Raw genomic sequence first — 202944 nt, 5'->3', positions numbered from 1 at the left:
CAAAAGAAGAAGGAACAGGTCTTGGCATGCTCATGGTTTACAGTACAATCAATAAAGTTAAAGGAATAATTGAAGTCGAAAGTGAAAAAGGCAAAGGGACAACATTTCTTATAACAATTCCTGCTTAAATCTAACTAAATAAATAGCCTTCTTAAATTACCTATAAAAATGTTAAAGTAAGCACTCCTGGTTACTTAATTTTTTTCGTGACTATAAACACTTAGGTTTATCTAAGTGTTTAGTGTTTTAGCTTTTATTTTTTTAATTTACACCCATGTTTTTTGAACTTATTGAACAAGGTGGCTTCGGTACTTTCCTTTAATTGGTCTTTTAGTTCTGTCCAAAATTTATTGTTTTTTCCATTTCTTTATTTGAAGGCATGCCAGTTTGCGCCCCCATTTTAGTCACCGATAAGGATGCTGCCAGAGTTGCAAATAAAGCAGCTTCTTTCAAATTATTTGATTTAGCATATGAGACAGCAAGGGCTCCGTTAAAGGTATCTCCCGCTCCCGTTGTATCGACGACATCAACTTGAATCGCAGGTACGGTCATTTTTTGGTTATCTAGTTGGAATTCGACCCCCTCTTCCCCTTTTGTCACGATACTTTTTGCTAAAATCATATCCCTTTCTTCATGGGTAGCTTCGACTAAAAATTGCTTAAATTCGTACTCATTAGGGGTGAGGAATGTGACGCTCTCAATTAATTTTTTAGGTAACTTTTGATAAGGTGCTGGATTTAAAATGACTGGAACTCCATGTTTATTTGCTATTTCCGTTGCTTTAACGACTGAATCTAATGGAATTTCCAATTGAAGTAGTAGCAGATCACTTTTTTTAATTTGTGATTCATGCCTTGTAACCCATTCAGGTGTTACTTCATGGTTAGCTCCTGGTACTACGATAATACGATTGTCATGACCAGAAATCGTTATAGAAGCGGTTCCGGTTTCTTTGTCCGTCGACATCTCTACGTATTCCTCATGAATATCTTCTTGGGATAGTAAATCTTTTAGTTGTTTGCCAAAAGAATCGTTCCCTACTTTTCCTAGCATAAAAACTTCGGCACCTAATCTCGCGGCGGCAACCGCTTGATTGGCTCCTTTACCACCGGGAAAGGTCGAAAATGACTGACCTGTGATGGTTTCTCCTTGTTGTGGAACACGTTCTGTAACGGTCACTAAATCCATGTTTAGACTTCCGATAACTGTGATGATAGGGTTCTTCATAGTTTTACCACCTTGATTTTTATAGTAACTTCTAAAGGAAAAGAAGGAACCATAGTTGGTCCCTTTCTTATTTCATTAACAAATTAGGTAAAAATAGAATGATTTGTGGGAATAAGGAAAAAATCACCAATAGAAATATATCGCTTTTATTACTTTACAAAACAACTTCAACTTTCTGCAATAGTTTCTGTATATAAAGGTGTGATTTTTTGATAATCAACTCCCGATCATTATCCATTGATGCTACATGATAAGAATTAGAAAGTGTAACAGCTTCTTTCTGATTTGAACCTATATGTTTTAAAATAAAATCTGTGTTCTCTGGAGGAACTACATGATCCTCAGCTGATTTGAAACATAGAATAGGATTTGTTATCTTTGGGATTATTCCAGGAGTATTCTTCAATAATGCTTGAAGTTCATGAATGGAAAGGATTGGTACCTTTTTATACGTTATTTCATGAACGCCTTTTAACTTAATATCTGGTGCTGTTTCCGAAATGTAAGAAGGACTTGTTTTTCCAATCCATTGGTCATAACTTGGCACGCTTAATGCTGCATTAATTAGGATTAAACCCTCAATATCCTGATATTTATTAGCCAACCAAAGCGCTAATGCACCACCCATTGATTGCCCAATAACAAAAATAGTTGGGCAGTGTTCTTTTAGAACCGTATATCCCTTCTCCAAATCAGTAAACCATTCGTTGGATGTGGATCTTTCCAAATCTTGATAATGTGTACCATGACCTTTTAGCCTTGGAGCAAGAACCGTATATCCTAATTCAGAAAATTTATCGCCTAAAAATCGGACACTTTGAGGAGTCCCCATAAACCCGTGTGTGATTAAGAGACCCACATTATTTCCTTTTAAAAAAAATGACTCTGCTCCATCAATGACAGGATAATTTTCTTTCATCACTCTTCCTCCTCGTAGGCTAAAGATCTATTTTAAAAAAACGAAGATATGAACTGTTTAGGGTAAAACGTTAGGGATATAATATAAACCCAGTTAACCAGTTGGTTTAATTGTATTATGTATAGAAGTAGCCTAACCTTTTAAGAATAAGGTTTGGTTCTCGTTTTCTCGGGTGGCTATTTTATATTACCAAATTATATATCTCATTATTCCGACCTGTCAACTCGAGTTTAAACTAAATGATCAGTATTAACCCTAATCTACTACCTGTTTGTACATTATGTAAAAGCAAGTCCTTTTAAATATGAAGATGGCAAATGCGAAATCTTTTTGATGATTATGAGGATGAATATTTATTCGAATAAGGGATCTTCATTATCGAAAACATGCACTTCCATTAAAAAACTTTTATAAGACCTAAAGGAAAGATCTTCAAAATGACTTGTCCTTTTTTTCAACAAGATAGAACAATTTACACTTTTATCATTTGAAGTATTAATGGTGCTCCTTTTGTAGGCACGTCTATTGTTTTCAACTTTATTACTCCACTCTCTACAACGTAGCTTTCTTTAGGTTGTAATACTCCGTTTAAAAAAAGATTCATGTATGATACCTTGCAAGGATCAAGTATTACTTGTTTCCCTAGCTCCTTTACTCCATCTTCCTCATTAAATATTCTGCTATATCCATCTGATATTGCATAAAATTCAAAAACTTTTACTTTCTTAGGTGAATGATTACGAATAATTCTAGGAGGTAAAGAAGGGATCGTTATAACTGGGGCTCCTAATTCCACTACATTATTTTCTATATTTTTCATTTTCTATTCACCTCTAAAATTAATTGCATATCCTTTACATTTTATAAATTAGTTTTCAGAATGTGCTTGACCAATTTATCATCTATGCTTTTTAAGTCTAAGCAACAAGTAATGAACTTACATAAAATGAATAAATAATAAAGGGGGGTATTAATTGGCACTTAAAATCATGAAACTTGCTATTACTGCGAATTCAACAGTCGATACAACTCCTACTGTTGAAAGGTTCTTTAATGAGCCAGCGTCGACTGTAGTAGGTGCTGGAACTTTAACAATAGCTGTCGGAGATTTCTTTACAGATACTGGAGCTGCCGCTACAACATTACCAGCTTTAGCAACTGATAACAGTTACTTTAACGTGTATGTAAATGGTGTCTTACAGATGGAAGATCTATTAGCCTATACTTCTGGTGGTACAGGTGTTGGGCAATTAGTTATTACTGTTCCTGCTGGATCAACGATTGAACAAAATTCTCCAGTAGTTCTAGTTGTTACAAACTTCACACCAACATCAGATACTACTATTGTTACTTAATACTTTTAATGACCTCTGAAGTAATTATTCAGGGGTTTTTCCTTTTAGTGGATCAATTTCAAAAGGAAAGTTCACCTTCTTATGTCGCTTTTTTCCGTCAAAGTTACATTATACTTCATGGGTTACAGTAATAGGTTTGGACATGGTTGAAAACGATATGGTAATGAACTTGGGTTTGTGTAGGGAGTGTGAAGCATAGAGGTTGATGGACTTTCATGTTAGGAGCATTTCGGTTTGATCGTCTTCCTTAATAATCCGTGTCTGAGGTTGTCCAACGGAGTGGAAATTGTATTTTGTGACAATTCCAGTTCTTTTGTTTAGTTGTACCGTTTATCCTTTAGGATAGATCGCAATACATGTCCGCTAGTTCTGCTAATGCATCTTCTCTATTTACAGCTGCGCAATATTCTTCTAGCTCTTCATAGCTTTTTTTCGTTAGTTCCTTTATGTATTGTTCATTCTCTAGCTTTTTTATTGAAAAATTTTCCTCTGTGAATTCTTCAATATTTTAGAGTAGTAGTTTAAGTATTTTTGAGCCGATCCAACCGGAAAATGTAATAGTTTTGTCGAATTATATTAACTACATATTAAGAAACTATTTACAAAACTTATTTTCGTGTTAATAGAACTATTTCTTTAGTCCTTATCCGAAATTAACCCTGTATAGATTGTTCTAGAAAACCGATTTTTTTAGGTGATATATACTACTACACACTTCTTTCTTCCTACAAAATAACTCTTAACATTAGAATTTTTTTGTTCTGTTAAAATTTATGTAGTAAGAATTTATTTCTATTATACTTATTATTTTTAGGAGGAACAGAACGTGAAAAGATCAGGAAAGAAATCTGTAGCAACAGTGTTGGTGGCATCTGCTCTTGTTATTAGTACAATCCCTTCATTTATCAGTATGGAAACAAAGGCATATGCCAATCAATCGGGTAACGTGCTGGTGACCGAAAATTTTGACGAGATAACAAACGGACAACTTCCTTCTGGGTGGAAATTAGTAGAAGGAAATGCCGAAACGAAGGAAGGTAAACTGTTACTCTCTTCTCCTTCGTCCTCAAGACCATCTAGAGTCATTTTACCCCTTGGAACTGATTCTGGAGATTATGTGTTTGAAGCTGATATGACATTTTTGTCAGCGGTTGATGATTCACGTTGGGCTTCATTAATGTACCGTATCCAATCTGAAAACTATCCTTATTATCAGTTCGCTATCCGAAGAGGAACAACGGCTATGAATGGACTAGAGTTTGCCATAAGGAACGCGAATAATCAATGGGTTGTTCCTGAGACGAATTTTTATCCTGAAAAATTTGAATTTAATAAAACATACAAAATTAAAGTTGTAACTAGTAAGAATCGTGTTCAGCATTTTGTAAATGGTAAATTGGTTATTGACACTGATTTGGCCAATCAGTGGATGAAAGGTGATGTTGGTTTCCAAGCAAACGGTGTAAATGTCCAATTTGATAATGTGAAAGTGACGACAACATCTGAGGCACTTCCTCCAATTGAGAACGGTGGTGCTTTCATTCCAGCTGAACCTGAAACAAATATCATCAATCCACCGACATTAATAGCTGATAGTTCTGTCACAGATACAACAGAACAGGTTTCATCTGTCGTGCTCCCTGTTCAAATGAATCAAGATGGGCAGTTAATCACTAACAATAAATTGCTAGGTGACGTATTAAAATCTATCAAAAATAATAGAATTCCGATCTTGAGGATTGAAGAATCTAGTCTTGTGGAAGCGATTATAGCAGAATTAAAAGAGACTCAGACCAATGATGTGCATTTCATCTCAAGCAATCCTTCCATTTTAAAAGAATTAAGAACGAATTATCCAACTGCACGAGGTGGGCTATTGTACAAGAAAAACTCACTAAATAAAAATGATTTAGAGATGTTTGCTCAAGAAATTCATAAACATAATGGAAAAGTAGCCATTATTCCTCAAAAAATATTAACACAAGACATTGTTCATTATTTGCATAGTCGAACGATTTCTGTTTGGGGTATTGGTGCTGATTCTGAGAATTCTGCCCATGATATGATTCACCTTGGCGTAGACGGTATTATTTCTAATGCACCAGAGTATTCAGCAAAAGCACTTAAAGAATACCCAGAAAACACGATCATACAAAGACCAATTGTTGCAGCTCACCGTGGAGTACCTTCGTTGGCTCCGGAAAATACAATGGCGAGCTATAGATTAGCTTATGATCTAGGTGCAGATATGATAGAAACGGACTTAAAAATAACGAAGGATGGTCACATCGTTATTATGCACGATGATACAGTAAATCGCACCACAGATGGAACAGGCCGAGTTCGTGATTTAACACTTGATGAAATTCGCGCTTTAGATGCAGGTATAAAATTCGGTCCGGAATTCAAGGGAGAAAAAGTACCTACCTTCAAGGAATTTTTACAGGATTTTAAAGGAAAAGAGATTGTATTGCTTGTTGAGTTAAAAGACACGGGAATCGAGGAGCAAGTGATAAAAGAAATCGAAGAAGAAAATATGGTCGATCAAGTGGTCTTACAAAGCTTTAATTTAGGCAGCATGACTAAGATGAACAAGCTGAAACCTGAAATTCCTGATGGTTACCTATTCTCAGCAGGTGTTCCTGGAACAGAAGCTGGCAAATTGAAAAATGCTCAAAAAATGTTAGATTATGGTACAAGTCAAAACGTCACACTTAATGCTAGCTATGGCAGTGCTTATCAAGAATTTAATACCTATATGCGCCAACGTGGAATGCTAAATATGCATTGGACCTTTAGAGATGAGGTAGCTTTTAGCGATAAATTGCAAGAAGGTATTATTGGACCAATTACAGACTACACGCAATGGTTAACTCACTCGCCTATTAATCTTGAAACACCAATTAAGAAGGTCAACTTGAATGTAGGAAAAACCTCGACTATACAAGCAAAAGCATTTGTTGATTATCGGGTTGATAAAAGAGAAAACATTGAAACAGAGCTTTACATCATTAATGATTCTGGTGTTGTAAGCGTGAATGGAAACACGATTGAAGCTTTAGAACCTGGAACAGCACAAGTATTCGTGAAACACACATTTACTATGTTAGATAAGGAATGGAATGTAGTGGCAGAGCCAATTGAAGTGACTGTTACAGAATAAAACAAATTCTGCTGGTTTCTACTTTTGGTAACCAGCAGGTTTTTTATAGTAGAAATTAATCCGAACACTATGTTTAAAATTATGTAACTAGCGGGTCATTGTTGATTTATTTTACAACCCCCTCAATCTTTGAAGAAAAAATATTTAATCAATATACTCTTATTCATAAGATCAATCAGGAAAGATATGTATCATCATAAAAGTAGAAAATAACTTGAAAGAAACTTTATTTATTAACCGTAGTTGGATAGCAGATTACAAAAGAATTCGAGTAATTGGAATGAAAGAATAAAGGCTGCGTTATTAGGTTTCTCTTGAATATCAATTCCAACTTCTTATAAATACCCTTCGCCATCTCTGACGAAGGGTACCTTTTTATGTCATCTTTTCAACCTATACTCTGCAAATCTTCTTCATAAAGTTGAACACAGTTTCTCCCATTTTTCTTTGCGCCATATAATGCCTGATCAGCTTGTCGCATCAGGTCCTCGATGGAATGAGTGTAATCACCATCTGTAAAGGAAGCACTTGAAATCCCAAAGCTTGCTGTTACACAGATTATCTTGTTGTTACTAAACGTAGTACTCTCGGAAACCTTCATTCGAATGGTATCGGCTAGCTCATATGCCTGGGCCAAGGGTGTTTTTGGCATACAGATAATGAATTCTTCTCCACCATAACGTCCGATCACGTCTGTTGATCGTAAGCTATTCTTTGCCACGCTTGCAATATGAGTTAAAACAGAATCGCCCGCTTCGTGTCCATATGTATCATTCACTTTTTTAAAATAATCAATATCAAACATGATGACAGAAACACTTCCGCCTTCCATCATCAGAACGTTAAACATATCTTCACTTTTCTTGATAAAAAAGGTTCGATTAAATACCTGTGTTAAGCCATCTATGCTTGCTAGCTGCTTTAACTTTTCCTGCATATACACTCTTTCCGTTACATCAACAAAGGTAATAATCTGTCCCTTATGACTACCGTTTTTATTCCGAAGTGACGAAAACCGGATATGATAGTGGATCATTGCTCCACCCATACTTAGCTCATAATCGCATTCCTGCTGCTCACTGATGATTTTAGCAAGTTGCTCCTTTCCAGCTAGCACATCTTCAATCGACTTCCCAATAACATGAGTAGATAACTTCGGGATAACATTCAGTACCGAATGATTGTAATCAACAATCGCACCATTTTGATTTAAAACAATAATACCCTCTGTCATGCGTTCAAACACGGTGTCCCTGGCAATCGGTGCTACATTGAACATTTGAAAAGTTAAAAGGGCCGCGCCGTGAAATAAAAAACAAATACTCATTGAAACAGGGCCAAGATCAATTCCATACGGACTAAGTCCATTTAAGTAAAAATGACTCGCAATAATAGGAATAATAAGTCCTGCTACCATCATCAAAATTTGGACACGAATCTAAATAAAGATTTTTTTAGCTGCATTAATAAGATAATGATACTCATCATTAAAGACAAAAATACAAAGATCGAATGAACGTAAAACCAAGGCCCACCTACTAGTTTCAAAACTGGAAATAGACTATCACTTCTTTATTAATCTCGTTGATTCTATTGTTATAGATACATTTCTTGTCCATTTAGTCCTTCTATTTGAGTATTGATTGTTTTACGGTTTATACAAGGTTTAGCTAGAGCAGGGGGAGTTTTGTATAATAGACTTTTTCTTTATTTCCAATCTTTCTATATTCAAATAAATTTACGCCTTTTTGTCCTTTTTAAATTTCCTCTCCATCAATTGTGCCATTTGTTGAGAATTCAAATCCTTTTCTTCATAGAGTTTATTAACGATGTTATGATAGTCCTCTTCATTACGATTTTGACTTAGTTTATTGGCAGCTTGAATTTCCTGTACTTTAATCTTAAATCCAACAATACCTTTTAATTGTTTTTCTAAAACTTCAGGAGAGAGCTTATCCCATAAAACTGGCTTCTTACGGTGTTTTTCGTATTTTTGCAGCAATATTATCAGCTCTTGTTTTAACTCTTCTTCGTTCAAAATGCTGGCTGTACCATATACATGTACAGCTTGATAGTTCCATGTCGGGACATTTTCCTCTTCATACCAGGAGGAAGAGATATAAGCGTGTGGTCCTTGGAACATAACCAATACATCTTCACAGGTTTCGAATGTTCTCCATTGAGGGTTCCCATAAGCCATATGCCCCGTTATATAGTAAGTATCTCCTTCTTTAATTAACTGCAATGGCAAATGAGTGGCAATTGGTTTCCCTTGTTCTGTTGTGACAATCGTACCAAAAGAGTTTTTTTGAACAAAATCCCAAATTTCATCAACATTTGTGACCTTAAAATATTTTGGAATATACATAATAATCCACCTTTTTAAAAAAAGTTATATGAGTGTTTTGGTCATTATAAAGTCTATTTGTTCTTCATCACCCATATAAAAAGAGTGGGCTCCAGTTTGAATAAACCCCATTTTCTTATAAAAAGCAATCGCATTTTCATTTTCTTCCCATACGCCTAGCCAGATTTTCTTTTTATTTCGTTCCATCGCAATTTCTATAGCTTTATTTAGCAGATATTTACCAAGCCCGTGTTTTTGAAATTTGTTCTTTATATAAATCCTCTCGATTTCAAGGGAGTCATCACCCATTTCTTCAGACTGAGCATCATCGGTATTGACCTTTAAATGTCCAGCGACTTCATTATTAAAATAAACAAAAAAGAATTGCGAAGAAATATTGGATAATTCTTTTTCTAATTGTTTTAAGTTAAATGCCCTTTCCAAATAGGCATTCATATTTTCGAGTGAATTCTGATGCTTAAATGTCTCATTAAATGTTTCATAACTAATTTCTTGAAGTTTGCGTGAATCTTCAAGGGTACACTTTTTTATTTTTATAGTCATTTAAATATGTCGCTCCTTTATATAATCAATAATTTCTCTTGTTTCCCTTTTTTACAAATTCCCAGTCTTTTTCTATATTTTTTCTTACTCTTTGAAGAAGATTGAAAATGGTTTCTGCTTCCCTTTCGGAAAATCCCTCTAATGCAACGGTATCGGAATAATCATTTTCTCTTTTTATAAAAGGATAAACATTTTTCCCTATCTCTGTTGGAAAGAGCTTCTTTATTTTTTTGTTATATTGATCGTCTTTCTTTTCAATAAAACCTTTCATTTCAAGCTTTTTTATAGCACGAGCTGCTGTTGTTCGGTCTACTTTTATCATCTCAGCTAGCTTTTCTTGAATGATTCCTGGGTTTTCACATATTCGGACAAGGTACAAATACTGCCCTTTTGTAAGGTCATATTCCTTAAACTCTATATTGCTTATTGAATCTAATGCCCTGGCAATCATTCCAATTTCACGAAGAATTTCCTTCATAAATAACTCCTTAGTACATATTTTTTGTTGCAAATGCAATAAAAATGGCATATATTAAATTTAATTTATCTTTGTTGCATTTGCAACAAAAAATTATGGATAAAGAGGTCGAGTAAAGTGAAATATTTTTCAAATGATCTTTAATCAGCATTATTACTCTTTCTGTTTCCTCTACAATCTGGCCCTAAACATGAAAAAGAGCACAATTCTTGCTGCAGAATTGCGCCCGATTCTTGAATAACTAAAAAATGACTAAGTACACGATCTTTTCTAACAACGTAAGGTGACCCCGAGAATGTAGCTATTCTACTTTGCAGGTAATAGGTTTGCTGCTCCCCCCTTCTAGAAAAAATATTTTTATGACTGATTTGACGCTCACCTTTGTGTAAGTACCTGTACTAAAAGTGCATACTTACATATTTGCAGTGTGCACTTTATAATCAAGATATAAATAATACTTTAGGAGGACAAATCTTTTGAAAACTCTTGTTATCGTAACACATCCCAGCATAGAAACATCCGTCATTAATAAGCGATGGGTAGAAGAACTGAAAAAATATCCGGAAAATTTTACTGTTCACGAATTGACTAAAGTTTACCCTGATGGAAACATAGACGTGAAAAAAGAACAAAAATTGGTTGAATCACATGGTAATCTTGTTTTGCAGTTCCCTATATATTGGTTTAATTGTCCGCCTCTCCTTAAAAAATGGTTTGACGATGTTTTAGCTTATGGATGGGCTTATGGTTCAAATGGTGGAGATAAATTAAAGAATCGTAAAGTTGCTTTAGGTGTATCTGCAGGAATCAAAAAAGAGGATTATAGTAAAAACGGAAGATATCGGTATACACTTGAACAACTATTAGTTCCATTTGAAACGACTTTCCTGTATTGCAATGCAGATTATCGTTCGTTCTTTGTGTTTTATGGCAAAGAAAATGAGCCGGGTGGAAACGAAGAAGAAGAAAATGAGTCGGGTGCAAGCGAATTGGAAAAAAGCGCTCTGGATTATTTGAATTTTGTTGACAACCTGTAATAGGCAGCTTAATTAAAGCTATAAAAAAGAAGTATTTTTATTGAGGAAATACTTCTTTTGATTTAAACAAAATAGCTATGCCTACCTCTGTACATCCTCCAGAGCTGGCAAACGGTTTTTCTCTCCCCACTCGCACATCATATTTAACAATGGAACGAGAGAAAGACCACGGTCAGATAATGAATATTCAACTTTTGGAGGTACTTGGGGAAATTCCTTGCGTGTGATAAGGCCATCTGCCTCAAGCTCTTTTAACATGATACTTAGTGTTTTAAAAGAAATGATGCCGATACTTCGCTTCAGCTCATTATGCCTCATAACCTTATTTTCAGACAGCCAATATATAATGATCATTTTATATTTACCGCCTACTAAGGACAACGTATATCCAAAGCCAGTGTCTTTTCGTTCAACGCCAGTCGGAACACAGGTTTTGCGCATAAGTTACACTCTCCTTTAGGTAAGTATATGAAATAGGCATCCCTTACAATAGATCATTATGCAATCTTATTGCAAAGGATGTAAAGTAAAATCGCTATAAAATTTTGCTATATCTTTAATTCGAGTAAATTTTAACAAAACAACCCTTAGATTGACTGTTAAAAACTTCTTCTTTATTCAATTAAATGGCCCGATTGTTGAAGATCACTTTTCTATTGCATAGTATCGTTGTACTACGCAATAAATAGATATGTTGTTCTTCCTCGAGCTTAATCGGCATTAACTTCTAAAATAAAAAGACGCGTTATGAGATAAATGCGCCCGATTGTGGAAGAAATCCTTCGGCTAAAATAGCGTTCAGATATTTAAAATATATGTAAAATAATTTTAGTTTAAATTATTTATGATATGATTTACCGACCGTAAATAAGTAAGGGTGATCTCTTGGAGATATGTTTCAATATTAACAGGATATGAACTACAACGATTGGCTTGACATTGAATTCCAGCACGACAATCGCACAGGGAGAGATAAATTTGTATAATCATAATACTTATGTTCTTAATTTAAACGCCGGTCGTTACCATTTGAATAGTGTAAATAAGTTCTAAGAGTCTACGTGACTAAGTGATCTGAGTATGAGAAGTCCATCCGTCATATATCATTTAATACAGTAAAACCAACTTCAGTAATTGCTACTAGTGTTTATTTTTGGGTATGTTGAACTTTATTTCCTATTAGTTGATGCAATTTATAATTAGCTTGAATTTCTTCAAACAATGTTCAAATTCCTTCCCGAATTATACTAATTGGTAGGTTATTCAAAAGGATGTCTCAACTTCAGTTATTTTACAGTTATCGGAGTGAAGACATCTATTCCTTTCCATAATGCTATGAACAAGGATGTAGCCTATCCCCGACTTTTCGTTGCATTTCGAAAACTAACGATTGTAAATTGATCGACTCTATTAATTTCGTTGTATAATCACTTCTATCCGTATGATTCCATTCCACTGCTTTAAAAAAGTCAACTTGTTGTCCATCTTTTAGTACTAAAATGACATCACAAAAATCCAGCACTAATGATATATCATGTGACACAAAGATGATTGCCAACTGCTTTTCAGCGACAATTTTCTTTAATAAATTAATAATCCTTGTTTGGTTCATCATATCAAGACCGGTTACCGGCTCATCGCAAAGCAGGATCTCCGGCCTGGCAAGTAAGGAACGTGCAATGCAGACCCTTTGAGCTTGTCCGCCACTTAGAGTTCTACCTTTACGGTTTAAAATGTCCTTTTTCAAATTTACTTCTTCTAATATAGTCCCTACTTGCTGTTCTCTCTCTTTTTTAGTAAGGGAAAAGAAGTTACATAACGGTTCTTCCAACACTTGGCGAACTGTTTGTTGGGGATCAAGGGATGAAATCGAATCTTGAAAAACTAATTGCACTTTCCTATTCAACCATTTCCTGTCTTTTACTTTTGCCCGAACTGGTCGCTCCTGCAAAAGAACCTCTCCTCTTTCAATAGGGTGAAAGCCTGCCAAAATTCGTGTCAACGTACTTTTCCCACTGCCGGACTCCCCTACGATCCCCAGTTTTTGTCCCATCTCCAGTGTAAAAGAGATATCCTGCAACACCGACTTTTTCTTATTCTTATAGGATGCGGAAATATTTTTCACTTTTAATAGCAAGGTTCATCTCTCCCATAATTCTTTTGTATAAGAACTTTTCGGAGCGTTTTTAACGGCTGCAAGCGGTCCAGACTCCACAATCTTCCCTCTTTCCATCACGACTACATGATCCGCAATTTGACTGACCAACCTCAGATCATGTGTGATAAACAAAATAGACATACTGTACCTTTTCTTCAACTCCAATAATTGCTTAATGATTAGTTGCTGATTTATCGTATCGAGACCGGTCGTCGCCTCATCAGCAATGAGCAGGCGTGGCCGTTCTAACAGGGCCATTGCAATCATCACGCGCTGATTCATACCGCCGCTTAACTGGCAGGGGTATGAATTTGCAATCTGATACGGGTCGGCGAAATTCATTTCATGCAATTGTTGCATTATGCGGTTGTTGATTTCCTCTTTATCCTTTACACCCTTACTCTTCAGCATTTGTGTCATCTGTGACCTTATTTTAAAAAACGGATGAAGGGCTTGTGAAGGATTCTGATAGATAAGAGCCATTTCTTTGCTTCGTATCGTCTGCCACTTTTTTTCCGCTAATTCAATTAAATTAGACTGTTTCCCTTCTAGATGAACCGATCCAGAAATTCCCCACTTTCTCTTATCAAGAAGTCCCATTATCGCTCGTGACGTAATGGACTTTCCGCTACCGGATTCTCCAACCAAACAAAATACCTCTTCTTTATGTAGTTGAAAAGTAACTCCATCAATGAGCCTATTTCCTCTTAAATCAATGGAAAGATTACTAACGTCCAGCAATACCTGGTTATTCACGTGGTTTCAATCCCTTTCCGATAAAATAAAAAAGCATAACAAAAACAGTTATCGCTGTCGCAGGAAAGATCGTAATCCAAGGAGCAATCTGCAAATAGCTTTTTCCATCAAGCATCATACTTCCCCATTCCGGTATGGGAGGCTGTGCTCCCAAACCGAGAAATGAAAGGCTCGACATCATTAAGATAATTGTGCCCATATCCAAAAAGAAAAGCTCCCGGATAAGGGGCATAGTATTGGGAAGCAAATGGCGGTAAATCGTTTTGGCCCCAAAAGATCCGCTTAATTGCGCGGCAAGCATATATGGTTCATTCCGTATCGTAATGCCAACACCCCGTACAATCCTTGCATATTGCACCCACCAAGAAATCATAACCGCAAGAAAAGTATTGATAAGGCCTGGACCAAGCAATCCCGTAATCGCAACAGCAAGTAGTAGATTCGGAACTGAACTGAACGAATCCATCACAGCGGTTATTACTGTATCTGCCTTTCCTCCTAAATGGCTACTTATAAGACCGAAGAAAGAACCGATGAAAGTAGAAACTATTAAGACAAGGAATGGAAACATCAGTGTATACGGAGCACCAAATACTAGCCTGGTCATGACATCCCTTCCCAGATGATCTGTTCCGAACCAGTGAAATGAACTTGGCTTTTGAAGCTTTTCAGCAACGTTCACCTGATAAGGATCATAGGGAGTCACTAAAATCCCGATAATGATAGCAATGATCAATAACGCACAACAAATTGCAGGAAAGGCCCATCGCGATTTTTTTATACTAATCATTTTCTACCCCTAACCCCTTCCTCGGATCCGTCAAGTACAATAACAAGTCGATAATCAAGTAGAGAACCATCGTAAAAAATGCCATAATTAGGGTAAAGCCAATAATTACTGAGTAATCTCTTACCGAAATCGACTTCATAATATAACTTCCAAGTCCAGGCAAGGCAAAGATTGTCTCCGTAACAATAATCGCACCCCAAAGCATACCGATACTGGACGCAATAATCGTTAACATCCCGTGGATACTAGGTCGAAGTAGTGTTTTTCCATATAAACTGATTTTTTTAATCCCTCTAGCTCTTGTAGCTTCAAAATACAGACTTCCCATTACTTCACCAAAGATTTGACGGAACAATGGGATGAACGTAGCTACCAAAGAGAAACTAATTGTGACAATTGGCAAAATGAAATGGAACCAGGAATCATTCCCAAACACCGGTAAAACCCTCGCGTAGATTGCAAAAATCAGCACAAGAAGTAATCCGATAAAATAAGTAGGGAGTGACGAAAGGAAAATCGCAATATTTCGAACACCCTTATCCCATTTGCTTTCACTGTAAAGAGCCGCAAAGAAGGCAATGAACATTCCAATAGATATAGAAATGAATAGGGAGATCACGGCCAGAAGAAGAGAATTCCCGATACGGGATCTAATTTCATCCAAAACGGGAAGCCCAGATTGATAGGATGTCCCAAAATCTAGCCTTGCCATATTCATTCCCCAATCCATATATTGCTGAAACAAGGATGCATCAAGTCCTAAGTCCCTCTTTAAATCAGCAAGCTCTTCCTCGCTTACCGCCCCTCCACGTTGTAAAAGGATCACCATTTCAGGTGATCCCGGAATTGCGCGTACAAGAAAAAATAAGAAAATGCTAAGTAAAAGCATGGTCAGAAAAATAACCGGTAATTTCCTAACAATAATACTCCACATTCGTTATTCTTCATTCTTAAGCTTATTCCAACGTACAGGGTCATCACTAATGGGTCCCCAAACGAAACCTTTCAGACCATCATTGTGAACGACGATATCATTTGGATAGAAAAGTGGTACCGTTACTGCATTATCGTTCATGTATGACAGCACTGTATTGTAGGTAGCTTGACGTTCTTCTTGACTAAGCGCTTTTGCCGCATTCATAATTTGAGCTGATAATGTTTTATCTGTGTAGGCAATACCTTTCCCATTTTCGTTTATTGAAAAGAGTGAATCAAGAAATCCTTGAGGATTAAGGCCGTCTGCGTACGATCTATAGATTAATAAATCATAATCCTGTTCTCCCCATAAGTTATCGTAATAGGCTGTGGATTCCATGCTATCAAGCGTTATTTCAATGCCGGCCTCTTTCAAATCGCTTTGAATCGTTTCAGCTATTTGTTTCCACTCTGGAAATTCTTCTGTTTGCAAAGCCAGTTTCAGTTTTAACTTTTTACCGTCCTCGCCATAACCGGATTCTTTCAACAATTCCTTTGCCTTATCCAAATCATAGGCGTATCCCGGACTATTTACGTCATTTACAAAAGGAACCGTTTCAGCAAATAGTCCCTTCGCTGCATATCCATTTTTGTCCAATAAATTGTTAGCAAGGTTCTCTTTATCGACCGCGAAGTTTAATGCCTGCCTTACTTTCACATTTTGCAACGGCTCCCTTTGGTTGTTAATCACAAGGAAATAACTCATTGTCCCCGGTCTGGATTCCACTTTGAAGCGATCATCCTCTTTGAATGTCAGTAATGCTTGATAAGGGATTCGGCTCATCTCTGCCCCAGCCAACTGAATACTTCCTTCTTGCAGTGCCAGTGAACGGGTCTCGGGATCGGCAATCACCTTCCAAACCATTTTTCCAATTTCAGCCTTCTCATTCCAATAATGTTTATTTGGTATAAACGTTGTTTCTTTATCTTTTACATACCCATCGATTTGCCACGGGCCTGTTCCGATTGCTTTCACAAATTTCCCATCAGGATCCCCAGCTGGTTCCACAGCGTTCGGACTCATCACACGTAAAGGGCGTGCTGCTGTCAATTCATTTAAAATAAAAGCACTCGGCTCTGAAAAAGTGAGTTTTATCGTATATTCATCCACCTTATCAGCCTTTTCGAGTGTGGAGGCCGTTTTCAACCAATCATACTCTTTTTTTCCTTTCCATCGATTGATCGAAAACAGTACGGCATCACTATCCATTTTTGAACCATCCGAAAATTTAACGTCATCGCGTAAATGGAAGATATACGTTTTACCATCCTCGGAAATATCCCAAGATGTAGCGAGTGCAGGCTTTATGTCCCCTTTTTCTCCATATTCCACTAAAGGCTCATAGACTGCCGTATATGTAGACATTGCTCCGTCATAAGAAGCGGCGTCCAACTTATCAGCCCCACTGTCCCTCGTTATCGCAACTTGAATTGTATCCCTTACTTCTTTGGATTCTTTGGCCTTATTTTTCTTGTCTTCAGTACATCCTGCTAAAAATAATAAAGTAATAGCAAACAAAACAAATAGGATGCTTTTGTTCTTCATTCTGTGTCCTCCTCAAATAATTGCAAATCGTAATCAATACGTTTATTATAATAGTTGTCATGATGAAGATGTCAACTATTATTTAAAAAGGAGTTTGCTCTATGAATGAAGTAAAGCATCGAATATATTGGGATAAAAGTGCTAAAATATATGATGGAATTATTCAAGAAGAACTAAACGGCTTTAAAAAAGAGGCTTGGGAAAAAATTTTACAAGCCCGTATTGCCGAAGATAGACCTCTCCAAATTTTAGATGTCGGCACTGGACCAGGTTTTTTCACGATAATATTATCACAAATGGGGCATCATGTGACAGCTTTGGATTTTTCAGAAGATATGATATCTTCAGCGAAAAAAAATGCCGATTCAGCGGGTGTGAAACCACAATTTATCCATGTCACTAGCGATACTTCCTTTAACCCGGAAAACACTTTCGACATTATCATCTCCCGCAATGTAACATGGACTTTGCATCAGCCAGAGAAAGTCTACTCTGACTGGTACAGATGGTTGAAGAAGGATGGAAAGTTGATAATTTTCGATGCAAATTGGAATATTTCACTTGCTAATAAAATACACGGTGAAATTTATCAAAGGGACATCAAAAAAGCGATACAGCTTGGATTTCCACAATACGATGAAGAAGAGCTTTTCAGCGAAGGTGATGAGATCGCTAAGCATTTGCCACTGACATTTGCAATGCGTCCGGAGTGGGATCGTGCCATTCTATTTCAATTAGGCTTCCACAACATACAAATAGAGCAAGACTTTGACGATCTGATTTATTCGAAAGCAGAAAAAATCGCGTATCGATCCATTCCTTCTTTCTCTATAGTTGGCACCAAATAATTCCTACTTATCGCAGTAGGTGGTGATTTGATAATCCCATAACCATCTATAATCCTATTCTTACCGTTGTACTTTTTGAAAAGTAGCCTACCGTTAGAATTCAAAGGAAATAAAAAAACTGTCTAAGATGTAAAACGTACCCTTTGTAAAGGACATTTTTAAAAAAGTCTAAGATGTTTTAAGGAGATGCTCTCTGTATTGAATAGGGGTTATAAGAATTTCTCCCAATTTACCGATTAACATCATTCTTATCAACAACTTTTTCATTCACTGCGGTTAGTTTTATGCTCTTAGGTTTTTGTTAATGCTCAGTAGGAACACTTTTTAAAATTAAACGCAAAATACGATCCAATTTATTTAGCATTCAATCAATTTAGTGAGAAATGGAAGTTTATTTTTTGGATAATAATCAATCCCTCACATGCATGAAATTATATCCTGTATATGATGGGCTGATTAATTATTAAGATATTCAACAATCTGGCCCGATTGTTGAAAACCTACCACTGATAAAAAGCTCTTTAATTTAAAGAACATCCTTTCATAAACGAAATTATTTGTTGCGCAGTATTTAGTCTACTACGTAATATAAGAGTTACTCCACAATCTGGCCCGATTGCGGAATAGAATGACTAGAGCTTTTAAACGAAATAGCTTAATGATTGGACGTAAATAATGAAGAAACCCAGCTAATCTTTTCATGTGAAGGTAGCTGGGTTTTAAAGTTGGATGTGCAAAATAACACTTAAAATAAGTGCAAATTATCGGTCAAAGTTACACCTTGTGATGTTTGCCGCTTTTTCTTCTGTATTGCTAATTAATCGACAGGGCTTTGATTGGTTTCCTTGGAGAAAAACAAAGTGAAGAATACTTCTCCTTTTTAAACACCTTCATCTATTTATACTATAAATTGACAAATACCATCCTAAATTACGTACTGTCGGAAACTTGTAACAAGTGGTGTCAAAGCGAATACGCTTATCTTCTAAACCGACTAAGGCCTGCGTTCAAGTCTTTAGTTTGCTGATAGACCTTTTTATACAAAGAGTACAATTCTTTATATTTCTCTACATTTTCTTTATTTGGTTCATAGGTTTTGACTGGCTGGACAAATAAATCCGAGCACTCTTTCAGGGAGGAATACCATCCGCATCCGTAAGCGGCAAGCATAGCTGCTCCTACCCCAGGGCCCTGTTCGCTTGAAAGCTTCTGGATATTGGCGTTGAATATATCCGCTTGAATCTGCAGCCATGTCTCGTTCTTGGCTCCTCCGCCTATCGAGATAATCGTATCAATGTTTTTTCCGCTTTCCCTAAAGATTTCAATTGACTCATTTAGCGAAAACGTAATTCCCTCAATAACCGATCTGACAAAATCAATCCTTTTATGAGAAGCGTCCATGCCGATAAAGCTGCCTCTTATGACAGAATCTGCATGCGGGGTCCTTTCGCCAGCTATGTATGGAGTAAATAAAATGCCGTTTGCACCTACTGGAACATTCTCCAGTCCATTTAACATCTCTTCAAATCCTTCTCCCTCGGCAAATACAGATCTATACCAGCTTAGACTGTAGCCTGCCGCAAGGGTTACACCCATTATATAAAACGAATCTTCCTTGCCATGATTAAAATAATGGACCTTCCCTTGAAAATCAAGATCCCGGATGTTCTCATATGTAAGAACAACCCCGGATGTTCCAATACTGCATAATGTTTTTCCTTCTTCCAGAATCCCCGTGCCGATTGCCCCGCATGCATTATCAGCCCCTCCAGCAAATACCTTCGTAGCTTCATTTAATCCCGTTTGGCTGGCGATATCTGGTGTAATTCTCCCAACCAGCTGATGCGACTCTACTAAAGGCGGGCAAAGATTGAGATCCACTCCCACTGCCTCGCAAACTTCACTGCTCCATTTTTTCTCAGCTACATTCAGGAGAAGCGTACCAGCTGCATCCGAATAATCACTGTGAACCTCGCCGGTCTGCCGATAGCGCAGGTAGTCTTTCGGCAATAAAAAGATAGTTGCATTTTGAAAAAGGTCAGGTTCATGTTCCTTAACCCATAACAGTTTAGGAAGAGTAAAGCCTTCCAGGGCAGGATTTTTGGTGATGGCCAGCAGCCGGTCTTCCCCTACTAGGTCATAGATGTCACGACATTGTTTTGTTGTCCGGGTATCATTCCATAAAATCGCGTTGCGCAGAACCTGATGTCCTTGTCCAATAAAACAAGGCCATGCATTTGGCCTGAAAAACTGACTCCCTCGATATCTTCTGGGGAGCCATTAAAACCAGACATTAATTCTCTCAGTGCTTCAATGGTTTTAGTTACCCAATCTTCCGGGTTTTGTTCGCTATAGCCCGATTTTTCCTGTAGCAGCTGGTAAGGCTTTGAAACTTCCCCTGAAACCTCTCCCTGCTGGTTAATTAATAAAACCTTTACAGCACTTGTCCCTAATCAATACCAATTACATAGTTCATGTTTCCATCCTCTCCACTCCCAATTTTTTCTGTAATAAATGAAAATGTGCTGGAAACCTAATCCCAGCACTTAGTAATCACCATAATTTCACTTCGGAATCAAGTGACCTAGGCCATAATATGATGAGAAAAGGGCAAGTTCACCAGCACAATTTTGCTTTTAGACACCGAGTTTGATTGGAATATAAATATCCAGTTTACAGTTTTCAGAATATGGATTGGGATACTTCTTAGTATTGACAACCTCTAACCATGGACCATCACTCATAGAGTGATGGTCAGAATTCAGGAGTAATTCTTCTGAAATTTTGGAATAGGTATTATGTAAAGTAGAAACTGATCCGTAGTGACGGTATCGTATGTAAGTATAAGTTGGGAATGTATGGGTACTCACTCCATCTGGAATGCTTTCCCTGGCTAGAATCTCTACACCAGCAATATAAGTACATTCACCCATACAAATACCTGTAAGTGTATGTTCATTTAAGTATCTGTTTATTTCTTGTTTTCCCCTCTGAATAATTCCCCAAAATGAAGAGATGACTCCAGTGTCTTTTGGTTGTTGATATATTCTATTATTCGAGAGTTCAATGATCGAAAAATCTTTCTTAATTACAATTTCACCTTCCATGCTCCCACCTCAATTAATATTCTAATAGTATTGTTTTGCAGCGACTTGCTTGAACAAACCGAGCAACTCATTTCCAACTAGAAACAGAGTCTTGAATGAAATGCTGCATAGTGATGGCTATACAGGTATACTTCAAATCCCGACCCTTATAAGTGGGAATCATTGGAACTGTATTCTTGCTCTTAAGATATGGATTATTTTCATTTTACTATTTTATGAGAAACTCTGTTATATTCATCCAAACCGACCTAAATCATGGCCTAAATATAACAGAGATACAACACTATTTAATACTTGAAATCAGATAAGGCTTGTTCTCTATCACTAATGGAGCGATAAGAATTATCTAAACCCGTTTTAGTAAGAAGAAGAAACAAAGTATCGATTACAGCAATAGCTGGAATTCTAGTGAAACTAAATTCACTAAAGAAAAGTTTCTCTTTGGTAACAGTGTTCAATTGAAAATCAGCTTTTTTGGAGAGTGCTGATTTCATATGACTTGTTATACAAATGGTTTTTGCCTTCCTAATTTTAGCAATTTCAAAAATATCAAGTAACAATTTTGATTCTCCAGAATCAGATATCCCAATGACAACATCATTCTCAGTTAGTGAATGAGCCATTGAAATTTGCATTTCTGGCGTTGTATTTACAATCGACCTAACTCCAATTTGGCTAAACTTGTATGCACCATCAAGTGCAACTGGAATTGAGTTTCCTGCAGCAACAAAATGAACGAGATTAGCATTACTAATTAACTCCATGGACTTCTTAACAGTTTGTTCATCAAGAAAAGAAGCAGTTTGCTTCAACTCCTCTATCTTATAAGCAAAAATATTGTTTATAGATTCCTCAAAGTTATCTAAGTTAATAGTCGGAGAAGGAGTCTTCTCTGAACTATTAATATCCCTTGCCAAAGCAATCTTAAAATGATGGAACCCCCTCAAACCAATTCTTTTGCAAAATCTAACAATAGTAGCTTCACTAACATAACATTGCTCTGAAAGCTCAGCTACACTCATATCAATAACATTTAAATATTCCTTTATTACATAATCTGCTACTTTTTTTTCTGCATCATGTAAAGTAGGATAAAGGCTATGCAGAGTGTTTAATATATTATTTTCCTTAACGTTAGACATACCAAGCTCCTTTCTTTTAGCAGATTCCTGTATTTAAAATAATTGATTCCATTGATTTGAAATTAAGTACTTCACTAGCCTCTAGTTAAATGAATAGTGAAGTTTTTATTTAGCATTTCCACAAATAGATCTATGTTAAAAGCTTTCGTGAAATAAAATTTTATAAAAGACAATCATACATATTTAACTATAGCTCTTTTATGGAAAACCTCAAAACATCTGCTAGCTATCTCGCTAAAAAAATAACGCACTTGTATCTCTTAGCAGCTAGGTAACGGTGTCTTGCTAAGATACATCAGATTTAGACATGTTTAAGTAAGGATCCATCAACTCGATCTACATACTATCGTACAATGATTTTGTTCACGAATCAGAGAACCTACCAGAACTGTTGTACTAAGCGAATTCAACTTACTATTTGGGAAGTCTATCTATACGGGTATCTGTAAAGATATCTGATGCATCATCACTGTTAGAAGAAAATTCAGATACAATCGCTCCTTCTTCTCCCGCCTGAAACCAGTGAAGGGTATCCGGTTCAATTGTATATTGTTCACCAGCTCGCAGGACAATCTCCTTATATGCTGTATAATATTGAAGGTCATCTTCTGGGGGATAAACTTTTGGAAGTTCCGTTTTCTCCCCCTCTACATATAGATAAACTTCTCCTGTTCGACAGCGAAATGTTTCTTGTTTGCCTCGATCTCCGTTTGCTCGATTGGGGTGCTTGTGTTCGGGACAAGTCTGACCTGGAAACAGTACCAATTCTTTAGCGCAATACCGATCTGTGTTTACATAGGTAATAAGCTGGAGACCTACTTGCTCAAGTCTGCCTAATCCAAAATCAGCGACTTCGATACTACTTTTCTCTTTTTCCGTTAGGACGATATTTGCTTGTTTCAGATAATGAGCTGTTTTTTCTCTAAAAGATTGAACGACTTCTTTAGTTTGCAATATATTGTCACTCCATTCTAAATTTTGACTCGGAAATAGCTTACTAATCTACCAATAACCTATTTTTATTTTACCCAGTTTCTACTTTTGATTAATGGAGCTTCAGCTAATAATCCAGCTGTAAATGTATCACCCAGCCCTATTGTGCTAACTGTTTCCCCCACAAAGCTAGGATTTATGATGATATCTTTTCTATTTTCTGTTAATGATCTAAGTCTCTGTCCTCTTTCATTACTTCTAGAACCAGTCGTTATTTTTTTAATGTCCTGTAGATTGCATATCCTCCCTTTCGTTGCTCTTGAAAAGGCTAATTTATTACCATTACAAAGCGCCTGATCCCAATTTAGTACATTATTCCCCAGTGACATGACTAAAGAAAATTGTTTTGTATGGAGAATAAGGTTGGAAATATCTATTAATCGATACCCCACTTCTATTTTTGATAGGAGATCCTCATCAGTTAAACTTAGTAAATCCTCCTTAATTCCAAGTAACTCTCTGAATTCATCTTCATTTAATCCAACACTATCAACATACGAACGAAGTGTTTTTATTATTTTCCACTGTTCTTCTAATGACCATATTGAAGCTAATTCCATATGAATATTCGGCTTATCCTCTCCTAATGACTCTAAAAATGCAATCGTATTTTTTAAGAATGTATCTATATCTGTACTGGTATCAAACGAATTGAACCCTGATACCAATAACCAGTTTACCTTTACATCCTTTTCTCTCAATTTTTGGACAAATGATGAAGCTATAATATCTGGTGTAAACTCATTTAACTTTCTAAATATAAGCCGGTTTGATCGTCCCAGACTTGAGTATTCTAAAATATAATGCTTTGGAATAGATCCCTGCTTATCAAAGGTAAGAAATAGTTTTTCATCGTCGTACGTTACAAGTTTACGAATCTCATTCGACATAATCGGAATATTAACAATCGTGTTATACCCTGCAAAACTAGCAGCGCTAGCAGCTTGTAATCCAGTACCCCCTATCCCCAGTTTCCACTCAAGCCTTCTCTCAAGGCTGTTTAAAATTGATTCATCTGTTACGATATATTCAGCACCGGTGCCATTTTTCATGTTCCAACAAACTGCTGTGCAAAATTCCTCCCATGTATTAATAATTGAGGGTGGTTCTGTTTTATCTGATACTTTGATCTCATCATAGAATTGTTCGTTTACATTGCCTATTAAGTCTATATTTGCTGTTAAACCGAAAGCAATATAACTCATCCCTTAACCGCTCCCCCTGTAATTCCTTTAGTCAATTTCTTCTCAAACACAAGTACAAGTAGGATTAAAGGTAACGTGACGAGTATTGAGGTAGCCGCCATATCCCCCCAAGGAACAAAGAATGCTTGTGGCATCATTGCAAAACCAACTGGAATCGTTTGAGCTTCTACATTATTTGTAAAAGTGAGAGCAAATAAAAACTCATTCCAAGAAGCAATAAAGACTAATAACCCAGCGGTTACCAAACCTGGAGCAATTAACGGAAGGCAAATTTGCCAATAGGTCCTAAAATAGCCGCATCCGTCAACAAATGCTGCCTCCTCAAGTTCACTAGGTAAATTTTTGAAAAAACCATACAATATCCATACGCTCAATGGCAGTCCAAACAACATATACGATAAAATTAACCCCGTATGTGTGTTATATAACCCTAATTGTTGAATTAAATTATAAAGTGGAGTGACAACGGAAATCTGTGGAAACATCGATGTAGAAAGAAATAATGCTAAAATGATTCCTTTTCCTTTAATAGGCATTCTAGCTAAGCCATAAGCTGCTAAACTTCCAATGAATAAACATAGTAAGGTAACCCCAATGGCTACGATCGTACTATTTAAAACATATTTGTAGAATTGTGTATTTTCAAAGATTCGTAGATAGTGGATCCAGGTAATTTCACTCGGAAGGATAGGTGGTATCGATGAAATATCTTTATCTAGCTTAAAAGAGGTAATAATCTGCCATATAAATGGCATGACTTGAAAGGCGACAATACCGCAAGCAAGTAGTATGACTAGACATTGTTTAGTAGATCCTTTCAATCTATTTACCTCCTTCAATTTTTTCGTATGATTTTTTTAGAACAAATAGCATAAACATGGCTAATGCTAAAACGGAAATTGCCATTAAAGAGGACATGGCAGCACCATAGCTCACTTGCGCAGAAGAGAAGGTAGCTTTGTATGCATACGATGATAGTACTTCAGTTGAATTAGCAGGGCCTCCGCCGGTTAAGACAAAGATCAGATCAAACACTCTAAATGCGTCTAGTGCTCGTAATAAAATAGCCATAATAATCGTTGGTATTAATAGAGGTAATGTAATGTAACAAAACTTCTTAAATCTTGATGCACCATCGATATCAGCCGCTTCATAAAGACTATCAGGTATAACTTGTAAACCTGCTAGAATAATAAGAGCCATAAACGGTGTTGTCTTCCATACGTCTGAAAAGATTGCAGCAAACATGGCAGTAGATGTTTCTCCGAGCCAGTTAACATTCATGTCAATAATCCCTAATTTCATTAACAGGTAATTTAAAATTCCATATTCTGAATTATAGATCCACTGCCACATTTGTGCTGAAATGACAGTAGGAATTGCCCAGGGAATTAACACACAAGCTCTAACTATGCCTCTTCCTGCAAACTTTAAGTTAAGTAATATAGCAATCAACAGTCCCAATAGAGTTTCTGCTAAAACCGAAACAATCGTAAACATCCACGTATTTGTATAAGCAACTTTAAACCATATATCACTAAAGAGCTGCTGATAGTTAGCAATTCCTACGAAGTTTGTTTCTTGTTTTGTAAAAGATGCATCAAAGAAACTTAAATAGATTGTGTAAAGTAAAGGATAAATTCCTACTATGATCAGAATGAGAAGGGAAGGTAACAAAAAAAGATATCCAGCTATCATTGCCTTACTCTTATTTGTCCGACGAACAGGTTTTATGATGGAATAGGGTGTTGCCGTTTTGTTAGCAATGGTTTTTTCCATATCTACTCACCTCTTTATAAGAAAGGCACAAACATCTTAACGTTTATGCCTCTAAATTTTCTATTGACTGGTAATTCGTTGAAGCTCATTATCGATTTGATCAACAGCTTCTTCCGGTGTAATGGTATTTGATAAAACACCTGAAATATTAGACTGAAGAACCAGTGATACTTTTGGATAATCAGGGCTGATTGGACGAGCAGTTGTCCCTTGGAATACCTCTGATAAGCTTGCTAAAAATGGATTGTTCTCTTGTAATCCTTCATCTTCTAATGCAGCTGGTCTAGTTGGGCTAAATGCCATTTTGTCGGCAAAGTAAAGTTGATTCTCTTTGCTAGATAAGAAATTTGAAAACTTAATAGATGCTTCCTTATTTTTAGAATTACTAGAAACCATAAACTGATAGCCACCCATTGTAGAAGAGCTGCTTTTCCCATCAAACGATGGTAGTGGGGCTACTCCAACTTTGCCCGCTACTTTTGATTGTTCTTCATTTTGTGCAACAGACCAAACATATGACCAGTTTCTATGGAAAATCGCATTACCATCTGTAAAGACTGTTCGACTAGGTTCTTCATCAAACGTTAAAATGGACTTAGGTGAATCTCCGTCATTAATAAGGCCTTGCATAAGGTTAAGCGCTTTCAAAAATTCCGGACCAGTTACATTTGGTTTTCCTTCACTATCAAGGATAGAGCCTCCAGCACTTCCTAAAAACTCTACAAAGTCACAAACAAGAACTTCAGCTTGTTTTGCCTGCCAGACAAATTTCTCTAGATCTTTATTGTTTTCTCCATTCTTAATTTTCTCTGCTGTTTCTAGCATTTCATCCCATGTTTTTGGTACAGGTAGATCATATTTTTCCAGTAGATCTTGTCGGTAATAAAGCATCCCACCATCCACATACCAAGGAACTGCCATTAACTCCCCATTATAAGTAAGTGCATCAATAACACCAGGATAGTAGTCGGCCTTATTTACATAGCTATCCACAGGCTCTGTCCATCCTGCTGCAGCAAATTCTGGAACCCAGATTACATCTCCAGTAAAGACATCAATATCATTTTGACCCGACTGTAATGAAGTCACTAGGTATTGATGAATTTCGGTACTCTTTGCTGGTGCCGGAAGTTGAGTTAACTTAATCTTAATATCAGGGTTTTCTGCCTCGAATTTATTAATTAGTTCCGTCCACGAATCTTCTCCAAAGGTCTTAATAGCTGCGAAATTAACGGTTGTAACACCACTATCTTCACTCTCATTGGCTTTACTGCTTGTCGTAGAATCTCCAGACGAACAGGCTGTCAAAAGAATCATCATCACTACTAATAAATAGATCCCAAACTTTTTCATCTTTTCCCCTCCATCAGAAATATATTAGGATAAAGCTCAATTTTACAGTCAATACTTTCGTGATGTAGTTATTCTTTTTACCTTACTAACCAGTTTTCATGCTTAGATAATTCCAAATTAGTTGAAAACCCTTGTATAGTGGAAAGTAGAAAATAAAATCCAAGATTCTAATAATCTTAAGAATAAAATCTCTATAACAGACTATTTGACTAGTAGAATCATTGGATTACTTTTATTAATAGGGATAGTTATTGATATAAGTCACTAGTTACTTTTTCTTGAATTGGCTGCTTTTTTCCTTCTCGATCATACAAGCCTGATTTTCCTACTGAATTAAAGAGGTTCATTTTATAATTAATTACCTTACGTGCTTCAATGATGCATTCTGGATAAATTACATTCGGATCCCAATATTCGGTTGTGCTCAAAATCTCACGGGCTTTAGCAAAATATGCGTACTTCATATCACTAGATATATTAATTTTACTAACCCCAAATTGGATTGATTGAGCGACTTCGTTGTCTGGATTTGATGAACCTCCATGAAGTACTAATGGAATATCAACAAGATGACTTATTTCTTCCAATATACCCATTTGTAATTCTGGCTTTATATCCTTGGGATATATACCATGAGCTGTACCAATAGCCACAGCCAATGTATCGACACCTGTTCGTGTCACAAAGTCCCTTGCTTGACTTGGATCGGTATATGTAACTTTTGAGACACCACCTTCAGCGGAGTTACCAGTGCTACCAATAGTACCTAACTCTCCTTCTATCGAAACCCCAACAGCATGTGCAATTTCAGCCGCTTTTTTAGAGAGCTCTACATTTTCTTCATAAGGAAGTAACGATCCATCAATCATAACCGATGTGAAACCACAACGAATTGCCTGCATGATATCTTTAATTGAGCCGCCGTGATCTAAGTGAAGGACAAAAGGGACATTACTTTTATACACGCGATGTCTTACATAGGAGAAAAACTCTTCAGTCAAGAATTCTAATTCAGTCGGATGAATCGCTATTATTGCTGGTGAATCTAGGTTTTCTGCTTCTTCAACCACTGCTCGCAAGAACGAACTATCTGCCACATTAAATGCTCCCACTGCAAACTTATTCTCTTTCGCAACAGTAAGTAACTCTTTCATTGTTATCAACATATTAAATCCATCCCCTTAATTAATTAAGAATTTAGGTATAACCTCGGTTTGTATACGCTTACATTTGACTTGAGAATACATGATGATGAATCACTTTTAAAGGTATAATCATTTACATTTAAAATGTCAGTTCAGTTTAAACCTCTACAAAGTTAATCATACCTCCCCTGGTATTACTCAATTGGTACATGCTTGGAGTTAACAATCTGATCCTGTAACAATACAGAATTTGTTCTATTTCTTTAAAATCCAAGAAATAAAGTTTCATCACTCCATCAAGAAATTAAACTTCTTGCGTTTGTTCCCTGAGTAAATTTAATTTCTTAACTTAACTATAGTTAATGATATTTAGAAAATCAAGTAGTTTTTTAAATAATCTGAATTAAATAAATAATCATTTTATTACTATTATTTTTTGTTTTCCTCATTTCTTTTTTTTAATATTAAATTCAAACTGGAATTAAATTAATTTAAGTTAAAGAAGTGTCCAAAAAAGCGAACCCTCCTAGATCATGGGGTTCGCTTTTGGTTTTTATCGAGTTTTATTCACTCCGTTGATAAATTAACGTTATAACTATCAGTCTTACATGGAACGATTAAAATAAAAAGTGCCTGTCACTGCCCGAAGTAAGTCGATAAGTTTACGACAATTCCGGGTGGTGCACAGGCACGGGAACATTATATGTATCATTCACTTTATTAAAATAAACTATATCAAATATTATAACAGAAACACTTCGGCCCTCCATTATAAGGTCTTCAAACATTTTTTCATAAAAATGTTCGATTAAAGATCTGTGTTAAGCCATCTATGCTTGCAAGTTGCTTTAACTTTTCCTGCATATAGACTCTTTCCGTTACATCTTCAAATGTATTAATCTTTCTTATATCTATGTCGCTTTTATTCCGAATAAATGAAAATCAGATATGATAGTGCATCATTGCTCCATCTACACCCATCTCATAATCGCATTCCTGCTGTTGACTGATAATTGCACCTAGTTGCTCGTTCTCAGCGATCACATCTTCAATTGATCTTCCAATAACGTGGGTTGATAACTTTGGGATAACATTCAGTACCGCATGATTGTAATCAACAATCGCACCATTTTAATTTAAATCGCCCTTATCGGAACCCAAAAATCAGTAAATCCATTCTCTATCGAATACTCATAAAGCTCTTTAAGTTTTTTGTTCGTATATACTTGCATATCATCTCTTTGAAGAACTTTAGGGCTGGATAGTAGCTGTTCATTGCGATCAATAAGTGCACTAAGATAAACGTCTTTTGCTAATTTATCATTTTTAGATAAATTGCATGTAACACAAGAAATAACGAGATTCCATAATTGATCTGCTTGAACAAAGCTCCACGGTATAAAATGATCGAGATGAACTTGATTTTTAGCCTTGATTGATTTTCCACAATAGAAACAACTATTATCATAAATCGCTGCTAAAACTTGATAGAATGGAGCCAGAGATGATCGTTTTGACACATTCTCAACTTTAATTAAGATATTGGTCGTATTTCCTTGGTCATTAAACTTTTCTAAAAACAAAGCCAATTGGTAGTTAGTTAGATAAGTTAAGACACGTTGAAATCGTTGCATAAACGCATAATAAGATGGATTTATTTTAATTATGTCCTTCTTATTGTCGAAGTCATAAATTGTGTGTCCAGTATCACCATAAATGGCTCCCATTACATTCAGCTTACACTTACTCTTGACTCTGTTAATAATCTTAAGCTGTAGCTCATCTGAGAGCTTATCAAAAACCAGTGAATTAGGAACCGAATTCTCATCCTTCACCTTTAGTAAAATGGTTTGAACTTCGGCTTTCTTGCCAATCATGTTAATCTGGTTTAGATCATGGTGTATAACCAAATTCCAGTATATTCTTGCGAAGCTACTGAACAGTTGAAAATAATTTAGTTCGAGCTTTGCATTCACATTGTACAGATTTTCTAACAAAGACTTTATTAGTACAAATTTATATGTAGTTGAATTCTTAGATTTGGATGAAAAGATATAATTAAAATGTCCCCATATCTCTTTTTCTGTAAGATAGGAAGCTTTCATTTCACCCACTTGAAGTTTATGGCTCATAGTTCCCCCCTGGAGCGGTCTTTTAGGTCATTTTCAATCTTCAACTTCTATTAAGAAGATCTTTTCTTGAAACCCACCTCTAGTAGCAGCTTTTTCCTGACGAATCTTCTCTATTTCTTCTAGTGATGAACCGTGAGTGGCAGCGAGTGCAGAAAGTACTTCAAGTAGGTCTGCAAGTTCCTCTAAAGCCTCTTCATTATTTGCCGCATTATCATACTCATCTAGCTCTTCGAGTCTCTTTTTCTTAAGTTCTTTTATGTATTGTTCTTTGTCTAATTGAATTACAGAAAATTTTTTCCCAGTTGATTCAATGATTTTCGGTATTTTATCGCGAACGAGTTTGTTGTAAATGGGCATGATTTTTATTCTCCTAATAATGATTAACCCCTATTTTTTAGAGAGTTATGCTAGATTAAACTATAATTGATTGCTTGAATATGATCCTTTATTGGTTTATTATAACAGTAAAAACATATACTAAAAAGACGATTGGTGCTTGAATACCGACCGTCTTCCTTGTTTCAGATACTCCGAGATTTAAAAGTGTGATGACCGAGGCAGTTAAACATGGACTAGTTCACTTCCCTCATTGCCAAATGTCAGGGTGGGCTAGTCTTTTCGTTGTTTTTGCTTAAATGATAATTTAAATAATTCAATAGTGTTTATTTTATTTACTAACTCCAGGCCTTTTTAATAAAAATGGAATGAATGAGTCAAAATGTAATATTGATATTTTGAAAACTTTTAACTCTAATTCTTGTTACAATGCTAATTCAATAATTCATGAACAGCGGGGGGAAATTAAAATGAAAGATGATTTTACAAAATGGGTTGAGTTTGGGAAAGAACTTGAAAAAGAAGGGGTAACTATAATTGAAGTTAAAAAGATGATTAGTGCTTACAGAATTATTGATAGTGTTATGAATGGTTTAAATAAATTGGAGTCCGACGTTATAAAAAAATAAAAGCAAATACTAAAGATAAAAGAAAACAACCGAGAAAGCAACTTGGTGAAGTAATAAAAAAGACAAAAAAAGATTGCATATAGCAATCTTTCAGCTTGTAGACAAAGTCTATGAAATAGACCCTGTCTACAAGCTTTTTTTGTATATTAAAGATGAAATGAACATTTTGTGGGGGATTGTCATGTTATCAAAACACTTAGAAGATGGTAGAAATAAAATTGAAATGGTCGCAACTAGATCAATTAGTGGTGAAATCAAAATAAAGTTCTGTATGCCAAGCGTAAAGAATCAATTGAAAGAGTTTTTGCTGATGCAAAAGAAAAGCATGGTATGCTTTGGATGACTCTTAGAGGTCATAAAAAAGTTTCAATGCACTCGATGCTTACTTTTGCTGCCATGAACCTAAATGGCAAATTGGACATGGGGCTTACGCCATGTCTAAATTAATTTATAAGAATTTTATCTATAAATAGCACAAACCCCTCTTTAAACCTGCAGTTTAAGGAGGGGTTTGTCGACGGTCTGAAAGATTGCATATAGCAATCTTATTTTTATTCATTTGAAACTGAGAACTCTAGTTGTCCATTATTTTGTTTCATAGGAATTGAATCTTGATTTGCAATTTGCTCACTTCCGAATTGGCCAATAAGGCTCTTAGCAATGTGCCACATTACTACTGGTGCAATTGCGTTGCCGATTTGACGATATGCATCAGCTTCTGAACCTACAAATTCAAAGGAGTCAGGAAAAGATTGAATCCGTGCTGCTTCTCTTGGTGTAAATCTTCTGTAAAGTTCCTTTTCTGGATCAACCAACAACACAGGATCTCTTGAATTTAAGCTGACCTTTGCTAGATGGCTCGTAATTGTAAGACAAGGCCCATTTAGATCTTGATATAAGCCTCGCTTCATATTATTTTTCGCCCTCTTCATACCATCAACCGCACGTTGTGAAAAATAATACTTTGGATTTTCAGGAACAAGACTATCAATCACTTTATTTAAAGGTTCCCACTTATACTTATTGTCTTCGTCTAATTGTGAGTGAGTTACTTGAGGAAAAAAATATCCCCTCTTTAGATCCTTTCTAACTCCTACAATAAACACTCTTTCTCTCTTCTGTGGAACTCCAAAATCAGCAGAATTAATTAATCTATGAGAAATAATATAGCCGGCCTTTTCAAATTCCTCAGACACGCGTTTAAATATTGCTCCTTTTTTTAGGGTCAAAAAACCTTTAACATTTTCTGCGATAAAAAATTTAGGCTTGGTTTCGGTAAGAACTCTTACCATATCACGATACAAGTTTGCACGGTCATCATAAGGATCTTTTGTTGGATTAACTGTACTGAAGGATTGACAAGGAAATCCACCTAAAAGCACGTCAAAATTAGCAGGAAGTTCCTTTGTATCAAGCTCTCGTACATCTTTGCAAATAATATGTCTTGAACCGAAATTTTCAGAATAAGTATTTAAAGCTTTTTTATCAATATCGTTTGCTAAAACAATATTAAAAGGAAGAGCTTCGTAATATTTGCCTAGAAATTCGAACCCGCCTTGTATTCCTAAATCACCGCCACCACAACCGGCAAACAATGAAACTACTTTCAAATCAAATACCTCCTAACTGCTTAAAACTGAATCAATACTCGAGTTGGTAAAGTCTAAACGGTAATTTATTGGTTTACATCTTATAGTTCCTTCTTCATCTTTTGTATATGGGTCATTTATAGTAAAAATAGTTACGTTCTCCGGGGTTAAATACACCCTGTATATTGAATAATACTTTCTGTGTTGAGCAGCTGCAACCCATTCATTTCTAGTAAGGTTAACTGTATCTATCCAACTTGGATCTCTAGGATCTGGTACTGTAACCCTTTTTGTTGTCTTGACCTCGATATATTTAACAAACTCGGAATATTCACCTGGTTCAGCGATCACTGATTGAATATCGAAACCCAATCCTCTAGTCTTACCAAGATATATTACTTTTCTTACTAAACGATGATCAAAAGAAGAAACACGATTCTTTTCAAATTGAAGAACAAAGTTTTCCCCTTCTTCTCCTATTAAATTTGTGTCCACAATAACACTAGTACCATTACCACTAGGTTGAACTTTAATATTCAGAGAATCTACAGATGTAGTGAATTTCAATTCCTTATTTAAACTAGAATAAAATAATTGCCAATCGAAATAAAATTGTTTCCGTTGGACGGAATCTTTTAAATTATAACCGCCCACATTAAATTCTGGATCCTTATTCCAATAGTCAGACATAAAACTTATTGTCTCATTTTCCCTATGGTTCAAAGAAATTATCTTGTTATCAATTCTTATTAAATTTGCTAATTCAAGATAATTCAGTTGTTCATTAATATGTTGCATCGAATAAGATGAAGCCTTTCCAGTTACTGTAACCTTTTTTTTGATTCCAGCATTGCGATCTGAAGTAATAAAATCGAGTACAACCGATGGATCAACTCTCCCACTTAGCACATCTAAAGAATTTAATACATAATAGCCAATTTCATCCTTAGTTAATCTTAAACCTCTTTGCTCACTTAATACTAAGAGTTTTAAAATGTATGGAAATTGCCTAATAGATACACCGTTACTAAACTTTTCTATTACATTTTCACTTTTATCCATTCCATTAGGAAATTGAAATTTAAAACAAATGTCTTTAAAAAAAGCAGGTTGATCAGAATCTTCCAGATACTTTTCGGTTCTATCTGATGAAATAATTGTACCGTGAACATCCTCGTAATACATTCCAAAAAACTTACCAGCAATTTCAGTCCTATGGTTGTTTAATGTTTTTTCGACACTTTCACCTAGTATTTCTGATAATCTTTCGTTAAACTGTAACGCAAATTGATCTTTTGGACTGGGACAAATATCCGAAATGATCTTGGCATATGCAGGAAGTAAATTATCAAGAGCGTTTTTAGCTTTTCCTCGAATTATGGTGCATCTAAACTGTCTGGCAGGATTGTATGTCATTATTGATAGCCTCCATTTCCAATAGTTCCATTACCTTATTGGCTAGAGCTTTTGAAAGTAGTGGAGGAACCGCATTCCCAACTTGTTTTAACTGGCTTGTTTTTGTGCCTTTGAAAATAAAGTCATCAGGGAAGGATTGGATTCTAGCAGATTCCCGACAAGTTGGAACCCTATTAGCTAAATAATGAAAGTGATGGTTATGTCCTGTGTCTATTGTAAAACACGGTTTTTTACTATCCATTCTTGTCCAAGCAATATTAACTTTTCTTGTCTCCCATAATTCTTTTGGCAGGTCTTTGTAATTTCCGCCATCTGGAACCATTGCAATAATGTTTCTAGTTTGTTCTTTATGAATAGTAGGAATGTGGTTAAATATTGCATTACTTTTTTCTCTCATCAATTTCTGGTATTCATTACTTGGAGTAATTGAATAAGGCATCGAATCTTCAACTTGTTCATTATCATTATAAAGAGGAAGATCATCAATAGCTTCCTTACTTGTTATATATGGTCTAGTTCCATCAGGACCATGTGTAGGTTGAGGGAACTCAAAGTAATCAAAAGGAAATGGAAAAAGATCTTTTCTTAACCCAACGAAAAAAACCCTTTTCCTTGTTTGGGGTACACCATAGTCAGCCGCAGTTAGTATTTTGTAAGAAACATTATATCCAACCTTTTCAAACTCCTGTAAAATCTGATCTTTTGCCAATCCCTTAAAAAGCCTCACTAAACCAGGAACATTTTCCATAACAAAAATCTTTGGCTTTATATAATCAACCGTATTTACAAAGGCTTGATATAATTTATTCCTTGGGTCGTTAATTTCCCGCTTTCCAGAAAGAGAAAAACCCTGACAAGGTGGACCCCCAATAATTACCGAAATATCTTCCTTTTTCAATCCCACCCTGGACAATAAATCTTCAGGGCTAACTTCGGATAAATCAGCTTCCAAAGTTTCTGTATTTTGGTGATTTTCTTTATATGTTCTCAAGGCATCACTCCATATATCTACTCCTAAAGAAACATTAAACCCAGCTTGTTCAAATCCTAAAGAAAATCCGCCACAACCAGAAAAGAGATCTAGTATATTATGCTTTTTATCTACCATTAATAATCACCTATTAGTATTATAGTATAGAAATGTATTTTCCATTATATCATAGCTTTATCTTCAATCTGTATCGTATTTACTTATATACGAAAATACGTTCGTGAAGTCAATTATAACTTATTATTTGTCATTTAGACATATGATTTTTTAATGCAATTACTGGCAAGCATAAAAGGATAGAAATTTTCCGCCCATTGGATACTTAAGTATACTCTATTAATATTAGTAATCATTTAGATAATAAAAATCCGGAATATCAAACTTTTTATAATAGATAGGCTATTATTTTCCCATCTTTATTTTACGAGACACAACGAGTCTATAAGGGTTGTATGGCTGAAAGTATTCTTTTTTGTAAGAACTATTACTTTGCAAAAAACATATAGAATAGGTGATACAATTTAAAAGTTCTATACCTAATGACTATGAAGACCTTACCATTAAAATAAAACAAGGCTATTGAGTTTATCAAATCAAAAAAATACAAGAATAGATCTAACAATTTGTTTTTCTGCCTTGGCGTATTTCAGCCCCAGGCATTCTTTTTTATTAAATGTATAATAATAAATAAAAAGGAAGAGAGAGATCTAATTATAAATTAATTGTTTATTTTTGATAATAAACCAAATTCCAAATTACTATAAGGGTTTATTTCATTTTCTATTTGTATTGAGTTTTTCTCAGTGATTTGCGTATACCAAAGCTTTTTTGTGTCTTTTTCTTTTTTATAAATAAAGGGCTTCGCTATCGCTCCACCCTCCTGTGAAGAAGGGTTATAAAGCGACCCTGCTTTGTTAAAACCATAACTTGTTCTTTAAAAACTATATAGTGTATCCCGATTTCAAACATCAATTACAAGTTTTGTAATGATCACAAATGCTTATGTTCCAATGGTTTATACTGGTTTTACATATCTACACTTACAAGTGATTACAAGTTTTTTGTACATTTGTCATCTTAATGATTACTACTGCCACAAGTGTCTCCCTAACGTAAATTACAAAATTACAAGTTACAAATGCTTTATGTACATAAATATATAACATTATAGAAATTGTATTTCTGTATTTCTTTTTTTAAATATATATATACAATAAACTTGTAATTTTGTAATTAAATAGACTTGAACCTATACGCACCAACGGATTGAGCAATTACAAATCCAATTACAAGTTGACAAATATTTGTAATTAAATGCCGTTCATCCCTTGTGTATCTTGATTTCTGAGGGAGTAGATATTGTCAAGGTATCAACTCGACTGGGGCACGCCAACTCAAAAATCACGTTGGAAATTTACGCCCATAAAATGCCTAATAATGATAATGAAGTGGCTGACATCTTCCACAATGCAGTTAATAAAGTATGTTAGCAAAATGTTAGCAATTCAAACTTCTGAAGGAAACAAAGGAAAGAAAAACTAAAAAAGGCTGTAACCCTTGATGTATCAAGGATTTCAGCCTCTCGAGTTTGATGACCAGTGAGGGATTCGAATCCACGACCCCTTCCCTGTCAATTTTCTAACCTATTTGTTATACATTGTTTTTGCATAAATAGAGTCTATTATGTCCAGTAATTCGGGGTTGCAATGTTTATTTATGCAAAGATAGTCTATTAATTCAATTGTAATAAATATTTATTGAGATGAAGGTAGGGTGTGTTCTATTTCACTCAATTCACCCACACACTCGGTATGTCTGGAATGCTGAATATAGACAAAATGTAAGTAACGATGTAGTTGGTGTTCACCTTAATAACACCTTGCAATAATCAAAAGATTTAAATAACCGCCATCCCAGTAACGAACCTAATTTGCCGAGCATTGATAGCTGGTTTTAATAGGAATGATACTGCGGTAATGCACTCATTCGATCCACAAATGCTTATTAATACTTTTGACACAAATATAAACATGCAAATTAAATCCTAATTCTTATTGGGTCTTTCAGTTTCTTGAAACCGAATGACGAAATTCCGGTTCTCTACATTGAAACGTGGGTTTTGGTTAAAAGATTCTTCTCGTGCATATTTAAAAAGCCCGGGTATACGCCGAATCCTACAATCCTCCGAGTAGACATTCAGTACAAAAAAAACTTCATAGGCGTCTTTCTTCAGTTCACCAAAGGTCACTTCTTCCTTGCTAATATGGAATAACATATCATGACCCGTGCTAGACTTAACTTCCACGTATTTCAATTGGCCCCTTTTATTCATATAACGCAGATCGTGTTTCTCTCCATCGTTCCCGTATTCGTTGACTTTGGCTCTGCGAGCGTTCTCAGATACCCACTCGACGTTTTCCTTGCCATATTCCTTACAGAGAGCCAAATATACGTGAGCCTCTCCGAGAAATCCAGTTTTATCTTTAGCCGCTTGGTTAGGATTAGGGGAAACTCTGCTATTTTGTCCATTTCTTTTAGAACTTCCATTAGGTGTCTTCTCGATTTTTGATGTTCTCATCGTCGTAATACGTTTGTCAAGAGATACCTGCTGAACCTTCTTGAACAAAACCGAGTAACCGTCAGATGTTTCTTCCATCGCTCCTGATGATGAAGTTGTGTTGGATGACGTTTCACCGGAAGTGCTTGAATTTGCCGACTTAATAGAACGAAGATAGTCGTTTACTAGATCGGTTACTCGGTCGAAATATAGGAGGCTTCCTACCTCGGGTTTCCCCACGAAATCTTCGAATTGAGCATTGGTCACGTTGTACTTTTGGAGTTCATTAAATAAGGTCTGCTCATTACTAAAATAAATGGATTGCAGATCGATTCGTTTAGTTTCTTCAAGCTTGATGAGTTTAATTGCAAATTGTTCCGACAGGAAAGTTGCAAACATTGAGTGAACATCATAATTAACTGAGTTATGAATTTTGAAATCCTCGAAGTAGGCATATCGGTCCCTTAACTCGATGAAACGTCGCTGTTCTTGCTCTTCAATTGTAATCAGTCGTTTGTATAGGAGCGAAAGAAAGATTCCACTGTACTCCATCTTTAACCGATCAAGCTCTGTCCGATAGTAACTGGTTAAGTCGGCTTCAATCGTTGCATACGCATTGAAATCTGCCGTATCAATGCCAATAACGAGCAATAGAGGAATCAGTAGCGGAGCACTATTTTCCGAACCCGGTTCCTCGTAGTCGAGTTTCGGCCATATCTGATGAAGATATTCGAGGTCAAGTTTAAACGCGACGGCCACCGAAAAGATGAATGTGTCTTCGCTCTCGAAGTCTAAAGCCGTAATGTTTACCTTGGCAGCACGAAGCATAGCCATCCAAAAATTGCGTGTAGGATCTGTCGTAATCCCCAAATAGGTCCTAGCCTTCTGAAGCTTGCTTAACTGCTCGTCGTCTAGCTCCCGCCGTAGAAGCTCTTCACGCTGTGCTGTTTTCTTGGAAAACAACTCACGGTAGTCTTTGCGGTTTTCTTCCACTCTGAGTACTCCTGCTAAAATCTCGGCGATGGCCTCATTGAACAGGAAATTCTCCCGAAGGTCATTGATATGGTTATGCTCGTCCTTCGGTAACTTCAGATAGATATGGTAACCCTTTTCCAGGGCGATATACTCGTAATCTTTAATAAAGAAAGTATATTCCTGATTTAGATGAACGTAAGAAGCACGGATATCTGTACAAATAGAAATACGTAGCTTCTTGATTCGATTGAGTTCGTTATGTTTGTTATCCTTATCGAGACGATATGCATAGACGAACGGCTTAAAGGCTTCAAGATCAAGCTGGAATTTTTCGTTTAAATGATGTATCTCGGGTTGGTCGGTTAATTTGAACCGAAGGCCAACCAGAGGCTGGACGCCCAGTAAGTTTCTAACCAGCTGATTGCCGGACCTTCGTTCAAGGTCAAGTACCGGGAATTTATTCATGATATCCTCAGAAAAGGTGCGATTCTCTACATAAAAGGCTTCCGAGACAGGACAGTACGTTTTCTCCCCTTTAAGGTTGACGAGCACCTTACCTTCTTCCATAAAGCGGACATAAGTTGGACTCTTCTCATCGACCTTGGACTTACTCATTATGATTTGTTTATAAATACCCCTTGCTTTAGTTCCTTGGGGATCAATATCGGGAAGTTTCAAGAGTATCCTATAGATCGTCTCCGTCGTTAAATTCCGAAAATCATGGCCAATCCCGAGCTTTAGCAAAAGTGCTTCCACTTCTTCTGCTAAGATGTTAGCCGTGGACAATGGCTCCCGATAAACGTCAAATGCCGGAACTTCGATTAATGGAGAAAAGTCGGAACCAAACGTCTTTGATAAGCAGCAGAAATGTGTATCAACCTTTTCCCCTCTTACATTCTCAATCCAGCGACTCGTTTGTAATTTCCATAAAAAGTAGGATTTCATCTGGTCAGCCCTTAGACGCCGGGGGTTACGCTTATTTTGAATGGGGACATTGACATGCGAGCCGCTGTCCAACTCCTTACCTTCCATTATTAACTCTCGTGCGTGCGGGTCTTTAAGGAGCCAAATCAAAATCGACGCAAATGGAGCCTTGGCTAGAATGTCGTCTAACCGGTCTACGGTTTCCACTTGCATCACACTACGTCCGGACTTAACGCTCCAGAGATCGTCGAAGTAAGGAAACATCTCTCCTTCAAGTGTGATCGGATAGGGAATATTTTGGTACAAATTCCGTTCATATTCCGCTTCCCGCAAGCGCTTTTTAGAAAATCGAGGATATTCGGCTACTCCGATCCATGACAAAAATCGCTTGAGCTCTAACTCATTATGTTGCTCTAGCCCCAGTGTCTTGGGAGACCCTATGAAGAGACCTTTGTCGACAGGCCCTAACAACTGCTCAGTGATACTCCCGTCGTACTCCCTTCCAAAATAAAGTTCGCTGGTATTAATGACTTTCCGAAAACGGTTCAGCAATGGTACGTTGACTCCCGAAGGGAATGTCTCGTTGTTCTTTCGAGTTTGGTAGAGATTATACAGAAAGGTAAGAAGTTCGCTAATGTAGATTTTCTTTTTAGATTTCTCGTTGAGAGCAAATACCCTGGTCTGGGCGACAGCTTTACGAAGAACGCTTTCAAAGTTATATTCCTGAACATCAAATACTGCCAACGTATAAGCAAGGGCACGGGCGCCCGGAACGTTGCACTCCTTTAGCAAAGCTTTATATAAACCTTCGTGTAAAAATCGAATATTGACATAGCTCGGCACTTGTAGTTGACGATTCTCTGGTGGAAGGAATAGTTCAGCGTCAGCGGCAACCTGTTCTCCATGCTGATCGATAAAGATGCGCAGTAACTTCCTGTTTTCTTCATCTTCAAATCGGTTCTTGTAATCCTGGAGAAGATAGTGGATGCATTTGGCTCTATGCTCCATCTTCCATTGCTTTGACACTTTGCTTAGTACTGAGAACATGTACTTTGCATCATACCTGAATAGTTTCAACTGTCCTATTAACATCAGAAGATTCTCATCGTCTGTGTACAACGTCAATCCAGGAAAATTCTCTACGGGAAGGAATTCTGCATAGGGATTTTGGTAGAATACAGGCTTATCTTTATAAGATACGTATTCACCAGTAATAACGGGAAATAGCTTGTTCTCCTTAATTTTTTGAATCAGTTTCTGATCGAATTTCATGTTGATAAGGTTCTGGTCCATATTCTCGTCAAAGGCTAGAAGCTTCAAAGCATCCCAGGAAACGATCGTCGAGCTGTCGGCAATTTCTAGGGCGGTATCAATCATCAACTGGATTAGTTCATCTAGTACGTGAGCATTGGCTGGCGATTCGGTTAAATGGTTTCTGTTTCCGGTTAATTCGAATGTGCCGTGCATGACGGCTGGGAAGGGTAGTCTTACATTAGTTTTAAAAAAGGAATAAAGTAAATGGTTATGATCATCCAACTCCTCAGAATACGCTAATTTCACCTCATAATTTTTATTATCGTAAACTCCTGTTCGCTTACGCAACTTCCAAGTCTTCTCCCGGATAATAGTGCCGTCTTCTTCCAACATAATATGTACTTGACCATTCACTAGTATTTTTTTAGTTATCACAATATTTCGGTCAGCGCTTCGAATGATGATACGCTCTAAATGTTGAAGGAAAAGCAGGACTTCCATCTCAATGTTGTTGATTTGCTCTTGTATATCCACTTTCACTTCTTCTTTTATGGACAATACAATGTACGTGTCATAAAGGTTAAACCGTTCGTAGTCATTAGGATTCCATTGAGGTGTAAGCAAAGTCGCAATTGGGTGTGGTTCGTTCGTTTTGCTTGAGAGCAAGTGCAGGATCTCGGGATGCTCGTCCACGAGACGTTCCAAGTAGGTTATTGCATTGGCACGAGAGAACTCAATGGACAATCCTTCGCTTTTGATATAGATGCTGTTCGCCCAGCTAAGCACGGAGCGGAAACCCGTACCTTTGTGGCCAATCTTGTTCTGTTGCGTTGACTTAGGGCTAAGATAGGAATACAGTAACGATTGTACGCCGCCCTCCGAGAAAGGGTTGCCATTGTTTGCGATTATAAGGTGTGTATCTGTCAATTCGATATAGGCGGTCTTGTCGATGGCACTTTCCGACTCGTCGTCTGCATTCTGCAGCATCTCTAGTAGCTGTCGCCCGTTATAATCTTTCATTTTTTCGACTTCGTTGTTATAGTCACTGACGATGCGCGCGGGTGTTTGGATGTATGTATGTCTAATATTCTTGAGCTCATGATCAATGAAATTTTTCATCACAAGCAATTTATCATTACGCTGATCAATCATTATATCATTTTCCTCCTTTTATTATTTTAGTTTTAACATGACCCATATAATGTTTCTTAGAGATCTCTCATTATCGTTTTTATATTTCTGTTAAAGATAGGCTTCTTCTTTAGAATGCTTTTTTTCAACTTCCATTCTGCCATTCTCCTCGTTTTACAATTACTCGTACTATTCGACTCAATATGACAGTATCCTGCTAATTTATATTATAAGTTTTGGTGCCTGTCACCACCCGAAGCTTGTCAAATAGTGTCGATAGCATTTGTGCCTTATAATCACTTGAAAAAAAATAAAAAGCGAAAAAACCTTAAAAAGGTTACTCGCTTTTTTTGTGGCTCTTTAAGAAATAAGTATGTCTAATCATTCATTCCTTTCAACCCATCGCAATACACCTCTAAGCTCCCGTGATTTCCCAAAAAATCCATCCACTAGCCTCGTAACCTCATAACAAGCCTCCACATCCAACGTTTCACTATCAGTATGTTCATTCCTATATCCTGCTGTAAGATTCACACTTTGGATTCCACTTTCCGCCCATATCCTTGTATCACTACTTCCTCCAGCAGTACATCCCCAGTTAACCAGCCCTTCTTCCACTGCAACATCCTCAATAAACTCCCCATACGCTATGTCACAAAATGGGCTATACCCTCCAAAAGAAGTAACTATGTCACTGCTTCCGCGACGATCAACGACGATGGCTGCGTCTGTTCCCCAAAGGAAGTATGGATCTAAATTTCTAGCTCCTACAAGGCCACATTCCTCTTCGGTGAATGCCATTTTCTGAATCAAAAAAATGGCGTCTATTTTCATCATAAACTTGGTTAATCTCTACTTGTAAAAAAAGGAAAATACAGTAAGTGTATTCGAGTTACCTTAAAACTTGAAAAAAGAATTTGACATTGTACGCTAAACGATAAAAAAGCACCAGAAACGTTGATAACGTTCTGATGCGATATATGAAGGTATAGGAGCTCCAATAATTTGTTAAATAACATTGGTTAAAAGCTTTTTGTGTTCTTTAAGAATATTTTCTCCTACTAAAGTAATTTCCTTAGAGGATTCCTTTGAAGAAACCACAACATCATCTTCGATAAAGATTCCTGGACCAACTACTGCTTTTTCAATGACTACATTTTCCCCAATTACTGCATTTGGTAAAATGACAGAATCCTTAATAATTGATCCTTTGCCTACCTTTACTCCGCTAAAAAGAACAGAGTTTTCAACAGTTCCATAAATTTCGCACCCTTCACTGATAAGTGCCTGTGTAATTGTAGCATCGAGATCAAGATATTGAGGTGGGTGAGTTTGCTCAACCGTATAAACTTTCCACTCTTTATCATTTAGGAGAATATTGGTATCCTTTTTGAGTAAATCCATATTTGCTTCCCAGAAACTATCGATCGTTCCAACATCTTTCCAATACCCATTAAATTCATAGGAAAATAGTTTAAGGTTATTCATAAGCATTGCGGGGATGATATCTTTTCCAAAATCTTTCGATGAAAATTGATTTTTTTCTTCTTGTTCTAAATAGTGTTTTAGAGTCTTCCAATTAAAAATATAAATCCCCATAGAAGCTAAATTTGAGGTAGGGTTTTTCGGTTTTTCTTCAAAATCTACGATACGACCAGTATTTTCATCCGTTTTCATGAGCCCGAATCTACTTGCTTCATTCCATGGAACTTCTATCACAGAAATGGTGGCATCGGCTGATGACTTAATATGCTGCTGTAGCATTTTATTATAATCCATTTTATAAATATGATCGCCAGAAATAACAAGTACATGTTCAGGATCATATTGTTCGATTATATGACGATTTTGGTAAATAGCATGAGCAGTTCCTTCATACCATCTCTCACCGTTTTCACATTGATAGGGAGGAAGAATACTTAAACCGCCGTCTCTTCTGTTTAAGTCCCATTCTTTTCCGTCTCCAATGTAACTTTGTAAAATATGTGGGTGATATTGGGTTAACACACCTACTGTATCGATTCCAGAATTTCTGCAATTACTTAATGTAAAATCAATGATTCTATATTTCCCTCCAAAGGGAACGGCAGGTTTTGCCAAATTCTCTGTTAGGTTTTTTAATCTTGTTCCTCTTCCACCAGCCAAAAGCATTGCAATACATTGTTTTTTCAACGTTGTCCCTCCTGAAATCGTTCTCTTAACTATTTATATAATTTTTTTATAAGCGGTCCTCTTCCCACAACTTATAAAAATATTCATGCTCTTCTTCATTATCAATAAGAACTTGTTTAGTGTCCTCATCAAGATTTACGACATAAAGTAACTTTTCCACTGAAATCCTCCTCTAGGTTGTCCCGATAACATTAATCAACAGGTTTAATCTTAACAAATCTTTCATACTAAAATAATCAATATATTAAGACTGCTTTAGATAGGTATCGACAAAAATAAGGTAATTTCAGGATTTTCCCCCTTTTTTAAAAGCGATTATTGTTGAAATTCCTGTAAACCTATGTCTTTTTGTCGAAAATTATTAAATACCACCATCAAATGTTCACAAATATCAAAAAAATAGGTCATGAAAGTAGTATGGGAAGTCGTATTTACGGTAGAAAAGAAAATAAAGAAAATTCAAAGTATTTTTGAAAGTGTTTTCATCGAAGTTGCGATTTTTACTACTTTTCTAATATCACATTTTTCAATTCTATTACTTAACGATTTTATCTATAAAGGCTGTAAATAACGTTAAGGTAAAATACTATAAATCTTAGTATATGGCTTAGGTAGTTAAACCATTTAGGATGGAAGATTACACTCTAGAGAAACTGAAGGTAGAATCTTATGGAATTTCGTACAACATGTTCAAAGGAACTTAGTGTTAAACCATTTTACATCTTCACCAATAAAACATTAGAAGCCATTATAGAGAAGAAACCTCGAACTATTATGGCGCTATTAGAAATTGAAGGTATTGGGCCGAAGAAAGCCGATGAGTTTGGAGAGAAGCTTATAAAGATTGTTCAAAGTGCAATATAGTTTAATAGATGCCTGTGTCGTAGTAGTGAACAGGCATCATTCATTCAACCTTTGAAGCATTTAAACTATCACTCTCTCAAAGGGAAGAATGAATGATTTATTGGGTGTATTGGGTTTCTGAGTTGTAGGTATACGGCATAAAATAATAATAGTTTATAAGTACAAAAAGCCACGAGAACCAAAGTGGCTTTTGTGCTTATATTTGGTTATTCCTTTAACAGTTCAAAGAAAACATTAATATTATCGGTGGGAATGATTCGATTCCGCTCATTTCCTAGTATCGCTACTTCCTCCATTCCATGATAAAAGGAGGAGAGACCTACTAAAAAGCCAATTTAGACCTTTTATTAGATCCATTTTTTCTTACTCCGTTAACATCTCAAATAATTCATTAATATTTTTAGCGACCTTTTTTGTTACAGGTCGAGTTCCCCAGACTCCTCATGGCACCATACGCATACACTAGGATTAAGATTGTCTTCTCGATAGTCTAAGCACAGAAAATCACCAGCGAATAAAACAGCAATTGGTAAGATTTCTACACCTACTAGATCTTCATTATCAGTTAACCGGTCTTCTATTTGAGTTAGAGTTAGAGTTAGAGTTAGAGTTAGAATTACATCTATATCATACATCCCATCATTACTTTTATCTGGCTCCTTAAGTATGCAAAGAAAACGTTCGATTAGGTAACCATGATTATCGAAGGTAAATGAGTTATCAATCGGCGTAACACCATTGTTCTTTTTTATAAAATCAGCATAATCATTTGGCAATTTAACTTTCCATGCCTGTTCTTCTTTACTTAATAATTCCTGATCTGGTAAGGGGTATATTATAGTTTGAGTATTAATTCTATCGACAGATTCCATACTGAGTTCTTCCATACTAATCACAGAGGTTTCAAGAATTTTCGTTTTTGGCTGCTTACCGGACTGCACAAGGAACTCTGAAAAACCGTCTATAGAAACAAGTTCTCGTTTTCTCGCTCACACATCATTATTGAGGTATATCCCGCTTTGAACTTTTATATCGTAAGTATCCATACTTTTGGTTGAAGTTTCACTGTAATCAAATAATGGAATAACATTGCTAGTTCTCCAGCAGAGATCAATCTCTTCTCCTTCACTTACAGTATCCATCCTATATTTTTCAGAAGGAATTTCGACTATCATAGTCTCTCCTGTTTTAAAATTTGTTTCTAATTCAATAATTGTTCCCTTGTAAAGTACTCTTATTACTTTCACTTTAAACTGGTTGGGATATGTTAACCTGTCTGAAGGGTTTACAACTACCATATTCGGACGTATTCCTATTTTATTTACTTTTGATTTATTATAATCCATTTTGATACTTAAACCATTTTCAGTTAGAAAGTCATTTCCATCAGATTTTCCTTCAAAAATGTTTCGAACCCCTACAAAATCCGCAGTAAAATATGTTTTAGGAGAGTCAAAAATTTCACTTGGGGTTCCGATTTGACGAATATTACCCTGTTCCATTACGACAATTTTATCAGATAAAACAAGTGCTTCCTCTTGATCATGTGTTACAAATACACATGTTAAATTAAATCTTTGTTGAAGCTGAAGAATTTCATTTCTCATTTCATCTCTAAGTTTTGCATCTAAATTACTGAGCGGTTCATCTAGCAAAAGAATTCGCGGATTTACAACTAATGCACGTGCAAGTGCAACTCGCTGCTGCTGACCTCCTGAAAGTTGACTCGGATAGCGATCTCCAAAGTTTTCTAGATGAACCATAATCAATGCTTCCTTAACACGGGACTCTATTTCACTTTTTGGAATTTTCCGCATTTTTAACCCGTATGCAACATTATTAAAAACAGTCATATGTGGAAACAACGCATAATTTTGGAACACGAGAGAGGTATCCCTTTTATTTGGAGGAATATGCGTTACATCGGTATTATTAATCATTATTTTACCTTCATCAGGTGTTAAGAAGCCTGAGATCATCCTTAGAGTCGTGCTTTTCCCACACCCGCTTGGACCCAGGAAAGATACTAGTTCTCCTTTTTTAATTGATAAATCTAATTTGTTAACAACAACAGAATCTCCAAACTTTTTCGTTACTTGGCTAAGAATAAGTTCTTCCATAAATTACTCCCCTTTTTATCTATTTTTTTGAGAATAATTGTTTCAACTTTCAACTCTTGAGTCTTCAAGAATTTGCAACCCTTTTGGATATTGGGTTAGTAACTTAGGGCCATCTTTTGTAACAAGAACGTCATCTTCAATTCGAACCCCGCCGATGCCAGGAATATAAATACCAGGCTCGATAGTAAATGTCATTCCTTCAGCTAATAAGTGCTTATTCTCTTGATTCATAGAAGGAAATTCATGCCCTTCTAGTCCCAAACCGTGTCCAACACGATGGGGATAGTATTCACCGTAACCTGCATCCACAATAACTTTTCGCGCTATTTCATCTATTTCAGCTATTCTTATTCCTGGTTTACAGCTTTCAATAGCTTTTAGATTAGCTGCCAGAACTGTGTCGTACATCTCTTGCTTTTGCTTAGTAATTGAATTAAAAGCAAATGTACGGGTTATATCCGAATAATATCCGTCGACTTTAACGCCTAGATCGAACATGACCAGATCGCCTTTACTCAACTTTCTTAATCCTGGAGCACCATGAGGGTGCCCGCTGTTATCGCCGAATAACACAAATTGAGGTGCAGACATTTCATGAATTCCTTTTTTCTTTTGTTCATATTCGATATATGCAATAATCTCAAGCTCTGTACAACCTTCTTTAAGAGCTTTTATGCCAACTTCTATTCCAAACTCTGCTAATCTTACTGCTTCTTTCATAGATTCAATTTCTTTTTCGTTCTTAATTAAACGCATACTGTTCATTTTATCATCAATGGATGCTACTGAAGCCGAAGGAAAAAGACTTTGAAGTTTCTCACTTCGATAGTGTGATAATAAAATCTTTTCAATGGCAAAAGCCTTTGGTTGGCTCACTCCTCTTTTTACCAGTGATGTATGGATCATTTCCCATGGATCTTCATTATCTGTGTAACTAATAATATTACATTCCCACCCCGAATTTTTCACTTGTTCTACTTCCATTTGAGGGCAAATTAATATGGGGTCTGTATCTTGGAAAATTAAAAGTCCAAGCAATCGCTCATATGGTCGACAAGAAAAACCAGACATATAAAAAACATTTGTTATAGAATTTAAAAATGCAAAATCTATTTTCTCTTCTTTCAGCCATCCTGATACTTCATACAAACGTTTGTCCATTTTCTTCGCCTCCATTGTAATTAACTGAGTATATTTCATAACGTTCCTATTCGAACCGAAAAACGAATAATGGAAACTATCAGGAGGAACACGATCCTAGTTCCTCCATATTGATAGTACAATACTAGGTTTTATTTATATTTTCATTCAACTAAATAAAAATTAGGAACATAAAATAATGGTACAAGTTTTTAAAAATTGAAAGTTAATTTGTATTTCATTTGCCTTAAAACACTTTACTAATTTTAATAAATCTATTAGCAATCCACATTAAAATACCGATAAGGATAATCTGTACTGTTGAAACTGCAGCTATAAGTGGATCTACTTTCCAAAATACATAATTTAATATTTCGATCGGCAAAGTTGTTTCACCTGGACTGACAAGCATAAGACTGATTTCCAAGTTATTAAATGAGTGAATGAAAGACAGAATCCCAGCAGCAATAATTGATGGTCTTAAGTTAGGTAAAACGATATCGCAAAATGCCTTGAACCTGGTTGAGCCTAGATCAATTGCGGCTTCCTCAAGGGAAGGACTTATACTTTGAAGTCCTGCAGAAATTAATCGGACAGTCCACGGAATTGAAATAATAACATGTGCTAAAATAAGTGACCATGCACTGGGGACAAGATCCATATTACTCCACCGTTCAAAGTTATAAAGAAAAACATAAATTGCTATACCTGTAATGATAGTAGGGACAATTAAAGGAGAAAGAAATAATAATTCTAAAAATTTCTTTCCTTTAAATTGGAAGCGGATCAAAGCTATCGAACCGAGTAATCCTAAAATTAAGGATAGTATCATAGCAAAAAAGGACACTTTTAAACTTAAAAAAAATGAACCTAAAAAATCGCTATGTTCTAGAAGGTCCGTGTACCAATGAACGGAGTAGCCTTTTGGCGGGAAAGTGATTAATTGAGTTGAAAAGAATGAAATCCAAATTACCATAACAACAGGTAATATTATAAAACCAAATATTAAATATATCGGAATATTTTTAACCATGCGTATCCATAGCGGCTGCATTACCCTTTCACCTCCGTATTGGCATTAATATTACCAAATGAAGAGCGTTCAATTACACGCAGATACAAAATAGATGTGAGCAAAGTTAGTGCTATAAGTATTACCGCCATGGCAGAACCCATCGGCCAATTAGAGACCTCTGTAATTTGTGAGTATAAAGCAGGAGCCATCATCTGAACCTTCGTTCCCCCTATAACTAAAGGAGTAGTGTATGCATTCATTGAGAGAATAAAAACAAATAGTGTTCCAGCCAAAATTCCCGGCATAGCAAGAGGAACCAAAATAGTTTTTATAACCATCCATTGAGATGCTCCCAAATCCACAGCGGCTTCCTCTAGAGCTGGATTTATACGTTCTATTACTGCCTGTATAGATATAACCATATAAGGCAGTACAACATTAGAAATAGCAATGATTACTGATAATGGTGTTTCGAGTATTTGAATAGGACTTTCTGCCAAACCCAGTCCTGTAATCAATTGATTAACCAATCCTGACTGACTAAAAAGCGCAATCCAACCTATATCCCTTACAATGTTTCCTACCAATAAAGGGAAAACAACCATTGCTATTAGCACAATCTTCCATTTGGAGGTCATTCTAGCTAATTTGTAAGCAATAGGGAAAGCTAAAACGAAAGATAGAAGAGTAGCAGCTAATGAAATATATACAGTATTCCATAAAATTGAAAGAAAATAAGGATCTGCGAAAAACTCTGCATAACTTTCAAATGTCCAGGCAGGCTCCATTGAGCCGCCTGAAACATTTTTATTAAAGCTTGTTCTTAGAAAATAAACTAAGGGTAGCAGGAACATTATTGTAATGAGAATTGTTGCAGGAGCAATTAGAGTTCCAACTTCTAGTCTTTTATGTTCTTTTATTGCTGCCACAATAAATTGCCCTCCCAAATATCATTTTTTACTTACTTGCTAACTCTCTATCAAACTTTTCTTTCCAATCTGCATAATTTTCCGCTATATAGTCTAATTTTACAGGTTTGATAAGAGCAAGCTCTTCATCTGTAAATCCAATGGTTTCTTGCAATTCCTTAGGTAACTCAGCATCGTCCACTGTTGGGACATAACCCATATTTGTAGCAAAGTCAACTTGCGATTTCGCATCTAGCATCGCATCTAGAAAACGGTATGCATTTTCAACATTAGTAGCATTTTTAGGAATTCCAGATCCATAGACAGTTGGAAAAGTACCTTCTTTTGGAACTACACTTCCTATTGGGTCGCCGCCAGCATCATTCCATTGCACTGCCCTTGCCTTCCATCCTATAGACAAAGCTACTTCGCCTGTTTGTATAGCTCTTCCTAATTCCTCTTGAGAAGTATAAAATTTCGGTTCATTTTTACTCAGTTCAAGTAATTTATCCCAGCTTTCATCCCAATTATTCTTATCAGCTACACCCTCAACAGCTGCTGCTGCATATAACCATCTTTCAAATACAGCAGTGTAAACTCCGATTTTCCCCTTATATTTTGGATCCCAAAGCGCATCCCAAGATTGAGGTACTTCATCAACTAAATTTTCATTATAAATTAGAACTCCTGCACTATAGATATGAGGAATAAAATAAGGATTTTTTAAATCAGGGTTTACTTTTTCTGCATTTGATAGTTTGTCATAGTCAATTTCCATTAATAAATCTTCATTAATTAATTGCTGCATTGTATTATCAGCTAAATCAACAACGTCAAAAGTACCTTTTCCATCCTTTTCAATTCGTACTTTTGTCAAACGAGCGGCAGTGCTTTCAGGAACATACGTCACATCAATGTCTTCAGATAGCTCTGGTTCCACGAAACGCTTCTGAAATTCTTCGTAATCTCCGCCCCAAGTTCCTACTACCACATCTCCGCCGCCACTACTCTTGCCTTCCGATGAACTGGACGATTCAACCCCACAAGCACTTAGTGCTAAGATGGATATTAGCAAAAACAAACTATATTTTTTCATAGACTACCATCCTTTTAATTATTTTTTGAGTCTACCCATCTTTACTTGATTGAGGATTCAAGAAAAGAACATATTTATATACTTTAAATAAAACTTATTAAAAACCTTTGTCATCATCTTCTAGTCTATAGTTTTAATGGGCAATATTGAATGCTACTGTATAATTAAGGATTCTAAATCTCTCGGATAGTAAGTAAGTAGCTCTACACCACTTTCTGTAATTAATATCGTATCAGAATGACGGAATCCGCCTAAATTTTCCACATATAACGCCGGTTCAATTGTAGCAACCATCCCAGGCCTCATGATTCGTTCGTCTCCTAAGTCAAAAAAAGGTGCTTCATGGTTAATTAACCCTAGATTATGACCTGTATGGTGACGGGTTAAATGGTCTACATTATTCTCCTTATAGAATGCTTGGACATTTTTTTCTACAGAAGAAAAAGGGTTCCCGGGTTTAATGCTAGCAAATGCAATCTTTTGAGCCTCTCTCATTAATGTAAAATACTTTTCTTGTTCCTTACTAACCTCTTGGACAAACATTGTCCTCTCTAGTTCACTTCTATAGCCCCAAACACTAGCTTCTGATTGGGAAACTAAATTGTCACCTTTTTTTAAAATTAAGTTTTGAGTTTGTGAATGTGGGAAATATGAATGCGGCCCGATCTGACCTCTATAAAAAGCGTGTGTGGGTTCACCATGTGGGTTAAAACCATTCCCCAGTGTTTCAATCATCATCATTGTTGATTCGTGTGTTGCACGACCAGAAATTTCAATCTCACTAAGACCAGCCTTACTATATTTATGCAAGAGTCTATGGGCTAAATTTCCCCAACGGCAAGATTCTTTGATCAACTCTATTTCTCCTGGAGACTTAATTACTCTCAATTCCTCGACCCAACCCCGAAGAGATTCGAATTTCTTTACATTTATTAAATCTTTTAAACTTGCCCCTTGATATCCTTTTGGGGAACTATAGCCATTGGCATCTATACCTATAACCTTATTTTGAAATCCAACCTCAATTAGGTTATCTTTTAAAAACTCCATTGGATGCCGCAAACCTGGGTATTCTGGGTAGATATGCACATATTGGGCTTGAGAATATTCTTCGGCATGTTCTTTTTCTAAATGAGGGACAAGGAGATGTGTATCTCCTTGTGGATCCATAAAAAAAACTACGGGCCTTTCAGAAGGACGAAAGTTAAATCCAGTAAGGTAGAAAATATCAGTTACGCTAAATAATACAGCTCCGTCAATTTTTTTCTCCTGTAATGAGGAATACAAAGTTTGTTGCCGGTTAATAATCTCTTCTTTTAATATAGAAAGTCTCATTAGATTCCACCTTCCGGTACTTTTCTGAATTTATTTAATATTCTAAATTCAGAATAACATCCAGGGCTTAATTAGTGTAATATATGATTATGAGACAATGATACGTAAAACATATCATTAATTGGGGCTGATTATTATGGAACTACGTCATTTGAAATATTTTATTATGGTAGCAGAAGAACTCCATTTTGGCAGAGCAGCAAAAAGGCTAAATATCTCTCAACCTCCTCTGAGTCAGCAGATAAAACAACTTGAACAAGAATTAAATATCACACTGTTTAATCGTACGAATAGAAGCGTTGAACTGACAGTGACTGGGGAAGTCTTTTTAGAAAAGTCTCGCAAAATATTGAATTATATTAATAATGCATGTGAAGAAGCGCAAGGAGTTGATAGAGGAGAGATTGGAGAATTAGTCTTAGCATTTGGCGGTTCAGCAGCATTTGATTTACTTCCAACAATAATCCAGACATGCAATAAACTTCTTCCAAACATTACTCTTGATTTGATACAGCTCACCACGTCAGAACAAATAAAAGCTTTGGAAGAGAGCAGAATTCACGTTGGTTTGCTGGTTTCTCCGATTGAAAGTTCTCTAATAGACACTGAAATGTTAAGAACAGAATCATTTGTAGTATGCCTGCCTGATTATCATCCTTTAGCAAAAAGAAATGGACCAATAAACGCAATAGAATTAGCAAATGAAAAGTTTATTATGCCTCCTATGCAAGCAGGAAAAGGTTATTATGATGCCATTAATAAAATTTATGAAGATGCAGGCTTTACACCTAACGTGGTTCAGACTGCAAAAGAGCAGCATACTATGGTTTCTCTAGTGGCAGCAGGTATAGGAATTGTAATTGTTCCAGAATCTACTCAGTTTATCAAACTTGAAGGAATTGTCTATAAACTATTTAATAAGCCTTACATTAAAGTTAACTCTATAGCCTGGAATAAAGATAACAAGCATCCGGTAGTGAAAGCCTTTCTGAAATTAATGCGAGAGATCATAATTCCAAAATATAATTAATCGGAAATACTACAGGAATCATTTTTTTTTCAACAAAACTTTCATAGTAACAGTATCTTTAGTATGCCGAGGACTCATGCTTCATTGTTACTAAGACGTATGAGTCAAAGTAACATTTAACGATTCTTCAATTCCTATAATATGTGGATCGTGGTTTAATAACTTCTTTTACCGTTCTTACCTAAATATTTCTAATGCCTCAGAAAAGCGGTTCTGTATGATTTAATTTAAGTCGGTTCCATTAAGGCTTCTCTGTGAAATTTTGATTTTCGATATTTAATAAATTCCGGGTGACCAGAGGCACGGGAACAATGCAACCACTGTCACCACCCGAAGTTTGTCACATACTGTCGATAACACCAAGCCTAATAACACATATTATGAAAGTAAACATCGAAAAATCTCGCTTTTTTGTGGGTCTTCATGAATTAAGTATGTCTAATAATTCATTCCTTTCTATCCCTCTCAAGACACCTTTAAGCTCACCTGATCTTCCAAAAAACTACTAACTTGCTTTTTAATTAAGAAGAATTATGTATTATTAAGATATTAAGTTGTTAGTAGTGCTTTCGTCTGGATTAGAACGTCATAGCCTCCACCTTGTTCTTCTTGTATGTTTACGGCTGTTCCAACATTGGAAAACTTTGAAATTGTCTGAAATAAGAACAACTTCTTCCATTATTTCTTGAACAGTTTTATTGGTTGCAGGAGTAGCGACCTTAGGCAGTGCCAGTTATTAAACCCGAAAAACTGCAAATTAATAGTATAGCTGTGCAGCATTTGCCACTTCTTATCCGGTCATGCGAAGAAATGTTTACTTTTTAATAAAACAGATAAATCAGTAATAACAAGCCTCCTGCTTTCCTCGCAGGAGGCTTGATTTGTCTAATTACAGGTAGTTCATCACGTTCTTTTTAAGATTATTTTTTTGCCTCTAACGGGGATCCCTTTCCTCCCCAGAATTTATGTCAATAACTTTAACCGGATTTTGCGGTGCGGCTACAGTCATACTGTTTGGAGCTTCTTCTTTGTTCTCCACCCAATCAACAAGCAGATCAAAAGCTTGATGGGTATAAGGCAATAAGGGTTGAAGCTCTCTGTCCGGATCTGTTGCTTGATTCCAGACCAGGCTGTCCACATGATTGCCTTTATCGATCATGTAAAGACGGTGCAAATGATCTTTTCCTGCTTTTTCCACAAGTTTTTTGTATCCTTCTGCATGAATCGCAGGAAAAATGAGAGAATCCAATGAACCGGTTATGCTGATTAAAGGCACGTCAATATCACCGGTATTCGCTACCTCTTTAATGTTTTCTTTTATACTTTTTGGACGTGATAAATAGTTATAATCTTCAAAGATATGATCATAGCTGCGGTCTCTTGCCCCATTCACAAAATTTAAATAGTTTTGCCAGTTAATTCTTCCTGGTGCGTCAGGATCAAAGTGATCCCGGTATATATTTAAGGTTACAAACCAATATACCTGGTCATGATAGGCCCATAGTTTTTCGGATCCGTGTGGAAGACCTGCTTTGTACATTTCCTTTACTGCTTTGTCCCGTTCTTTCCCGCTGTCAAAAATGGCTTCATCGGCATTATTGACTACAGTTGTCAAAGAGCTAATTAAGTTCTGAGCCTTGTCTGTCCATAACACCCCTTCCCAATCAACTCCGCCGTCAAAAAGTCGCGGCTCTCCTGTTTTCTCCGGTCCATCATTTTCAAGCGCATAACGGACAACGTAGCCACCGTTTGAAATTCCCAGAGCGTATGTAGGCACTTTATGGTCTTTCTTTATTAAACGGCTTGCAGGGTTTGCAGCATCATTCGGTCGAATCAGCTTATCAGGGTAATGCTTACTTAAATAGCTTTGAGCCGATTTTGTCACCTGGCGGTAGCGCAGATGCCATTCTGCTACACGATCATCCGAACTGATTAGTGCATTTTTTACCTTTGCAAACGGATCAATGGGATCGCTTTCCCCCTGTGTCCCTTTATCAATCGCCGCAAATGCAAAACCTTTTTCTAACACAAAATCACTAAAGAGCAGGTCTGTCGAAGTTTCATTCCGGGTGGCAGGTATCCCGGAAACGACCAGTTTTCCATTCCAGTTCTCTGGTATACGAATAACGAATTGCGCATCGTCAAAAACTCCAGTTACCTGTGTCCCCTTAATTTCTGCAGGCTTATACATCTGATACCAACCGGTACCTTCGGTCGAATTCCCCCAATTATATGGAGCCAAACCGAGGTTTCCATATACAACTGCTTTTTGATATTGCTGCGGATTTTTCGTAGTCAGCCAGTTTCCATTTACCCCATCAAAATAAATTTCAGACACATCATTTGCCCCGGGTATTAGCTTATCCATTTCTGAAGCATATGTTTGATCCATCATTTTCCCTCCAGGATAAAATGTAAATAACAAAGACGAAGATAAAGCAAGCGCTAGCAATTTTCCTTTCAGAAAATCCATCCCCCTTCTTATTATAGAAAATTCACACAATTCCAATAATACTATTTTACTGTTTCATCCTTCTAAAATCACGAGGCTATTGTCTCAATTTACCATTTAATTTTCTCATCTTTCATTTATGAGTCGGTTTACTATTTAAAGCCGTGGAAGGCATTCTGACAGGATAATTAAATAAGGGAAGCGGCAAATTGAAGGGGAAAGTCGCTATTATTACTGGGGGGACGGCGGCATCGGCTGTGCAATCGCAATTGGTTTCGCTAAAGAAGGGGCGAATATGGTGATCACTTACATGCCTCACGAACTCTTGGACGCCAAAGCGACCAAGCAGATAGTTGAGTCTTTCGGGCAATGCATCCTGCTGGTAGAAGGGGATTTGAGGCAGCCGGACTTTTCGAAGGAAGTTGTAAGAAGAACAATGGAATGCTATGGGAAGCTTGATATACTTATTTTGAACCAAGGTGTTCAGTACCCACAAGAAAGCTTATTGGCCATTGCTGACGAACAGCTTGAGATACGTACCACACCAATATTTTTCCGCATTTCTACATGAGCACGTATACGAACTAAGTAAAAGATCAGACCCTCATGAGACAGCTTCTGATTTCAAAGATTTGAGAACAGTTTATATAGTTTTTCTAGTCTTTTTCAAAAATGTACTTGGCATTACGACAGCGATAACAGTAGCAACTTTGCAAATACTTTCGATACTGAAAAACCATGATCCTAGTAATATATGATTTTTATAACTATCCGAAGAAAATGTTCTCCCTTACAAATTGAAACAGTACCGACTGTTTCTCCATTCAAAATAATTGGGGCCATATCAACAACATATTCTGTGACTCCCTCTTTCCTATAAATACCGACTCTTTCTTTTCGATCCTTTAACGTTTCGACTAACAAAGCTTTTGGCCTAACATCTCGAAGTCGCTTTCCAACAATATTCTCCGGTGCAACTCCAGTTATTTTCGTATATTCTGGGTTTATCATTCGAACAACTTCATTTTTATCGATCACCAAAACTCCATCGTGAATAGCTTGTAAAGTAGCAACTAACCAATCTAATTGCTTTTCGGTCGTTTGTCCTTCCATAAAATCCATTGTATGATAAGCCATTTATCTCCCTTTTTGGTAGTGTTATTGAAAATACTTACATTTTTGATTTCTTTTATTTAAAAAAAGACTGACTCAAAAGGACGTTAAATAACGACTTATTCGAGTCAGCTTTTTTTATTCTAGAAATCCTTTATCTTTATTTTAAGCCCAATTTCTCAATTAGCCACCTTCGTATTTATAGACTAGCAAAAGTATTAACTGCTGTGGAGTCTATACTATTATCCCCTCTAAATATTAACTAACAAAAATCTTATAAAAGGAAGGAATATAAAATATTTTGTAGAAATATTAAATTAATAATCTTTTTATATGTTATTAATACATATATAGAGAATAAATATAATAAAAGGAGTGTGCAATGTGCAAAAACAAAAAATATTAATTGATGGCAAAAGATTAAAGCATACACTTGAAGAGTTTTCCAGATTTGGACTTACAGAAAATAACGGAGTTACACGGCTTTCATTATCTGAGGAGGATCGATTAGCTAGAAATTATTTACGATCTTGTTGTGAAGAGTTGGGATTGACCGTTAAGGTGGATGACATGGGCAATATGTATGCTACTTTAGAAGGCACTGAGAATAAACCGCCGATTGTACTAGGTTCTCATTTGGATTCAGTAAAAAAAGGCGGCAGATTTGATGGCGTGTTAGGAGTAGTCGCCGGTCTAGAAGTGGTACGGACGCTTGTAGAAAATAATATAAAACCAAAGGTTCCTATCACGATTGCAAATTTCACAAATGAAGAAGGTGCCCGATTTGAGCCTTCAATGATGGCTTCGGGGGTTCTCTCAGGAAAATTCGAGAAATCTGCCATGTTACAAAAAACGGATACAGATGGTGTTACTTTTCGAGAAGCATTAAAATCGATTGGATACGCAGGAGATGAAGAGGAACGTTTGAAGGAAGCGGGAGCCTTTTTGGAATTACATATTGAACAAGGCCCAATTCTTGAACATGAATCTCTTACTATCGGGGTAGTTGAATGTGTACTTGGAATGGTTTGTTATGAAATCGAAGTAACTGGTGAATCTGACCATGCCGGTACCACTCCTATGTCTATGAGGAAAGACGCCCTCTTCGCAACGAACAACTTAATAATAGAAGCACGCAATAAATTAAGCACTCTTGATGATGACTTGGTTTTTACAATGGGAAGAATGAACGTCCAACCGAATATCCATACGGTCATTCCAAATAAAGTCGTCTTCTCACTGGAAGCCAGACATAAAAATCCAGAGACCATTAAACAAGTTGAAGAAATAATTTTTAGTTTGACCGGGTCTTCTGCAAATGAAGGCTGTGAAGTAAAAGCAACAAAGCTATGGGGCCGGGATACCGTTTGGTTTGATAAAGAAATTTGTGATTCGTTAGAACAATCATCGAATTCTTTAGGATATTCATACAAAAGAATGGTTAGCGGCGCCGGACATGATGCTCAATTCATAGCCAGCTATATTCCATCCGCTATGATTTTCGTTCCTAGTATTAATGGAAAAAGCCACAGTGAAGATGAACTTACTACTTGGGAAGATTGCGAAAAAGGCATAAATGTCATTCTTGAAACCGTTCTTTCACTGCAATCTCAATAAGAATATTTTCACAGTTATAGTTCCTCTAAAGATGATCTATAAAAAACCGGATTTCCAGCTCCAGGATTTCCGGTTTTTTTGTCATTTGAACATCTTACAAATTTCACTCACAAACTTCAATTAAATATATTTAATTGCTAAAATAAAATATTTTACAATGTTATTTATTTTAATATAAATTAATTATAATTGCTAAAATGCAATAAATATAATATAATAAAAATGAGTTATACTCAGTATTCCAAAGGTAATCATTTCCGCTTATTAAATTCTAAAAATTTTGATTATTATTCCACCTCCGTGCTTGCTGGAGTACGGTCAACTGTCGTTTTTTCACCCCAAGTATTTTTTACCGACCGGAGACAACAAACACTACATGGGTAAGCCTCTAGATTTCCCTTAAGGGCATTAAATCATTGCTTAAAAAGAAAAACCAATTTCAAAAGGAGATGATTCTATGTCACCACTCGAAGGAATAACCATTTTGGATTTAAGCCGAATCTTAAGCGGTCCCTATTGTACAATGACCTTAGCTGATCTTGGCGCTAAGGTAATTAAAATTGAAAGCCCTGAAGGAGATGATACAAGACAATGGGGCCCTCCCTTTATCCAAGATGAGAGCGCATACTTTTTAAGTGTGAACCGTAACAAGAAGAGTGTGGTACTCAACCTGAAAAAAGATAAGGACCGGGAGATTTTTTTAAAGTTGGTAGAATCAGCCGATGTTGTCGTTGAAAACTTCCGCCCTGGAACACTAGACCGGCTAGGGATTGGCTATGAAACACTTAAAAGCCAAAATTCGAAAGTTATTTTAGCTTCGATTTCTGGCTATGGCCAAACCGGCCCTTATGCTCAAAAGCCTGGCTATGACATCCTGGCACAAGGAATGGGCGGATTAATGTCGGTTACAGGCGAACCTGGAAGACCGCCTACTAAAGCAGGATTTTCACTAGCGGATGTGGGTACGGGAATGTGGGCAGGCTTCGGCATTCTAGCCGCCCTTCTGGAGAGAGCAAAATCAGGTGAAGGCCAGTGGGTTGATGTCTCCCTGCTAGATACGATGGTTTCGTGGCAAACCTATCTTGCCAGTAATTACTTTGCCTCTGGCAAGGATCCTGAACCTATGGGAACCGAACATCCAAACATAGTTCCTTACCAGGTTTTTGAGGCTTCAGACGGCCACTTTATCCTGGCGGTTGCAAATGAAGGCCTGTGGAAAAAATTCACTGCACTAATGGGGGTCAAAGCACTTGAGGACCCTAAATTCATGACCAACCCTGACCGTGTAAGGAACCGAGTAGAATTAATTTCTATGCTAAAGGATGTATTTCAACAGAGGTCATGTGCTGATTGGATGGAATTGTTTGAAAGTAAAAGTATTCCTTGCGGTCCCGTTAACAAGTTTTCAGATATCTTAAATGATCCCCACCTGAAGGAACGCGAAATGATTATTGAAAAAGAGCATCCGGTACTAGGGAAATTTAAAATGCTTGGTATACCTGTGAAATTTTCAAGAACCCCAGGCCAAATTTCCAGCCTCCCTCCAAAGTTAGGAGAGCATACCGCACAGGTTTTAGAGGAATTGAGATATAAGTTTGATGAAGCAGTTCGATAAGGTTTGACATTAGCTAAACTCTATATCATTAAATCGGTTACTGAAATAGGAGGAAAAAGACATGTTCCGCGATGATTCAATTCTTTTAACTTACCTGCATCTAGCCGCGGAACCTGAGCTTGCCAATGCACTTATTAAAAGCGGTGTTACTTCTGTTGCTTATGCTGATGATTTAGGCTTTGAATATGTCCCTGTATACAAAGCTCTAGAAACTGTTCCGTTATAAAAATGATTGCTACAATTCTATCTAGTTGTTTCTACAAGTAAAAATTCCTATTTTAATTCCATCATGGTTATTTCTTGATGGAATTATTAAGTTTATCATACTATTTTTCCGAAAAAGACTAGTAATTCTGAATTCTTAGTTTAAAATATATATATACACTTATTTTTTAAAACTTGACACCCTCAAAAAGCAAAGTCATTTTTATGACAAGGAATATACATGGATAGCTAGATTACATAAAATTAAGAGTGAAAATCTACTAACTACTTTTCTTCGACTAATTAGGAGATTGTCAGGAGGCTTTTTTAAGCTCATTTGTTTTGTATGCGCTTTCATCATTTTGGAAAAGGTTTGGTCTTCTAAATAAAAACAGAGATTTAGAGGTTTGTTATCTTTTGTGCTCGCCAAATACTTAAACTTACTATAAGGGGGAAGTTGTTAAAGTGAAAAGAACAGCCTATCGAGGAGTTAGCTTTAATGAGGCGCAAGCAGTTGTTCGTAACCAAAGATATGGGCGTACCGAGTCCAGGGACTTTCTCAATGGAGTAGCCGCCCGTTCTTTATTCGGACAAGGAATATATCTAGTCAACGACCAGGAACTCGCCGCACAATATGCGTTTTGCCATGCCGAGGTAGAAAATGATGAGCGGGCAGTTATTCTAAAGCAAAAAATTCAGTTAAATAACCCCTTTATTCTTAATTATAAGTATAATGAAACCCGTTTAAGGAAAGAAGCTTTGAATTGGAAATATTCTGATTCGTACAATGAAATAAATGAAACAATGGAAAATTCTTCAGAGATTTCAAAAAAAATTGGACAAGTTATAATGGAGTACCTTCTTCATCATTCATTTGACGGTATTATTTATCATTTAAATGATGAAATTATTTATTACGTTCTATATGATCAATCCCATCAAGTTGAGAATATAGAAATAGAATTTGTTTTTAATATCAACAAACTCAAACAGCAGCCTTCTTAAAAGAGAATGATCACCTCTTATATCTCAAACTCATAAGTAGATTACTCCATTTCCTTTCCACAAAAGATAGTATAGTAGACCATCTCTGTACAGTCTTTATCCTGAATCAGCCTTCCTCTCCTAATGTTTACAGCAGAGGAAGGCTGGTATATAGAAATCTATCTATTTACCTTAATAAGGTTCCGTATTTCTTATTTCACTTCAACAAATTGTTCCTTTTTCACTTTAGCAATCACGCTGTTAGCAATTCCCTCATATATCTTTCCTATCGGATGATCCGCACCGTAGATAGACCGTGCAGTATCCGGATCTTCTTCATCAGGTTGGGCGAGCGGGAGCTTTCCGAATAAATCAGTTTTTAATTCCTGAACGATTCTTTCTCCTCCCCCACGGCCAAATATATATTCCTTTTTTCCCGTCTCCTTGCTTTCAAAATATGACATATTTTCGATTACACCTAAAATTTCATGATTTGCTGTCTGTGCCATCTTACCGGCACGGACAGCAACCAGGGCAGCAGTAGGATGTGGTGTCGTAACGATAATTTCCTTTGAGGAAGGGAGCATTGAATGTACATCCAGAGCAATGTCACCTGTTCCCGGTGGCAGATCGAGCAGTAAAAAATCCAGTTCACCCCAGTTCACTTCGCTGAAAAAACTGTTTAACATTTTTCCAAGCATTGGGCCTCGCCAAATGACTGGCGAATTATCTTCACTAAAGAAAGCCATTGACATCACTTTAACGCCAAACCGCTCAGGCGGGATAATTTTATTATCTATAATTTCCGGTCTCGTTTTTATTTCCATCATATCAGGGATGCTAAAACCATAAATGTCAGCATCGATTAACCCTACTTTGTACCCAAGCCTGCTGAGGGCCACTGCAAGATTGGAGGAAACGGTGGATTTTCCTACCCCCCCCTTACCACTTGCAATGGCAAGGAACGTTGTCTGACATTCAGATGATAAGAGCGGCGGAGTTCCAGGATTCACTTTCTTTGCTTCGTCAGATGTCATTTCCTCTTCAGAAAGACTATCAAAACGTAATCCGACTGTTTCTGCCCCTGCTTCTTTTAACAATTTGACAATCTGTTGTTGAACCTCCAACTGTTCGGAAGTTCCTGTTTTTGATAGAGCCACTTTTAAACTTATATGGCTTCCTTTTATTTTCACTTCATGAACTAACACACTTTTATGTAAAATTGGATCTTCGACACTTTTAATTAGTTCCATGACTTGCTCCTTTGAAACCATCGATGATCATTCCCTTCTGATTATATGTAAAGCAAATTTCGTTAATTAAAAAGTTAACCTTTTAACTAGAATAACAAGAACAGGCATTCGCCTGTTCTTGTTATTCTATGTTTTCAAATCTTTCAATATAGTTGTTTTAAATCATGTTCCTCTATAACCGTTTTTACTGTATCTACAAGGAAGCGTAAATCCTCTTCAGTTGAAGAAAGAGGAGGAGCAAGAATCAGGACGTTTTGATAGCCTGGAATCGTGTCGCCATTTCGGCCGATTATGAGCCCTTTTTCTTTACATACTGCTATGATCTTCCCTAATAACTCATCGGCTGCAGGTTCTTTCGTTTGCTTATCTGCAACTAGCTCGATTCCAAACAAGAAGCCAATTCCACGAACTTCTCCAACACAATTAAGCGATTCTAAATCTCGCAATTCACTTAAAATGGTACTTCCAAGCTGGGAGACTCTTTCAACGATTTTCTCCTCTTCAATAATCTCAATATTTTTCAAGGCAACAGCACATGCTGCAGGATGTCCGCCAAAAGTGGACACATGACGGAAATGCTGTTTGTCGCCTTCTTCTTTAAATTTTTCATAAATATACGATTGGACAGCTGTCGCCCCTAATGGAAAATAGCCGCTTGTTAATCCCTTAGCCATGGTAACAATATCCGGCTGCACACCTTCCGAATGCATAAAGCCAAACATTTCCCCCGTTCTTCCAAATCCTGACACAACTTCATCGACAATTAATAGGACATCATTCTCTTTACAAATTTCTGCTACCCTCGTTAGATATTCTTTTGATGGAATCAGCACACCGCCTCCAGAAATAAACGGCTCTAAAATTACGCCGGCTACTGTATCAGGCCCTTCCCATGTAATGACTTCCCTGATGTATTCTGCAGCTGCCAGATCGCTCTCAAATGTACTGCGATAACTGTATGGCGGGGGAACATGAAGGAACCCTGGAGCACTTGGACCATATTTATCCTTGCGGTTTGCTTGAGCAGTTGCACTTAGCGCCCCCATTGTTGAGCCATGATAGGCACGGTATCTCGAAATGAATTTATATTTTCCTGGGTTGCCATTTTGAACTTGATATTGCCGGGCAATCTTGAACGCTACCTCATTTGCCTCTGATCCACTGTTCGAAAAATAGCTTGTATAAGAAGCCTTTAACAAGCTGCTTAGCTTTGCTGAAAGTTCAATAGCTGGAACATGGCTTAAAGTAAGTGGAAAATAGGAGATATTCACCATTTGATCGTAAGCAGCTTGTGCGATTTCTTTACGTCCATGCCCTAAGTTTAAGCACCATAGACCTGAAACACCGTCTAAATATTTATTGCCTTCCATATCCTTAAACCAGGAACCTTCACCCTGAGAAGCAATCATTGGGCTGGCGTTTGCATTGAACCTGCTCATCGAATGCCATAAATGTTCTTTATCTTTTTGAATAAGCGTTTGATTTTCTGTTTGAACTTTCATTATTTTCCCTCCATTCAATCCTTCATAGCCTGGCGTTAACATACAATTTGGATGGACATTTAAAACTGGATAGAAATGCTCATACCGGCAGCTTATCTTTCTCTAAATCTAATTTCTTTGCTGCCCCGCTGGCAATAGCAGCCTGTGATACAGCATGAGCTACACGAGTTACCACCCGCTCATCAAATGGTGAAGGGATAACATAGTCCTCATGAACATCATGTGTACCAACTATTTCAGCAATGGCATAAACAGCAGCAATCTTCATCTCTTCATTTATCTCTGTTGCCCTCACATCAAGTGCCCCTCTGAATATTCCCGGAAAAGCTAACACATTATTAATCTGATTTGGAAAATCAGAACGTCCAGTTCCGACAACCCGGGCACCTGCTGCTTTTGCTTCGTCAGGCATGATTTCCGGATCCGGATTAGCCATCGCAAAAATGATAGCGTCACTTGCCATTGTCTGTACCATTTCAGTAGTTAAAACTCCGGCAACGGACACACCAATGAATACATCCGCACCCTTTAGGACTGTTTCCAATGACCCATCTAATCTCTGTTTATTCGTTTGCTTAGCTAGTTCTTCTTTCATGCGGTTCATCCTAATAGGACGCCCTTGATAAATAGCTCCTTGTGAGTCGCATAAAATTAAGTTTTTGACCCCCATAGATAAAAGAAGCTTCACTACTGCTACACCTGCTGCCCCTGCCCCATTTACAACTACTTTAATTTCAATCAGCCGTTTTTTCACCAATGATAATGCATTAATCAGCCCAGCCGCAGTTACAATGGCAGTTCCATGCTGATCATCATGAAACACCGGGATACTCAGTTCTCGTTTAAGGCGCTCTTCAATCACAAAGCAATTTGGCGCTGAGATATCTTCAAGATTGATCCCTCCGAATGTCGGTTCAAGAAGCTTCACTGTCTCGACTACTTTATCAACATCCTGGGTATTTAAACATAATGGAATCGCATCAATTCCCCCAAACAATTTAAATAAGGCAGCCTTTCCTTCCATGACTGGCATCGCAGCTCTAGGACCTATATTGCCGAGTCCCAAAACAGATGACCCATCTGTTATAACTGCAACAAAATTGCCTTTTATCGTATATTCATACATTTTTTCTTCGTTTACTGCAATTTCTTTACAAGGTTCAGCAACACCTGGTGAATAGATTAAACTTAATTCCTCTGAGCCTTTTACTGGAATTTTAATTCCGATATTAAGCTTTCCTGAATACTTCCTATGAAGTTCCAAGGCTTTTTCTTTCATATCCAATCTCTGTCACTCCCCTTTAAAAAATTGTGGTCACTCTGTTATTAAACTAGCTTTTTCTGGTTACCAATAATTATATTAGAGAAATATTTTCGGGCATCTGCAGTTAGAATATGAAGTTCAACCTTTTGCCCCATATTATTAGAGGAAGGTGCAAATTCTACGAATGCTCCGCTTAAGTTTTCACGAACACCTGCAATCTGGTATCCTTTTCCGATCAATTCATCTATTTTCTCTTTTTCTTCTAAAAATTCTATATAAGATGACATATTTTCATCCTCCAAATTAAAATATTTAAATGATAGCGCTTTCTTTTTCTGGTGCGCTTTCCAGTGTTTCAGCAGTATCAATCACCCAATCACGTCCAACTGTAATGCCTAAATACTTCTCATCACTTGGATCTTCCAGTTCAGCCTGTTTATATATATTAAACCACCAATATTTTGCTAAAATATAATAGCTAGTGGCAGAGAGGACAAATCCCACTACAAATGAATAGTTGGAGAAGATAACAGCACCAGTTCCTCCAATTGCCCAAGAAATAAAGCCTGCCCAATTTAATCCCGCATGGTAACGATATTGGCCATCCTGTTCATATAAGTCCTTTACATTCACTCGGCGTTTTCGGATTAAATAATAATCTGTAAAAAGAATTCCAACAAGACCTGCCAGCACTCCGCCAATGATTAATAGGAAGGGTATTAAAGTATCAAAAAGGTTCCATGGCTGCGACACCATTCCAATTATTCCAGCTATGATAACTCCAGCATAAAATGGCACTTTAGGTCCGCCAATATTGGAGAATATCGTACCAGCTGGAACCAAGTTGCATGCTGTGTTTGTAGACCATTGGGCAAGAACGATCATTAGGAGTAAGACCCCTAGTATTAACCCCCCAGCAGATTCTTGAAGAGCGACAATTGGGTCATAATTACCAACAGCAATATATGCAACACCACCAATTGCAACTACAAAGGTTTGAGTTAAAGGCAGCGCTATAACACTCCCAACTAAAGCCCCCTTATTCCGCTTAAACCATCTCCGCTCATACTTTGGTGCTTTAATAAAGCGGGATAGCGAGGAGATATCTGCACTTAAAGTCGACCAGTAACCCATATTCCCAAATACAATAGTTAAAAAAGCCGTAAATAAAGCTACTCCAGACACAGGATTCTCAATCCATGTCCAAACATCTTTATTTGCTGCACTTGCCTGACCTGATAATGTGTAATACATCCATATAGAAATTAAGACAATTGTAGGGGCAGCTAAGTCGGCAAATTTCTCTATAGATTTAATCCCGATTGACGTGTTAATGATTTGTGCTACTACAAAAATAAAGAAACAAATAAACCAGTTATCAAAGCCAGTCCATATATTTAATATTCCATTAATTGCCGCGGCACCAAAATAAGAATTGATTCCAAACCAGATAGAAGCTGCCACCCCACGCAGGAGAGATGGGAGATGTGTCCCAAATGTCCCAAAAGGAGCTCTCAAATAAACCGGGAATGATATTCCATGCTCAATTCCTATATCTGCTATTAAAGTAATTAAAAAACCAATCGCAAGACACCCAATAAATGAAGCAAATAATACCCATGGCAGTGGCATTACTTGTACACCCGCCCCACCAAGAGCAAATGCTGCTAACACTACAGCCATTCCTACCCACATCATTGAAAATCCAAGTGTACCAATGTTTCTTTCACTATGGGGGATAGGTAGCAGATCAGGAGATTTCAAATAATTATTGTTTTTTTTCATTCCATTTCTCCTTTTCTCAAAATTATTTTACATGTAGGAATAGGTTGTGATGGAAAATAAGAGGAAGGAATAGTCCTTCCTCGATGATAAAATGGTGTTTCTCACTAAGCCTAGGGGCTGCTATTAATTTATAAATATAGTATTTTATTGAAAGACTTTTTCTGTTGCCTTAGTGTTGCTCCCGAACCGCTTTCTCTTTAGATACTTACCTGTTCCTGGTTTGCCGACAAATTGTTTTTCCCTAATAACAAATTCTCCGCGTGATAAAACCGAAATTGGTTCTCCTGTAATTTTCATTCCTTCAAATGCGCTGTAGTCAACATTCATATGGTGGGTTTCTGCGGATATCGTTCTCTCAGCATTTGGATCAAAGATGACAATGTCTGCATCGCTCCCAACAGCAATTGTTCCTTTTTGAGGGAATAACCCAAACAGCTTGGCAATTCGTGTAGAAACAATATCAACAAATTGATTGATGGAAATACGTCCTTTTTCCACGCCTTCCGAATAGAAAAGGCTGAAACGGTCTTCGATAATTGGTCCTCCATTTGGAATCTTTGTAAAATCCCCTCTGCCCAATTCTTTTTGGCCATTAAAATTGAATGAACATTGGTCAGAACCAAGTGTCTGCAATTGACCGTTTTTCAAGGCATTCCATAATACTTCCTGGTTCCATTTTTCACGAAGAGGAGGAGACCATACGTACTTGGCGCCTTCAAAGTTTGGTTTTTCTAAATAGGACTGATCTAGTACAAGGTACTGCGGGCACGTTTCCCCCCATACTTGATATCCTTTTTGACGGGCTTCCGCAATTTTCTCTACTGCAGCTGCGCATGATACGTGAACCACATAAACTTGCGAATCAGCAAGCCCCGTTAATTGTGCAGCCCTTCCCGTAGCTTCCCCTTCCACTTCCGGTGGTCTTGTTAATGCATGATAGATAGGATCTGTATTGCCCTCTTTCAATGCCTTATCAACCAAGTAGTCAATGACATCCCCATTCTCAGCGTGAACCATGACAAGTGCGCCATGTTCCTTTGCCGTTAACAGTGTGCGAAACAAGGTTCCATCGTCAGCCTGAAATACATTTTTATAAGCCATAAATACTTTAAATGAAGTAATCCCATCTTCCTCGATGATTTTAGGGATTTCATTTAGCACATTTTCGTTAACCTCACTGATCATAAGATGAAAACCATAGTCAATTACGGCCTTATCTTTTGACTTTTCATGCCAGGTTTGAATCGAATTTTTTAATGGTACGCCTTTATCTGTTAAACAAAAGTCAATAACGGTTGTTGTTCCCCCATATGCAGCTGCAATGGTACCTGTTTCAAAATCATCGGATGTGACAGATCCTCCAAAAGGCATATCTAAATGCGTATGAGGATCAATGCCTCCAGGGAATAAATAAGCACCTTTTGCATCAATGATTTCATCTACATTTTCCTTTAAATTTCTGCCTATAGCTGCGATTATTCCATCTTCGATTAGGACATCAGCTTCATATTGATCGGTTGCAGTGACCACTGTTCCATTTTTTATTAATTTTTTCATCAGATATTCCTCCTTTTTTTCTACGAGCGTGATGGCAAAAGAGTCCATTCTGATTTAAGAATTGCAGACTGGAAGCTTGATAGCTTTTTGGCGTTCATTCCAAGTCATCGGTTCACCGTTCGGAATTTCAATCATGTCAATTGCACCATCCACAGGACAAACAATTGAACATAAGTTACAGCCTACACAATCTTCTTCACGGACTTCAAGATAGGAATTTCCGTTTTCTGAAGTAAGCATGTCAATACATTGATGGGATGTATCCTCACAAGCGATATGACACTTGTTACAGTTAATACAAACATCATTGTTAATACGAGCAATCACTTTATAATTCAAATCCAGGTTGCCCCAGTTAGAATAATTCCCAACTGATTTACCAATAATCCCATCAAGGTTAGCGATACCTTTGCCATCAAGATAGTTATTTAATCCATCAATCATGTCTTCAACAATGCTGAAACCATGATGCATAGCTGCTGTACATACCTGAATGCTTCCTGCACCCATTAGCATAAATTCAACTGCGTCCTTCCAGGTCGACACCCCTCCCATTCCTGAAATCGGCACATTAATCTCAGGATGGCGCGCACATTCTGCCACCATATTTAAAGCAATCGGTTTAACGGCAGGGCCACAATAACCGCCATGTGCCCCTTTTCCTGCGACGTTAGGGAAGGTCTTCCAAGAATCAAGATCTACTCCTGCTAAACTATTAATCGTATTAATCATACTAATCGCATCTGCCCCGCCAAGGACGGCTGCATAGGCTGTCGCAGTAATATCAGTAATATTAGGTGTTAACTTTACGATTACTGGCACTTCAGCAACTTCCTTTGCCCAATACGTTTGTTTCTCAACTAATTCAGGCACCTGGCCAGATGCTGCTCCCATACCGCGCTCTGCCATCCCATGCGGACAGCCAAAGTTTAATTCGAAACCATCCACTCCGACATCCTGCACTTTTTTTACAATTTCATGCCAGGCTTCCTGCCTAGGCTCAACCATTATTGAAGCGATAACTGCATGATTAGGAAATCTCTTTTTTGTCTCATAAATCTCTTTCAAATTTACTTCAAGCGGGCGGTCTGTAATTAACTCAATATTATTGAACCCGGCAACACGCTGTCCGTTAAAATGGGTTCCTGCGAAACGAGACGATACATTCAAGATTGGATCCCCTAATGTTTTCCAAACCGCTCCCCCCCAGCCTGCTTCAAATGCTCTTTGCACTTGATAGCCAGAGTTTGTTGGCGGAGCAGAAGCCAACCAAAAAGGATTCGGTGCTTTAATGCCGGCAAAGTTGACACGTAAGTCTGCCATTTGAATTCCTCCTGCCTAAAATAAGTTTCAATTATACGGTTTCCATTGTCATTTTATTGGTAATTAAGTTTTTATTAATTGAGTGGGCTGTCAGTTTGCCTTGTTGTGCCGCAGTAACAACCATCGCTTCTCCTTGCCCATCACCAAAAATGACATCACCTGCTGCGTATACTTTTGGATTCGATGTTTGATGGGTATTAATATCAATCTTTACGATGCCTCTATTATGTTCTAATCCTAACTCTTCAATAAGGTTGACATAACGAGTTTGTCCAATTGCTTTAATGATTCCGTCCACTTCCATACTAAATTCAGATCCTACTACCGGGACTGGGCGACGACGTCCTGAATCATCGGGCTCTCCGAGTTCCATTTTTACGCACACCAAGGCTTTTACTTTACCGCTGTCATCTTTAATAATTTTTGTAGGTTGTGTTAGCCATCTGAACTCCACTCCATCTTGTTTGGCAAATTCATATTCGAATTCGTAAGCGGTCATTTCGGCCTCTGTCCGACGATAGACCATTTTAACATCGCCTGCTCCTAAGCGAACAGAACAAGTAGCAGCGTCAATAGCCGTATTCCCAGCTCCAATTATTACAATTTTCTTCCCAATAAATTGCTGGTCAAATGGTGGTGTTTTTGTGTTTTCTACAAAATCTATCGCATCATATACACCTTCTGCATCTTCACCTTGAATACCTAGCATTGGAACCTTTGACATACCAATCGCTAAAACAACAGCGTCATAGTTATTGACAATTTCCTCTACCTGGATGTCCCTGCCTACCTTTGTATTTGTACGGATTACTACCCCTAATTTCTCGACTTGTTCTACTTCCCAAAGCGATACTTCCTGAGGCAATCGGAATGAGACAATACCGTATGTATCCAGTCCGCCCGCTTTTTCCTTCGCTTCAAAAATTGTCACTTGGTATCCAAGACGAGCCAGTTCACGTGCAGTAGATAACCCTGCAGGGCCACCGCCAATAATGGCAACAGTTTGCCCGTTGGCTTCACCTGCCTGGAACAACTGCTCGTTATTTTGAATAGCCCAGTTGGTGGCATGACGCTGCAAATTTCCAATCATGATTGGAAGAGAAGCATCGTTCAGCACACAGGCGCCTTCACATAATTCTTCTGTCGGGCACACATGTGCGCAGCTGGCGCCGACCGGGTTCGCTTCCATGATAACTTTTGCAGAACCTTTCAAGTTGCCGGAAGCAATTTTCTTAATGAAAGATGGAATGTTAATGCCTGTCGGACAAGCTTTGATACACGGTGCGTCATAACAATAAAGACAGCGATTGGATTCATCAGCAGCTTCCTTTGTTGTTAAAGCTGGCTCAAGTTCACTAAAATTCACTCTTAAATCATCTAATGAAATCTTTTTATTCTTTACTCGGTTTAAATGCATACTTATCCCCTCCTCACTTATTTCCGTGCGGCTTTATATACACGGTTTTATACTCCGTATAGAAATCTATAGCTGTACTTCCCACTTCCCTAAATCCGCCAATCCCTGTTCCTTTGATTCCTCCAAATGGAAAATGGGGTTCACTATAAGTTGAAGGCATATTTACATGTGTAAATCCTGCTTCAATGCCGTTAACAAACTTCATTGCTTTTTCCAGATTATTTGTATAAATAGTAGAAGATAGGCCGTATTCGATATTATTAGCCCATTCCATCGCCTGTTCATAATCATCTGCTTCCATCACACTAAGAACCGGTCCAAATATTTCTTCCTGAGCAATCGTCATGTCTGGAGTGATTTTCCGGAAAACAGTCGGAGCTACGAAATAACCAAGGGCATGCTCGCCTTCTGTTAAGCGTTCGCCGCCGGTAACTAAAACCCCGTTTTCATTTTTGGCAATGTCGATATACTCTAAAATACTTTCCATGGAACCTTGGTCAATAACTGGCCCCATCTGTGTACCTTCTTTAATCGGATTGCCAACGTTCAAGCTCTCTACTTTCTTTTTAAGAAGTGCGATAAATTCTTCTGCAACGGCCTTTAGAACAATAATCCGGCTTGTTGCCGTACATCTCTGTCCACTCTCTCCAAAGCCGCCGGCAATCGCATGATCGGTGGCAAGTTCCAAATCTGCATCTTCTAAAACGACAAAAGGATTTTTCCCTCCCATTTCTGCCTGGAAGCGCGCTCCCCGTTTTGCAATAAGCTGATTAATCGCTAGGCCTACACCGTTAGAACCAGTAAAGGAGATGGCTTTAATATCGGGATGATTGGCAATGGCATTTCCTACCACCGATCCAGGCCCTGTAACAAAGTTAAGGACACCTGACGGCAAGCCTGTTTCCCGATACGCTTCCACCAGCCATAAACTCACTAATGGCGTTTGGCTTGAAGGTTTAAATAGGACAGTGCATCCGCATGTGAGGGCGGTAGCTATTTTCCAGGATGCAATACCCAGCGGAACATTCCATGGGGTAATAATCCCTACCACACCAATAGCCTCCCGCTTCGTATAGCCAATTACTTCTTTGTCCCAAGAGGGAATCGTTTCTCCTGTTAAACGTTCAGCTTCACCAGCCAGGTACCTCATTACCCTTATAGTTCGTATAACTTCTGCTTTTGCATCAGCATACGATTTGCCTACTTCTAAGATTAATTGTTTAATAAACTCTTCCGACCGTTCTTCAATATACGTAGCTGCACGCAAAATATATTGCCCGCGTTCAGGAGCCGCTTCATTTCGCCACTTTTTTAATGCCTTTTTAGCTTCTCCGACGGCCTCTAATACATCTTCCTCACTTGACTGTTGGCAAATGCCCAGTTCTATTCTTGTATCTGCCGGATTAGTCACTAAAAATGTCTTGCCAGTTGAAGATGTTGTCCAGTTTTCGCCAATGAGGTTTTTAAAAACCTTCGTCTTTTCTGAAACTTTCATTTACTGTGTCCCCCTCCAATGCTTACGGTTTCTCAATCATTGATTATCCTTTAAATCCCTTAGTTGATTATTCTTAATATTCTTAAAATAATCATATGATATCAATAACTTATTGTCAATCATAATGATTGCATTATTATTATATTTTTTAATAAAATCAAAAAAATAAATATTTAAAAATGATATCTGTTAATATTTAATATATCCATAAGGTTCTTTTCACTAAATTAATTGTTTTTTACCTATAAATTATTCATGAATTTATTTTTTTAAATTAATTTATTGTAAAATGAAGATATGTTTATTTTTCCGATATAAATATTAGGGGAAGAAGTGAAAAAGGTTGAAAAGGAATGAGTTAGAAGCCAACATTAAATTAATTGACGAGAAAGTGAAAGCTTACCAGCAAGACCTGCAAAAACTACGAGAGCAGCTAGACGCTTTAGATGAACAAGAAAAAGAACGTGAAAAGTTTGTTTCCTCAAAAGAACTTGTCAATTTAATTTACAAGAAAGTCGGCAAGAACATTAACATGTCCACTATAAAAAGATGGGCGGATGAAGGTTATTTAGGGGAAGTCATTGATGAGAAAGAAAGGTTTTGGGCTCTACATTCCAAACAAGGAAAGAAACGGTTTTTATATCCTAAAGTTCATGCATTGACTTTTTTATATGAAAAAGGATTTTTACTGCCTGAATTTGAAGTACTTGACCGCGTGCTGGTAACTAATCCTGAATTTGATCATACAATTGGAATTGTTATTAACTGCGATTTAAATAAGGGTGAATTTCTCTATAACCTTCAAATTGAAGGGACTTATGAAATAATTAAAGATATAAAAGAGAGAGAATTAACACTAGTAACCGGGGATGTGAATAAATAGTGAAAGCAAAAATCAGGCTTAAAAACACCATATCAAACCAGGAAATTGCAAGAAAAATGAGAGAAGCCAATCGAGAAGCCAATAATCTCATCGATATTTCCTTTAAGGAAGATCTTTCAGAAATATTTTTTGAGGGAGAACGAATATTAATTCCAGAAAAGGCCTGGTTTGATGAGGATATGCTTGTTAAAGGTCAAGCAAAAGAAAAAGATAGCGCTATTGAAATCTTACCTCAGGATATAGGCAAAACGATCAATCTTCATTTAGATGCAGAATTAGTAGCTGAATTGAACGAAATTAAAAATCATATTATGAGCAAAACGCAACATGATATCATTCTGGATCTATTTAAAAAAGGGCTCGATCAATACAATAAAGAGAATAAGTAACAGAACAAGCCCTTCTTTTAAGGGCAAAAAAAACCAGTACTGCATGAGGAGGCCACTGAAACAAACAATCTCTGTTGCTTGAAGTTAAAACTCTCTGTTTTTTACTTAGACTACACAAATTGATCATCGCATTTTTTCACTTAAACAAATTTTAGTCATTGACATAAAGAACTACATAGGGGGATTATGTACATTGATTAACACTAAAACAGAACATACGTTTCTTTTTATCTAGAAGTTTGAAAAGAAAAATGATAAACTAAAGTTAACAACTACATAAGCAGGGTGGGCGGTTAGCCACTTCCCTTGAAGGGAGGTGGCAAAGATGACGACATACGAAGCAATAACTATTGCACTGTATTCAACCTAGTTTTGATAGGTGTTTTAACTATTGTATTTATGTTAAGACAAAAGGCAGTACACAGAGAGTAATAAGGAATTCACACCTAATTCACCTAGTCTTCATGAGCAGTTTACCCAGGATAAAATCCATATGATTAAGGAAATGCTTAAATCATAGTAATAATATTTTATGAATTAGAAAATAATAGTGTTTAGGAAAGGAGGGATTGCGAATGTCTGTAAAAAAGTGGGTAACAGGATTGGTCGTTGTGCTTGCAATGGTTGTGGTTGTGACAACTCTAGGCTCACTCGGCGTATTTGCTGAATCCGGTGTTGTAACTCAGCCTATGGAGACGGTGAAATCGATTGAGGTCGAGTTGAACGATGATTATTTTAATCCGAAAATCATCACTATTCCGAATGGAACAACCACAACGTTGATATTGAAAAACAAAGGTAAGAAAGAGCACACCTTCACAGTGGAAAAGCTCGGAATTGACGCCGAGGTCCAGCCAGGAAAAGAAAAAAACATTACCGTGAAACCGAAACAGCCCGGTACATATGAACTGATATGTCGGTACCATTTCCAGGAAGGAATGGTTGGAAAAGTAATAGTCAAATAAAAAGCAGGGCCAATAAGGCCTTACCTTTTTAATAGGCAAAGGAAATTTACTTATTATTACCCAGACATCATCATAACAGCTAACTTTCCTCCACTAACGGATGTCTCTCATTAGTATTATCGGTTAAGTTTTAGAGAGATTTTTTATTAAGCTTATTTTTCATTACACAGGATATTGATGTTTGGATTATTAATAATAGTTCCACCTCTAATAAATGGTAAATATAATGTATGGTAACGTATAAACCATTTAGAATGAGGTGGAAAGGTGTATTTTTTTAAACCTATTTCTGATGAGGTTCGTTTATCTCAAATAATATTCAATAAACATAAAAAAACGATGAAGCTCATTTTAGGGTCTATTTTTGCCTGTTGGAGTAAATATTGATCACGATCACTATATTTAGAAACAAACGAATCCATGATTCTTCTCGCTAATGGTTATACTTCATCAAGGATTTGTTGATTTCTTATTGTTGTGTCTTCTATATATGATTTTCACTAAATTATCTGCTTGGATCAATACTGGTCACTTCCTTAAATGTTCTAAATGAATATGAAAATAGTCCCTATTACTATTTTAATACATTATCTATGTTTTTTTAACAAATCCTGAGCATTTTTGTAAAAATCACCAAATTTCTATTGAATGGCATGTCAGCAGAACCTTCAATCACTAAACCCCCAGCACTATACGATCCTGAACGACCTATCTGTACTCCTTTCTTATGAAAAGAATCAATTTGATCATATTGTTTTTAAGTTTCATTAAGAAAATGAGTTACAAATGCTGATATGAGCAATGAAACATGTAAATTATGCCTCTTAAATCTAGACAACCTACTAAACAAAACAGGAACGTACGTTTCTATTTATCTAGTAGTTTGAAAAGAGAAATGATAAACTAAAGATAACAACTACATAAGCAGGGTGGGCGGTTAGCCACTTCCCTTGAGGGGAGGTGGAAAGATGACGACATATCTATTGCACTGTATTCAAACCTAGTTTTGATAGGTGCTTTAACTATTGTAGTTATGTTAGGTCAAAACAAAAAGAAGTAACCGCCCCTCCTCACCAAGGTGTATGGGTAGTTACTTCTTTTTTGTAAATACTTATTGAATCGGTTAGCCGCTCACTTTGCGGCATGTAGTTGCCAGATCAGATGTTGCCTAAACATCTGATCTCTTTTTATTCTTATCTAAATTATAATAAAATTATACCAATTCATCAAGGAACTATCCAGTTTTTCAGAGGAAAGGGAATTTAACATTTATTAAATTTATAGATGGTTCCTCTTGAGCTACATAATAGTTCTCGGTATTAACGATTTTTTGATAATCTAGGAGGAGCGTTTGTGATTAGAACTAAAAAGCATCTAGCACAAGATCTAACTCCCTACTCCTTCACCCTCAGCTTTCCATCTTGCAACTTCCTCTCGAACCTTTGGCGCTTTTCCTAACAACTCGGTCGCTTTCATCACATCCTCATGAGGCATCGTGCCAATTGGTACATGCAGCACAAAGCGTGTGATGCCACGTTCTTTCGAATGTGAATAATTTTTTCTGCTACCGTATTTGAATCGCCTACGTACATCATCACATAAAAGTGTCGAAGTTAAGTATGAACGAGAAAAACATCAATTCAAGAAAAAAATTAACCGTTCGCAAAAGTGTACTTTTACGAACGGTTCCTCTTTTCTTATGAAATGACTCGTACAAAATATGTAGAAAAAGTACGTTTCTTTTTATTACTCTCTCAAATTACCAATTTCAAGTGTTTGAATAGTCCGAAAATGGTTAGGATAATAGAAAAAAGGTCAAGGAGTTGATTTCTTATGGAAAAGAATTTGTTTAATTCACCACAACCTGAGGTAAATATCATGGATTCTCTATTTGCTGAAATGGTGTTTGACAAAGCTCTGCTTGATTTCCGAAAAAAGAAAATTCAAAAGAAAATCGACCAGTCCTTACTAGACAGAAACAAAAGAGAATTCCTACGATTAATCAAGGAATTAAAGAACATTTCTTAATTGTTGTATGTTTATCGGTAAAGTTTAAAGATTAAAAAAAATAACCTTAATATAATTGAAAATTATAGGAAGAAAGGAAGCCCAATCTTATTCTTTAAGACATAGATTACTCTATTTACCGATTTATAATTATGGCTCGCTTCCTTCAGATTCCACATCACCATGGACACCCTTGCGTTAAGCTAACTGTTACTTCTGCCTTCACAGATTCGGACCTCGCACCCTATAAATCCCACCCATGCCGGGCGCACATTCAAATAAACCGCAGATAGGTATCTACGGTTTATGTCTTACTTGCTTACTTTCTTTATTCCTGTAGTTTGTTGTATTCTTCCTTAATCTTTTTACCGTCTTATCCAACTGTTCTACCCAATGGCGATTTGCTGTTTTAAAAACAACTTTACCTTCTTGGTCAATAATTCCGTATCCTCTAAAAGCAACATCACCATTTTTCAATCCTATATGAACAATCAACTCTAGTGTTCGAATCGGAGACGAATGGCAAATGCAAACTTTCACCAAATTTTTTTCTAACTTATTGCTTTTTATAGTATTTAAATCACAAAAAGTGATGATAAATCTTATTATTTATAAGTTGCCAAACGAACTTAAACTTATTTACCTGATTCGAGCCATCCACTTTAGTGCTTCCGCCGCAAGACCGTCCCAATTACTTTCTTCAATAAAGTCCTTACGTATTAAAGCTCCTCCGGCACCGACTGCTGTTGCACCTGCATCCAAGTAATCCTTCGCAGTATCCATAGTTATTCCACCAGTGCTCATTATAGGAATATGACTTAGTGGACCTTTTACATCTTTTATAAAGTTTGGACCAAGAACGGACGCAGGAAATAGTTTAATCATGGGAGCCCCTAGGTTAAACGCACGTAACATTTCACTCGGGGTGAATACACCAGGAATTGCAGGAATGCCTCGTTCAGATGAATAACGAATTACGTCCTCATCTAGGACTGGTGCTACAATAAATTGTGCACCTGCGTCAATAGCAAGTCTGCAGTCTTCGACGTCTAACACTGTGCCAGCTCCGACAATTAATTGACCACCGAATAATGACACCGATTCACGGATAATGTCTTCGGCACGATCCGTTTCCATCGTAATTTCTACAGCATGTATACCACCATTTAATAATGCTTGCACAATTGCTGAACTTTTATCATATGGTATTTTTCGTAGTACCGGAATAATCGGGTTTTGCTTAAGTTTGTCAATTATCATGATGAGTCCATTCCTTTCAAATATTTTCGATGAACAAGCTGTTTCAGCTTTCACCTACTATTTATTAATAGTACAACTACCACTTACCGCTCAATCATTTCCCGTGACCCTAAAAAGACTTCGACCTCTTCTAAATATGGTAGTCCTTCATTGTCACCATTAACTTGAACAACCATTGCTCCTATCGCATTGGCAAACTCAAGTGTTTGTTGAATCGGCCATCCTTGAATAGTTCCGTAGAGAAAGCCTGCGTCAAACCCATCACCCGCGCCAACTGTATCGACCACCTTGGCAACATGTGTTCCTGGTACATGGACCCATTCATTGTTGATAAGTGAATAGCAACCTTTAGCACCATCTTTTACAATTACTTGCTCAAATGAATAGAGCTTGATCGCTTCAATCAACTCCTGATCATTAGAAGTTTCAAAGATAAGCTCTAGCTCTTCCCGACCAACTAGTAAATAATCAACAAACTGTAAATAGGAACGAATTGTGATTCTCGCTTGTTCTTTCGACCAAAGACGCAGCCGGATATTCGGATCCAACGAAATTTTTACCCCATGTTCTTTTGCTATTTGCAGTGCTCGTAAAATGACAGCACGATTGTTCTCTTGAATAGCTGGGAATACACCAGTTACATGTAATATTTTCGCATTACGAATATACTCTTCCGGCAACAATTCTGGTGTTAATGTTTCTGTTGGTGATTTGGTACGGTAGTAGAAAGTGCGACCAGATCCTGATTCCTGAACCTCTTTAAAGTTCAGAGAAGTTGCATATCCTTCTACCAATTTCACTTTAGAAACGTCAATACCTTCTCCTCGTATAGTGTTTATAATATGACGGCCGAACTCGTCTTTTCCTAGACGACTGATCCATCCGGCTTTTAAACCTAACCTAGCACAGCCTAATATTACATTTAATTCTGCACCACCGATCTTTCGTTCAAACTGATGCACAAAACGAAGCGGGCCTTTTGTCTGGGGATCAAACGTTATCATGCCATCCCCGATTGTAATAATATCCATAACGTTCTTCTTCCTCTCAGCTCTCGAAATAAGGTAAGTATGTCAGATTCCAAGTACTTATTATCATTGCCTAGCAATCTATTTATTAGGTAAATAGTACACAAATTACGGAAGTTTTATCTCCCCATCCATCCACCGTCAACAACCAAGACGTGACCACTGACATAATCAGATGCTTTTGATGCTAGAAACACTGCTGCTCCTACAAGGTCATCCGACTCACCCCATCGGCCAGCTGGAATCCGATCTAAAATTGTTTCATTACGATTCTTGTCGTTGCGTATGGCTTCTGTATTATTGGTCTCAATATAACCAGGTGCAATTGCATTTACTTGCACACCTTGCCCAGCCCACTCATTAGCTAAGGCTTTCGTTAATCCTGCTACCGCATGTTTACTCGCAGTGTATGCTGGAACAAACAATCCTCCCTGGAATGAAAGTAGCGACGCAATGTTGACTATTTTTCCGAAGCCTCTTTCAACCATTCCTCTACCAATTTCTTGTGACAATACAAAAACAGAATTAATATTTACATCCATCACACGGAGCCACTCTTGTTCTTTATAGTCGACTGCTGGTTCACGATGGATGACACCCGCATTGTTTACCAGAATATCAATTGAATGCTTTTCCAGAACGGGCTTTAGTTGTTCACGAATAGAAGATACATCGCTCAAGTCTATTAAAATAGTTTCATAGGTACCACCGATATCATCAATTTTCGCTTTCGTTTCACCTAGATTATCACGATGCCCTAGCAATAATACGTGTGCTCCAGCTGCTGCTAAACCAACTGAAATTGCCTGCCCTATCCCCGTTCTTGCCCCAGTAACCAAGGCCGTTTTCCCTTTTAATGAAAAGAAATCCATATTGAATGCCATAAAAAAACCTCCTTTGAAATCATCATGCTTGGATGGAATGTTGTTTTTCTTTACGTTTCATCCATAATTCTTCCACGGCTCCTGACCCTAGGAGCACGCTTGAAACAATAAGAACCAATCCGATCAAATGTACAATGGTTACTTCTTCTCCAAGCATTACAACCGAACCCAACAGTGCGAATAAAGTATTTAAATTTATAAAAATTGCTGACTTAGCAGGACCAACTTTCCCAACGGCAAAGTTATATAGCATATGACCGATAGCAGTGGCGAACATCCCAGAGGTGAAAAATGCAATCCAGAACATCGGAGTAACAGATTGAAACGCCCTCAGTTCTTTCGGTTCTTGGATTATACTTATCACGAACAAAAACAATGACCCAATTAAGAACATATAGCCCGTTAATAAACGTGGATCCAAGGTTTTCGACGCTTTACTAATTACAAGGAAACTAAGAACTTGCACAATTACTGATATAAAAACAAATAGATCACCAAGGGAAATCATAGTTGCGCTACCACTTCCAGCAATGACGGTAAGAGTCACACCCGCCAATCCGAAAATAAACCCTAACCACTGCATAACTGATGGAATCATACGAAGTAATAGTGATCCAAAAATTGCAGTCAACATTGGCCCCGTTCCAAGTATAAGACCTGCATTTGAGCCAGTGGTCATTGTTAAGCCAACCGATATGAAATAGTGATGAATTACTACGTTTAACATTGCTCCAGCTATGATATATCCCCATTCCTTACGGTTTGGTTTCCTTACCAATCCCATGAAATGCAATATAGCAAATACCATCACAGCTGCAATAAAAATTCGCATTGAGGTCATCGTAACTGGCCCTACTTGTGTGGTTAAATATTTTACGGCAGGTAAATTCAGTCCCCATACAAACATTACAGCAATCAAAATCAGGTAAATCTTGACATGATTCACTAATGTCACGCCTTCTTTCCAAGCCTTTCACCTTTAGATGTCAAAAAAACTTGGCTTATCTACCTAACCAGCCACCGTCTATAGCAATCGTATGTCCATGGACATAGTCAGATGCGTTTGATGCTAGGAAAATCGCTGCCCCGCGCATATCCTCCGGTTTACCCCAGCGTCCCGCAGGAATACGGTCCAAAATTTGTGAATTTCGTGTTTTATCTTCTATTATTGCAGTATTCATATCCGTTGCCATATAACCCGGTGCGATGCAATTTACATTGATACCTAGCTTGGCCCATTCATTCGACAACGCCTTTGTAAATTGAATTACTGCCCCCTTACTCGCCGCATATGCTGGTACATTAAGTCCACCTTGAAATGATAACAATGATGCAATATTGATGATCTTTCCTTTTCCTTGTTTGATCATCTGTTTACCAACTTTCTGACAAAGGAAAAACACAGAATTAGCGTTTATATCCATAACAAAGTCCCAATCTTCTTTTGGAAACTCAACAGAAGGATGTCTTTTTTGAACACCAGCATTGTTCACTAGGATATCTATTCCACCCATCTCGCTAATGATTTGATCAACGAGGGTATCATAACCTTCGAAATCACGAAGATTGTAGTCAATACTGATTGCTTTAACATCTTCGTTTCGGATCTCCTCTAATACGTCCTCTCTAACATTACGTGCAATAACCACAATGTCTGCACCCGCACTGGCAAGTCCGATTGCCATATCCTTTCCAAGACCTCGGTTTCCACCTGTAACGACAGCAACTTTTCCGGTTAAATCAAACATCTGGTTCATTTCCATTCACTTCTTTCAATTAAATTGGTACATGACTTTCACTGCGTCTGTTTGACTAGTTAGTAAGTTAAAACCTTTTTTAGCATCCTCAGGAGACAGTATATGAGTTATGATTTTTTCAAAGTCTTTATCACTTTTAAGTAATTCTGCTGCGATTTCAAAATCTTTATCTGTGTATACACGAACAAAACGAATGGATAGCTCTTTAAACATTCCTTGAAGTAAGTTTACTTCTGCAGGCTTCTTGTATGCTGCTACAATTACTATGTTGCCTCTCACCTTAACAATATCTGTTACCTGCGAAACAACAGAAGGATGACCCGCGCAATCATAAACAAAATCAGCACCGGTACCATTGGTACGTGCTAAAATGGCTTCCTTCACATTTTCTGTAGTTGGGTTAACTATTCCGAATCCGAGTTCCTCCGCTTTTTTCAAACGTAACTCATTCGTTTCTACAACCGTGACATGAACAGCGCCGTAATTTCTTAAAGTAAGTGCAACACATAAACCGATTGTTCCAGCTCCGAACACTACAACATGATCACCAGGCATGTAGCCGCCTTGTCTCGCTGCATGTACAGCAACAGCAACTGGTTCTGTCAATGCACCTGCCTCTAACGAAATGCCATCTGGTAGTGGAATAACTCTATCCACTGGTACTTTTACAAACTCAGCCATTCCACCATCACAATCTATACCAATTAATTTTAATGTTTCACAAACATGGCTTTGTCCGGTAGAACAAGGAATACAGGTCCCACAAGTTAACAGAGGATTTACGGTAACAGGAGTCCCCTCAATAAAGGTCGGGTGACCACTAACGATTGTTCCTGAAAATTCATGTCCCATAATGAGTGGAGCAGTTGCACGGGGATGGACACCGGCATAAATGTTTAAGTCAGTTCCACATATCCCAACATAGGATGTCTTAATAAGCGCCCACCCTTCCGTTACTTTTGGCAGTTCTTTGTTTTGAAAAGAAACAGTTTGAGGACCTTCGTATACAATTGCTTTCATAGTGGACACTCCTTAATAATTTCTTTTCTATTTAAAGCGGGTACAGTTTCGCTTCCACGTCACTTGTACCCGATCCCCTTTTTCATTATTATCTATAGATTACTACCATCATTTAGCTATAAGCCAAATAATTCTGGGATGAACAATGACAGTTGTGGAATATAAGTCACCAACAATAGCACAAGAATGGTGACAGCAAAGAATGGTAACAACGGTTTAACTACATTTTCAATCTTTAAATTCGCCACTTTTGCCCCTACAAATAATACAGGACCAACTGGCGGTGTTATAGTTCCGATACTAAGGTTAAAAACAATCATAATTCCGAAATGAACCGGATCAATGCCAAAGCTTAGCGCAATTGGTAAAAAGATTGGTGTGAAAATTAATACTGCCGGCGTTGGATCCATAAATGTCCCTACTATTAGCAAAACAATATTCATGATTAATAAAATCACGAACATATTATCCGAAAATCCAAGAAGTGCATCTGCTATAATGCCTGGTATATTAGTGAAGGCCATGACCCATGACATAATGGAAGAAACACCGATTAAAAAGATAACGATGGACGTTGTTTTCGTAGACTCCAACAAAATCCTCGGCAAATCTTTTATTTTAATAGTGCGGTAAATGAATGACAATAGTAATGAATAGACAACCGCAATTGCTGAACCTTCGGTAGCGGTAAAGACCCCTCCGATAATTCCCCCTATTACAATCACTATTAGCAACAAACTTGGGACGGCATCTAGAAATACAAGCAATCCTGTTTTAAAGCTGACTCCCTCATCACTTTTATAGCCATACCGTTTAGCCATAATAAATGCTACAACCATACAAGCAAGTCCCCATATAATTCCTGGTATGTAACCTCCCATAAACAAGGCTGCAATTGATGTACCACCACTGACGAGTGAGTATACAATTAAAGTATTACTTGGGGGAATGAGCATCCCTGTTGGAGCAGAAGCTATATTAACAGCTGCACTAAACTCACGTTTGTACCCTTCTTTTTCCTGAAGAGGCCCCATCGTCCCACCGACTGCAGCAGCAGCGGCAACAGCTGATCCACTAATGGAACCAAACATCATGTTCGCTACGATGTTTGTATGCGCGAGAGACCCTGGTAAACGACCACTTAGAACTTTCGCGCAGTTAACCAGCCTGATGGCAATTCCTCCGTTATTCATGATGACACCTGCTAAAATGAAGAATGGTATCGCCAGCAATGTGAACGAGCTCATTCCAGTAAACATTCGTTGTGCCGACGTCAGCAATCCATTATCCACATCTACTATTGCAAACATGGCAATTGCAGAGGCAACTCCGACACTAATACTGATCGGGGCGCCAATAATCAACAAGAACGCAACTCCAATGAATAGTATCAGTGCGGCCTGAACAGCAATATCCATATGATTTACTCCCTTCGTGCAAAATCTATAACTGTTCTAATGGTTTCTGCTTTGTCAAAATCAAATAAATATTAAAGAAGCAATAAAAGATGATACATATTCCACTGATTGGGAGTGCTGCATATAAATATCCTACTGGAATCTGCAATGCTGCGGATATCTGTGTCCAAGCCAGGCTGGTTGCATTGAAGCCTCCCTTAACAAGAACAAGAGCAGCAAACAAGATCACCACAATTTCAATAAACACTTCCACACCCAATTTCAATTTGGTAGGTAACTTATCTTTAATAAATTCAATTGCCATATGTCCATTTTCCCCAAATACATAAGCAGACCCGAACAGCACTAGCCAGACGAAGCAATATTTCGCCAGTTCTTCTGAAATAACACTCGGGTCGTTAAATACGAATCGAGTGATAACTTGCCATGTGACGAGTAGGACAAGGAAACCAAACAAGGCAATGCACAGAGCTCCTAGTACTTTGTCTAAGATATTTTTGATAACTTTCATACGATCACTCCATCAATTATTCTGCTGCTTTACGTACCTTTTCGTATAACGATTTTGCATTATCAGATGTTAATTTTTCTTCAATTAATGGCTGTACAGTATCTCGGAAAACCTTAGTGTCCACCTCATTAAACTTCGCACCAGCTTCTTTTGCTGACTTTTCCGCTGCTTCCACATCCTTGTCCCACATCTCAACTTCAATATCAATAGCAGCTGCTAACTCTTCCTTAAATATTTGTTGGTGTTCTTTTGACATGCCTTTAAGAATGTCTGTGTTAATGATCAAATAATCCGGAAACATTAAATGTTGTGTATAAGAATAGTACGGTGCAATTTCAACGTGTTTTAGGTTTGAATAAATCAGTTCGTTGTTTTCGCCACCATCAATTACGCCAGATTGGATTGCTGTATACACTTCCCCTTGACCCATTGGTGTACCAGTACCACCCATTAATCCCATCATCTTTATGTTTGTATCACTTTCGATAATATGGATTTTCATACCAGCCAAATCTTCCGGTGTTTTAACTGGTTTTTCCTTGTTATAAACATTTCGTACCCCACCATGGAACGCGCCTAAAACTGTCATTCCTTTGTCTTCAACAGACTTATATAAGTCACCTACAATTTCCGGGTCATTCAGGACTGACATTTGATGTTCTTTGGAATCAAAAACATATGGTAGATTGAAAACAACGAATTCTTCATTAAAGTTTTCCATTAAGCTTCCTGCAACGATGGACATTCCAATCGTTCCAGATTGAACGAGTTCAATGGTTTCACGCTGTGCACCAAGCAATTCATTAGGAAATATCTCAATTTTATATGCACCATTTGTGCGTTCTTCCAGTTTTTTTCCAAGAGCTTCCATAGCTTTGAATTGCGGATGATTTTCTGGTTGATTAAATGCCACTTTTAACAATTGTGCTTTTTTAGAATCACCTTCTGATGAATCTCCTCCGGAGGATTTAGAACCTCCGCATGCAGCAAGTAACATAAGTAGGAAAACGGTTACAACAATACCTAAAGACCTGAATGAATTTTTCAATTTCAATAACCCCCTATTAATTTCTTAATATATTAGATTTGATTGACCGGATAATTAATCTGCTCTCCATTCAAAAACCTTACTGCTTCTTCAGCAACCTTTCGTTTCAATTCCTGAGCTGCTTGTTCAGAATACCACCCCATATGAGGAGTACAAATGAAATGATCATGACGGAATAAACGTGAGTCGGCTCCTAATGGTTCGACTTCCGCTACATCCACGGCCGCCCCTGCAATCCAGTGTCCTTCTAGAGCTTGATCTAAAGCGGTTTCATTAATGATTCCTCCGCGTGAAACATTAATAAGATAAGCGGTTGGCTTCATTTTTTCCAGTTCTGCTTCATCAATTAAATTGCGTGCTGTATCAAGTGGGCAGTGAATGGAAACAACATCTGATTTTTCTAGTAATTCATCAAGCTCCACTAGTTCCATAAAATCAGGAACTTGTTTAGGGCTGTTACCACGGTACATCGGATCGTAGCCAATGACCTTACAGCCAAGTGCATGTACCTTTCTTGCAAACGAAGTTCCAATACGACCTACCCCAATTACTCCTACAGTTTGTTCGCTATGTCTGAAAACAGGAATACTTTTTTGGTAATCCCACACACCGTTACGAACAAGGTTGTTCATCAATGTTATTTTTCGAGTTAATGCAAGCATAAGGGCTAGCGCATGATCAGCTACCTCGTTTACCCCGTAATCAGGTACGTTGCAAACTTGCACACCGTATTTGGTTGCTGCAGCAAGATCAACATTATTCACTCCTACGCCGTACCGAACAACCAACTTCAAGTCCGGCAGATTCGCCATAACACCTTCTGTAATCGGAGCATATTGATTAATGAACACCTGAACACCTTTACCTTCCTCAATTAAATCTTGTTCTGTTTTGCATTGCTTTAGTTCGAAAGATACTGATGCATTGTTGAGTATATTAGTTTCAATTTCAATATTTTCGTGATCGCAATCCGTAACGAGAACTCTCTGATTTTCCAATGGTCTTCACCTTCTTAATTATGATAATTACATTCTATTCAAGGATTACTTTTTATCGTAAATCCTTCATCGCCACATGGTCCATGTCATCAAAATCTTGATTCTCTCCGCACATACCCCAAATAAAGGTATAGTTACGCGAACCTATTCCAGAATGGATTGACCAACTTGGCGACAATACAGCTTGTTCATTACTCATTAAAATGTGACGAGTCTCTTGTGGCTGTCCCATCAAGTGAAATACCCGTGTATCTCCTTCCATTTCGAAGTAGAAGTAGACTTCCATTCGTCGTTCATGGGTGTGACACGGCATGGTATTCCAACCACTTCCATCCTCTAGCACTGTCATTCCCATACTTAACTGACAAGATTCAAGTACATCAGGATGAATAAATTGATAGATTGTCCGTTTATTCATGGCAGCATCTTCACCTAGTGGACGTGCAATCGCATTTTCTAAATTGACTTTGACTGTCGGATATCTTTTGTGTGCTGGGCAAGAATTCAAGTAAAACTTAGCAGGTTTCGACGAATCGTTTGACTCAAATAACACTTCCTTCGTACCGCGGCCTATGTAAATACCTTCCTTATTGTTAATCTCGTAAACTTCTCCATCGAGATTAATTTTTCCATCTCCCCCAACGTTGATTACTCCCAACTCACGACGCTCTAAGAAATAGGATGCAGCTAATTCTTTTCCAATATCTAACGTAAGCGCTTCCTCAACAGGCATGGCACCACCATAAATAATACGGTCTACATGACTGTATGAGAGTTCAATACTATCTTTAGCAAAAATTTTTTCCATTAAGAATTCTTCTCGCAGTTTCTCGGTAGTGTAATGTTTAACATCTTCTGGATGATGAGCATAAAGAACTTTCATATTCATAACACTCCTCTTTTTAGATTTTTTATAACTTTTCGGTTTGGAAGAACGATACTCTTCTTAAGAGCCATTGATTACGCTTTCAAAAGTGAACATGATAGCCCTTAAAAAAATAGGTGTGCTGAAATAACTTGCATTTATTTCGTGTTCCACACAGTGGAACTGCATTCCATAATCTAATTATACATGTTTTCTGAACTTTTTCAATATAAAGATAAATTTATTTTCCATCATGATGGTAGCTTCTTTTGACCTTGTTTTTCCTATATACAAAGCAGGTTGATTCTAATATGATAAAATGGAACGGCATTTCAAAATTTTAATAGTATTTCTACTAGTGACTCTTTTTTATAAAAAAATTCTATTTACACTTAGAAATGAGGGAATTTATGTCAAATGTTCAATCTTTAGAACGTGCACTCACTCTATTAAATGTTTTGTCAGATTATCCTGATGGAATCCAGATTACCCGCTTATCGGATCAAGTTGGTCTATCTAAAAGCACTACCCACCGGCTTTTATCTACACTTTTGAATATGAACTACGTTGTTAAAGATGGAGAGACAGACAGATACAAACTTGGTTACCAACTAATTTATTTATCACGTAATATTTTAGGTAATGTAAATGTTATTCAAATTGCCCAACCATTTCTTAAAAACCTTTCTGAAGATGTAAATGAAACGATCCATTTATGTATTGAAGATAATGGTGAAGTGATGTATGTTGACAAAATTGAAAGCAATCAAACAATTCGGATGTTCTCTCGAATTGGTAGCCGTGCGCCTATGTACTGTACTGCTGTAGGTAAAATTTTGCTTTCCGGCATGAGTGGGGATAATTACGAAGAAGTTGTTGAAAGAACTGACTTTAAAACGAAAACTCCTAAGACCATTACAACAAAAGATCGGCTAACAGAAGAAGTTGAAACTGTAATAAAACAAGGCTACGCATTGGATAATATCGAAAATGAAGAAGGCATCCGCTGCATTGCTGCACCGATATGGGATTTTCAAGGTAAAGTAATTGCCAGCTTCAGTATTTCCGGTCCAAGTAACCGTATTACAATGGAACGAGTGAATGACGAACTAGTTAGAAAAGTCCGAGAAACTTCAATGATTATTTCCCGTCAATTAGGATATCGTGCCTGATATATTGTTAGCTGTTTAACCAAAGCCCCCTTCTCTCAAATCAAGACTAAAAAAATAAAAAAACACAGTCAGTAGCTCCTACCTCGTGTCCATATACACAACTTAGGAGCTACTTTTAATAACTTTCGTGATCAATCCGTTTTACTCTAACGCGCTTCGCTTGTTGGAACCTTATCGATAATTCAAAGTAAAAGACACTTTAAGTTATCGAAAAAGGGTTTAAGCCGAGTGAACATTCAACATTGATTTGGTTAAATAGAGAAAACCTAGAATCATTAATTTGGGCACCAGCTGATATTCCGGAGGTTAAACAATTAACCAATGAAAATAGTCTTCTCAAAACGAGAAGACTAGACTTTTTTCGTAAACTCTGTATAAAGATTTGCTGGAACTTCATTTTCTAATTGAATTCTCACGGTGATCGGTTCCGTACCCCTTATAGTAATGAAGCTCATTTTTATTGCTTTGGGGGTTTCTGTTCCGTAGCTTGATAGACAGGGGGTCACTAACGTTTTAACGAATATATTTGCACCACTAAATCACCAACATAAATCCAGTAAACCTTTTTAACTTTCATTTCTCCTTTCTTACTAAATAGCCCAACAGAAAATACATCATGCTAATACATAAAATCATAAATTCATATGTGCTTCCTAATGCTCCTATAGAAATAAAAAAGGTAACAAGAAGGCAAATTCCAAGTACCAAACAGAATCCAAAGTAAACGAATCGCCATACATTCCGGTTTAATCTAGAAGAACCTGCTACGGTTATTACGCCGACTATGAGAAGGCTAATAAGAGTCACTAAAGTAAGCCTATCAGATGTTGATGTATCGGTGGAACCGAGCGCTTTTCCTAAAGATGTACCAAGTAAAAACAGAAAGCCATATCCTATCGTAGCAATGATCATTAATATGCCTAAGACAATCCCGATCGTTTTAGATAATACATATTTTCCCATTAGTTCACCACCTACTCTAGCGTATATTTTTCATGCCTTTAATACTGAAAGCATTTGTTATATTGTTTATTTTTAATTAAAACACTATAAAATAAAGCGACAGCCTCTTTTGATAGAAATACTGTGGCTAAAAGTGACTTTTAATTCATTAATTCTCCTACGCTAAACGGTCTTATTATTAATTCCCACTAACTTCTTCAAACCATCTTTCAAATATATCATCTGGTAAAAGTGCTTCATCAGATGAATAAACTAAATCATATCTGTATTTAGCTTCTAATTTGTTGTTTGATACATCATAGTGCAACTTCATTTCCGTCGGCATTTCTCGATCAAATCCCTTACATTTTTGATGTATTTTCTGCAGGTTTTCATTTCCTATATCTAGAACTCCAAATTGTCTATTGTCGGAAATATCGTAAACATATTCTGGTTTCCCATTAACTATTACTACTGCATCATTAACCTGGTATTTGTAAACCAATTTTTCGTTGATTCTATAAAACACATCAAAAGAATACATTTCAGGTTCATATGAACAATAAATATATATATCATCTGAATTATTATCTACATATTCTAAACATACTGCAATCATGTCAGTCTGTATTTCTGAAAAGTAGTCTTCAAAAACTTTACCCATTTCAATCACCCCTAATTATTTAATACTAATTTTTTTAGAACACCATCAATTTTATACTTAATCTCAAACCTTTATGGTCTTATTCCATCAAGATCATATTCAATATTAACATCAACACTTACTTTTTTCCCTCTATATATAGCATTCGCCCACTGATTTTCTAGTTTCTTATACTTACTCAAGTTTATAAAACTAGACTGTGAAACAAGATTATCTAAATCTGGAGAACCCCAGATCCATCAGCGGCTAAATGTCCAGCATGATCCCCTGAAAGCTTGCCTTGTGTATTAGCATTGTGTGGTAGTCTTTTTTCTCTAATCAAGAAAACCATACTAAAATACTCATTATTCATACTTTCTCTTATTCTTTGGTGGATACTACTTGGTATTTACATGTATTACGAGGGGTGTCTTTAAATTACTTGAATATTGAACTATCATTTTTTTTCGTTATATAATAGTACTGTGTATTAGCCTTCTACATTTTCCCAATCTAAATCTGAAACATACACAGTGATTATTTCTCCTTCAAAATCAACTGCATAATCTACGTTTTGCCATTCGTCTTCATTAAAATAATATCCGTAGTGGATGGTTGAATCTTTCAAAAGGGTTTTAAAAGGTTGCGATAGATAAGTTGAAACAGGACCGATGCTTGTTTTAATCAAGAAAAAAACGGATGTTTTTTCCCTCCATTCGTGAAGCTTCACCAGGTGCTGATCCTGCAGCTGGTGAAAACTTTCAACAAAGGGGCATTACTTATCAAGACCTAAATTATCAAAATTCTTAAAAATAAAGGAGAGTACAAATTAGACATGTCTAATTTGTACTCTCCTTTTCATTAAATTAAAGTTCCCGATTGCTGAACAAATATAAGAAATTATTGCTCCCCTAAAGCATAATTTTATATTCTAATTTTTCGTTTTAAATACCAATTTTTATTTTCATCACGACTTATAATTAATAGTCCCTCTGAATCGCTTTCCTGTTTACCAATGGTTTTCCCTTTTGAATCCCAAGCAGAACTTCCCCCGACTGCTTCATTAGGTTAAGGGTCTTTTCTAATTCCTATTTATCAAACTTTGAAAGTCTATCAATTTCTACTTTTGGTTCTAACACATCATTTACTTTTTCAACAATTATATCCTTATCGACTTTAAATGTTGCTATTCCTTTAATATTTTCGGAAGAAGCCCCTACTTTTACATTATAGGTTCCTTTTTCGACTACCCAAGCAGATAATTTTTCATTGAAGGATGCAAGATCTTTTGTATTAAGCTCAAATTTCAGATTTTCTTTTTTACCTGGTCGAAGCTCCTTCGTTTTGGCAAAAGCTTTTAGCTCAACTTCTGGTTTTTCAAGCTTGCCATCAGGTGCAGAAACATAAACCTGAACAGCTTCTTTACCTGCTATATCTCCTGTGTTCTCAACTGTCGCAAAAACCGTTAGCTTATTTTTAAAGTTACCATTATTTGAAACTCTTACATTACTATACTTAAAATTCGTGTAAGATAAACCGTAGCCAAATTCATAGGCTGTGTTCACATCAAATGTTGTATAGTATCGATACCCAACATAGATATCCTCTTCATATACGACTTGTGTAGGGTTTTCTTTAGGTGTACCAGGGAAGTTTTCTGCTGATGGTGCATCGCTGTACGTTATCGGGAACGTTGTCGAAAGCTTGCCGGATGGATTGACTGCTCCAGTTAATACATCTGCAACAGCGTGCCCTGCCTCTTGACCTGGTTGCCATGCAAGTAAAATGGAATCAACTTTGTCTCTCCAGCTTGCGACATCCACAGGTCCTCCAATATTAAGAACTACCGCCACTTTTTTACCTGCTGTATGATATTTCTCAGAAACATTTGCAATCATTTCTTGTTCTACATCAGTTAATAAATAGTCTCCTTTTTCATTCTTTCGATCTGCACTTTCCCCAGAGTTTCTACCAATTAAAATAACTCCCATATCTGACTCTGAAACAGCACGATCTATTTCCTTAGCCTCTAGAGGTTTTTCTGGTATTACAGGTGTAAGCTTACCAAAATCTGCTCCCCATGGACTATCCTTTATTTTATATTCATCCATTTGTCTTAATGTTGAAATATAGGATTTATAGCTAGAGTACATTCCTTGATGCAACTGAATTCCAGCATTCTCTAATCCATCTGCAATCGAAATTGTGTAAGCAGAGTTTACATCACCACTTCCTGTTCCACCTTTTATCGTTTCAATTTGGGTATTTCCAAATAATCCAACTTTTGCTCCTTCTTTCAATGGCAACGCTTTATTTTCATTTTTAAATAAAACCATTCCTTCTGCTGCGGCTTGACGCGCCACTTGTGTATGCACTTCTAAATCTGGGGCGTCTGAATACTCGAAATTTTTGAAACTAGGTGATTCTACAATGATCTGGAGTATCTTTTTTACATTTCGATCAAGAATCGTTTCGTCAAGTGTTCCATTCTTTACTGCTTCTACTATTTTAGTAGAATGCTGAGGAAAACCAGGCATAATTAAATCATTACCAGCTTTCATCTGTTCGACTGGGTCAGTTCCAGCAAACCAGTCTGTCATAACAAAGCCGCCAAATCCCCAATCTTCTCTTAATATTTTTGTTAGTAAGTCCCCATTTTGAGATGCTGGAATGCCATTTAACTTATTATAAGAACTCATAACAGACCATGGTTGTGATTCTTTTACAGCAGTTTCAAATCCTCTTAAGTAAATTTCCCTTAGTGCTCTCTCAGAAACAATAGTATCAATTGTCGTCCTGTTCGTTTCTTGATTATTAGCAGCAAAATGTTTAATTGTTGCTCCAACACCGTTGGATTCAACGCCATTTACAACAGCAGCAGTAATTTTTCCTGCAACCAACGGATCCTCAGAGTAATATTCGAAATTCCTTCCATTCAGTGGATCTCTATGAATATTTAGCGCAGGAGCTAGAAAAATATCTATTCCATACTCCTTCACTTCATTCCCTTGTGCCCTACCAACCTTTTCAGCCATTTTTGTATCAAATGTTGATGCAAGTGATGTTGCAATTGGAAAGGCTGTTGTGTAATATGTTTGGCTTTCTCCTTCTCTAATAGGTCTAATTCTAAGGCCCGCTGGACCATCTGCTACAAGTAATGATGGTATACCTAGTCTAGGAATGCCATGTGTACCACCTACTGCACCTGCCACCTCTAAAGTAGGTCCACCTGGAAAGCCAGGCATACCAACTCCAACTACTAATTCTGCTTTTTCTTCTAAAGCCATTGCTTTTATTACTGCATCAATAGAAGCTGCATTAACTAATTTAGGAGTTTCACTTTTTTCCTTTGCTTTGGACCCTTCCACTATTTGATTCGATTTGTTACTTGCAGCAAAAACAGATTCGAGTTGAAAACCCGTTACAATTACACCTGCACTAAGTGCAATTGCTAATAATTTTTGCCTTCTTTTCTTCTTCATTTTTTTTAACATCTCAATACCCCTTTCGTTTTTTAACCACTTACATAAACCAGCACTCGATTTACTTAAGCACTTATATGTTTCCTTTTACCATTATTTTGGACTATTTCTATTTTTGTTGAAATTACAGGAAATCTAGCTATCAAATTATTTATTTAATGATTTGGAAGCCATCCATTCCATGATTGTCGTTGTTTTTCCATTAATTGTTGATTCAACTTCGTTGTTGTAAACATAGATCCATGACCAATGACCATTATATTGATATGGTGTGCCATCAGCATTTTTGTATAAGCCTGTCGTGTCGTGCACATCATCAAGTAAGGTTAATTGAACATCTTGTGCTCCAGCTTCAATCAAACGATCATAAGTTGGAAGTGTGTTTATTTCTGGCAGTAATGTTTTATCATTTTTAGCAGTAACAAACCAAATTGGAGTCTTTCCTATGTTCTGGATATCTGCATTAGTAACTAATGAATCTCTTAAACCTTCACATACTGGGAATGCAGCTGCAAAGTATCCTGGATAATCGCGAATCATAAGCATTGTCATATATCCGCCATTGGATGCCCCACCAATATAAATTCTATTAGGATCAATATCTGGGTTATTGGCCACATAATCTTTGATTAATGCCATAAGTGCTTCTTCATACTTAGAAGTTCCGTCTGCACCACCAGTCAGATAACCGTCCATCCATCTAGTTGGTGTCTGAGGTGCTAAAACATATGCTCCATCAAAATAAGATTGTATGTCATCAGTGATAAAGTTAACGGCTTTATTTGCTGATAGTGGAATAGTTGCGTCTGTACCACCTTCACCACCACCATGTAACCAGATGATTAACGGATTCTTTTCCTTGTCTTTCTTTGGTGCATAATCTGCATAAGTTAAAGTAACACCATCATCAGTAGCTTTTCCAGTCGAGAAATCATCTACAAGTTCTCTTGTTTCCCCAGCAAATTTATTAACAACAAGTCCTGAAATTGTGCCTGAATTCAAAACAATATCTTGCACTTGTGTAATCGTGTATTCTGAATCAATCCATACATTAGCTCCGCCATAGTAGTTCAGTGCTGAACCAAAAGATATGTTTGGCCCGATTTCCATTTCCAATACGACATATTTTCCTCTAACAGTAGGTTCTCCATTTTTATCAGCAACATAAGCGTTTGTTACTGTACGGTAACCTTTTTCCAATAACGGATTTGATAGCCTGTCGTCACTTCTTGATACATGAACTTTAAACGTATCTTTTGTTACTGAATATTGGGTTAATGGCTTACCTATATCCACAATTACCTTTGTAATCGCTGCACCCCAGTCATGTATTTCTGTAACAGTTTGATAAGATGTTTCTTTCACCTTCGCTTCCTTCGCAAACGCACCGATACTGAACGAAAGTGTCATTGCTACTGTTAAAATAAATAACATGACTTTTTTTGCGTGTTTTTTCATTTTCATTTTCCCCCTACCTTTTTGATTAATGGTCTTTCAGCAAAAAAAACGAAAGCGCTTTCATACAAATGTTAACATGTTTGGGATATTCATAAGCTCAAATTACTAGCATTATTTTACGATCACAAGTACATTATTGTTATCTTCTGAATATTCAAATTTTCTAGTCCTACACCTTGATTTTCAAGCTTAGAAATTAAAGCTTTTCCCCATTTGAAGCAATAGCATCCTTATACCAATAGAAAGACTTTTTCTTCTTTCGATCCAAAATTACACCTCATTACTATAATGAGTGTTAATACATCTCTTGTTTCACCTTTTTCTCATTTTCATATAATCGTTGATGTTTATTTAATAATTCATTTACAAGTCTATAACATTTAAGTCGTATTTTATTAACAATACAGCATTAATATATATATTAGTGGGGATAGCGTGAGTGGCTATCATGGTATCTGGCGAAGGAGGAGCCAATACTTTTTTATTTTCCAATCTATTAAACTGATCTTTTTAGGCGTACTGTGACATATTTCAGATCACCTTCTAATACCTTTAATTATCGTAAATTATAATTGAAGCGAATACAGGGAGAGGAAAATATGGCAATAAGACCTCCGATGCTGCAAAGAGGAGATACGATTGGGTTGGTTACACCTGGCAGCCCTCTTGATGCAAATATTATTAATGCCAGAGTACAATATTTGAGAGATATGGGCTTTAATATAGTTTTTGGCAGGCACGTTTATTCTTATGAGGGCATCGTAGCTGCACCTGCTCAACAAAGAGCCGAAGATGTAATGAATATGTTCAGAGATCCGAGCGTCAAAATGATACTAACCACACGAGGAGGGACTGGGGTTCAGACCATTCTTCCTTACCTAGATTTTGAAGTCATAAAAGAGAACCCTAAAATTATATCTGGTTATAGTGACATAACAGTATTACTAAATAGTTTGTATCTATTTAGTAATTTAATTACTTTCCATAGCCTAATGCTTATTGACTTTAGATTAGAGACACCTGTTTATAATTTCAATCAATTCTTTGAAGCAACTTCTACATTGACTTCTCCTAGGATTATTCAAAATCCATTGAATATGCCCCTGAAGAGTTTAGTACCAGGAAATGTAACGGGTCCAATAGTAGGTGGAAATATGACTTCTTTAGTCAATACCCTTGGTACTCCATATGAAATTAATACACAAGGAAAAATACTTTTTTTAGAAGAGACCCATTCACCTAGTAATACGACTTTCCGGTATCTGACTCAATTATTGATGGCAGGTAAATTTCAAGATTGTCTTGGTATCATCATGGGGGAATGTACGAATTGCCTTGTATCTTATGGTAAAACATATGAAAATTTAATTAATGATTTGTTAGTCCCCATAGGAAAACCACTGATAGTCAACCTTGCTACAGGCCATGGCTTTTATAAAGCTGCTATTCCAATAGGTGCTAATGTTAATCTCAATTCGACAGATAATACATTGACTGTGCTTGAAACAACCGTTACTTAGTATTCCGTACCTGTCACTACCCGAAGTATGTCAAATAATGTCGATAACATTAAAGCCTTATAACACAAAATAATAAAAGTAAAAAGCGAAAAATCCTTAGTGTTATAGGAAATGCAAAGCCTCGTAATAAAAATAGTTAGGAGGGGAGGAAAGTCCACTAGTCGTTGAGGTCCTGGCAGTCAAGAGCGCCGACGTCCCTGTCGCATTGACTGCACTAGCACGTCCTGTACGTCGAAGCTGGGTGTCAAAACGCAATCTTAATCTAAAAACATATAAATTCTGATGCGACAAAAAAACCGAAGGGGAAATCCCTTCGGCTCTTCTGTAAAACTGCTTATTCTTCTGAATCTACTACTTCAACTTCAACTTCTTCTTCAACTGTTGCTTGTACAGAAGAGTTTAGAGCTGCATGCAATTTTGCATTTTCGCTTGCTTGCACGTTTGCCATTGCTTCAGATTTGTTTGCAGCAGATGGATTTACTGTTTCTTCTTCTACTGCTACTTCTTCTTCAACCGCTACTTCTTCTTTAACTTCTACTTCTTCTTTAACTTCTTCTTTAACTTCTACTGCTACTTCTTCTACTACTAATGTTGCGTGAACAGCAGAGTTTGCAGCTGCATGTAATTTTGCAGTTTCACTAACATGCTCACTTGCCTGTGATTTAGCTTTGTTTGCAGCGGATTTATTTACTTTTACTACTTCTTTTTCAACTTTTACTTCTTCTTCTACTGCTGATGTTACGTGAACAGCAGAGTTTGCAGCTGCATGTAATTTTGCAGTTTCAATAGCATGCTCGCTTGCCTGTGATTTAGCTTTGTTTGCAGCGGATTTGTTTACTTTTACTGCTTCTTCTTCAACTGCTATTTCTTCTTCTACTGCTACTTCTTCTACTGCTGATGTTGTGTGAACAGCAGAGTTTGCAGCTGCATGTAATTTTGCAGTTTCACTAGCATGCTCGCTTGCCTGTGATTTAGCTTTGTTTGCAGCGGATTTATTTACTTTTACTACTTCTTTTTCAACTTTTACTTCTTCTTCTACTGCTACTTCTTCTACTGCTGATGTTACGTGAACAGCAGAGTTTGCAGCTGCATGTAATTTTGCAGTTTCACTAGCATGCTCGCTTGCCTGTGATTTAGCTTTGTTTGCAGCAGATTTATTTACTTTTACTGCTTCTTCTACAACCACTGTTTCGCTTGCGTTCACGCTAGCCTGAGACTTTTCTTTCTTTACAGATGTGTTCGTTTTAATTTCAACTTCTTTAAAGTCTGAAGCTTTCTCAACTTTCACCGTTTTAACTGCTTGTGGTTCAAATTTAGCTGCTTCACCAATTTGTCCTCCAGTAAAAACTCCAACTGAAAGTACTCCTGCCAATACAAATGATTTTACTACTGTACTTCTTTTAATTCTCATTTTATAATTCGCTCCTTTTTTTAGGTCGTTATTGTTATTTTTATCTACATAAACGTCTAGAAAAAAGGAGTCGCTTGCGGTGGCTGGAAAGGAGGTGCATTAACCCATTGATTACGAAATTCATATGTACGAGAAACAAGTGGCTGAATCCGCTTTAGGTTCAAATACTTCTCCGCTTCCAGCAACCCTTTTTCAACAAAGCTAGTTGTGCTTTGCCCATTCCCTGTCCGATCTTTTGAAGATTCATTAGGGATTTTTGTATTGTGAGGGGAGTGAACAACCACAATGTCTCTTGGATATTTTTTCTGACCGGAAGGACGTTTCTTTTTCTCTTCGGTCTCTTGTTCTTCAATGATAGAACCCGATTGCTTAATGGACTGCTCGGTTTTATCATCTTCTACCAATTGAACCTTTTTAGTAGATTGATTGGCATTCTCCCCTGAAATAACATGTTGTATGGACTTATCAGAAGATTCCTTCACATCATTGGTATGAGTGGCGTTGTTACTCGGCGTTGTCTTCTGCTGCTTTGTTTTTTTGGTTTCTGCTTCCTGATTTATATTAGGTACTACTTTCTTAACGGCCTTTTTCGTCTCTACAATAGTAGACTGCTTCGCTTTTGAAGTTTTTTCACTGCTCGGTTTTACTTCTTGGACTATTTGTTGAGCTTTTTCACTTGCTTGATTTGGCAGTTTAACCTCTAGCTCCGCTTGTGGAGGAGGTTTCGAAGTAGAATCCTTATCTTTCACAGTTTTAACTACTTCCATTGCATGACCATTTTGTGTGCTTTGCTTCTGTGCTTGTTCACTCTTCTCAGCAAATGCATCAGTAGGAAAAACTAAGGCCGCACCCACGATAATACCTTTTAAAAGGAAACTCCGGATGTTCATGATTTCATTTCACCACCTTTCTATGGAAACGTGCACAAATCATTCATCCTACACCTTTCATCTTAATTCGGCATTTTTTGTCCGTTACAAATTTGATTTCAAAAAATAAGTCTTTTCTCCTGGTTGGCTCCCGTGCCTGGTGTATTAGATAATAATGTCGAATAGTTTTTCCATAAAAGTGATCCGTTCTTCTCGCTACATCACGTTCAAATTGTGCAGTAGTTGCCTATACAAAGATGTATTTTAGCAAACGTTTCGAAATATCCAACGACTACTAGTGAAAATAGAATAGATTTATCAAGATGTAGAAAAATTTTAAAAAGTCGTGATCAACACAGGGAGAAGTCTGTCCATTTATTGCTCACGTGGTCTCTTTATTTTGAACGTTTAAAAGGTTTTCTTAAAGAAAAGAGGAAAATTCAAATGCAAAACCACCAAATGAATGTGGATTTCAGAATCCTAGTCAATTGGTAGTTTATTTTTGGCAGAAAAACTTCTGCATGAATAGTTTGGATTAATCCTTTTTCTAAAAAATTTTTGTAAAGCTTATCAGCAAACTGCTAGGTACATTTTATGTACTATTTTTTCACGTTCTTCAATTGTGATAAAAAGCTAAACCTCAGTTGATTAACTTCTTCCGTGATAGCAGTCCAATCAGGTCTATCTTCCTAAGAATAAAATATATTGTGATATAAAATTTTTAGGAGGATAAAAATGTATAATAATGAACTATTTTTTGCAAAATTAAAAGGTTCTGAAGAAGTTCCGCCTGTTCGTACCGATGCTTTTGGCCTCGCAAAGTTTAAAGTGAGCAGCAATGAAAGGAAAATTGGGTTTCGATTAACAGTAAATAATCTCTCCAATTTTACGCAGGCGCATATTCATATAGGTAGAAAAGGGGTAAACGGTCCAGTTGTCGCCTTTTTATTCGGTCCTGTTGACCCTGATATCAGTGTTAATAAAGGAGTCGTAGAAGGTATCATTACTGCAGAAGATCTTGTTGGCCCCCTAAAGGGGAAACCGCTATCGAATTTAATAGACCTGATGAGAGATGGAAAAACATACGTTAACGCCCATACCGCCCAAAATCCAGACGGAGAGATTCGCGGACAAATCAAGCCTTATTTAGCGTGAAAAGGAAAATGAGGATAAAAAAAAGTATTCAATCGATTGCAGTTAGACCTGGCTGCATTTTTCTTAGATGCATGGTGAAACCTTTAGTAGTGCATATTAATTTTTAGAACAATTGGAAGGGGTAAATCACCATGAAAAAGCAAAATGAAAAGGGTACTGAAAAAAGGCAAGAGGAACTGCAAACAATTAATGATATTTCTAAAAACGAAAACGGGCAGCCAGTCCCTCAGCCTAAAGATTACGATGAAATAGAGTATTAAAATAAAAGTAAATCGTTGGATAAATCCGTTTAAACCAATTCAGTAGCTAATTCAAGGGTACATTTATGAAAAAGTAGATTGTTAACAAAAGATATTTTCATTATTAAAAGCGGATTAATTTCTATATTTTATAGAGAAATCTGGCTTTTTTTAATTAATCACTGAAGTCTTTTAACAGAGACGTTAACTATTTAACAACCTGAAATTCTCCAATTTTTCAACCTCTGCACATTATCTGTCATAAACTATGACTCTCTCCGTTGATCTAAGACAACATTTATAAACTTAAGCTGGATAATCATTTTCATTAATTTGGATACTTAATCATAAACTTAAAATGCGAGTTTTAATTTTATGAAAGAGGAGATGATTTTTTGTATCAGAATGAATATTTTTATCGAGTTAACAATTGGGAGCGTGTTTTAAATTTGTTAAATCAAAGTTTGTATGCTGAAGAAATGGTATGTGCAATGAGTAGTGAGCTTTTCCATATACCAAAAACCAAAGATTTAACAGGGAATCGTGAGATGCATGACCATTTAGTCCCTGCTTCATATCATCGTGTAACCGCAGTGGGGTCATCCCAAAGGCTAAAAAATGGTGAGCAACAGCAATCTATTGTAGAAACACTGGTAGCTTGTATAATGAATGCTAAAACCCAAGATAAAAAAGTGCGTGAAGGATTAGATACGATGGAGCAAAATGCAAGTCCTGAATATAAACCGTTTATTAAAGTGATTATCAAATGGCAAGAATCAGCAGAATCCTATTTAAATCAAGCAAAAAAAGCTTTACGAACTATGGGGGTTTCATTTCCTACTACATAGTACGCTGTCACCACCCGGAATTTGTCAAATAGTGTCGAGTATAAAGTCTTATAATCACCTAAAAACGAAAATAAAAGCGAAAAGTCCTTAGTCATAAAGGTTTCTCGCTTTTTTTAACTCTTCGTGAATTAAGTATTTCCAATAATTCTTTACTCTCAATCCCTCGCAATACACCTCTAAGCTCCCGTGATTTCCCAAAAAATCCATCCACTAGTTTCGTAACCTCATAACAAGCCTCCACATCCAACGTTTCACTATCAGTATGTTCATTACTATATCCAGCTGAAAGATTCACACTTTGGATACCATGTTCCTCCCATATCCTTGTATCACTACTTCCTCCAGCAGTACATTTCCAGTTAACTAGCCCTTTTTCCACTGTAAAATCCTCAATAAACTTCCCATACGCTAGGGATATAACCTCCACAGGAACGGCTCTTTGTTAGCCGTTGTATCCTTTTCTTTAACTAGAACGCACTTAAAGAACCTTTGCACACTGTACAAAGGTTCTTTATAAACCTATCCAACTGCAGGCTTAAAATATAATGCTCTATCCTCTATATTCTCAAACTCTACTTTTTCTCCTATTTTAACATCTTCCCCATTATACCTCGCTGTTACTCTTTGACCTTCCTCCAAATCGACAAGGATGATGTAATAAGGTGCTTTATCAGCAAACTGTTTAGGGGCGATAAAAATGTTTGTGTAAGAGTACACTTCCCCTTTACCGCTAAGATCCCTAACTTCTAAATCCTCAGAAAAACATTTAGGACAATGGTATTTATCTGCACTTAACATTTTGCTACAAGTATCACAATACTTTGCCGTTAATTTTTCCATCGTTTATGCTCCTTTTTTTCGAAGAATATGTACTGTTGAATACGCGCCAGTACCTCCCAAATTTTGTGCTAATCCTATTCGCGCATTTTCAACTTGGTTACATGCGATGCCATTTAATTGGTCAACTATTTGAATGATTTGAGCAATACCAGTTGCACCAATTGGATGACCTTTTGAAAGGAGTCCCCCACTCGTATTAACCGGGATTTTACCGCCATGTTTTGTTAATCCTTGTTCAACTGCTTCCCAGCCTTTTCCTTTCTCAAAAAAACCTAATTCTTCAATCGCAACAATTTCTGTCATAGAGAAACAATCATGTAATTCCACAACATCAATGTCGTTCGGCCCTAAGCCGGCAGCTTCGTATGCTCGTTTTGCGGATACATTTGTAGCTAAAATATGCAATAAATTTTCTACTTCCTGCATAAGGGGAGTCCCAGATGCTTGACCAGATGATAGAATTTCTACACCATCTTCGCTTTTTTGTATAACAACTGCAGCTGCTCCGTCTGAGATTGGAGAACAGTCAAATAATCCAAGAGGGTCAGTAATAAGACGTGAATTCATAATTTCGTCAATCGATGTCTCTTTCCTAAATTGAGCGATTGGGTTTGAAATGGCGTATTGTCTATTTTTCAAAGCTACCATAGCAAGGTGCTTCTTCTCTGCCCCGTACTCATGAAAATAACGATTAGCTAGTACTCCAAAAAAGCCAGGGAAAGTAAGGCCTGAAGCACCCTCATTCGAATCGTTATCCATTGCAAGAGTTAACGCCTTCGTCACTGTTTCCGTATCCATTCCTGTCATTTTTTCAGCTCCTGCAACTAATACAGTGTCGTATTCTCCTGCTTTTACGAGCTGATATGCTTGACGAAAGGCAAGACCACCTGAAGCACAAGCACCTTCTACTTTTAGAGATGGAATACTCCCTAATCCAAGTTCATTGGTTAAAACTGATCCTAATATTTCCTGATTTGCAAGAGTTGCTCCAGCAAAATTACCCACAAACACAGCATCAACTTTTGGTCTTCCTGCATCAATCAAAGCTTCTTTACAAGCTTTAATTAACATTGCTTTAATAGATTCACTCTTTTTTCCGAACGTCGTTATACCTCGACCTGTGACAGATACGACTGACATTAGCACTCACCCCTGTAATTGATATTGTTCTTTTAGCGACTTTCTCATGATCTTTCCATAGCTATTCTTTGGTAACGTTTCAACAATACGTATAAAGCGAGGTTTTTTAAAGCTTGCTAAGTGCTCTTTACACAATGTAATCAAATCTTCCTCACTCACTTTTAGCGAAGGATCACTTAAAACAACATGGGCACATATCGATTCGCCCCATTTTTCATCAGGCACCCCAAATACACAAGTTTCTTTTACAGCAGGATGCTGGTTTAATACTTCTTCTACCTCACGAGGATATACATTCATTCCACCTGTAATAATCGTGTCTTTTGCTCTGTCTATTAATCGTAGGTATCCATTATCATCTAGAGAACCTAAATCTCCAGTATGGAACCATCCGTTCTTAATCGCTTCATTTGTTGCTGCTTCATTATCCCAATACCCTTTCATTACTAGGGACCCCTTACACGTTACTTCTCCTATTTCACCATTTGGAACCTCTTTTCCCTTGTTATCTACTATCTTCACTTCTACAAACGGTCCAATTGCTCCGCAGGAATCCGGGCGGTTCTTCAACTCCTCTTTTGGCATCATACTAATTACCATTGGGGCTTCTACCAAACCATATGTTTCAGCAAATTTTGGTCCCACTAAATCCAAGGCTTTGTTTAATTTGTCTACAGCAATTGGGGATCCTGCCATATTAATAGATTTAATATGGCGAAGTTTACTAGGGTCAAAGTTCTCTGCATGAATCATGAGATTTACTAGTGTTGGAACGAGGAAAATAATTGATATTTCTTCCCCTTCTAGGTCATCAAGAAAATCCTCAGGGTTAAATTTATTAAAAATAACCTGCTTTAATCCGAAAAATAAGGCACATTGTGATAGAAAATTACTTCCATGAGTTAAAGGAGCTACGTGCCCGATTGTATCAGTATGTGTAATTTCACAAACCATATTTAATGAAAGAGCACTTGATAACATATTACGGTGAGTAAGCATCCCACCTTTTGGCTTACCTGTTGTACCTGATGTATACATAAGTGCAAATAGATCATCTTCATGAACTTCAATAGTTGGAAAATCCTCTTTCTTACCGCTAATAAAAAATTCATATTCTGTGTCAATATCTATTTTTTTAATTGAAAGATTAACAGACTCAATTAAGTTTTCTTCACCAAATAGGATAGCTGCTCGGGAATTTTCAATTATATAATCAAGCTCTTTTGGATGGAGACGATAATTAACAGGTACTTTTATTAAACCAGTCATTGCAATAGCAATATCAAATTCGATATGCTCCCGTCGATTTGACATCAGAATGGCAACCCGGTCACCTTTTTTTAACCCTTCCTCTACTAACGCATGTGCTAATTGACATGCATTAATACGGAGCTGATTATATGTAATTGTTCCTCTTTCATCCTTTACTGCGGTTTTATTACTATGCTGAATAAGCGTTTTTTTAGCTAAAGTAGCTAATGTTTCCATGTCATTCCTCCTTATCACTTTGAAAAATTGATGACCTTAAAACCCAAGTCTTGATCAAACGAACGGGAAGCTCTAATTTCATTTCCATATGTTATGGAAAATTCTACTGTGATAAGGGTGGGATTTTTTCCACGAAGAAAATGACCTGCACTTAGGGTACCATCTTCTTCCGCTACCAATCCGTGTAAATGAAGGTCTAGGTTATTATTTTCATCTTCACAAATGAACCCTGTACAATTCACAAGTTCAACTGGATTTTCAATCGCGATATCTCTTCCATAACCAGAAGGTAATCCATTTACCGCTTTAAAAAGGACATAACCGACTTTTTTTAGTGAACCGATACAAGTAACTACACCAGATCTAATATTGTGCTTTTCACATTCATCTAGAATCCCTTCCATTAGATCTGTACCTTCAGCTAGTGATCCATATATGGTATAGGTATTACTTACTTTAAAAGAGTGGTTTTTTCGCGTCATACTTTTTTTTGCCTCCTTTAACTTAACCAATAGCAGATCCCCCACACACCTTCAGTACTTCTCCTGTTACATAATCGGCAGAAGCTAAATAAACAACAGCGTCAGCTATATCTTCTGGGTGCCCTATTCTTTTTATTGCCTGGTTTAACTGATAATTCATCCCTTTAGTTATTGCCGTTTCAACAGGTCCAGGGGCAATACTATTACAGTTAATACCTAACTCGCCGACTTCTTTTGCAATCCACTTTGTCATAGCAATCACTCCACCTTTTGATGCCGCATAAGCTGGACCAGATCTTCCATTTTCCCCATTTCCCCCTTTATCACCTGAAAAAGGACCACCCATAATACCAGAGATAGAGCTAATATTAATGATTTTTCCTGATCCTTGCTTTTTCATATGTGGATAAATAGCTGCTTGCGAAAATAGGAATGTTCCTCTAAGGTTTGTATTAATATCTCTGAACCACATGTCATCAGTCATATGTTCTAAATCTAAACGTGAACAAGTTCCAGCATTATTCACTACAACATCGATACTTCCAAAATGTTCGACTGTTTTATTGACCACACCTTGGACCTGTTCTCTTTCTTTAATATCAATACTGAATACTAGCACTTCCGCTTCGGGATTCACTTCTTTAATTTGCTGTTTTGTGTCTTCGCAGTCCAAAAGATCAACAAGGACGATATGTGAACCATCTTTAGCTAGCGCTATGGCAGATGCAGCCCCAATTCCACGAGCACTTCCAGTTACAATAGATACTTTATTCTTAAGTTTTTGTGTCATATACATTTCCTCCTAGTAAAATAATTTTCTACATACCAAGTAGATCAGGCAGCCAGTTTGATAAGGCTGGGATAAACGTAAGAAGAAGTAGAACAATTATAGACGCAATTAAAAATGGGAAAATACCTGTAGTTACTTGTTTTAAGGATAGGTCTGATATCCCACATGCGACATATAAATTTAAGCCAACCGGTGGAGTAAATAGCCCAATCGCAAGGTTAACTGTCATGATTACACCAAATGTAGTTGGATCAACACCAATTTCCAGCATGATAGGTAATAAAATAGGTACGAATAGATAAAAGGCAGAAATAGCATCGATGAAAGCCCCTACAATTAATAAAATGAGTGTTACTAAAAGTAAGATAATAATTCTGTTGTCTGTTAACCCTAACATGGCATCCGAAATACTTTGTGCCATATGTTGTGTAGTAATAATATAGGATAGAAAAGATGCTGCTCCTACGATAATCATGATAATTGCTGTTTGAACCCCTGCATCAACTAGAATCTTTGGCAACTGCTTAATTTTCAGCTCTTTGTAAATAACTAAACCAACAAACAGAGCATAAAATACAGCTACTACTGCGGCTTCAGTAGGAGTGAAAATTCCTCCATAAATACCTCCGAGAATGATAACAGGAATTAAAAGTCCCCAGATCGCTTCATACGACGCCTTCACTACTTCTTTGAATGGAGGCTTTTTAGGCTTGGTGGACTTTATTACTTCCTCTCCACTCTCAGCTGTTGCAGCTGCTTGGGAAAGACCAGCCCCTTGTCTTTTTCTCATGATAATGAAACATGCAATTAATAGTGCAAGGCCCATTAAAAGTCCTGGAATGATACCTGCTATGAACATTCTACTAATCGTAATTGGCACTGTATCACTAGCGATTACGGCATAAATAATAAACGCAATACTTGGCGGTATGATGATACCAATTGACCCGGAGCTTGCTACTAAGGCTGCTGCAGTATGTTTTGGATAACCATCTTTCACTAATGCAGGGATTAAAATCCCACCAATTGCTGCTACTGTAGCCGGGCCAGACCCTGAGATTGCTGCAAAAAACAGGGCAGTCATAATCGTCACCATCGCAATTCCATTTCTTCGATGGGAAACACATACACTAGCAAAATCTATTAGTCTCTTAGATATTCCGGAGTGTTCCATAATAACACCCGCTAAAACAAAAAACGGTATAGCTAGTAAAGTAAAAGAGGAAATACTCGCGTTCATAATGCTAGGGATTAATTGTAAAGCCCCGAACCCTTTATCTATAAATAGAACGACTAAACCCGCTATTCCTAATGCAAAGGCAATTGGCATATTTATCAAAAGTAGAATAAAGAAAGTTCCAAATAATATCAATTCTGTCATGAGTTACTCACACTCTCATTCTTAATTCCTAGAATACTTATTAGCGTTGTTTCAACAGTTCGAATGATACATAAGATCGAGCCAATAGGAATGCTAAGTGAAAAGATCCATCTCGGCCAACCTAGAGCAGGTGTCGTTTGCCCTCTATCCATTTGGGATTGCATAATTTCAAACCCATGATACGTAATCACCGAAAAGAAAAATACAATGATTGCGCCGATTAAAATACTGCTAATTGTTTTACTGACCTTATTAAAATTTTCATAGATTAAACTAAAACCTAAATGTGCTCCTTTATAAATTCCAACAGAGGCACCGACAAAGGTAAGAAGTACGAATAAATTTACGGTTATCTCTTCAGTAAATGCAATTGAAAAATTAAAGATGAATCTAGATAAAACGTTAGCGAAAGTAATGGTAGCCATAATAGAGAGACATAATGCTAAAATAGAATATTCAATGTATAATAACGCTTTGCTCATCTAACTCCCCCTTTGAACGGTTTCTGTAAGAATGGGCCAGTAATCAATATTCGATTACTGACCGTTCCTACTCTAGTTTTGTTGAAATGCATTTAGCAACTCTTCGCCCCAAACACTTTTATATTGTTCATAAATTGGCTCAACAACCTTACGGAATGCTTCTTTTTCTTCTTCATTAAGTGTGTAAATTTCCATTCCGCTATCTTCTAGTTCTTTAAGCTGTTCCGACTCCAATTCTTGCGCTAATTGAATTTGGTATGCGTTCGCATCTGCTCCAGCTTCCTGCAGGATCTTTTGATCTTCATCACTCATCGAATCAAATAACTCTTTGTTAATACCTAGAATAAGAGGATCGAAGGAATAATCCCACACAGTCATATAATCCTGCACCTCATTTAATTGCGATGAATGGATAACGTCAACTGGATTTTCCTGACCATCAATCGTTCCTTGTTGTAAAGACGTAAACACTTCTGAGAAAGTCATAGAAGTTGGATCAGTACCAAACATTCTCCAAAGATCTGTATACATGGAAATCCCAGGAATTCTTATCTTTAAGCCATCTAAGTCTTCTGGAGTTTTTATTGGATGTTGGCTGTTTGTAACTTGGCGGAAACCATTTTGACCAAACCCTAGTGGTTCTACTCCATTCTCTCTTAAAATATCTTTGATCATTTCTCCACCTTCACCATCAAGTAACGAATAGGCACTGTCTAAATCTGGGAAGATAAATGGTGCACTCAATACACCTAAGCGTTCATCCATAATAGAATAGATAATCGTTGAGTTATAAGACATTGCCTGCATACCATTTGATACTTGTTCAACAGCAGTCCCAGAGTTTCCACCTGATAACTGTTCATTAGGATAAACGGAAATTGTAATACGTCCATCTGATTTTTCTTTTACATCTTCGGCAAGCTTCTCTGCAGCCTTAAACCAAGTAGATGCTTCTCCAACGGTTACTGACATATCAAGATCATATGTTTCTCCTTTAGAAGCTTCTCCGCCAGATGTTTCTCCACCAGCTTCGTCATTTCCACCACAAGCCGCCATAATAAATGTAAGCGTTAACAATATTACCCCTAAAAAAAACTTTTTCATTCTCATTTCCTCCTTTTTAAAACTAGTCTTTTAGTTTTCCTATCTTCTGAAATTCTTGTTTATACCCTATTTGATATGAAATATCTTTTGAAGCATAAAGTAATGCAGAAATGATACTATGAATCTTCTTTTTATCTCTTATTCTTGGCGCAACTCCAGCAATACAAAGGGCAGCAATTATTTCCCCTCTGTAATCTTTAATAGGTGCTGCAAATCCTCGAAGTCCGATTTCAAATTCTTCATTATCAATTGCGTAACCTGCTTCTCTAACATGAATAATCTCTTCTTTTAGTTTCATTTTTTCAGTAAAAGTATTTTTTGTATATGATATAAAACTTGTATGATCTAAGTAATCATTTAACTCATCTTCTTCTAATGACGATAAGAAAACCTTGCCTGAAGCGACTGAATAAGCAGGTGCCTTTGCCCCTGAATCAAGAACAATTCTTACGGCATGGGGACTTTCTATCTTATCTACATACTGACAGTCATTTCCAGTAAACATTGCTAACAAAGAACTTTCTTTAAACTCCTCTGCAAGTGAAATCAAGTAAGGTCTAGATAGAGTTACTACATCAAACTGCTTTTGTGCATTAACCCCTAAATTAATAAATAACTGTGATAATCGTAAATAATTATCTGGAAGCTTTTCTAAATAACCTAGGTCTATTAAAGTAGCTAAAAACCGATGAATAGTACTTTTGTTCATATCAAGTTTTTTTGCTAGTTCAGCAGGAGTTTGCGCTTCATCAGATATCGCTTTCATTATTTCAAAAGCTCTTTCTACACTTTTGATATTATAATCCAATATTCTCTCACCACCTCCCTTAGGTTTATTTAATAAAACCTAGGTTTCATTTTTGAATACCCTTACAATAATATGATTATTCTGAAAAGTCAACGATTTCATAAAAATTAAAATTATCTAAATTATTATAATATTCCACCCATAAAACTAAACTTATAACTATTACTCTTCAAGAACAATGGAAACCATAAAGTATTTTTGCGTAATAAAAATTGCAATAACTTTCTTATAATTGTAAACTGATTGAAAATGTTTGAAACCTTTCCTAGTCTATTTTTCCTAAATGATTAGGTATGTTTAATAGAAAAGTAAATAGTAAAAGGTCATCGGTATTTTGACAGCATTTTTATAAAGCTGATGGATATTCCGTTACTTATTTTAATTTTTTAATTTTGTTAATATTAAGTTAATAGTTTAGGGAAGGGAATCGTTAAAACATGAAAATCATAGGTGAAATTTTTTCTAATAGACTGCCTTTGCTCATTGTTTTAGTAGCCATTTGTACTTATCTTTCCCCAGTGTATTGGAATGCTGCATCTTGGGTTCCAAGCTTACTGTTAGGGGTCGTCATATTTTTCACAGGTATTTCAATGAATATAGTAGCCATTAAAGGAATTCGCACAAAAAAGAGAGAGCTTTTTCTAGCGGCTCTTCTAAAATGGACACTGACAGTGGTCGTATCAATAGGGTTAGCTTATATTTTCTTTTCATCTAATCCAGAAATTGCAGCAGGTATTATTTTATCAGGAACCGTCCCAAGTGCTACAGCAGCAACATTGTACACATTTTTAGCAGGAGGTAACACATCACTAGTGATTGCTTCCTCATTAATAGATATAGCCATAAGCCCAATTGTTACTCCTATTTCTATGCTCGGCCTTTCTGGTAGCCAGGTATCTATATCTTTTTTCAGCTTGCTCCAGTCGTTTCTATTCATCGTTGTTCTTCCTTTGGGAGCAGGGCTGTTTATTCAACGTCTATCTCCTCAATTAGCAACTCATTCTAAATCTATTACAAGGTTAGGTTCTTCCCTTTCATTATTATTAATTATCCATACAATCGTTGGTAACGGCACAGAAGCGATCAGCAATGAACTCGGACTACTACCCCTTATTGTGTTTGCTACCTTTATTCAAGTCGTTTTTCCAATGGCAGCTGCTTATTTTATCGCAAGAAGGCTATCCATTGGTGAGAAGGATGCTCGAGCCATTCTTTTTCAAGTAGGATTATGTAATACAGCACTTGCTGCCATATTGGCATTTGAATTTATCGGCGAGCTTGCAGCGATTGCGCCGATTGTTAATATGATCATAAATTTATCTGTAGGTTCACTGATATCAAATCACTTCGCTAAAAAAGATAAAATTGAATCCGGTCAGTATTCCGTGCCTGGTGTATTAGATAATAATGTCGAATAGTTTTTCCATAAAAAAAGACCCCAGTGTGCTCCATGTTGTAATAGTAAAAAGTGCCTGGCACCACCCGAAATTTATCAAATAGTGTCGAAAGTAGTGTTGCTTTATATTTTCGAGAAAAAACAACCTCTTGTGCTAGATGTTAAACCTCTCTGTTTTTAACTTAGACTACACAGGGGATTATGTGCATTCTTTAACACTAAAACAGAACGTACGTTTCCTTTTATCTAGTAGTTTAAAAAGAAAAATGATAAACTAAAGTTAACAACTACATAAGCAGGGTGGGCGGTTAGCCACTTCCCTTGAAGGGAGGTGGAAAAGATGACGACATACGAAGCAATAACTATTGCACTAAATTCAAACTTGGTTTTGATAGGTGTTTTAACTATTGTTGTTATGTTAAGTCAAAACAAAAAAAAGTAACTTGCCCGCCCTCGACGGTCTCTCTTATTTATAGGGATAGGTAGGAGTTTCTTTATTCTTCTTTATAATCAATCATATGTATTGAGTTTTATATTTACATACATAACAAAAGGGTGTTCAAAATTGAACACCCTTTTTCATTCTAACTATTAAATACGTATCGTAGCACCAGACGAATTAGTGCGGAAATGTCCATTATCGTTCTACATATCCCAAAAGTCATTCATATTAGCTTTCAGATCTATTTTCCTCACAGCTACTAGTATCTTGTTCTACCTCTATTGCTAATAATCCATTTCAATTAATAAACTTGCTGTATGTTCGTCTGTTATTAATACGTTTGCATACTTCCCTTTTAATGCTCCATAAATCGCTTCTAGTTTTTTCGGTCCACCAGCTACAAGGATCGACTTTTCTTTTTTTGCTAGTTCGTGTAGTTCAATCCCAATGGTTCGATTATTTAAATTCTCAACACATATGTCACCATTTTTATCAAAAAATCTAGAGCATATTTCCCCAGCTGCTTTAGATTGTATTTGGTGTTGGTCTTCCTTCGAGAAATATTCTGCTTGTAATAAAACTGAATCCACGACAGGAGTTCCTACACTAAAAATGGCAATGTTAGCTTGCTTACCTAATTCAAGGATTTTATGGATATGTCGATCAGCTTCTATCGCTTGCTTAACAACAATATGGTCAACAATCGCTGGTAACGGTAACAAAAAGGTTTGTGTATTAAATGCTTCTCCGAACAAATGAATAATTTCAGAAGCATAGGTCTTTGTCTCTGAATGACTGACTCCACCATTGAGCTGAACAACTGTTGTATGACTAATAGGCTTTGGTTTTAGTTTTGTTGCTACCTCATAAACAGTAGTACCCCATGATGCTGCAATAACATCATGATCTTTTACCACTCTATTAAGGTAACTTGCTGCCACCTCTCCTAAATGCCTTTTAATTAACGTATGGTCATACTCTGAAACAGAAGCAACAACGACTTCTTTCAGGCCAAACTTATCCTTTAAACGCTCCGTTAATAACTCACCTGCTTCAACAGGGTTATGAATCTTTATTTCAACAATCCCTGAATCCTTTGCTTGCTTTAATAATCTTGAAACGGTAGGTCTTGATACATCTAATTTTTTGGCAATCTCTTGTTGGCTATAATCTAATTGGTAGTAGAGTCTAGCGACTTCAATAATTTTATTAAGCTTTTCATTTTCCATTTAAACAGCACCTAAATAATAATAATAATTTGGGTAGATCTCTCTAATTACTATACATGATACATGTTCCAAAATAAAAGAGAGAGGCTGACACCTTTCCTAATCGTCAGCCTCTTGATGTTTACTTATTCTTGAATTAATTTTTTAACACGAGCAACAACGTTCTCAACAGTAAAGCCGTATTCTGCTAAAATTCGTTTTTCTGGAGCAGAAGCACCAAATGTATTAATAGCTAGAATATCACCTTCGTCACCTGTATAACGATCCCATCCTAGTGGTGATGCCATTTCGATTGCTAAACGCTTTTTCACGTCTTTTGGTAGTACGGAACGTTTATACTCATCTGATTGAGCTTCAAAACGATTCCAAGCTGGCATACTTACAACAGAAGCTTCGATTCCCTCCCCGGCTAAAACTTGCTGTGCTTCCACTGCAAGACCAACCTCAGATCCTGATGCTAATAAAAGAACATCAGCAGTTTCTTTTGCAGCTGGAGAGATGACATATGCTCCTTTTTGAACCCCTTCATATGCCGTTTCTTTTGTATTTTTAATTGTTTTTAAATTTTGTCGAGTTAATATAAGTGCAGTTGGAGTTGATGTTGATTCAATCGCTGTTTTCCAAGCTGCAGCTGTTTCGTTACCATCTGCTGGACGGACAACTGATAGATTAGGCATTGCACGCAATGATGGCAATTGTTCAATTGGCTCATGTGTTGGTCCATCTTCACCAACAGCGATACTGTCATGAGTAAAGACATACGTTACAGGTAGATTCATTAATGCTGCTAAACGAATAGCTGGTCGTAAGTAATCAGAGAATACAAAGAATGTTCCGCCAAATGCATGCAAACCGCCATGTAATGCCATACCATTTAATGCAGCGCCCATTGCAAATTCACGAACACCGAACCAAATATTACGTCCACCGTAATTTGCACTTGTGAAGTCTCCGCCATCCTTAATCGTTGTTTTATTAGAACCTGCTAAATCAGCTGATCCTCCAAAGAATGATGGTAGTTTTTTTGCAATTCCATTTAATACTTCACCTGAAGATGCACGTGAAGCAAGACTTGTACCTTCTTCATATACTGGAATTTCTTTATCCCAGCCCTCTGGTAGTTCTCCACTTATTGCATGCTGGAATTGTTTCGCTAGCTCTGGAAATTCTTTTCCATAAGAAGCCAATACATCGTTCCACTCGTTTTCCTTTGCTATTCCTGCTTCTTTTACCGTTTTATTAAAGTGATCATATACTTCGCTAGGTACATGGAAGTCTTCCTCAAACGTCCAGTTATAAGCTTCTTTTGTTAATTTGATTTCTTCTGCACCCAGTGGAGAACCATGTGAATCAGATTTACCAGATTTATTAGGAGAACCGAAACCAATTGTTGTTCTTACTTCAATTAATGTTGGATGATCTAAGTCTAATTTTGCTTGTTCAATCGCACTTGAAATTTCGTTCAAGTCATTTCCGTCTTCTACACGAATAACCTGCCAGCCCTGAGCAATAAAGCGTTGCTCTACATTTTCAGAGAATGAACGATTTAAATCTCCATCTAATGAAATGTCATTTGAATCATAAAGAACAACAAGACGCCCTAATTTTAAGTGAGCCGCTAAAGATGCTGCCTCTGAAGAAATACCTTCCATTAAATCACCATCACCACAAATTGCATATGTAAAATGATCGACAACATTATAAGATGGCTTATTATACGTTTCAGCTAGATGACGCTCAGCCATTGCCATACCAACTGCCATCGCAATTCCTTGTCCTAATGGACCTGTTGTTGCATCTACACCTACAGTGTGACCGAACTCTGGATGACCTGGTGTTTTACTTCCCCATTGTCTAAATGATTTTAAATCATCAATTGTTAAATCATAACCAGTTAAATGAAGTAGGCTGTATAAAAGCATTGACCCATGACCTGCTGAAAGAACAAAACGATCACGGTTAAACCAGTTTGGATTTGATGGGTTGATATTCATGAATCTTGTCCAAAGAGTATAAGCCATTGGTGCAGCACCCATTGGCATTCCAGGATGTCCTGAATTTGCTTTTTCGATTGCATCAATAGATAATGTACGAATTGTTTCGATTGATAATTTTTCTGTTTGTGTTAGTTCACTCATTATGTTTTTTCCCTCCGAGAACTTATTTATTTTCTAAACAATACTTGATTGTCTTGAATTAGTAATTGACCTGAAGGCTGATCAGATAAACTCCAATCAACTACGGCTTTTTTCAATTGATTAGCAATAACTCGGTCTAATGCAGTAGGTTTTGGTCCTCCACATTGAGACTCATCGATCTCAACGATTTTCCAATCAAGATCAAATTCTCCGAAGTGAACTCCTAGTTTTACTGGATCTACTGATTGGTCCATCAATAAGAAAGTATAACTCTCTTGTTTAGCTTCTTTCATCCTAATATGCTGCTTTAACTGCTCAATTTCTTCCTGACTAGTGTTTGTCACAACTTTTGCTTCAACTGCTAGAGCAGAATTCAACAAAAGTTTTGATAAGCCATTACCAGGAATCTGCACATTAAAGACTCTTACCTTTCCATATGACAACGAACTTGCTGTGTCTCTTACACTCTCTATGTATTCAACAATTGAGTTTAAAGCCGTATCATAGCCTAATGTAAGTTCGGAACCTTCTACACTATTAAAAATACTAATCGGAACGGATAAAAGTTTCGGTAAAAATTGATTTATTTTGGCTTCACTTCCACCTAATAAAATAACTTTATCCAAATTTGATAATTTATCTTCTAGTACCGACGTTTTTTCGTTCCATATATCATTAGGAAAACTACTTAATACATAGCCATCTAAGCCTAAATTTGATGAAAAGCCCTTTGAAGTTAATTCTTTTAGTTCTATCTCTTTAGACACTCTATTGTATTCGATTCCATATACGGTTTTCTCTTGTATGGATAGTCTTTCTATAAGGGTACGAACGATTTGAACTGTACCTGCTGAAGCACACCCAAAATGAGCTACACCTATTTTCATCTACGTTACCACCTTCAGAAAGAAATTTCGTTCACTACTCATTGAACATTTGTTACATTGATTAGTATACATAAAATAATGAAAAAGATAAATACATAAAAGCATAATTTTCAAAAAATAACGATTTTGCCACTAGTCTTTAAAATGATGAAGTTTAGATCTTTGAAACAGCGTGCTGCCACACGCACAAAAAGATCCCAATAGGGTTTACCCTATTGGGATCTTTTTGTGTTTTTCATGTAGATCTGATTTTAAGAAAAATTCAATTACAAATGCCGAAACTCCCAGTGCTGCTGAATAGTTAGTTAATTCTGCAAAGTTTATTTTAAGGTTTGTTTGATTATGTCTCAATGAATGCCTCTCGATAACTTCAACTATTGGTTTTAATAATAATTCTTTTGCCAATGCCAAGCGATTGCCAATAATGATTTGCTGTGGATTAAATGTATTAATAATATTAGTGATTCCAATGCCTAAGTATCTACCAATTTGATCAAATAGTGAGATAATTTCCTCATTTTCTTTTGCTAGTTCAACTAACGATTCCAAGCTTATCTCTTCTGATTTTATTGATAATTGTAAGTATTTAGCTTGGTGTAATAATGCTTGTTCGGATGCGTATAACTCCCAACATCCAGTACTTCCACATCTGCACTCTTTTCCATTTATTTCAATTATCATATGACCCATTTCACCTGAAAATCCATCGGCTCCTCGATAAAGTTCATTATTTAAAATAAACCCTACTCCAATACCAATTCCAGCACTTAAATAGATAAGGTTTTCATACTCTTTTCCAGATCCGAAACGTTTTTCTCCGTAAGCACCTGCATTTGCTTCATTATCAATAACGACAGGGAGGCTATATTCCTTTTCAATATCTTGTTTTAAGTTAATATTTTCCCACCCTAAATTAGGAGCGAGCAATATGTTATCCCCATCCTTATTAACAATACCAGGTACAGCAATTCCAACCCCCACAACACCGTAGTGGCTATTCGGTGAAGAATTTAGTAAGAATTGAATAATCTCTTTAATAGTAAGAATTGTTTTTTCGTAGTCCATATTATTCACATGCTTCATCTTCTCACTCACTATATTGCCTGTAAGATCAGTAAGAACACCTAATATATAATTAACCCCTAAATCTATTCCAATGGAGTATCCTGCACGTTCATTAAATAGCAACATCACTGGGCGCCTTCCACCGCTAGATTCTCCAGGTCCAGACTCATAACAAATTTTTTCTTCTAATAACTCGTTGACTAATGAGGAAACGGTTCCCTTTGTTAGTCCCAAATGTTGTGATATGTCAGCACGGGATATGGGAGCTTGTTCTTTAATTGTATGTAACACTAGTGATTTATTATTAACCTTTACTAATTGTTGATTCCAAGTCATATTCTTTACTCCTCAAATTTAATATATCTAATATATCTGAATAGATCATTTAAACTGACCCTTTACTCTATTTATAACACATAAAAAAGAAAAATAAATACTTAGTTAATTCAATAGACAAACTAAGTTGATGCTGATACAATCAATTTGTAGAAATGAAAACGGTAACAACATTTGTTATCAAACTTTCAAGTAAACTAATGATTGTTTATTAAAACTATTTTTGGAGGAATGAAAATGAGTTATTTTAAAAATGTTAATCATGTAAAATATGAAGGTTCAGATTCTACGAATCCTTTTGCGTATAAGTATTACAACCCAGAAGAAACAGTTAACGGTAAGAAAATGGAAGAATTTTTACGTTTTGCCGTATCCTATTGGCATACGTTTACAGGAGAAGGTACAGATCCATTTGGACAAAGTACAATGGTACGTCCATATAATATGTTTTCTGGAATGGACTTAGCAAAAGCACGTGTGGAAGCTTCATTTGAATTTTATGAAAAATTAAATGTTCCATACTTCTGCTTCCATGATTTTGACGTTGCACCTGAAGCAGATTCACTAAGTGAAACGTTTAAGAACCTAGATGAAATTGTGGCCATGATTAAAGAGTATATGAAAACAAGTAAGACAAAGTTATTATGGAACACTGCTAATATGTTTTCTCACCCACGTTGGTTACATGGGGCAGCGACATCGCCAAATGCTGATGTATTTGCTTATGCAGCAGCAAAAGTAAAGAAGGGTTTAGAAATTGGTAAAGAACTTGGTTCTGAGAACTACGTGTTTTGGGGTGGTCGTGAAGGATACGATACATTGCTAAACACAAACATGAAGCTTGAACTTGATAATCTTGCACGTTTCTTCCATATGGCAATAGATTATTCAAAAGAAATTGGTTATGATGCTCAATTTTTAATTGAACCAAAGCCGAAGGAACCAACAAAACATCAATATGATTTTGATGTGGCAACTAGCCTAGCGTTTTTACAATCATATGGCTTAAAAGACCATTTCAAATTTAATATTGAAGCTAACCATGCAACACTTGCTGGTCATACGTTTGAGCACGAATTACATGTAGCTCGTATTAACGGTATGTTAGGTTCAGTAGATGCAAACCAAGGGGATACATTACTTGGTTGGGATACAGACGAATTTCCAACAGATTTATACTCTACAACACTAGCAATGTATGAGATTCTCAAAAATGACGGTCTTAAAACAGGAGGGCTAAACTTTGACGCGAAAGTGAGAAGGGGCTCATTTGACCCTGAAGACTTGTTCCATTCACATATTGCAGGAATGGACAGCTTTGCTATCGGTACAAAAGTAGCTCAACGTTTAATTGAAGATAAAGTGTTAGACAATTTTGTTGCAGACCGTTATAGCAGTTATACAGAAGGGATTGGACTCGATATTGTTGAAGGAAAGACAAACTTCCATAAATTAGAGCAATATGCTTTCCAACTTGACACGATTGAAAATAAATCTGGTAGACAAGAATACTTAAAAGGAATTTTAAATAAGTACATTTTAGATACTTTTGCGAGTGTAAGTGTGAAATAAACATAAATTGAAAAGACAAGCAAAGGTACTGGATTCATATTTAAGTGTTCCAGTACCTTCTATCTAGAAAAGGGGTGAATTTTCATGAAATATGTAACCGGCATTGATTTAGGAACGAGTGCAGTAAAAGTATTATTAATGAATGAAAATGGAGAAGTTTGTAAAGAAACTTCGAGGTCATATCCGTTAATACAAGAACAGTCTGGTTATAGTGAACAAAATCCTAATGAGTGGATAGAAAAAACAATGGAAGCATTAAAGGAACTCGTAGAGCAATTTGATGGGGACGTAGAGAATATTCAAGGGATTAGTTATTCAGGACAAATGCACGGTCTTGTTTTACTAGATGAAGAGTATAACGTTTTACGCAATGCCATCCTTTGAAATGATACGAGAACAACAGAGCAATGTCAGCGAATATACAATACAATTGGAGAAAAACGCCTGTTAGACATAACTAAGAACCAAGCATTAGAAGGTTTTACTTTGCCAAAGTTACTCTGGGTTAAACAATATGAGCCAGAGCTAATAGAAAAAACAGCCGTTTTTATGTTACCAAAAGATTATTTGCGCTTTAAAATGACGGGGCGAATTCATAGTGAATATTCAGATGCTGCAGGAACATTATTGTTAAACGTCGGTCAGAAGAAGTGGAGTGAAGAACTATGTCAGTTAGTAGGAATTGATATAAATATTTGCCCACCTTTAGTAGAATCACACGAGTGTGTCGGAACTATTACTGGAGAAATTGCTGAACAAACTGGTTTAGCTCCATCCACCAAAGTATTCGCAGGTGGAGCCGACAATGCCTGTGGCGCAATCGGATCAGGCATCCTTTCTGAAGGAAAAACATTGTGTAGTATTGGAACATCTGGTGTTGTTCTTTCTTATGAGGAACGAAATGATCGGGATTTTCAAGGGAAAGTCCATTATTTCAATCATGGAAAAGAAAATGCTTTTTACACAATGGGAGTAACATTAGCGGCCGGACATAGTTTAAGTTGGTTTAAAGATACTTTTGGAGAAAAGGAAACGTTTGAATCGTTATTAGCCTGTCTAAAAGATGTTCCTATTGGATCAAATGGTCTTTTATTTACACCTTATTTAGTAGGGGAACGTACGCCGTATGCAGATTCCAACATTCGTGGAAGTTTTATAGGTATTGATTCTTCACACAAACGAAATGATTTCGCACGATCAGTGATTGAAGGAATTACCTTTTCTTTGAATGAATCCATCGAAATATTCCGAGAAAGTGGGAAGACAATTGATACAATCATTTCCATTGGTGGTGGAGCAAAAAATGATACGTGGCTTCAAATTCAAGCCGATATTTTCAACGCTACAATTGTAAAATTATCAAGTGAACAAGGACCGGCTGTAGGAGCAGCAATTCTAGCTGCATACGGTTGTAAATGGTACGAATCCATAGAAGAGTGTGCAGATGTTTTCATAACCTCTGCTAAAACATATACACCTGTGCCGGAAAACGTCGAAGTGTATGGACAACTTTACCATTTATACAAAAATGTTTATATACAAACAAAAGAACTGAATGAAGGGTTAAAGAAATTCAGGAAAATGTAATAACCAAAGATAAGGCAGGATCCTGAGAGTTTAGTTAAGTAATTTCGAAAATTCAAAATAGAGGGGAGTATAAAGACAGATTTTAGATTATTAAACCAAAAAAGCAGGTTATTTGAAATCATCTTTTTTACCATATAAATAATTAAGTTTATTGAAAGCGCTATAAAAATTAGAATGCATTAAATTGAAAGCGCTGTTAATACTTATTGTTAAATGGAGCTTAGATGATAATTAATAAAACAGTGTTACTTGGATAAAAAATAGTTTACTTTTAAGTTATTTATAAAATATTCAGGAAATCACTTTCTTATTTGGTTATTAAAATCTGTCTTTAATAAACTATGAAACAAAAACGAAACTCACTTTATATTTTTTCAATTACGCTAGTGGCTTGTATTGGAGGTTTACTTTTTGGGTATGACACTGCTGTAATATCTGGGGCTGATAAGTCAATAGAAGCCTATTTAGTTAAACCTTTAGGCTTAGGGTCGTTAGCACATGGTGCAACAATTTCTAGTGCATTAATCGGTTGTATCATTGGAGGCTTAATATCTGGTTATTTCGCGTCAAAATTTGGTCGTAAGAATTCACTTATCGCAGCAGCTGCCCTTTTCTTCCTATCAGCTTTAGGATCTGCTTATCCTGAGTTTTTATTTTTCACAAAAGGAGAACCATCCATCTCTTTATTACTTACCTTTAACCTGTATCGAATCATAGGTGGAATTGGTGTCGGCTTGGCTTCAGCGATTGTTCCAATATATATAGGAGAAATTGCACCTGCTAATATTCGTGGTAGATTGGTATCGTTCAATCAATTTACGATCATTTTTGGTATGTTGGTTGTTTACTTTGTTAACTGGGGTATCGCTAACGGACAACCATTAGAATGGATCAACGATGTGGGATGGAGATATATGTTTGCTTCGGAAGCAATTCCAGCTCTATTGTTTGGTTTACTATTACTTTTCGTTCCAGAAACACCTCGATACTTAACATTAAAAAATCAAGATGATAAAGCTCTAGCTATTCTTACTAAAATTAATGGATCTTCAGAAGCAAAATCTATCTTGAAAGAAATTAAACAAACAGTGACGGTAAATGTTTCCTCTGAAAAACTATTTGCTTACGGAAAATTAGTGATCATTATTGGAATCTTGCTCTCAGTATTCCAACAATTTGTTGGTATCAACGTTGCTTTATATTATGCTCCTCGTATTTTTGAAAGCATGGGGGCTGCAAAAGATGCTTCGATGTTACAGACAATTGTTATGGGACTCATCAATGTAGTCTTTACTGTCATTGCCATTTTGACAGTGGATAAATGGGGACGTAAACCTTTATTAATAGTAGGTTCCATTGGTATGGCTATTGGTATGTTTGGTGTAGCAGGACTAGCCTTTTCAAATGTTATAGGGATTAGTACTTTAATATTCATTATTATATACACAGCTTCATTCATGATGTCATGGGGCCCAATATGTTGGGTATTGATTTCTGAAATCTTCCCTAACAAAATTCGTGGACAAGCCGTGGCCGTTGCTGTAGCTGCACAATGGGCTGCTAACTATCTGATTTCATCTACTTATCCAATGATGATGGAATATAGTAGTGGTTTAACCTATGGTTTCTACGGTCTAATGAGTGTACTTTCAGCTATATTCGTTTGGAAATTTATTCCTGAAACTAAAGGAAAGACCCTTGAACAAATGGATAATGTTTGGAGAAAACCTAGTGTTAATCAGCATAAAGCAGTATAAACTTATTTCTGAATCCTTTACTATTATAAATAATAAATCTGTGAGAGGCGCATGAATGATTTCATGCGCTTATTCTAATTCGCTTTTTGAAAATATATACTGGAAGTCTATCTAATTATGTGAAAGTTAATCTAGTGTTATTTCAAACAAAAAAAGTAACTCGCCCGCCCTCGACCAAAGGATAACGGTTAGTTACTTCTTTTTTTAGAAATACTTATCAAATTAGTTAGCCGCTCACTTTGCAGAATGTAGTTGCGGTGAGAAGTAACCATTCCATCCTCCTGACCAAGGTAATGGGTAGAAACTTCTTATTGTGATACTTATTTATCTTAGCTTGGTAGAGACTAAAACCATTAATAAAGTTATGGAAAACAAACTGCCCGAAGGCCCATGGATAGCCCCATCTTTATTAATGTCCGCAATGATTACTGTTGCTCCTTTTTTTGCTAATTCATTTGCTAGGCCCTTTCAATCCCTCTTTCCGATGCTGCATTAGTAACTACCGCAACTCTATTTTCCATACAATCATTCCCTCTCAATTACTCTCTTAATAAAGTAGTCACTGTATACTTACAATAGATTTGGCAGGAATAATACAATTCCCGGAACATACGTAACGATAAAGAGAACAATGATAGCAACAACAAAATAAGGAACCAGAGCACGTACCGTTTGTAATACAGGGATATCTCCTATTTTTGATGCCATTAATAAATTTAATGCCATTGGTGGAGTGATGAGGCCCACGGCCAAATTAACAGTTTGTATAACTCCAAAATGAATTGGGTCAATTCCAACCGCTAAAACTAAAGGCAAAAATATTGGGGTGGTGATTACAATAGCTGTAATCGTTTCCAAAAAGGTACCGAGTATTAAATAAATTATATTTAACATTAATAAAATTACATATGGATTTGTTGTAAGACTTGTAACAGCTTCAGCAAGTTTCATAGGAACCTGTTCAGTAGTGATTAACCATCCAAAAACACCGGCTAGCCCTATAATAAGCAATATAATTGCACTCATTAACGTTGAGTTACCTGATATAAAAACTAGTTTTTTAAGCCCTATACTTCTATAGAGTAGACATGAAACTAGTATCCCATATAAAGCAGCAATTGCACCGGATTCGGTTGGTGTAAAAATACCAGAATAAATCCCTCCCAACACGATAACAGGCATCAAAAGGGCAGGTAACGCATTTAAAAAGTTTTTCTTTAAGCTTTTATTGCCTTCTGGATCTAATTGGATTTGTCCTGTTGATGCTTCGTTCGTCACTTTTTCTAGGGAGGCAGCTACCTCATTATTTTTTATTTGCTTATTATACATAAATCGATTTACAATCATAAAACCAATGGCCATTAAAATACCTGGAACAATACCACCTAAAAAAAGCTTAGCAATCGAGACTTCTGCATTAAACCCATAAATAATAAGGGGAATACTTGGTGGAATTAATACTCCTAAAAAACCTGCTGCAGCTGTTACAACTACAGCATTTTCACGGGAATACCCCTTCTTAATCATCTCTGGTATCATAATACCGCCGATGGCTGCAACAGTTGCTGCTGAAGAGCCCGAAATTGCACCAAAAAATAAAGAAGCAATTACGGTTACATGCGCTAACGCACCCTTTATTTTTCTTAGCATTCCATTGATAAGATTAATCAAATGTTTTGAAATATCCCCCTCTTTCATAATATCTCCTGCTAAAATAAACAGAGGAATCGCCATCAAAGAGAATGAATCTAACGAGCCAAAACTTTTTGTTACTAATACAATGGTATTAGAAGGATCGTTTACCAACCAGTGAAATAGAGCACCAATCCCGAAACTAAATGCAATTGGTATACCTATTAGAACTAGGAAGAAAAATAAAAGTAGTGTCCACAAAACCATTTTCTACCCCTCCTTGCTAATATCTAGATTTTGATTTTGGTTAAATTCGGTTTTTTTAGGGATTATTATGTAAATACAATTAATGGCCATTAAAATACCACCTAACAAAAGAGGAATTAATGGCCAAGCCATTGAAATTTGGAGGGCAGGCGTAACCTGCCCCAACTCAATCGTATCCATTATTAGAGTAAAGGCTAAATATGCATAAGAAGCTGTAAAAATGAATACGATCGCAGCTCTAAACTTTTTTAAAGGCTGTAGATACTTCCCCTTAATAACTAAATCTAAGATATCAACATTTAAATGAGAGTTTAAGTAAATGGCAGTGGAACTCATAATTAACACCAAATAAATCATTATATACCGGATAACCTCTTCAACCCACGGTAGTGGTAACTGGATTATAAAGCGATAAAACACCTGAAGATTTGCTAATCCGGTCAACACTAGCATTAGTATTCCAGCTAGATAAATTAGTGATTTGTTTATGCGTTCCATTTTTATCTACTCCTTGTATTCAAGCATTTTATTTACAAGATCTTCTCCAATAGCAGGTGCTACTTCCTCATAAGTTGGTAAAGCACTTTCTTCAAATCGCTTAATTTCTTCTGGAGATAATCTATGAACTTCAACTCCTGCCTCTTCCATCATTTCACCATATTTCACTTCCATATCAAGACTATATTTCAATTGTTCTTTACCAACTTCAGTTGCAAGTTCCTTCAATGTCGTTTGCACATCTTCCGGCAATTTATCCCATGTTTTCTTACTTACCATAAATGCTAATACACTATAGATGTGTTCCGTGTACGTATAATAAGGCTGTACTTCATAAAATTTAGAACCGTATGTTAATCCAGGACCGTTGTCTTGACCATCTACAACTCCCTGTTGTAAACCTGTATATAATTCATTAAATGCCATCGGTGTTGGAACAGTGCCAATACTTCCAAACCAATCTAGTGATGATGGGTTTTCAACAACTCTCACCTTTAAACCTTCTAGATCATCAATACTTTTTATAGGACGTACTGAGTTTGACATAGAGCGATTACTATGATGCCAATAAGAGATAACCTCAAACCCTTTTTCTCTCGCACTCCCAGCAAGTTCTTCTCCGATAGCACCGTTTACTATTTCGTCTTTTTTCTCTTGATCAGACGGGAAAATATATGGTAAATCCCATACTTGGTATTCTGGAACAAAGTTCCCCATTGCAATAGTACCAACAAGCGCCATATCAACTACACCTTGTTGCATTCCCTCTAGCATTTCTCTGTCAGCACCTAACTGACTAGCAGGATATGCTTCTACTTTTACTTGACCACCAGTCTGTTCTTCCACTTTTTCGGAAAAATCCTCCACATATTTTTGCCAAGGATGTTCTGTATCAGCGGGGCCTACATGACCAAGCTTTAAGACATACTGTTTCTTCTCTCCACCTGATGATTCCCCTCCTGCACTTTCATTCTGGTTACCGCACCCTACTAAAAACAAGGAAAAAATTAGCGTCATCGATAATAAAAGTGTGAATTTTTTTCTCATTTAAACGACCTCCCTTTTCGAAATATTCAGTGAAATTAAACCATAACAATTACTTCGAATATTCAGATACTAAAACTGAGTAAAAGTAACTCAATACTAACTTAGTAGCTTAGTATTTTACGTTCTTGAGAGGTGTTTTTTCATTTAACTCCCTCCACTTGGACACCTCTTTCTACTTTCCTATTATTTACATCCTCTAAAAACTTGCAAATTGCGGTATGATCCTCATTCGTTAAACCGTGGGAATGAGCACCATTATATATTTGACAAGTTAATGAACCTACCAAAGAGGTTAACCCGTATTGTTTAATGGCTTCTGCAAAAAGCCCAACATCTTTGTGCATTAATCCCAAAGCGAACGTTGGATTTGAATAATCACCTGAAACAAAATGATTACCAAATACTTCTAATTTTTTACTGCCTCCAACACTATTTTCCAATATTTCTTTTAATTTCACTGGCTCAATCCCTCCAGCTGAAGCCAATATAAATGCTTCACTTAATATAGATGCGGTTGAAGCAACTACAATATTGTTGCATATTTTTGCTATAGAAGCTGTTCCTATTGCTCCTAAGTAATAGATGTTCTTCCCAATATCATTCAAAATTGGCTTCACTTGTTGATAATCACTCTCGTCTGCACCTACCATGATAGAAAGTGTGCCAGACTCAGCACCCCCTGGGCCGCCACTAACTGGTGCTTCTATATACCTTAACCCATTTAATCTACACTTTTCACCCGCATTAATAGCGGTTTGAGGATCTATCGTACTTAGGTCAATAATTAGAGGTTGATGTATTACATTTAATTGAACCATTCTTTCAGTCATTTCTTTAACCTGGTTAGGACCTGGCAAGCTAAAAATTATTACGTTATTATCAACAACAGATTGATTAAAGTCTACAGAGGCTTCTGCCCCGATATTTCTTGCTCTGTTTACTGCTTCATTTGAGGGGTCACTTACCGTCACTTGATACCCTTTGCTAATCAGGGTTGTAATAACACCAAACCCCATTCTCCCCGCTCCAACTACAAGTACTTTATTTGTCATAAAAAGTCGCTCCTTTAAATATAAAGTTTTTTAATTAATGAATTATCGGTCACCTTTTCTAAGAATTTCTATTATGTAGTTCACCCCTTCCACTGAGTATAAAGCGCTTTCATTTTTAACTGTTATAGCTTGACTTTTAGCCCTAAGTAACTAACCTTATTACTAGAATTCAAGCTTACCCAATTTATATATAATGGCTGCGATTTAAGAAGTCTTTCAATCTATCACAGCTCCTTACATATCTTTTTAGAGACACTTTTTTGCTAGTTAACTACCTTAGCTTAAACCACTTTTAAAATCATTAATCATTAAAATCTATCATGATGCTTTTGATTTGCGTATAGCTATCAAGCATACCTTCTAAGGAAAACTCACGACCTATACCACTTTGCTTATATCCACCATAAGAAAGTCCTGGCATCTGAGCTCCCCCACGATTTACCTGGATCCAACCTGATTCTATTTTACTAGCTGTTCTTAACACAGTTGTAGTATCATTTGTCCAAACATATGCAGCTAGTCCATAAGAGCTATTATTAACAGCCTGAATAACCTCATCTTCATCCTCCCATGGCATGATCATTAATACTGGACCAAAAATTTCTTCCTTAGCCAGCCTAGTATTACCATTTTTACAAGCAAAAAGTGTAGGTTGTAGATAATACCCTTGAGATAATGGACCCTCCTCAGCTGGTAGGCCTCCGATTAAAAGCTCTACATTCTCATCATTAATTCCTTCTTCAATAAATCCACATACTTTATCAAATTGTTTTTTATTAATAATAGAGCCCATATCTGATTCTTCATCCAATGGATTGCCTACTTTAAGTTCCCCTAATTTATTTGCAAGCTTTTCAACAAGCGAATCAAAAATTGAATTATGCAGATATAGACGTGTTCCAGCAGAGCATGATTGACCTTGGCGAGCAAAACGCATTGCTGAAATAATACCATCGACAACTTTATCGGTATTGGCGTCAGGAAATACAATTTGTGGACTTTTACCCCCTAATTCTAGAGAAACAGGGATAATTCGGTCAGCGCCTTTATGCATGATTGTCTTACCGACTGCAGTTGATCCTGTAAAAGTTATTTTCTTTACAAGAGGATGACTTGTTAAAGCTTCACCACATTCCTGACCGAACCCAGTTATAACATTCACAACACCAGGCGGGAGATACTCAGCACAAATTTTTGCAAGCTTTAAAACTCCTAGAGGAGCATCTTCAGCTGCTTTTAAAACAATAGTGTTTCCTGATGCAACTGCAGGAGCAATTTTTAATGATGATAGTTGCACCGGAGCATTCCAAGGTACAATCGCCCCGATAACCCCATAAGGCTCACGTTGTGTATAAGCCATTAAATTATTATCAACCGGACATGTACTACCCTTTATCTCACTTGCAACCCCAGCAAAGTAACGGAAAATTTCAATAACACTTTTCACTTCACCTCTAGCTTGAGTTCGAATAGCATTTCCTGTTTCAGTAGCTATCGTTCTTGCAATCTCCTCACCCTGTGCTTCAACAGCATCAGCAATTTTCCAAAGTAGCTTTCCACGTTCACGTGATGGAACTTCTCGCCAAAACTTAAAGGCTTCATCAGCAGCTTTTACCGCAATATCAACATCCTCTGCAGAAGCTCTAGGTACTTCGGCTATTACAGAACCCTTCTCAGCTGGGTTTTCAATTGAGAAAAATTCTGAACTTGCACTCGCAGCCCTTTTTCCATTAATTAGCATCAATTCTTGTACAACAGATACAAATTTCATCAAAACACCATCCTTGTTTATTTTTTTCATCTATAGATTTACCTTGCACAATCAATTACCATAAAAAATTATGGATTTACGATAAAGGATTGTAGAAAGGGAAATAACAACTCTAGTAAAACCTTTTGGTAATTACGGATACGTTATTTAAACTGTGTCATTAGGTTGTGTATATTTATATATGTCTGTAATGCGTCTTGTACATGGGCTGATGCTTTATTACCAGCACCTTCCTTATCTTTTAGTAAAATGCAATTAAGAATTTCTTGATGTTCCTCTACTGACCTCTCCATCTGGCCTGGCAGTGATAATGTCCTGATCCTTGATAAAAAAGATTTTTGGTTTAATAGCTCAATAAATTTTTTTAATTCTTTATTTTCTGAGGTCCTAACAAAGGAATAATGAAATTCTTGGTCAAGCAGAGAATACTCCTTAACGTCTTTGTTGATAATTGCATTTTTTTGTTTAGTAATAATTTCTTCTAAATCCTTTACAACACTTTCATCACTGGAATCACAACATATTTCTACTGCAAGCTTTTCCAATACCATTCGGAGCTGAGTAATATCTTTAAATTCTTCAATTGTTAAATCTTTAATAAAAGCACCCTTATAAGGTATAAATTCAACCAAACCTTCTATTGATAATTGTTGTAACGCCTGTCTTATCGGAGTACGACTAACATTGTACTTTTCTGCTAGCTCACGCTCAGGCAATCGTTCTCCTGGTTTAAGATCTTGATTTATAATCTGTTGTTTTATTTTTAAATATAAGCTCTGCATATTACTTGAATCATCAGTCATAATCTCAACTCCGTTATTATTTGGTATACCATTACTTAAATAATAGAATACCATATCACTAATATATTGTATACCACTACTTTATAATTATTCTGAATAGTAAATTTATTTTTACACCTTAAATAGTGCTTTCAATTATTCCAATTAACATTCGTGAGAAAGTACCTGTGCACCATCTGAAATTTGTAAAATAGCGTCGATAGTATTAACGCTTTATTTTCACTAAAAATGAAAATAAAAACGAGAAACCCTTAATCATAAGGTTTCCCGCTTTTTTAGTGCCTAGCACCACCCGAAATTTATCAAATAGTGTCGAAAGTAGTATTGCCTTATATTCTCGAGAAAAAACAACCTTTTTTGCTAGATGTTAATCCTCTCTGTTCTTAATTTAGAATACACAAATTAGTCATTGACATAAAGAACTACACAGGGGATAATATGCATTCTTTAACACTAAAATAGAACGTACGTTTCTTTTTATATAGTAGTTTAAAAAGAAAAATAATAAACTAAAGGTAGCAACTACATAAGCAGGTGGGCGGTTAGCCACTTCCCTTGAAGGGAGGTGGGAACGATGACGACATATGAAGCAATATCTATTGCACTGTCTTCAAACTTAGTTTTGATAGGTGTTTTAACTATTGTTATTATGATTCTTCATCAACACAAAAAGAAGTAACCGCCCCTCCTCACCAAGGTCTGGGTAGTTACTTCTCTTAAGGTACTTAACTAATTTTGGTTAGCCGCTCACTTTGCGGCATGTAGTTGCGGTGATCAGGTGTTAGCGCACCTGATCTCTTTTTATTCTTATCTAAATTATAAGTAAATTATTCAAATTTATCAAGGAAGTCGTTAAAATTAATGTTCCGTCCCTGGCACCACCCGAAGATTATCAAATAATGTCTATAGTGTTATAGATTTATATTTCCAAGGGAATAGAGTCCTTTACTTAAAGTTAATCACTTTCATCAGAGTACACAAAGTGTCATCCTTCATCAACACAAAAAGAAGTAACCGCCCCAACCTCTCCAAGGTAATTGGGTAGTTACTTCTCTATTGTGAATACTTATTAATTGGTTAACCGCTCACTTTGTGGCACATAGTTGCCTGATCGGGTGTTCAAACCACCTGATCTTTTTTATTCTTATCTTTATAATAAGTAAATTATACCTTTTTATCAAGGACTCTCAACATAAAAATCGCTGTCAAGACCGGAGTATATCGATAAATATTCGCCAAATCCTGAGTGCTGATACCAGGCACTAGAACATATACAATTTTAAAATGACATTCAAGAAACATAAGGTGCAAAATGGTGAGTGTCCACGATGTGGAAGTCGTTTAGAGACGACGTGGAATGGAAAGCCATAATACATTATTAAGGATGTAGTTATTCCCCCGTACGTAGGTATTCTGCTTAGTAGTACACTTCATCATTAATAGACAACTTAAGAAGTAAAAGCTACATACATAGGAAACAAAATATAGCCTGAACCCCCTTCTGCTAGGTAGCTCAGGCTTTACTTAATCCCTAATAAGCATTAGTAACTTCATGTGTAACTCCACAAACTATCTAAAAAGGGTTACTTGACACCTTTAATTTTTAGCGAAACTTTTACCATTATAATAATAGGCGGATTCCAAAAATGCTGTAAAGGCAACTTCTACCTCTGGAATCCCAAGTGAAAGAACATGCTTTGTCACAAGTTGGGTAAAATGGTCCTGGATGGCCTGGCCACGTTCAAACCATTTGACTTCAATAAAGGGATATCCCGGAACCTCATTTTGATCTAAAATGAAAGTTGAATTTACTATTTCTAGTGTAAAAGTGTCAGTTTCACATTTACAAAGTCTTGCTAGTTCCTGTACTAGTGGTGTACTTATTTCTTTGACCTGTTCCACGGAAATTCCTCTTATCATTAAATGGGGCATATGTAATCCTCCTACTGAATTTTTTTATAGATTAAGATTTTAAAAGGAAATTATTGCTTTTACCAAACCTACTTAGAATACAGATCAATCAGGATAGATGTTTCGACATTGACAATTAATTTAGGCATTAGTGTTACAATTAGGGAAAGGGGACAAAGTATAGGGGTTCCTCTCCACCCTACTCTGGTTTTGGTTCAGATTCTCGGTTAGTACCATATAAATGTGCTTTATTTTACTCCTATTGAATTCCTAAGAGGATCGTATGGAGCAATATTAACTTCAATTTCTTCATTTAACGCTAGACCAGCAGCCAATGTTCCAACATAAGGTCCCATTGTTAGACCTGAGGCACCTAGGCCGGTCGCAATGATTAATCCTTGAATTGATGGAATTTTCCCAAGTAAAGGTAAAATATCTGGCCCATTCGGTCTAAATCCGATTCTTACTTCATGCAAAGTACTATCAGAAAGTCCAGGTGCAACCGATAATGCTTCTTCCATAATTTCTTTTATTCCCGCTGCTGTGACACGATAATCAAATCTGGATCCTGTTTCCCTTGTTGCTCCTACAACAACACGAGAATCATCAAAGCAAACCAGGTAATGACTACCTTGAGGAAGAATAACGGGCCATTTTGATGTATCTTCTTCGGGAAGCTTTAAGTGGGCAATTTGCCCTCGCTGGGGTTCGATGTGAATTTCAATACCAAGAGGTTCAAGTATTTCTAATGCCCATGCCCCTGCAGTGATGACAACAGAGTCTGCTGAAATCAATTCCCCATTAACATAAACACCTATGGCTTTACCGTTAGCTACTTCAAGTCTAGCTTCACCAGAATAAAATGTCGCTCCGTGTTTTGCAGCCCCTTTCTGTAGAGCATCACGTAATAATTTACCATCAACACGTGCAGCACCTGTCACATGAATTGCTCCAAGGTCTTCTCTTAAAGGCGGAAAAAGAGTACGTGCTTCTTTGGCTGATAGTCGATTGACTTCCCCAACTTCAGGTGTTTCTGCCTGCCGTTTTCTAACCTTTTTCTCAATTTCATTTAGTTCAGTTTCATCATTACTTACTGCAATGGCGCCCACTAGGCCATAGCCTAGATCGCTTTCACCATCTATTTTAAGTTGGGAAATAAGTGATGGATAATAACAGGCTCCAGCATTAGCTAAAGTATACCAATCTTGATCTTCAACTCTTGTAATCCAAGGACATACAATTCCTGCACCCGCTGCAGTGGCTTGCCCCTCATGAAGTTTATCAACAACAACAACTTCTGCACCCTTTCTAGCCAAATGGTACGCTGCACTGGATCCTACAATTCCTGCACCTACAATAACAATTTTCATTTCCTACATCCCTTTCTCGATATCTTAACTTTAGCCCAGTACATACAAGTTATAGATCCAATAGTTATTCGTTATCAATTTCCATGTAGAGTTAAATTCTCCCAATAAATACTGGGTTGATTGCATGCTTTAATAGAACCTACTAATCGAATACCTATCAATCGGAATAGATGTTTCTCCATCGAGAATTAATTCAGTCATTAGTGTTCCAATTAGGGGGGAAAGGGTAACTCCGCTATGTGTAGCTGCAACATAGAGATTTTCAATGTCTGGAACTTTTCCAAGTATCGGAAAGCCGTCTTCTGGCATGGCACGAATACCTGAAAATGCACGGACAATTTTTGCTTTTCTCAAAGAAGGTACATAGTGGATTGCCATATTTGCTGTTTCCTGGATAACATCAAGGGTTGTCGATCTGTCAAATCCTGCTTTTTCCATTGAATATCCGATTAAGACCTCGCCATTATTAGCTTGCCTTAACCCGCTGATCGTATAATTCAAGAAAGGCTTTAGAGGTTCGGAAACAAGAATTTGCCCTCTTAATTGATTTACTGGAATATTGATTCCTAGCATCGCCCCCAACTCCCTTGACCAGGTACCGCCAGCGAGAATTAGATTTTTACATTCATAGGTTTCCTTGTCTGAAACGACGATAAAGTTCCCATCCTGCTTTTGGATGTTTGTTACTTTATTATAAGTGGAGTAATTAACACCATTTTTCTTTGCAGCTCTCAAGTACATGTCAATTAACCGAAAGGGATTGACGTTTCCATCGATTGAACTATACGTCGCCCCAGCAACCTCAGGGTTGATTGAGGGCTCCTTTTCCAATACTTCTTCCCTTGATAATACCTTAATCTTAATACCTATTTTTCGGTAAGACTCAGCAAGTTGTAAAGCCTTTTCCCGGTCCTCCTCATTGAAAAATGGAGATAGACCACCAGTCCGTTTATATTCAAAGTCTCCAATTTTTTTTGATAAATAAGGATAGAGTTCAGCACTATACATACTAAATTCGGCATACCAGGATGGTGTCTTATTGTGCACCCACACCCAAGCCTGAGTTGAGCCCGATGTTCCTGTCATTGGATATTTCTTATCAAGCACCAATATGCCTTCTTTATAGCGTTCAGATAGGTGATAGGCAATACCATTACCTACTACCCCTCCTCCAATGACCACTGTTTCGTAACTTGTTTCCATTTACCTCACCTTCCCATCCTCTAATTCCACCTCATCTAAAACAGATTTCACAGCCGAAAATGTTGTGCTATTAGTACCTAGTGTTTCAAGCTTTATAGGGGACAGTGGCATCCGCATCCGAGGTAAAGGAATCTCATGGAAAGGCCTGCCTGTTTGATCATGAATAATTTTTGCAACGAGGCTCGTGCATATCTTTGCCTGACAGGGCCCCATTCCGCACCGTGTTAGTCTTTTTACATCATCAAAGGTACTTGCGCCTTGCTCAATGACTTCTTCAATTTCCTCACAGCTTATTTCTTCACATCGACAAATGATTGTTGTTTTTTCCAACTAATTCACCTTCTAGTCTCTTAATCTGTTGGTCTAAGAGATAAATTGATCTCTAAGCTTGGGATTTGCAAAGTTTTCTATATGATTGATTCTGCCTTGCCATGCAGCCGTATCTAGTTTTGTTTCTAAAATCTCTAACTCTTTCCAAAGGGAATACCTAATCTGTTCAGCATCTTCCTTGCTTATAGAATTCAATGCTTCATTTACACTAATTCCAGCGATCATACCCGTTACTAGTAAAACTCCTTGTGAGCTGATCCCTGCTGCATTACCAGCTATAAAGACATCATCTCGATCTGTTTGGAAACGTTTATTATATTGCGGGAGCCATCCTCCAAGTCCTACTTGATAACCGAAGGAACATCCCAACTGGTAAAACGAATCGAGAATAGGTGTTCTTCCTCCATCTATACAAACGAGGTCGACCATTTCAGTAATGACCTGATCCTGATGCTGTATGTCAATTTCATCAACTTGACCATTCCCTCTCGCTTCCTTAATAGTAGAATTCAGATAAAAGGGAACACCGCTTCTTTTCACTTGTTCCACTTTTTCGATATCTTTTGCTTGGACATGGGATTGATTTTCAATTATCCCTTTAATATTTATTCCTACGTCTAAGAGCTGAAGTGCAACTTCAACGGCAAAATTACTAGATCCATAGATTACTGCAACTTTTCCAGGAATAACAAAATCCCGATTGACTAATGTTTGGGCTGCACCAATCGTCATAATACCTGGTAGCGTCCATTTCGGAAAAGGAACTGCACTTTCAGCTGCTCCAGTGGCGACGATTATTTTTTTCGCCTTTAATGGAAAAACATTTTCCTCATCTGTAATACCAACACTTCCATCCTTATATAGGCCAATCACTCGATGTTCAAGCAAATAATGGATTGGAAATTCATTTAATTGTTCCGTTAACTTTCTTGCTAGTTCGAAGCCACGCATTTGTTTGTATGCTGAGGGTAATGATCGAATAAATTGCGTTTGCTGGCATAACTGACCGCCCATTGAAATCGATTCGTCAACAATCGTTACATCCAATCCCTTTGATGCCGTTTCGAATGCAGCTGCAAGCCCTGCTGGTCCAGCTCCAATGATGAGAACATCAGTCTCCATCGCCATCTCTCCTTACCTCTGGATCTTCTAAGCATGGATAAATCTCCATCCCTTCTTCAACCCTTTTCATACAAGTGCGTACACGGTCCTCTCCATCCACAGTCATATAGCAGCTGCAACATCTCCCTCGCGAACAAAAAAGACCTCGTGACTGAATTAACTTTCTGCTTAAACCGAATTTTTTTTCGCCATTAGCGATTAATGCTGCTGCAACCGTTTGCTGTTTATATGCCTTATATGGCTTCTTATTAAAATAGATCGTGACGGGTTCTTGAAGCTGCTTCCCTAACACGGGATGATTTTCGATATGCATAAAAACACCTTCTTATTGATTTTTCGATGCAAACACTTTTCCTACACCCAATACCCTTTCGATTACAACCATTAGTACAAGGGTTAATAAAATCATAATACTTGATACCGACGTTATAATTGGATCATATTGGTATTGCATGTACGTATAGATTCGAACCGGCAGTGAAACCACATCGGTACTTACAATAAATAACGCTACTGTTAAATCATCAAATGAAGTAATAAATGCAAAGATAGCACCTGCAATCACCCCAGATTTAATAACAGGAAGAGTAATTTGAAAAAACACTTTAAAATTGCTAGCCCCTAAATTCATGGCAGCTTGTTCGATTGAGCGGTCAAAACCTACCAAACTAGCAACTACTAAGCGCATGACAAAAGGTACTGTTAAAATAATATGTCCAAGTATTAAAGCAAAAGGACTTGCTGATAATCCGATCCAAGAATAGAACTGGAGAAGTGCCACTCCAAACACTACGGATGGAATCAATAGGGGTGAGCCAATTAATTGGACAATGGCTGTTTTCCCTTTAAAGTGATGCCTAACAACAGCGATGGAAGCCAGTGTCCCGATTGCCGTTGCGATAATTGAAGTACCGACTGCTACAATGACACTTAACACAAAAGATTGCATAAATTCGGGATGTTCAACTAGTTCAAAATACCATCTGAGTGTCAATCCTTTCGGCGGAAAAACAATATATTCAGTGGTTGTTAACGAAGACATTAATACGACGACAATAGGTGCAAGCAAAAAACCATATACTAGGAAACAAACGAAATTAAATAGGAATTTGGGCAGCCTCTTTTTCCTCATTGAATCGCCACTCCTTTTTCCGAACTAGCAAGTATTTTGCTATAAGCGATGATCGTAATCGTCGCAATAATGATTAATAGAAAGCCAATTGCTGCTCCATATGGCCAGTTCATCATAACGGCTACCTGCTCATATGTTAAATAGGACATAACCTTCACCTGTGGACCACCAAGAATAGCAGGAGTAACAAACGAACTTACACTTAAACTAAATACCATAACGGATCCTGCAAATATTCCAGGTAATGTTAAAGGCAGTAAAACCGAAAAGAATGTTCTTAATGAACTAGCGCCAAGATTTTGTGAAGCCCTGATAACGGAAGGATCAATTCTTTCAAGTGAACCCATAATACTTAGCACCATATATGGAAACAGCACGTGTACCATTCCGATAATCACACTCAACTCCGTATACAATAAGGTTAAAGGTTGGTCAATCCACCCAAGGTTCATCAAAGTACTATTCACTACACCATTATTTGATAGTAAAATAACCCATCCATAGCAGCGGATGACCATACTAATCAAAAGAGGTGATAACACTAGCAATATTAAATAATTTTTCACTCTCCCCTTGGCTCTTGAAATTTGAAAAGCCACTGGGTAAGAAATAATGATCGTAATTAATGTGGTTAACAAAGCTATTTTTACCGTTCTCCAGACGACCCCTAAGTAAAAAGGATCTGTAATGAATTTGATATAATTTTGAAGTGTCCAATCACTTCCAATTCCACTACTAGCATCAAACGTCTTAAAACTCGTGATAAAAAGAAAAAACAAAGGGAGCAAGAAGAAAAAGATGAAGATTCCCAGAGTAGGTAGCAATAACAGCCACGTATCAAGACGTTTCCTGTTTAGGTTCTTTTTCTTCTGTTTGAGTATTAAATCATGTTCCGTTCCCATTCCAGTCTGCATTCGCTCTGTCACCTCACCTTCCTAGAAGGTAGTAAATCTTCTGGATTCCAGTTAGCAAATACGTTATTTCCCTCCTGTATTTGATTAGGATTTAACACTGTATTTGATATATCAGCAACTAGCTGCTTATCTTGTGCTTTTAAAATATATCTCGTCTTAGCCCCCAGGAACATCTTTCTTTCGACTTTCGTTTGAAAGCCAGCATTCCTATCAGAGGATTCAGCTAAAGAAATTTGTATTTTTTCAGGTCTGATAAAAAAGTCAACATCTGAATCCTTCGTTGAATTGACTGAAACAATCTGTTCATGACCAAAGAAGTGCAGTTTGCATTTATTATTTTCATATGTTTCAAGCACTTTTCCCTCAATTTGATTTACTTCTCCAATAAATTGGGAAACAAAATCTGTTTTCGGGTGATTGTAGATGGCAGCAGGAGCGTCAACCTGTTCAATTCTCCCTTCATACATAACCGCAATCCGATCCGATATCGCAAGTGCTTCCTCTTGGTCATGTGTAACAAATATGGTGGTAATTCCAACCTTCTTTTGAATATCCACAATTTCTTCACGCATTTCCTGGCGAAGTTTTGCATCGAGATTACTTAATGGTTCATCAAGGAGAAGTACTTTCGGCTTGATTACTAAAGCTCTCGCCAAGGAAACACGCTGCTGCTGCCCGCCAGAAAGCTCTTTCGGATATCGTTTTTCATATCCTGATAATCGGACCATTTCCAATGCTTCTAACACACGCTTATTCAGTTCACTTTTAGCGACTTTACGAAGTTTCAACCCATACGCTACATTATCGAAAACGGTCATATGTGGAAATAAAGCATAGTTTTGAAAAACCATGCCCATTTCTCTTTTATTTGGAGGAAGCAGGTGAACGGGTTTCCCGTCCACCTCAATTTTCCCACCATCCACTTCCAAAAATCCCGCAATCATATTTAAGGTCGTTGTCTTTCCGCAGCCAGATGGTCCAAGAAATGACATAAGCTCCCCTTGCTCAATCTCAAGACTTAACTTTTTTACCACTTCTGTTTTATTAAATGTCTTTATCACATTTTCAAGGGTTAAATAACTCATCCTATCACCTCTTCGTTAGTGGGCTACTTCAATTTCTTTGTTAGCGCGTTCTGTCCACTCAGCTCTTTTTTGATTAACAACTTCCCAATTCACTTTTATAAGTTTCGCAATTTGGTCTTCGCCATAAACAACCTTATTTGTAATATCTCCCTCTAATTTCACGTTTTTATTAACCGGACCGTCAAACAGTGCATTTGCAAATAACTCCTGTGCTTCTTCACCTAAAATAAAATTGACAAATTCTTGAGCAAGTTCTGCATTTGGTGCATCTTTGATCACACTAATTGTTGGCATTAACGCAGGAACTCCCTCTTTGGGTATCACATACTCAATTGGAAATCCTGTATCTTGTAGAGTATATACACGGCTGCTTCCCCATGCACTTGCCACTGTCTGACCTTGCAAGAAATAGTTAGAAACGTCTGCCGTTTTATCAAACGTGACGGCATTTTTGGCGATTTCTTTTAATTTTTCAAAGCCTGGCTCAATATTTTCTTCACTTCCTCCGTTAGCAATAGCCGTCATGAGAAGCATATGAATCCCGTAAGTATTCGCTATCGATGGCAAGACAAGTTTGCCTTTAAATTTAGGATCAGACAAATCATTCCAAGATGTTAAAGGCTCCCAGCCATTTTTTTCAAAAAGTTCTTTGTTATATGCAAGTCCAGTTGAAATGATTCCAAAACCGACCCCAACATTATCTTTGTCCTTCGCAATGTCGTATACATTTGCTAGATTAGTAACAACTTCCTCATCTAATGGGGCAAGTAATCCAAAGGCTTTTGCCTGTGCCTGAGGACCATCATCTAAAAATGCCACATCAATTTGTGGTTTGTCCTTTTGAGCCTGTAACTTTGACAAAGTATCAACAGAACTTCCTGTAATATACTTAACCTTAACGCCATGTTCCTTTTCAAATTCTGGAATAAGAACCTCTTTCATCTTTTGTTCATAACTGCCTCCGTAGGCAGCCAAAACCAATGTTTGTTCATCTTTCCCTTTTGAGCCTTCTTCTGAGGAATTACCCGCTTGACTACTGCATCCAGAAGCTATGGCAAAAAATAAACAAATTATTACAGTAAAATACATTTTTCTTTTCATCAATCTTCCCCCTCGTCAATTTACTTGCATTCCCTGCACATAAAGAGCTGATCTTGATGAAGTATTGTCGGACTTTTGTATTCCTCCTTTTCTTCTTTAAACTCAGATATCTATATTAATTTAATGTTACCAATTTTCAGATAAAACTTAATAAAAAAGTATAATATTATAACATTATATCTTTTATAAAAAGAATACTTCTGTTTAAAAGTAAACCTCTTTTTAAAAGTGAACCTCTGTATAATAGATTTCTTTATCTTGACGAACATAAAATTTTGAGTACTCAATAATTTCTTCCTGTTTTGTGTAGGTAAATCTTTCCCATTCAAAAACAGGGGTTCCAGGCTCAACTTGAAGCAGTTTTGCTTTTTCATTTCGCACAATGTACGGATTTATAAAAAGCTTGGCTCTTCCCAGTGCAATATTAAACTTATTTTTAAGTATATTGTAAACAAGATCATTATTAATATCGTCCGGTGAGAGATCAGGACATTTCGCATATAAAAGATATGTATATTCAAGCGCCATTGGTTCACTGTCGACAATTTTTATGCGCTTCATCTTAATCACTTGCGTTTTATTTTGAACATTCATTTTTTTTGCTAACTCGCGGCTGGCATCTTCGATAGAAAAGCTGATCAATTCGTGCGGATGTTCGTCTGTCTCAGTTGTTAAAGAAAAAAAAGCATTGATATCTTGTTCTTTTACTGATCCCAAGACAAAAGTCCCCTTTCCTCTTTGTCTAAAAAGATACCCTTTATTCACTAGTTCGATAATGGCTCGTTTTACTGTAATGGTACTAACATCAAACAGGTTAGATAACTCTTGTTCCGTTGGCAATTGACTGCCAACTGCCCACTGGCCTGATGTTATTTTCTCTTCTAAAACCTGCTCCACTTGCTTGTAAAGAGGAATAAGTAGTTTTTTATCTATCTGCATCTCTAAAATCTCCTCAATATAAAGTTATAACTTTATAATTTATTTAAACTCACACGTAGTATATTGTCAATAGATTTTGAATATTTAAATTATTTTATTTTATTATTTCATGCCTTGAGTAACCACCAGTAGTTTAGCAAATAGTGGCGAAAGTATTTTAACTATTGACCGCCTCCTATCTTTGATTTCTATATAATTCGATTCTGAAAGTGCAATAACTAGAATGGTTATTTAAATTTTTTCCCTACTATAATCGAAATGCTTAATCACTAAAAAGTGGGGTGACCATAATCCTAATAAGCTCCTTCACTTATTCTTTTATCAATTTATCTAATCTATTAAACATCACTCTACCAATTCGACAAAATCCGGGTGTTGTTAAGCAATCAATCCTTCTATAAATGTAAATTTTTATCACCCTTTATACCTATACATAATTAACCAATACTTAAAAGTAGATTCATACATATTTGCTATAGTTAAAATTGAGAGATGTAAAGAATTTAAAGTGCCAAGCGATTGCAATTCTATTTATCTTTCATTTTAGTCAAAGAAGGAAAAAAGAGAGGAGAATGGGAATGATACGAAAGTTGTGGATGAATGTTTTACTTGCTTCATTGGTAACAGTTCCAATGGTTCCTTCATTACATGCAGCATCTGAGTCAACTTCTGTTGCTCAAGCACGGTCAACATCCTCAGATAGAACCGAACCGGTAACATTTGTAGGCCCAGCCGGGAAAACGCTAGTTTCAGACCAAAAAACAATGCCTATTGGTCCTGGCATTGAGCTTACTAGTTTTGAGAGGTTTGATGCTCGTGGCTGGTTAAATGGTGAAATGATGTCAGTGGAGTTGGCAAATGAATACGTTTCCTTAGGCCTACTTTATCCTGGTGCCATTTCATCAGCGAAGCCATTATCCGAAATGGCCAAGACAGCAGGAGCAATAGCAGGAGTTAACGGTGATTTTTTTGATATTAACAATACGAAGGCACCACTTGGTTCAGTCATTCAAAACAGTCAGTTGTTAAAAGGTCCTGAAGGGTCACATACATTAACCGCTGGTATTGACAGTAACGGAATTGGACGGATCGCGAATCTTTTATTAGATGGATCCATTTCTCTTCCAAATGGCAAGTTCCCGCTTGCAGCCTTCAATCAATATGGAATTCCAACTAATGGAATTGGCTTATACACTTCGGCATGGGGTTCGAAGCAAAGACCATCAAGTTCCACCTCTATATATGAAGTAGCCGTTCAGGACGGAAAGGTTCTTAACGTTTCCAATCAGCCAGGAAGTGGTCCTATTGGGGAAAATACCCTTGTATTGGTCGGCCGAGAAGAAGGGGCAGAAGCTTTAAAGGCCTTATCTATCGGTGATGAAGTATCTGTAGATTATTCACCAAAAGTTGATGGAAACACACTCATGTCATTTGCCATTGGAGGCAATATCAAGCTACTTGAAAATGGACAAGTCCCTTTAAATTTGGACGATACTGTTACAGCTCCAAGAACAGCGGTCGGATTTTCAGAAGATGGCAAAAAAATGTTCCTAGCAAGTGTTGACGGACGTCAAACAGATAGCCGTGGGATGACATATAAAGAATTAGCAGAATTAATGAAGGAATACGGTGCATACAATGTGTTGAATTTGGATGGCGGCGGTTCAACAACAATGGTTGCACGTAAACCTGGTAACGAAAATGCTGAAGTCGTCAATCAACCATCTGACGGGTTTGAACGATCGGTTCCTAATGGAATTGGGCTGTTTGCTAAACCTGGAAGTGGAGAACTTAAAGGATTTAAGGTTGAAACAGTTTCAGAAATAAAAAACGGTAATCGTGTATTTCCAGGGTTGTCTAGAACCTTTAAGAGTCATGGATATGATGAAAATTACGCACCAGTTGATGCTGGGAACATAACTTGGCGTGCACTTCCTTCAGATGTTGGTTCGTTCGAAAAAGACAGTGTTTTTCGTGCGAAAAAATCGGGTTCGTCTCTTGTAGAGGCAAAATCGAAGTCTGCTAAAGGGACAATGAATATAACAGTCATCGGAGAGTTAGAACGTATTGAAGCAACTCCTTCACGTTTAGGTCTTGAAATGGGGGTACAAAGAGACTTTTCTTTGATTGGTTATGATCAAAACGGTTATACGGCACCGGTTGAACCACAAGATGTCAATTTGGAGTATGATGCATCCGTTGTAGCCATTACAGAAAACAAAGATGGTGGTTTTACCGTCGTTCCAAGAGAAGAAGGAGGATCTACACTTATTACCGCTTCAGTACAAGGTCATAAAACATATCTTCCTGTTACAATTGGTCTTGCAACTAAAAAAATGTCTGATTTTGAAAAGATATCAGATTGGTCTTATACAAAATATCCTGCAGCTGTAAACGCAGCAATGGATACAGTAGAAGGAAAAACCGGAAAAGGATTGGAACTCAGTTATGATTTTTCAACAACGACTGCTACTCGAGCAGCTTATTTGCAAGTAAACCCTATGCTTGAGCTTCCAGGAGAAGTGCAAAAAATTGGATTATGGGTATATGGGGATGGCAACGGCGCTTGGCTGCGAACAGTCGTCAGAGATGCGGCAAACACTAGTTATACGCTAACATTAGCAAGCGCAGTCAATTGGACTGGCTGGAAATACGTTGAAGCATCTGTTCCTAATGGTGTCCGTTACCCTCTTAAGCTGTGGCGGATTTACCCTGTAGAAACGGACAGAAACAAGCAATATACCGGAAAAATGATTTTTGATGATCTTATTGTAAAAGTACCACCAACAATCGATGTTCCTGAACAATCTCAATCACCTGACCCTCTCATTATTCAAAACGGAGAACTCGGGAATAAACAATGGACCTTTGCTGTTCTTGCAGATAGCCAGTTTGTTGCAAAATCACCTAATAGCCAGCAAGTACAAATGGCTCGAGAATCTCTACGTGAAATTGTAAAAGCGAACCCAGATTTCCTTGTTATCAATGGAGATTTCGTAGATACTGCCTGGAAGGAAGACTTTGATTTAGCCGAGCAAATTTTAGAGGAAGAAGTAGGCGATAAGCTACCAATCTATTATATTCCCGGCAACCATGAAAGAATGGGGCCAGGTACATTAGAAAATTTCATCAATGTTTATGAAAATAATCGTTACATTTTTGACCATAATGGAACAAGATTTATTTTGCTTGATTCTTCTACAGGGAGCTATCGAACAAGTGATTTTGAACAATTAATAGACTTGAAAAAATCTCTTGATGAAGCTGCTGCTGATCCCTTGGTTAAAAATGTTGTCGTCATGGCTCACCATCCGACACGCGACCCACTTCCGACAAAAAACAGCCAACTTAGCGACCGAAAAGAATCAGGATTACTTGAGCAATGGCTTACTCACTTCCGTAAAACTTCCGGTGGAAAAGGTGCATTGTATATTGGTGGACATGCGCACACCGTTAATGTAGAACGTGTTGAAGGAGTACCATACATGGTAGTGGGGCCAGCTGGAAAAATCCCTTATGGGCCAGCGGATGAAGGTGGATTTTACTCATGGACCTTGTTTGGTGTTGATCCAACATCGGGACCAGACAAAGCATTTGGACCTGAAAAAGCTGCAGAACATAGCCAAGCATCTAATGTAAGTTGGATTCAGGCTGAAGTTCGACCAATGTTGGAATCCATTACAATGGAAACACCAAGTACAATTAATGCCAGCGAAACCGTGAAAATCAAGGCTTTAGGTCACCAAGTAGGAGATCTCACCATTCCCCTCCGTTACCCTGCAACGGTAACATGGAAAGGAAGCGATAATGTCTTTGTTGGCACAGATCGCAAGCTCGAACAAGCTGAAGCATCAGGACAATACGATGCCCTTTTCAATCCATTAACAGGTGAACTGAAAGCTCTTCATACTAGTAACATAACATTGAAAATTGAAGCAAACGGGACAATCGCTGAAAAAGAAATCGTTATTAAATAGTGGTTGTTACAAAACATGACGCTTGGAGTTTTTCCAAGCGTTTTTCCATTTATATCTATTGAAAAGTTTAATCGATTTTTTTGCAGTAAGGGTCGGAGTAAAAGTCAATCGTGTAAACGAACCCATATAAATTCATTCTTAACCTCAGGGGGATAGGCGAGAATACTTGGCCCCGTTCTTCATTTAATACTTAATTCATTCTTTATAATATCACTAGTGTTCTTGTATATATTTATTGCTTTTTGTCACCTTTGAGCGATAAATCGAGGAATTATGGAAGATTATGTTTGTGAGATTTAATGAATACGATTGTTTTCTGGAATCTAGCAAGTCTATAGTTCTAATTAGTTAGAATACCCATAATTATCTTCTAATATATTAGAAATGCACGGCGAAACATGTGCCCGAAAGAAGAAATAAGGATTTATAAATTATTCATTTCTAATTAGTTAGAATACCCAATAGATAAACCTAACTAAAGTAAGCATTACTCTCATTGGCACAATTGTTGCACTAAATATATAGAAGGAAGGTATAAAAAGTGTTTGGTTTTCATGTTATACATTTCCAAATGAATTTATGAAAGCGGTTAATTACTCATATTGGAGGAGATATTGTGATAAAAGGTAGAAGTAAATTCTTAAGGAGTAGTTTTTTCATTACAGTATTATTAGTATCTATGTTTCATCTTTCAGCTTTTGCAGGTAATGACAAAAAGGCTGGAAACGTTTCTCCGCCTACATCGTCCCACCCAACAGGGCAATATTATAAAGACCAAGAACTAACGTTACACACTAGTACACCAGGAACTAAAATTTATTATACAACAGATGGTAGTACCCCATCGAAAGAAAGTAATTTATATTCTGGCACGATCACAATTAAAGAAGATATAACAATTAAGGCCATGGCAGTACGTGGAAACGTAAATAGTAACGCACTGGAGGTAAGTAATGATAAAACACATAGTAAAGTGGTTACATTTACTTATGATTTTGTGACAAGACAGGAAATTGCTGACCAGTTTTTAAGTTTCACATATAATTCCATGCCGTATCGTCTTTATGTTCCAAAAGATTATGATCCAAACGTATCATATCCACTTGTATTATTTTTACATGGCGGAGGTGAACGTGGACTTGATAATCAAAAACAGTTACTAGCCAATGACGGTGCCGTTATTTGGGCAACTCCCGAAAACCAGGCCGAACACCCTGCATTTGTTTTAGCACCTCAAGCACGAAATGTCCATGATGGTGGATTTGGTGTTACAAGAAATTCGAATAATGTTATTGATCTAAGTAATGTATTTGAATTTTCTAAAGACCTTGGTACTGCACACGAGATTTTAAACAATGTCGTTAAACAATACAACATTGATAAAAAGCGCCTTTATTCCACTGGGTTATCACAGGGTGGATTTGGTACATTTAATTTAAATATTGCTTATCCTGATCTTTTCGCTGCGATGATCCCAATCGCAGGTGGCGGTGACCCTAGTACGGTGCATGTACTAAAAGATAAGCCTCTTTGGGCTTTTCATGGTGAAGATGATGCTGTAATTTCAGTTGACTTTTCTCGAAATGCAATAACTGCTATTAAAGCAGCAGGAGGAAATCCAATTTATACTGAATATCCTATAGAAATGGGATATAATCATGCTTCGTGGGTTCCCGCATATGAAAATAAAGATATGATTGAGTGGATGTTTCAGCAAGTTAATCGATGATCTATTAAAAGAAAAAATGTTGTACCAATGTCTGGGGTTTCACCAGCACAACAATACCCCTCTTGATAACAAGAGGGGTGTTGTCAATGTTATACGTATAAGTAATAGTCTTAAATAACACCTGTAACAAGTGCAACAATTGTCATTACGATTGTTGTTCCAAATGCCCACTTAAATATAAACCTTTGATGATCTCCTAATTCCACTCTGGCCAATCCAATTAGAAGAAATGTTGATGCAGTTAATGGACTTAACGGAAACCCTGTTGTCATTTGTCCCAGAATAGACGCTCTTGCCATTTCTATTGGTGCAACCCCGTACATTACAGCAGATTGGCTTAATACTGGCAATACACCAAAGTAATATGCATCTGGTGTAAATAGTAGACTGATAGGCATACTAATAACTGCAACTAAAAGTGCCATAAAACTACCAGTACCCTCAGGAATAATATTAACCATCGCTAATGCCATTGCTTCAATCATGCCTGTTCCATTCAGAATACCAGTGAAAACACCCGCTGCAAAAATAATCGAAATAACGGTTACCATCCCTACAGCCTGACTTTTTACTTGTTCCTGTTGATCATCAGGCTTTGGATAATTAATTAGTAAAGCAATGACAAATGCAACCATAAAGACGGTTGGTAGTGGTAACCATACCTTTATTAAAGCAACAAGTGTAATAATTGTTACCAGTAAATTTACCCAAAACAGCTTAGGTCTTCTCATATTTCTTTCTTCTTCTTCTAATTCCTGTTGGTGATTATATTCCATATCTGTAATCCCTAAACGTTTTCTTTCTCTTTTCCCAAGGATATATGCAACAAACAGTACCCAGACAATCCCCGCAAACATTGCTGGAAGAAGCGGTGAAAAAATGTCCATCGGATCTAATCCTAGGGCGCTTCCCGCTCTCGCTGCCGGACCACCCCAAGGCATAATATTCATTACTCCAGCACCTAATGCAACTACTCCAGCAAGTACCAGTCGACTTATTCCTAGTTTTTCATATAAGGGTAAGAGTGCTGGTATTGTAATTAAAAATGTGGATGCCCCAGATCCATCAAGATGTGTAAGCATAGCAATAATAGCTGTCCCAATAACAATTTTTAATGGGTCACCTTTCACCATTTTTAATACTTTCGAGATAATGGGATCAAACAAACCAGCATTGTTCATTACACCAAAAAATAAGATGGCAAACCCTAACATTATTCCTGTTGGGGCAACACTTTGAATACCTTCAAGCATTAAAGGACCTATTTCAGATCCAAATCCTCCAATTATTGCAAAAACTAACGGAACTATAATCAAGGCAACAATGACAGAAACCCTTTTAGTTAAAATTAAGAAAAGAAAGATAGTAATCGTTAAAAAGCCTAAAGCCGCTAACATAAAATCCCTCCTATATTATAAGTCTATAATTAAAACGCTTACATATTTACCACTTACACCAGGTTTGCTAAGTTAATTTCCATCTCAAGTAATGCGCTACTTAAGCTTTTTCCATGCGTATCTAAGGCAAGTGAGGTTGTCACACCACCTAGTAAACTATTTTTACAAACAAAATTAAAAGCTTTTATTGAAGGAACCTCATACCTCACAACCTCACCCTTAATAATGTCTTTTAGGTGCTCCTTTAATTTGTCAGCTGTAACCTCTTTTTTTAGCCATTCATAATCGTTTTCATTGTAGGGAATAAGCGATAAATTAGATGTATTTCCCTTATCACCAGCTCGACTGTGAGCGATCTCATATAATTTTATTTTGCTGCTTTTCATCTCGATACACCTCCACTTTCACTTGCTTATCAACTAGTTCTCTAGGGAGGAAGGTAGATACTACTCCAATACATTCAGAAACTCGCTTTCTAGCTCCACCGCCTCCGTACGGTCCATTTGTGTATAATGCCTCGACTTCATTCCCTATCCTTCTTGCATCTTCTTCGTTCTTGCATAATGCTGCAGCTCGGAGCCTTATTTCATAAGGATAGCTATCACCAAAACTTGTTCGATGAATCGATGATAGTCCAATAAGGTCAATCCGTAAATCTGCTATTTTGCTTGATAACCGTCTTTTTAATATATTCTCTGCTAATCTACCTCTTTCAACTGCAGAAGAACCAGCATAGGATATTTCTCCTTCACTTAAGTACCCGGCATTGTAACCAATTGATACCTTATAGTGGCTAGGCTTTTTATAGCCTGTTCCTCCAGTAACCTTTACTTGGTTAGGGGCAATCTCTGTTAATACAACGTTTGAGAAATCTGCTGTCACATCAGGTGTTAAATATTGACTCGGATCGTGAACCTCATAAAGTAATTGTTCTTTCACTGTTTGAAGATTTAGTATTCCACCAGAATTAGCTGTTTTATTTATGATTGCGCTTCCATTTTTATCTACTATTGCGTAAGGAAAACCTAAATCTTCTAGATTAGGAACCTCTTTTTTTCCTACATCCGCATAATATCCTCCTGTTATCTGTCCAGCACATTCCAGCAAATGACCAATTACTGTCCCTTGCCCAATCTTTTCATAATCATCAATAGACCATCCGTAGTAATGTATAATAGGTGCAAGAAACAGCGATGGATCTGCAACTCTACCAGTTATAATGATGTCTGCTTCTGTTTTTAATGCTGGCAGTAGTGCTTCTACGCCAAGGTAAGCATTTGCAGAAATAATTGTTTTATAATCTTTTACTTTATTTGAGTTTTCAAGAATATTATCTTCATCATTAAGTACTTGTAAAACATCGTCACCTATAACTACTGCAACCGTACAAGATATATTCAGTTCATTAGCTATGTCTATGATTTTATTTGCAGCTCCAACTGGATTTGCCGCGCCCATATTGGAAATTATTCTAAACCTTTTCTCATCTAGAATTGGAAGTAATGAGTACATTCGCTCACCCAATAGAGGATCATACCCTTTGTTTGGGTCGTTTTTCTTTTCTTTCTGTGCAATAGCAATGGTTCTCTCTGCTAAACATTCTAATATGAGATAATTCAAATCTACATTCCTGGCTAAATCTATTGCAGGTTCAAGCCGATCACCTGAGAAGCCAGCACCACTTCCTATTTTCAGCATAGTTCCACCTCATCTTTGCAAGATTTGTCACTGTCATAATATTCTTAGAGATTCACTAATTAATAACGTAGCTTCTGTTTTTTCCTCCACTTCTTCCAAGGTTACTCCATTCTGTGTTTCAACCAGTACCATTCCACCTTCCTATATAAGCAATTTTTATGCCAATAAAAAAACGCCTGTTCCTGGCGTTTTGTGGTTTAGACTTTCTAACTTTTTAGAATTATATTTATTAAGGTACCTTACTATTTTTCAAAATTAATCTTTTCTTGCTTTTGAGACTAGATGAATATGAATTCTAATAAATTAGAAGGTGTTTCTAGATAGTTAGAACACTAAGATTACTCAATTTTCAACTTTTTCATTTTATTATATAACGTTGCTAAAGATACCCCTAGTTCTTTTGCGACTTTTTTCTTCCCTTCTACTTCATAGCCATAATTGTCCAAGCTCTCAAGGATACACTTACGTTCAACTTCTGCTGTTATTTCTCTCAAGGCACGATTTCTATGATTATTGAGTTGATTGCTATTTCCTTTTTTATTCACAATTGCATTAGGTAAATGTTTGGGTAGGATTTCTCTTCCATCAGTCATGCAAACAGCATACTCTATTGTATTTTTTAATTCACGGACATTTCCTGTCCATTCATGATTTTGTAATAGATACAATGCTTCTTCACTTATTGTGTAGTAGCTTGCTCCATCTGCTTTTGATAAGTTTCGATTCGAGATGCCAAGAATATAATGAATAATATCTGGAATGTCTTCTTTTCTCTTATGAAGCGCTGGGATTTGGATATTTAATACATTCAAACGATAAAATAAATCTTCTCGAAATAGTCTTTTTTCAATCATCTGCTGAAGATTCCTATTTGTTGCAGCAATAACTCGTACATCAATGTGTTTTTCTCTAGTTTCTCCTACTCGTCGAATCGTTTGCTCTTGTAAAACTCTAAGTAATTTTGCCTGTAGTTCATATGATAGCTCACCAATTTCATCTAGGAAAATCGTTCCACTATTTGCAATTTCAAATAATCCAACTTTCCCACCCTTTTTTGCCGTAGTAAAAGACCCTTCATCATAACCGAAAAGCTCACTTTCAATTATGGAAGATGGAATGGCCGCACAGTTTACTGGGATAAAGGGTTTATTAGCACGTGGACTTTCATTATGGATGGATTGTGCAAATAGTTCCTTTCCTGTCCCACTTTCTCCAATGATAAGTACAGATAAATCTGAATCAGCAGCTCTTCTCCCAATATGAATAACTTCCTTTAACCCTTTATCTGATCCAATAATCTGGTCAAAGGTATATTTAGCTTGATAAAGAGAACCAATTTTATTTTTTAACTGATTTAATTTCTTTTGATTTTTTTCAAGCTCTTGTGATAATTTATGTACCTCTGTTAAGCCCTTACAAATTGAAACAGCACCGACTGTTTCTCCATTCAAAATAATTGGGGCCATATCAACAACATATTCGGTGACTCCTTCTTTCCTATAAATACCGACTCTTTCTTTTCGATCCTTTAACGTTTCGACTAACAAAGCTTTGGGCCTTACATCTCGAAGTCGCTTTCCTACAATATTCTCCGGTGCAACTCCAGTTATTTTCGTATATTCTGGGTTTATCATTCGAACAACTTCATTTTTATCAATCACCAAAACTCCATCGTGAATTGCTTGTAAAGTAGCAACTAACCAATCTAATTGCTGATCGGTCGTTTGTCCTTCCATAAAATCCATTGTATGATAAGTCATTTTATCTCCCTTTTTGGTAGTGTTATTGAAAATACTTTTTGCAAACTCGGACTATCTGCAAGTATCTTATTGGAAATTGTTATTCTTTTTTAAAATTCTCTAAGTTAATATAGTAATCCTGCTTAAACTAAAAAGAGCATTTCAGGAGAGTCGGCTTTTTTGAAAGGAAGATGAAGCCACTTCCCTTGAAGAATATATTCACTCTTTCATTATCAGTACTATTAAATATTCCATCTTAAAACCCAAGGAATCCGGTATATTACCTTACTCTTTCTAAAATAACTTAACATAATCTCTGAAGATGAAACATCATTCTAGTAAAATTCTGTATTCCATTTTATCCGAAACTCATATATAATAAAATTTAAATTGAATAGAAATAACTAGGGGAGTCCAATAAGTTGGGCTGAGAGAGAAGCACGTTGAAGTTTCTTGACTCTTGGGACCTGATCTGGCTCATACCAGCGTGGGGAAGTTAGAATAATCATCAATGCAACACTACTTCTGCATATACTAGCCGGGTCCACCCATTTATGGGCCCGGCTTTTTTGTGTACTTCTACAAGCTTTTGGTATGTTCTGTATCTCGTCCTTTATATTCAAAAAAAAGGAGAGATTTATTATGTCAACGACTTCATTAAACGAACAAAACATTTCCATCATGTCTAGTTTTCCAGGTAGTAAAAAAGTATATGTAACAGGTTCAAGACCTGACATTAAAGTACCAATGCGTGAAATTGAGTTAAGCCCGACAACTGGTACATTTGGAGAAGAGGAAAACCTTCCATTACGTGTGTATGATACAAGTGGTCCTTATACGGATCAAAATTATTCAGTTGATATTACAAAAGGTCTTCCTGCGATTCGAAGCACATGGATTCATGAACGTGCAGATGTTGAGGAATATGAAGGTCGAGAAATTAAGCCTCAAGATAATGGGTATAAAGATGAAAATGATCCTCGTGCCAATCATAGTGTGTTTCCTGGTTTAAAGCGCAAACCATTGCGTGCAAAAAAAGGGGGAAATGTCACACAGCTTCATTATGCAAAGAAGGGGATTATTACTCCTGAGATGGAATTTATCGCATTAAGGGAAAATATGAAGCCTGAATTTGTCCGTGATGAAGTTGCAAAAGGTCGAGCAATCATTCCATCTAATATTAATCATCCAGAGTCAGAACCTATGATAATAGGACGTAATTTTCATGTTAAAATTAATGCGAATATTGGCAACTCGGCTGTTTCATCTTCCATCGAAGACGAAGTTGAAAAGATGACATGGGCGACACGCTGGGGTGCTGATAATATTATGGATCTATCAACAGGAAAAAACATACATACAACAAGAGAATGGATTATTCGAAACTCATCTGTTCCTGTAGGAACCGTGCCAATTTATCAAGCACTTGAAAAAGTAAATGGTGTTGCTGAAGATCTTACATGGGAGGTTTACCGTGATACCTTGATTGAACAAGCGGAGCAAGGTGTTGATTACTTCACGATCCATGCAGGTGTTCTTTTGCGATATGTTCCGTTAACAGCAAAACGTTTAACAGGCATTGTATCTCGCGGTGGATCTATTATGGCTCAATGGTGCCTACACCACCATAAAGAAAGCTTTTTATACACTCACTTTGAAGAAATTTGTGAAATAATGAAATCTTATGATGTTGCATTCTCTTTAGGAGATGGTTTACGTCCTGGGTCTATTGCAGATGCGAATGATGAAGCACAATTTGCAGAATTAGAGACTCTTGGAGAGCTAACAAAAATTGCTTGGGCGCATGATGTACAGGTGATGGTTGAAGGACCAGGACACGTACCAATGCACCTAATTAAAGAAAATATGGATAAACAACTAGAAGTCTGTCAGGAAGCACCATTCTACACACTTGGACCTCTTACAACTGATATAGCTCCTGGTTATGATCACATTACATCTGCTATCGGAGCTGCAATGATTGGATGGTATGGTACCGCTATGCTTTGTTATGTAACGCCAAAGGAGCATTTAGGTCTACCGAATAGAGATGATGTACGTGAAGGAGTTATTACTTATAAAATTGCCGCACACGCTGCTGATTTGGCAAAAGGACATCCAGGAGCACAAAAGAGAGATGATGCCTTATCAAAAGCTCGTTTTGAATTCCGTTGGAGAGATCAGTTTAATTTATCTTTAGATCCTGAACGTGCAATAGAATATCATGATGAAACTTTACCTGCGGAAGGTGCAAAAACAGCTCATTTCTGTTCAATGTGTGGGCCGAGTTTTTGTAGCATGAGAATCTCTCAAGATATTCGTAATTATGCGAAAGAAAATAATCTTGATACAAAGGAAGCTATTGAAAAAGGTATGAGGGAAAAGGCTGAAGAGTTTAAGAAATCTGGGGGCAACATCTATCAGTAATATTCTTGGGAGGTTATGCGGATGAATGTCCAAAAAATTGAAGAGGAAATAACCCAAATGAAAACGAATCTTGTTTGTTTGGAGAAACGTTTAAAAGAGATTCAACGAAATTGTGATCACCATTTTGAAGAAAATCAATATTACGAAAAATGTAAGATGTGTAATAAAGTAAATGTATTCTATTATTAACTGTAAAAGGGGGCAAAAGTCAGTTAAACTGACTTTTGCCCCCTTTACCTGTACTTTTTCTTTAATATATTGAAAACCTTATAAAAGCAAGGATTCAACAAAGAATATCAATGACAATTGGATTTTTTTAAATCGAACAAGTGAGACACGACCTTTTCTTCTTTTTCAAACTTAACTCCAGCTTTTTACTTGTCTGTTTTACTTCGCTTCTTCCACTATCCTACCAGTTGAACAGATCCCAAAGTATCACATGAATAGCTTATATAAATCTACTTAACAAATCCTTCTTAGAAGCAGTAAATAGAAAAAAATCTCTAAAGAACGGAGACTTTTATGGAAATATCCTATATATGGTGATTTTGGGGTGCTATCATTGCAATTTTGATAATTAGTGGTGCTTGGCAAATTTTTATAGAGAGAAGGAAGAAACGAACTAATCAATAATATTCAATATAATGATCAAAAATACTTATCGACACCGACATTCTTTGACAAAATTTCTTATCAAATATGTTTTATACTAATATCTATCTTTGGAGTTTCTTGGAGGTTTTTGGGTTAAAATGACTAATTTGATATTGGAAAAAGGAAATCAACAAACCGTAGTGTATGTATTAGATCGATTTATAAAGGCTGAAATAGAAAGTAACCAAATAATTGCTATCACTCGAACAATGAAAAATAATTTTGGAGTGACTACAGAGGACGAAGCAGAAAAATTGGTTAAGTGGTATTTAACATCATTGGGTTATCTAACGGTAGATTAATATCTGCCGTTTTTATTATTTACTTCTTAAGTCGATAAACTCGCTCGTTTTTATACTGTATGCTCTACTCATTCTTATTTGAGTGCAAGGTTATTTGATTATAAAGAACACAAGCCTTTAATAGCCGTACCAAAAAAGACTTTAAAATTCATCTTCTGAATTTTAAAGTCGTCTATTCAATGGTTCAGTTGCTATATAGTCCTGGTTTTTAATTCAGCAGTTTCAATATTATTTTTAAATTCACCATAAATATCGCCATGTTCTCTTCAGCCTAATACTTCCTGAATAAGGAGCATTTAAGTATTTTAAAAGTTTTTATTTCGATTACGCAAGAATGTAGGAGTATCTAACGATTCTTCTGGTTGTTGCGGTTGATGATCATAATCTCGAACTGGTTTTTCACGCCTTATCGGTTCGCGTCTAGGTGATTGTGACTGTGGTTTATCTCTAAAATTACAGGAAGAAGGTTTTAATGATGGAATCTCTTTTTCATCGAAGCCGGTAGCGATGACAGTTACCATAATTTCACCTTTAAAGTTTTCGTTAATGACAGAACCGAAGATCATGTTTAATTCCTCGTCTGTAGCAGAAGAAACAACATCTGCTGCCTCTTGTACTTCATATAGACTTAAATTGGTGCCACTAGTAATGTTCATTAGTACACCTTGAGCTCCATCGATGGAAGTTTCAAGTAGCGGACTAGAAATGGCTTTCTTTGCAGCTTCAGAAGCGCGACCTTCACCTGAAGCTATACCAATGCCCATTAAGGCAGATCCCTTATAGGACATAATCGTTTTCACGTCAGCAAAATCCAGGTTGATTAAACCTGGTACAGCAATTAAATCCGAAATACCTTGTACACCCTGGCGTAGGACATTATCCGCTTCACGGAATGCCTCAATCATTGGTGTAGTTTTATCTACAATCTCCAATAAGCGATCGTTTGGAATCACAATTAATGTGTCCACTGCTTCCTTCATTGAGGCAATTCCACCTGCAGCTTGAGTTGCACGCTTACCGCCTTCGAACTTGAACGGACGTGTTACAACACCAATAGTTAGAGCACCAAGATCACGGGCGATTTGAGCAATTGCAGGCGCTGCTCCTGTTCCTGTACCACCACCCATTCCGGCTGTAACAAATATCATATCTGCACCTTTTAATGCTTTTTGGATTTGCTCTTTGCTTTCTTCCACTGCTTTTCTACCTACTTCTGGATTTGCACCTGCTCCTAAACCTCTTGTCAGTGTTGTGCCGATTTGCATCTTGATTTCTGCTTTTGATAGATTAAGAGCTTGTGCATCTGTATTAACAGCAATAAATTCTACGCCCTGAACTCCGTCCTCAATCATACGGTTAACGGCGTTGTTTCCCCCGCCGCCAACACCGATTACTTTAATCGTGGCAAATTGGTCTACACTATTATCAAACTGTAACATTATAGTTCCTCCTAATTTCGTTTTACCTTGGATTTTCTGAAGAACTTCTTCATCTTACAGTTTTAATTTTTTCCTTTGTTTTGGCTTAGGCGGTTGCTGAATGACTTGGATGATCACCTATTTAGTCTTTTTTATCTTATTGCGCCGTTTATATTGAGGACATTATCAAACAGTTGCTTTTTTGATTGCAGTTCAATTCTATTAGCATTATTGAAATAGCATCTGCCCACCGCCATATATCTTTTTTTACTTGTTTCTTCTATTATAAACTATTTTGATAACGCTTCTGATATTTAAGCCTTTGGGCGGCAAAGTATTATGCCTCTTTGCAAGGATGCATCAATTCTGTGTCGAAGAGACTCGTTTACGTTAGTTATCTTAGGGTTACTCAAACGGACGACCCGTTTCCATTCAAAATAGACTTCTTAACAATAACAAAAAACAAAAACGTTTATCGATCACACAGATAAGTCATGCATAAAACAGAATAAGGCACATTATATATACACTAGCACGGAGAGAACACTATTTATATACTGGAGGTTATAGTGTGGTAAGGAAATGGTTATTCATATCAGAAAACAGCGAGATATCACCTAATCCAAACAATTTGGATGAATAGGAAAACGAGGGAGGTAGGATAGCAAGGCTTATGGAATAAAATAAAAATCAAAAAGCCCTTAAATTGAAATGAACTATTTTTTTAAAATCATCTATCACAAATATATCCTTATCTAAAATTTCTTGTTCAGCTGTAGCTCCATAAACCAAATCAAAAGGGAAGAAGTGTTAACCTCTCCCCTTTTGATTTGGTATTGTCCATTTTTCTCAAAATTACTTCATCATTGATATAACCATTTTAAGAAATAAAATTTAATTCCTCCGTTAGCCGTAGGAATTTCTCCTTGTTTCTATACTGTAACGACTTGTCTATTTCCTTAAGAATTTGCTCTATTCGGAAATCACGAAGGGCTTTGTCTAACACCATTTTAGCATATAGAGAATTTAAGATTTTCATTTCAGTTTGTTGTGGTGCATTAAGCAAAAACTTTTCCATAGGAAATCTACTCCTTGGTCTTTTTTCTACCACACTAAAAATATGAGACTATTCAAAGATTAAGCTTTTAGCTTTTTTATCGGAGTTACAGTTTCTGGTCTGAAATTGGAAAAACTAATCACTATCTTCATTCCGCTAAAATCTTGTCAAAGCATAAAAAAGGAGAATATAACTAACCTTTTCCTTGTATCGGCCCCACCTACGCCAAATACTATGACGGCCACACGTGCCATCCAACCCATTATCATTAAACTAAAACCGTTTACATTTGTTAAGACTAATAGAATCAAAGTTTCGAATCGGGTTAACCTACAAAAAGAGTTCATTATTATTTCGTGCGTGTCACTAAAGATTTTGTCCTTTTAGATATGATGTAAATATATAGTCATTTTTTATACCTTTTAATCATAAGGAACAAGGAGAACATTCTATAAGGGGTTGGGATTTATGCGAACAAGCTACAGAAAATGGACAGAATATCCTTACCAAGGAGAGACAGTCCCACCTAAAGGTTCTCCAGAAGCAGGGTATTGGCCGATGTTTTTTATTTCAAGGGGAAGTAACAATGATTTCTTAGACCCCTTTCATCAACCTATCAATTGGAGAATTAAAAATCCTAATGCTATTGATTGGGAAAAGGAGCTATTCATTGTAGAGCAAGCATCAAAATCATTAACTCCTCAACAGATACGCATAGCACAATATTGGGGAACAAGTGAGTTAACCGCGAAAATTACTACTATGATTTTCAGTTTAGCTGAAAAGTATAAGCTAGGATCACCGAATGTTGCCAGATTGCTAGGATATTTCCACGCTGCTATAAATGACGTCTTTGTTATGACGTGGTTTTTTAAATATCTTTGGGATGTGGCACGTCCAAATCAATATGGCATAAACCTATCTACTGTGTTGTTCACTCCTCGTTTTCCATCCTATCCTTCTGCTCACGCTACTGTGGCGGGTTGTGCAGAGGTAGTATTAAGTTATTTCTTTCCACAGGAGTCATCTGGAATAAAAACAGTAATGGACGAAAGTGCTCAATCCCGATTATACGCTTGTGTACATTTTAGAGTAGATAACGATGAAGGCTTAAGGTTAGGCAGGCAAATTGGAGAGATGGTTGTAAAGTTAATAAGGGCACAAAGTCTATAAAAAGTGTTTATCACCACCAGTTATGTTAGGTCAACACAAAAAGAAGTAACCGCCCCAGCCTCTCCAAGGTAAATGGGTAGTTACTTCTCTTTTGTGTATACTTATTACTTGGTTAGCCGCTCACTTTGCGGCATGTATTTGCCTGATCAGATGTTGTCTTAACATCTGATCTCTTTTTATTCTTATCTAAATTATAATAAAATTATACCAATTCAATAGAGTATAAAATGAGTATCTTTAACCATGTCCGTATCTCATACTGTATATTCTCTGAATGAAAAGCAGAAGAGTTTACGTATAACTCTTCCTTTATCACCGATAAGCCGGAACCATGATTGACCAACATAAAAAGGGTTTGAAATAATCTTATCTACGATGTGAGAGATACGATCATTTGCTTCCTGATTTTCAATTTTAGTTTTACAAGATAGAGATAAAACAAAATACGATTTATCACTTTCAAGTTCAAGTACTTGAAGGTTATAAATCTCTTTCTGAGTATTATTGAATTCTTCTAATACCTTTTCAATACTTTCTTTTACTTCTACCTCATATTTATTTGCTTCTCCCCAGTTTGATAAAAGAGAATCATATAGTGACAACGTAAGGATATAATGTGTGGCATATTCTTGAGGATCAAATTCTTTATTAACTTTTTGTTCTTCCAAAGGGTAAATAATAAACTCTTTATAGTTAGCAAAAAAATTTCCATTCATATTACTTACCTTCTTTCTTTAAAATGATACTATTCTAAACGTGTGACTAAAAATTAACATTAACTTGTTAATTCTCTTTATTAGGCGCTAAACCCTTTTCAGAAATGAAAGTTAGTTAAAAATTTTCATATTCAGCATTTAAAAATCCCTACCTCCTTCAATACTACTAGTTCGATAAAGTCTATGGACATCAACGAACGTTCATAAATGATTTTTGGACTTTTATGAACGAGAAAAACATCAATTTCTTATGAATTGATTCGTACAAAATATATAGAAAAAGTATGTTTTATTTTATTACTCTCTCAAATTACCAATTTAAAGTGTTTGAATAGTCCGAAAATGGTTAGTATAATAGAAAAAAGGTCAAGGAGTTGATTTCTTATGGAAAAGAATTTGTTTAATTCACCACAACCTGAGGTAAATATCATGGATTCTCTATTTGCTGAAATGGTGTTCGACAAAGCCCTCCGTGATTTCCAAAAAAAGAAAATACAAAAGAAAATCGACCAGTCCTTACTAGACAGAAACAAAAGAGAATTCCTTCGATTAATCGAGGAATTAAAGAACATTTCTTAATTGTTGTATGTAAATGGGAAATAAAGTTAAATATAATCGAAGTTATAAGAAGCAAGGAAGCCCAATCTAATCCTTTTAGATCTGGGCTTCCTTGCTTGTATGTTCCCCATTTGTCGAAAAGGCATCTCTGGCTAAAAGCAGATGATTTTTTTTGTGTTTCTTCTATCCTTTTTTACAATAAATCCCTTACAAAAAAGTACTGTATAGTCTATGCTTTTTAGTTTACATAATCCACTTATAAGCAGTATAAAAGTGAATATAGTAACTCCTTTAAATGATTCCGAATCTTGAATTTCTATTGCGTTCCGGGTAGTTTGAGCTTCAAACAGAAGAACTTTCAGGTTTAAACTTGTTACGAATAAATGCGACACATAACAATAAAATCGGCACGATAATTTGTAATGGGATATGTAAATAGATTGTAATAAACTCCCTCGAAAAACCTACATGAGTAACAAAATTGGTTGTGTACAGAAGCGATAGGGAAGGAATAATGGTTCCCAATGCGAGCAAAACAGAGCGATACTGTCTTAATTTAAATAATTCCGCAATACCCAGAGCTGCACCAAACGTCCAACCACCAACTTTAAAGAACACCCCTGCTACCATTAATAAAATAATCAATACATCAAAACGTTCAAGAAAATCTGCAATAGAAACCATCCGTGTAACTCTAAAAAGTGGGAAAAAATTAATACTGTAAATTTCAGGACCTAAAACAGATAGGTTCATGATTGAATTAAAGGTTAACAAAATACCCCCAATCAAAATTACAGCGATGCCCACCTTTCTAGCATTCTGTTTTTTGTTTAGAAATGGGAAAAACATTGTAATAATAATTGTTTCTCCAAAAGGGAAAGTAAGACGATACGGAAAAACGTCTTTTAATACCGGCTTTACACCATTACCTAATACAGGAGTAAGATTATCAAGACTGAAAACTTCAACACTTAATAAAAGAATCCAAATGACAATAAGTGCAATTATATAAACTGGAAAGATAATTTCCCCCATTCGCCCAAAAGTCTCAACTCCACCCCGAAGACAATAAATCATGAGCACCATAAAGCTCCCGATTACAACAGCTATAGGGGTTTCAATTAAGATTGATGAGACAATCAATTCCCCGAAATCTCGACAAGCAGTTGAAGCGAGTAAAGAAAAGTAGGATATATATATTAAAATTATTGGAAATGCAAGATACTTCCCGACGATTTTTGGGATCATTTGGATTAATGTGTCACCTGGGTAAAACTCAGATAATTTGGTATAGATTAACATTAATATCAAGCCACAAAACATGCCTATTAAAATTGTTAGCCAAGCATCCTGTTTTGCATCTGCTCCTAACCCATAAATCATCGCATTACCAATCTCAAAACCAATGATCACATAAAAAAGTTGGAGTGCACTTATTTTTTCCTGTTTCATAATCGTCTCCCTAGAATGAAAAAGCTTTCGATTATTCCAAATCTTATTTTTGTTTATTATTACCAAGTTCGATCTCGTTATGCTAGTTTCAAGAACTCAACTTATCACATGAATACGTTATAAAAATCTAGTTCACATAACGCTTACTTTAGGAAGTATGAAAAAGCGAATCCCTTGATATAGAAGGGTTTCGCTTTTTTTGTTTTTTTATCGTTTATACAAGTTTTTATACCTCGTTGATAAATCTCCTGGAGAAGCCTCACAACTGCATAAAAAAGTACCCTTTATCATCTTCCAAATGTAATAATAAAAGCATCACTTGTTGAAGTAATGCCACCCATTGTTGAAGAACAGATCAGGCAAAGTTTTATTTATGGAACGGTAAAGATCACAAATAAGTAATTTAAATTTTACTGCTTGTCCCTCTAAAATATGCCTGTGGACACCCACTAATATCTTAGAATGAACAAAAGCGCAAGCGCCTTGGTCAGCCCCGACAAGCATAAGACGATTCTAAATTGAAGGCGTTCTTTGCCTTCAATTTAGAATTGACTTATGACCTCGAGGGGCTAGGCGCTGGCAGTCAAAGACGCGACGTCCTGTCGCATTGACTGCACTAGCACGTCCTGTGCGTCGGAGCTGGATGCAGAAATGTTATCCACAGTTTGAAAATTTTATAATTTCCTAAACGAAAATAAAACAAGCTAGACACACCTTCTAGGTATACCAAGCTTGTTTTATTAAATCAATTAACCTTCGATAGCCTTTCACTTCGCAATAGGGATGCTACAGAACTATCAATCTCTTCCATTATTGCTTTCTTTGTCCATGATGTTTTATAAGTAGCACTATTATTTAAGTAGATATAAATGGCCCTTAAATCTTTAAGTGTAAATTTGTTTTTCTCTGTCTTGGTAAGGTCTTTCCAGCTGGAAATGAGTTCTTCGTTACTCTTTAACATTTTTGTAGGTAATTTAAATTTATATTTTTTTATTATTTCTACCGGTAAGACTTTGTTTTGTATATCTTTTAGGTACTCTTCTCCGGAGAATTCAATCTTACTATTATTTTTTATAGGAACTTCTTTACCACTTAGAAAATCCCCTTTTATCGCTAACATCACTTCTTCTAATACTAGAATGTCTTTCTCCATATGCTTTTTATCTACAGCCTCTAGTATTCTTTTACATTTTGTTAATGTTTTTATTACTTGTGCTTTGTTCAATTCGTCACCCCGATTACATTTGGGTTTAGATCGTACATTATTTCTGTTGCTAATTCCTCGTATTTTCTTTGTTCCATGCTTACTTGGCCATTGGACATTGCTTCAGATATGTTGTTTAGATCTTTAATAACTGTATTGTATAATTTCACATTGCGGATCTAAATCAATCAACAAAATCTTATAATGTTCAGCTAAGTAATGGGCCAAATAGTATACACTTGTTGTCTTTCCCACCCCACCTTTATAATTTCCGACAAATATTTTCCGTGCTCGCCCCATCGATGACCACCTCTGTTGTTTACTTACTCTTATATATATAATAGGGGGAACTTGTTTATATTCATGTGAGGGGGACGTTATAAAAAAGTGCCTGTCACTGACCACTAAGGGGATTATGTGCATTGTTTACTCTAGAATAGAACGTATGTTTCTTTTCATCTAGGAGTATGTTAAAAATAGTGATAAAATAATGGTAGCAATTACATAAGCAGGTTGGTGGTTAGCCACTTCCATTGAAGGGAGATGGGAAAGATGCCGAGATTTGAAGCGATATCTATTACACTACTTCAAACTTTATTTTGATTGGTGTTTTAAGTATTGTCATTATGATTCTTCATCAACACTCAACACAAAAAGAAGTAACCGCCCCAACCTCTCCAAGGTAATTGGGTAGTTACTTCTCTATTGTGAATACTTATTACTTTGGTTAACCGCTCACTTTGCGGCATGTATTTTCCTAATCGGGTGTTCACACCACCTGATCTTTTTTATTCTTATCTTTATAATAAGTAAAGTATACCTTTTATCAAGGACTCGCAACATAAAAATCGCTGTAGAGCCCTAAGTATATCGATTAATATTTGACAAATCCCGAGTGGTGATACCAGACACTAGAACAACTTCCTACTTCCCCTCAGCTTCCCATCTCGCAACTTCCTTTCGAACCTTTGGCGCTACCTCTTTTCCTAGCAACTCAATCGCTTTCATCACATCTTCATGAGGCATCGTGCCAACTGGGACATGCAGCATAAAGCGAGTGATGCCAACGTTCTTTCGAAGGTGAATAATTTTTTCAGCTACCGTATTCGAATCGCCTACGTACAATGCTCCTTCAAATCTACGCGCTGCATCAAAGCTTGATCTGGTATAGGCTCCCCATCCACGCTCTCGTCCTAATTTGTTCATGACTGCTTGAGTCGATGGGAAAAATTTGTCGGCAGCTACTTGAGTTTCTTCTGCAATGAAGCCGTGCGAATGGGATGCAACTGGTAACTTAGATACATCATGCCCTGCATGTGCGGCTGCCTTCTTATACAGTTGGACGAGCGGTTCAAACTGAAGTGGACTTCCACCAATAATCGCTAATACCAGTGGCAGTCCAAGAATACCTGCGCGGACGACGGATTCGGAATTTCCACCACTACCAATCCATACGGGTAAAGGATTCTGAACAGGTCGAGGATAGACACCTAAATTGTGTATGGCCGGTCGATGGCCGCCTTTCCAAGTTACTTTCTCAGACTCTCGTATTTTTAATAACAACTCCAATTTTTCTTCAAACAATTCATTGTAGTCATTCAAATCATACCCAAACAATGGGAATGATTCGATAAAAGAACCACGGCCAGCCATGATCTCTGCTCGACCGTTCGAAATCCCATCAAGCGTAGCAAAATCCTGAAAAACACGCACTGGATCGGCAGAAGAAAGCACCGTTACCGCACTTGTCAGACGGATTCGTTTCGTCTGAGATGCAGCAGCAGCCAACACAACGACAGGATTAGACGCGGCAAAATCTTCCCGATGATGTTCGCCCACACCAAAAACATCCAGCCCTACCTGATCGGCAAGTACAATTTCCTCGACAACTTCACGTAACCGCACGGCATGACTTATCACTTCACCTGTTTGAACATCCGGTGTTGTTTCTACAAACGTGCTTACACCTATCTCCATTAAAAGTTCCTCCTACTTTTGCTTTTATGTAGTTCAGATTATAACAAAATTAATTTATTGACTAATAATTATTACATGAATAGTGACTACTTTTCGATTCAATCTAATTTATGATACAACAGGAAAATACTAGGTATATGATACTATTTTTGTTGCAATTAAGCACGGATAAAGCACTAAATATATGAAGTGAGGTAACCAGATGCCATCTATCATTCTACTCATACTAATCTTACTTGCTTAACCTGGCTCAAAAAGCAAAACTACCCCACATTAAAAGGTAAATTCGGTGAATGGCAAGTCCTCCATTCTGTTGTGGTATTCAGTAATCAAGACACTTTAAAATTTAAGAAGTCTTTCATAAACGCAAAAGTGATAAAACGAAGCAATTTGGTTCATACAATTCATCATAAACCCCTTACCAATTTTGTTTCACCAACAGAACTTCATGACATTAAAACGAAGATATCATCCTTACATATTGAAGATAAAAAAGTAAAAAAGATCAAAGAGAAGAATCATAAGACAGAAGTTCAAAGCAAAATTCTTCTGCAAAAACAAAAGGTGAGCAATGGAGAATGTCCTCGTTGTGGGAATCGGTTGGTTAGTAGAAAGGGAAAAATGGTGATTTTAATGGCTGCAGTGGGTTTCCAGGGTGTCGGTATACGGGTTAATTCGCTGTATAGATAACCAAGATCACTTTATACGATTGTAATTTTTGTGATTTCCGCTTAGCTTTTTCCTTCTTTGTTTGCAGTATGCGAACGCGTGTTCCTTTTTATCTAGTAGTTTGTAAAAAATAATGATAAAATAATGGTAGCAACTACATAAGCAGGTGGGCGGTTAGCCACTTCCCTTAAAGGGAGGTGGCAAAAGATGACAACATATGAAGCGATATCTGTTGCACTATATTCAAACTTAGTTTTGATAGGTGTTATAACAATTTTCATTATGTTTAGTCAAAACAAAAAGAAGTAACCAGCCCATCCTCCTGACCAAGGTATATGGGTAGAAACTTCTTTTTGTGATACTTATCTACCTTGCTTGGGCTAGCCGCTCATTTTGCGGCATGTAATTGCGGTGATCAGGTGTTAGCGCACCTGATCTCTTTTTATTCTTATCTAAATTATATAGAGTTTATACTTGTTTATCAAGAAGTAGGTACGAACCGAGTGAAATCAATTATTAGTAAAACTCCCCAACACTAAGCTTCTTAAACAAAAGGAAGTAACTCGCCCGCCCTCGACCAAAGGATAGCGGGTAGTTACTTCTTTTCTTTGTAAATACTTATTAAATTGTCAGCCGCTCACTTAGCGTCAAGTAGTTGCCTGATCAGATGTTGCATAGACTTCTGATCTCCTTTTATTCTTATCTAAATTAGAATAAAAGGAGATCAAGTCACAGGGACTAATGCACTTATTTGTTATTTTCAGTGGCTTTTTTTACAGCCAGAATATATTTCTCGTTCCATTCTTTCCAATCGTCTTCTCGAAAATCAATCGTTTTACCATCCATTAGTGCGTTGATGACATCTAGACATACATGCCAGCCGGCAAGATCCTTTGGGGTATGATCTGTAATGACTTCTATCTTTTCTTTCAAGACTAATTTACAGCCTCCCGATTCTTGATACAACTCGAAACGAACACTGTCTTCTCCCGACCACATAAATTCCAATATGTCATACATTTTGAATTCAATAATTTCAAGCTCCTCGAAGCTTCCATCCTGCATGTCAAACTTATAAAACCCTCCTTTGCTGAGTTCATCAACTCGGAGTTCTGAAAACCACTGGGCAAGTTTCTCGTTTTCAGTCAACCAAGACCATACCGTTTCAACAGAATGCTTTAGATGACGTTCAAATCGAGCGATATATCCGTTTTCAACTTTTTCTATTGAAGCTAGCATTTATTTTCCTCCTCAATTATGGTTGTAGAGCATTAATCTTCTAGGATGTAAGGTACTATTAGTATACTTCGCGTAACCACTTTTAACTAATTTCAGCTCTACAACAATGGTTGTCAAAAATCAGCCAGTAAACCGAATAAAAAAAATTGCCTGTCACCACCCGTATTTGCAGGATACCCCGTTCGGCTACCACCTACTTTCACACTCATCACACGAGCTTGAATGTCGGTCAAGTATACGGGTGTTTATCATCATGAGCTAATATTGTTTCCTTAGGACCGGATCATTCCTAAAACTGTTCCCATTCTCTACTAAGCGTGTAGGATCTTGGTATATTCATCGTGCATACTTGCAGGAATTACTATCATTGAACCTGGCTCTCTTTGAATTAAGTGGTGCAGTTCAATTGTAGTACCATCCTTCCAAATTGGTGATCTTCCTTTTTTCATGAGTTCAAGATTTGTCTTTCCTGTTTTGGAATCAATTCTGTTAAGGTCTATATCTAATCGTTGGTATACCCTTCTAATTATATTTCTAATTTCATCGCTTACTTTCGTTTCCCCTATATAATCTACAGACTCATAGTTTTTGTAAATTTTAGAGGTACCACTTTTACCAAAAAATAACACATTTCCACCAATACTATTTAAGATTCGCATAATACTTTCTTAAAACTAGCCTATAAATAAAAAAGATCACAACTATAAGCTGTGATCAATTGTAAGAAGCTCGAACACCCTTCCTTCTATTAAATTTCAATAATAATCGGAAGAATCATTGGTTTTCTCCTTGTTTTTTTGAATACATGTTGACCTACAGATTTTTTTAGTTTTTAACTTCAGAAACACGCATACTATAAAAATAACCGTAATGGTTGCACCCATCACGGTTATCAAAACATTGGCAGTCACTAAGTAAGCAATTGACCTTAATAAGGTTTTTACTTGAGAGTAATCCACCCGTGTCGATAAACAGCTGGGTGGATTACTTTTTTCTATTATCAATTAATAAGACGATTAAAGTCACTAATGCTATCATAAACATGGCCGTATTCATGTCCATCAGTTGCACCTCCCTTAAGAGAGGCTAAAGCCGCCTACTCTGCTATTCAATTGTCGTTTGTCATAGCAGAATGGTAGTCCTTTCATCCCTACCGTAATCATAATAAATCGTATTCCTCCTGCCATTCAAAACCACTCCCTAAGGTAGTTATGATATAGGATATTGAGTTTGGTGCATGTTTTATGACCTTTTTTTGGAAATTTTCAATAAAAGTTGAAAATTTTTAACTTTCATGCAAAAAAAAGAGATGCTTTGAGCATCACGAGGTTTTTTCTCTATATAATATTTCGTTAAGCGATGGATAATCAAGGGCATGCCAAATTCTCAGAAAGAACTCAATAGATGGTTGTGATTTGTTATTCATATAAATGGATAAATTACTTTTATCGATACCTGTCATTTCTGAAAGCTCTTTTTGAGTAATTCTTTGTTCTTTCATTATTTTCTTAAAGTTATTTTTAATCAAGCCTTCATGATAATTAATAAGTGGTTCAACACTTTCCTTTGGAGTATTTCCTAATTGTTTGGCTGCTTCATTTAAAATGGGAAGGAACTCAGGAAGAGATTCATACAATTTCCTAGTTATTTCTTTAGGTTTATGAGCATCAATGTTATCTAGCATGGAATCAATAAAATACATGGTTGCCCCTTTTATGAAGTCTTCCGGGGCATATTCAACATTAATTTTATCCATTTTAGCTTCCACATTGGCATATGTAGTATAGGACTTTATCTTTTCAAAATTTTCTTTTTTGAAACCTACTTTAACATATACATATTCCTCATTTTCTGGTGTATCTTCTGTTTCGGCTGTGTAATTGTCGCTGAAGCCCACATACACAACTTTAGGATTATCGGCATTATTTTTTTTACCCATTTTCATGTATATCGCCTCCTATACGTGGACAAGTTATGTTTAACAAGTTAAAGTGAGGTGCTAAAAATGACTAAAGATGAAAGAAAAGATGTAACCAGAGATGTAGGCGGGACTGGAAAGCGTTCTTAACCTTATCTATATAGGAATTGATTTTCCAAATAGAAAAGAAAAAAGTCAGGTACGAACATAAATTAATCAAATAATGGCGACGCTAATAGTGTCGCTTTTATTATATGTCAGTCTGATAGTTCTTAGTATCCTCCACTTGAAAAACTTCAACTTTTGGTTAAAAATAACACATTTTTAAGATGAGTTATATAAAAAATGTTGGAAAGTAGACGGAGGGTAACATGAATAAAACACAACTATAATCATTTTAGCCCTTTGATTCCCTATGTAGGTTGTGGCAAACTTACATCTGGATGTTCAGGTATTACTACTTTTACCTTTCGGATTATATTTTTTATTCCTCTAAAAATAATCAACGTTTGATTCATCTAATTTACTTCTGCCATAAACATCTGTAACCTGAATGATGGACACTAAAATAAATAGTGCCCTCTATTCGGGTTTTTCTATGTCTTCTTTCAGTAAACCCGGGTGTCCAGCGCCCACTTTTTTTAACGTGTTCAAATTATATTTCGTCTGCTTGCGTCAGGACAATATTGGATCCTTCTCCAATACCCTCCTCACCCACGTTAGCAACCGCTTCGATCACATCTCTTTCCGGATTCGCTTGACCTTGGATTGTAATCGGGTAATTTAGCGTTTGACCAGAATCTTTTGGTGCTGTATTTCCATGTCCATCCCCGTCTTCAGCTGTATACGGTTAAACCTAGTTGCTTTTTGTTTTTTCTACTTAGAATAGAGTTTTATACCTTTATTATGTTTTACTTTTAACCATTCAGGTTCTAGTACATTTAAAATACTCAATCTATTTCCAAGGTAATAGTTTGCGCTCCAACCACTGGAGCCCCCTATTAAAAAGTAGGCCGAGTATCGAGAGAAGAAGTACACCTACCATAAGTTTTGTGGTAATCATTAAATTTCCATAATGCAGCACCATTGCTCCAATCCCCTTTTGGGCTGCGATCATTTCCGCTGATACGAGTAGGAGTAACGATATTCCTGCAGCAAGCTTCAAACCTGCAAAAATCATTGGAAGTGATCCTGGTAAAATAACCTTTCTAATCACGTTTACATGATTTGAGCCAAACGTTACTGCTGCCTTGATGAGTAGCGGGTCGACATTCTTCACACCAGAATATGTATTAATTACAACAGGAAAGAATACACCTAGTGCAATAATCGCTATCTTCGGCATTTCACCAATTCCTAACCACAATATAATTAATGGCAAAAGAGCAATTTTAGGAATTGGATAAATTGAATAAACAATTGGTGTTATGATCGCATCTGCCCATCTAGAAAAACCGAGAATTAATCCAATGACTATGCCAAAAATAGCACCAATGATATATCCTGAACCGACACGATAAAGACTGGCAAAAAGGTTCTGGTGCAATTCACCACTAATCATCATTTCCCATGCTGCGACTAAAATAGCCGATGGAGCAGGCAAAAATAACGGTGGCACGATATTCAATCTACAGACTATTTCCCAAAGCACAAGCAACCCTGATATACCGAGTACAGAAGCATATTGTGGTATCTTTTGTTCTAGGAATGAAACACGGTTTGTTATCGTTTGTCTTGAATCAGCCATCCTTTTACCCCTCCTTCAATGCTTCTTCGGCATCATGTCGAATGAGCTCCCAGATTTGATTCGCATACTGCTCAGATTGATTGCGATATTGTTCCTTATCTCTTCCGACCTTTGGCATATCAATACGGATAATATCTTTTATTTGACCAGGATGTCTTGACAATACAATCACTCGATCAGCCAGATAAACGGCCTCTTGTATGTTATGCGTCACATAAAGAGTACTTAATCGTGTTCGATTCCAAATTGTCAAAAGTTCCTCCTGCATGAGGGTACGAGTTTGTGCATCCAAAGCAGAAAATGGCTCGTCCATTAGAAGCAAATCAGGTTCGATTGAAAGTGCCCTAGCAATACCTGCTCTTTGCTTCATACCTCCTGATAATTGTTTAGGATACGCATCCTCAAAACCAGTTAAACCGACCATATCAATGTAGATTTGTCCCTTTTCCTGCAGTTCCTTTTTACTAATTCCTTTTTCTTCAAGTCCATAAACGACATTTTCGAAAACAGTTCGCCAAGGAAACAGAGCTATTTCCTGAAATACAATGCCTAAATTAGGTTCCTTACCTTGAGTGCCTTCAAAATAGACGGTGCCTTCACTTGAGGACATCAACCCACCGACAATGTTTAGAAGAGTTGATTTTCCGCATCCGCTTGGCCCTACTAGCAAAACGAATTCCTGCTCTTCAATGATAAAGTCTATATTCTTTAAAGCAGTCACTTCTCTTTTTTTTGAATCGATAAACGTTTTTCCAACATTCTCAATCACAATTCTCATGCTGTCACTTCCCTTATTTCTTTAAAGCTTCTTCTAACAATTCTGTATTTACGATTTCTTCCGCATCAATTGCTTTGTCTATCAATTTTTCCTTAGCATACCAATCCACCTGTGTTTTAATATCAGTATCAAGCAACTTCCCATCACGATCCATATATGGAAGGCCTTGTTTTATTACTTCTGGTTCTTGGTCTGTGTATTTGGCAATAATATCGACTACCTCGTCATAATTCTCACCCGGTACGATCTTTCCATCTTCTTTCGTTAAAACAGCGTCATAGTAATAACGAGTCGCTTTTGAATAAGCTTTGAGGAACCGCACAGCAGCATCTTTATTATCTGCAAATGATTGTGAGAAAAAGACTCCCGATGTCTGGTAATCTATTTCTTCCCCTACTTGGGAGATGACTTTACCATAACCTTCATTTACAACTGCAGTTATGTTAGGTTCATTTAATAAAACAGCGTCAACTTGCTTGCTCTTTAAAGATTCCATAAGACCTTTTATACTATTTAGTGGAACAACTTCAATATCTTCTAATCCTAAACCGTATTTTTCGACAACTCTCCCAACCATATAATGGTAAGTCGAACCAGTCTGTGTAATACCGACCTTTTTGCCTTTAAGTTCTTCAATGTTTTTTATTGGTGAATCGTTTGGGACTAATATAGCAGAGGATGAGTAACCCTTTTGTTCTCTCCCCTTATCCGCAACGATTACTAATTTTTGTCCACCAGCAACCATATTGTACAAGCTGGCAGTGATTCCAGTTGCCCCAACATCTATGCTTTCTCCTGCAGTCGCAACTGCAATCGGCTGTGCCGCCTCAAACCATTTTGCCTTAGCATCAATATCTTCCTCTTCGAAAAAACCTTTCTCTATTCCTATAAACAACGGAGCTGAACTAGTCAATTTCAGCATTCCAATTTCAATAGAAACTGGCTCAGACTCTTTCTCAGAATTCGTTTCAGTCTCTTGTCCCTCCTCTTGATTTCCACAACCGACAAGACCAACGATCACGAGCAATAAGGTGCTTATAAAAAGTATAAATGCTTTTTTCACAGTACTTACCTCCGTAAATTTATCTATAATAGTTAAAATCTTTAGTATATTCCTATTCGTCATAATTATGTAAAAACCTTTAATAAATGACAAAAACATTAATTAAAAGTATCAACGCCCTGTCAACACCCGAAGTTTATCAAATAATGGCAATCATGAAATGAACTTAATGTGTTAAAACTTATTTGTAGGGAGATAACTAAACTTCAATATTAAGAATCAAGAATAATATTATTTACTTGGTATGATTCTTTTTTTAAAAGGCCCTCGATGTTTTGACAGCATTTTTATAAAGCTGATGGATATTTTTCCGTTACTTATTTTTTGAATTTTTTGTTACTATTAAGTTAGTAGTTAGGGAAGGGAATCGTTAAAACATGAAAATCGTAAGTGGAATTTTTTCTAGTAAACTGCCTTTGCTTATTGTTTTAGTAGCCATTTGTACATATCTTTCCCCTGTGTATTGGAATGCTGCATCTTGGGTTCCAAGCTATGATCATAAATCTATCTGTAGGTTCGCTGATCTCAAATCACTTCGCTAAAAAAGATAAAATTGAATCCGGGAATATCGATTGTTCAAGTCAACGATTAGCATAGTTGGCAGATCAAAATATTTCCTGTAAACGATAAGAAACCGCAGCCTATAGACTGCAGTTCCATTTACCGATCTTCAATTACTATATAAGCAGCCTTCACCGGACCATGCACGCCAACGACAAGATTCATCTCGATGTCAGCGGAGTTACTCGGACCGGTAATGAAGTTGATACACGACGGAATTGTTTCGCCAGCCTGGACACGGCGCGAGATTTCCTGCGCAGCCTGCGTCATGCGCGGCACAATGGTGCTTTTAGGAATTAATGCAATGTATTTATGCGGTAGCAAACTAACAGACCTGCCTTTATCAGAGCTTGATAAAAGGACGACCGTGCCCGATTCAGCGAGTGTCATATCACTGAATGTAATCCCAACATTCGCACGTTCTGCTTCAACAACATTTTCTTTCCCGCGCGAAGAATTCCATTCATTCACTTCGATATCACGCGCAGGCCACGTCTCTTGAATGAGTCCGGAAAGGCCATATTCCTCAAAACGAGGGTCGCGCCAAAGTGAAATAGGGCCGCCACCGTATAAATGAACTGTAGATTCGAGTACCGATGAAAGCTTTGCACTCGTCGTTTCGATCAACTCCGTATGAATTAACTTGCATTGATCACGCAAAACGGACATCAGTTCGTCCGGATTTTTATCTACGAGTGTTTTGTCTTGTGGGCGAAATGCCCAGTTCCGTTCCGGTTTAACAGTAGTGTTTAAACTACGGCCAAGCTGTGAGGCAACGTTTTCTAAAAAGGAATCTCGATTTTGAATCACTTGTCGTCCCCTCCTTTTTCGTGATCTTTAAACCAGTCGCGGAACCTTTGTTTATTCGGTGCTGGAAATTCACGAATTTCGGTCCATGCTTTGAGTGGACCAGGTCCGTTTGAAATACGATCGTTTTTCGTAAATGGCTTCATCATCGTTGATGCCATCTTTGATCCTGCACCGTAAATTGGATTCGATGCAGCACCGAGACCAAATGCTTTCATAGCCAATTTTTCAGAAATCGGTGCACGTCCTTCTTTTTCCACAATCACCTGACGATGTTTATGGAGCAATTCATGTAACGGGATCTTCACCGGACATGCATCTGTACAAGCTCCGCATAATGTGGACGCATAAGGAAGCTCTTTAAAATCATCGTATCCACCCAAAAGCGGTGTCAATACTGCACCAATTGGTCCTGGATAAATGGAATTGTAAGAATGACCACCGATATGACGGTATACAGGACAGACATTAATGCATGCTGCGCAGCGAATACACTGCAAGACAGATTGAAATTCGGTTCCTAAAATTTTTGAACGACCATTGTCAACGATGACAAGATGAAATTCTTCTGGTCCGTCCGCATCTCCTTCTTGACGAGGTCCTGTTAAAGCCGTGACGTAACTCGTTAGTTTTTGACCGACTGCACTGCGTGTGAGCAAACTCACTAGTACTTCAAATTCCTCAAACGTTGGCACGACACGTTCCATGCCCATCACTGTAATTTGTGTTTTTGGTAATGCGGAAACAAGCCTGGCATTCCCTTCATTTGTGACAAGACTGACTGAACCGGATTCTGAAATAGCAAAGTTGCAGCCAGTAATCCCAATGTCAGCAGTTAAAAACTCTTGACGTAGTTTTTCACGGGCATGAAGCGCTAGTTCTTCCGGTTTCGATGATAATTTATAATCGAGTTTTTCAGCGAATACAGCACGGATTTGCTCTTTATTTTTATGAAGGGCCGGTGCAACGATATGTGAAGGTGGATCGTGTTCATCAAGTTGCAATATATACTCACCAAGGTCTGTTTCGATCACTTCACAGCCTTCTTGTTCAAGCACCTGATTCAACCCGATTTCTTCTGTGACCATCGATTTCGATTTGACGACTTTTTTGCCGTTTTTCGCATGGATAACATCCCGCACATATGCATTCGCTTCATCTGCTGTTTTTGCAAAAAACACATGTCCGCCGCGTTTCTCTACATTTTCGGTTAACTCGTGTAGATAATAATCAAGATGTTCAAGCACATGCTTGCGAATTTCTTCACCATGCGAACGCCACTCTTCCCAGTTACCGAGTTCTTCCGCTGCATCTAAACGACGCGTGCGCAACCGTTCCTGTGCACCGGCTACCGCGCCGCGCATAAAGGTATCCTGCAAATTGTCTTTTACTAGGTCTTTAAATTTTTCATCACTGATTTTCATTGCCATATTCTTTGCCTCCTTAGTTGAAACTTCCATCAGTGATCTTCTGATGGTTAGTTGAACTTATCAGGTTCTTAGAGCCAGTTCGAACGGAGTGAGCTACGAGCTCTTAGGAACGTGGCTCACCTGCTATTTAATACTTCCGCAATGTGCATGACATGAATTGGTTTTCCTCTTCGTTCAATACGGCCACCAATATTCATTAAGCATCCTCCATCTGATCCGATTAAAAAATCAGCGCCGGTACTAGATGCTGAATCTACTTTTTCATCAACCATCTGCTCGGAAATGCTACCCATTTTCACCGAGAATGTACCGCCAAATCCGCAGCAGTTATGCGCGTTTGGAAGAGGTTCAATATTTAGTCCTTCAACATTCTTCAAGAGCGTGAGCGGTGCATCTTTTACGCCGAGCAGACGCGTCATATGGCAGGATGGATGATACGTCGCCGTGCCAGGTAATTTAGCACCAACGTTGTCAACTTTCAAAACATCAACAATAAATTCCGTTAATTCATAGGTTTTGGACGCTAACTTCTCCGCACGTGGACGCCATATCGGGTCGTTATGAAACACATGCTGGTATTCTTTAAACATCGTCGCACATGAGCCGGACGGTGTCACAACTACTTCCGCGTTTTCAAACGTCGCAATCATTTTTTTCATCGCATCTTTTGAATCCTCTACATAACCGGAATTGTATGCCGGCTGTCCACAGCACACCTGACCCCTCGGGAATTCAATGTCACAGCCAAGCCGTTCTAGCACCTCAACGGTCGCTTTGCCCACATCTGCTTGAAACATATCGACAATACACGTGATAAAAAGCGTTACCTTCATTTTTGTTCACCTCATATAAGTAAGTGCAGTCATCAGATGACCTGCACACTGTTTTTTTCATCATACTACAAACGCTTACAATTTTACAGACCCTTTTTAAAAAACTTATCTTAGCGAGTGTTCATAGAACTTAGGAAACCGCAGGAACGTTAAGGTGTAGCAATACTGCCTTCTAAGTAAGGACAATCCCTGAAAACATAAAAAAAACTTGGAAAATAATCTCCAAGCTCATTTATTTCACTGTCAATTTTTACTAAATCACCCGTTACTTTAAGTACAATTCTTCACAATTTAATTGTTAAATCTGACTAGGAAAAGGCGGCGCATTATTTAAGCAACGACCCGATAGGGAACGAGTTTATAATTTTCTTTTACCTTTTGGTGAATATTTTTTTTCATAAAGATATTGGAATCCATACAATAAAAATGCCTTAGAAAAGAAATAAAGGAAAAATTGGAAGTTATTAAATCGAACCAATGTATAATACCTAAATTTTCTTGCAAAATATGTAATTGGATATGCAAAGATAGCATTTGTAATTCCGTTGAGTAAAATAAACCATTTAAAATTGCCGTATGTCCACTTCAGAAACCAAATGGAGATTGCCAAAAACGGACCAATTTCAAAGGGAAATTCCCCTAAAAGGAATGATTTAGGTTTATTATAGAAAACCCACCACCTTTGTTTTTTCCCAATTCGTGCATGAAGTATTTCTACGAGTAAAATTAGGACGGTCGCAGGAAGAAATCTTTTTATGTTTCGTGACCCTAATAAGGGTATCGTCAACCATGATAGTAAGACCATAGCAACATTAACTAATCTTTGAATTTTTATTGTCATAGCCTTCATCATCCCTTTCTCAAAGCCAGCTTTCCCTTTTCTTGCTAATTAAAATATCCAATAAATCACACTTATATGTATTGGTCTGCTTCAACAAAACTGCCCCGTTAGTTGCATAAAGAAAATGCTGCCTTAAATACAGCTCTGATCTTCAGGTAACGAACCCGTTGTTTAATATCTGTTTAAATTTGAAAGGATTGAACCAAACATTCTTCATTATCGACAATTTTCTTTTTTTCTTCAAAATCTATATTTAGCTCACTAAAAACTGAGGACGATCCATGTAGCACTAACCACCTTCTATTAGAAGCAAAAAAAACAACAGGTAACATTCTTACCTGGGTCAGCATGTTACCCTGTAGAACACGAAAATCACCATTTACGGGTAAGTTACTCTTATATGAATGAACAGCTATTACGCCAAGGGATTACAATATTATGTAACATTTTACAATCCGAAATTTCATCAAAAACAGTGTATAACTGCTCACCAAATTTTTGATGCGTATTAGATTTATTAACAATTTGGTGACAACAGTTAAATGAGTAACCCGATTTCACCATGATCATGTAGTAAAGTCGGGCTTTTTATAACGAGTATTTTCTTTACGTTGAAGGTTCACTTTTCTTGTTGCTACCCCATCTAACAATGGATAACAATTGGTACTGCAGTAGGTGGATTATTTATATCAGGAATGGGCATCCAATACATCATATTAGGGGGATTACTATTCTTGATATTGAGTTTAGCATCTATTTTACTGAGAAACTACATGTATAGTCCCACAAAACAACTTTCCAGATAAGTGGAAGTCTTAGACAAGAATTATATAGAAAATACTTTTAGCAAATGCCACAAATAAGAGCAAAGCAAAGCAACGCATCATAAAAGCGTTTCTTTGTTAAATTCTTGCACCCTTTATTTGAATAACCTCTATCACTTCATATATTTGTAATAAAGATTTACTAAGGAAAAGTAAACTAACGCAGAACCAAAAATAAACAATAAGAACTCCTTTATCTTTTTCGCTCCCATCATTAAATCTTCATTATAAAAAAATTGCATATTTTCATTTATAGAAATAGGAGTCGTAAAAATTGATAATATTAATGCAAGAACAGTGAAAACCCCATATATATTCATCACTGTTCTTATAGTAATTTCCTTTTTTGTAACTATTTCAATATTTCGAGACGTTTGTGGATTTATTTCCAAACTACTATCCCCCCATTTTCAATGCTTAAATAACTATACGAATAAACACAAAGAAAGTTTCTTAACTACTGGAAGTTATTGAACTAACCTGCGTCGTTAGGAACAAAAGCGCAAGCGCCTTGGTCAGCCCCGACAAGCATAAGGCGATTCTAAATAGAAGGCGTTCTTTGCCTTCAATTTAGAATTGACTTATGACCTCGAGGCAGTTACAACCGCGACGTCCTGTCGCTGTAACTTTCACTAGCACGTCCTGTGCGTCGGGGCTAGGCGCTGTAGCTGGATTCAGAAACGTTATCCACAGTTCAAAAATTTTATAATTTCCTAACAGTAAAAAAGCGTCTCTACTCCGTTGTAGAAACTCCCCAATAGTTCAAGAATATTTGTAATGATGTTCTTAAAATCTCCACCTTCCTGAAGAAAACATTCCAATAATCCACAAAAAAGCTCCAATATGTTTGAGAACAGCAATTGAAGTACCTAAACCAGAAAAAAATATAGCCATACCAAGATACCTTAACACATCAACATAAATGAGGGACTTTTAAGACCCTGCTTCACTTCAACTTGTTCTTTCTTAGTGAGATTAAAATATGGCTAATAAACAAATACAATGGTATACCCCATATAGAATCAAAAAAACTATATATTAAATGGATGGTTTTTTGTTGTCGCAACGCCTTTCTGACCTGCATCCTCCAGGCCTCAAAAAAACCGACGATTTCCTCGTCGGTTTCACCAATTAGTCAATTGTTGTCCATGTAATCACGAAGCACTTTTTCCACATAATCGAGATGTGTATCCATTGCTTTTACAGCTTCCGTTGCATCACGGTTTTGAATGGCACGCAAAATTTCTTCATGCTGCAAATTGAGCTGCTCTACAGTTGCCGTTGCTTCATATAAGCAAATACGTCGTGTTTCGCGCATCGCCTCAGCCGTAATATCAGATGCATGATGCATTAAGCTTGCGAGCAATTTGTTATCGGCGGCTTCAGCTATGGCTAAATGGAATGCCAGATCAGCTTTTTCACCGAGTTCTGCATCTCCGGAGTGCTTCACCATATCCGCAAACGTAAGCTTCATCACCGCGATATCTTCATCGGTCCGTCTGACAGCTGCTGATGCTGCAATACCGGTTTCTAATATTTTACGCACTTCCATTAGGCCCTTTAAATCATCACTATTCATTAAAAGAGCACTTTTAAGTGGGAACGCGATGCCATCAGCGGCAAAGGAGTTCACATACGTTCCCTCCCCTTGACGCATTTCAATCAAGCCCATCGCCCGTAAAGAGGTCAAAGCTTCTCGGACCGCAGAACGTCCCACTTGAAAACTTTCAGCGAGATGCTGCACAGAATCCAGTTTATCACCTGGCTTTAGTTCACCCAAACGAATCGAATCCAGCAGAGTATCAGCAATTTCTTCATATATTTTTTTAGGTTTAATTTGCTTATATTTCAACGTTTCATTCACCTCTACTCTTATTATAGACCAAATCCGAAAAAGTTTTAGTTGATTCTTAGAAAAGATTCAAACTATAATTAAACCAGTCATCAGATGATCAGCTAACATATGAAATGAAACCGCTTACGGATAGGAGGCTACCAAATTGAGCTTATTTACTTTGTCACTCATCGCGATCGTTCCAATCATTACGATTCTTATTTTTCTAGTCTTACTAAACTGGCCAGCCACCCGTGCTATGCCAATTGCACTCATCGTCACGGCGTTAATCGCCATGTTTGTCTGGGGAACAGATGGTGCAGTTGTCGCCGGCGCTGCCTTCAACGGCCTAATTACTGCACTTGAAGTTATTTTTATCGTTTTCGGTGCTGTTCTACTATTAAACACCGTAAAAGAAAGTGGTGCAATTAATACAATTCGCCGCGGTTTTACTGGCATTTCTCCAGACCGCCGTATTCAAGCGATTATCATCGCATGGCTGTTTGGCTCGTTCATTGAAGGAGCAGCCGGATATGGTACACCGGCTGCTGTTGCCGCACCACTTCTTGTGGCGATCGGTTTTCCAGCAATGGCTGCGGTCATGGTAACACTCATTATCCAAAGTACGCCTGTATCTTTTGGCGCAGTTGGCACACCGATTCAAATTGGTGTTAACACCGGTTTAACGGATCAGTCTACAGTTCTTACAGCATTAAATGGCACCGGTATGAACTACGCTGACTATTTGATGTACATCACATCAAACGTTGCGCTCATTCACGGTATAGTTGGCACACTCATTCCGCTCTTATTGGTCGCAATGCTCACCCGCTTTTTCGGCCCAAACAAGTCGTTCCGTGAAGGTTTAAAAGTATGGAAATTCGCCTTGTTTGCAGGTATTTCATTCACTATACCTTATTACTTTATTGGTTTCTTTTTAGGGCCAGAATTTCCGTCATTACTAGGTTCATTGGTTGCATTATCAATCGTCGTCCCTGCTACCCGAAAAGGATTGTTTATGCCGCCCAAGGAAGAGCAGTTTGATTTTCCACCGCGCAGTAAATGGGAAGAAGACTGGTTCGGGACACTTAATCATGAACCGGAAAGAGAAGAGGGTACACAACGTTCCATTTCAATGGGAATGTCATGGCTTCCTTATATTCTCGTCGCTGGACTGCTCGTTGCCTCACGGACGGTTGAGCCATTGGCAGCAGCATTAAAAGCACCCGCAATCGTATTTGAAAATACGTTTGGTTCTGGAATTACAACAACATCAACACCACTTTTTTTACCTGGCTTTCTGATCATCATTGTATCTGTTTTAACATTCTTCCTGCACCGTATGAAGTCCTCGGACTATGCACGCGCATGGAAAAGTTCATTTAAGACTGCCGCTTCAGCCGGTATCGCGCTCATTTTTGCCGTGCCAATGATCAAGATTTTCTTAAACACGTCACTTGCAGCTGATAAAGTATCTGCAGCAACAGAGGCACTAGTCGGGCAAAACATGCCAATCGTGCTCGCGGAAAGTGTCTCGGTTGTTGCTGGAGATTTCTGGCCGATCGTCGCTCCTGCTGTTGGGGCGCTCGGTGCATTCATCGCCGGTAGCAACACATTCAGCAACATGATGTTCTCGCTCTTCCAATTCGGTGCAGCGGGCAATATCGGACTCGACGTCCAGCAATCCGGAATCGTCGTTGCTATGCAGGCAGTAGGCGGCGCGGCCGGCAACATGATTTGCGTCCACAACGTTGTCGCTGCATCTGCGACAGTCGGCTTAGTTGGAAAAGAAGGAGCGCTTATTCGCCGTGTATTTCTACCGTTAACGTATTACTTGCTAGCAGCTGGGTTCCTTGGCATGGCAATTATACATGGTATCGTCAACGTCTGGCTTATCGTGTATACGTTGATCGTCATAGCGTACCTTGCACGACTTTTTACAGCAAAACACAATTTATCCCCAGTAGTTGTGCGATAGTAAGAAACCGTCTTCAATTTAATCTAACAAGTTTTCTTCATAGGTATAAACATTAAGATAATAAAATAAAACACACAGTAATTCGCATTGAATTTAGCTGTGTGTTTTTTTCTGGTATCCATAGACTGTAAAGTCCAGCCCAATTAACAAGCTTTGAGTGTTTCTTTTAAAGTTAGGCTTATCCATGTGTAACTATTGAATTTGATCTTGCGTCAAATGAAGTATACGGAAAATAACTAATAATCCTGCTAACTCAATTCCTTTCGAACACCTCCTTCTTCCGTGTGAATTCATAAGAATAATGGAGGATTATCATGAAGAGAAACATGTTCAATGTGCTAAAAATTTCGATTTTAACTTTAGGTTTAGCTTCCGCTTCTACTTTTGGGGATACACAATCGGATGCCTCGACTATATACGAAATTAAAAAAGGGGAAACGTTATATAGTCTTGCAAAAGAAAGTAATTTAACGGTTTCACAATTAATGCAATTAAATAACCTAACTTCTACTACTATTTATGCCGGCGAAAATCTTATGATCCCTAACACTATAACAATTAAAAAAGGCGATACTTTATATAGCCTCGCAAAGAAATATGATACAACTGTTTCACAACTAAAACATATAAATCAGCTAAATTCTACTATAATTTATGCCGGTAAAAAACTAATCATACCTACTACCGTGATCGTAAAAAAAGGTGATACACTCTATAGAATAGCAAAGAATTACGGACTTACGGTTCCTGAGTTAAAGGAAATAAATGGTTTGGAGTCAACCATTATTTTTGCAGGTCAAAAACTGATAGTAGCTAAGAATGGAAATATGGAATCTCTTCCTGGAAGTTATGATGCTTCTAAAGTAAAGGTGGAGGTATCTGTTAAAGACGGCTTTACATTTGATGCTGAGGAACCAAGGAAATTTATTGTGCAATACAAACAAGATGGTTCATATTTTTCAAGAATCGAAGTATTAGACTCAAATGCAAATTTGATTGATGTTAAAGAAAACTCAATTGCTTCATTAAAAGGGAACAAAATAACAGAACATCAACTTAACAATATTAATTATCCATTTTATAAAGATGCTAAATTCTTTCTCCATGGATCAAATAGTAAAACACAGACAAACATTGTCGTAAAAGAACTAGACGGAAAATTAATTAGGTTTACGATTCATTATCTAAACAAGGAAGAATCTGAAGGTATTACACCACATATGATCGATATTCTGCATACCACAAAATTAAAGTAAGATTCCTAAACCCTACTTTTTTTGTTTATAAGCCTAAAAATAAAAAGATCACAACTAAAAGCTGTGATCAATTGTAAGAACCTTGAACGATTTCCCATTGTTAAATTTCAATAATAATCGGAAGGATCATTGGTTTTCTCTTTGTTTTTCTGAAAACAAATTGTCCTACTGATTTTTTTACATTTTGTTTGATCGCATTCCACTGAATTCTATCTCCATCTTCTAGCTCTTGCACAGCTTTCTTAATGAGTCGATTCACGTCGCTCAGAAGTTCTTCGGAATCTTTCACAAACACGAATCCACGGGAGATTGTATCAGGATCAGAAATCATTCTTCTTTCCCTTTTGCTCATTGTGATAACAATCACGAGCATTCCGTCTTCAGAAAGCTGTTTACGATCTCTTAGCACAAGTTCTCCAACATCACCTACACCCATTCCATCTACGTAAGTGTCCCCCGCTGGTATCCTTCTTGTTTGCCTTGCCACCGAGTTATCAATATCTACGACATCTCCGTTTTTGATAATAAACGTTTTGTCTTTATCTACTCCTACAGATTCAGCTAATAAACGGTGATGGTGTAGCATTCGATATTCACCGTGCACAGGTATAAAATAGGTTGGCTGAATCAAGGTAAGCATCAGCTTTAAATCTTCCTGATAGCCATGTCCGGATACATGCATTCCTGTTGAGCTTCCCGATCCATAAATCACGTGGGCACCCATTGAATAGAAGTTATCAACGATCCGAGTGACATTTCGTTCATTCCCAGGAATAGGACCTGCTGCTAAAATGACGGTATCTTCGGCTAAAACCTCGACACCCCGGAAGTTTGAAGTGGATAGTCGTGCAAGAGCCGCCATAGGTTCTCCTTGACTTCCTGTGCAAAGGACGACTACCTTCTCAGGCGCCAGTTCATTGATTTCTTGCGTCTCAATTAACATCCCATCCGGAACTTCTATATAGCCTCGGTCCATTGCTACTTGTACAACATTGACCATGCTTCTTCCAAGCAACGCAAGCTTCCGATTTGTTTTTTTTGCTGCATCTACAACCTGTTGAACGCGATTAATATTGGAAGCAAACGTTGAGATAATAACTTTTCTCTTCGCCTTTCTAAAAGCATCTTCAATATGCTCACCGACAATTAGCTCTGATGGGGTAAAGCCAGGACGCTCTGCATTCGTGCTTTCAGATAAGAGAAGCAAAACACCTTTTTTGCCGATTTCAGCCATTTTATGGATATCTGAATATTGATTATTCACAGGTGTTAAATCAAACTTAAAGTCCCCAGTATGTACGATATTGCCCTCTGGTGTATGAAAAACAATCCCTAAGCAATCAGGAATACTATGATTCACTTTGAAAAAGTCGACACTGATTTCGCCGAAGCTTATGTTTGAATTTGAGTCAATTTCAATTAGTTCAGTTTCTCTTAGGAGTTTATGCTCTTCTAGCTTTAACTCAATTAACCCAAGTGTGAAACGCGTTGCATATACGGGTACATTTATTTTTTTTAAAAAAAATGGAACTCCCCCTATATGGTCTTCATGTCCATGTGTGACAAGTAAGGCTTTGATTTTTTCTTTATTCTCTTGTAAGTAAGCAATATCTGGAATGATCAAATCGATTCCTAATAAACTTTCATCTGGAAACTTAACACCACAGTCGATTATCAGAATATCGTTTAAATACTGGATTGCATACATGTTTTTCCCGACTTCATTTAAGCCACCTAAGGCAAAAATGGATAATGCACTGTCATTTCCGCTCAAATTCTTTCCCACCTTAAACAATTTTTATTTTAGTATGCCCTTTTAGTTTGGATTTATCAGTATCATGGTCTGAAAGAATGCGATTTCGAATTCATGAAAATTAAGAATCTTCTGTTCGAGTAAAATAATTAAGGTCCAAATCATATATGATTTGGACCTTGGATACGTGTGCTAATTTATTTTTTGTATTCGTTATTTTAAACCCACTAGATTATTAAGCAAGTGTATTTATTCTCTAAACATACTGTTGTTTTATTTTTCTCCATTTGAAGCAATAACATCCTTATACCAGTAGAAAGATTTTTTCTTCTTTCGAGCCAATGTTCCACTGCCATCGTCATGCTTGTCAACATAGATGAAGCCGTATCGTTTGGACATTTCTCCTGTTGATGCACTTACTAAGTCAATACACCCCCAGCTTGTATAGCCAATCATCTCTACGCCATCTTCATTGATTGCATCGCGCATCGCTGCGATGTGTTCACTTAAGTATTTAATCCGATAATCATCATTGATAGATCCATCTTCTTCAACCTTATCATATGCTCCTAAACCATTTTCAACGATAAAAAGTGGTAGTTCGTATCTGTCATATAACTTGTTAAGGGAAGTACGTAAACCGGTTGGGTCAATCTCCCAACCCCAATCACTTGCTTTAAGGAATGGATTTTTTACACCTGCCAACATATTACCTTGTGCTTTTTCCAATTCCGTCTTCTCTTTTTTTTCTGTACGTGACATATAATAACTGAAACCAATATAGTCGACAGTATGTTCCTTAATTAATTCTAGATCGCCTTCTTGAATTTCGAGTTCAATGCCGTGCTTTTTAAAATAACGTTTGATAAAGGCTGGATACTCCCCACGCACTTGAACATCGGCACAGAAATTATTGAATAAGCGCTCTTCCTGATGAGCATACAGGACATTTTCTGGATTTGAATCAAATGGATAGACTGGTGCAAAAATAATCATACAACCAATTTGAGACTCTGGAATGATCTCATGGCAAGCTTTCACAGCGATACTACTTGCAACAAATTGATGGTGAAATGCTTGATAAGTCGGCTGATATTTATCCTCTTCTTTTTCAATGGCAAAGCCCAGACCCATGATTGGCATCATTAAACCACTATTGATTTCATTGAATGTCATCCAATATTTCACTTTATCTTTATAGCGGTTAAAGATGGCATTGACGTATCTTTCAAAGAAAGTGACGACTTCACGATTTCTCCAGCCACGATATTCCTTAACAAGGTTAACAGGCATTTCATAGTGAGAAATAGTCACTACTGGTTCAATCCCATGCTTATGCAATTCATCAAATACGCGGTCATAAAAAGCCAATCCTTCTTCGTTCGGCTCCAGTTCATCTCCATTTGGAAAAATTCGTGTCCATGCAATTGACAAACGGAATGCTTTGAAACCCATCTCAGCAAATAGAGCAATATCTTCTTTGTAACGATGATAGAAGTCAATTCCTTCATGATTCGGGTACGTATATTTTTCTTCGTCAATTTCAAAATTAAAACCCGGATTCATTAATAGTTTAAGTCGCTCTTTCCCACCAGGAAGAACATCCGCAATATTTAATCCCTTGTTACCCTCATGAAATCCACCTTCCATTTGGTTCGCAGCCGTTGCGCCTCCCCATAGAAATCCTTCTGGGAATCTTTTATTATTCTGTTCCATTATTTTTTCCTCCTATAATTTGAATTAACGTATACATGTTCAAATCTCAAATCTCGATCCTTACAAATTTTCTCCATTTGTTTCAATCACTTTTTTGTACCAGTGAAAGCTTTTCTTTTTATATCTTTTTAAAGTTCCATTGCCCTCATTATCTTTATCGACATAAATATACCCATAGCGCTTCTTCATTTCTCCTGTCGAGGCACTTACAATGTCAATCGGTCCCCAGCTTGTATATCCGAGAATTTCTACCCCATCTTTGATCGATTCAGACATTTCAACTAGGTGTTTTTTCAGATAATTAATCCGATAGTCGTCATTGACCTCACCATCAGGCGTTAATTCATCTACTGCACCAAGGCCGTTTTCAACGACAAACAATGGTTTCTGGTAGCGGTCGTAAAGTTGATTAGCCGTAATACGGAAGCCTTTAGGATCAATAGTCCATCCCCATTCCGACTTTTCCAAAAAAGGGTTTTCAACAGAGCCAAATACATTTCCACCTGTTATATTCTTTAATACTTCAGGATCAGTGCTCGTTACCCGACTGGCATAATAGCTAAAGCCGATATAATCAACAGTATGATTTTTTAAAAGGGCTTCATCACCTTCTGCCATCTCAATCGTCAGTTGGTTGTCCCTGAAGAAACGTTTGGCATATCCAGGATATTCGCCTCGTGACTGCACATCAATGAAGAAGAATGACTCACGGTCTTTTTCCATTCCGCTTAAGACATCACCCGGATTACATGTGTATGGATATGTAGACCCTGCGGCAAGCATACAACCAATCTTTGCATCTGATATAATTTCGTGGCAAGCTTTAACAGCTAACGCACTAGCCACAAGCTGATGATGAGCCGCTTGATATTTAATCTCTTCTTGGTTATCTCCTTCTTTAAAGACAAGGCCGGCACCTACAAATGGCAAGTGCAGAAGCATGTTAATTTCATTAAATGTCATCCAGTATTTTACTTTATTCTTGTATCGCTTAAAGATCGTTTTTGCATACATTTCAAAAAAATGTACCAGCCTTCGATTTCTCCAGCTTCCGTACGTTTCAACTAAGTGAACAGGTACATCAAAATGAGCGATCGTAACAACCGGCTCAATTTCATGTTTCAATAATTCAGCAAATAAATCATCATAAAATTGCAAACCTGCTTCATTTGGCTTCTCATCATCACCGTTTGGAAAAATTCGTGCCCATGAAATCGAAACACGCAACGCTTTATAACCCATCTCGGCAAACAAGGCGATATCTTCTTTATAACGATGATAAAAGTCGATGGCCTCATGGGAGGGATACATTTGTCCATTTATAGGTGTAAAGGAATCAACGGATCCTAACATAACTTCCCAACGCTTTTTACCGGTTGGTAACAAGTCAACGGTTGTTAATCCCTTACCACCTTCAAGGTATGCTCCCTCAGCCTGATTGGCAGCGATCGCTCCGCCCCATAAAAACCCTTTTGGAAATGTAGAACTAGACATACAAACACTCCTTTATATGAATTTGGAAAGCGTTCCTTGGTATCTCAGAAACGCTTTCCTTTTATAAAACCAATCTATATAGCTCCTAGTTCGATTAAACGGTTACCCGCTTTAATTTGATTTTCTTTCGTTGTCACTAGATTGTACTTATCATGATTTGTCACAACGACGGGTGTGGTCATAACGTAGCCAGCTGCTTTAATTTTTGCTAGATCAAATTCAATAAGCAGCTGTCCTTTTTCTACTCGTAAGTTTTGAGCAGTATGAGCGGTGAAAAATTCCCCATTCAACTGAACAGTATCCATTCCAATATGAATCAAAATCTCTGCACCTTGGTCCGTTTTAATTCCAATCGCATGATTAGTTGGGAAAAGTGCTGATACAGTACCAGAAACGGGTGAAAATAATTTTCCTTCTGAAGGCTCAATCGCAACGCCTTTTCCAAGGGCAGAAGAAGCAAACGCAGCATCTTTTAGATCAGATAAAGGCTTTACTTCACCAGTAAACGGACTTGAAATGACTACATTAACTGTAAGTAATGCTTCCTCACGATTAGAAATTTTTGTTGCAACTGCACCTTTGCTTTCAGACTGTGTGGTTTCTTGTCTTTTTCCCATTCCAAATAAATAAGTAAGAAGAAAACCTAGGATAAAAGCGACAATAATGGCGATAATAGCGCCCCAGAATACTAGTGTAATTCCTTCAGTTGGATGAATAAAACTAGGAATCCCAAAAATCCCAAGTCCGCCAATCATGTATGACTTTGTACCAAATAACCCCGGAATTGCTCCACCGACTCCACCAGCAATACAACTCATAATAAACGGTTTTTTCAATGGAAGGGTAATCCCATAAATTGCTGGTTCTGTGACCCCAAATATACCTGAAATGAAGGCAGGAATACTTAGTGTTTTCAGCTTTTGTTGTTTCGTTTTAATCCAGACTGCTAGCACTGCACCGACTTGGGCGAATGAAGCGGCAAATATCATCGCTAGTATAGGATCTTCACCCATTGTGGTAAGGTTGTTGATTGCGACTGGAATAAGACCCCAATGAAGACCAAAAATGACAAACACTTGCCAAAGTGCACCTAAAAGGGCACCTGCTATTATTGGACTCAGACTATAAATTGAAACAGTTGCTTGCCCTAGAAGCTGGCCAGCCCATGTGGCAATCGGTCCAATCACAATAAACGTAATTGGTACAACAAAAAGTAATGTTAGGAAAGGTACTACGAACGTTTTTATGACATCTGGAATGACACTCTTTAACCAGTTCTCTACTCTTGCTCCGAAGTATGCTGCAATAATAATTGGAATAACGGATGATGCATAACTCATTAAAATAACTGGAATTCCTAAAAAGGTAATATGAATTGGTGATTCAACGATCGTACCTGTAAATAATGTGTAAAGCGGTTCACCCGCAGTTAAACCAGATAGGGATGGATAGACAAGTGATGCTCCTATTGCCATCCCAATAAAGGGACTTCCACCAAATTTTTTAATAGCTGTATAGCCTAGGAAAATCGGGAAGAAGTGAAACAAAGAATCCCCTACTACGTTTAATAGTTGATAGGTTCCTGAAGTGTTATCTAACCAGCCCAACGATACAAATAGGGCGTTAAATCCTTTAATCATCCCTGTTGCCGCTAAAACACCAAGTATAGGAGTAAAGATACTAGAAATGATATCTATAAAACTATTAAATAAACCTTTCCCTTTAGTATCACCAGCTTCTTTGGGAGCTTGTGTTTGAACTCCCCCTAAGTCTATGACTGCTTTATAAACATCAGGTACATGATTTCCGATGACAACTTGGTACTGGCCTGCACTTTTCATGACAGTGACCACACCATCCATATTTTTCAATACCTCTGTTTTCGCTTTCCCTTCATCTTTTAACTGAAAGCGCAACCGAGTAATACAATGAACGACACTGTTAACGTTTTCATTTCCGCCAACATTTTCAATAATTTCTCTTGCTAATTGTTCATATTTCATTATTTACCCCTTCTCTCTACATATTTTTTCAAATAAAAAACCTGAGCCGGTTTGCACACAAAAATACAGTGTGTGCAAATCAGATCAGGTTATGCCCAAAATTGGTAACATTCCTTCGAAGGATATTAAATTAAATTTAATTTACAACCACAAGATATCATGCCTTATCTAGGATGTCAACGCTTTCAAAAGAATATTTTTTTTAAAAAAAACCTAAAATCATATAGTAAGTTGGACTACTCTTTCAGATGATTATTTACTTCTCCATGCCAAATTAAACATCCATTATTCGGATGAACGATATAATTCCTGCCGGTTGGTGACACGGTAAATATGCAAGGTTAAATAGATGGCTTCATCATTTGAAATGAGCAATTCATATGTCTGTTCCAAATAAGTCATGATCTTTTCGCTACATTGAAAAGCAACTGGATACTTCTCTTTAACCTGTTCATAGAGGAAATGATCATGGCTATCACCCTCTTTTTCATTACGAATAAATCGCACTGCAAAAAAGCGAAGATGCGCTAAAAATCGTTCATAATTGACTGAGGTTTCATCCAATTCCATTTGATAATGGTACTTAACAATGTTCAAGATGCTATTAACCATTTCAGTTACTTGGACGGCTGCTGCCATATTCTCACCAGAAAGTTGGCTGTTTACTAAATGCAATGCAATCGAAGCTGCTTCATCTTCATTCAGGCGGACTCCTGTCAAACTTTCAATAATATCTAAGGCCTTTAAAGCAACTTGAAATTCCAACTTATAATACTTCCGAATTTCCCATAACAATGCATTTTTCAAATTAATTCCCTGTTTATGTCTACTAATGGCAAAACTTATGTGATCAGTTAATGCTACATACAGATAATCATCCAATTTATATGGAAGTTGGAATTTCGCATAGTCTAAGATTTTCGATGAAATAGTTAGGTATAATTCAGAAGTATCTCTCAATAATTTAGCAAGCTTATCAGAAACACCGTGGTTTTCTAAGACAAAGGTCTTCTCTACATTAGAAGATTCAATAACATCTCCCACCTTTTTCTGAAAAGCTAATCCTCTACCCATGACAACTATTTCATGGTTTGATTCATTTTTCGTAATAACTACATTATTGTTCAAAATCTTCTTGATCTCCATTTACATTCGCCCTTGATAAATAATATTTGTAAATCAACTGAAAATTCAACAAAAAAAGCCCAACTTTGTAGACAAGAATAACTTGATTCGTTATTCCTTCACAAACTTAGGTTTTGCCTGCCGAGCAGTAACAATCCATTCATTCAATTGTTGTAAGCGATTACTTTATTTTAACCGAATAAATCTAAACCTGTCAATACTTAAAAATCAAGGAAAGAACTCGGAGTATGCTATAACAGTCTCTATTTTTTTACTGGGATGCATCTTGGTTTAAGTTACCGCGTCCAGATTCAGTACCTTGATTGAATCGATCTTGTGGTTGTGATGCCGCGTTACCTCTTGATGTTGCTTGGGAAGAATTTGTATATTCTATTAACTACCAGTTCGGTTTGATAGTGCTAATATCTTAAGGAATGAACACAAAAGTGCCTGGCATCGCCCGAAGTATGTCGATGAGTTTTCGACAATTTCTAGTGGTGACAGGCACGATTTCCATTAAGTTTAATTCCGCTTCCAATATATATTATGTTTAATACCATCTATCCAGACAATTGAATTTTCTTCAATAACCTCAAACACAAGAATGACTTGATAAAGTCCAAGTCTCGCCTAATATCCCTCCAAAATACCCTTTTTAATTTGTTTAGCAGTAATTAGTTGGAGTATAAGCCAATCGTGTGAATGAATCCAGGTAAATTCGTTCCTTCACTTCAGGTGGATATGCTAGAATATTTGCTAATTCATCTATTTGCGGTTGGCGACCAATGTATATTATATGCTTTGTCCACGTTCGAATTCCTTAATCTTGTCTCGAAGGTAGGAAAGTCCCTGCTCTTGATTGTATATGTGTCCATTTTTACGCTCTTCACGACTTTTTTGAACTTGACGGATGAGTACTTGATCTGAAGAGAGAGATTCTACATCTGATTTATGAAGGGAAATTGCACTTCCTCGCTTCATATTCAAATAACCGATAAAGTCAAACACCTCAACTGCATCTTCTTCAGATATTTGGTCAATCATACGTTTCAGAATTTCACGATCTACACTCATTCTAACACCGCCCTTCATTTTCTACTTCCATTATATCCATTGGCAGCTAATAAAAACTGCCTGGTCAGCCCGAAGTATGTCGCAGTTCTTTCAACAGATTCTTGTTGGTTACCAGGCACGGGAAAATTATTCTAATAAAACCCTGATACATTTTTGAGTGAATCCTTCTCATTCTTTGTTTGTGTTCACCCACAGAGCAACGAACTATTTATTTCAGCTGAGTAGGAAGCAATTGAATGGATTGATTTAAAGTATCCAGTTTGCTTTCAATTCGATTTAACAAATAAAGTGTCACGACTATTGGAAAGCCTACATCACTAATAACATCCAACCATTGTTCCATCGTATTTCTCCTTTCCATTTAGAGAATTTGTTTTCATATAAAAACAGGGCCAGCTTTACCGATTTGCTAGCCCTGCTCTGTATTAAACTAGTTCGATATCTGTTACGTTTCGCTCAACGACTCTAGCACCTTTTTTCGAGATGAAATCTCCTCCATCAGCTGACATAAAGAGATTTGCTGCTAGGATTTCATCCATTGCAGTTCCAATTGCTACTGAATCGATTGGTTCCTTTGGAGATTCAACAGTTAGTTTAACTGTTTTACCACCAGTGTTTACAAAATGAAGTTCTAATGTTTTTGCCATTCTAGATTGCCTCCTTTCTGTTAATTTCTTGTTATAACTACGCTGTTAATTGTTGTGAATCGTTACGTTCAACAGCTTCTAATGTTTCTGTTTGTAAACTTGCAATTGCTTGAGCAGCTTGAAGTAATTGCTCAGCAGTTGCGGTTGTTTTTACATTGTTGTAATTCTTACTTTTAAGAATTGCCTTGCCTTCCTCATCAATTCCTACGTTATACACTAGGCGTAATTGTGAATCCAAAAGATATGCTTCTGCCATGTTTCTCACCTCCTTTCACCTTCTATATAGGGAAAAGAGGCCTGCTGAGTAGCATAGAATTATAATTTTTTTAAATTTATTTGAGATTATCAGTTAATTTGCAGTTTCTGTGTATGAATTTGAGTTACATCCTGCCTTATTCTGTCTAAGTCCCCTCACCCATAAACAGAACTCTAAACCTTCTTATTGACATGCCTTTTTATCAATGATATATTTATCTCGAATTCAAGATACTTTACGATACTAATTCTAGGGTAATATAAATCATACTAATAATCGCCAATTATATAGATACTCTTCTTTTGGCGAATTTGGAGGAATGGAATATGAACGGATTAAAAGGCATTCATCATGTAACAGCTATTACAAGTAGTGCAGAAAAGAATTATCAATTTTTTACTTATACTTTAGGAATGCGTTTAATTAAAAAAACGGTGAACCAAGATGATATTCAAACGTATCATTTGTTTTTTGCGGATGATACAGGCAGTCCTGGAACCGATATGACGTTTTTTGATTTCCCGGGAATTCAAAAAGGTGCACATGGTACGAATGAAATTTCTAAAACGTCTTTCCGTATACCTAGTGATGCAGCAATTGACTACTGGGAAAAACGATTTGATCGACTTTCGGTAAAGCATAGTGGAACGAAAGAACAGTTTGGGAAAAAGACTCTTTCCTTTGTCGATTTTGACGATCAACAGTATCAACTGATTTCTGATGAAAAGAATGCTGGGGTTGCTGCTGGCACACCATGGCAAGATGGTCCGATCCCTCTAGAATATGCAATTACTGGCTTAGGTCCAATCTTTGTACGCGTGGCTAACTTTGACTATTTTAAAGAGATGCTTGAAAACGTTTTGATGTTTAAAGAAATTGGCAACGAGGGTTCCTTCCATTTATTCGAAGTAGCCGAAGGTGGAAACGGGGCACAAATTGTTGTTGAACACAATACAGTTCTACCACCAGCTAGGCAAGGTTATGGAACCGTTCACCACACGGCATTTCGAGTTGAAGACCGATCTGTTATCGAAGAATGGGATAAACGATTAGCAAGCTTTGGCTTCCAAACTTCTGGCTATGTGAATCGCTACTTTTTCGAGTCTTTATACGCAAGAGTTGCACCACAAATACTATTTGAATTTGCAACAGATGGACCAGGATTTATGGGAGACGAACCTTATGAAACACTTGGAGAAAAACTCTCGTTACCTCCGTTTCTAGAGGAAAAGCGTGAGCAAATTGAAAAAATGGTTCGTCCGATTGATACGGTGAGAAGTACGCAGGAATTTATAAAGGAATAATAATAGAATTACAAAGAAAGAGACGTGTGAATGATTTACTTCATTGGTCCTACAAAAATGGGCTTCCCCTCCGCAAAATGGGTGAGCCTCTAGATATCGGAAACGCAGTAGTATCCTTAAGCTCAAATGAGTTGAAGTTAATCACTGGCCAATCATTATCTAATGGTGGGAATACGTATAGTATTTAAAAGCTCCTAATCAAGGTAGAACGCAAAATTTCACTGTTAGAATTACCATGATCTAAAAAGCCTAATTTCTCAGTAAACTAAACGAGAAATTAGGCTTTTTCCACTTAAATTCACTTCTATAAATGGGCAAGAAATGACTAAAGTTAAGATGTTTCGAAAGGTTTTTTTAGAACATTACTATTTCCTTATTGTACTTAAATTGAAGGTAATTTGTTATTGATGGACTGCACTTTCATCCATATAAAATAACTCCCAAAGATGATCGTCTAGATCCTGAAAACTCCAGCCATACATAAAGCCATGGTCAACCGGTTCATTTGAAGACTTTCCGCCAGCTGCTAACGCTTTATTTACAAGTTCATCAACTTTTTCTTTGCTTTCAGTAGAAAGTGCCACGATAACTTCTGTACTCTTTGTAGAATCAGAGATTTCTTTTTTGGTAAACGTTTTAAAATAATCTTCAACTAACAACATCACAAATATATTCTCACTAACCACCATACACGTTGCATTTTCATCGGTATATTGAGGGTTAAATTCAAAGCCTATTTCAGTAAAAAAATTAATAGATTTATTTAGATCCTTAACTGGTAAATTAACAAAAATCTTATCTGCTTTAAAAGTCATCATCTATCACCTCATCATTTATTTTCGGTCCTATCCTTTATTCGCCTCTTTCTTTTCTTTTCCTTTCAGATCTTAGAAATATTAGTCGAGACGGTCAAATCACTTATTCTACGCTTTGGAATAGGATCATAATGACTTTAAACAAAAAGAAGCAACCGTCCTCTTAAGCAAAGGTATAGGACAGTTACTTCTTTTATTGTACTTAAGCTTTTGTTGGCTACGCTTTTTTTTGAGGGAGTTGCTTAACCGGATATTTTATTTTCACTTTACAAAGTAACTCTTTCCACTTTAAGAGGGTTAAGCGCATTCGTAAAATTCACATAGATAAAGGCATCATATCGCTCTGACATTACAGATGGGACATAGTTTCCGTAGTGCTCGTGTGCAGGATTATAGACGACTCCAATTGCTCGGTGACCTATTTTTTGATTAAATAGATGGTTATTCTTGTCGTTAAAATGGATGAATTTATCATCTGCTCCTGCCTTGTGCATGGCATCCTCAAAGCTCCCTATTTGAGCTGGCGGAGTGATCATTCTTTCAAATTCAACTCCCCATTGGTCTGCTGCTATCACGGTTCCATGGTGAGTACCGAACCCAATAATAAATAGATTTTCTTTTCCTTTTTGTTCCCTTAACAGCTGACCTACGTTGACAATTCCTTCGTCCACCATGTCTGTTGCTCTTGCATCTCCAACATGGGTGTTGTGCTCCCAAATGATCCCTTTTGCGTTAGAACCATAAAATCCACTTATTTTATTAATGACCTCAACCATGTGTCGATCACGGATATTCCAGGATTCATTTCCATCGACAACCATTGTGCGGTAATAATTCTCTGCATTAGCCGTAATGAGCGCATTGACTTCAAGATTTAAACGGCTTTCTTCAGAGTCTACATATTGATTCTTATTTAAACGAATTTCCGTTAGAAGCTTTATGACTTCATCATGGCACCCTTCAGAATAAAAGGCTGCTGATACTCCATACTTTTCAGGCTGACGATTAAACGGTTCAAAGCAAGAGAACATTTTTTTTGCGGCTTCACGATCTGGAGAGTTTATTTTCTCTAAATACCTAATGATTTCGTCCATTGATTCCCACAAGCTATAAATATCAATTCCATAAAAGCCGACTTTCTTATCAGATGACTGTTTATGATTGTAATCCTTTAACCACTCAATCAAATCAATCATTTCTTCATTTGCCCACATCCAAGTTGGCCAACGATTAAAGGATTTTAAAACATCTCTAGCATTCTTATGTACCTGATCAAAACCCTTGATATATCGGTTTATTTTTTGACACGCTGGCCAGTCACCTTCAACAGCAAGAAAGGTAAACTCTTTTTCGACAATCAGTTTTTTTGAAAGCTCTGCACGTATTTTGTAAAATTCTGAGGTTCCATGTGAGGATTCCCCCAGCAAGACAAATTGCTCATCTTTGATCTCATCAATAAGAGGGATTAAATCCTCGGTTGCATGGATGGCATTCGCATGATTTTTAATTGCTTCAATTAACGTATCAGTCATGTTTATCCCTCTAAATTCATTTATTGTTTGTATTCTGCATTGTATGAGTTTTCACCAGAATGTACGGATAATAGAGTATCCGCATAACCTACAAGTCGATTGACGATTTCATCTGAAATAGCATAAACAAGACGATGTGCTTCTCTTTTATGCAAGGATGGGTCATCAAAAATGATAGTGGTGTTAATAAAGATTTCTTTTGTGTCATAAAGGTTATAATGGATAATTGTTTTTCCAGGTGCTCCACCTGAATGTGGATCTTTATAGTTTGGCAAAAATACATACCACTCTTCTGCTGTAGGTGACCGGAAGTTTTTCGTAAATGTCATGCCTGTAATTTCATCCGCGATTTGTTTCTGTAGATGATCATCGATGCCTTCTATTATGTTATTATCCACTACAGTTCCTTCTTTCTGAACCAATCTGCAGGGTTGTTCCGTTTTATTATGAATTGTTTATATATCAATTTTTTAAGAGCTAATAGAATCTGTTTATTCTAGTATGACCCCTGTTTGATAACTTTCCATAAAGCTATTTACTGCTGTTTCTAGTGATAAGCTACTGGCATCTGGTACTTGAACAATGACTTCATTTCTCATAGTAACAGGTGTAATATTTACATTGTTAAATCGATTGACCTCCAGCTGAATTCGTAAATCCTCTGCAATACTTTTGGCTTGGTATTGATCACTTATTAAATATCGGTAATTTTTCATAAAACCACCCTTTCCTTTTTATTCGATTCAAGTGTTGTCTGTTTAGCTAATCTTTTACTACATAGCTAGTATGTGTAGAGTACTTGCTTTTACTAGAAAAATTTTTCTATTCGGGATTAGAGAATAACTGTTTTTTTGTTTAAGTTAAGGCTTCGATGGTAATTTAACGATTGTTGTCTATATAAACAGAAAGAGTAACTAGCCCCAACCTTTCCAAGGTCTTTGGGTAGTTACTCCTTTTGTAAAACTCAAATAATAAGGTTGTGTTTAAGTAACGTTCCTTTTGATGTATAAAATCAACAAAAAAAAGGCAATTCTCTAAAGAATTAGCCTGTGCTAGATCTTAGTAACATCTTAATACTAAGTTAATATTCCTGTTTTTACATTACACATTGTCATTGTTTTTCACTTAGATAAGGTATTTTCCCTAAATGCTTTGCGAATTTCAACCTTTTGTATTTTACCTGAAGCTGTTTTAGGTAGCGAGTCCGTAAACCTAACCGACTTTGGTGCCTTAAAATGCGCTAGTTTTTCTCTTGCAAATGCAATGATCTCGTCTTCCGTCAGTAGCATATCCTCTTTTAAAACGATCACTGCATGCGGTGTTTCACCCCACTTTTCATGTGGGACTGCGACAACTGCTGCTTCTAATACGGCTGGATGTTCGTACAATACACCTTCAACTTCAATTGAGGAGATGTTTTCTCCTCCGCTGATAATGATATCTTTCTTTCTATCAACAATTTCGATCGTGTTATTTTCGTCTACAACTGCCAAATCACCTGTATGAAACCACCCACCCCGAATTGCTTGTGCAGTCGCTTCTGGGTTTTTCCAATATCCTTCCATTACACCGTTTGTTCTTGTGACAATTTCTCCAATTTCTTTTCCGTTCGTAGCAACCTCTTTTCCCTTACTATCTACTACTTTTACATCAGAGCCAATAAATGAATAACCTGTTTTTGACTTCATTCGATGTTTTTCTTCCTTTGGTAAGTGAAGATGTTGAGAACGGATTTGTGATGTCGTAATAAGAGGGGACGTTTCTGTCATTCCGTATACATGAATGAATTCCCATCCTAAATGATCTTCTACTTTTGCAACAAAAGCTGGTGGTGGTGCTGAACCGGCAATAACGACTCTCATTGCTTGTTCAACCTTGGGTTTGTGCTGATTATAATACTCTATTAAACTATTTAATACAGTCGGTGCCATGTGGGCAATTGTTACTTTTTGCTTTTGGATTTTCTCGAAAATAAGATCGGCGCTTACTTTTCTAAGCATCACCTGTGTTGCACCATTTGCCGTGTAATGAAATGGAGAACCCCAGCCATTCACATGGAACATTGGTAAAATGTGTAGCAGTGTGTCACGGTCTGAAATCCGCAAATGATGCATCGTACTTAATGCATGTAAATAATTACTTCGATGCGTTAACATCACACCCTTTGGATCACCAGTTGTTCCGCTCGTATAAAGTAAGCTTGCAATATCTGTTTCTTCTAATTTAATTCGGGGAAAAGACGTTTTTGGAAACTGTCTTAACCATTCATCATAATCCAGACACCGATCATGTTTGTCTTTTGCAGCTGTCACAATGATTTCGTTTACAGTCGTTAATTGATCTCGAATTGGTTGTATTAAGTGATAAAGCTCTTCATCGACAAATAGAACTTTGCTTTCACTATGGTTTAGAATAAAAACGTAGTCACTCGGTTTTAGTCGAGTGTTGAGAGGTGTCATAATCGCCCCTAACTGAAAGACTCCGTAAAAACCTTCTAACATTTCAAGCGTATTTGGCATTAAATAAGCAACTTTATCATTTTTTTTGATCGTTAGCGTTTTTAAACCATAGGATAATTGGTTGACTCGAGCATTGAGCTCTTTGTAAGTACAGACGTTTTCATCATCAACAACTGCCATCTTTTCTCCATACAATTTTACCGCCCGGTCTAGAAAATCAGTCAGAATCAAAGGCACATGCATACGATCTCTCCTCTAAAAATTGATGGAATTGTATTGAAGCACATTCTAATCTGTTAACAGATTAGATTATGCTACGAAAAGGCTCGGTACTGCATTATTACCTATGTAAATGAAGGTATATACCTTTATTGTAATCGCTTACGGTTTATTTTTCAAATTATTCAAACTATTATAAAATGATTGACACAACACTAGCCCTTTGCTAATTTATCCTTTAATACATTAAACCAAAGAAACGATCTATTTTTATACAGAATCGAGATTAGTAAAGCTACTCATTTCTTATTACAGAAGGGAAATCTTTAAGCATGCAAAAACATTATGTGCTACTATTCTTAATACTCGCAAACTTGTTTTGGGCTGGTAATTATGTGTTTGGTAAATATGTTGTACAGGAAATGCATCCTTTGCAAATAACGTTTTCACGTTGGCTACTAGCAGTGCTTCTGTTAATTCCACTTGCACATTTGATTGAACGTCCGGATTGGAGAAAGGTTTGGAGAGAATGGAAGACTCTTCTCGTGATGGCTGTTCTTGGAATTATTGGCTACAACTTTCTTTTGTATGAGGCTTTACGATTTACGACTTCCATGAATGCAGCGCTCGTGAATTCAGTTAATCCTGTTTTAATTGTTTTATTTTCATCATTTCTTTTGAAAGAAAGAGTTTCAGGAAGAAACGGTCTTGGTCTTATTCTCTCTTTGTTGGGAGTTCTTCTCGTCTTAACAAACGGACAGTTGCAGAAGATTTTCCACCTTCAATATAATCAAGGTGATCTTTTAATGCTGTTGGCTATATTGGCATGGACATTTTATTCCATCATTGGCAAAAGGTTAAGAAACATCCCGCCCATTTCTGCAACAGCTGTTTCCGTGTTAATCGGATTGGTTATCTTACTTCCTATTGTCCTAGTTTCTGAGATTCACTTCCCACTTAGTCGACAAGCTACGATTGGAATTTTATATATGGGAATCTTTCCTTCAGTTGGGTCATTCATATTTTGGAATGTAGCCCTTCGTCACATTGGTGCAGCTCATGCCGGTATTTACCTAAATTTAATCACCGTCTTTACGGCTATTCTTAGTTTACTATTGGGCGACACGATTACGTTTGTACAGGTTTTGGGAGGTATTTTAGTTTTTATAGGAGTTTACTTGAATAGCAAAAAAACAAAGAAGGAAAATACGTCGGGATTTGTGGTGAATGATAAAGGCAATCGTTCAAGAATGGTTAGATAAGTTTTAGTTACACGATAAACAAATAGAAGTAGACGTCCTCCTCCAACCAAAATAAAGGACATTTACTTCTATTATATCGTTTTTAATTTAAGAAAATGAGAGTTCGCGTTATTCCATTAATATGTTGCTGATCCGCCCATAATATAAAATAATTGTATGTTGTTCCTTGAATTTCAACTGGCTTTGGATATCTTATAATTAAAGCAGCCTGACTGTTCATCTCCAAAGGTTGATCTGCAGAGGGGAAAATGTAGCACGCTTCTTGCTTTTGTATGTTTGTTTTAGCGATTCTGGGCATTGAACCATATGGCATTAATAGTTGAAAAGCTTCCCCGTGGCATACCTCATCAATCGTTTCACCTGCTGAAATAGCTGAAATTTGAAAAAAGCCGTCAGCACCTTCGTATCTTTCATCATTTATTTTTTGCCAGTGGGATGGATACTTAAAGCTAACCTTATAAGTGGGATTGGAGTAAGTTTTTCTAGGTAGTTTCAGAGTAGGAGAAGGTGACCATTGTAGAGACATGATTCTTGCTCCAGCAATCAGTAAAGTCGGGATAGGATGATTGAAGTCAAGAACCCACATTTCATGAGCAAATTCCTGCTCTTTACAACCCGCAAGAAACGCGATTTCCCTTCCATTTGGTGACCAGGTAACAGGTGTTGCAAAACAATTAGAGGTTGCCCATACCCTGTCTTGTTCTCCTCGGCGACCCACCGTTCTGATCTGTGAGTAATAACCGCCGCCATCATCAAAAGCTGTAGCACTGTATGCAATACTCATAGAATTTGGCGACCACTCTGGGTAATAGTTTTTGGCCAATGGTCCCCCTTTTACTTCAAATACCCTCCCCGTAGCGAGTTCTACAGTGTAAATAATTGAAATACTAACGCCAGGTGTTGTATAAAGTGCAAAGGTTCCATCTGGAGATAGGCGAACATTATTCAGAAGTCCTTCTTTGTTTTCCGTGATTTGCTGTTTATCACTTCCATCTATTTTCATTCGATAAAGCTGACTTATCCCTGATGTGTCAATTGCTTGAAATAACAGCTCCAACCCATTAGGAAAAAATTGAACATCTGATGCGCCAGTCTGATTGATACTTTGTGCTGTATGTGACTTAACATTGTATAAGATGATTGTATCCTGCTTCGTGTAAGCTATACGTTTGCTATCTGACGACCAAAACAAAGAGAACCCTGACCCTTCCTCTAGCTGATCGATACTGGCTAGTGAACCAGAATCGACAGTAACAACATAGAGAATTCTATTTTTACCTACAAAAGCTATTTTCCTGTTATTTGGTGACCATCTTGGAATTGAGAATGTGTCTGCTAATCCCTTCGTTAACTGTATATTACTTCCATAAATAGTGTTAAATAACCAAATATCATAGGATCCACCACGGTCGGATGTGTAGGCAATCAGCCCTTTATTACTAGGGGGAATATAATGGCATTTTTTATAGAACAAATTCATACGTTTCCACGTCCTTATTCATTTAAATAAGTTCATAAACATACTTCTCAATGTGCAAGTTTATCTCTTGCTCTCTTTGCCTATATTCTATTCTGATTACCCACGTAAGGTTCAGACATGAACAAAAGCGCAAGCGCCTTGAACAGCCTTAGGCATAGCATAAGGCGATTATAAATAGAAGGTGTTCTTTGCCTTCAATTTATAATTGACTTATGACCTCGAGGCAGTCAAAAACGCGACATCCTGTCGCATTGACTGCACTAGCACGTGCTGTGCGTCGGGGCTATGCGCTGGAGCTGGATGCAGAAACGTTATCCACAGTACAAGAATTAATTTCCTGGTGTATGAAATAATAAAATTACCATGATTAAACACAAAAAATCCCCAGCAACTTCAAGTAAGATATAAGTACCTGACAGGGAACTCAATCTTATCACCTACTCACCATAAATAGGAGGTTGAAAGTCACATGGGGACTAACAAACAATATCATATTTAAGGTAAAAAAGGTAGTCGATTTAGTGATCAGCTACGTGGGATTAATCTAGAAGAAGTGCTAATCGTTGCGATTGACGCAGCTAAGCTTCATCAGAA

At 37.0% G+C, this 202944-nt stretch carries 176 protein-coding genes, 7 pseudogenes and 1 riboswitch; of the genes and pseudogenes, 42 read left to right on the top strand and 141 right to left on the bottom strand.

Features of this window, described 5'->3' with window-relative positions:
* Nucleotides 1-128 (top strand): ATP-binding protein (locus ACFFIX_RS10525; protein ID WP_378933587.1); only part of this gene is annotated, 128 nt, incomplete at its 5' end.
* A gap of 202 nt (nt 129-330) precedes the next feature.
* On the opposite strand, the gene rbsK is transcribed toward ACFFIX_RS10525, so the two are convergent.
* From rbsK to ACFFIX_RS10510, 3 genes are all read right to left on the bottom strand, one after another.
* Nucleotides 331-1227 (bottom strand): ribokinase, encoded by an 897-nt coding sequence (gene rbsK / locus ACFFIX_RS10520; RefSeq protein WP_378933577.1) that lies wholly within the window; start codon nt 1225-1227, stop codon nt 331-333.
* A 154-nt stretch (nt 1228-1381) separates the two neighbouring features.
* Nucleotides 1382-2146 (bottom strand): alpha/beta hydrolase, encoded by a 765-nt coding sequence (locus tag ACFFIX_RS10515; RefSeq protein WP_378933575.1) that lies wholly within the window; start codon nt 2144-2146, stop codon nt 1382-1384.
* 472 nt (nt 2147-2618) lie between these two features.
* Nucleotides 2619-2966, bottom strand: coding sequence for a DUF4183 domain-containing protein (locus ACFFIX_RS10510; RefSeq protein WP_378933573.1), 348 nt, complete (start codon nt 2964-2966; stop codon nt 2619-2621).
* A 154-nt stretch (nt 2967-3120) separates the two neighbouring features.
* Here ACFFIX_RS10510 and ACFFIX_RS10505 point away from each other — a divergent pair, with 154 nt between their 5' ends.
* Together ACFFIX_RS10505 and ACFFIX_RS10500 are read left to right on the top strand one after the other, a co-directional pair.
* The gene (locus ACFFIX_RS10505) at nt 3121-3501 is read left to right on the top strand and encodes a DUF4183 domain-containing protein (RefSeq protein ID WP_378933571.1); all 381 of its coding nucleotides are present in this window, start codon (nt 3121-3123) and stop codon (nt 3499-3501) included.
* An 826-nt stretch (nt 3502-4327) separates the two neighbouring features.
* A complete protein-coding gene (locus tag ACFFIX_RS10500) occupies nt 4328-6664 on the top strand; it encodes a glycerophosphodiester phosphodiesterase family protein (protein WP_378933568.1) in 2337 nt (778 codons plus the stop codon).
* Between the two features lie 388 nt (nt 6665-7052).
* On the opposite strand, the gene ACFFIX_RS10495 is transcribed toward ACFFIX_RS10500, so the two are convergent.
* The 4 genes from ACFFIX_RS10495 to ACFFIX_RS10480 form a co-directional block, all read right to left on the bottom strand.
* Entirely contained in the window at nt 7053-8087 is a 1035-nt protein-coding gene (locus tag ACFFIX_RS10495; RefSeq protein ID WP_378933566.1) for a histidine kinase N-terminal 7TM domain-containing diguanylate cyclase, read from the bottom strand.
* A gap of 315 nt (nt 8088-8402) precedes the next feature.
* Complete coding sequence (locus ACFFIX_RS10490) at nt 8403-9032, bottom strand: FMN-binding negative transcriptional regulator (protein ID WP_378933564.1); 630 nt, start codon at nt 9030-9032, stop codon at nt 8403-8405.
* A gap of 24 nt (nt 9033-9056) precedes the next feature.
* Nucleotides 9057-9575 carry a spermidine/spermine N(1)-acetyltransferase gene (gene paiA / locus ACFFIX_RS10485; protein ID WP_378933562.1) on the bottom strand — a complete coding sequence of 173 codons (519 nt, stop codon included), beginning with the start codon at nt 9573-9575 and terminating at the stop codon, nt 9057-9059.
* 25 nt (nt 9576-9600) lie between these two features.
* A complete protein-coding gene (locus ACFFIX_RS10480; protein WP_378933560.1) occupies nt 9601-10053 on the bottom strand; it encodes a MarR family winged helix-turn-helix transcriptional regulator in 453 nt (150 codons plus the stop codon).
* Between the two features lie 476 nt (nt 10054-10529).
* Between ACFFIX_RS10480 and ACFFIX_RS10475 the strand changes: the two genes are divergently transcribed.
* Nucleotides 10530-11090, top strand: coding sequence for an NAD(P)H-dependent oxidoreductase (locus tag ACFFIX_RS10475; RefSeq protein WP_378933557.1), 561 nt, complete (start codon nt 10530-10532; stop codon nt 11088-11090).
* A gap of 81 nt (nt 11091-11171) precedes the next feature.
* On the opposite strand, the gene ACFFIX_RS10470 is transcribed toward ACFFIX_RS10475, so the two are convergent.
* The 6 genes from ACFFIX_RS10470 to ACFFIX_RS10445 form a co-directional block, all read right to left on the bottom strand.
* On the bottom strand, nt 11172-11531 hold the full coding sequence (locus tag ACFFIX_RS10470) for a winged helix-turn-helix transcriptional regulator (protein ID WP_378933554.1): 360 nt from the start codon (nt 11529-11531) through the stop codon (nt 11172-11174).
* Nucleotides 11532-12423: 892 nt separating this feature from the next.
* Nucleotides 12424-13215, bottom strand: coding sequence for an ABC transporter ATP-binding protein (locus ACFFIX_RS10465; protein ID WP_378933551.1), 792 nt, complete (start codon nt 13213-13215; stop codon nt 12424-12426).
* A gap of 15 nt (nt 13216-13230) precedes the next feature.
* On the bottom strand, nt 13231-14004 hold the full coding sequence (locus ACFFIX_RS10460) for an ABC transporter ATP-binding protein (RefSeq protein ID WP_378933548.1): 774 nt from the start codon (nt 14002-14004) through the stop codon (nt 13231-13233).
* Nucleotides 13997-14794 carry an ABC transporter permease gene (locus ACFFIX_RS10455; protein WP_378933545.1) on the bottom strand — a complete coding sequence of 266 codons (798 nt, stop codon included), beginning with the start codon at nt 14792-14794 and terminating at the stop codon, nt 13997-13999. The genes ACFFIX_RS10460 and ACFFIX_RS10455 overlap by 8 nt, the downstream gene beginning before the upstream one ends.
* Nucleotides 14787-15728, bottom strand: a complete 942-nt coding sequence (locus ACFFIX_RS10450; RefSeq protein WP_378933542.1) for an ABC transporter permease — start codon at nt 15726-15728, stop codon at nt 14787-14789. Before ACFFIX_RS10450 ends, ACFFIX_RS10455 begins: the two co-directional genes overlap by 8 nt.
* Before the next feature lie 3 nt (nt 15729-15731).
* Entirely contained in the window at nt 15732-17315 is a 1584-nt protein-coding gene (locus tag ACFFIX_RS10445) for an ABC transporter substrate-binding protein (RefSeq protein ID WP_378933540.1), read from the bottom strand.
* 101 nt (nt 17316-17416) lie between these two features.
* Between ACFFIX_RS10445 and ACFFIX_RS10440 the strand changes: the two genes are divergently transcribed.
* Nucleotides 17417-18163 carry a class I SAM-dependent methyltransferase gene (locus tag ACFFIX_RS10440; protein ID WP_378933537.1) on the top strand — a complete coding sequence of 249 codons (747 nt, stop codon included), beginning with the start codon at nt 17417-17419 and terminating at the stop codon, nt 18161-18163.
* A 978-nt stretch (nt 18164-19141) separates the two neighbouring features.
* On the opposite strand, the pseudogene xylB (ACFFIX_RS10435) reads toward ACFFIX_RS10440, so the two are convergent.
* The 11 genes and pseudogenes from xylB (ACFFIX_RS10435) to ACFFIX_RS10385 form a co-directional block, all read right to left on the bottom strand.
* Nucleotides 19142-20639 (bottom strand): annotated as a pseudogene (xylB, locus tag ACFFIX_RS10435) (xylulokinase).
* Between the two features lie 160 nt (nt 20640-20799).
* Entirely contained in the window at nt 20800-21270 is a 471-nt protein-coding gene (locus tag ACFFIX_RS10430) for a GyrI-like domain-containing protein (protein WP_378933534.1), read from the bottom strand.
* Between the two features lie 287 nt (nt 21271-21557).
* A complete protein-coding gene (locus ACFFIX_RS10425) occupies nt 21558-22412 on the bottom strand; it encodes a MurR/RpiR family transcriptional regulator (protein ID WP_378933532.1) in 855 nt (284 codons plus the stop codon).
* Between the two features lie 414 nt (nt 22413-22826).
* The gene (locus ACFFIX_RS10420) at nt 22827-23366 is read right to left on the bottom strand and encodes a D-lyxose/D-mannose family sugar isomerase (RefSeq protein WP_378933530.1); all 540 of its coding nucleotides are present in this window, start codon (nt 23364-23366) and stop codon (nt 22827-22829) included.
* A gap of 65 nt (nt 23367-23431) precedes the next feature.
* Nucleotides 23432-24610: an ADP-dependent glucokinase/phosphofructokinase gene (locus ACFFIX_RS10415; protein WP_378933528.1), complete on the bottom strand. Its 1179-nt coding sequence runs from the start codon at nt 24608-24610 to the stop codon at nt 23432-23434.
* Nucleotides 24607-25431 (bottom strand): carbohydrate ABC transporter permease, encoded by an 825-nt coding sequence (locus ACFFIX_RS10410; protein ID WP_378933525.1) that lies wholly within the window; start codon nt 25429-25431, stop codon nt 24607-24609. Before ACFFIX_RS10410 ends, ACFFIX_RS10415 begins: the two co-directional genes overlap by 4 nt.
* Before the next feature lies 1 nt (nt 25432).
* Nucleotides 25433-26389, bottom strand: a complete 957-nt coding sequence (locus ACFFIX_RS10405) for a carbohydrate ABC transporter permease (protein WP_378933522.1) — start codon at nt 26387-26389, stop codon at nt 25433-25435.
* 60 nt (nt 26390-26449) lie between these two features.
* On the bottom strand, nt 26450-27742 hold the full coding sequence (locus ACFFIX_RS10400) for an ABC transporter substrate-binding protein (protein ID WP_378933519.1): 1293 nt from the start codon (nt 27740-27742) through the stop codon (nt 26450-26452).
* Between the two features lie 248 nt (nt 27743-27990).
* Nucleotides 27991-28908 (bottom strand): ketose-bisphosphate aldolase, encoded by a 918-nt coding sequence (locus ACFFIX_RS10395; protein WP_378933516.1) that lies wholly within the window; start codon nt 28906-28908, stop codon nt 27991-27993.
* A gap of 1115 nt (nt 28909-30023) precedes the next feature.
* The gene (locus ACFFIX_RS10390) at nt 30024-31019 is read right to left on the bottom strand and encodes an HNH endonuclease (protein WP_378933513.1); all 996 of its coding nucleotides are present in this window, start codon (nt 31017-31019) and stop codon (nt 30024-30026) included.
* Nucleotides 31020-31052: 33 nt separating this feature from the next.
* On the bottom strand, nt 31053-31376 hold the full coding sequence (locus tag ACFFIX_RS10385; RefSeq protein WP_378933510.1) for a pyrophosphohydrolase domain-containing protein: 324 nt from the start codon (nt 31374-31376) through the stop codon (nt 31053-31055).
* A gap of 449 nt (nt 31377-31825) precedes the next feature.
* On the opposite strand from ACFFIX_RS10385, the gene ACFFIX_RS10380 reads away from it, so the two are divergent.
* The 3 genes and pseudogenes from ACFFIX_RS10380 to ACFFIX_RS10370 all read left to right on the top strand — a co-directional run.
* Complete coding sequence (locus tag ACFFIX_RS10380; protein WP_378933507.1) at nt 31826-31984, top strand: hypothetical protein; 159 nt, start codon at nt 31826-31828, stop codon at nt 31982-31984.
* A 73-nt stretch (nt 31985-32057) separates the two neighbouring features.
* Nucleotides 32058-32327, top strand: coding sequence for a hypothetical protein (locus tag ACFFIX_RS10375; RefSeq protein WP_378933505.1), 270 nt, complete (start codon nt 32058-32060; stop codon nt 32325-32327).
* Nucleotides 32243-32426 (top strand): annotated as a pseudogene (locus tag ACFFIX_RS10370) (transposase); the annotation flags it as partial. The gene ACFFIX_RS10375 and the pseudogene ACFFIX_RS10370, both read left to right, overlap by 85 nt.
* Before the next feature lie 109 nt (nt 32427-32535).
* On the opposite strand, the gene ACFFIX_RS10365 reads toward ACFFIX_RS10370, so the two are convergent.
* From ACFFIX_RS10365 to ACFFIX_RS10340, 6 genes are all read right to left on the bottom strand, one after another.
* Complete coding sequence (locus tag ACFFIX_RS10365) at nt 32536-33594, bottom strand: DNA cytosine methyltransferase (protein WP_378933502.1); 1059 nt, start codon at nt 33592-33594, stop codon at nt 32536-32538.
* Nucleotides 33595-33606: 12 nt separating this feature from the next.
* Nucleotides 33607-34989: a protein NO VEIN domain-containing protein gene (locus ACFFIX_RS10360; RefSeq protein WP_378933499.1), complete on the bottom strand. Its 1383-nt coding sequence runs from the start codon at nt 34987-34989 to the stop codon at nt 33607-33609.
* Entirely contained in the window at nt 34961-36097 is a 1137-nt protein-coding gene (locus ACFFIX_RS10355; protein WP_378933497.1) for a DNA cytosine methyltransferase, read from the bottom strand. Before ACFFIX_RS10355 ends, ACFFIX_RS10360 begins: the two co-directional genes overlap by 29 nt.
* A 1927-nt stretch (nt 36098-38024) precedes the next feature.
* Complete coding sequence (locus ACFFIX_RS10350; protein WP_378933495.1) at nt 38025-42842, bottom strand: protein NO VEIN domain-containing protein; 4818 nt, start codon at nt 42840-42842, stop codon at nt 38025-38027.
* 360 nt (nt 42843-43202) lie between these two features.
* Nucleotides 43203-43658, bottom strand: coding sequence for a hypothetical protein (locus tag ACFFIX_RS10345; RefSeq protein WP_378933492.1), 456 nt, complete (start codon nt 43656-43658; stop codon nt 43203-43205).
* Nucleotides 43659-43829: 171 nt separating this feature from the next.
* Nucleotides 43830-44993, bottom strand: coding sequence for a glucose-1-phosphate adenylyltransferase (locus ACFFIX_RS10340; RefSeq protein ID WP_378933489.1), 1164 nt, complete (start codon nt 44991-44993; stop codon nt 43830-43832).
* Nucleotides 44994-45399: 406 nt separating this feature from the next.
* Here ACFFIX_RS10340 and ACFFIX_RS10335 point away from each other — a divergent pair, with 406 nt between their 5' ends.
* On the top strand, nt 45400-45564 hold the full coding sequence (locus tag ACFFIX_RS10335; RefSeq protein WP_378933487.1) for a hypothetical protein: 165 nt from the start codon (nt 45400-45402) through the stop codon (nt 45562-45564).
* A gap of 98 nt (nt 45565-45662) precedes the next feature.
* Nucleotides 45663-45857 (top strand): HRDC domain-containing protein, encoded by a 195-nt coding sequence (locus ACFFIX_RS10330; protein ID WP_378933484.1) that lies wholly within the window; start codon nt 45663-45665, stop codon nt 45855-45857.
* Nucleotides 45858-46273: 416 nt separating this feature from the next.
* Here ACFFIX_RS10330 and ACFFIX_RS10325 read toward each other — a convergent pair whose 3' ends face one another.
* The 7 genes from ACFFIX_RS10325 to ACFFIX_RS10295 form a co-directional block, all read right to left on the bottom strand.
* Nucleotides 46274-46798, bottom strand: a complete 525-nt coding sequence (locus ACFFIX_RS10325; RefSeq protein WP_378933481.1) for an SMI1/KNR4 family protein — start codon at nt 46796-46798, stop codon at nt 46274-46276.
* Nucleotides 46799-46846: 48 nt separating this feature from the next.
* Nucleotides 46847-47977, bottom strand: a complete 1131-nt coding sequence (locus ACFFIX_RS10320) for an ABC transporter ATP-binding protein (protein WP_378933479.1) — start codon at nt 47975-47977, stop codon at nt 46847-46849.
* 42 nt (nt 47978-48019) lie between these two features.
* Complete coding sequence (locus tag ACFFIX_RS10315; RefSeq protein WP_378933474.1) at nt 48020-49138, bottom strand: M24 family metallopeptidase; 1119 nt, start codon at nt 49136-49138, stop codon at nt 48020-48022.
* Between the two features lie 226 nt (nt 49139-49364).
* Nucleotides 49365-50150, bottom strand: coding sequence for an ABC transporter permease (locus ACFFIX_RS10310; protein WP_378933471.1), 786 nt, complete (start codon nt 50148-50150; stop codon nt 49365-49367).
* 20 nt (nt 50151-50170) lie between these two features.
* On the bottom strand, nt 50171-51061 hold the full coding sequence (locus ACFFIX_RS10305; RefSeq protein WP_378933468.1) for an ABC transporter permease: 891 nt from the start codon (nt 51059-51061) through the stop codon (nt 50171-50173).
* Nucleotides 51062-51089: 28 nt separating this feature from the next.
* Nucleotides 51090-52136 carry an ABC transporter substrate-binding protein gene (locus ACFFIX_RS10300; RefSeq protein WP_378933465.1) on the bottom strand — a complete coding sequence of 349 codons (1047 nt, stop codon included), beginning with the start codon at nt 52134-52136 and terminating at the stop codon, nt 51090-51092.
* Nucleotides 52137-52289: 153 nt separating this feature from the next.
* Nucleotides 52290-53471 carry a M24 family metallopeptidase gene (locus tag ACFFIX_RS10295; RefSeq protein WP_378933463.1) on the bottom strand — a complete coding sequence of 394 codons (1182 nt, stop codon included), beginning with the start codon at nt 53469-53471 and terminating at the stop codon, nt 52290-52292.
* A 136-nt stretch (nt 53472-53607) separates the two neighbouring features.
* Here ACFFIX_RS10295 and ACFFIX_RS10290 point away from each other — a divergent pair, with 136 nt between their 5' ends.
* Complete coding sequence (locus ACFFIX_RS10290; protein WP_378933460.1) at nt 53608-54501, top strand: LysR family transcriptional regulator; 894 nt, start codon at nt 53608-53610, stop codon at nt 54499-54501.
* A gap of 934 nt (nt 54502-55435) precedes the next feature.
* On the opposite strand, the gene ACFFIX_RS10285 is transcribed toward ACFFIX_RS10290, so the two are convergent.
* On the bottom strand, nt 55436-56893 hold the full coding sequence (locus ACFFIX_RS10285) for an alpha/beta hydrolase (RefSeq protein WP_378933457.1): 1458 nt from the start codon (nt 56891-56893) through the stop codon (nt 55436-55438).
* A gap of 355 nt (nt 56894-57248) precedes the next feature.
* Here ACFFIX_RS10285 and ACFFIX_RS10280 point away from each other — a divergent pair, with 355 nt between their 5' ends.
* Nucleotides 57249-57524 carry an SDR family oxidoreductase gene (locus ACFFIX_RS10280; RefSeq protein WP_378933454.1) on the top strand — a complete coding sequence of 92 codons (276 nt, stop codon included), beginning with the start codon at nt 57249-57251 and terminating at the stop codon, nt 57522-57524.
* A gap of 173 nt (nt 57525-57697) precedes the next feature.
* Here the strand turns inward: ACFFIX_RS10280 and ACFFIX_RS10275 are convergent, their stop codons facing one another.
* A complete protein-coding gene (locus ACFFIX_RS10275; RefSeq protein WP_378933451.1) occupies nt 57698-58075 on the bottom strand; it encodes a PAS domain-containing protein in 378 nt (125 codons plus the stop codon).
* Between the two features lie 375 nt (nt 58076-58450).
* Here ACFFIX_RS10275 and ACFFIX_RS10270 point away from each other — a divergent pair, with 375 nt between their 5' ends.
* From ACFFIX_RS10270 to ACFFIX_RS10255, 4 genes and pseudogenes are all read left to right on the top strand, one after another.
* The gene (locus ACFFIX_RS10270; RefSeq protein ID WP_378933448.1) at nt 58451-59683 is read left to right on the top strand and encodes a Zn-dependent hydrolase; all 1233 of its coding nucleotides are present in this window, start codon (nt 58451-58453) and stop codon (nt 59681-59683) included.
* 457 nt (nt 59684-60140) lie between these two features.
* Nucleotides 60141-61298, top strand: a complete 1158-nt coding sequence (locus ACFFIX_RS10265; RefSeq protein WP_378933445.1) for a CaiB/BaiF CoA transferase family protein — start codon at nt 60141-60143, stop codon at nt 61296-61298.
* Between the two features lie 49 nt (nt 61299-61347).
* Nucleotides 61348-61461: pseudogene (locus ACFFIX_RS10260) on the top strand (alanine dehydrogenase); the annotation flags it as partial.
* Between the two features lie 506 nt (nt 61462-61967).
* Nucleotides 61968-62507: a hypothetical protein gene (locus ACFFIX_RS10255; RefSeq protein WP_378933443.1), complete on the top strand. Its 540-nt coding sequence runs from the start codon at nt 61968-61970 to the stop codon at nt 62505-62507.
* 191 nt (nt 62508-62698) lie between these two features.
* On the opposite strand, the gene salA is transcribed toward ACFFIX_RS10255, so the two are convergent.
* From salA to ACFFIX_RS10210, 9 genes are all read right to left on the bottom strand, one after another.
* Nucleotides 62699-63760: an iron-sulfur carrier protein/transcriptional regulator SalA gene (gene salA, locus ACFFIX_RS10250; protein ID WP_378933440.1), complete on the bottom strand. Its 1062-nt coding sequence runs from the start codon at nt 63758-63760 to the stop codon at nt 62699-62701.
* 122 nt (nt 63761-63882) lie between these two features.
* Nucleotides 63883-65241, bottom strand: a complete 1359-nt coding sequence (locus ACFFIX_RS10245) for an aminotransferase (protein ID WP_378933437.1) — start codon at nt 65239-65241, stop codon at nt 63883-63885.
* 79 nt (nt 65242-65320) lie between these two features.
* Nucleotides 65321-66526 (bottom strand): NAD(P)-dependent malic enzyme, encoded by a 1206-nt coding sequence (locus ACFFIX_RS10240; protein ID WP_378933434.1) that lies wholly within the window; start codon nt 66524-66526, stop codon nt 65321-65323.
* A gap of 41 nt (nt 66527-66567) precedes the next feature.
* Nucleotides 66568-66792 (bottom strand): hypothetical protein, encoded by a 225-nt coding sequence (locus tag ACFFIX_RS10235; protein WP_378933431.1) that lies wholly within the window; start codon nt 66790-66792, stop codon nt 66568-66570.
* A gap of 25 nt (nt 66793-66817) precedes the next feature.
* Nucleotides 66818-68290: an NCS1 family transporter gene (locus ACFFIX_RS10230; protein WP_378933429.1), complete on the bottom strand. Its 1473-nt coding sequence runs from the start codon at nt 68288-68290 to the stop codon at nt 66818-66820.
* 144 nt (nt 68291-68434) lie between these two features.
* A complete protein-coding gene (hydA, locus tag ACFFIX_RS10225) occupies nt 68435-69847 on the bottom strand; it encodes a dihydropyrimidinase (protein ID WP_378933426.1) in 1413 nt (470 codons plus the stop codon).
* A gap of 54 nt (nt 69848-69901) precedes the next feature.
* The gene (gene preA / locus ACFFIX_RS10220; protein ID WP_378933423.1) at nt 69902-71170 is read right to left on the bottom strand and encodes an NAD-dependent dihydropyrimidine dehydrogenase subunit PreA; all 1269 of its coding nucleotides are present in this window, start codon (nt 71168-71170) and stop codon (nt 69902-69904) included.
* Nucleotides 71171-71201: 31 nt separating this feature from the next.
* Nucleotides 71202-72587, bottom strand: a complete 1386-nt coding sequence (locus tag ACFFIX_RS10215) for an NAD(P)-dependent oxidoreductase (protein WP_378933420.1) — start codon at nt 72585-72587, stop codon at nt 71202-71204.
* A 13-nt stretch (nt 72588-72600) separates the two neighbouring features.
* Nucleotides 72601-74082, bottom strand: coding sequence for an aldehyde dehydrogenase family protein (locus ACFFIX_RS10210; protein ID WP_378933417.1), 1482 nt, complete (start codon nt 74080-74082; stop codon nt 72601-72603).
* Between the two features lie 343 nt (nt 74083-74425).
* On the opposite strand from ACFFIX_RS10210, the gene ACFFIX_RS10205 reads away from it, so the two are divergent.
* The 3 genes from ACFFIX_RS10205 to ACFFIX_RS10195 all read left to right on the top strand — a co-directional run bounded on the left by ACFFIX_RS10205 (nt 74426) and on the right by ACFFIX_RS10195 (nt 76319).
* Entirely contained in the window at nt 74426-74965 is a 540-nt protein-coding gene (locus ACFFIX_RS10205; RefSeq protein WP_378933414.1) for a hypothetical protein, read from the top strand.
* Nucleotides 74965-75354 (top strand): hypothetical protein, encoded by a 390-nt coding sequence (locus ACFFIX_RS10200; RefSeq protein WP_378933411.1) that lies wholly within the window; start codon nt 74965-74967, stop codon nt 75352-75354. Before ACFFIX_RS10205 ends, ACFFIX_RS10200 begins: the two co-directional genes overlap by 1 nt.
* A gap of 575 nt (nt 75355-75929) precedes the next feature.
* Complete coding sequence (locus tag ACFFIX_RS10195; protein WP_378933408.1) at nt 75930-76319, top strand: cupredoxin domain-containing protein; 390 nt, start codon at nt 75930-75932, stop codon at nt 76317-76319.
* A gap of 1386 nt (nt 76320-77705) precedes the next feature.
* Here the strand turns inward: ACFFIX_RS10195 and ACFFIX_RS10190 are convergent.
* Nucleotides 77706-77914: pseudogene (locus tag ACFFIX_RS10190) on the bottom strand (LLM class flavin-dependent oxidoreductase); the annotation flags it as partial.
* A 238-nt stretch (nt 77915-78152) separates the two neighbouring features.
* Between ACFFIX_RS10190 and ACFFIX_RS10185 the strand changes: the two are divergent.
* Complete coding sequence (locus ACFFIX_RS10185) at nt 78153-78347, top strand: IDEAL domain-containing protein (protein WP_378933405.1); 195 nt, start codon at nt 78153-78155, stop codon at nt 78345-78347.
* 276 nt (nt 78348-78623) lie between these two features.
* Here ACFFIX_RS10185 and ACFFIX_RS10180 read toward each other — a convergent pair whose 3' ends face one another.
* The 12 genes from ACFFIX_RS10180 to kduI all read right to left on the bottom strand — a co-directional run bounded on the left by ACFFIX_RS10180 (nt 78624) and on the right by kduI (nt 89133).
* On the bottom strand, nt 78624-78866 hold the full coding sequence (locus ACFFIX_RS10180) for a hypothetical protein (RefSeq protein ID WP_378933402.1): 243 nt from the start codon (nt 78864-78866) through the stop codon (nt 78624-78626).
* Nucleotides 78867-78965: 99 nt separating this feature from the next.
* The gene (locus ACFFIX_RS10175) at nt 78966-79586 is read right to left on the bottom strand and encodes a bifunctional 4-hydroxy-2-oxoglutarate aldolase/2-dehydro-3-deoxy-phosphogluconate aldolase (protein WP_378933400.1); all 621 of its coding nucleotides are present in this window, start codon (nt 79584-79586) and stop codon (nt 78966-78968) included.
* Nucleotides 79587-79669: 83 nt separating this feature from the next.
* Nucleotides 79670-80617, bottom strand: coding sequence for a sugar kinase (locus tag ACFFIX_RS10170; RefSeq protein ID WP_378933397.1), 948 nt, complete (start codon nt 80615-80617; stop codon nt 79670-79672).
* A gap of 116 nt (nt 80618-80733) precedes the next feature.
* Nucleotides 80734-81498, bottom strand: a complete 765-nt coding sequence (gene kduD, locus ACFFIX_RS10165) for a 2-dehydro-3-deoxy-D-gluconate 5-dehydrogenase KduD (RefSeq protein WP_378933394.1) — start codon at nt 81496-81498, stop codon at nt 80734-80736.
* Between the two features lie 22 nt (nt 81499-81520).
* Nucleotides 81521-82444 (bottom strand): DMT family transporter, encoded by a 924-nt coding sequence (locus tag ACFFIX_RS10160; protein ID WP_378933392.1) that lies wholly within the window; start codon nt 82442-82444, stop codon nt 81521-81523.
* A 55-nt stretch (nt 82445-82499) separates the two neighbouring features.
* Nucleotides 82500-83255 carry a 2-dehydro-3-deoxy-D-gluconate 5-dehydrogenase KduD gene (gene kduD, locus ACFFIX_RS10155; protein ID WP_378933389.1) on the bottom strand — a complete coding sequence of 252 codons (756 nt, stop codon included), beginning with the start codon at nt 83253-83255 and terminating at the stop codon, nt 82500-82502.
* 15 nt (nt 83256-83270) lie between these two features.
* Entirely contained in the window at nt 83271-84275 is a 1005-nt protein-coding gene (locus ACFFIX_RS10150; RefSeq protein WP_378933387.1) for a zinc-dependent alcohol dehydrogenase, read from the bottom strand.
* A 116-nt stretch (nt 84276-84391) separates the two neighbouring features.
* Entirely contained in the window at nt 84392-85687 is a 1296-nt protein-coding gene (locus tag ACFFIX_RS10145; protein WP_378933584.1) for a TRAP transporter large permease, read from the bottom strand.
* 31 nt (nt 85688-85718) lie between these two features.
* Nucleotides 85719-86204, bottom strand: coding sequence for a TRAP transporter small permease (locus ACFFIX_RS10140; protein WP_378933385.1), 486 nt, complete (start codon nt 86202-86204; stop codon nt 85719-85721).
* Between the two features lie 16 nt (nt 86205-86220).
* Nucleotides 86221-87252 (bottom strand): TRAP transporter substrate-binding protein, encoded by a 1032-nt coding sequence (locus ACFFIX_RS10135; RefSeq protein ID WP_378933382.1) that lies wholly within the window; start codon nt 87250-87252, stop codon nt 86221-86223.
* Nucleotides 87253-87284: 32 nt separating this feature from the next.
* Nucleotides 87285-88250 (bottom strand): C-terminal binding protein, encoded by a 966-nt coding sequence (locus ACFFIX_RS10130; protein ID WP_378933379.1) that lies wholly within the window; start codon nt 88248-88250, stop codon nt 87285-87287.
* A gap of 52 nt (nt 88251-88302) precedes the next feature.
* Nucleotides 88303-89133 carry a 5-dehydro-4-deoxy-D-glucuronate isomerase gene (gene kduI, locus ACFFIX_RS10125; protein ID WP_378933581.1) on the bottom strand — a complete coding sequence of 277 codons (831 nt, stop codon included), beginning with the start codon at nt 89131-89133 and terminating at the stop codon, nt 88303-88305.
* 392 nt (nt 89134-89525) lie between these two features.
* On the opposite strand from kduI, the gene ACFFIX_RS10120 reads away from it, so the two are divergent.
* Complete coding sequence (locus tag ACFFIX_RS10120; RefSeq protein WP_378933376.1) at nt 89526-90287, top strand: IclR family transcriptional regulator; 762 nt, start codon at nt 89526-89528, stop codon at nt 90285-90287.
* 573 nt (nt 90288-90860) lie between these two features.
* On the opposite strand, the gene ACFFIX_RS10115 is transcribed toward ACFFIX_RS10120, so the two are convergent.
* The 6 genes from ACFFIX_RS10115 to ACFFIX_RS10090 form a co-directional block, all read right to left on the bottom strand.
* Entirely contained in the window at nt 90861-91250 is a 390-nt protein-coding gene (locus ACFFIX_RS10115) for a hypothetical protein (RefSeq protein WP_378933373.1), read from the bottom strand.
* 178 nt (nt 91251-91428) lie between these two features.
* Nucleotides 91429-91893 carry a DUF600 domain-containing protein gene (locus ACFFIX_RS10110; RefSeq protein ID WP_378933370.1) on the bottom strand — a complete coding sequence of 155 codons (465 nt, stop codon included), beginning with the start codon at nt 91891-91893 and terminating at the stop codon, nt 91429-91431.
* Nucleotides 91894-91964: 71 nt separating this feature from the next.
* The gene (locus ACFFIX_RS10105) at nt 91965-92075 is read right to left on the bottom strand and encodes a DNA/RNA non-specific endonuclease (protein WP_378933368.1); all 111 of its coding nucleotides are present in this window, start codon (nt 92073-92075) and stop codon (nt 91965-91967) included.
* A 287-nt stretch (nt 92076-92362) separates the two neighbouring features.
* A complete protein-coding gene (locus tag ACFFIX_RS10100) occupies nt 92363-92560 on the bottom strand; it encodes a hypothetical protein (protein ID WP_378933365.1) in 198 nt (65 codons plus the stop codon).
* 400 nt (nt 92561-92960) lie between these two features.
* Nucleotides 92961-95366 carry a glycoside hydrolase family 3 C-terminal domain-containing protein gene (locus ACFFIX_RS10095; protein WP_378933362.1) on the bottom strand — a complete coding sequence of 802 codons (2406 nt, stop codon included), beginning with the start codon at nt 95364-95366 and terminating at the stop codon, nt 92961-92963.
* 135 nt (nt 95367-95501) lie between these two features.
* Nucleotides 95502-96818 carry a prolyl oligopeptidase family serine peptidase gene (locus tag ACFFIX_RS10090; protein ID WP_378933359.1) on the bottom strand — a complete coding sequence of 439 codons (1317 nt, stop codon included), beginning with the start codon at nt 96816-96818 and terminating at the stop codon, nt 95502-95504.
* Nucleotides 96819-97411: 593 nt separating this feature from the next.
* Between ACFFIX_RS10090 and ACFFIX_RS10085 the strand changes: the two genes are divergently transcribed.
* Nucleotides 97412-98332, top strand: coding sequence for a S66 peptidase family protein (locus tag ACFFIX_RS10085; protein WP_378933357.1), 921 nt, complete (start codon nt 97412-97414; stop codon nt 98330-98332).
* Nucleotides 98333-98666: 334 nt separating this feature from the next.
* Here the strand turns inward: ACFFIX_RS10085 and ACFFIX_RS10080 are convergent, their stop codons facing one another.
* Both ACFFIX_RS10080 and ACFFIX_RS10075 read right to left on the bottom strand, forming a co-directional pair.
* A complete protein-coding gene (locus ACFFIX_RS10080; protein WP_378933354.1) occupies nt 98667-99743 on the bottom strand; it encodes a hypothetical protein in 1077 nt (358 codons plus the stop codon).
* A gap of 56 nt (nt 99744-99799) precedes the next feature.
* Nucleotides 99800-100633 carry a hypothetical protein gene (locus tag ACFFIX_RS10075; protein WP_378933351.1) on the bottom strand — a complete coding sequence of 278 codons (834 nt, stop codon included), beginning with the start codon at nt 100631-100633 and terminating at the stop codon, nt 99800-99802.
* 714 nt (nt 100634-101347) lie between these two features.
* On the opposite strand from ACFFIX_RS10075, the gene ACFFIX_RS10070 reads away from it, so the two are divergent.
* From ACFFIX_RS10070 to ACFFIX_RS10060, 3 genes are all read left to right on the top strand, one after another.
* Nucleotides 101348-101767, top strand: coding sequence for a CHRD domain-containing protein (locus ACFFIX_RS10070; RefSeq protein WP_378933348.1), 420 nt, complete (start codon nt 101348-101350; stop codon nt 101765-101767).
* A gap of 131 nt (nt 101768-101898) precedes the next feature.
* Nucleotides 101899-102027: a hypothetical protein gene (locus ACFFIX_RS10065; RefSeq protein ID WP_378933345.1), complete on the top strand. Its 129-nt coding sequence runs from the start codon at nt 101899-101901 to the stop codon at nt 102025-102027.
* Between the two features lie 374 nt (nt 102028-102401).
* On the top strand, nt 102402-102854 hold the full coding sequence (locus tag ACFFIX_RS10060; protein ID WP_378933342.1) for a hypothetical protein: 453 nt from the start codon (nt 102402-102404) through the stop codon (nt 102852-102854).
* Nucleotides 102855-102945: 91 nt separating this feature from the next.
* Here ACFFIX_RS10060 and ACFFIX_RS10055 read toward each other — a convergent pair whose 3' ends face one another.
* The 10 genes from ACFFIX_RS10055 to ACFFIX_RS10010 all read right to left on the bottom strand — a co-directional run bounded on the left by ACFFIX_RS10055 (nt 102946) and on the right by ACFFIX_RS10010 (nt 111369).
* On the bottom strand, nt 102946-103281 hold the full coding sequence (locus ACFFIX_RS10055) for a hypothetical protein (protein WP_378933339.1): 336 nt from the start codon (nt 103279-103281) through the stop codon (nt 102946-102948).
* 92 nt (nt 103282-103373) lie between these two features.
* On the bottom strand, nt 103374-103694 hold the full coding sequence (locus ACFFIX_RS10050) for a Zn-ribbon domain-containing OB-fold protein (protein ID WP_378933336.1): 321 nt from the start codon (nt 103692-103694) through the stop codon (nt 103374-103376).
* 3 nt (nt 103695-103697) lie between these two features.
* Entirely contained in the window at nt 103698-104834 is a 1137-nt protein-coding gene (locus tag ACFFIX_RS10045) for a thiolase C-terminal domain-containing protein (RefSeq protein ID WP_378933334.1), read from the bottom strand.
* Between the two features lie 6 nt (nt 104835-104840).
* A complete protein-coding gene (locus ACFFIX_RS10040; protein ID WP_378933331.1) occupies nt 104841-106322 on the bottom strand; it encodes a class I adenylate-forming enzyme family protein in 1482 nt (493 codons plus the stop codon).
* A 14-nt stretch (nt 106323-106336) separates the two neighbouring features.
* Nucleotides 106337-106804 carry a PPC domain-containing DNA-binding protein gene (locus ACFFIX_RS10035; RefSeq protein ID WP_378933328.1) on the bottom strand — a complete coding sequence of 156 codons (468 nt, stop codon included), beginning with the start codon at nt 106802-106804 and terminating at the stop codon, nt 106337-106339.
* 22 nt (nt 106805-106826) lie between these two features.
* The gene (locus ACFFIX_RS10030; RefSeq protein ID WP_378933325.1) at nt 106827-107594 is read right to left on the bottom strand and encodes an SDR family NAD(P)-dependent oxidoreductase; all 768 of its coding nucleotides are present in this window, start codon (nt 107592-107594) and stop codon (nt 106827-106829) included.
* Nucleotides 107595-107622: 28 nt separating this feature from the next.
* Complete coding sequence (locus ACFFIX_RS10025) at nt 107623-108975, bottom strand: TRAP transporter large permease (RefSeq protein WP_378933322.1); 1353 nt, start codon at nt 108973-108975, stop codon at nt 107623-107625.
* Nucleotides 108972-109457, bottom strand: coding sequence for a TRAP transporter small permease (locus ACFFIX_RS10020; RefSeq protein ID WP_378933319.1), 486 nt, complete (start codon nt 109455-109457; stop codon nt 108972-108974). The genes ACFFIX_RS10025 and ACFFIX_RS10020 overlap by 4 nt, the downstream gene beginning before the upstream one ends.
* A gap of 72 nt (nt 109458-109529) precedes the next feature.
* The gene (locus tag ACFFIX_RS10015) at nt 109530-110561 is read right to left on the bottom strand and encodes a DctP family TRAP transporter solute-binding subunit (RefSeq protein ID WP_378933317.1); all 1032 of its coding nucleotides are present in this window, start codon (nt 110559-110561) and stop codon (nt 109530-109532) included.
* A 22-nt stretch (nt 110562-110583) separates the two neighbouring features.
* Complete coding sequence (locus tag ACFFIX_RS10010) at nt 110584-111369, bottom strand: IclR family transcriptional regulator (protein ID WP_378933313.1); 786 nt, start codon at nt 111367-111369, stop codon at nt 110584-110586.
* Between the two features lie 437 nt (nt 111370-111806).
* Here ACFFIX_RS10010 and ACFFIX_RS10005 point away from each other — a divergent pair, with 437 nt between their 5' ends.
* Nucleotides 111807-112787 (top strand): bile acid:sodium symporter family protein, encoded by a 981-nt coding sequence (locus ACFFIX_RS10005; RefSeq protein WP_378933310.1) that lies wholly within the window; start codon nt 111807-111809, stop codon nt 112785-112787.
* A 704-nt stretch (nt 112788-113491) separates the two neighbouring features.
* On the opposite strand, the gene deoR is transcribed toward ACFFIX_RS10005, so the two are convergent.
* The 4 genes from deoR to ACFFIX_RS09985 all read right to left on the bottom strand — a co-directional run bounded on the left by deoR (nt 113492) and on the right by ACFFIX_RS09985 (nt 118862).
* Nucleotides 113492-114436, bottom strand: a complete 945-nt coding sequence (deoR, locus tag ACFFIX_RS10000; protein ID WP_378933307.1) for a DNA-binding transcriptional repressor DeoR — start codon at nt 114434-114436, stop codon at nt 113492-113494.
* 125 nt (nt 114437-114561) lie between these two features.
* Nucleotides 114562-116574, bottom strand: a complete 2013-nt coding sequence (tkt, locus tag ACFFIX_RS09995) for a transketolase (protein ID WP_378933304.1) — start codon at nt 116572-116574, stop codon at nt 114562-114564.
* 26 nt (nt 116575-116600) lie between these two features.
* A complete protein-coding gene (locus tag ACFFIX_RS09990; RefSeq protein ID WP_378933301.1) occupies nt 116601-117461 on the bottom strand; it encodes a 6-phosphofructokinase in 861 nt (286 codons plus the stop codon).
* A 207-nt stretch (nt 117462-117668) separates the two neighbouring features.
* Entirely contained in the window at nt 117669-118862 is a 1194-nt protein-coding gene (locus ACFFIX_RS09985; protein ID WP_378933298.1) for an ROK family protein, read from the bottom strand.
* A gap of 237 nt (nt 118863-119099) precedes the next feature.
* Here ACFFIX_RS09985 and xylA point away from each other — a divergent pair, with 237 nt between their 5' ends.
* From xylA to xylE, 3 genes and pseudogenes are all read left to right on the top strand, one after another.
* Nucleotides 119100-120434 carry a xylose isomerase gene (xylA, locus tag ACFFIX_RS09980; protein WP_378933295.1) on the top strand — a complete coding sequence of 445 codons (1335 nt, stop codon included), beginning with the start codon at nt 119100-119102 and terminating at the stop codon, nt 120432-120434.
* 84 nt (nt 120435-120518) lie between these two features.
* Nucleotides 120519-122021: pseudogene (gene xylB / locus ACFFIX_RS09975) on the top strand (xylulokinase).
* 341 nt (nt 122022-122362) lie between these two features.
* The gene (gene xylE / locus ACFFIX_RS09970; RefSeq protein WP_378933292.1) at nt 122363-123778 is read left to right on the top strand and encodes a D-xylose transporter XylE; all 1416 of its coding nucleotides are present in this window, start codon (nt 122363-122365) and stop codon (nt 123776-123778) included.
* Between the two features lie 570 nt (nt 123779-124348).
* Here xylE and ACFFIX_RS09965 read toward each other — a convergent pair.
* The 17 genes from ACFFIX_RS09965 to ACFFIX_RS09885 form a co-directional block, all read right to left on the bottom strand.
* On the bottom strand, nt 124349-125677 hold the full coding sequence (locus tag ACFFIX_RS09965) for a TRAP transporter large permease (RefSeq protein ID WP_378933290.1): 1329 nt from the start codon (nt 125675-125677) through the stop codon (nt 124349-124351).
* Nucleotides 125678-125680: 3 nt separating this feature from the next.
* Nucleotides 125681-126175 carry a TRAP transporter small permease gene (locus ACFFIX_RS09960; protein WP_378933287.1) on the bottom strand — a complete coding sequence of 165 codons (495 nt, stop codon included), beginning with the start codon at nt 126173-126175 and terminating at the stop codon, nt 125681-125683.
* A gap of 6 nt (nt 126176-126181) precedes the next feature.
* A complete protein-coding gene (locus ACFFIX_RS09955; protein WP_378933284.1) occupies nt 126182-127222 on the bottom strand; it encodes a TRAP transporter substrate-binding protein in 1041 nt (346 codons plus the stop codon).
* A 140-nt stretch (nt 127223-127362) separates the two neighbouring features.
* On the bottom strand, nt 127363-128274 hold the full coding sequence (locus ACFFIX_RS09950) for an NAD(P)-dependent oxidoreductase (protein ID WP_378933281.1): 912 nt from the start codon (nt 128272-128274) through the stop codon (nt 127363-127365).
* Between the two features lie 301 nt (nt 128275-128575).
* Nucleotides 128576-130045: an aldehyde dehydrogenase family protein gene (locus tag ACFFIX_RS09945; protein WP_378933278.1), complete on the bottom strand. Its 1470-nt coding sequence runs from the start codon at nt 130043-130045 to the stop codon at nt 128576-128578.
* A gap of 143 nt (nt 130046-130188) precedes the next feature.
* Nucleotides 130189-130848, bottom strand: coding sequence for a GntR family transcriptional regulator (locus ACFFIX_RS09940; RefSeq protein ID WP_378933275.1), 660 nt, complete (start codon nt 130846-130848; stop codon nt 130189-130191).
* 1596 nt (nt 130849-132444) lie between these two features.
* Nucleotides 132445-132780, bottom strand: coding sequence for a DUF1904 family protein (locus tag ACFFIX_RS09935; protein ID WP_378933274.1), 336 nt, complete (start codon nt 132778-132780; stop codon nt 132445-132447).
* Nucleotides 132781-133007: 227 nt separating this feature from the next.
* The gene (locus tag ACFFIX_RS09930; RefSeq protein WP_378933272.1) at nt 133008-134129 is read right to left on the bottom strand and encodes an NAD(P)/FAD-dependent oxidoreductase; all 1122 of its coding nucleotides are present in this window, start codon (nt 134127-134129) and stop codon (nt 133008-133010) included.
* 129 nt (nt 134130-134258) lie between these two features.
* A complete protein-coding gene (locus tag ACFFIX_RS09925) occupies nt 134259-135332 on the bottom strand; it encodes an NAD(P)/FAD-dependent oxidoreductase (protein WP_378933271.1) in 1074 nt (357 codons plus the stop codon).
* Nucleotides 135333-135662, bottom strand: coding sequence for a (2Fe-2S)-binding protein (locus ACFFIX_RS09920; protein WP_378933268.1), 330 nt, complete (start codon nt 135660-135662; stop codon nt 135333-135335).
* Between the two features lie 33 nt (nt 135663-135695).
* Entirely contained in the window at nt 135696-136784 is a 1089-nt protein-coding gene (locus ACFFIX_RS09915) for an NAD(P)/FAD-dependent oxidoreductase (protein ID WP_378933265.1), read from the bottom strand.
* On the bottom strand, nt 136774-137097 hold the full coding sequence (locus ACFFIX_RS09910) for a (2Fe-2S)-binding protein (protein ID WP_378933263.1): 324 nt from the start codon (nt 137095-137097) through the stop codon (nt 136774-136776). Before ACFFIX_RS09910 ends, ACFFIX_RS09915 begins: the two co-directional genes overlap by 11 nt.
* A gap of 12 nt (nt 137098-137109) precedes the next feature.
* On the bottom strand, nt 137110-137916 hold the full coding sequence (locus tag ACFFIX_RS09905; RefSeq protein WP_378933260.1) for an ABC transporter permease: 807 nt from the start codon (nt 137914-137916) through the stop codon (nt 137110-137112).
* The gene (locus tag ACFFIX_RS09900) at nt 137913-138830 is read right to left on the bottom strand and encodes an ABC transporter permease (protein WP_378933257.1); all 918 of its coding nucleotides are present in this window, start codon (nt 138828-138830) and stop codon (nt 137913-137915) included. The genes ACFFIX_RS09905 and ACFFIX_RS09900 overlap by 4 nt, the downstream gene beginning before the upstream one ends.
* Nucleotides 138831-138838: 8 nt before the next feature.
* Nucleotides 138839-139915 (bottom strand): ABC transporter ATP-binding protein, encoded by a 1077-nt coding sequence (locus tag ACFFIX_RS09895; protein WP_378933254.1) that lies wholly within the window; start codon nt 139913-139915, stop codon nt 138839-138841.
* 15 nt (nt 139916-139930) lie between these two features.
* Nucleotides 139931-141016, bottom strand: a complete 1086-nt coding sequence (locus ACFFIX_RS09890; RefSeq protein ID WP_378933252.1) for an ABC transporter substrate-binding protein — start codon at nt 141014-141016, stop codon at nt 139931-139933.
* Between the two features lie 222 nt (nt 141017-141238).
* Nucleotides 141239-141955, bottom strand: a complete 717-nt coding sequence (locus ACFFIX_RS09885; protein ID WP_378933248.1) for a GntR family transcriptional regulator — start codon at nt 141953-141955, stop codon at nt 141239-141241.
* Between the two features lie 578 nt (nt 141956-142533).
* Between ACFFIX_RS09885 and ACFFIX_RS09880 the strand changes: the two genes are divergently transcribed.
* Both ACFFIX_RS09880 and ACFFIX_RS09875 read left to right on the top strand, forming a co-directional pair.
* Nucleotides 142534-145932, top strand: a complete 3399-nt coding sequence (locus tag ACFFIX_RS09880) for a phosphodiester glycosidase family protein (RefSeq protein WP_378933246.1) — start codon at nt 142534-142536, stop codon at nt 145930-145932.
* Between the two features lie 616 nt (nt 145933-146548).
* Nucleotides 146549-147661 (top strand): chitobiase/beta-hexosaminidase C-terminal domain-containing protein, encoded by a 1113-nt coding sequence (locus tag ACFFIX_RS09875; protein WP_378933243.1) that lies wholly within the window; start codon nt 146549-146551, stop codon nt 147659-147661.
* 110 nt (nt 147662-147771) lie between these two features.
* On the opposite strand, the gene ACFFIX_RS09870 is transcribed toward ACFFIX_RS09875, so the two are convergent.
* The 4 genes from ACFFIX_RS09870 to ACFFIX_RS09855 all read right to left on the bottom strand — a co-directional run bounded on the left by ACFFIX_RS09870 (nt 147772) and on the right by ACFFIX_RS09855 (nt 152501).
* The gene (locus ACFFIX_RS09870; RefSeq protein WP_378933240.1) at nt 147772-149058 is read right to left on the bottom strand and encodes a CitMHS family transporter; all 1287 of its coding nucleotides are present in this window, start codon (nt 149056-149058) and stop codon (nt 147772-147774) included.
* A 53-nt stretch (nt 149059-149111) separates the two neighbouring features.
* Nucleotides 149112-149444, bottom strand: a complete 333-nt coding sequence (locus tag ACFFIX_RS09865; protein WP_378933237.1) for an AtuA-related protein — start codon at nt 149442-149444, stop codon at nt 149112-149114.
* Complete coding sequence (locus ACFFIX_RS09860; protein ID WP_378933234.1) at nt 149416-150756, bottom strand: acyclic terpene utilization AtuA family protein; 1341 nt, start codon at nt 150754-150756, stop codon at nt 149416-149418. The genes ACFFIX_RS09865 and ACFFIX_RS09860 overlap by 29 nt, the downstream gene beginning before the upstream one ends.
* A 338-nt stretch (nt 150757-151094) precedes the next feature.
* Nucleotides 151095-152501 (bottom strand): sigma-54 interaction domain-containing protein, encoded by a 1407-nt coding sequence (locus ACFFIX_RS09855; protein WP_378933232.1) that lies wholly within the window; start codon nt 152499-152501, stop codon nt 151095-151097.
* Nucleotides 152502-152891: 390 nt separating this feature from the next.
* Nucleotides 152892-153006: riboswitch (TPP riboswitch) on the top strand.
* Between the two features lie 131 nt (nt 153007-153137).
* Between ACFFIX_RS09855 and thiC the strand changes: the two genes are divergently transcribed.
* The 3 genes from thiC (at nt 153138) to ACFFIX_RS09840 (ending at nt 155878) form a co-directional block, all read left to right on the top strand.
* The gene (gene thiC / locus ACFFIX_RS09850; RefSeq protein ID WP_378933229.1) at nt 153138-154922 is read left to right on the top strand and encodes a phosphomethylpyrimidine synthase ThiC; all 1785 of its coding nucleotides are present in this window, start codon (nt 153138-153140) and stop codon (nt 154920-154922) included.
* A 21-nt stretch (nt 154923-154943) separates the two neighbouring features.
* Nucleotides 154944-155111 (top strand): serine protease, encoded by a 168-nt coding sequence (locus ACFFIX_RS09845; protein ID WP_378933226.1) that lies wholly within the window; start codon nt 154944-154946, stop codon nt 155109-155111.
* A gap of 563 nt (nt 155112-155674) precedes the next feature.
* Nucleotides 155675-155878, top strand: coding sequence for a hypothetical protein (locus ACFFIX_RS09840; protein ID WP_378933223.1), 204 nt, complete (start codon nt 155675-155677; stop codon nt 155876-155878).
* Between the two features lie 305 nt (nt 155879-156183).
* Here the strand turns inward: ACFFIX_RS09840 and ftsZ are convergent, their stop codons facing one another.
* Together ftsZ and ACFFIX_RS09830 are read right to left on the bottom strand one after the other, a co-directional pair.
* Nucleotides 156184-157317: a cell division protein FtsZ gene (gene ftsZ / locus ACFFIX_RS09835; RefSeq protein ID WP_378933219.1), complete on the bottom strand. Its 1134-nt coding sequence runs from the start codon at nt 157315-157317 to the stop codon at nt 156184-156186.
* Between the two features lie 859 nt (nt 157318-158176).
* The gene (locus tag ACFFIX_RS09830) at nt 158177-158374 is read right to left on the bottom strand and encodes an IDEAL domain-containing protein (protein ID WP_378933216.1); all 198 of its coding nucleotides are present in this window, start codon (nt 158372-158374) and stop codon (nt 158177-158179) included.
* Between the two features lie 447 nt (nt 158375-158821).
* Here ACFFIX_RS09830 and ACFFIX_RS09825 point away from each other — a divergent pair, with 447 nt between their 5' ends.
* Nucleotides 158822-159526: a vanadium-dependent haloperoxidase gene (locus ACFFIX_RS09825; protein ID WP_378933213.1), complete on the top strand. Its 705-nt coding sequence runs from the start codon at nt 158822-158824 to the stop codon at nt 159524-159526.
* A 254-nt stretch (nt 159527-159780) separates the two neighbouring features.
* On the opposite strand, the gene ACFFIX_RS09820 is transcribed toward ACFFIX_RS09825, so the two are convergent.
* Nucleotides 159781-160242 (bottom strand): hypothetical protein, encoded by a 462-nt coding sequence (locus ACFFIX_RS09820; RefSeq protein ID WP_378933209.1) that lies wholly within the window; start codon nt 160240-160242, stop codon nt 159781-159783.
* A gap of 384 nt (nt 160243-160626) precedes the next feature.
* On the opposite strand from ACFFIX_RS09820, the gene ACFFIX_RS09815 reads away from it, so the two are divergent.
* Nucleotides 160627-160821, top strand: a complete 195-nt coding sequence (locus ACFFIX_RS09815; RefSeq protein ID WP_378933207.1) for an IDEAL domain-containing protein — start codon at nt 160627-160629, stop codon at nt 160819-160821.
* A gap of 321 nt (nt 160822-161142) precedes the next feature.
* On the opposite strand, the gene ACFFIX_RS09810 is transcribed toward ACFFIX_RS09815, so the two are convergent.
* From ACFFIX_RS09810 to ACFFIX_RS09790, 5 genes are all read right to left on the bottom strand, one after another.
* Nucleotides 161143-162252: a GerAB/ArcD/ProY family transporter gene (locus ACFFIX_RS09810; protein WP_378933205.1), complete on the bottom strand. Its 1110-nt coding sequence runs from the start codon at nt 162250-162252 to the stop codon at nt 161143-161145.
* A 745-nt stretch (nt 162253-162997) separates the two neighbouring features.
* Nucleotides 162998-163477, bottom strand: coding sequence for a hypothetical protein (locus ACFFIX_RS09805; protein WP_378933203.1), 480 nt, complete (start codon nt 163475-163477; stop codon nt 162998-163000).
* Nucleotides 163474-163626, bottom strand: a complete 153-nt coding sequence (locus ACFFIX_RS09800) for a hypothetical protein (protein WP_378933589.1) — start codon at nt 163624-163626, stop codon at nt 163474-163476. Before ACFFIX_RS09800 ends, ACFFIX_RS09805 begins: the two co-directional genes overlap by 4 nt.
* Nucleotides 163601-163756: a ParA family protein gene (locus tag ACFFIX_RS09795; protein ID WP_512700167.1), complete on the bottom strand. Its 156-nt coding sequence runs from the start codon at nt 163754-163756 to the stop codon at nt 163601-163603. Before ACFFIX_RS09795 ends, ACFFIX_RS09800 begins: the two co-directional genes overlap by 26 nt.
* A gap of 624 nt (nt 163757-164380) precedes the next feature.
* Nucleotides 164381-165433, bottom strand: a complete 1053-nt coding sequence (locus ACFFIX_RS09790; RefSeq protein ID WP_378933200.1) for an LLM class flavin-dependent oxidoreductase — start codon at nt 165431-165433, stop codon at nt 164381-164383.
* Nucleotides 165434-165823: 390 nt separating this feature from the next.
* Between ACFFIX_RS09790 and ACFFIX_RS09785 the strand changes: the two genes are divergently transcribed.
* Nucleotides 165824-166123: a hypothetical protein gene (locus ACFFIX_RS09785; RefSeq protein ID WP_378933198.1), complete on the top strand. Its 300-nt coding sequence runs from the start codon at nt 165824-165826 to the stop codon at nt 166121-166123.
* 726 nt (nt 166124-166849) lie between these two features.
* Here ACFFIX_RS09785 and ACFFIX_RS09780 read toward each other — a convergent pair.
* From ACFFIX_RS09780 to ACFFIX_RS09715, 14 genes and pseudogenes are all read right to left on the bottom strand, one after another.
* Entirely contained in the window at nt 166850-167341 is a 492-nt protein-coding gene (locus ACFFIX_RS09780; RefSeq protein WP_378933195.1) for an SRPBCC family protein, read from the bottom strand.
* A 311-nt stretch (nt 167342-167652) separates the two neighbouring features.
* Nucleotides 167653-167970, bottom strand: coding sequence for an HNH/ENDO VII family nuclease (locus ACFFIX_RS09775; protein ID WP_378933192.1), 318 nt, complete (start codon nt 167968-167970; stop codon nt 167653-167655).
* 119 nt (nt 167971-168089) lie between these two features.
* Nucleotides 168090-168158, bottom strand: a pseudogene (locus ACFFIX_RS09770) (hypothetical protein); the annotation flags it as partial.
* Between the two features lie 504 nt (nt 168159-168662).
* Nucleotides 168663-169286, bottom strand: a complete 624-nt coding sequence (locus ACFFIX_RS09765) for a helix-turn-helix domain-containing protein (RefSeq protein WP_378933190.1) — start codon at nt 169284-169286, stop codon at nt 168663-168665.
* Between the two features lie 628 nt (nt 169287-169914).
* A pseudogene (locus ACFFIX_RS09760) lies at nt 169915-170097 on the bottom strand (glycosyl hydrolase 53 family protein); the annotation flags it as partial.
* A 117-nt stretch (nt 170098-170214) separates the two neighbouring features.
* Nucleotides 170215-171006, bottom strand: a complete 792-nt coding sequence (locus tag ACFFIX_RS09755; protein ID WP_378933187.1) for an ABC transporter permease — start codon at nt 171004-171006, stop codon at nt 170215-170217.
* 4 nt (nt 171007-171010) lie between these two features.
* Nucleotides 171011-171784: an ABC transporter ATP-binding protein gene (locus tag ACFFIX_RS09750; RefSeq protein ID WP_378933184.1), complete on the bottom strand. Its 774-nt coding sequence runs from the start codon at nt 171782-171784 to the stop codon at nt 171011-171013.
* A 13-nt stretch (nt 171785-171797) separates the two neighbouring features.
* Nucleotides 171798-172847, bottom strand: coding sequence for an ABC transporter substrate-binding protein (locus ACFFIX_RS09745; RefSeq protein ID WP_378933183.1), 1050 nt, complete (start codon nt 172845-172847; stop codon nt 171798-171800).
* A 660-nt stretch (nt 172848-173507) separates the two neighbouring features.
* On the bottom strand, nt 173508-174218 hold the full coding sequence (locus tag ACFFIX_RS09740) for a LutC/YkgG family protein (RefSeq protein WP_378933181.1): 711 nt from the start codon (nt 174216-174218) through the stop codon (nt 173508-173510).
* Nucleotides 174215-175645 (bottom strand): LutB/LldF family L-lactate oxidation iron-sulfur protein, encoded by a 1431-nt coding sequence (locus ACFFIX_RS09735; protein ID WP_378933178.1) that lies wholly within the window; start codon nt 175643-175645, stop codon nt 174215-174217. The genes ACFFIX_RS09740 and ACFFIX_RS09735 overlap by 4 nt, the downstream gene beginning before the upstream one ends.
* Nucleotides 175646-175761: 116 nt before the next feature.
* A complete protein-coding gene (locus tag ACFFIX_RS09730) occupies nt 175762-176478 on the bottom strand; it encodes a (Fe-S)-binding protein (RefSeq protein ID WP_378933174.1) in 717 nt (238 codons plus the stop codon).
* Between the two features lie 358 nt (nt 176479-176836).
* Nucleotides 176837-177319 carry a hypothetical protein gene (locus ACFFIX_RS09725; protein WP_378933171.1) on the bottom strand — a complete coding sequence of 161 codons (483 nt, stop codon included), beginning with the start codon at nt 177317-177319 and terminating at the stop codon, nt 176837-176839.
* Nucleotides 177320-178256: 937 nt separating this feature from the next.
* Nucleotides 178257-178535: a hypothetical protein gene (locus ACFFIX_RS09720; RefSeq protein ID WP_378933168.1), complete on the bottom strand. Its 279-nt coding sequence runs from the start codon at nt 178533-178535 to the stop codon at nt 178257-178259.
* A gap of 743 nt (nt 178536-179278) precedes the next feature.
* Nucleotides 179279-179995 carry a FadR/GntR family transcriptional regulator gene (locus tag ACFFIX_RS09715; RefSeq protein ID WP_378933165.1) on the bottom strand — a complete coding sequence of 239 codons (717 nt, stop codon included), beginning with the start codon at nt 179993-179995 and terminating at the stop codon, nt 179279-179281.
* Between the two features lie 148 nt (nt 179996-180143).
* Here ACFFIX_RS09715 and ACFFIX_RS09710 point away from each other — a divergent pair, with 148 nt between their 5' ends.
* Nucleotides 180144-181955 (top strand): L-lactate permease, encoded by a 1812-nt coding sequence (locus ACFFIX_RS09710; RefSeq protein ID WP_378933162.1) that lies wholly within the window; start codon nt 180144-180146, stop codon nt 181953-181955.
* 314 nt (nt 181956-182269) lie between these two features.
* On the top strand, nt 182270-183211 hold the full coding sequence (locus ACFFIX_RS09705; RefSeq protein ID WP_378933159.1) for a LysM peptidoglycan-binding domain-containing protein: 942 nt from the start codon (nt 182270-182272) through the stop codon (nt 183209-183211).
* Nucleotides 183212-183311: 100 nt separating this feature from the next.
* Here ACFFIX_RS09705 and ACFFIX_RS09700 read toward each other — a convergent pair whose 3' ends face one another.
* The 9 genes from ACFFIX_RS09700 to ACFFIX_RS09660 all read right to left on the bottom strand — a co-directional run bounded on the left by ACFFIX_RS09700 (nt 183312) and on the right by ACFFIX_RS09660 (nt 193279).
* Nucleotides 183312-184985, bottom strand: coding sequence for a ribonuclease J (locus ACFFIX_RS09700; RefSeq protein ID WP_378933156.1), 1674 nt, complete (start codon nt 184983-184985; stop codon nt 183312-183314).
* A 252-nt stretch (nt 184986-185237) separates the two neighbouring features.
* Nucleotides 185238-186680 (bottom strand): glycoside hydrolase family 1 protein, encoded by a 1443-nt coding sequence (locus ACFFIX_RS09695; RefSeq protein WP_378933153.1) that lies wholly within the window; start codon nt 186678-186680, stop codon nt 185238-185240.
* A 60-nt stretch (nt 186681-186740) separates the two neighbouring features.
* The gene (locus tag ACFFIX_RS09690) at nt 186741-188174 is read right to left on the bottom strand and encodes a 6-phospho-beta-glucosidase (RefSeq protein ID WP_378933150.1); all 1434 of its coding nucleotides are present in this window, start codon (nt 188172-188174) and stop codon (nt 186741-186743) included.
* A gap of 74 nt (nt 188175-188248) precedes the next feature.
* Nucleotides 188249-190177 carry a beta-glucoside-specific PTS transporter subunit IIABC gene (locus tag ACFFIX_RS09685; RefSeq protein ID WP_378933147.1) on the bottom strand — a complete coding sequence of 643 codons (1929 nt, stop codon included), beginning with the start codon at nt 190175-190177 and terminating at the stop codon, nt 188249-188251.
* Nucleotides 190178-190462: 285 nt separating this feature from the next.
* Nucleotides 190463-191323 (bottom strand): BglG family transcription antiterminator LicT, encoded by an 861-nt coding sequence (licT, locus tag ACFFIX_RS09680; protein ID WP_378933145.1) that lies wholly within the window; start codon nt 191321-191323, stop codon nt 190463-190465.
* Nucleotides 191324-192094: 771 nt separating this feature from the next.
* The gene (locus ACFFIX_RS09675) at nt 192095-192376 is read right to left on the bottom strand and encodes a hypothetical protein (RefSeq protein ID WP_378933143.1); all 282 of its coding nucleotides are present in this window, start codon (nt 192374-192376) and stop codon (nt 192095-192097) included.
* Between the two features lie 208 nt (nt 192377-192584).
* Nucleotides 192585-192719, bottom strand: a complete 135-nt coding sequence (locus ACFFIX_RS09670; protein WP_378933141.1) for a YvrJ family protein — start codon at nt 192717-192719, stop codon at nt 192585-192587.
* A gap of 82 nt (nt 192720-192801) precedes the next feature.
* The gene (locus ACFFIX_RS09665; protein WP_378933138.1) at nt 192802-193023 is read right to left on the bottom strand and encodes a DUF2922 domain-containing protein; all 222 of its coding nucleotides are present in this window, start codon (nt 193021-193023) and stop codon (nt 192802-192804) included.
* Nucleotides 193024-193060: 37 nt separating this feature from the next.
* Entirely contained in the window at nt 193061-193279 is a 219-nt protein-coding gene (locus ACFFIX_RS09660) for a DUF1659 domain-containing protein (protein ID WP_378933135.1), read from the bottom strand.
* 326 nt (nt 193280-193605) lie between these two features.
* Here ACFFIX_RS09660 and ACFFIX_RS09655 point away from each other — a divergent pair, with 326 nt between their 5' ends.
* Entirely contained in the window at nt 193606-194583 is a 978-nt protein-coding gene (locus ACFFIX_RS09655; protein WP_378933132.1) for a ring-cleaving dioxygenase, read from the top strand.
* 26 nt (nt 194584-194609) lie between these two features.
* On the top strand, nt 194610-194771 hold the full coding sequence (locus tag ACFFIX_RS09650; RefSeq protein ID WP_378933130.1) for a hypothetical protein: 162 nt from the start codon (nt 194610-194612) through the stop codon (nt 194769-194771).
* Nucleotides 194772-194984: 213 nt separating this feature from the next.
* On the opposite strand, the gene ACFFIX_RS09645 is transcribed toward ACFFIX_RS09650, so the two are convergent.
* The 5 genes from ACFFIX_RS09645 to ACFFIX_RS09625 form a co-directional block, all read right to left on the bottom strand.
* On the bottom strand, nt 194985-195398 hold the full coding sequence (locus tag ACFFIX_RS09645; protein WP_378933127.1) for a VOC family protein: 414 nt from the start codon (nt 195396-195398) through the stop codon (nt 194985-194987).
* A 266-nt stretch (nt 195399-195664) separates the two neighbouring features.
* Complete coding sequence (locus ACFFIX_RS09640; RefSeq protein WP_378933124.1) at nt 195665-196930, bottom strand: erythromycin esterase family protein; 1266 nt, start codon at nt 196928-196930, stop codon at nt 195665-195667.
* A gap of 20 nt (nt 196931-196950) precedes the next feature.
* Nucleotides 196951-197259, bottom strand: coding sequence for a hypothetical protein (locus tag ACFFIX_RS09635; protein WP_378933579.1), 309 nt, complete (start codon nt 197257-197259; stop codon nt 196951-196953).
* A 162-nt stretch (nt 197260-197421) separates the two neighbouring features.
* Nucleotides 197422-197646 carry a hypothetical protein gene (locus ACFFIX_RS09630; RefSeq protein WP_378933121.1) on the bottom strand — a complete coding sequence of 75 codons (225 nt, stop codon included), beginning with the start codon at nt 197644-197646 and terminating at the stop codon, nt 197422-197424.
* Between the two features lie 405 nt (nt 197647-198051).
* Nucleotides 198052-199632 carry a long-chain-fatty-acid--CoA ligase gene (locus tag ACFFIX_RS09625; protein WP_378933118.1) on the bottom strand — a complete coding sequence of 527 codons (1581 nt, stop codon included), beginning with the start codon at nt 199630-199632 and terminating at the stop codon, nt 198052-198054.
* A gap of 308 nt (nt 199633-199940) precedes the next feature.
* On the opposite strand from ACFFIX_RS09625, the gene ACFFIX_RS09620 reads away from it, so the two are divergent.
* Entirely contained in the window at nt 199941-200870 is a 930-nt protein-coding gene (locus tag ACFFIX_RS09620; protein WP_378933115.1) for a DMT family transporter, read from the top strand.
* An 82-nt stretch (nt 200871-200952) separates the two neighbouring features.
* Here ACFFIX_RS09620 and ACFFIX_RS09615 read toward each other — a convergent pair whose 3' ends face one another.
* Nucleotides 200953-202350 (bottom strand): TolB family protein, encoded by a 1398-nt coding sequence (locus ACFFIX_RS09615; RefSeq protein ID WP_378933112.1) that lies wholly within the window; start codon nt 202348-202350, stop codon nt 200953-200955.
* Nucleotides 202351-202944 lie beyond the last annotated feature (594 nt).

Source organism: Metabacillus herbersteinensis, from assembly GCF_042433335.1.
GTDB classification, from domain to species: domain Bacteria; phylum Bacillota; class Bacilli; order Bacillales; family Bacillaceae; genus Metabacillus; species Metabacillus herbersteinensis.
Note: the sequence above shows the minus strand (reverse complement) of the source record. Positions and strands in the feature narration are given on the sequence as shown.

Bases quoted from the DNA above. Each gene is read 5' to 3' on its own strand.
- rbsK (WP_378933577.1), bottom strand. From the start codon at position 1,227: ATGAAGAACCCTATCATCACAGTTATCGGAAGTCTAAACATGGATTTA.
- ACFFIX_RS10515 (WP_378933575.1), bottom strand. From the start codon at position 2,146: ATGAAAGAAAATTATCCTGTCATTGATGGAGCAGAGTCATTTTTTTTA.
- ACFFIX_RS10510 (WP_378933573.1), bottom strand. From the start codon at position 2,966: ATGAAAAATATAGAAAATAATGTAGTGGAATTAGGAGCCCCAGTTATA.
- ACFFIX_RS10490 (WP_378933564.1), bottom strand. From the start codon at position 9,032: ATGTATATTCCAAAATATTTTAAGGTCACAAATGTTGATGAAATTTGG.
- paiA (WP_378933562.1), bottom strand. From the start codon at position 9,575: ATGACTATAAAAATAAAAAAGTGTACCCTTGAAGATTCACGCAAACTT.
- ACFFIX_RS10480 (WP_378933560.1), bottom strand. From the start codon at position 10,053: ATGAAGGAAATTCTTCGTGAAATTGGAATGATTGCCAGGGCATTAGAT.
- ACFFIX_RS10470 (WP_378933554.1), bottom strand. From the start codon at position 11,531: ATGCGCAAAACCTGTGTTCCGACTGGCGTTGAACGAAAAGACACTGGC.
- ACFFIX_RS10455 (WP_378933545.1), bottom strand. From the start codon at position 14,794: ATGATTAGTATAAAAAAATCGCGATGGGCCTTTCCTGCAATTTGTTGT.
- ACFFIX_RS10450 (WP_378933542.1), bottom strand. From the start codon at position 15,728: ATGTGGAGTATTATTGTTAGGAAATTACCGGTTATTTTTCTGACCATG.
- ACFFIX_RS10445 (WP_378933540.1), bottom strand. From the start codon at position 17,315: ATGAAGAACAAAAGCATCCTATTTGTTTTGTTTGCTATTACTTTATTA.
- ACFFIX_RS10440 (WP_378933537.1), top strand. From the start codon at position 17,417: ATGAATGAAGTAAAGCATCGAATATATTGGGATAAAAGTGCTAAAATA.
- ACFFIX_RS10430 (WP_378933534.1), bottom strand. From the start codon at position 21,270: ATGGAAGGTGAAATTGTAATTAAGAAAGATTTTTCGATCATTGAACTC.
- ACFFIX_RS10425 (WP_378933532.1), bottom strand. From the start codon at position 22,412: ATGTCTAACGTTAAGGAAAATAATATATTAAACACTCTGCATAGCCTT.
- ACFFIX_RS10415 (WP_378933528.1), bottom strand. From the start codon at position 24,610: ATGAGTTATATTGCTTTCGGTTTAACAGCAAATATAGACTTAATAGGC.
- ACFFIX_RS10405 (WP_378933522.1), bottom strand. From the start codon at position 26,389: ATGGAAAAAACCATTGCTAACAAAACGGCAACACCCTATTCCATCATA.
- ACFFIX_RS10400 (WP_378933519.1), bottom strand. From the start codon at position 27,742: ATGAAAAAGTTTGGGATCTATTTATTAGTAGTGATGATGATTCTTTTG.
- ACFFIX_RS10395 (WP_378933516.1), bottom strand. From the start codon at position 28,908: ATGTTGATAACAATGAAAGAGTTACTTACTGTTGCGAAAGAGAATAAG.
- ACFFIX_RS10390 (WP_378933513.1), bottom strand. From the start codon at position 31,019: ATGAGCCATAAACTTCAAGTGGGTGAAATGAAAGCTTCCTATCTTACA.
- ACFFIX_RS10385 (WP_378933510.1), bottom strand. From the start codon at position 31,376: ATGCCCATTTACAACAAACTCGTTCGCGATAAAATACCGAAAATCATT.
- ACFFIX_RS10380 (WP_378933507.1), top strand. From the start codon at position 31,826: ATGAAAGATGATTTTACAAAATGGGTTGAGTTTGGGAAAGAACTTGAA.
- ACFFIX_RS10360 (WP_378933499.1), bottom strand. From the start codon at position 34,989: ATGACATACAATCCTGCCAGACAGTTTAGATGCACCATAATTCGAGGA.
- ACFFIX_RS10355 (WP_378933497.1), bottom strand. From the start codon at position 36,097: ATGGTAGATAAAAAGCATAATATACTAGATCTCTTTTCTGGTTGTGGC.
- ACFFIX_RS10350 (WP_378933495.1), bottom strand. From the start codon at position 42,842: ATGATTGATCAGCGTAATGATAAATTGCTTGTGATGAAAAATTTCATT.
- ACFFIX_RS10345 (WP_378933492.1), bottom strand. From the start codon at position 43,658: ATGATGAAAATAGACGCCATTTTTTTGATTCAGAAAATGGCATTCACC.
- ACFFIX_RS10335 (WP_378933487.1), top strand. From the start codon at position 45,400: ATGAAAGTAGTATGGGAAGTCGTATTTACGGTAGAAAAGAAAATAAAG.
- ACFFIX_RS10330 (WP_378933484.1), top strand. From the start codon at position 45,663: ATGGAATTTCGTACAACATGTTCAAAGGAACTTAGTGTTAAACCATTT.
- ACFFIX_RS10320 (WP_378933479.1), bottom strand. From the start codon at position 47,977: ATGGAAGAACTTATTCTTAGCCAAGTAACGAAAAAGTTTGGAGATTCT.
- ACFFIX_RS10315 (WP_378933474.1), bottom strand. From the start codon at position 49,138: ATGGACAAACGTTTGTATGAAGTATCAGGATGGCTGAAAGAAGAGAAA.
- ACFFIX_RS10310 (WP_378933471.1), bottom strand. From the start codon at position 50,150: ATGGTTAAAAATATTCCGATATATTTAATATTTGGTTTTATAATATTA.
- ACFFIX_RS10300 (WP_378933465.1), bottom strand. From the start codon at position 52,136: ATGAAAAAATATAGTTTGTTTTTGCTAATATCCATCTTAGCACTAAGT.
- ACFFIX_RS10295 (WP_378933463.1), bottom strand. From the start codon at position 53,471: ATGAGACTTTCTATATTAAAAGAAGAGATTATTAACCGGCAACAAACT.
- ACFFIX_RS10290 (WP_378933460.1), top strand. From the start codon at position 53,608: ATGGAACTACGTCATTTGAAATATTTTATTATGGTAGCAGAAGAACTC.
- ACFFIX_RS10285 (WP_378933457.1), bottom strand. From the start codon at position 56,893: ATGGATCAAACATATGCTTCAGAAATGGATAAGCTAATACCCGGGGCA.
- ACFFIX_RS10280 (WP_378933454.1), top strand. From the start codon at position 57,249: ATGGTGATCACTTACATGCCTCACGAACTCTTGGACGCCAAAGCGACC.
- ACFFIX_RS10275 (WP_378933451.1), bottom strand. From the start codon at position 58,075: ATGGATTTTATGGAAGGACAAACGACCGAAAAGCAATTAGATTGGTTA.
- ACFFIX_RS10265 (WP_378933445.1), top strand. From the start codon at position 60,141: ATGTCACCACTCGAAGGAATAACCATTTTGGATTTAAGCCGAATCTTA.
- salA (WP_378933440.1), bottom strand. From the start codon at position 63,760: ATGGTTTCAAAGGAGCAAGTCATGGAACTAATTAAAAGTGTCGAAGAT.
- ACFFIX_RS10245 (WP_378933437.1), bottom strand. From the start codon at position 65,241: ATGAAAGTTCAAACAGAAAATCAAACGCTTATTCAAAAAGATAAAGAA.
- ACFFIX_RS10235 (WP_378933431.1), bottom strand. From the start codon at position 66,792: ATGTCATCTTATATAGAATTTTTAGAAGAAAAAGAGAAAATAGATGAA.
- ACFFIX_RS10230 (WP_378933429.1), bottom strand. From the start codon at position 68,290: ATGAAAAAAAACAATAATTATTTGAAATCTCCTGATCTGCTACCTATC.
- hydA (WP_378933426.1), bottom strand. From the start codon at position 69,847: ATGAAAAAATTAATAAAAAATGGAACAGTGGTCACTGCAACCGATCAA.
- preA (WP_378933423.1), bottom strand. From the start codon at position 71,170: ATGGCAGACTTACGTGTCAACTTTGCCGGCATTAAAGCACCGAATCCT.
- ACFFIX_RS10215 (WP_378933420.1), bottom strand. From the start codon at position 72,587: ATGCATTTAAACCGAGTAAAGAATAAAAAGATTTCATTAGATGATTTA.
- ACFFIX_RS10210 (WP_378933417.1), bottom strand. From the start codon at position 74,082: ATGAAAGTTTCAGAAAAGACGAAGGTTTTTAAAAACCTCATTGGCGAA.
- ACFFIX_RS10195 (WP_378933408.1), top strand. From the start codon at position 75,930: ATGTCTGTAAAAAAGTGGGTAACAGGATTGGTCGTTGTGCTTGCAATG.
- ACFFIX_RS10185 (WP_378933405.1), top strand. From the start codon at position 78,153: ATGGAAAAGAATTTGTTTAATTCACCACAACCTGAGGTAAATATCATG.
- ACFFIX_RS10175 (WP_378933400.1), bottom strand. From the start codon at position 79,586: ATGATAATTGACAAACTTAAGCAAAACCCGATTATTCCGGTACTACGA.
- ACFFIX_RS10170 (WP_378933397.1), bottom strand. From the start codon at position 80,617: ATGGATATTATTACAATCGGGGATGGCATGATAACGTTTGATCCCCAG.
- kduD (WP_378933394.1), bottom strand. From the start codon at position 81,498: ATGGCATTCAATATGGATTTCTTTTCATTAAAAGGGAAAACGGCCTTG.
- kduD (WP_378933389.1), bottom strand. From the start codon at position 83,255: ATGAACCAGATGTTTGATTTAACCGGAAAAGTTGCTGTCGTTACAGGT.
- ACFFIX_RS10150 (WP_378933387.1), bottom strand. From the start codon at position 84,275: ATGAAAGCAATTGTATACGAAGGTCCTCAAACTGTTTCTTTTCAAAAC.
- ACFFIX_RS10140 (WP_378933385.1), bottom strand. From the start codon at position 86,204: ATGAAAGTTATCAAAAATATCTTAGACAAAGTACTAGGAGCTCTGTGC.
- kduI (WP_378933581.1), bottom strand. From the start codon at position 89,133: ATGAAAGTTCTTTATGCTCATCATCCAGAAGATGTTAAACATTACACT.
- ACFFIX_RS10120 (WP_378933376.1), top strand. From the start codon at position 89,526: ATGTCAAATGTTCAATCTTTAGAACGTGCACTCACTCTATTAAATGTT.
- ACFFIX_RS10115 (WP_378933373.1), bottom strand. From the start codon at position 91,250: ATGGGAAAATATGTATTATCTAAAACGATCGGGATTGTCTTAGGCATA.
- ACFFIX_RS10110 (WP_378933370.1), bottom strand. From the start codon at position 91,893: ATGGGTAAAGTTTTTGAAGACTACTTTTCAGAAATACAGACTGACATG.
- ACFFIX_RS10095 (WP_378933362.1), bottom strand. From the start codon at position 95,366: ATGTTAAAAAAAATGAAGAAGAAAAGAAGGCAAAAATTATTAGCAATT.
- ACFFIX_RS10090 (WP_378933359.1), bottom strand. From the start codon at position 96,818: ATGAAAATGAAAAAACACGCAAAAAAAGTCATGTTATTTATTTTAACA.
- ACFFIX_RS10085 (WP_378933357.1), top strand. From the start codon at position 97,412: ATGGCAATAAGACCTCCGATGCTGCAAAGAGGAGATACGATTGGGTTG.
- ACFFIX_RS10080 (WP_378933354.1), bottom strand. From the start codon at position 99,743: ATGAGAATTAAAAGAAGTACAGTAGTAAAATCATTTGTATTGGCAGGA.
- ACFFIX_RS10075 (WP_378933351.1), bottom strand. From the start codon at position 100,633: ATGAACATCCGGAGTTTCCTTTTAAAAGGTATTATCGTGGGTGCGGCC.
- ACFFIX_RS10070 (WP_378933348.1), top strand. From the start codon at position 101,348: ATGTATAATAATGAACTATTTTTTGCAAAATTAAAAGGTTCTGAAGAA.
- ACFFIX_RS10065 (WP_378933345.1), top strand. From the start codon at position 101,899: ATGAAAAAGCAAAATGAAAAGGGTACTGAAAAAAGGCAAGAGGAACTG.
- ACFFIX_RS10050 (WP_378933336.1), bottom strand. From the start codon at position 103,694: ATGGAAAAATTAACGGCAAAGTATTGTGATACTTGTAGCAAAATGTTA.
- ACFFIX_RS10045 (WP_378933334.1), bottom strand. From the start codon at position 104,834: ATGTCAGTCGTATCTGTCACAGGTCGAGGTATAACGACGTTCGGAAAA.
- ACFFIX_RS10040 (WP_378933331.1), bottom strand. From the start codon at position 106,322: ATGGAAACATTAGCTACTTTAGCTAAAAAAACGCTTATTCAGCATAGT.
- ACFFIX_RS10035 (WP_378933328.1), bottom strand. From the start codon at position 106,804: ATGACGCGAAAAAACCACTCTTTTAAAGTAAGTAATACCTATACCATA.
- ACFFIX_RS10030 (WP_378933325.1), bottom strand. From the start codon at position 107,594: ATGACACAAAAACTTAAGAATAAAGTATCTATTGTAACTGGAAGTGCT.
- ACFFIX_RS10025 (WP_378933322.1), bottom strand. From the start codon at position 108,975: ATGACAGAATTGATATTATTTGGAACTTTCTTTATTCTACTTTTGATA.
- ACFFIX_RS10020 (WP_378933319.1), bottom strand. From the start codon at position 109,457: ATGAGCAAAGCGTTATTATACATTGAATATTCTATTTTAGCATTATGT.
- ACFFIX_RS10015 (WP_378933317.1), bottom strand. From the start codon at position 110,561: ATGAAAAAGTTTTTTTTAGGGGTAATATTGTTAACGCTTACATTTATT.
- ACFFIX_RS10005 (WP_378933310.1), top strand. From the start codon at position 111,807: ATGAAAATCATAGGTGAAATTTTTTCTAATAGACTGCCTTTGCTCATT.
- deoR (WP_378933307.1), bottom strand. From the start codon at position 114,436: ATGGAAAATGAAAAGCTTAATAAAATTATTGAAGTCGCTAGACTCTAC.
- tkt (WP_378933304.1), bottom strand. From the start codon at position 116,574: ATGAGTGAACTAACACAAACAGAAAAATTATCAATCGAAACAATTCGT.
- ACFFIX_RS09990 (WP_378933301.1), bottom strand. From the start codon at position 117,461: ATGAAAATAGGTGTAGCTCATTTTGGGTGTGCTTCAGCAGGTACAGTT.
- ACFFIX_RS09985 (WP_378933298.1), bottom strand. From the start codon at position 118,862: ATGACTTGGAATCAACAATTAGTAAAGGTTAATAATAAATCACTAGTG.
- xylA (WP_378933295.1), top strand. From the start codon at position 119,100: ATGAGTTATTTTAAAAATGTTAATCATGTAAAATATGAAGGTTCAGAT.
- xylE (WP_378933292.1), top strand. From the start codon at position 122,363: ATGAAACAAAAACGAAACTCACTTTATATTTTTTCAATTACGCTAGTG.
- ACFFIX_RS09965 (WP_378933290.1), bottom strand. From the start codon at position 125,677: ATGGTTTTGTGGACACTACTTTTATTTTTCTTCCTAGTTCTAATAGGT.
- ACFFIX_RS09960 (WP_378933287.1), bottom strand. From the start codon at position 126,175: ATGGAACGCATAAACAAATCACTAATTTATCTAGCTGGAATACTAATG.
- ACFFIX_RS09955 (WP_378933284.1), bottom strand. From the start codon at position 127,222: ATGAGAAAAAAATTCACACTTTTATTATCGATGACGCTAATTTTTTCC.
- ACFFIX_RS09950 (WP_378933281.1), bottom strand. From the start codon at position 128,274: ATGACAAATAAAGTACTTGTAGTTGGAGCGGGGAGAATGGGGTTTGGT.
- ACFFIX_RS09945 (WP_378933278.1), bottom strand. From the start codon at position 130,045: ATGAAATTTGTATCTGTTGTACAAGAATTGATGCTAATTAATGGAAAA.
- ACFFIX_RS09940 (WP_378933275.1), bottom strand. From the start codon at position 130,848: ATGACTGATGATTCAAGTAATATGCAGAGCTTATATTTAAAAATAAAA.
- ACFFIX_RS09935 (WP_378933274.1), bottom strand. From the start codon at position 132,780: ATGCCCCATTTAATGATAAGAGGAATTTCCGTGGAACAGGTCAAAGAA.
- ACFFIX_RS09930 (WP_378933272.1), bottom strand. From the start codon at position 134,129: ATGAAAATTGTTATTGTAGGTGCAGGAATTGTAGGATCCAGTGCAGCG.
- ACFFIX_RS09925 (WP_378933271.1), bottom strand. From the start codon at position 135,332: ATGGAAACAAGTTACGAAACAGTGGTCATTGGAGGAGGGGTAGTAGGT.
- ACFFIX_RS09915 (WP_378933265.1), bottom strand. From the start codon at position 136,784: ATGGAGACTGATGTTCTCATCATTGGAGCTGGACCAGCAGGGCTTGCA.
- ACFFIX_RS09910 (WP_378933263.1), bottom strand. From the start codon at position 137,097: ATGCATATCGAAAATCATCCCGTGTTAGGGAAGCAGCTTCAAGAACCC.
- ACFFIX_RS09905 (WP_378933260.1), bottom strand. From the start codon at position 137,916: ATGAGGAAAAAGAGGCTGCCCAAATTCCTATTTAATTTCGTTTGTTTC.
- ACFFIX_RS09900 (WP_378933257.1), bottom strand. From the start codon at position 138,830: ATGCAGACTGGAATGGGAACGGAACATGATTTAATACTCAAACAGAAG.
- ACFFIX_RS09895 (WP_378933254.1), bottom strand. From the start codon at position 139,915: ATGAGTTATTTAACCCTTGAAAATGTGATAAAGACATTTAATAAAACA.
- ACFFIX_RS09890 (WP_378933252.1), bottom strand. From the start codon at position 141,016: ATGAAAAGAAAAATGTATTTTACTGTAATAATTTGTTTATTTTTTGCC.
- ACFFIX_RS09885 (WP_378933248.1), bottom strand. From the start codon at position 141,955: ATGCAGATAGATAAAAAACTACTTATTCCTCTTTACAAGCAAGTGGAG.
- ACFFIX_RS09880 (WP_378933246.1), top strand. From the start codon at position 142,534: ATGATACGAAAGTTGTGGATGAATGTTTTACTTGCTTCATTGGTAACA.
- ACFFIX_RS09870 (WP_378933240.1), bottom strand. From the start codon at position 149,058: ATGTTAGCGGCTTTAGGCTTTTTAACGATTACTATCTTTCTTTTCTTA.
- ACFFIX_RS09865 (WP_378933237.1), bottom strand. From the start codon at position 149,444: ATGAAAAGCAGCAAAATAAAATTATATGAGATCGCTCACAGTCGAGCT.
- ACFFIX_RS09860 (WP_378933234.1), bottom strand. From the start codon at position 150,756: ATGCTGAAAATAGGAAGTGGTGCTGGCTTCTCAGGTGATCGGCTTGAA.
- ACFFIX_RS09855 (WP_378933232.1), bottom strand. From the start codon at position 152,501: ATGGATTTTATGGAAGGACAAACGACCGATCAGCAATTAGATTGGTTA.
- thiC (WP_378933229.1), top strand. From the start codon at position 153,138: ATGTCAACGACTTCATTAAACGAACAAAACATTTCCATCATGTCTAGT.
- ACFFIX_RS09845 (WP_378933226.1), top strand. From the start codon at position 154,944: ATGAATGTCCAAAAAATTGAAGAGGAAATAACCCAAATGAAAACGAAT.
- ACFFIX_RS09840 (WP_378933223.1), top strand. From the start codon at position 155,675: ATGACTAATTTGATATTGGAAAAAGGAAATCAACAAACCGTAGTGTAT.
- ftsZ (WP_378933219.1), bottom strand. From the start codon at position 157,317: ATGTTACAGTTTGATAATAGTGTAGACCAATTTGCCACGATTAAAGTA.
- ACFFIX_RS09830 (WP_378933216.1), bottom strand. From the start codon at position 158,374: ATGGAAAAGTTTTTGCTTAATGCACCACAACAAACTGAAATGAAAATC.
- ACFFIX_RS09825 (WP_378933213.1), top strand. From the start codon at position 158,822: ATGCGAACAAGCTACAGAAAATGGACAGAATATCCTTACCAAGGAGAG.
- ACFFIX_RS09820 (WP_378933209.1), bottom strand. From the start codon at position 160,242: ATGAATGGAAATTTTTTTGCTAACTATAAAGAGTTTATTATTTACCCT.
- ACFFIX_RS09815 (WP_378933207.1), top strand. From the start codon at position 160,627: ATGGAAAAGAATTTGTTTAATTCACCACAACCTGAGGTAAATATCATG.
- ACFFIX_RS09810 (WP_378933205.1), bottom strand. From the start codon at position 162,252: ATGAAACAGGAAAAAATAAGTGCACTCCAACTTTTTTATGTGATCATT.
- ACFFIX_RS09795 (WP_512700167.1), bottom strand. From the start codon at position 163,756: ATGGGGCGAGCACGGAAAATATTTGTCGGAAATTATAAAGGTGGGGTG.
- ACFFIX_RS09790 (WP_378933200.1), bottom strand. From the start codon at position 165,433: ATGGAGATAGGTGTAAGCACGTTTGTAGAAACAACACCGGATGTTCAA.
- ACFFIX_RS09780 (WP_378933195.1), bottom strand. From the start codon at position 167,341: ATGCTAGCTTCAATAGAAAAAGTTGAAAACGGATATATCGCTCGATTT.
- ACFFIX_RS09765 (WP_378933190.1), bottom strand. From the start codon at position 169,286: ATGAAAATGGGTAAAAAAAATAATGCCGATAATCCTAAAGTTGTGTAT.
- ACFFIX_RS09755 (WP_378933187.1), bottom strand. From the start codon at position 171,006: ATGGCTGATTCAAGACAAACGATAACAAACCGTGTTTCATTCCTAGAA.
- ACFFIX_RS09750 (WP_378933184.1), bottom strand. From the start codon at position 171,784: ATGAGAATTGTGATTGAGAATGTTGGAAAAACGTTTATCGATTCAAAA.
- ACFFIX_RS09735 (WP_378933178.1), bottom strand. From the start codon at position 175,645: ATGGCAATGAAAATCAGTGATGAAAAATTTAAAGACCTAGTAAAAGAC.
- ACFFIX_RS09730 (WP_378933174.1), bottom strand. From the start codon at position 176,478: ATGAAGGTAACGCTTTTTATCACGTGTATTGTCGATATGTTTCAAGCA.
- ACFFIX_RS09725 (WP_378933171.1), bottom strand. From the start codon at position 177,319: ATGACAATAAAAATTCAAAGATTAGTTAATGTTGCTATGGTCTTACTA.
- ACFFIX_RS09705 (WP_378933159.1), top strand. From the start codon at position 182,270: ATGAAGAGAAACATGTTCAATGTGCTAAAAATTTCGATTTTAACTTTA.
- ACFFIX_RS09695 (WP_378933153.1), bottom strand. From the start codon at position 186,680: ATGGAACAGAATAATAAAAGATTCCCAGAAGGATTTCTATGGGGAGGC.
- ACFFIX_RS09690 (WP_378933150.1), bottom strand. From the start codon at position 188,174: ATGTCTAGTTCTACATTTCCAAAAGGGTTTTTATGGGGCGGAGCGATC.
- ACFFIX_RS09685 (WP_378933147.1), bottom strand. From the start codon at position 190,177: ATGAAATATGAACAATTAGCAAGAGAAATTATTGAAAATGTTGGCGGA.
- licT (WP_378933145.1), bottom strand. From the start codon at position 191,323: ATGGAGATCAAGAAGATTTTGAACAATAATGTAGTTATTACGAAAAAT.
- ACFFIX_RS09675 (WP_378933143.1), bottom strand. From the start codon at position 192,376: ATGAGTGTAGATCGTGAAATTCTGAAACGTATGATTGACCAAATATCT.
- ACFFIX_RS09670 (WP_378933141.1), bottom strand. From the start codon at position 192,719: ATGGAACAATGGTTGGATGTTATTAGTGATGTAGGCTTTCCAATAGTC.
- ACFFIX_RS09665 (WP_378933138.1), bottom strand. From the start codon at position 193,023: ATGGCAAAAACATTAGAACTTCATTTTGTAAACACTGGTGGTAAAACA.
- ACFFIX_RS09660 (WP_378933135.1), bottom strand. From the start codon at position 193,279: ATGGCAGAAGCATATCTTTTGGATTCACAATTACGCCTAGTGTATAAC.
- ACFFIX_RS09655 (WP_378933132.1), top strand. From the start codon at position 193,606: ATGAACGGATTAAAAGGCATTCATCATGTAACAGCTATTACAAGTAGT.
- ACFFIX_RS09645 (WP_378933127.1), bottom strand. From the start codon at position 195,398: ATGACTTTTAAAGCAGATAAGATTTTTGTTAATTTACCAGTTAAGGAT.
- ACFFIX_RS09640 (WP_378933124.1), bottom strand. From the start codon at position 196,930: ATGACTGATACGTTAATTGAAGCAATTAAAAATCATGCGAATGCCATC.
- ACFFIX_RS09635 (WP_378933579.1), bottom strand. From the start codon at position 197,259: ATGACATTTACGAAAAACTTCCGGTCACCTACAGCAGAAGAGTGGTAT.
- ACFFIX_RS09630 (WP_378933121.1), bottom strand. From the start codon at position 197,646: ATGAAAAATTACCGATATTTAATAAGTGATCAATACCAAGCCAAAAGT.
- ACFFIX_RS09625 (WP_378933118.1), bottom strand. From the start codon at position 199,632: ATGCATGTGCCTTTGATTCTGACTGATTTTCTAGACCGGGCGGTAAAA.
- ACFFIX_RS09620 (WP_378933115.1), top strand. From the start codon at position 199,941: ATGCAAAAACATTATGTGCTACTATTCTTAATACTCGCAAACTTGTTT.
- ACFFIX_RS09615 (WP_378933112.1), bottom strand. From the start codon at position 202,350: ATGAATTTGTTCTATAAAAAATGCCATTATATTCCCCCTAGTAATAAA.